This is a genomic window from Marinomonas rhodophyticola (genome assembly GCF_026113935.1).
GTDB classification, from domain to species: domain Bacteria; phylum Pseudomonadota; class Gammaproteobacteria; order Pseudomonadales; family Marinomonadaceae; genus Marinomonas; species Marinomonas rhodophyticola.
On the sequence record NZ_JAPEUL010000009.1, the window covers coordinates 197,843 to 428,528 of the forward strand.

At 44.8% G+C, this 230,686-nt stretch carries 217 protein-coding genes and 15 pseudogenes (2 of these 232 cut by a window edge); 112 read left to right on the top strand and 120 right to left on the bottom strand.

Translation table 11 applies throughout. The features are described 5' to 3' along the window. The 7 genes and pseudogenes from oppB to ONZ52_RS15325 form a co-directional block, all read left to right on the top strand. On the top strand, positions 1-460 hold the 3' portion of the coding sequence (oppB, locus tag ONZ52_RS15295) for an oligopeptide ABC transporter permease OppB (RefSeq protein ID WP_265219593.1). It extends 461 nt beyond the left edge of the window; the window shows 460 of its 921 coding nt (coding positions 462-921); its start codon lies off the left edge, out of view; it ends in the stop codon at positions 458-460. 12 nt (positions 461-472) lie between these two features. After that, a pseudogene (gene oppC, locus ONZ52_RS15300) lies at positions 473-1,399 on the top strand (oligopeptide ABC transporter permease OppC). A gap of 9 nt (positions 1,400-1,408) precedes the next feature. Next, positions 1,409-2,398: an ABC transporter ATP-binding protein gene (oppD, locus tag ONZ52_RS15305; protein WP_265219594.1), complete on the top strand. Its 990-nt coding sequence runs from the start codon at positions 1,409-1,411 to the stop codon at positions 2,396-2,398. Beyond that, on the top strand, positions 2,398-3,408 hold the full coding sequence (gene oppF / locus ONZ52_RS15310) for a murein tripeptide/oligopeptide ABC transporter ATP binding protein OppF (protein WP_265219595.1): 1,011 nt from the start codon (positions 2,398-2,400) through the stop codon (positions 3,406-3,408). The genes oppD and oppF overlap by 1 nt, the downstream gene beginning before the upstream one ends. 184 nt (positions 3,409-3,592) lie before the next feature. Next, positions 3,593-4,093, top strand: coding sequence for a putative pterin-binding protein (locus ONZ52_RS15315; protein ID WP_265219596.1), 501 nt, complete (start codon positions 3,593-3,595; stop codon positions 4,091-4,093). 2 nt (positions 4,094-4,095) lie between these two features. After that, positions 4,096-5,922 (top strand): sensor histidine kinase, encoded by a 1,827-nt coding sequence (locus tag ONZ52_RS15320; RefSeq protein WP_265219597.1) that lies wholly within the window; start codon positions 4,096-4,098, stop codon positions 5,920-5,922. Further along, the gene (locus ONZ52_RS15325; protein ID WP_265219598.1) at positions 5,915-6,256 is read left to right on the top strand and encodes an Hpt domain-containing protein; all 342 of its coding nucleotides are present in this window, start codon (positions 5,915-5,917) and stop codon (positions 6,254-6,256) included. Before ONZ52_RS15320 ends, ONZ52_RS15325 begins: the two co-directional genes overlap by 8 nt. Here the strand turns inward: ONZ52_RS15325 and ONZ52_RS15330 are convergent. From ONZ52_RS15330 to ONZ52_RS15355, 6 genes and pseudogenes are all read right to left on the bottom strand, one after another. Beyond that, positions 6,253-6,753, bottom strand: coding sequence for a GAF domain-containing protein (locus tag ONZ52_RS15330; RefSeq protein ID WP_265219599.1), 501 nt, complete (start codon positions 6,751-6,753; stop codon positions 6,253-6,255). The two genes, ONZ52_RS15325 and ONZ52_RS15330, sit on opposite strands and share 4 nt — an antisense overlap. 170 nt (positions 6,754-6,923) lie before the next feature. Continuing rightward, complete coding sequence (gene phoU, locus ONZ52_RS15335) at positions 6,924-7,637, bottom strand: phosphate signaling complex protein PhoU (protein WP_265219600.1); 714 nt, start codon at positions 7,635-7,637, stop codon at positions 6,924-6,926. 14 nt (positions 7,638-7,651) lie between these two features. After that, positions 7,652-8,482 carry a phosphate ABC transporter ATP-binding protein PstB gene (gene pstB, locus ONZ52_RS15340; protein ID WP_321160346.1) on the bottom strand — a complete coding sequence of 277 codons (831 nt, stop codon included), beginning with the start codon at positions 8,480-8,482 and terminating at the stop codon, positions 7,652-7,654. 20 nt (positions 8,483-8,502) lie between these two features. Continuing rightward, positions 8,503-10,203 carry a phosphate ABC transporter permease PstA gene (gene pstA / locus ONZ52_RS15345; protein WP_265219601.1) on the bottom strand — a complete coding sequence of 567 codons (1,701 nt, stop codon included), beginning with the start codon at positions 10,201-10,203 and terminating at the stop codon, positions 8,503-8,505. Between the two features lie 11 nt (positions 10,204-10,214). Continuing rightward, a pseudogene (locus tag ONZ52_RS15350) lies at positions 10,215-12,478 on the bottom strand (ABC transporter permease subunit). A gap of 115 nt (positions 12,479-12,593) precedes the next feature. After that, positions 12,594-13,562 carry a PstS family phosphate ABC transporter substrate-binding protein gene (locus ONZ52_RS15355; protein ID WP_265219602.1) on the bottom strand — a complete coding sequence of 323 codons (969 nt, stop codon included), beginning with the start codon at positions 13,560-13,562 and terminating at the stop codon, positions 12,594-12,596. Between the two features lie 420 nt (positions 13,563-13,982). Between ONZ52_RS15355 and ONZ52_RS15360 the strand changes: the two genes are divergently transcribed. The 6 genes and pseudogenes from ONZ52_RS15360 to ONZ52_RS15390 all read left to right on the top strand — a co-directional run bounded on the left by ONZ52_RS15360 (position 13,983) and on the right by ONZ52_RS15390 (position 22,011). After that, positions 13,983-14,519, top strand: coding sequence for a TRAP transporter small permease subunit (locus tag ONZ52_RS15360; RefSeq protein ID WP_265219603.1), 537 nt, complete (start codon positions 13,983-13,985; stop codon positions 14,517-14,519). Continuing rightward, a complete protein-coding gene (locus tag ONZ52_RS15365; RefSeq protein WP_265219604.1) occupies positions 14,519-15,907 on the top strand; it encodes a TRAP transporter large permease in 1,389 nt (462 codons plus the stop codon). Before ONZ52_RS15360 ends, ONZ52_RS15365 begins: the two co-directional genes overlap by 1 nt. A 16-nt stretch (positions 15,908-15,923) precedes the next feature. Beyond that, positions 15,924-16,886: an NADPH:quinone reductase gene (locus ONZ52_RS15370; RefSeq protein WP_265219605.1), complete on the top strand. Its 963-nt coding sequence runs from the start codon at positions 15,924-15,926 to the stop codon at positions 16,884-16,886. 294 nt (positions 16,887-17,180) lie between these two features. Beyond that, a pseudogene (locus tag ONZ52_RS15375) lies at positions 17,181-17,878 on the top strand (AraC family transcriptional regulator). Between the two features lie 313 nt (positions 17,879-18,191). Next, positions 18,192-21,313 (top strand): annotated as a pseudogene (gene putA / locus ONZ52_RS15385) (bifunctional proline dehydrogenase/L-glutamate gamma-semialdehyde dehydrogenase PutA). Positions 21,314-21,327: 14 nt separating this feature from the next. After that, complete coding sequence (locus ONZ52_RS15390) at positions 21,328-22,011, top strand: 1-pyrroline-5-carboxylate dehydrogenase (RefSeq protein WP_265219607.1); 684 nt, start codon at positions 21,328-21,330, stop codon at positions 22,009-22,011. A gap of 87 nt (positions 22,012-22,098) precedes the next feature. Here the strand turns inward: ONZ52_RS15390 and ONZ52_RS15395 are convergent, their stop codons facing one another. The 6 genes from ONZ52_RS15395 to ONZ52_RS15420 are packed head-to-tail and all read right to left on the bottom strand — an operon-like array spanning position 22,099 to position 25,204. After that, positions 22,099-22,773, bottom strand: coding sequence for an ABC transporter substrate-binding protein (locus ONZ52_RS15395; protein ID WP_321160347.1), 675 nt, complete (start codon positions 22,771-22,773; stop codon positions 22,099-22,101). Further along, a complete protein-coding gene (locus tag ONZ52_RS15400) occupies positions 22,716-23,165 on the bottom strand; it encodes a hypothetical protein (RefSeq protein ID WP_265219608.1) in 450 nt (149 codons plus the stop codon). The genes ONZ52_RS15395 and ONZ52_RS15400 overlap by 58 nt, the downstream gene beginning before the upstream one ends. Next, on the bottom strand, positions 23,150-23,827 hold the full coding sequence (locus tag ONZ52_RS15405; protein WP_265219609.1) for a sensor histidine kinase: 678 nt from the start codon (positions 23,825-23,827) through the stop codon (positions 23,150-23,152). The genes ONZ52_RS15400 and ONZ52_RS15405 overlap by 16 nt, the downstream gene beginning before the upstream one ends. Positions 23,828-23,864: 37 nt before the next feature. After that, positions 23,865-24,104 (bottom strand): hypothetical protein, encoded by a 240-nt coding sequence (locus ONZ52_RS15410; protein ID WP_265219610.1) that lies wholly within the window; start codon positions 24,102-24,104, stop codon positions 23,865-23,867. Between the two features lie 5 nt (positions 24,105-24,109). After that, positions 24,110-24,511 carry a sensor histidine kinase N-terminal domain-containing protein gene (locus tag ONZ52_RS15415; protein ID WP_265219611.1) on the bottom strand — a complete coding sequence of 134 codons (402 nt, stop codon included), beginning with the start codon at positions 24,509-24,511 and terminating at the stop codon, positions 24,110-24,112. 24 nt (positions 24,512-24,535) lie between these two features. Next, positions 24,536-25,204, bottom strand: a complete 669-nt coding sequence (locus ONZ52_RS15420) for a response regulator transcription factor (protein ID WP_265219612.1) — start codon at positions 25,202-25,204, stop codon at positions 24,536-24,538. A 119-nt stretch (positions 25,205-25,323) separates the two neighbouring features. Here ONZ52_RS15420 and ONZ52_RS15425 point away from each other — a divergent pair, with 119 nt between their 5' ends. The 4 genes from ONZ52_RS15425 to ONZ52_RS15440 all read left to right on the top strand — a co-directional run bounded on the left by ONZ52_RS15425 (position 25,324) and on the right by ONZ52_RS15440 (position 29,030). After that, on the top strand, positions 25,324-26,301 hold the full coding sequence (locus ONZ52_RS15425) for a Bug family tripartite tricarboxylate transporter substrate binding protein (RefSeq protein WP_265219613.1): 978 nt from the start codon (positions 25,324-25,326) through the stop codon (positions 26,299-26,301). Positions 26,302-26,333: 32 nt separating this feature from the next. Then, positions 26,334-26,774: a tripartite tricarboxylate transporter TctB family protein gene (locus tag ONZ52_RS15430; RefSeq protein ID WP_265219614.1), complete on the top strand. Its 441-nt coding sequence runs from the start codon at positions 26,334-26,336 to the stop codon at positions 26,772-26,774. Next, positions 26,774-28,261, top strand: a complete 1,488-nt coding sequence (locus ONZ52_RS15435; RefSeq protein WP_265220305.1) for a tripartite tricarboxylate transporter permease — start codon at positions 26,774-26,776, stop codon at positions 28,259-28,261. Before ONZ52_RS15430 ends, ONZ52_RS15435 begins: the two co-directional genes overlap by 1 nt. 241 nt (positions 28,262-28,502) lie before the next feature. After that, entirely contained in the window at positions 28,503-29,030 is a 528-nt protein-coding gene (locus ONZ52_RS15440) for a DinB family protein (protein WP_265219615.1), read from the top strand. A 104-nt stretch (positions 29,031-29,134) separates the two neighbouring features. On the opposite strand, the pseudogene ONZ52_RS15445 reads toward ONZ52_RS15440, so the two are convergent. The 4 genes and pseudogenes from ONZ52_RS15445 to uvrD all read right to left on the bottom strand — a co-directional run bounded on the left by ONZ52_RS15445 (position 29,135) and on the right by uvrD (position 35,222). Beyond that, positions 29,135-30,243: pseudogene (locus tag ONZ52_RS15445) on the bottom strand (TRAP transporter substrate-binding protein). A 97-nt stretch (positions 30,244-30,340) separates the two neighbouring features. Next, positions 30,341-31,453: a TRAP transporter substrate-binding protein gene (locus tag ONZ52_RS15450; protein ID WP_265219616.1), complete on the bottom strand. Its 1,113-nt coding sequence runs from the start codon at positions 31,451-31,453 to the stop codon at positions 30,341-30,343. Between the two features lie 227 nt (positions 31,454-31,680). After that, positions 31,681-32,739, bottom strand: coding sequence for a Gfo/Idh/MocA family oxidoreductase (locus tag ONZ52_RS15455; protein WP_265219617.1), 1,059 nt, complete (start codon positions 32,737-32,739; stop codon positions 31,681-31,683). Between the two features lie 269 nt (positions 32,740-33,008). Continuing rightward, on the bottom strand, positions 33,009-35,222 hold the full coding sequence (uvrD, locus tag ONZ52_RS15460; protein ID WP_265219618.1) for a DNA helicase II: 2,214 nt from the start codon (positions 35,220-35,222) through the stop codon (positions 33,009-33,011). 185 nt (positions 35,223-35,407) lie between these two features. On the opposite strand from uvrD, the gene ONZ52_RS15465 reads away from it, so the two are divergent. The 3 genes from ONZ52_RS15465 (at position 35,408) to ONZ52_RS15475 (ending at position 37,913) form a co-directional block, all read left to right on the top strand. Then, positions 35,408-35,602, top strand: coding sequence for a PA3496 family putative envelope integrity protein (locus ONZ52_RS15465; RefSeq protein WP_111605834.1), 195 nt, complete (start codon positions 35,408-35,410; stop codon positions 35,600-35,602). Between the two features lie 330 nt (positions 35,603-35,932). After that, a complete protein-coding gene (locus ONZ52_RS15470) occupies positions 35,933-37,102 on the top strand; it encodes an amino acid aminotransferase (protein ID WP_428981181.1) in 1,170 nt (389 codons plus the stop codon). Positions 37,103-37,286: 184 nt separating this feature from the next. After that, positions 37,287-37,913, top strand: a complete 627-nt coding sequence (locus ONZ52_RS15475) for a DsbA family protein (protein WP_265219619.1) — start codon at positions 37,287-37,289, stop codon at positions 37,911-37,913. Between the two features lie 41 nt (positions 37,914-37,954). Here the strand turns inward: ONZ52_RS15475 and ONZ52_RS15480 are convergent, their stop codons facing one another. Further along, entirely contained in the window at positions 37,955-38,779 is an 825-nt protein-coding gene (locus ONZ52_RS15480) for a phosphatase PAP2 family protein (RefSeq protein ID WP_265219620.1), read from the bottom strand. Positions 38,780-39,090: 311 nt separating this feature from the next. On the opposite strand from ONZ52_RS15480, the gene eptA reads away from it, so the two are divergent. Further along, complete coding sequence (eptA, locus tag ONZ52_RS15485) at positions 39,091-40,728, top strand: phosphoethanolamine--lipid A transferase EptA (RefSeq protein ID WP_265219621.1); 1,638 nt, start codon at positions 39,091-39,093, stop codon at positions 40,726-40,728. A gap of 89 nt (positions 40,729-40,817) precedes the next feature. On the opposite strand, the gene ONZ52_RS15490 is transcribed toward eptA, so the two are convergent. Continuing rightward, a complete protein-coding gene (locus tag ONZ52_RS15490; RefSeq protein WP_265219622.1) occupies positions 40,818-42,416 on the bottom strand; it encodes a GntR family transcriptional regulator in 1,599 nt (532 codons plus the stop codon). Between the two features lie 155 nt (positions 42,417-42,571). On the opposite strand from ONZ52_RS15490, the gene ONZ52_RS15495 reads away from it, so the two are divergent. Both ONZ52_RS15495 and ONZ52_RS15500 read left to right on the top strand, forming a co-directional pair. Continuing rightward, entirely contained in the window at positions 42,572-43,789 is a 1,218-nt protein-coding gene (locus ONZ52_RS15495) for an aminotransferase class V-fold PLP-dependent enzyme (protein ID WP_265219623.1), read from the top strand. A 6-nt stretch (positions 43,790-43,795) separates the two neighbouring features. After that, entirely contained in the window at positions 43,796-44,191 is a 396-nt protein-coding gene (locus ONZ52_RS15500; protein WP_265220306.1) for a SufE family protein, read from the top strand. Here the strand turns inward: ONZ52_RS15500 and ONZ52_RS15505 are convergent. The 5 genes from ONZ52_RS15505 to tcdA form a co-directional block, all read right to left on the bottom strand. Further along, positions 44,181-44,765, bottom strand: coding sequence for a LysE family translocator (locus ONZ52_RS15505; RefSeq protein ID WP_265219624.1), 585 nt, complete (start codon positions 44,763-44,765; stop codon positions 44,181-44,183). The genes ONZ52_RS15500 and ONZ52_RS15505 overlap by 11 nt on opposite strands. A gap of 50 nt (positions 44,766-44,815) precedes the next feature. Beyond that, positions 44,816-45,640, bottom strand: a complete 825-nt coding sequence (locus ONZ52_RS15510) for a helix-turn-helix transcriptional regulator (RefSeq protein ID WP_265219625.1) — start codon at positions 45,638-45,640, stop codon at positions 44,816-44,818. A 129-nt stretch (positions 45,641-45,769) separates the two neighbouring features. After that, positions 45,770-46,177, bottom strand: a complete 408-nt coding sequence (locus tag ONZ52_RS15515; RefSeq protein ID WP_265219626.1) for a DUF393 domain-containing protein — start codon at positions 46,175-46,177, stop codon at positions 45,770-45,772. Next, positions 46,174-46,491 carry a N(4)-acetylcytidine aminohydrolase gene (gene yqfB / locus ONZ52_RS15520; RefSeq protein ID WP_265219627.1) on the bottom strand — a complete coding sequence of 106 codons (318 nt, stop codon included), beginning with the start codon at positions 46,489-46,491 and terminating at the stop codon, positions 46,174-46,176. Before yqfB ends, ONZ52_RS15515 begins: the two co-directional genes overlap by 4 nt. A gap of 3 nt (positions 46,492-46,494) precedes the next feature. Beyond that, positions 46,495-47,274: a tRNA cyclic N6-threonylcarbamoyladenosine(37) synthase TcdA gene (gene tcdA / locus ONZ52_RS15525; RefSeq protein WP_265219628.1), complete on the bottom strand. Its 780-nt coding sequence runs from the start codon at positions 47,272-47,274 to the stop codon at positions 46,495-46,497. A gap of 104 nt (positions 47,275-47,378) precedes the next feature. On the opposite strand from tcdA, the gene ONZ52_RS15530 reads away from it, so the two are divergent. Further along, on the top strand, positions 47,379-48,119 hold the full coding sequence (locus ONZ52_RS15530) for a TrmB family transcriptional regulator (protein ID WP_265219629.1): 741 nt from the start codon (positions 47,379-47,381) through the stop codon (positions 48,117-48,119). Positions 48,120-48,217: 98 nt separating this feature from the next. Here the strand turns inward: ONZ52_RS15530 and ONZ52_RS15535 are convergent, their stop codons facing one another. The 14 genes and pseudogenes from ONZ52_RS15535 to ONZ52_RS15600 form a co-directional block, all read right to left on the bottom strand. Then, positions 48,218-48,637 carry a F0F1 ATP synthase subunit epsilon gene (locus tag ONZ52_RS15535; protein WP_265219630.1) on the bottom strand — a complete coding sequence of 140 codons (420 nt, stop codon included), beginning with the start codon at positions 48,635-48,637 and terminating at the stop codon, positions 48,218-48,220. A gap of 63 nt (positions 48,638-48,700) precedes the next feature. Next, positions 48,701-50,077 (bottom strand): F0F1 ATP synthase subunit beta, encoded by a 1,377-nt coding sequence (gene atpD / locus ONZ52_RS15540; protein ID WP_265219631.1) that lies wholly within the window; start codon positions 50,075-50,077, stop codon positions 48,701-48,703. Positions 50,078-50,106: 29 nt separating this feature from the next. After that, entirely contained in the window at positions 50,107-50,967 is an 861-nt protein-coding gene (atpG, locus tag ONZ52_RS15545) for a F0F1 ATP synthase subunit gamma (RefSeq protein WP_265219632.1), read from the bottom strand. 82 nt (positions 50,968-51,049) lie between these two features. After that, entirely contained in the window at positions 51,050-52,594 is a 1,545-nt protein-coding gene (gene atpA, locus ONZ52_RS15550; protein WP_265219633.1) for a F0F1 ATP synthase subunit alpha, read from the bottom strand. Positions 52,595-52,632: 38 nt separating this feature from the next. Next, positions 52,633-53,169, bottom strand: coding sequence for a F0F1 ATP synthase subunit delta (locus tag ONZ52_RS15555; protein WP_265219634.1), 537 nt, complete (start codon positions 53,167-53,169; stop codon positions 52,633-52,635). 11 nt (positions 53,170-53,180) lie between these two features. Further along, the gene (locus tag ONZ52_RS15560) at positions 53,181-53,651 is read right to left on the bottom strand and encodes a F0F1 ATP synthase subunit B (protein WP_265219635.1); all 471 of its coding nucleotides are present in this window, start codon (positions 53,649-53,651) and stop codon (positions 53,181-53,183) included. 55 nt (positions 53,652-53,706) lie between these two features. Continuing rightward, complete coding sequence (gene atpE / locus ONZ52_RS15565) at positions 53,707-53,964, bottom strand: F0F1 ATP synthase subunit C (RefSeq protein WP_265219636.1); 258 nt, start codon at positions 53,962-53,964, stop codon at positions 53,707-53,709. A 65-nt stretch (positions 53,965-54,029) separates the two neighbouring features. Then, positions 54,030-54,852: pseudogene (gene atpB / locus ONZ52_RS15570) on the bottom strand (F0F1 ATP synthase subunit A). Positions 54,853-54,903: 51 nt separating this feature from the next. Then, entirely contained in the window at positions 54,904-55,308 is a 405-nt protein-coding gene (locus ONZ52_RS15575; RefSeq protein WP_265219637.1) for an ATP synthase subunit I, read from the bottom strand. A gap of 164 nt (positions 55,309-55,472) precedes the next feature. After that, positions 55,473-56,357, bottom strand: a complete 885-nt coding sequence (locus tag ONZ52_RS15580) for a ParB/RepB/Spo0J family partition protein (RefSeq protein ID WP_265219638.1) — start codon at positions 56,355-56,357, stop codon at positions 55,473-55,475. Between the two features lie 45 nt (positions 56,358-56,402). Next, positions 56,403-57,170 carry a ParA family protein gene (locus tag ONZ52_RS15585; RefSeq protein ID WP_265219639.1) on the bottom strand — a complete coding sequence of 256 codons (768 nt, stop codon included), beginning with the start codon at positions 57,168-57,170 and terminating at the stop codon, positions 56,403-56,405. A gap of 3 nt (positions 57,171-57,173) precedes the next feature. Next, a complete protein-coding gene (gene rsmG / locus ONZ52_RS15590; protein ID WP_265219640.1) occupies positions 57,174-57,800 on the bottom strand; it encodes a 16S rRNA (guanine(527)-N(7))-methyltransferase RsmG in 627 nt (208 codons plus the stop codon). Between the two features lie 51 nt (positions 57,801-57,851). Beyond that, positions 57,852-59,741 carry a tRNA uridine-5-carboxymethylaminomethyl(34) synthesis enzyme MnmG gene (gene mnmG / locus ONZ52_RS15595; protein ID WP_265219641.1) on the bottom strand — a complete coding sequence of 630 codons (1,890 nt, stop codon included), beginning with the start codon at positions 59,739-59,741 and terminating at the stop codon, positions 57,852-57,854. 795 nt (positions 59,742-60,536) lie between these two features. Continuing rightward, complete coding sequence (locus ONZ52_RS15600) at positions 60,537-61,595, bottom strand: NAD(P)-dependent alcohol dehydrogenase (RefSeq protein WP_265219642.1); 1,059 nt, start codon at positions 61,593-61,595, stop codon at positions 60,537-60,539. Between the two features lie 186 nt (positions 61,596-61,781). Between ONZ52_RS15600 and ONZ52_RS15605 the strand changes: the two genes are divergently transcribed. From ONZ52_RS15605 to ONZ52_RS15640, 8 genes are all read left to right on the top strand, one after another. Next, positions 61,782-62,660: an AraC family transcriptional regulator gene (locus ONZ52_RS15605; RefSeq protein WP_321160348.1), complete on the top strand. Its 879-nt coding sequence runs from the start codon at positions 61,782-61,784 to the stop codon at positions 62,658-62,660. 70 nt (positions 62,661-62,730) lie between these two features. Then, complete coding sequence (acuR, locus tag ONZ52_RS15610) at positions 62,731-63,402, top strand: acrylate utilization transcriptional regulator AcuR (RefSeq protein ID WP_265219644.1); 672 nt, start codon at positions 62,731-62,733, stop codon at positions 63,400-63,402. Between the two features lie 70 nt (positions 63,403-63,472). Continuing rightward, the gene (acuI, locus tag ONZ52_RS15615) at positions 63,473-64,456 is read left to right on the top strand and encodes an acrylyl-CoA reductase (NADPH) (protein ID WP_265219645.1); all 984 of its coding nucleotides are present in this window, start codon (positions 63,473-63,475) and stop codon (positions 64,454-64,456) included. 57 nt (positions 64,457-64,513) lie between these two features. Further along, positions 64,514-65,674, top strand: a complete 1,161-nt coding sequence (locus tag ONZ52_RS15620) for a glycerate kinase (protein WP_265219646.1) — start codon at positions 64,514-64,516, stop codon at positions 65,672-65,674. Between the two features lie 112 nt (positions 65,675-65,786). Next, entirely contained in the window at positions 65,787-66,863 is a 1,077-nt protein-coding gene (locus ONZ52_RS15625) for a sensor histidine kinase (RefSeq protein ID WP_265219647.1), read from the top strand. Then, the gene (locus tag ONZ52_RS15630) at positions 66,850-67,440 is read left to right on the top strand and encodes a response regulator transcription factor (RefSeq protein ID WP_265219648.1); all 591 of its coding nucleotides are present in this window, start codon (positions 66,850-66,852) and stop codon (positions 67,438-67,440) included. Before ONZ52_RS15625 ends, ONZ52_RS15630 begins: the two co-directional genes overlap by 14 nt. A 140-nt stretch (positions 67,441-67,580) precedes the next feature. Next, complete coding sequence (locus ONZ52_RS15635) at positions 67,581-68,234, top strand: potassium channel family protein (protein WP_111605790.1); 654 nt, start codon at positions 67,581-67,583, stop codon at positions 68,232-68,234. A 1-nt stretch (position 68,235) separates the two neighbouring features. Beyond that, on the top strand, positions 68,236-69,603 hold the full coding sequence (locus ONZ52_RS15640) for a TrkH family potassium uptake protein (RefSeq protein WP_265219649.1): 1,368 nt from the start codon (positions 68,236-68,238) through the stop codon (positions 69,601-69,603). Between the two features lie 27 nt (positions 69,604-69,630). Here ONZ52_RS15640 and ONZ52_RS15645 read toward each other — a convergent pair whose 3' ends face one another. The 5 genes from ONZ52_RS15645 to rpmH form a co-directional block, all read right to left on the bottom strand. Further along, positions 69,631-70,473 carry an Abi family protein gene (locus ONZ52_RS15645; protein ID WP_265219650.1) on the bottom strand — a complete coding sequence of 281 codons (843 nt, stop codon included), beginning with the start codon at positions 70,471-70,473 and terminating at the stop codon, positions 69,631-69,633. Between the two features lie 329 nt (positions 70,474-70,802). Beyond that, positions 70,803-72,182, bottom strand: coding sequence for a tRNA uridine-5-carboxymethylaminomethyl(34) synthesis GTPase MnmE (mnmE, locus tag ONZ52_RS15650; RefSeq protein WP_265219651.1), 1,380 nt, complete (start codon positions 72,180-72,182; stop codon positions 70,803-70,805). Positions 72,183-72,319: 137 nt separating this feature from the next. Further along, positions 72,320-73,975 (bottom strand): membrane protein insertase YidC, encoded by a 1,656-nt coding sequence (yidC, locus tag ONZ52_RS15655; protein WP_265219652.1) that lies wholly within the window; start codon positions 73,973-73,975, stop codon positions 72,320-72,322. 95 nt (positions 73,976-74,070) lie between these two features. Further along, the gene (gene rnpA / locus ONZ52_RS15660) at positions 74,071-74,469 is read right to left on the bottom strand and encodes a ribonuclease P protein component (RefSeq protein ID WP_265219653.1); all 399 of its coding nucleotides are present in this window, start codon (positions 74,467-74,469) and stop codon (positions 74,071-74,073) included. Positions 74,470-74,477: 8 nt separating this feature from the next. Next, a complete protein-coding gene (rpmH, locus tag ONZ52_RS15665; protein WP_012072147.1) occupies positions 74,478-74,612 on the bottom strand; it encodes a 50S ribosomal protein L34 in 135 nt (44 codons plus the stop codon). Between the two features lie 510 nt (positions 74,613-75,122). Here rpmH and dnaA point away from each other — a divergent pair. The 4 genes and pseudogenes from dnaA (at position 75,123) to gyrB (ending at position 81,434) form a co-directional block, all read left to right on the top strand. Further along, a complete protein-coding gene (gene dnaA / locus ONZ52_RS15670; protein ID WP_111605784.1) occupies positions 75,123-76,673 on the top strand; it encodes a chromosomal replication initiator protein DnaA in 1,551 nt (516 codons plus the stop codon). Between the two features lie 32 nt (positions 76,674-76,705). Next, positions 76,706-77,803 (top strand): DNA polymerase III subunit beta, encoded by a 1,098-nt coding sequence (gene dnaN / locus ONZ52_RS15675; protein WP_265219654.1) that lies wholly within the window; start codon positions 76,706-76,708, stop codon positions 77,801-77,803. A gap of 98 nt (positions 77,804-77,901) precedes the next feature. Beyond that, positions 77,902-79,010 (top strand): annotated as a pseudogene (recF, locus tag ONZ52_RS15680) (DNA replication/repair protein RecF). Beyond that, on the top strand, positions 79,011-81,434 hold the full coding sequence (gene gyrB / locus ONZ52_RS15685; RefSeq protein ID WP_265219655.1) for a DNA topoisomerase (ATP-hydrolyzing) subunit B: 2,424 nt from the start codon (positions 79,011-79,013) through the stop codon (positions 81,432-81,434). It begins immediately after the preceding pseudogene. A gap of 93 nt (positions 81,435-81,527) precedes the next feature. Here the strand turns inward: gyrB and ONZ52_RS15690 are convergent, their stop codons facing one another. Next, positions 81,528-82,373: an SDR family oxidoreductase gene (locus tag ONZ52_RS15690; protein WP_265219656.1), complete on the bottom strand. Its 846-nt coding sequence runs from the start codon at positions 82,371-82,373 to the stop codon at positions 81,528-81,530. A 208-nt stretch (positions 82,374-82,581) separates the two neighbouring features. Here ONZ52_RS15690 and ONZ52_RS15695 point away from each other — a divergent pair, with 208 nt between their 5' ends. Next, on the top strand, positions 82,582-82,866 hold the full coding sequence (locus tag ONZ52_RS15695) for a winged helix-turn-helix transcriptional regulator (protein WP_265219657.1): 285 nt from the start codon (positions 82,582-82,584) through the stop codon (positions 82,864-82,866). A 62-nt stretch (positions 82,867-82,928) separates the two neighbouring features. Here the strand turns inward: ONZ52_RS15695 and ONZ52_RS15700 are convergent, their stop codons facing one another. The 3 genes from ONZ52_RS15700 to ONZ52_RS15710 all read right to left on the bottom strand — a co-directional run bounded on the left by ONZ52_RS15700 (position 82,929) and on the right by ONZ52_RS15710 (position 86,838). Next, positions 82,929-83,672: a siderophore ferric iron reductase gene (locus ONZ52_RS15700; RefSeq protein ID WP_265219658.1), complete on the bottom strand. Its 744-nt coding sequence runs from the start codon at positions 83,670-83,672 to the stop codon at positions 82,929-82,931. Between the two features lie 43 nt (positions 83,673-83,715). Next, positions 83,716-85,857 carry a TonB-dependent siderophore receptor gene (locus tag ONZ52_RS15705; protein WP_265219659.1) on the bottom strand — a complete coding sequence of 714 codons (2,142 nt, stop codon included), beginning with the start codon at positions 85,855-85,857 and terminating at the stop codon, positions 83,716-83,718. Between the two features lie 141 nt (positions 85,858-85,998). Further along, positions 85,999-86,838 carry an AraC family transcriptional regulator gene (locus ONZ52_RS15710; RefSeq protein ID WP_265219660.1) on the bottom strand — a complete coding sequence of 280 codons (840 nt, stop codon included), beginning with the start codon at positions 86,836-86,838 and terminating at the stop codon, positions 85,999-86,001. 247 nt (positions 86,839-87,085) lie between these two features. Between ONZ52_RS15710 and ONZ52_RS15715 the strand changes: the two genes are divergently transcribed. Continuing rightward, positions 87,086-88,216 carry an MFS transporter gene (locus ONZ52_RS15715; RefSeq protein ID WP_265219661.1) on the top strand — a complete coding sequence of 377 codons (1,131 nt, stop codon included), beginning with the start codon at positions 87,086-87,088 and terminating at the stop codon, positions 88,214-88,216. A gap of 78 nt (positions 88,217-88,294) precedes the next feature. On the opposite strand, the gene gmhB is transcribed toward ONZ52_RS15715, so the two are convergent. The 7 genes from gmhB to def all read right to left on the bottom strand — a co-directional run bounded on the left by gmhB (position 88,295) and on the right by def (position 95,628). Next, the gene (gene gmhB / locus ONZ52_RS15720; protein WP_265219662.1) at positions 88,295-88,852 is read right to left on the bottom strand and encodes a D-glycero-beta-D-manno-heptose 1,7-bisphosphate 7-phosphatase; all 558 of its coding nucleotides are present in this window, start codon (positions 88,850-88,852) and stop codon (positions 88,295-88,297) included. A gap of 78 nt (positions 88,853-88,930) precedes the next feature. Further along, positions 88,931-89,404, bottom strand: a complete 474-nt coding sequence (gene ybaK, locus ONZ52_RS15725; RefSeq protein WP_265219663.1) for a Cys-tRNA(Pro) deacylase — start codon at positions 89,402-89,404, stop codon at positions 88,931-88,933. 14 nt (positions 89,405-89,418) lie between these two features. Next, positions 89,419-90,867 (bottom strand): TrkH family potassium uptake protein, encoded by a 1,449-nt coding sequence (locus ONZ52_RS15730; RefSeq protein ID WP_265219664.1) that lies wholly within the window; start codon positions 90,865-90,867, stop codon positions 89,419-89,421. A gap of 89 nt (positions 90,868-90,956) precedes the next feature. Then, the gene (gene trkA, locus ONZ52_RS15735; protein ID WP_265219665.1) at positions 90,957-92,330 is read right to left on the bottom strand and encodes a Trk system potassium transporter TrkA; all 1,374 of its coding nucleotides are present in this window, start codon (positions 92,328-92,330) and stop codon (positions 90,957-90,959) included. Between the two features lie 303 nt (positions 92,331-92,633). After that, positions 92,634-94,022 carry a 16S rRNA (cytosine(967)-C(5))-methyltransferase RsmB gene (gene rsmB, locus ONZ52_RS15740; protein WP_265219666.1) on the bottom strand — a complete coding sequence of 463 codons (1,389 nt, stop codon included), beginning with the start codon at positions 94,020-94,022 and terminating at the stop codon, positions 92,634-92,636. 9 nt (positions 94,023-94,031) lie between these two features. Continuing rightward, positions 94,032-95,018 carry a methionyl-tRNA formyltransferase gene (gene fmt, locus ONZ52_RS15745; protein WP_265219667.1) on the bottom strand — a complete coding sequence of 329 codons (987 nt, stop codon included), beginning with the start codon at positions 95,016-95,018 and terminating at the stop codon, positions 94,032-94,034. A 94-nt stretch (positions 95,019-95,112) separates the two neighbouring features. After that, entirely contained in the window at positions 95,113-95,628 is a 516-nt protein-coding gene (gene def, locus ONZ52_RS15750; protein WP_265219668.1) for a peptide deformylase, read from the bottom strand. Positions 95,629-95,864: 236 nt separating this feature from the next. Here def and dprA point away from each other — a divergent pair, with 236 nt between their 5' ends. Beyond that, positions 95,865-96,914, top strand: a complete 1,050-nt coding sequence (gene dprA / locus ONZ52_RS15755) for a DNA-processing protein DprA (protein ID WP_265219669.1) — start codon at positions 95,865-95,867, stop codon at positions 96,912-96,914. Continuing rightward, positions 96,898-97,179: a DprA-like winged helix domain-containing protein gene (locus tag ONZ52_RS15760; protein ID WP_265219670.1), complete on the top strand. Its 282-nt coding sequence runs from the start codon at positions 96,898-96,900 to the stop codon at positions 97,177-97,179. Before dprA ends, ONZ52_RS15760 begins: the two co-directional genes overlap by 17 nt. 43 nt (positions 97,180-97,222) lie before the next feature. Here ONZ52_RS15760 and ONZ52_RS15765 read toward each other — a convergent pair. Next, positions 97,223-97,641 (bottom strand): annotated as a pseudogene (locus tag ONZ52_RS15765) (RNA-binding S4 domain-containing protein). Between the two features lie 44 nt (positions 97,642-97,685). Here ONZ52_RS15765 and cysQ point away from each other — a divergent pair. Continuing rightward, complete coding sequence (cysQ, locus tag ONZ52_RS15770) at positions 97,686-98,534, top strand: 3'(2'),5'-bisphosphate nucleotidase CysQ (RefSeq protein WP_265219671.1); 849 nt, start codon at positions 97,686-97,688, stop codon at positions 98,532-98,534. A gap of 92 nt (positions 98,535-98,626) precedes the next feature. Here the strand turns inward: cysQ and ONZ52_RS15775 are convergent, their stop codons facing one another. Then, positions 98,627-99,223, bottom strand: a complete 597-nt coding sequence (locus tag ONZ52_RS15775; RefSeq protein WP_265219672.1) for a TetR/AcrR family transcriptional regulator — start codon at positions 99,221-99,223, stop codon at positions 98,627-98,629. Between the two features lie 127 nt (positions 99,224-99,350). On the opposite strand from ONZ52_RS15775, the pseudogene fabF reads away from it, so the two are divergent. Beyond that, positions 99,351-100,620 (top strand): annotated as a pseudogene (fabF, locus tag ONZ52_RS15780) (beta-ketoacyl-ACP synthase II). An 84-nt stretch (positions 100,621-100,704) separates the two neighbouring features. On the opposite strand, the gene ONZ52_RS15785 reads toward fabF, so the two are convergent. The 6 genes from ONZ52_RS15785 to ONZ52_RS24820 form a co-directional block, all read right to left on the bottom strand. Beyond that, on the bottom strand, positions 100,705-102,027 hold the full coding sequence (locus ONZ52_RS15785) for a TRAP transporter large permease (protein WP_265219673.1): 1,323 nt from the start codon (positions 102,025-102,027) through the stop codon (positions 100,705-100,707). Positions 102,028-102,138: 111 nt separating this feature from the next. Further along, entirely contained in the window at positions 102,139-102,531 is a 393-nt protein-coding gene (locus tag ONZ52_RS15790) for a TRAP transporter small permease subunit (protein ID WP_265220307.1), read from the bottom strand. Positions 102,532-102,659: 128 nt separating this feature from the next. After that, positions 102,660-102,821: a hypothetical protein gene (locus tag ONZ52_RS24815; protein ID WP_321160349.1), complete on the bottom strand. Its 162-nt coding sequence runs from the start codon at positions 102,819-102,821 to the stop codon at positions 102,660-102,662. Continuing rightward, on the bottom strand, positions 102,781-103,686 hold the full coding sequence (locus tag ONZ52_RS15795) for a TRAP transporter substrate-binding protein (protein WP_321160350.1): 906 nt from the start codon (positions 103,684-103,686) through the stop codon (positions 102,781-102,783). Before ONZ52_RS15795 ends, ONZ52_RS24815 begins: the two co-directional genes overlap by 41 nt. A 400-nt stretch (positions 103,687-104,086) precedes the next feature. Next, a complete protein-coding gene (locus tag ONZ52_RS15800) occupies positions 104,087-104,581 on the bottom strand; it encodes a methyl-accepting chemotaxis protein (RefSeq protein ID WP_321160351.1) in 495 nt (164 codons plus the stop codon). After that, positions 104,463-105,977: a HAMP domain-containing methyl-accepting chemotaxis protein gene (locus tag ONZ52_RS24820; protein WP_321160352.1), complete on the bottom strand. Its 1,515-nt coding sequence runs from the start codon at positions 105,975-105,977 to the stop codon at positions 104,463-104,465. Before ONZ52_RS24820 ends, ONZ52_RS15800 begins: the two co-directional genes overlap by 119 nt. A gap of 335 nt (positions 105,978-106,312) precedes the next feature. Here ONZ52_RS24820 and ONZ52_RS15805 point away from each other — a divergent pair, with 335 nt between their 5' ends. Then, the gene (locus tag ONZ52_RS15805) at positions 106,313-107,251 is read left to right on the top strand and encodes a LysR family transcriptional regulator (RefSeq protein ID WP_265219674.1); all 939 of its coding nucleotides are present in this window, start codon (positions 106,313-106,315) and stop codon (positions 107,249-107,251) included. A gap of 120 nt (positions 107,252-107,371) precedes the next feature. Here ONZ52_RS15805 and ONZ52_RS15810 read toward each other — a convergent pair whose 3' ends face one another. Beyond that, the gene (locus tag ONZ52_RS15810; RefSeq protein ID WP_265219675.1) at positions 107,372-108,232 is read right to left on the bottom strand and encodes a LysR substrate-binding domain-containing protein; all 861 of its coding nucleotides are present in this window, start codon (positions 108,230-108,232) and stop codon (positions 107,372-107,374) included. Positions 108,233-108,794: 562 nt separating this feature from the next. Here ONZ52_RS15810 and ONZ52_RS15815 point away from each other — a divergent pair. Next, positions 108,795-109,778: a TRAP transporter substrate-binding protein gene (locus ONZ52_RS15815; RefSeq protein WP_265219676.1), complete on the top strand. Its 984-nt coding sequence runs from the start codon at positions 108,795-108,797 to the stop codon at positions 109,776-109,778. Positions 109,779-109,846: 68 nt separating this feature from the next. Here ONZ52_RS15815 and gabT read toward each other — a convergent pair whose 3' ends face one another. Both gabT and ONZ52_RS15825 read right to left on the bottom strand, forming a co-directional pair. Continuing rightward, on the bottom strand, positions 109,847-111,124 hold the full coding sequence (gabT, locus tag ONZ52_RS15820; protein WP_265219677.1) for a 4-aminobutyrate--2-oxoglutarate transaminase: 1,278 nt from the start codon (positions 111,122-111,124) through the stop codon (positions 109,847-109,849). A 99-nt stretch (positions 111,125-111,223) separates the two neighbouring features. Beyond that, positions 111,224-112,690, bottom strand: coding sequence for an NAD-dependent succinate-semialdehyde dehydrogenase (locus ONZ52_RS15825; RefSeq protein WP_265219678.1), 1,467 nt, complete (start codon positions 112,688-112,690; stop codon positions 111,224-111,226). 290 nt (positions 112,691-112,980) lie between these two features. On the opposite strand from ONZ52_RS15825, the gene ONZ52_RS15830 reads away from it, so the two are divergent. Then, the gene (locus ONZ52_RS15830) at positions 112,981-113,139 is read left to right on the top strand and encodes a hypothetical protein (protein ID WP_265219679.1); all 159 of its coding nucleotides are present in this window, start codon (positions 112,981-112,983) and stop codon (positions 113,137-113,139) included. Continuing rightward, positions 113,126-113,650, top strand: a complete 525-nt coding sequence (locus ONZ52_RS15835) for a GntR family transcriptional regulator (protein ID WP_265219680.1) — start codon at positions 113,126-113,128, stop codon at positions 113,648-113,650. The genes ONZ52_RS15830 and ONZ52_RS15835 overlap by 14 nt, the downstream gene beginning before the upstream one ends. Positions 113,651-113,814: 164 nt before the next feature. Here ONZ52_RS15835 and ONZ52_RS15840 read toward each other — a convergent pair whose 3' ends face one another. The 4 genes from ONZ52_RS15840 to ONZ52_RS15855 all read right to left on the bottom strand — a co-directional run bounded on the left by ONZ52_RS15840 (position 113,815) and on the right by ONZ52_RS15855 (position 117,879). Next, the gene (locus tag ONZ52_RS15840) at positions 113,815-115,014 is read right to left on the bottom strand and encodes an NAD(P)/FAD-dependent oxidoreductase (protein WP_265219681.1); all 1,200 of its coding nucleotides are present in this window, start codon (positions 115,012-115,014) and stop codon (positions 113,815-113,817) included. Between the two features lie 50 nt (positions 115,015-115,064). After that, complete coding sequence (locus ONZ52_RS15845; RefSeq protein ID WP_265219682.1) at positions 115,065-116,000, bottom strand: 4-hydroxyproline epimerase; 936 nt, start codon at positions 115,998-116,000, stop codon at positions 115,065-115,067. Then, positions 115,988-116,968 carry a dihydrodipicolinate synthase family protein gene (locus ONZ52_RS15850; protein ID WP_265219683.1) on the bottom strand — a complete coding sequence of 327 codons (981 nt, stop codon included), beginning with the start codon at positions 116,966-116,968 and terminating at the stop codon, positions 115,988-115,990. Before ONZ52_RS15850 ends, ONZ52_RS15845 begins: the two co-directional genes overlap by 13 nt. A 236-nt stretch (positions 116,969-117,204) precedes the next feature. Then, positions 117,205-117,879: a TIR domain-containing protein gene (locus ONZ52_RS15855; protein WP_265219684.1), complete on the bottom strand. Its 675-nt coding sequence runs from the start codon at positions 117,877-117,879 to the stop codon at positions 117,205-117,207. Between the two features lie 333 nt (positions 117,880-118,212). Here ONZ52_RS15855 and ONZ52_RS15860 point away from each other — a divergent pair, with 333 nt between their 5' ends. Continuing rightward, entirely contained in the window at positions 118,213-118,590 is a 378-nt protein-coding gene (locus tag ONZ52_RS15860; RefSeq protein WP_265219685.1) for a hypothetical protein, read from the top strand. A gap of 343 nt (positions 118,591-118,933) precedes the next feature. Here ONZ52_RS15860 and lpdA read toward each other — a convergent pair whose 3' ends face one another. Beyond that, positions 118,934-120,340, bottom strand: coding sequence for a dihydrolipoyl dehydrogenase (gene lpdA / locus ONZ52_RS15865; RefSeq protein ID WP_265219686.1), 1,407 nt, complete (start codon positions 120,338-120,340; stop codon positions 118,934-118,936). A 136-nt stretch (positions 120,341-120,476) separates the two neighbouring features. Between lpdA and ONZ52_RS15870 the strand changes: the two genes are divergently transcribed. From ONZ52_RS15870 to ONZ52_RS15890, 5 genes and pseudogenes are all read left to right on the top strand, one after another. Next, positions 120,477-121,040 (top strand): TetR/AcrR family transcriptional regulator, encoded by a 564-nt coding sequence (locus tag ONZ52_RS15870; protein ID WP_265219687.1) that lies wholly within the window; start codon positions 120,477-120,479, stop codon positions 121,038-121,040. A gap of 84 nt (positions 121,041-121,124) precedes the next feature. After that, positions 121,125-122,063: a lauroyl-Kdo(2)-lipid IV(A) myristoyltransferase gene (lpxM, locus tag ONZ52_RS15875; protein ID WP_265219688.1), complete on the top strand. Its 939-nt coding sequence runs from the start codon at positions 121,125-121,127 to the stop codon at positions 122,061-122,063. Positions 122,064-122,233: 170 nt separating this feature from the next. Further along, positions 122,234-123,177: pseudogene (hemF, locus tag ONZ52_RS15880) on the top strand (oxygen-dependent coproporphyrinogen oxidase). Positions 123,178-123,238: 61 nt separating this feature from the next. After that, positions 123,239-124,039 carry a shikimate dehydrogenase gene (gene aroE, locus ONZ52_RS15885; RefSeq protein ID WP_265219689.1) on the top strand — a complete coding sequence of 267 codons (801 nt, stop codon included), beginning with the start codon at positions 123,239-123,241 and terminating at the stop codon, positions 124,037-124,039. Between the two features lie 40 nt (positions 124,040-124,079). Continuing rightward, positions 124,080-125,240, top strand: a complete 1,161-nt coding sequence (locus ONZ52_RS15890; protein ID WP_265219690.1) for a GNAT family N-acetyltransferase — start codon at positions 124,080-124,082, stop codon at positions 125,238-125,240. 6 nt (positions 125,241-125,246) lie between these two features. Here ONZ52_RS15890 and ONZ52_RS15895 read toward each other — a convergent pair whose 3' ends face one another. Beyond that, entirely contained in the window at positions 125,247-126,233 is a 987-nt protein-coding gene (locus ONZ52_RS15895) for a helix-turn-helix transcriptional regulator (protein WP_265219691.1), read from the bottom strand. A gap of 144 nt (positions 126,234-126,377) precedes the next feature. Here ONZ52_RS15895 and ONZ52_RS15900 point away from each other — a divergent pair, with 144 nt between their 5' ends. Further along, entirely contained in the window at positions 126,378-127,019 is a 642-nt protein-coding gene (locus ONZ52_RS15900) for a glutathione S-transferase family protein (RefSeq protein ID WP_265219692.1), read from the top strand. 91 nt (positions 127,020-127,110) lie between these two features. Here the strand turns inward: ONZ52_RS15900 and hmpA are convergent, their stop codons facing one another. Beyond that, positions 127,111-128,301: an NO-inducible flavohemoprotein gene (gene hmpA, locus ONZ52_RS15905; protein ID WP_265219693.1), complete on the bottom strand. Its 1,191-nt coding sequence runs from the start codon at positions 128,299-128,301 to the stop codon at positions 127,111-127,113. Between the two features lie 204 nt (positions 128,302-128,505). Between hmpA and norR the strand changes: the two genes are divergently transcribed. Then, complete coding sequence (gene norR / locus ONZ52_RS15910) at positions 128,506-130,086, top strand: nitric oxide reductase transcriptional regulator NorR (RefSeq protein ID WP_265219694.1); 1,581 nt, start codon at positions 128,506-128,508, stop codon at positions 130,084-130,086. Between the two features lie 108 nt (positions 130,087-130,194). On the opposite strand, the gene ONZ52_RS15915 is transcribed toward norR, so the two are convergent. Together ONZ52_RS15915 and ONZ52_RS15920 are read right to left on the bottom strand one after the other, a co-directional pair. Next, entirely contained in the window at positions 130,195-130,614 is a 420-nt protein-coding gene (locus ONZ52_RS15915) for a group II truncated hemoglobin (protein WP_265219695.1), read from the bottom strand. A 7-nt stretch (positions 130,615-130,621) separates the two neighbouring features. Continuing rightward, positions 130,622-130,825 carry a hypothetical protein gene (locus ONZ52_RS15920; protein WP_265219696.1) on the bottom strand — a complete coding sequence of 68 codons (204 nt, stop codon included), beginning with the start codon at positions 130,823-130,825 and terminating at the stop codon, positions 130,622-130,624. A 386-nt stretch (positions 130,826-131,211) separates the two neighbouring features. Here ONZ52_RS15920 and ONZ52_RS24825 point away from each other — a divergent pair, with 386 nt between their 5' ends. From ONZ52_RS24825 to aroE (ONZ52_RS15930), 3 genes are all read left to right on the top strand, one after another. Further along, complete coding sequence (locus tag ONZ52_RS24825) at positions 131,212-131,409, top strand: MATE family efflux transporter (RefSeq protein WP_321160353.1); 198 nt, start codon at positions 131,212-131,214, stop codon at positions 131,407-131,409. 111 nt (positions 131,410-131,520) lie between these two features. Then, entirely contained in the window at positions 131,521-132,522 is a 1,002-nt protein-coding gene (locus tag ONZ52_RS15925) for an MATE family efflux transporter (RefSeq protein ID WP_321160354.1), read from the top strand. 118 nt (positions 132,523-132,640) lie between these two features. Next, complete coding sequence (gene aroE / locus ONZ52_RS15930; protein WP_265219697.1) at positions 132,641-133,531, top strand: shikimate dehydrogenase; 891 nt, start codon at positions 132,641-132,643, stop codon at positions 133,529-133,531. 26 nt (positions 133,532-133,557) lie between these two features. On the opposite strand, the gene ONZ52_RS15935 is transcribed toward aroE (ONZ52_RS15930), so the two are convergent. Then, the gene (locus tag ONZ52_RS15935) at positions 133,558-134,334 is read right to left on the bottom strand and encodes an FCD domain-containing protein (RefSeq protein WP_265219698.1); all 777 of its coding nucleotides are present in this window, start codon (positions 134,332-134,334) and stop codon (positions 133,558-133,560) included. 251 nt (positions 134,335-134,585) lie between these two features. On the opposite strand from ONZ52_RS15935, the gene ONZ52_RS24830 reads away from it, so the two are divergent. Next, positions 134,586-136,139 (top strand): FAD-binding oxidoreductase, encoded by a 1,554-nt coding sequence (locus ONZ52_RS24830; protein ID WP_321160355.1) that lies wholly within the window; start codon positions 134,586-134,588, stop codon positions 136,137-136,139. After that, positions 136,036-137,466, top strand: coding sequence for a (Fe-S)-binding protein (locus ONZ52_RS24835; protein ID WP_321160356.1), 1,431 nt, complete (start codon positions 136,036-136,038; stop codon positions 137,464-137,466). Before ONZ52_RS24830 ends, ONZ52_RS24835 begins: the two co-directional genes overlap by 104 nt. Positions 137,467-137,666: 200 nt before the next feature. Here ONZ52_RS24835 and ONZ52_RS15945 read toward each other — a convergent pair whose 3' ends face one another. The 3 genes from ONZ52_RS15945 to ONZ52_RS15955 all read right to left on the bottom strand — a co-directional run bounded on the left by ONZ52_RS15945 (position 137,667) and on the right by ONZ52_RS15955 (position 139,448). Further along, positions 137,667-138,473 (bottom strand): sulfite exporter TauE/SafE family protein, encoded by an 807-nt coding sequence (locus ONZ52_RS15945; RefSeq protein ID WP_265219699.1) that lies wholly within the window; start codon positions 138,471-138,473, stop codon positions 137,667-137,669. 83 nt (positions 138,474-138,556) lie between these two features. Further along, positions 138,557-138,934: a LysR substrate-binding domain-containing protein gene (locus ONZ52_RS15950; RefSeq protein ID WP_265219700.1), complete on the bottom strand. Its 378-nt coding sequence runs from the start codon at positions 138,932-138,934 to the stop codon at positions 138,557-138,559. Beyond that, complete coding sequence (locus ONZ52_RS15955; protein WP_265219701.1) at positions 138,924-139,448, bottom strand: LysR family transcriptional regulator; 525 nt, start codon at positions 139,446-139,448, stop codon at positions 138,924-138,926. Before ONZ52_RS15955 ends, ONZ52_RS15950 begins: the two co-directional genes overlap by 11 nt. A 152-nt stretch (positions 139,449-139,600) precedes the next feature. On the opposite strand from ONZ52_RS15955, the gene ONZ52_RS15960 reads away from it, so the two are divergent. After that, the gene (locus ONZ52_RS15960; RefSeq protein WP_265219702.1) at positions 139,601-139,816 is read left to right on the top strand and encodes a DUF2798 domain-containing protein; all 216 of its coding nucleotides are present in this window, start codon (positions 139,601-139,603) and stop codon (positions 139,814-139,816) included. A 101-nt stretch (positions 139,817-139,917) separates the two neighbouring features. Here ONZ52_RS15960 and ONZ52_RS15965 read toward each other — a convergent pair whose 3' ends face one another. Next, positions 139,918-141,324 (bottom strand): alanine/glycine:cation symporter family protein, encoded by a 1,407-nt coding sequence (locus tag ONZ52_RS15965; RefSeq protein WP_265219703.1) that lies wholly within the window; start codon positions 141,322-141,324, stop codon positions 139,918-139,920. Positions 141,325-141,561: 237 nt separating this feature from the next. Beyond that, entirely contained in the window at positions 141,562-142,239 is a 678-nt protein-coding gene (locus ONZ52_RS15970) for a pyridoxamine 5'-phosphate oxidase family protein (RefSeq protein WP_265219704.1), read from the bottom strand. Positions 142,240-142,356: 117 nt separating this feature from the next. Here ONZ52_RS15970 and pdxR point away from each other — a divergent pair, with 117 nt between their 5' ends. From pdxR to ONZ52_RS16015, 9 genes are all read left to right on the top strand, one after another. Then, the gene (gene pdxR / locus ONZ52_RS15975; RefSeq protein ID WP_265219705.1) at positions 142,357-143,820 is read left to right on the top strand and encodes a MocR-like pyridoxine biosynthesis transcription factor PdxR; all 1,464 of its coding nucleotides are present in this window, start codon (positions 142,357-142,359) and stop codon (positions 143,818-143,820) included. 247 nt (positions 143,821-144,067) lie between these two features. Continuing rightward, a complete protein-coding gene (locus ONZ52_RS15980; RefSeq protein WP_265219706.1) occupies positions 144,068-144,433 on the top strand; it encodes a hypothetical protein in 366 nt (121 codons plus the stop codon). Between the two features lie 161 nt (positions 144,434-144,594). After that, positions 144,595-145,242, top strand: coding sequence for a ubiquinol oxidase subunit II (gene cyoA / locus ONZ52_RS15985; RefSeq protein ID WP_265219707.1), 648 nt, complete (start codon positions 144,595-144,597; stop codon positions 145,240-145,242). Continuing rightward, the gene (locus tag ONZ52_RS15990; RefSeq protein ID WP_265219708.1) at positions 145,239-145,625 is read left to right on the top strand and encodes a COX aromatic rich motif-containing protein; all 387 of its coding nucleotides are present in this window, start codon (positions 145,239-145,241) and stop codon (positions 145,623-145,625) included. Before cyoA ends, ONZ52_RS15990 begins: the two co-directional genes overlap by 4 nt. Continuing rightward, positions 145,625-147,604, top strand: a complete 1,980-nt coding sequence (gene cyoB, locus ONZ52_RS15995) for a cytochrome o ubiquinol oxidase subunit I (protein WP_265219709.1) — start codon at positions 145,625-145,627, stop codon at positions 147,602-147,604. The genes ONZ52_RS15990 and cyoB overlap by 1 nt, the downstream gene beginning before the upstream one ends. 2 nt (positions 147,605-147,606) lie before the next feature. Further along, on the top strand, positions 147,607-148,218 hold the full coding sequence (gene cyoC, locus ONZ52_RS16000) for a cytochrome o ubiquinol oxidase subunit III (RefSeq protein WP_265219710.1): 612 nt from the start codon (positions 147,607-147,609) through the stop codon (positions 148,216-148,218). Next, on the top strand, positions 148,218-148,538 hold the full coding sequence (cyoD, locus tag ONZ52_RS16005; protein ID WP_265219711.1) for a cytochrome o ubiquinol oxidase subunit IV: 321 nt from the start codon (positions 148,218-148,220) through the stop codon (positions 148,536-148,538). The genes cyoC and cyoD overlap by 1 nt, the downstream gene beginning before the upstream one ends. Before the next feature lie 71 nt (positions 148,539-148,609). Next, on the top strand, positions 148,610-149,500 hold the full coding sequence (gene cyoE / locus ONZ52_RS16010; protein ID WP_265219712.1) for a heme o synthase: 891 nt from the start codon (positions 148,610-148,612) through the stop codon (positions 149,498-149,500). Positions 149,501-149,706: 206 nt separating this feature from the next. Further along, the gene (locus ONZ52_RS16015) at positions 149,707-151,440 is read left to right on the top strand and encodes a tannase/feruloyl esterase family alpha/beta hydrolase (protein WP_265219713.1); all 1,734 of its coding nucleotides are present in this window, start codon (positions 149,707-149,709) and stop codon (positions 151,438-151,440) included. Here the strand turns inward: ONZ52_RS16015 and ONZ52_RS16020 are convergent. Then, entirely contained in the window at positions 151,378-152,127 is a 750-nt protein-coding gene (locus ONZ52_RS16020; RefSeq protein ID WP_265219714.1) for an SDR family oxidoreductase, read from the bottom strand. The genes ONZ52_RS16015 and ONZ52_RS16020 overlap by 63 nt on opposite strands. A gap of 201 nt (positions 152,128-152,328) precedes the next feature. Here ONZ52_RS16020 and ONZ52_RS16025 point away from each other — a divergent pair, with 201 nt between their 5' ends. The 7 genes from ONZ52_RS16025 (at position 152,329) to ONZ52_RS16055 (ending at position 157,245) form a co-directional block, all read left to right on the top strand. Next, complete coding sequence (locus ONZ52_RS16025) at positions 152,329-152,754, top strand: MarR family winged helix-turn-helix transcriptional regulator (protein WP_265219715.1); 426 nt, start codon at positions 152,329-152,331, stop codon at positions 152,752-152,754. 24 nt (positions 152,755-152,778) lie between these two features. Next, the gene (locus ONZ52_RS16030; protein WP_265219716.1) at positions 152,779-153,666 is read left to right on the top strand and encodes an HlyD family secretion protein; all 888 of its coding nucleotides are present in this window, start codon (positions 152,779-152,781) and stop codon (positions 153,664-153,666) included. Positions 153,667-153,673: 7 nt separating this feature from the next. Next, positions 153,674-153,844: a hypothetical protein gene (locus ONZ52_RS16035; RefSeq protein ID WP_265219717.1), complete on the top strand. Its 171-nt coding sequence runs from the start codon at positions 153,674-153,676 to the stop codon at positions 153,842-153,844. A 10-nt stretch (positions 153,845-153,854) separates the two neighbouring features. Next, complete coding sequence (locus tag ONZ52_RS16040; protein WP_265219718.1) at positions 153,855-155,387, top strand: DHA2 family efflux MFS transporter permease subunit; 1,533 nt, start codon at positions 153,855-153,857, stop codon at positions 155,385-155,387. Between the two features lie 197 nt (positions 155,388-155,584). After that, the gene (locus ONZ52_RS16045) at positions 155,585-155,767 is read left to right on the top strand and encodes a gamma-glutamylcyclotransferase family protein (RefSeq protein ID WP_265219719.1); all 183 of its coding nucleotides are present in this window, start codon (positions 155,585-155,587) and stop codon (positions 155,765-155,767) included. Then, positions 155,751-156,194 (top strand): gamma-glutamylcyclotransferase, encoded by a 444-nt coding sequence (locus ONZ52_RS16050; protein ID WP_265219720.1) that lies wholly within the window; start codon positions 155,751-155,753, stop codon positions 156,192-156,194. The genes ONZ52_RS16045 and ONZ52_RS16050 overlap by 17 nt, the downstream gene beginning before the upstream one ends. Then, complete coding sequence (locus ONZ52_RS16055) at positions 156,184-157,245, top strand: class I SAM-dependent methyltransferase (RefSeq protein ID WP_265219721.1); 1,062 nt, start codon at positions 156,184-156,186, stop codon at positions 157,243-157,245. Before ONZ52_RS16050 ends, ONZ52_RS16055 begins: the two co-directional genes overlap by 11 nt. A gap of 105 nt (positions 157,246-157,350) precedes the next feature. Here the strand turns inward: ONZ52_RS16055 and ONZ52_RS16060 are convergent. Further along, a pseudogene (locus ONZ52_RS16060) lies at positions 157,351-158,232 on the bottom strand (AraC family transcriptional regulator); the annotation flags it as partial. Between the two features lie 146 nt (positions 158,233-158,378). Next, positions 158,379-159,332: a GGDEF domain-containing protein gene (locus ONZ52_RS16065; RefSeq protein WP_265219722.1), complete on the bottom strand. Its 954-nt coding sequence runs from the start codon at positions 159,330-159,332 to the stop codon at positions 158,379-158,381. Positions 159,333-159,689: 357 nt separating this feature from the next. Between ONZ52_RS16065 and ONZ52_RS16070 the strand changes: the two genes are divergently transcribed. The 3 genes and pseudogenes from ONZ52_RS16070 (at position 159,690) to ONZ52_RS16080 (ending at position 163,286) form a co-directional block, all read left to right on the top strand. Then, entirely contained in the window at positions 159,690-159,839 is a 150-nt protein-coding gene (locus ONZ52_RS16070) for a hypothetical protein (protein ID WP_265219723.1), read from the top strand. Beyond that, positions 159,799-161,736, top strand: coding sequence for a phytase (locus ONZ52_RS16075; protein ID WP_265219724.1), 1,938 nt, complete (start codon positions 159,799-159,801; stop codon positions 161,734-161,736). The genes ONZ52_RS16070 and ONZ52_RS16075 overlap by 41 nt, the downstream gene beginning before the upstream one ends. Before the next feature lie 268 nt (positions 161,737-162,004). After that, positions 162,005-163,286, top strand: a pseudogene (locus tag ONZ52_RS16080) (transposase). A 40-nt stretch (positions 163,287-163,326) separates the two neighbouring features. Here ONZ52_RS16080 and ONZ52_RS16085 read toward each other — a convergent pair. From ONZ52_RS16085 to ONZ52_RS16100, 4 genes are all read right to left on the bottom strand, one after another. Further along, on the bottom strand, positions 163,327-164,910 hold the full coding sequence (locus ONZ52_RS16085) for a methyl-accepting chemotaxis protein (RefSeq protein WP_265219725.1): 1,584 nt from the start codon (positions 164,908-164,910) through the stop codon (positions 163,327-163,329). A gap of 254 nt (positions 164,911-165,164) precedes the next feature. Beyond that, the gene (locus ONZ52_RS16090; RefSeq protein WP_265219726.1) at positions 165,165-165,347 is read right to left on the bottom strand and encodes a hypothetical protein; all 183 of its coding nucleotides are present in this window, start codon (positions 165,345-165,347) and stop codon (positions 165,165-165,167) included. Positions 165,348-165,535: 188 nt separating this feature from the next. Next, positions 165,536-165,700 carry a hypothetical protein gene (locus ONZ52_RS16095; RefSeq protein WP_265219727.1) on the bottom strand — a complete coding sequence of 55 codons (165 nt, stop codon included), beginning with the start codon at positions 165,698-165,700 and terminating at the stop codon, positions 165,536-165,538. Between the two features lie 96 nt (positions 165,701-165,796). Then, positions 165,797-166,921 carry an acyltransferase family protein gene (locus ONZ52_RS16100; protein ID WP_265219728.1) on the bottom strand — a complete coding sequence of 375 codons (1,125 nt, stop codon included), beginning with the start codon at positions 166,919-166,921 and terminating at the stop codon, positions 165,797-165,799. 215 nt (positions 166,922-167,136) lie between these two features. On the opposite strand from ONZ52_RS16100, the gene ONZ52_RS16105 reads away from it, so the two are divergent. From ONZ52_RS16105 to ONZ52_RS16115, 3 genes are all read left to right on the top strand, one after another. Then, positions 167,137-167,595: a YehS family protein gene (locus ONZ52_RS16105; protein ID WP_265219729.1), complete on the top strand. Its 459-nt coding sequence runs from the start codon at positions 167,137-167,139 to the stop codon at positions 167,593-167,595. A gap of 40 nt (positions 167,596-167,635) precedes the next feature. Then, positions 167,636-167,950 carry an antibiotic biosynthesis monooxygenase gene (locus ONZ52_RS16110; RefSeq protein WP_265219730.1) on the top strand — a complete coding sequence of 105 codons (315 nt, stop codon included), beginning with the start codon at positions 167,636-167,638 and terminating at the stop codon, positions 167,948-167,950. 181 nt (positions 167,951-168,131) lie between these two features. Beyond that, positions 168,132-169,223 (top strand): hypothetical protein, encoded by a 1,092-nt coding sequence (locus ONZ52_RS16115; RefSeq protein ID WP_265219731.1) that lies wholly within the window; start codon positions 168,132-168,134, stop codon positions 169,221-169,223. Positions 169,224-169,291: 68 nt separating this feature from the next. Here ONZ52_RS16115 and ONZ52_RS16120 read toward each other — a convergent pair whose 3' ends face one another. The 9 genes from ONZ52_RS16120 to ONZ52_RS16160 all read right to left on the bottom strand — a co-directional run bounded on the left by ONZ52_RS16120 (position 169,292) and on the right by ONZ52_RS16160 (position 179,975). Beyond that, positions 169,292-170,251: an AraC family transcriptional regulator gene (locus ONZ52_RS16120; RefSeq protein ID WP_265219732.1), complete on the bottom strand. Its 960-nt coding sequence runs from the start codon at positions 170,249-170,251 to the stop codon at positions 169,292-169,294. 230 nt (positions 170,252-170,481) lie between these two features. Then, the gene (locus ONZ52_RS16125; RefSeq protein WP_265220308.1) at positions 170,482-171,492 is read right to left on the bottom strand and encodes an MFS transporter; all 1,011 of its coding nucleotides are present in this window, start codon (positions 171,490-171,492) and stop codon (positions 170,482-170,484) included. A 467-nt stretch (positions 171,493-171,959) separates the two neighbouring features. Next, positions 171,960-173,000, bottom strand: coding sequence for a peptide ABC transporter ATP-binding protein (locus ONZ52_RS16130; protein ID WP_265219733.1), 1,041 nt, complete (start codon positions 172,998-173,000; stop codon positions 171,960-171,962). Positions 173,001-173,040: 40 nt separating this feature from the next. Further along, positions 173,041-173,964: an oligopeptide/dipeptide ABC transporter ATP-binding protein gene (locus ONZ52_RS16135; RefSeq protein WP_265219734.1), complete on the bottom strand. Its 924-nt coding sequence runs from the start codon at positions 173,962-173,964 to the stop codon at positions 173,041-173,043. 11 nt (positions 173,965-173,975) lie between these two features. Continuing rightward, positions 173,976-174,890 (bottom strand): dipeptide ABC transporter permease DppC, encoded by a 915-nt coding sequence (gene dppC, locus ONZ52_RS16140; RefSeq protein WP_265219735.1) that lies wholly within the window; start codon positions 174,888-174,890, stop codon positions 173,976-173,978. A gap of 10 nt (positions 174,891-174,900) precedes the next feature. Next, positions 174,901-175,911, bottom strand: a complete 1,011-nt coding sequence (locus tag ONZ52_RS16145) for an ABC transporter permease subunit (protein WP_265219736.1) — start codon at positions 175,909-175,911, stop codon at positions 174,901-174,903. Positions 175,912-176,033: 122 nt separating this feature from the next. Continuing rightward, complete coding sequence (locus ONZ52_RS16150) at positions 176,034-177,626, bottom strand: ABC transporter substrate-binding protein (RefSeq protein WP_265219737.1); 1,593 nt, start codon at positions 177,624-177,626, stop codon at positions 176,034-176,036. 517 nt (positions 177,627-178,143) lie between these two features. Further along, complete coding sequence (locus ONZ52_RS16155; RefSeq protein ID WP_265219738.1) at positions 178,144-179,013, bottom strand: NAD(P)-dependent oxidoreductase; 870 nt, start codon at positions 179,011-179,013, stop codon at positions 178,144-178,146. A gap of 524 nt (positions 179,014-179,537) precedes the next feature. Further along, positions 179,538-179,975 (bottom strand): GDSL-type esterase/lipase family protein, encoded by a 438-nt coding sequence (locus ONZ52_RS16160; RefSeq protein WP_265219739.1) that lies wholly within the window; start codon positions 179,973-179,975, stop codon positions 179,538-179,540. 240 nt (positions 179,976-180,215) lie between these two features. On the opposite strand from ONZ52_RS16160, the gene ONZ52_RS16165 reads away from it, so the two are divergent. From ONZ52_RS16165 to ONZ52_RS16175, 3 genes are read left to right on the top strand one after another with little or no spacing between them, the layout of a single operon-like run. Continuing rightward, positions 180,216-180,413 carry a hypothetical protein gene (locus ONZ52_RS16165; protein ID WP_265219740.1) on the top strand — a complete coding sequence of 66 codons (198 nt, stop codon included), beginning with the start codon at positions 180,216-180,218 and terminating at the stop codon, positions 180,411-180,413. Continuing rightward, positions 180,394-181,299: an aldehyde dehydrogenase family protein gene (locus tag ONZ52_RS16170; RefSeq protein ID WP_265219741.1), complete on the top strand. Its 906-nt coding sequence runs from the start codon at positions 180,394-180,396 to the stop codon at positions 181,297-181,299. Before ONZ52_RS16165 ends, ONZ52_RS16170 begins: the two co-directional genes overlap by 20 nt. Continuing rightward, on the top strand, positions 181,277-181,642 hold the full coding sequence (locus tag ONZ52_RS16175) for an aldehyde dehydrogenase family protein (protein ID WP_265219742.1): 366 nt from the start codon (positions 181,277-181,279) through the stop codon (positions 181,640-181,642). Before ONZ52_RS16170 ends, ONZ52_RS16175 begins: the two co-directional genes overlap by 23 nt. Positions 181,643-181,696: 54 nt before the next feature. Here the strand turns inward: ONZ52_RS16175 and ONZ52_RS16180 are convergent, their stop codons facing one another. Continuing rightward, positions 181,697-183,682: a methyl-accepting chemotaxis protein gene (locus ONZ52_RS16180; RefSeq protein WP_265219743.1), complete on the bottom strand. Its 1,986-nt coding sequence runs from the start codon at positions 183,680-183,682 to the stop codon at positions 181,697-181,699. A 170-nt stretch (positions 183,683-183,852) separates the two neighbouring features. Further along, a complete protein-coding gene (locus ONZ52_RS16185) occupies positions 183,853-184,602 on the bottom strand; it encodes a DeoR/GlpR family DNA-binding transcription regulator (protein WP_265219744.1) in 750 nt (249 codons plus the stop codon). 128 nt (positions 184,603-184,730) lie between these two features. Here ONZ52_RS16185 and ONZ52_RS16190 point away from each other — a divergent pair, with 128 nt between their 5' ends. From ONZ52_RS16190 to ONZ52_RS16225, 9 genes and pseudogenes are all read left to right on the top strand, one after another. Continuing rightward, positions 184,731-185,708 (top strand): ABC transporter substrate-binding protein, encoded by a 978-nt coding sequence (locus ONZ52_RS16190; RefSeq protein WP_265219745.1) that lies wholly within the window; start codon positions 184,731-184,733, stop codon positions 185,706-185,708. 50 nt (positions 185,709-185,758) lie between these two features. After that, positions 185,759-187,442 (top strand): annotated as a pseudogene (locus ONZ52_RS16195) (ABC transporter permease). Next, positions 187,430-187,868, top strand: a pseudogene (locus ONZ52_RS24840) (ABC transporter ATP-binding protein); the annotation flags it as partial. The pseudogenes ONZ52_RS16195 and ONZ52_RS24840, both read left to right, overlap by 13 nt. 165 nt (positions 187,869-188,033) lie before the next feature. Further along, a complete protein-coding gene (locus tag ONZ52_RS24845; protein ID WP_321160375.1) occupies positions 188,034-188,474 on the top strand; it encodes a TOBE domain-containing protein in 441 nt (146 codons plus the stop codon). Then, a complete protein-coding gene (locus ONZ52_RS16205) occupies positions 188,471-189,571 on the top strand; it encodes an MBL fold metallo-hydrolase (RefSeq protein WP_265219746.1) in 1,101 nt (366 codons plus the stop codon). The genes ONZ52_RS24845 and ONZ52_RS16205 overlap by 4 nt, the downstream gene beginning before the upstream one ends. Continuing rightward, positions 189,555-189,791 carry a histidine phosphatase family protein gene (locus ONZ52_RS16210; protein ID WP_265219747.1) on the top strand — a complete coding sequence of 79 codons (237 nt, stop codon included), beginning with the start codon at positions 189,555-189,557 and terminating at the stop codon, positions 189,789-189,791. The genes ONZ52_RS16205 and ONZ52_RS16210 overlap by 17 nt, the downstream gene beginning before the upstream one ends. Then, positions 189,760-190,107, top strand: coding sequence for a histidine phosphatase family protein (locus ONZ52_RS16215; protein ID WP_265219748.1), 348 nt, complete (start codon positions 189,760-189,762; stop codon positions 190,105-190,107). Before ONZ52_RS16210 ends, ONZ52_RS16215 begins: the two co-directional genes overlap by 32 nt. Beyond that, positions 190,104-190,556, top strand: coding sequence for a phosphatase domain-containing protein (locus ONZ52_RS16220; RefSeq protein ID WP_265219749.1), 453 nt, complete (start codon positions 190,104-190,106; stop codon positions 190,554-190,556). The genes ONZ52_RS16215 and ONZ52_RS16220 overlap by 4 nt, the downstream gene beginning before the upstream one ends. Before the next feature lie 80 nt (positions 190,557-190,636). Further along, positions 190,637-191,797, top strand: coding sequence for an aldose 1-epimerase family protein (locus tag ONZ52_RS16225; RefSeq protein ID WP_265219750.1), 1,161 nt, complete (start codon positions 190,637-190,639; stop codon positions 191,795-191,797). Here the strand turns inward: ONZ52_RS16225 and ONZ52_RS16230 are convergent. Together ONZ52_RS16230 and ONZ52_RS16235 are read right to left on the bottom strand one after the other, a co-directional pair. Beyond that, positions 191,766-192,176 carry a gamma-glutamylcyclotransferase family protein gene (locus tag ONZ52_RS16230; protein ID WP_265219751.1) on the bottom strand — a complete coding sequence of 137 codons (411 nt, stop codon included), beginning with the start codon at positions 192,174-192,176 and terminating at the stop codon, positions 191,766-191,768. The two genes, ONZ52_RS16225 and ONZ52_RS16230, sit on opposite strands and share 32 nt — an antisense overlap. Positions 192,177-192,310: 134 nt before the next feature. Continuing rightward, positions 192,311-193,387: a bifunctional transcriptional activator/DNA repair enzyme AdaA gene (locus tag ONZ52_RS16235; protein ID WP_265219752.1), complete on the bottom strand. Its 1,077-nt coding sequence runs from the start codon at positions 193,385-193,387 to the stop codon at positions 192,311-192,313. A gap of 229 nt (positions 193,388-193,616) precedes the next feature. On the opposite strand from ONZ52_RS16235, the gene ypfH reads away from it, so the two are divergent. The 3 genes from ypfH (at position 193,617) to ONZ52_RS16250 (ending at position 196,009) form a co-directional block, all read left to right on the top strand. Beyond that, entirely contained in the window at positions 193,617-194,234 is a 618-nt protein-coding gene (gene ypfH / locus ONZ52_RS16240; protein WP_265219753.1) for an esterase, read from the top strand. An 86-nt stretch (positions 194,235-194,320) separates the two neighbouring features. Beyond that, positions 194,321-195,088 carry a transporter substrate-binding domain-containing protein gene (locus ONZ52_RS16245; protein ID WP_265219754.1) on the top strand — a complete coding sequence of 256 codons (768 nt, stop codon included), beginning with the start codon at positions 194,321-194,323 and terminating at the stop codon, positions 195,086-195,088. 159 nt (positions 195,089-195,247) lie between these two features. After that, positions 195,248-196,009 (top strand): sulfite exporter TauE/SafE family protein, encoded by a 762-nt coding sequence (locus ONZ52_RS16250; protein WP_265219755.1) that lies wholly within the window; start codon positions 195,248-195,250, stop codon positions 196,007-196,009. A 151-nt stretch (positions 196,010-196,160) separates the two neighbouring features. Here the strand turns inward: ONZ52_RS16250 and ONZ52_RS16255 are convergent, their stop codons facing one another. Beyond that, positions 196,161-196,733, bottom strand: coding sequence for a hypothetical protein (locus ONZ52_RS16255; protein WP_265219756.1), 573 nt, complete (start codon positions 196,731-196,733; stop codon positions 196,161-196,163). Positions 196,734-196,925: 192 nt separating this feature from the next. On the opposite strand from ONZ52_RS16255, the gene ONZ52_RS16260 reads away from it, so the two are divergent. From ONZ52_RS16260 to ONZ52_RS16270, 3 genes are all read left to right on the top strand, one after another. After that, on the top strand, positions 196,926-197,237 hold the full coding sequence (locus ONZ52_RS16260; protein WP_265219757.1) for a TSUP family transporter: 312 nt from the start codon (positions 196,926-196,928) through the stop codon (positions 197,235-197,237). 219 nt (positions 197,238-197,456) lie between these two features. Beyond that, the gene (locus ONZ52_RS16265; RefSeq protein WP_265219758.1) at positions 197,457-198,974 is read left to right on the top strand and encodes a pectate lyase family protein; all 1,518 of its coding nucleotides are present in this window, start codon (positions 197,457-197,459) and stop codon (positions 198,972-198,974) included. A gap of 307 nt (positions 198,975-199,281) precedes the next feature. Next, positions 199,282-200,325 carry a GGDEF domain-containing protein gene (locus ONZ52_RS16270; protein WP_265219759.1) on the top strand — a complete coding sequence of 348 codons (1,044 nt, stop codon included), beginning with the start codon at positions 199,282-199,284 and terminating at the stop codon, positions 200,323-200,325. Positions 200,326-200,331: 6 nt separating this feature from the next. Here ONZ52_RS16270 and ONZ52_RS16275 read toward each other — a convergent pair whose 3' ends face one another. After that, a complete protein-coding gene (locus ONZ52_RS16275) occupies positions 200,332-201,414 on the bottom strand; it encodes a linear amide C-N hydrolase (RefSeq protein WP_265219760.1) in 1,083 nt (360 codons plus the stop codon). A 132-nt stretch (positions 201,415-201,546) separates the two neighbouring features. Here ONZ52_RS16275 and ONZ52_RS16280 point away from each other — a divergent pair, with 132 nt between their 5' ends. Continuing rightward, complete coding sequence (locus ONZ52_RS16280; RefSeq protein WP_265219761.1) at positions 201,547-202,173, top strand: FMN-binding negative transcriptional regulator; 627 nt, start codon at positions 201,547-201,549, stop codon at positions 202,171-202,173. 108 nt (positions 202,174-202,281) lie between these two features. On the opposite strand, the gene ONZ52_RS16285 is transcribed toward ONZ52_RS16280, so the two are convergent. Beyond that, positions 202,282-203,457, bottom strand: coding sequence for an MFS transporter (locus ONZ52_RS16285; RefSeq protein WP_265219762.1), 1,176 nt, complete (start codon positions 203,455-203,457; stop codon positions 202,282-202,284). A 100-nt stretch (positions 203,458-203,557) separates the two neighbouring features. On the opposite strand from ONZ52_RS16285, the gene ONZ52_RS16290 reads away from it, so the two are divergent. Further along, the gene (locus tag ONZ52_RS16290) at positions 203,558-204,463 is read left to right on the top strand and encodes a LysR family transcriptional regulator (protein ID WP_265219763.1); all 906 of its coding nucleotides are present in this window, start codon (positions 203,558-203,560) and stop codon (positions 204,461-204,463) included. Between the two features lie 14 nt (positions 204,464-204,477). On the opposite strand, the gene ONZ52_RS16295 is transcribed toward ONZ52_RS16290, so the two are convergent. From ONZ52_RS16295 to ONZ52_RS24850, 8 genes are all read right to left on the bottom strand, one after another. After that, complete coding sequence (locus ONZ52_RS16295; protein WP_265219764.1) at positions 204,478-205,587, bottom strand: ABC transporter ATP-binding protein; 1,110 nt, start codon at positions 205,585-205,587, stop codon at positions 204,478-204,480. A 187-nt stretch (positions 205,588-205,774) separates the two neighbouring features. Further along, positions 205,775-206,737 carry a carbohydrate ABC transporter permease gene (locus tag ONZ52_RS16300; RefSeq protein WP_265219765.1) on the bottom strand — a complete coding sequence of 321 codons (963 nt, stop codon included), beginning with the start codon at positions 206,735-206,737 and terminating at the stop codon, positions 205,775-205,777. A gap of 9 nt (positions 206,738-206,746) precedes the next feature. Next, positions 206,747-207,613 carry a carbohydrate ABC transporter permease gene (locus ONZ52_RS16305; RefSeq protein WP_265219766.1) on the bottom strand — a complete coding sequence of 289 codons (867 nt, stop codon included), beginning with the start codon at positions 207,611-207,613 and terminating at the stop codon, positions 206,747-206,749. Positions 207,614-207,733: 120 nt separating this feature from the next. Further along, positions 207,734-208,204, bottom strand: a complete 471-nt coding sequence (locus tag ONZ52_RS16310) for a type 2 periplasmic-binding domain-containing protein (RefSeq protein ID WP_265219767.1) — start codon at positions 208,202-208,204, stop codon at positions 207,734-207,736. 7 nt (positions 208,205-208,211) lie between these two features. Beyond that, entirely contained in the window at positions 208,212-209,090 is an 879-nt protein-coding gene (locus tag ONZ52_RS16315; RefSeq protein ID WP_265219768.1) for an ABC transporter substrate-binding protein, read from the bottom strand. Between the two features lie 47 nt (positions 209,091-209,137). Then, positions 209,138-209,593, bottom strand: a complete 456-nt coding sequence (locus tag ONZ52_RS16320; RefSeq protein WP_265220309.1) for a substrate-binding domain-containing protein — start codon at positions 209,591-209,593, stop codon at positions 209,138-209,140. Continuing rightward, positions 209,494-210,147: a LacI family DNA-binding transcriptional regulator gene (locus tag ONZ52_RS16325; RefSeq protein ID WP_265219769.1), complete on the bottom strand. Its 654-nt coding sequence runs from the start codon at positions 210,145-210,147 to the stop codon at positions 209,494-209,496. The genes ONZ52_RS16320 and ONZ52_RS16325 overlap by 100 nt, the downstream gene beginning before the upstream one ends. Positions 210,148-210,413: 266 nt before the next feature. Then, complete coding sequence (locus ONZ52_RS24850; RefSeq protein WP_321160357.1) at positions 210,414-211,712, bottom strand: methyl-accepting chemotaxis protein; 1,299 nt, start codon at positions 211,710-211,712, stop codon at positions 210,414-210,416. A gap of 367 nt (positions 211,713-212,079) precedes the next feature. On the opposite strand from ONZ52_RS24850, the gene ONZ52_RS16340 reads away from it, so the two are divergent. After that, complete coding sequence (locus ONZ52_RS16340) at positions 212,080-212,379, top strand: addiction module antidote protein (protein WP_265219770.1); 300 nt, start codon at positions 212,080-212,082, stop codon at positions 212,377-212,379. A gap of 20 nt (positions 212,380-212,399) precedes the next feature. Here the strand turns inward: ONZ52_RS16340 and ONZ52_RS16345 are convergent. The 3 genes and pseudogenes from ONZ52_RS16345 to ONZ52_RS16355 all read right to left on the bottom strand — a co-directional run bounded on the left by ONZ52_RS16345 (position 212,400) and on the right by ONZ52_RS16355 (position 215,157). Beyond that, a pseudogene (locus tag ONZ52_RS16345) lies at positions 212,400-213,003 on the bottom strand (DNA-3-methyladenine glycosylase I). An 8-nt stretch (positions 213,004-213,011) separates the two neighbouring features. Beyond that, complete coding sequence (locus ONZ52_RS16350) at positions 213,012-214,166, bottom strand: hypothetical protein (protein ID WP_265219771.1); 1,155 nt, start codon at positions 214,164-214,166, stop codon at positions 213,012-213,014. An 82-nt stretch (positions 214,167-214,248) separates the two neighbouring features. After that, positions 214,249-215,157, bottom strand: a complete 909-nt coding sequence (locus tag ONZ52_RS16355) for a LysR family transcriptional regulator (protein ID WP_265219772.1) — start codon at positions 215,155-215,157, stop codon at positions 214,249-214,251. Between the two features lie 210 nt (positions 215,158-215,367). On the opposite strand from ONZ52_RS16355, the gene ONZ52_RS16360 reads away from it, so the two are divergent. From ONZ52_RS16360 to ONZ52_RS16390, 7 genes are all read left to right on the top strand, one after another. Beyond that, positions 215,368-216,399, top strand: coding sequence for an amino acid ABC transporter substrate-binding protein (locus ONZ52_RS16360; RefSeq protein ID WP_265219773.1), 1,032 nt, complete (start codon positions 215,368-215,370; stop codon positions 216,397-216,399). A 110-nt stretch (positions 216,400-216,509) separates the two neighbouring features. Continuing rightward, entirely contained in the window at positions 216,510-217,742 is a 1,233-nt protein-coding gene (locus tag ONZ52_RS16365) for an amino acid ABC transporter permease (protein WP_265219774.1), read from the top strand. Beyond that, positions 217,743-219,101 carry an amino acid ABC transporter permease gene (locus ONZ52_RS16370; RefSeq protein ID WP_265219775.1) on the top strand — a complete coding sequence of 453 codons (1,359 nt, stop codon included), beginning with the start codon at positions 217,743-217,745 and terminating at the stop codon, positions 219,099-219,101. Beyond that, a complete protein-coding gene (locus tag ONZ52_RS16375) occupies positions 219,101-219,871 on the top strand; it encodes an amino acid ABC transporter ATP-binding protein (RefSeq protein ID WP_265219776.1) in 771 nt (256 codons plus the stop codon). The genes ONZ52_RS16370 and ONZ52_RS16375 overlap by 1 nt, the downstream gene beginning before the upstream one ends. 5 nt (positions 219,872-219,876) lie before the next feature. After that, positions 219,877-220,275, top strand: a complete 399-nt coding sequence (locus ONZ52_RS16380) for a hypothetical protein (protein ID WP_265219777.1) — start codon at positions 219,877-219,879, stop codon at positions 220,273-220,275. Next, a complete protein-coding gene (locus ONZ52_RS16385) occupies positions 220,157-220,852 on the top strand; it encodes an NAD(P)/FAD-dependent oxidoreductase (protein ID WP_265219778.1) in 696 nt (231 codons plus the stop codon). Before ONZ52_RS16380 ends, ONZ52_RS16385 begins: the two co-directional genes overlap by 119 nt. A 7-nt stretch (positions 220,853-220,859) precedes the next feature. Next, entirely contained in the window at positions 220,860-221,285 is a 426-nt protein-coding gene (locus ONZ52_RS16390) for an NAD(P)/FAD-dependent oxidoreductase (protein ID WP_265219779.1), read from the top strand. A gap of 94 nt (positions 221,286-221,379) precedes the next feature. Here the strand turns inward: ONZ52_RS16390 and ONZ52_RS16395 are convergent, their stop codons facing one another. From ONZ52_RS16395 to ONZ52_RS16405, 3 genes are all read right to left on the bottom strand, one after another. After that, complete coding sequence (locus ONZ52_RS16395; RefSeq protein ID WP_265219780.1) at positions 221,380-222,129, bottom strand: FAD synthase family protein; 750 nt, start codon at positions 222,127-222,129, stop codon at positions 221,380-221,382. Then, positions 222,099-222,890, bottom strand: coding sequence for a tetratricopeptide repeat protein (locus ONZ52_RS16400; RefSeq protein ID WP_265219781.1), 792 nt, complete (start codon positions 222,888-222,890; stop codon positions 222,099-222,101). Before ONZ52_RS16400 ends, ONZ52_RS16395 begins: the two co-directional genes overlap by 31 nt. A gap of 149 nt (positions 222,891-223,039) precedes the next feature. Continuing rightward, the gene (locus ONZ52_RS16405) at positions 223,040-223,447 is read right to left on the bottom strand and encodes a GNAT family N-acetyltransferase (protein ID WP_265219782.1); all 408 of its coding nucleotides are present in this window, start codon (positions 223,445-223,447) and stop codon (positions 223,040-223,042) included. A 233-nt stretch (positions 223,448-223,680) separates the two neighbouring features. Between ONZ52_RS16405 and ONZ52_RS16410 the strand changes: the two genes are divergently transcribed. Next, entirely contained in the window at positions 223,681-225,723 is a 2,043-nt protein-coding gene (locus ONZ52_RS16410) for a HAMP domain-containing methyl-accepting chemotaxis protein (RefSeq protein ID WP_265219783.1), read from the top strand. A 150-nt stretch (positions 225,724-225,873) separates the two neighbouring features. Then, the gene (locus ONZ52_RS16415) at positions 225,874-226,245 is read left to right on the top strand and encodes a hypothetical protein (protein WP_265219784.1); all 372 of its coding nucleotides are present in this window, start codon (positions 225,874-225,876) and stop codon (positions 226,243-226,245) included. 112 nt (positions 226,246-226,357) lie between these two features. Here the strand turns inward: ONZ52_RS16415 and ONZ52_RS16420 are convergent, their stop codons facing one another. The 4 genes from ONZ52_RS16420 to rarD form a co-directional block, all read right to left on the bottom strand. Continuing rightward, entirely contained in the window at positions 226,358-227,164 is an 807-nt protein-coding gene (locus ONZ52_RS16420) for an ATP-grasp domain-containing protein (protein ID WP_265219785.1), read from the bottom strand. Between the two features lie 136 nt (positions 227,165-227,300). Continuing rightward, complete coding sequence (locus ONZ52_RS16425; protein WP_265219786.1) at positions 227,301-227,738, bottom strand: hypothetical protein; 438 nt, start codon at positions 227,736-227,738, stop codon at positions 227,301-227,303. A gap of 190 nt (positions 227,739-227,928) precedes the next feature. Beyond that, on the bottom strand, positions 227,929-229,944 hold the full coding sequence (locus ONZ52_RS16430; RefSeq protein ID WP_265219787.1) for a phosphatase PAP2 family protein: 2,016 nt from the start codon (positions 229,942-229,944) through the stop codon (positions 227,929-227,931). A 115-nt stretch (positions 229,945-230,059) separates the two neighbouring features. Further along, positions 230,060-230,686, bottom strand: partial view of an EamA family transporter RarD gene (gene rarD, locus ONZ52_RS16435; RefSeq protein ID WP_265219788.1) — the 3' portion only. 276 nt of this gene lie beyond the right edge of the window; only the last 627 of its 903 coding nucleotides appear in the window; the start codon falls outside the window, past its right edge; the stop codon is at positions 230,060-230,062.

Consider the following 230,686-nt stretch of genomic DNA (forward strand, 5'->3'; position numbering starts at 1 on the left):
CTCTATTTATAATCAATGGCTACCGCCTGGTGGCTGGAACGGCGGCGCTTGGCCTTATCTGGTGATGCCTGTTATTGCCATGTCCACCAGCTACATAGCTCAGATTGCTCGTATCACTCGCGGCAGCATGATTGAAACCATGCACTCTAACTTTATTCGCACGGCACGCGCGAAAGGCTTACCAAAGTATCGCATCATTTTTCAGCACGCATTGCGCCCTGCTATGTTGCCCGTTATTTCTTACCTTGGTACCGCATTCGTCGGCATAGTGACAGGTTCCGTCATCGTCGATGTGTATTTTGGTACCGGTGGTATTGGTCAGCACTTTATCAATGGTGCTTTAAATCGTGACTATTCCATGGTCATGGGCGTCACCATTTTGGTGGGTACATTAACGATTCTATTCAATGCCATCGTCGATATTTTGTACGCTGTTATTGATCCGAAAATCCGCTACTAAGGCCACGCAATTATGATTACTACAAAAGACAAAGTTCAGGCCGTCGAACAGTTCGCCGAAAAAGTGGTGGAAGTCGAAGGTCGTAGCTTATGGCAAGACGCTCGTCGTCGCTTTTTTCAAACCATGCCGCTGTTACCAGCTTAATTATTTTGACCATGATTGCTGCGATTGCCCTATTGGGTCCATTTTTCAGTCAATGGAATTACGATGATATCGACTGGGAAGCACTGTCTGATATTTCCACTCTAGGACGTCCTAATATTGAAAACGGTCATTACTTTGGTACCGACACGTTAGGCCGTGATATTTTTGTGCGTACTATGCAAGGTGGTCAAATCTCATTATTAGTCGGCATCATGGGCAGTGTGGTGGCTATCATCATAGGTACGCTTTATGGGGCAGCGTCAGGTTACCTTGGCGGACGCATTGATAGTGTGATGATGCGTTTCTTGGAAATCCTTAACTCTTTCCCTTTCATGTTCTTTGTGATCATTTTGATGACCCTATTTGGTCGTCATATCTTCTTGATCTTTGTCGCCATTGGCGCGATTTCTTGGCTCGACATGGCACGGATAGTTCGCGGCCAAACCTTGAGCCTAAAAAACAAAGAATACATAGAAGCCGCCTATGCTTGTGGCGTCTCGACACCCAAAATCATCTTGCGCCACATTGTGCCAAACGTACTCGGTATCGTTGTCGTTTACGCCACGTTATTGGTACCGAATATGATTTTGTTAGAGTCCTTTATCAGCTTCTTAGGACTTCGGCGTTCAAGAACCTATGACCAGCTGGGGCGCGCTGATTTCAGAAGGTGCTCAGAATATGGAAATTGCCATATGGCAATTGGCGTGGCCATTAGGTTTCTTAGTGGTAACACTGTTTTGTTTTAACTTCCTCGGCGATGGCTTACGCGATGCGCTTGATCCCAAAGACCGCTAAGGAGGCCTTATGAACGTATTAAGTAAAAAGAATTTATTAGAAGTCAATAATCTAAAAGTAAACTTCAGAACGCCTGATGGTTTTGTTACCGCGGTGAATAATTTGAATTTCACCTTGGCACAAGGCGAAACCCTCGGCATCGTTGGTGAATCAGGTTCAGGTAAAAGCCAAACCGCGTTTGCACTTATGGGCTTATTGGCTGGCAATGGCGTTATTGAAGGGGAAGCACGCTTTAACGAGCAAAACATTCTTACCCTGAATGAAAAAGCCATGAACCGCATTCGTTCCAAAGACATTGCGATGATTTTCCAAGATCCAATGACCTCATTGAATCCTTACATGAAAGTCGGCAAGCAGCTGATGGAAGTTTTGATGCTGCACAAAGGCATGAGCAAAGCCGAAGCGTTTGAAGCATCCGTGAAGATGCTCGACGCGGTAAAAATGCCCGAAGCGCGCAAACGCATGAACATGTACCCCCACGAATTCTCTGGTGGTATGAGACAGCGTGTGATGATCGCTATGGCATTATTGTGCCAACCTAAACTTCTGATCGCCGATGAACCAACCACGGCTCTAGACGTAACAGTACAAGCTCAGATCTTAACCTTGCTGAACGAGTTAAAAGACGACTTCAACACCTCTATCATCATGATTACTCATGATTTGGGTGTCGTAGCGGGTTTATGCGACAAAGTACTGGTGATGTACGCGGGTCAAACCATGGAATACGGTACGGCAGAAGATGTGTTTTATCGCCCTACGCATCCTTATACGCAAGGTTTGCTTAAAGCGATTCCACGTCTCGATAGTAATGACGAAAAGCTCTCCACCATTCCGGGTAATCCACCGAACTTGCTGCATATGCCGTCTGGCTGTCCATTCCAAGCACGCTGTGAATTTGCCAAAGAGCGCTGTGGAGAAAGCATGCCGCCGCTAAAAGAATTTGCATCGGGTCAGCTAAGAGCTTGTCATAAATCCGTTGATGGATGGGTCGCCTAATGAACACGTCAAACAATGTATTAATGGAAGTGAATAACTTAAAAGTTCATTTCAACATCAAATCAGACAATGCCTGGCCATGGGAAAAAGGCCAAGCACTAAAAGCCGTGGATGGCGTTAATTTGACCATTTACGCTGGCGAAACCTTAGGCGTCGTGGGTGAATCTGGTTGCGGTAAATCTACGCTTGCCCGCGCTTTGCTTCGTCTTGTACCCATTACCGAAGGTAATGTTGTGTGGCTTGGGCAAGATCTGACGGATTTAGACAAAAAACAAATGCGCAGCAAGCGCCAAGAGCTGCAAATGATCTTCCAAGATCCTTTGGCATCACTTGATCCTCGTATGACAGTGGGCGACATCATTGCCGAACCACTGAAAACTTTCCGCCCAGAACTATCAAAAGAAGCAATGAAAACGGAAGTCCGTAACATCATGGACCGAGTAGGTTTATTACCTAACGTGATTAACCGCTATCCACATGAGTTTTCTGGTGGTCAATGTCAGCGCATTGGCATTGCACGAGCACTGATTCTCAAACCAAAGTTGGTTGTTTGTGATGAGCCTGTATCCGCGTTGGACGTATCTATTCAAGCGCAAGTCGTGAACCTGCTAAAAGAACTACAAGCCGAAATGGGCTTGTCTTTGGTGTTTATCGCCCACGATTTAAGTGTGGTAAAACATATTTCAGATCGCGTTTTGGTGATGTATCTAGGCAATGCGGTGGAGTTAGCCAGCAAACGAGCGTTATACGAAAACCCCCAACACCCATACACCAAGGCTTTATTGTCTGCGGTGCCGGTGCCGGACCCTAAAGTAGAGCGAGGTAAAAAAATCCAGCTTTTGACTGGCGATTTACCATCCCCTATCAGCCCGCCATCTGGTTGCGTGTTTCGCACTCGTTGCCCTCATGCCAATGAGGTCTGTACACAACAAAAGCCCACTTTACAGGTATTATCCGAAGAGCATCAAGCAGCCTGTTCACGCCTAGAAGACATCGCCAACGCCTCGTAAGGCGATGCAAACAAGTCAAAAAAACAAAAAAGCCGTTTGGTCCATCCAAATGGCTTTTTTATTAATGAAATATCGTGTTATTTCTAGCAATCACCACACAAGACCGTTATTTTTGTCTATTATAAAACTCTTATATTATCGATAGATATCACTCTATTAAGTAACGGCGTCAAGGCTTTCATCTATGCGTTTATTCATTCCCTCTGTTTTTTTGTGCTTAATATTTATGTCTCTAGCAACTCACGCATCAGAAATACCAAATAACAAAACCATACTCACGGTCTCTGGGGCGATAAAAGCGGAACGGCAAGTAAAATTCGATATAACCATGCTGCAAACCTTGCCACAATATTCCATTACGACTCATAACCCGTGGGCAAAAGGTCTTCACACTTACCAAGGTTTTTCCGCCATAGATCTATTAAAACGCTTAGGAAGCCAAAGCACGCTCTTACAAGTAACCGCACTCAATGATTATATGACGGAAATCCCAGTCAGTGACTTTGCCGAAAATGGGGCTATTTTTGCGACACACCAAGATGGAAAACCCATGAGCGTCAGAAACCTTGGCCCCATCATGGTGATTTACCCCTTTGATGAACGCAAAGAATTAAAATCAGAATTGTTTTATGGCCGCTCTATCTGGCAAATACGTCACATCAAAGCAATGGCCATAACGGAGTAAAGATGTCGCGTTTCTTTAAGGGGAAAACTTGGCTGTCCAAGTTCAAAATATGGATGGTATATGGCTTTATTGCTTTCATTATCGCCATCACCATCGCTGTGTTTGCCATCATTACCTATACTAGCGACAGTTCAAAAAATAATGGTCGTCGCGTTTTCGAAAGCTCTTTATGGAATGCCTTACAATTGCAGATACAGTCATATCGATTTCTCAATTATTTGGAGGCATTAGAAGACAGCGATTACCCACTTAATGGTAACGCTTTTTTTGAATATGACTTGCTAATGAGTCGCGTCGATTTACTGAGAGAAGGGGAAGTCGGCTCTCTGATTCGTAATTTTGAAGGTGGTCGCACGACCAGATTACTGAACATCATTAACGGTGAATTGGAACTACTGAGTTTCAATCTCTCTAGAATAGAAGATGGTGATCACACCTATTTGCCAGATTTGATTGTTCGTATTCAAAACATCGAAGAACAAATTAACGAATTTGTCACTCTAGTGAACAAAGGCAGCAACGAATACATCAGTCAGCAACACCGTACCCTACAAAAAAACCTGAACGACATTCAGTTGCTTTCAATGGCATTGCTTGCCTGTCTTTTATGTCTGTGCTTTTTGACCATCAAAGGTTTGACTGAACTAAAAAATGTCTTGCGTCGCAACGACAACCTGCAATCCAGTATCCTCGCTGTTCATGAAGACAAATCAGACATGCTGTCGTTTATACATCAAGAAATACGCTCTCCGATTAATGCTATTTTAGGAGCGGCTAAAACACTCAAAAACACAACGTCTTATCACGATACAGAGGCACTTTCTCAACATATTGAAGAGTCTGGTCAACAGCTACTGCAAACCATCGAAATGTTTTCTGACCTTGCCTTAATTGACGCCAAGAAACTCTCGCTGACAATAACCACCGAAAGCTTAAGTAAAAATATTCATGACTATCTTGCTATTTTTGAGACGAAAATGTCACGAAAAAGCTTACAGGGTATTGCCTACATAGACCCCCTATTACCAACCAATATTCAAATGGATTTCTCTAGGGTCAAAGAAATCATAGTAGCATTACTTCAAAATGCCATCACTAATACGCCCTCAGGCAGTATTAGTTTACAAGTTCGCCCGTCCGCATTGAACGCCCCGAAAGGGCAACTGCCTGCGAAGGCAAAAGAAGCGAAAATGCTACAAATTGCCATCAGAGATACGGGGCTTGGTATGCCGAATCAACTGCAGCAAAACTTAAGGATAAACCCAGCATTGCCTATGCAACAAGAAGGTCCGCTGCCCAGTAAAGTTGGCTTAAGCCTCGCCTTGTGTCATAAACTGGTTTATCTCATGCAGGGTGAAATGCATTTCTCTTGCGCACCACAGAAGGGCTGTGAATTTTGGGTCGATCTGCCCTATTACGAGCCTAATGACAATGACCAAAATACTTCGACAATCTTCCAATGTCCCAATAAGACACAGGCCCTCATCATAGAAACAGACACACATCTGGCCAAAATCATTGGTTTACAACTTTCTACTTTTAATATAGAAGTGTCTTTTTCTAAGGACGGAAGCTTTCAAGAACATAAAAACTACGATCTCATCATGCTCGGCAACACGCCGCGCTTTGAACGAGATGGAAAAGACGCCATCTTACAATGGAAAGCAAAATCGTGCCCAATACTCAGCTATCACCCAAAAGTGCTTAATAACCCAGAATATTCCGTCATTCCCCTTTGTTTTCCATTGACACAAAATCAGTTGGAGACGCATATTTATAAGCTATTTTCCAACCACAAAGCGCCTATAAAGGTCGATAATCATGATTGATACCGCACATCTCGATACTCTTACCCAGTTACTAGGAAGGGACACGATTAATCAGATACGTTTAGAATATATTGAAGACAGCCATGACAAGTTGGCGCAATTGTTACAGGCTTGGAATACAAAAAACTATTCGGAGCTTAGGCAGATTAGTCATTCGCTAAAATCGGCGAGTTCAAATATGGCCATGTTAGTGTTCGCCAAGCAATGCCAACAAATAGAACAATCTGCCTTACAACACAATGAGCAAGGTCTGCAGGCTATTATCGACACGCTGCCAAGCTTGCACACCAGCTCATTACAAGCACTCAAACAGTATTTTTCAGACTTTGATTAAAACGACCAAGAAATGTCTGTCGAATCGACAAATGTACCAACAAAAGACTCTAAACCAGCTTGATCAACCTCGGAGAACCGTCCAACTTTTGGACTATCAATGTCGAATACCGCTATCAGTTTGCCATCAACGACGACAGGAATCACTAATTCAGACGCCGATGCGGCATCGCAAGCAATATGTCCATCAAAAGCATGAACGTCTTCGATTCGCTGCGTCTGCAATGTCATGGCCGCTTTACCACATACCCCACGACCGAATGGAATTCGCGTACAAGCCACCTTACCAACATAAGGTCCAAGCACCAACTCATTACCACGCACAAAATAAAACCCCGACCAATTAAGATCCGTAAGGGTTTGCATGACAAAAGCAGAAAATTGAGACGCATTGCAAATAAGATCACGTTCGCCACTTAGCAAGGCCGCTAACTGAGCATTAAGATCTTGATAACGTGCTTCAAGTGACGCGGTAGCATCCATTTCTATCGTAAACATAACACCTTACACCAAATAAAACGAAAGTCTTATGATAGCAAAGCCCGCTTAAGAAGCCCACCAATAATCCTATTTTTTTATCGACATATTAGTGAATAAGAGGAAGGGAAGAAAACAGAAAAGCCTTCTCTTGGCTGGCGTTGACGCCCACCAAGAGAAGGAGGTAAGACTTATTTGGCTTTATAATCTGGCGTCAAGTCATTCACATTGACGTGACGAACGTCCACGCCTTTGATCATAAAGATCAAGTGTTGGCAAGTATGACGAGCATGATCACCGATACGCTCAAGCGAACGAAGTACCCAGATCACGTTAATCACTCGAGAAATACTACGAGGATCTTCCATCATATAGGTTACTAAGGAACGCATTGCTGTATTGTATTCTTGATCGACGTTACGATCTTGCTTCGCCACTTTAATCGCCATATCGATGTCTAAACGTGCATAAGCATCCAATGCGTCATGCACCATACGAGACACCATTTCGCCAATACGGTTAATCTCAACATAACCACGAGGAGACTCGCCTTCGTTGACCAGATTAAGCGTCAAATTCGCAATTTTCTTCGCTTCGTCACCAATGCGCTCTAATTCACTAACGGCTTTGCTGATAGATAAAATCATTCGCAAATCCGAAGCCGCTGGCTGACGCTTCGCCAAGATACGAGTACATTCTTCATCAATTAGGCCATCTAATTGGTTCACCGTCGCATCTTGGTTTTTGACATCTTCTGCCAAAGAACCATTGCTGTCTAACAAAGCCTGAACAGCGTCTTGTACCTGATTTTCCACCACGCCACCCATGGTTAAAAAGTGCTGGCGCAACGCTTCCAGTTCATTATTAAACTGCTGAGAAATATGATCCGTCGTTAATTCTTTCATAATGCGTCCTCCGCCTAGCCGTAGCGGCCTGTGATGTAGTCTTCTGTTTGTTGTTTTTCTGGGTTCGTAAACAAAGTATTGGTGTCACCAAACTCCACCAAATCCCCCAAATACATAAACGCGGTATAATCGGATACCCGCGCTGCTTGTTGCATGTTATGCGTCACAATAGCAATGGTGAACTCGTTCTTTAGTTCGTGAATCAGTTCTTCAATTTTTAACGTCGAAATAGGATCCAAGGCTGATGCAGGCTCATCCAACAACAGCACTTCTGGTTTCACCGCTACGGTACGGGCAATAACCAAACGCTGTTGCTGACCACCAGACATTCCCAATGCACTCTCGTGTAAACGGTCTTTCACCTCATCCCACAAAGCCGCGGAACGCAATGCCCACTCTACAGTTTCATCCAATAGGCGTTTTTTGTTAATGCCTTGAATACGCAGGCCATAAGCCACGTTTTCGTAAATGCTTTTTGGGAACGGGTTTGGTTTTTGAAACACCATACCAACACGACGACGTAATTCAGCGACATCAGTGCCTTTGGCATAAATATTTTCATTATGTAAATTGATTTCACCAGTGATTCGACAAGTGTCCACCAGATCATTCATACGATTGAAACAACGTAACAAGGTAGATTTACCACAACCTGATGGCCCGATAAACGCGGTTACTTTCTTTTCAGGGATGATCATGTTCACCCCTTTTAATGCTTCCTTCTCACCATAATAAAGGTGTAAATCGTTTACAGAAAGGCAAACGGTTTCATCTTCAATACGCAAAGCCTTTTGGCTACGCTGCATTGCCGAAATATCAATTGAGTGTGTTTTTGCTTCGCTCATAATAATCTCTTCTCCGCCGCTTACATTTCCAGCGATTTGTATTTTTCACGTAAATGGTTACGAATAGTTACTGCCGATAAATTCAATAAAGCAATAACAATCACAAGTAATAAGGCCGTTGCGTAGACCAATGGTCGTGCCGCTTCAACGTTAGGGCTTTGGAAACCCACATCATAAATATGGAAGCCTAAGTGCATGAATTTCTGATCTAAATGGATATAAGGATAATTGCCATCTAAAGGCAGAGATGGTGCCAATTTTACTACACCCACCAGCATCAAAGGCGCTACTTCACCCGCGGCACGAGCCACTGCCAATATCACACCCGTCATAATTGCAGGACTCGCCATTGGTAACACCACACGCCATAATGTCTCCGCTTTTGTCGCACCTAATGCCAAGCTGCCTTCACGAACATTGCGAGGGATTCGTGCTAAACCTTCTTCGGTTGCCACAATCACCACAGGCAAAGTCAATAGAGCAAGCGTTACCGATGCCCACATAAGACCACCCGTACCAAAGGTTGGCGATGGCAAAGCCTCTGGGAAAAACGCCTGATCAATACCAGATCCCAAAAAGTAGATAAAGAAGCCCAAACCAAATACACCGTAAACGATAGATGGCACGCCCGCTAAGTTATTGACCGCGATACGAATAATACGTGTCACCCAACCTTGGGAAGCATATTCACGCAAATACACTGCAGCAACGACACCAAAAGGCGTTACCAAAACAGTCATCAGCAACACCATCATGACGGTACCAAAAATAGCAGGGAATACACCGCCCTCAGTATTTGCCTCGCGTGGTTCGTCTGTAAGAAACTCCCACAATTTAACGAAGTAGAAGCCTATTTTCTCAGGAACCCCCATCGCATTAGCACGATACGCGTGAACAATTTTTGCAACCGAGATTTCGTGTACGGAACCATCCATTACCTGAACAATAAAGCTATCACGATTAATTTCTCCGTACAGATCAATCAAGCTCTGCTGAAGCCCTTTGTACTCTTCATCGTACTGGCTTCGCTCTGCCGCAAGATCGGCCTCGGCCGCTGGTGTAAGCTTGCCCTCTAGTTCAAGGCTACGCTGCTTTAAACGAATGCGCTCAAGACCATAATTAATTCGACCTATGTCTGTTTTCTCAACTTTCTTGATCTCTTCGTGAATCCTTGCTGCGCGATCAATGCTCTTTTCGAAAACTTGCCAAGTCGCTAATGCTGAAGCGGTAGGCTCAAGATCCGCTGTTTCAGAAACGATTTGTCCATTTTCTTTCACCGCTTTGAGATAACCATATAAGTTACCCCACTCATGACGCTCAGCTGTGAACAACATCTCTGGACGTTTGGTATCCGTTAAATACTCATCAAGTACCCAACGAAAGTCCGAACCGTAAACATCACGGTTACCTGTTTTCAGCAACGTCCGCTGCATCAGTTCATGTTCACCTGGAATATCAAGACCAGCTTCACGTAATTGCGCCGCTGTTACCTCAACACTTTCCACTCGTTCAGCCACTATGTTGTATGCAGGCTGACCTGGTAAAGCATAATTGGCTTCTACCACGTCTGCAGGCCAAAAATGCCCTAACCCTCGTACCGCAATCAATAGCAACAATCCAATGACCATGATAACTGAAATCGCCACCGCACCCGCATTAAGCCATACCCATGGATCACCTGCTTTCACCCATTCGGATACGGATTTTTTCTTCATTTTCATTTCAATACTCATTATAGCGACCCGTATTTTTTGCGTAGGTGCTGACGCACGGTTTCAGCGATTGTGTTCACCACAAAAGTGAAGATAAAGAGCACAAACGCCGCTAAGAATAAGACACGATAGTGAGAGCTTCCTACCGCAGATTCTGGCACTTCTACTGCCAAGTTAGCAGCCAAAGTTCGCATACCTTCAAAGATATTGAAATCCATGATTGGCGTATTCCCCGTTGCCATCAATACGATCATGGTTTCGCCAACTGCACGGCCCATACCAATCATAACAGCAGAGAAAATACCTGGACTGGCCGTTGGTAAAACAACACGAGTCATGGTTTGCCAGTAAGTTGCACCCAACGCAAGAGAACCCTGCGTCAATGACTTAGGAACACTAAAGATGGCGTCTTCAGTAATGGAGAAAATGGTTGGAATCACCGCAAAACCCATGGCAAAACCAACTACCAATGCATTGCGCTGATCAAAAGTGATACCAAGATCATTGGTAATCCAACCACGAATATTGCCATCAAAGAAGTTAAGCTCAATCACTGAGGCTCAAGGCTAAACAAAACCAAGCAAGTAATACAATGACAGGGATTAACAACAAAGGCTGCCAACCTTCAGGCACCAACCAGCTAACTTTTTGTGGTAAACGAGACCATAGGTAAGCAAACAACAAAATGCCTACTGGCAAGACAACCAATATACTAAAGGTCGCGGCGAGGTTTTCTTCCATAAAAGGTGCAAAGAACAAACCCGCTAAGAAACCTAAAATAACCGTCGGTAAGGCTTCCATTAACTCAATAATCGGTTTGATTTTGCGACGTAACGCTGGCGCCATAAAGTACGCCGTATAAATCGCACCACAAATGGCCAAGGGTACAGCCATTAACATGGCATAAAATGCGGCTTTGAGGGTACCAAACGCCAATGGTGTTAAGCTGTATTTGAGGCTCAAAGTCGTTGTTTGCAGCAGAAGACTGCCAAGTATAGGTGGGTTCTTGGTACCCCTCGTACCATACCTTGCCCCAAATAGCAGACCAAGATACTTCGGGATGTGCATTGTCCACGTAGAAGAAATGTAAACCTTTGCTGTCTTCTAATAGCAATCCATTAGCACGCGGCGCAAAACTGATCAGACGGGCCGAATCATCGGTTAATTTCTCATCTATAACCTGACGTGTAGACGTAGCATTATAAATCGCCACAATACCACGCTCATCCAGAGTGGCAAAACCTTTGCGACGTTGTTCCATGGCTAAACCAACCAAAGCAACAGGCTGTTTTACATCCCGAATAAAGGTTAAATGCTCTTCATTGGTCGCATTATCACGGACATTAAACCACTGACTCACACGCCCAGAGGAATCCGCCACCATGATAGAAGATTGGCCCAACAAATATGACATGGAAACCAATTTGGCATCATCGTTAAACAAAGAAATATTATCTTTGAGAGTGATGTTATCAAAGTCACGTAAATCAAATTCGCTCAACTGACCAGAACGAGTTGCTACGTACAAATAACGTTGATCACCACTAATCAGTACACTGGCAGTATCTGCCACAAATGGTAACTCTGTAATTTGCTCACTTAACTCCACTTCTTCAGTGATAAAATTAACGTCTTTCGACACCTTGGTGATGGCACTTTTGCTATCGCCAATCGCGACCACGGTCAAGCTGTCACTGCCGTCACGAAGACTCATTTTGTTAATTGGAAAATCGGCCACATCAATCGGCTCTTCCCCGTAAGGGTATTCAACAATCGGGGTGATCTTGCGTTTTCCATCAGGATAGGAAGTACGGTAATCGTGCTTCACAATGAGTGCCTTGCCATCGTCGTAACCAAACGCTATCAACCGACTTGTATCAGACTCCACAGCAAAAGCGGTGACTTTTGCATCCGTGCGTAAGTTTTCGACCGTATTAATAACACTGCCATCAGCAATGGAAAAAAATACTATACTGCCAAGACTAGTGACTCGCATACCAACTTCGGACTGCTCTTCCGCTGATAAATAAACACTGTCGCCCTGCTCTTCAGCAGGCACCGCATAACTGGCCTGCTGTTCAATGGAGGCTCCAGAGAACAACGGCATCACTTCATATAGTAAATAGAAACAAATCAGCAACACAGCCAAAATAACACTGTTGCCGCCGACTGCAATACCCATACTAGCCATACGGTCTTTCAGGGCACGAATCTTACGATGACGCTTTAAAGCTGGCGTATTAAAATCCAGTTCCGGCATCTGATGGTCAGTTGATTTAGTCATCCGCATTCATCTTTTTATGTGACGTTTTTATGACAACCCACGAAGCAAGAAAAGTAGGAGAGCATTTCAGCCCTCCCACTTTAAATATCTCATTCGTAGCTCGCTACCGCGTTACTTAGTTAATACCCAAATCACTTAGGTATTTATTAGCCACTTTTGCTGGTAGAGGCACATAACCGTCTTTTACGACAACCTCTTGACCAGTCTTAGAAAGCACCATCTTCACAAACTCACGTTGTAATGGCTCTAGTGGCTTATTTGGTGCCTTATTAATGTAGACGTAAAGGAAACGAGACAATGGGTATTTACCAGTCGCTGCGTTTTCTGGTGTAGCATCAACGTAAGCATCACCCTCTTTTTTCGACAAAGGCAAAGCACGTACTGAAGAAGTGGTATAACCGATACCAGAATAACCAATACTGTTTAGAGACGTAGAAACAGACTGCACAACAGACGCAGAACCAGGCTGCTCGTTTACGTTGTTCTTAAAGTCGCCCTTATAAAGCGCATGCTCTTTGAAATATCCGTAAGTACCAGAAACTGAGTTACGACCAAACAACTGAATATCGCGATTTTCCCAAGCACCAGTCAAACCCGCTTTACCCCAAGTTGTGATGTCTTCACTGTGTCCACCTTTACGTGTGGAAGAGAAGATCGCATCGATCTCAGGAAGAGACAAACCTTTCACTGGGTTATCTTTATGAACAAAAACCGCTAGTGCATCGATCGCAACTGGAATGGCAGTTGGCTTGTAGCCATATTTTTTCTCGAAATCAGCGATTTCTTTGTCTTTCATAGCGCGAGACATAGGACCAAAGTTAGACGTGCCTTCTGTCAACGCTGGTGGCGCAGTAGAAGAACCGGCGGCTTGGATTTGAATATTAACATTTGGGTATAAGCGCTTAAATTCTTCTGCCCACAATGTCATCAAGTTAGCTAATGTGTCCGAACCGATACTTGAAATATTGCCAGAAACGCCACTTGCTTTGCTGTAAGAAATCAAATCGGCATCAACATCTGCAAAAGCGTTAAAAGAAACGCCTACTGCTGCTGTCATTGCTAAACCCGCAACTAGTTTTTTCATCACATAAACCTCAGTGGTTATAGTCAAAAATTTATGAGCAATTGCCCATAGCTCGTTCGATGTTTTTAACTATAGAAAAGATATGTGACAAAAATGTTAAAGCATGAAATATTTCAAAAAAATTAGCGTGCATACACAAACAGTAGAAAGAAACATGATTTCCTCAATACCCAATGAGAACCTGTAACCCTCTATCAGGTCATCACCCAAGAACCGAATACCGTTACCTACAAGCGACAAGAAAACCATTCAAGTAGCGGTTTCAAGACACCAACAATATTCCCAAGCGTAGCGTTATCCAATAGACTAGCCGTCCGGATTTTTTAATGAAAGAAGTCAGCCTCTTTAAGCATCATTTTTAAGAGGCTGATCTCTACTTTAACCATCCGATCATAATGATTAAAAACTGTGGGTACTTTCATGTTCAACAAATTAATCTGTGCGGCTGAGGCGATTTCCCATTACACGGGAAAATTCGTTGCTTGGTTTACATTAGCTATGATGCTGCTAACTTGCTTCATCGTGCTTCTACGCTATGGTTTTGGTATTGGCTCTACGGCCTTGCAAGAATCGGTTCTTTATCTACACGCGATGGTGTTTATGTTAGGAGCGGCTTATACGCTCAAAGACGACGAACATGTACGGGTTGATGTTTTTTACCGTGGTTTTTCGGTAACCAAAAAAGCATGGGTCAATATTATTGGTGGTGTTTTCTTCCTTTTGCCCTTCACGCTTTACACCGCATATTTAAGCTTGGATTACGTCAGCGCCTCTTGGCGAGTAATGGAAACATCCGCAGAACCTGGCGGTTTGCCTTTCGTGTATCTGCTTAAAACACTGATTCCCATTATGATGGTGAGTCTGATTCTTCAAGGTACAGCAGATATTCTAAAAAATATTGGCGTAATAAACGCGGCCCGCACCCCAATGAACAGACACGCGAAAGGACAAAACTAATGGCTGAATTTATTCCATTGTGGCTTTTTGCCGGCGTATGCGTGTGCTTATTATTTGGCTACCCTGTGGCGTTTTCTTTAGGTGGCACGGCACTGATTTTTGCGGCCGTTGGCGCCATGTTCGGTACCTTTGATAGTGTTTTCCTAGAAGCCTTACCCAATCGCTTATTTGGTATTGTTGGTAACGAGACGCTCATCGCTGTGCCGCTTTTTGTATTGATGGGAGTATTGTTAGAAAAATCCAAATTGGCGGAGAAATTACTCGATTCCATGGCCATGCTGTTTGGAAGCTTACGTGGTGGCTTAGGGATTTCGGTTATTTTGGTCGGTATGCTATTAGCTGCCAGTACCGGGATTGTGGGTGCTACTGTGGTCACCATGGGGATGATTTCCTTACCTACCATGCTACGCCGTGGTTACGATCCTGCATTGGCAGCCGGTACGATTTGTGCCACAGGCACCTTAGGTCAAATCATTCCTCCCTCTATTGCTTTGGTGTTATTGGGCGATGTGATGTCAAATGCGTTCCAAAAAGCACAGTTGGATATGGGGGTGTTTTCACCAAAAACCATATCGGTTGGGGACCTTTTTGTCGGTGCGCTGATTCCAGGGTTAATTCTGGTTGGGCTGTACATTCTTTATGTGATTATGGTGGCTTGGTTACAGCCACATAAAGCCCCTGCCGTGCCTCGTGAAGAACTTCGTAATGGTTCCACTGAGCCATTAGTCGTTTTACTGTTTAAGGGACTACTACCACCCTTATTGTTGATTTTTGCGGTACTTGGGTCGATTCTTAGTGGTATCGCAACGCCTACCGAAGCGGCTGGTGTTGGCGCACTGGGTGCGGCCCTATTGGCTTGGGGCAGCGGGAAACTCAGCATAACGACCTTAAAAGATGCCGTCTATTCCACCACCAAAGTCACTAGCATGGTGTTCATGATATTAATCGGGGCGTCATTGTTCTCTTTAGTATTCCGTGGCTTTGGTGGTGAAGAGTTAATTCAGGATTTCTTCTCCCAGCTTCCTGGTGGTGTGGTTGGCGCGATGATCGTGGTGATGTTGCTGATGTTCTTCCTTGGCTTCATCCTAGATTTTATTGAAATCACCTTTGTCGTGGTGCCTATCGTAGCGCCGGTATTATTAGCGATGGGATTAGATCCAATTTGGCTAGGCATTATGATGGCGATCAACTTGCAAACGTCTTTCCTAACACCACCCTTTGGTTTTGCTCTGTTTTACTTACGTGGCGTGGCGCCACCTGAACTGAAAACTCAAGCTATTTATAAAGGCGTTATTCCCTTTATTTTGATCCAAATTTTCGTGTTAATTATGTTATCTATCTGGCCAGATCTAGCTACTTGGCTCCCTGAGCAAGTCTATGCAGACTAATGAGAGGCAAACGAAGATGAAAGCAATGCAAATAAACGACTACGGCCCTGCCAGCGCTTTATCGCTGGTTGAGGCTCAAAAGCCAAGCATCACAGCAGACCAAATTTTGGTACAAGTTGGCGCCGCTGGGGTGAACCCAGTAGACACTTACATTCGCTCTGGCACCAACAACTACACAGCCAAATTTCCGCACACCCCTGGTTCTGATGGCGCCGGTAGGATTGTTGAACTAGGCGCTAACGTGACAGGTTTTGAGATTGGTCAGCGTGTTTATTTCAGTCGTAATCTAAGCGGTTCTTCCGCTGAATTTGCCGCCTGTGCAGCAACACACACCTTCCCTTTAGCGGACGCCCTATCGTTTGAGGAAGGCGCTTGTGTGGGCATTCCTTACACCACGGCTCATCGTGCTTTATTTGGTCGCGCTAACGGTAAAGCGGGCGACAAGGTGTTGGTACATGGTGCAACCGGTGCCGTCGGCATTGCGACGGTGCAACTTGCCCTTGCAGCAGGCATGGAAGTCGTGGCGAGTTCTGGCACGGCAGCTGGCGCGGATTTATTACGCCAGCAAGGCGTGACTAACATCATTATGCACAATGAAGCGGGTCACCTTGCGCCCTATCAGTCATTAGAGACGGGGTTTGATATCGTTATCGAGATGCTTGCTAACCACAACCTAGATCAAGACTTAAAAGCCTTGGCCTTTGGCGGTTGCGTTGCTGTCGTGGGCAACCGTGGCACGGTGGAGATTAATCCTCGTGACTTGATGGCTCGTGATGCGTCCGTGGTGGGTGTGGCCTTAGCTAATACCAAACCTAATGAACTGTCCTTGATTGCAAAAGCCTTACGCCCTTTGTTTGAAAAAGGGATTTTAAAGCCCGTAATTCGTCATTGTTATGCCCTGCAGGAGCTCGGACAGGCCCACGAAGACGTTCTAAAATCGGGTGCATTGGGCAATCTTGTTGTTCGCATTACTGAGTAAAAAAACAAAACGCCGGTGAACGCGGTGCTGCCACTAAGGCAAAGCATCGCGTTGCACTTTACTAACCACATCGTTCATCAGTCAGTACTAAAAAGCCTCGTTAGAACAAGCATTAAGGCGATAAAAGAACGATAAAATCCGTTATCTTCAAAAAAATACGCTACTAAAGCCACTATAAGCTCGCTATACTTCTTCTCTTAATTTACTCAAAGGTGCATTTTGACTCAGTCTGATTCCGATGTTTTCAGCCTGCCAAACGAAGCGGATGCTCACGATCACGATTATCATCAATTAGTGGTCGTATTAGATGGCAATACCGATTTCGACATAGAAGGCAAAGGCAAGCAACTGCACACTGGCGAAGGCTGTATTCTTCCGTCAGAGAACAGTCATGCATTTGCGGGTCTGGGGGAAAATCGCATCATGGTCGTCAATCTGCCGATCCCACCGCAGAAAGGCATTACCGACGAAGAATACGAAATCGTCTCTCGTTTGTTCGACCAAGCGGCCTATTTTCAGCTCAATCCACGTTTGCAGATACTGGCCTCGGCGTTGTCTGGCGAATTACAGCAATACCCAAATGATCTGATTCTGGCACGCGCCTGTGGCAACACTTTACTCAGCGCCATTCGCCATCAGATCAACAATAAAGATGTCCGAAGCCGTGGCAACCATCTTGATATTGATAAACTCGACCAATTTATCGAGCTGAATTTATCTCGCCGGGTTCATATTGATCAGTTGGCAAACTTCTGCTTTTTGAGTGTCAGCCAGTTTCACGAGCGCTTTAAAGATCGCACAGGCATGACACCGCATCAATACCTAATGCGTAAACGTTTAGAACGTGCACAAAGCTTGCTCGCGGAAGGTGTACCCCCATTCAAGTGGCTGAAATGTGTGGTTTTTCTAGCCAAAGTGCCATGACCAATGTGTTTTCCCAAACCCTCGGCATCACCCCGCTCAAGTATCAAAAGCAGTTTGGCAACCGTTAATCCTCTGCTTTTCTAAAACACCCTAAAACGCCCTATTAATAGGCACTTTTATGCTTTCCTAGACGCGCCTGAACCAGAATGAGTCTACGCTGTATTTATTCTTGTTCAGTCGGACTTTCTTATAAAAAAAAACGATTTTTTCGAAAGACAATGACTCTCTTCTGTCACTAAAGTGTCAGCATTATCCAGACATGCATTTTTTTGACAGTACAGAGCAAAGAAATAGTCAAAAAAGCGCTTAATGCTCTATAACAATATGCGGCCTTAATAAAAAATCCGTCGATTTTTTATGTTAACGCGGGAGAATTCAACCATGTTTAAAGCGATTGAGGTGTTACAGCCTAACTTCATTCAGCGTCCACTCAATGAATTGTGGCAGCTCATTTCCCCTCTTTACAATATGGACGAAGAGAAGTGGTTAAACGAACTACTGCCTTTGGCAAAACCGTCTGAAGAAGAGCTGGCAATACAAACCGACGCCGCTGCCACGCTCATCGCGGAAGTCCGCAAAGACGACGACAGCATGTCAATGATTGACGCCTTGCTACTGGAATACAGTCTCGATACCAAAGAAGGCATTTTGCTGATGTGTTTGGCAGAAGCCTTGATGCGCGTGCCAGATAAAGAAACCGCAGACGCTTTTATTAAAGACCGTTTGAGCGTCGCTGACTGGGCATCTCATGCAAAAAACTCCGACTCTTTTTTCGTTAACGCGTCTACTTGGGGCTTATTATTGACGGGTAAAATCGTCACCATGAGCGAGAAAAAGACGGCACACCAGCCAATTTGGTGAACCGCATGGTGAACCGTGTCTCTGAGCCAGTGATTCGTAAAGCAATGAACCAAGCGATGAAAATCATGGGGCATCAATTCGTTCTAGGTCGCAGCATTGAAGAAGCTTTGTCTCGAGGTAAAAGCTACCGTGACAAGGGTTACACTTATTCTTTCGACATGCTGGGTGAAGCGGCATTAACCGCAGAAGATGCCGACAAATACTTACGCTCTTATGAGCAAGCGGTTGAATCTGTTGGTAAAGACACTTATAGCCAAAAGCATCGCCCGACTATTTCTATCAAACTTTCCGCTCTGCACCCACGTTATCAAGTCGGTTGTGAAGAACGTGTTATGACCGAACTTTTTGCCAGTGTAAAAGGCTTGATCACCAAAGCCCGTGCGCTCAACGTTGGCATCACAATCGATGCCGAAGAAGCCGATCGTCTTGAGCTATCGTTGCATTTGTTTGAGAAGCTTTTCCGTGACGAATGTACCAAAGGATGGGGCTTGTTCGGTCTTGTGGTTCAGGCCTACTCTAAACGCGCGCTACCGGTTTTGGTTTGGTTGGCGGCTCTCTCTAAAGAGCAAGGCGATCGTATTCCTGTGCGTCTTGTAAAAGGCGCTTACTGGGATTCTGAAATAAAGATGTGCCAACAACGCGGCATCAATGGTTATCCTGTTTACACTCGTAAAGAATCCACCGATGTTTCTTACTTGGCGTGTGCTCACTTCTTATTAAGCGAGCACACTCGTGCCAATATCTTCCCTCAATTTGCCAGCCACAATGCGCATACTATCGCGACAATCAGCTGCCTAGCCAAGCAATTAGGAGCGACGACAGAGGAATTCGAATTCCAACGTTTACACGGCATGGGCGATGCCCTTTATAACCGCTTAATCAAAGGCAGCGACATTTGTGTACGCATATACGCACCCGTTGGTAGCCATAAAGATTTGCTTCCCTACTTGGTTCGTCGCCTACTTGAGAACGGCGCCAACAGCTCATTCGTACACCGTTTGATCGATGCCAGTTATCCCATTGCCGAGCTAATCAACCACCCAGTGACCACGCTGGAAAGCCGAAAGTCTCTGGCGAACCCACATATCACGCTTCCATCGGCCTTGTTTAACGACCGTAAAAACTCCTTTGGTCCAAACATTGAAATCGAATCCGAATGGACGCCTTTCAAGGCGAAAATTGCCCCATTTATGGGACAAGATACCCAATGGCGTGCCTTCCCTATCGTGGGTGGCGAAAAAGTCACAACGGGCAATACGCATACAGTACAAAGCCCTTATGATCACAGCCAAACCGCGGGTGAAATTGACTGGGCAGACGCAGCGACTGTTACCAAGGCCATTGACCTGGCTGAAGCCGCTTTCCCTGCATGGTCTGCGCGTCCAGCGACAGAGCGTGCTGATTGCCTAGATAAAATGGCGGACTTGATGGAAGAAAACTACGCCGAATTGATGGCGCTTTGCCACCGTGAAGCGGGTAAAACCATCCAAGACAGCATCGACGAAGTACGTGAAGCGGTGGATTTCTGTCGCTATTATGCTCAACAAGCTCGTAGCCACTTCGCCAATCCAGCTCGCTACACAGATTTCTTAGGCCAAGAAAAACAAGCCAAGCTAAACGGCCGTGGCGTGTTCACTTGCATCAGCCCATGGAACTTCCCATTGGCCATCTTTACCGGTCAAGTGGTTGCGGCTCTTGTCGTGGGTAACACCGTAGTGGCAAAACCTGCAGAACAAACCAGCTTGATTGCTTCTCGTGCGGTAGAAATGCTACACCAAGCGGGCGTTCCAACGGACGTACTTCACCTATTACTGGGTGACGGTGCCACCGTTGGCGCCCCCTTAACAAGCGACAAGCGCATTGCTGGCCTTGCTTTCACCGGTTCCACCGGCACAGCACAATTAATCAACCGTACCCTAGCGGCGCGTGGCGTGGCACCTGTACCTATTATTGCAGAAACGGGCGGTCAAAACGCCATGTTGGTGGATTCAACATCATTGCCTGAGCAAGTGGTTCGTGACGCCGTCCGTTCAGCCTTTGCCTCCGCGGGTCAGCGTTGTTCTGCCTTGCGCGTCTTGTTTGTACAAGCAGACATCGCAGATCGCGTTATTCCGATGATCAAAGGCGCCATGGCAGAGCAAAGCGTTGGCTTACCTTACCTACATAGCACAGATGTGGGTCCGGTTATCGATAAAAAAGCACAAAAAATGCTGCTTGATCACATCGAATACATGAAAGCGAATGCTAAATTGATCGCCCAAACTGATTTGCCTGATTTTGCAGAAAAAGGCACTTTCGTTGCACCAACTGCGTTTGAGATCAACAGCATCGATCAGCTAACCGATGAAAAATTTGGTCCTATCATGCACGTTGTACGCTACAAAGCTCGCGACCTAGATAAGATCATCGATACGATCAACAACTCAGGTTTTGGTTTAACAATGGGTGTTCACAGCCGTAACGAAACCACGTGCGCGCGCATTGCTAGCCGTGCTCGCGTGGGTAACTTATACATTAACCGCGACCAAGTAGGTGCTGTGGTAGGCGTTCAACCTTTCGGTGGACAAGGCCTATCGGGCACAGGACCAAAAGCAGGTGGCCCACATTACCTTCAACGCTTCGCTATTGAGCAAGACCTTTAAGGGGAGACACTATTATGACAATCGTACAACCTATCCAAATTCAGGTCGCTCAGAAAATCTTCGAAGCATGGGACAAGCTTGGTGTGAAAGGCCGCGCTGACAAACTACAGCAGGCGCTTTATTCTTTTACCAATGAACAAAGAAAAATGGCCGCTTGGCAGATTGATAACGCCAAACAATCCATCGCTGAAACACGCCTCATGCCTGGTCCGACAGGTGAACGTAACGAGCTATCCAACCAAGGCCGTGGTGTGTTTCTTTGCATGTCTTTGATCGAAGGCGACAACGCCAGAGTCGGTTTAGTCGGCCAAGTGTTTGCGGCGCTTATTGCAGGCAACCCTGTGATTACCGTCGGCCCGACAGGTCAAGAAATCATGGACATGATTTCGCCCTTCGTAGCCGAAGGCGTCATTCAAAACATTGCCGAATCAGCTCAAGACTCTTTGATCGAAGCAGACCACTTAGCTGGCATTGCTGTACTGTGCGACCCAGCGCAAGCACAACAGCTTAGCCAACGCCTTGCGGCGAAGAGTGGCTTGATTTGCCAATTGATTGAAGAAACCGATGCGCAACATCTAAGCGTGATCGCCAAACCGCATTACATTCTGCGTTTTGTCACTGAACGCACCGTGTCTAACAACACCACCGCCATCGGCGGCAACGCGACACTGCTTGAATTGGGCAGCATGAACGACTAATTACCGCTCTAAATAAGATACACTTTAATGAAAACAGCCCTTTTTGATAACAAAAAGGGCTGTTTTTTTACCATCTAATACTTAGTATTATTGATTTTCGTTGATGGAAAGCAATGCGTTTTCCCACGCTTTGATAAAGCGCTGCCGTTTTGAATCATCAAGGTAGACCATCAACGCTGGCCCCAAAGGAATAGGATGAAAATTAATCGTTTGGTCCTGTATATTTTGTCTTGATACTAGGGCATCAATATCTGGATTCAAGGCCATCAATTCACTTTTCTGTGCAATCACTTCCTGTCCTTCTTTGGATATCAAGAAACTGACAAAGCGCTGTGCATTAGAAACATGCTTGGCTTGTTTGGAGATAAACACTGCGCGGCTCACCACTAAAGCATAATCTTGCGGAATCACCACACCAATGCGGTTATCCCGTTTTTCACGAGCAAAAGAATACGACCCTAAAAGATTGTAACCAAATATCAAAGTACCAGAGGCAATATCGTCTAGTAACATAGCAGTCTGGCCATAAACCTTAGTTCGAGCACGCCCTAAACTCTCTTGTAAACGCCCACTAATACTTGATGTTACTTCGTCTTGCGTCGCCACTAAATAACCAATACCGGAGCTGCGCGCATCATAGGAGCCAACTTTATGAACAAAAAAGTCATCGTCAATACGCATGGCGCTCGCCAATGACTCATGAGTCAGTGGAACAGTTTTCTCCTCAAAGGCTTGCTTGTTGTAAACAAAAACAATGAGCAACCGTAAGTAAAGCCAATCACTTCATTACGCCAATTGGCCCAACTAGGTAAGGCCTCAACCGCTTCGCCAAATACCGGTTGTGCGTAACCATCATTAACAAGTCGGACCTGAAGATCCATGGCGGAGCTAATGACCACATCAGGCTGTTCTGCTAACGGTTTGGCCCTAATGGCTCGATCTAATTCCTGAGTATTAAATTCTCTGTACTCAAGCTTTATATCAGGGTTTTGTGCACTAAAAGTATCCAGTAAGGGGGCAATAGCGTTTAAATCTGTCGCACTGTATATGGTTAACCTGTCCGCTTCCCATATCGTGGGTAACACAGTCGTCTCTGCAATCACCTTGCTCGCCATCACCAGAGAAATACATAATAAGCCTATTCGCTTCGACATACGGTCCCCTCTTTTGGCAAATGCACTCTTGCTCGAAGCCCTCCAAATGGACTGTCCTCCAAGAAAAAATCACCGCCATGGGCTTCCGTAACGCTAGCGACAATAGACAAACCAAGACCAGAACCACTTAATCCATTATCCAAGCGCTGAAAACGCTCTAATGCTTTTTCTCTCAACTCAAAAGGAATACCAGGGCCAGCATCGTCAATCATAATATCAATGCCAGAGATATCTGCTCGCAAGTGAATCTCAATCAGGTTCTGTTCGGGACCGTAATACACCGCGTTATCCAAAAGATTACGTACCGCTTCACGTAAGCTAATAGAATCCCCCATAAACAAAGGTAATGTCTGCTCACATTGATAAGAAAATTCGACCTGACGGTGAGCATTGTCACGCACACATTCCGTTAATAACTGTTTCATGATGCCCTCAATGTCCATCTGTTCATTCACTACAGTGTCACTACGATGTACTACCATGGCGTGAGTAAGCAGTTGATTGGTTAATCGTGTCAAACGTTCATGCTCTTTACGAATTTTACCTAAATGCTCAGGTAAATCCGCTAGGTTTTGACTTTGACTGGCAATGTCCAATTGAGCCTGCGTAGCACTTTGTGCGGTACGAATTTGGTGACTAGCATCGGCGATAAAACGCTTCATTACAGCTAAGTTAGATAATAGTTGCGCTTGGTAATCGTTAATTGCGCTTACCAGTGGAGAGACTTCTTGAATAGGCGTAGTTTGAATAGGCTCTGCCGATAAAAGCGAATGGGAAGCAAGGCTTTTGGAAATAGAGCCTCAGCGGCTCAAGAGCGCGATTAATCGCTACCCATAAGACAATCATCACAAATACCATAAGACCAAACAACACAGCAAAACTTCGGTACAAGATATCATTCATCATCTTATGACGCGCTCTAAGCGTTTGCGCCAACACGACCGTTACCCAACCAGAAACAGCTGGCTCAGAAAGCCTTTTTGGCGAATGACCACCCGCACCTCTTCAGATAGATAATGCGCATTATAAAAAGCAATAGCAGATTCTTCGTTGAATGCATCAGGCAAAGGCATATCAGCATAGCCAGTAATCAGCTCACCTTTGGTACCTAACGCCTGATAAAACACCTTATCTTCATCAGCAAGCTGCATCATCTCAAAAGCTGCATAAGGCAAATCTAAATCCACTTTTTTATCATAAACATGCAAACCTTCCATGATAGACAAGCTGGCACTATTGAGCAGTCTGTCATAGGAATAATTGGCCGACTGACGGGCATAATGCCAAACGCCAAGGCTCAAAATAAAAAAAATAGACAATAACAATAACGCTGAGCGTCCCAACATTCGAGTACGTATTGAGTAGCTTTTTCAGTCATCAACATGCGCTAAATACCCTAATCCACGAATGGTCTTAATGATCAAAGTAGAGCCGTCGAGCTGTTTTCTTAAGCGCGTCAAAGTTTGTTCTATGGCATTAGGCGTGTAGGCCTCATCGTAACTGTAAAGCCGATTAGCAATGTCATCTTTCGTCAGTACCCGATCCAGATTTTTTAGAAACAGTTCCAACAATTGCAATTCTCTTGGTCGCAAATCTAAGGTAACTTCGTTCACTTTGGCAGAGTGCGCGGCTAAGTCATAGACCAAATTACCGCACTGTATTTCGTTACTTGCTCCACCTCGCTCACGTCGATAAAGCGCACGGCAACGAGCTGCCAACTCACGAAAATCAAAGGGTTTTGCTAGATAATCATCTGCCCCAAAATCTAATGAACTGACCCTATCATCGACTTCAGTTCGAGCTGTTAATACCAACACGGGAAGACGGCTCCCCCTATTTCTGAGACTCTGCAGTAACTGAAATCCACTCTTGCCAGGCAAGTTGATGTCTAAAATCAACAAATCAAAATCATCAAACGACAAACTCGCTTCTGCTTTCTCAACTGAACCAATCCAATCAATCGGATGACCTAAATTCCTAAAATACACACGAATCGAGTCGGCCAAGCTCTCATTGTCTTCAATCAATAACATACGCATGACGGAACCCTATCTCTTCTTCTTGTCAGGTTAGTGTCAGTTTAAAGGAGTAACTTTGTCCACTCCTGTGCAACCTTGTACAGCAAAATAAAACAAAAAGAAATTTGGAGAATAAAAAGATGAAATCCAACATTGCCTCACTGTTATTGGTTGGCGGTCTTACCGCAGCACTAAATGTCAGCGCCTTTGAACCATCCAAACCCAGCTGTATTGCCCCTGCCAAACCAGGTGGTGGCTTCGATTTAACTTGTCGTATTTTGTCCACTGGTTTTGCTAATGCAGGGATCACCGATATCCCAATGGCCGTGACCTTTATGCCAGGTGGTGTCGGTGCGGTTGCTTACAACTACATCAACTCCACAACGCCAGATGATCCAAACAAATTAGTCGCTTTTAGCTCAGGTTCTCTACTAAACCTTGCTCAGGGCAAATTCGGCAAAAACTTAGATGAAAATGACGCTCGTTGGGTCGGTACAGCAGGAGTCGATTATGGTGCCATCATGGTTCGCGCGGATGCACCATGGAACACGCTTGGTGAGTTAGTTGACGATATCAAAAAAGACCCAAGCGCATTTGTGTTAGGAGCAGGTGGTGGCGTTGGTAGCCAAGACTGGATGAAAGCCGCAATATTAATGAAATCGACAGGTGTTGATCCGAAAAAAATGCGCTATGTTGCCTACGAAGGTGGCGGTGAGGCCTCAGCCGCTTTGCTTGGTGGACATATTAAAGTCTATCCAGGCGATGTTGGTGAAATCAAAGGTTTAGTTGAATCTGGCAAAGTAAAAATCCTAGCAATCATGTCCCCTGAACGCTTAAAAGGTGACTTCGCTAATTACCCAACCGCTATTGAACAAGGTTATGACGCCGAATGGACCATTCTTCGCGGTTACTATTTAGGCCCTAAAGTGTCAGACGAGGCTTATAACTACTGGACTGCTCAATTCCAAAAAGCCTATAAGAGCCCCGCTTTTGAGAAAGTCATTGTCGATCAAAATCTCGTGCCATTCAACATGTCTGGAGACGCTCTAGACAGCTACATTAAAGAACGCGTTGCCTTTATGCGCGGCTTAGCAAAAGAAGCTGGGTTAACGAACTAATCAGTTGATACGTATTAAATTGAGGCAACTACATGTTATATGACCGCATTTTTGCGGGTGCATTATTGGTGCTGTCTGGGCTTATTGCCTGGACAGCTTTCCATTTCGATGTCCCGTTTCAATATGAACCATTAGGACCAAAAGCCTTTCCTATTATCTTGTCTATTATATTAGCCGCATGCTGCATTTGGCTAATAGCCAAACCCGATAGTAATGCTTGGCATCCAAACAAAGAAGTTCTAACAAAAATCATCATAGGTCTGGTGATAATGATTTTGTATGCCGCCCTATTTGAAGAAGCGGGCTTCATTATTGCTACCACCATCGTGGGGGCCATTTTTAGCTGGTTATTTGGAGAAAAACCACTGAAAGCCTTCTTGTATGCTCTCGCCCTAAGCGTCATCAGCTATTTTTTATTAGCTTATTTAATGGAACTTAATGTCCCAACTGGCTTACTTCTCGGAGACTTATGATGGACATTTTACATTATTTATCAATAGGCTTTTCTGTCGCTCTTACGCCCCTTAACTTAGGTTTGGTGTTAGCAGGCTGTTTTATTGGTACATTAATTGGCTCATTGCCCGGTATTGGACCCATCAATGGCGTGGCTATTTTGTTACCATTGGCCTATTCCGTTGGTTTACCGCCAGAATCCGCTTTGATCTTATTAGCCGGTGTTTATTATGGCGCAGAATATGGTGGCCGAATTTCCAGTATTTTGCTAAACGTTCCAGGAGATGCGGGTGCCATAATGACAACCTTGGATGGCTATCCTATGGCCAAACGTGGAGAAGCCGGTAGAGCATTAGCTTTATCCGCTGTGTCCTCTTTCTTTGGTAGTATCGGCGCCTTATTGTTAATGGTGATATTTGCACCATTACTCAGCAAACTAGCCATTCAGTTTGGCCCTTCTGAATACGTTTGGCTGATGATTTTTGCCTTCACTTGCTTGGCAACCATGGTAGGCAAACGCCCTATTAAAACCGTCGTTGGCGTGGTCATAGGTCTACTTTTCGCGACCGTTGGCATTGATTCTGGTACGGGCATTTTGCGCTTTACCATGGACATTCCAAACTTATTCGACGGTGTCGATTTTCTGGTTGTTGTCATCGGTATGTTTGCTATCAGTGAAGTTTTGGTACTGCTAGAAAGTTGGGCGCGTAATGACTTGAAACTGACACCTGTCGGAAAAAGTTTTGTCAGTTTTGCCGATTTAATGGCAGTAAAGTGGGTTGTACTACGCTCTACGCTTTCAGGCTTTTTGATTGGCGTATTACCAGGAACTGGAGCCTCTATTGCCAGCGCGGTTGCCTATGGTACAGAAAAGCGTTTCGCAGAAGGTCACAACGATAAGTTTGGCGAAGGCGATATTCGAGGTCTTGCTGCACCGGAAGCAGCAAACAACGCTGCAGCGGCGGGTTCTATGTTACCTATGCTAACTTTGGGTATTCCAGGTAGTGGTACAACCGCGATTCTACTTGGTGCATTACTAATGTTTAATATAACACCAGGACCATTATTATTTGAGCAACAACCCAATATTGCATGGGGACTGATTGCTTCTATGTTCGTAGGTAATATCGCCTTGCTCGTATTGAACTTGCCACTCATTGGTGTCTTTGTTCGGCTACTGTCTATCAAACAATCATACCTCGTACCTATTATCGTGATGCTGACTTTTGTCGGAATCTATTCGATTCATGGTGATTCGTTTGACCTGTTCTTTATGATTGTCTTGGGTATTTTTGCCTTCATTTTACGCAAATTAGGCTTCTCTCTCGCACCGGTCATTTTGGGCTTAGTACTAGGAGAAGTGTTAGAAGAAAACTTGCGTCGCGCATTGTCTATCAGTGGTGGCGATTGGTCTATCTTACTCAATGGCACCATGACTTATATCTTAGCCGTTGCAACAGTGGCCGCCCTTATCGCACCAAAAATACTAAAAGTGCTAAAAAAATAAGTATCTATTAGTTTATGCATTGCTCTAAAAAACCGTCATAGTAAAAAATATGACGGTTTTTTTATGTTATGACGAACACTAAAAATACACCAAGCTGCCAACATAAATGCATTTTTGTCGATTATATATGGCCTTGTACTGGTTATAAAACACGCAATCTGTACCTGTCTTTTCGACGCTCAGCTGATATCTTTTGCTTACTAGCCATGATACCTATGTCAAGTTTGCCAAGGAGTATTCTATGTCTGCCGTACAGTATTTCCAGTTAAAAACACAATACAACCATTGGATGAATAAGCGACTTTACGATCTTTGCCAATCCCTTTCAGACGAAGAAAGGAAAAGGAATCAGGGAGCTTTTTTCAGCTCTATCCATGGCACACTGAATCATATTTTGTTGGCGGACTTACTCTGGCTTTCGAGACTGGGTCTACCCGTTGCATGTAGGGCGAATTCTTTGGCAGATATCCTCTATGACGATTACCATCAGCTTACTGCAGCACGTCATGAAGTTGATGCTTTGTTAACGAACTACATAGGCTCATTAACGGATACGGATATTGCACAGTCGATTCAATATAAACGCCTGCAATCTGATGATGTAAATGAACTCCCTCTTGGTCTTATTTTGACGCATCTTTTTAATCACCAGACTCATCATAGAGGGCAACTCACCACGCTAATGACGCAAATAGGCATAGAGGTCGGCGTCACCGATATGATATCCATGCCCCTAGCAGCAACGCTTTTGGCGCCAAAGCATGGTTAGGAAAAAAGCCCTAACGCGACGCAGATAATAAAAAGCCTCGCTATGGAGATAGCAAGGCTTTGCAGATACATCATTTATAGCCATGACAACAGAACGTTGTGACGTTATTCCAGTGCTCGAGCATTGATGTAAGCTCGCTCTGAAACATCATGCCATTCGCTCACCGAGCCTAAAAAGTTTTTGAAAGATTCATACACTTTTTGGCTTTGCGGGTCGTTCGCGGCAAGCGCTTCTAATGTCTCAGAAGATGCTTTTTTCAATGCAATCAGTAAATCTTCCGGGAAGGGTTTAAGAATCACATTATGTTCATTTACCAAGGTTTGTAATGCTGCATTATTGCGTGCAGTAAACTCGTTAAGCATCGCTAAGTTTGCTTGTTGAACGGCAGAACGCACAATGGCTCGCAAATCATTTGGCAAGGCATTAAACGCTTCTTGGTTAAAAATGGCTTCTACCGCCGAACCTGGCTCATGCCAACCTGGGTAGTAGTAGTATTTCGCAGCCTTGTACAAACCAAACGCTAAATCATTGTAAGGCCCAACCCATTCAGTCGCATCGATAGTGCCTGTTTGTAATGCCGTAAAGACTTCACTAGCGGGTAAGTTTATTGATGACGCCCCCACTTTTTCGAGTACTTCGCCACCTAATCCTGGCATACGAATCTTCAGGCCTTGGAAATCAGCCAGTGAGTTAATCTCTTTATTGAACCACCCCCCATCTGTACACCTGCATTGCCAGCGACCATAGGGATTAAATTAAAGGGAGCATAAATCTCTTCCCATAACGCTAATCCACCACCTTCACCAATCCAAGCGTTAAATTCTTGTGCGTTAAACCCAAAAGGTACGGTAGAGAAGAACTGTGCAGCGGGTATTTTGCCTTTCCAGTAGTACGCCGTACCATGGCCCATCTGTGCAGTCCCACGAGAAACCGCATCGAAGACCTCTAAAGCAGGCACCAACTCACCCGCAGCATAGACTTTAATGTCCAAGCGACCGTTAGACATTTCTTTGATATTCTGCGCTAAGACTTCGGCACCTGTGCCCATACCTGGAGCATTTTTCGGCCAAGTGGTGACCATTTTCCAATGTATGGTGTCGACCTTCTGTTCGACTTTGGCGACTTCTTTCTCTTCCGATCCGCCACAGGCTACCAATAAGGCTGTCGTCATCCCGACAAGAACCCATTTCCCCCACGTTGCTCTCTTGTTCATTCACTGTATCCTTTAATAAACGCGCTATTTCTAACAAATAAGCCCCATTATCTATGGATAACAGGGCTTATTAAGCTTATTTCGTTAAAATGAATAATCAGTCATTAGCACGAGCATTAATAAACGCTCGTTCCGAAATATCGTGCCATTGACTCACTGACGCTAAAAAGCTTTTAAAGGAGTCGTATACTTTCTGACTCATAGGGTCGTTAGCGGCCACTTCGTTTAGCGTTTCATTAGAGGCGACTTTTAACGCCTCTAGAAGGTCTTTCGGAAACTCTTTCAACACCACATTATGCTCATTGACTAAGGTCGCTAACGCGGCGTCATTACGTGCTGTAAATTCGCTTAACATCGCTACGTTTGCCTGTTGTGTCGCAGCGCGAACAATCTCTTGTAAATCCGCTGGCAGTGCATTGAAAGCATCTTTATTGAACAAAGCTTCTACCGCTGAGCCTGGCTCTTGCCAACCTGGGTAATAATAGTATTTCGCTGCTTTGTACAAACCAAACGCTAAATCGTTATAAGGCCCCACCCATTCCGTCGCGTCAATTGTACCTGTTTGCAACGCGGTAAAAATTTCACTGCCTGGTAGGTTGACGGTAACAGCACCGACTTTTTTCAGTACTTCGCCACCCAAGCCTGGCATACGCATTTTTAAACCTTGGAAGTCGTCCAACGAGTTAATTTCTTTATTAAACCAACCGCCCATTTGCGCGCCTGTATTGCCGGCTACCATAGGGATGATGTTAAAAGGTGCGTAAACCTCTTCCCACAGTTGCAAACCACCACCGTATTGAAGCCAAGCATTAAACTCTTGTGCCGTCATGCCATAAGGAATAGAGGAAAAAAACTGCACAGCTGGGGCCTTACCTTTCCAATAATAAGCCGTACTGTGTCCCATTTCCGCCGTACCACGAGACACAGCATCAAATACCTCTAGTGCAGGTACCAATTCACCAGCCGCATACACTTTCACATCCAAGCGACCATTCGACATTTGCGTAATGTTTTTCGCTAATGCTTCAGCACTCGTGCCCAAGCCGGGAAAGTTTTTAGGCCAAGTGGTGACCATTTTCCAATGAATTGTTTCAGCTTTTTTCTCAACCTTAGCCGTCTCTTCCGCTTTTTCTGATCCGCCACAGGCGACCAAAGACAAAGCAAACAAACTAGCGAACGCCAATTTGCCCAATACCATTAAATTACGCATTATTTTCCCTCAGGGAGCCAGTTACTTAATTGTTATGAATAGCTAACCTTAACAATAGGGGCAATCAAAACATCCACTAATGCCGTCTATGATTAGGTTTTTATTATAATCAGACAAAAATTTGCCCTTTTCCTGTACAAAACATTGAAAAGGGCAAAAGATGATAAGAATTGTCGGAATCTTGCTCAACTCTTTTTTGCAATTTATCGCCACTTAATTTCGCTTCGCTATAAATTTGGCGTGTAGCTCCACGACATACGCTGACCACTTTCAGCAGATTGCTCGGCCAAACACAATAAATAGATTAACTGGCAAGCGTGCTCCATTGGAACAGGAGCTTCCCCTTTACCAAGAATCGCATCACGCAATTGTCCATAAAACGCGGCGTATTCACCTTGGGTCGATGCTTCTTGAATGGCTTCAATAGTATCTTGAGAATGAGCAACAAAACGTGTATTACGCTGCTGAACAGCTTTAGACGGAAAGTCATCATGCCAAGGCATTTGCCCAGCGCGCAATGCTTCTTCTTGCGGATCCAAACCCACACATTGCCAACTGCCTTTCGTAAATCTTGCGTTAAAGCGTCGCATTTCACCCGCTTCAAACGGTGTTGATGCTAACCGTATACGTCTATCGTCATAGCCCAACTCCAGCTCAAACCAGTCATGGGTTTGACTGCCATCACGTAACTTATCAATGCTGGCATGTAACCACTTCGGCGGGCCGAACAAACACAAGGTCTGGTCTACTATATGCGGTCCTAAATCCCAAAAAATCCCCGTGCCAATACCTGGCTCTTCACGCCAGCGTGCTTGCGCCGTCGGGCGAAAACGATCAAAGCGAGAATCTAAGTGCTTCAACTCGCCCAACTCACCACTCTTAATAAGCGCTTTAAGACGCAAAAAATCCCCATCAAAACGGCGATTTTGATACACGCAAAAAACCAAATCTTTTTGTTTCGCTAGGGTACACAAAGCCTCTATCTGAGATAATTTGGTAACAGAAGGTTTTTCTAACAACACATGCTTACCGTTTTCCAACGCCTGCTTTGCCTGATCAAAATGTAATGCATTTGGTGTGGTAATCACCACCAAATCCACATCTGACGCTGCAAACACCGCCTCAGCTGAAGACACGACTGACGCTTCAGGAAACAGCGCTCTCACCTCATCCACTTTTGAACTGCAAACATACGCCAACATCATCTCTGGATCATTCACCACAAACGGCGCATGAAACACCCGCCCAGACAAACCAAAACCAATCAAACCCACACGAATAGACATGCTCTACTCCTTTTAAAACTAAATACTTACAACTCTAAATAGTTTACAACCAATTGAGAAAAAATGCTGCAATTAAAAACACTTAAAAAGTTAGATAATTTAACTGATAGATAAATAGCTAGGGAGCGGAGAAAGAAATAGAAGCGCCGAAAAGTAATAAACGTCAAAACAAGGATACAAAGATAAGCTGAATCTTATTCCTGCTGACGCGCTGAGCCTGCGCAGCAGAGCGCAAAGGAATAAGAGTCAGCGTCCTTTTTACCGGAGAGTTAAAGCACTTCCAGTTTAGCAAACGACAACACCAGCCACTTAGTGCCTTCGTCATCAAAGTTTACCTGTACGCGTGCTTGTGGGCCTTGGCCTTCGTAGTTGATCACTAAGCCTTCACCAAACACAGGATGATTCACTCGATCGCCCATATTCACCGTCACTTCTGGCGCTTTATAGTTGTTTAACAAACTGCTGTTTTGCAATTTATTCTTTTCAGACTGGTAGTCTGGGCGCTGCAACGACACAGGACGGCTCACTTGCGAACGCAGACGCACTTCCTCCAAACACTGCGGTGGGATTTCTTTGATAAAACGAGAGGGGCTATTAAACGACTCACTGCCAAACAAACGACGGGATTCCGCGTAAGTGATGTAGAGTTTCTCCATAGCTCGGGTAATACCCACATAACAAAGGCGTCGCTCTTCCTCTAAGCGTCCTGGTTCTTCAAAAGACATCTTGCTCGGAAACAGGTTCTCTTCCACGCCGGTTAAGAACACCAATGGGAATTCAAGACCTTTCGCCGAATGCAAGGTCATCAACTGCACGGCGTCTTGGTATTCGTCGGCTTGCGCATCGCCAGCGTCCAACACGGCTTTATCCAAGAATGCCATCAGCGGCGAACTAAACTCTTCGTCTTCATCACTCCAGCTGAAACCGCCAGCCGCACCCACCAACTCTTTTAAGTTTTCGATACGCGCTTCGCCCTTCTCGCCTTTCTCTTTTTCATGGAAAGGAATCAAACCGGCTTCTTCGATAATTTGTTCGAAAATGTCGTTCAAGTTCAAATCGGGTTGCTGGACCGTGGTGCTTAAACCCTCAATAAGATGCAAAAAGGTTTTAATGGCGTTGGTCGCACGGCCCGGCATCAAGGATTGACGCACCACTTCTTGCGCGGCTTGCCACATAGAACAGCCGTTATCACGGGCGATTTCACGCAAGGTTCCAATGCTACGTTCACCAATACCACGAGGCGGTACGTTAATAACACGCTCCATCGCACCATCGTCATTCGGATCCAACGCCAAGCGTGCATAAGCCAAGGCATTTTTGATTTCAAGACGGTCGTAGAATCTGTGCCCACCATAAATACGATAAGCAATCTGTTCCCTAACCAAGCATTCCTCGATCACCCGTGACTGAGCATTGGAGCGATACAGAATCGCCATGTCAGACAACGCCGTCCCCTTATCGCGCCATTGTTTGATGATGCCGATGATAAAACGCGCTTCATCTTGCTCGTTAAAGCCTGCATACAAGGAAATAGGGTCACCTTCACCGCTGTCGGTCCAAAGCTCTTTGCCCAAACGATCATCATTGTGTTTAATCAAACCATTCGCCGCGTTTAGGATATGGCCCGTTGAACGGTAGTTTTGCTCCAAACGAATGGTGCCAACGTCTTTAAAATCTTTGGTGAAGTTTTGGATGTTTTCAATTTTTGCACCACGCCAACCGTAAATCGATTGATCATCGTCACCCACAGCAGTAATCGTGCCTTCGCTGCCCACCATGATGCGCAACCAAGCATATTGAATGGTGTTGGTATCTTGAAACTCGTCCACCAGCACATGACGAAAACGCTCTTGATAATGGCGTAACAAAGCGGGTGTGCTGAGCATCAACTCATGAGCGCGCAACAGCAACTCGCCAAAATCCAATAAACCACCACGCTCACAAGCCTCTTCATAGTGGTAGTACAGCTCGCGCATGCCTTTGGAGAAAGGGTCATGGCTGTCTGGCACATGTGCCGCACGACGGCCTTCGTCTTTTTGCGCGTTAATAAACCAAGACACTTGCTTCGGCGGCCAGCGAGTATCGTCGATATTCAGTTCGCGCATGATGCGTTTGATTAAGCGTAGTTGGTCATCACTGTCCATGATCTGGAAGTTTTCTTTGAGTCCAGCATCACGCCAGTGAGCACGCAATAAGCGATGCGCTAAACCGTGGAAAGTCCCCACCCACATGCCTTGTGGAGGAACACCAACCAATTGCTCAATACGACCTTGCATCTCGCGAGCAGCCTTATTGGTGAATGTAACGGCCATCAAACTATAGGGTGATAGCTCGTAAGCGTGCATCAGCCAAGCAATGCGATGGACCAAAACACGGGTCTTACCCGATCCTGCGCCAGCCAAGACAAGGCTATTCTGCAAGGGCGCGGCGACCGCTTCCCGTTGCTTGTCATTCAGTGAGTCGAGGATAAAAGAAACGTCCATTACATTCCGCCATAATTAATTAATACTTTTGTCACAAAAATCCGCAAAAATAGATTGATTTTCGAACGATTTGCGTTTTTTATTAACGTGAAAATGAGTTGTCTGTCTATTTTGACTTTTTTCAACAGCCGATGACAGGGGTCTATACAGTTCAATGTCATCGAACGTCCAAAAAGGGTATAACGATGAGCAATTTTGCCGAAACACTAACTGAAGTAAAAACCGACATACTGCATGCCTCCATTAGTTTGGATAATGAAACAAAAGAACGGAATCAAAAGGAAGATGCGGCACGTATGTTAAAAGCCCGACGTGCAATTGAACAGCACTTAGAACAAAAACGTTTAAACCATGATATCTCAAACGGCTGGGATGATTGATTTTATCTCGCTAAACTGAGTGATTTGGTACAACAAACTGGGCCTAACCTCTGCGTTAGGCCGTAGTGTGTATTTCACCAAAGAACGCTCGCGCCTACGACAATAGTAGGACATTGTTTTTTCAATCGTACTTTTTGTATGTGGCTTTGCTCGCTTATTTTTAAAGGAGAAAAATCATTATTCCCTTAAAATATGACTTTTATCTCTTCTTATCGTCTTCGTTTTTCTGCAACTTATAGCGGTTACTCACGTGTTGGAGTACCATAGCGTCTGATTTTCATATCTTTTAATCCATAATAAAAAAGAAAATAACCCTCTTGGGGAGTTACCATGTTTGAACATATCCAAGCTGCTCCTGCAGACCCAATTCTTGGCCTGAATGACGCTTATAGAAATGATCTTAATCCGCATAAAATCAACCTAGGTGTTGGTGTTTATAAGGATGAACAAGGCAATACACCGATTTTAAAAGCCGTTAAACAAGCAGAAGAACGTTTGTTGACCCAAGAAAAAACCAAAAACTACCTCAGCATAGAGGGCGCTCCCGCCTATCGATCTGCCGTGCAAACGCTTTTATTTGGTAAAGACCACAACATTATTACCAAACAGCTTGCTCAAACAGCACAAACTCCCGGTGGTACCGGTGCGTTGCGCGTCGCCGCTGAATTCATTAAAAAGCATTTACCCGAAGCCACAATTTGGGTCAGTAACCCAACTTGGGCTAATCACCAGTCCGTTTTTCAGTCCGTCGGTTTAGAAGTAGGCAGCTACGCTTATTACAATGCCGATAACAAATCGTTGGATTTCGAAGCCATGCTTGCCAGTTTGTCGCAAGTACCTGAAGGCGACGTGGTGTTATTTCACGGTTGCTGCCACAATCCAACCGGCATAGACCCAACACCCGAGCAGTGGTACCAATTAGCGAAACTCTGCAGCAAACAAGGTTTCTTACCCTTGTTTGATTTCGCTTACCAAGGGTTTGGTCAAGGTTTAACAGAAGACGCTCAAGGTTTACGTAAGTTTTTAGAGTATGTGCCAGAGATGCTCATCGCCAGTTCCTTCTCGAAAAATTTTGGTCTATACAATGAACGCGTTGGCGCGCTAACCATTGTCTGTGAAAACGCAGAACAAGCCGAAACCACATTCACACAAATCAAACGCTGTATTCGTACCAATTATTCAAACCCACCTTCCCATGGTTCTGCTGTAGTAGCCGAAATCCTCAATGACCCAGAGCTTTATGCTTTGTGGGAAAGCGAGTTAAAAGCCATGCGAACACGCATTCACGAAATGCGCAGTTTGTTTGTGAATACCCTACGAATTAAAGGTGTGAGCCAAGATTTTTCGTTTATTTCGCATCAGCAAGGTATGTTTTCTTTTTCTGGGCTAACACCAGATCAAGTGGCACAGTTGCGCAAAGAGTACGGCATCTACATTGTTGGCTCAGGACGCATTAGTGTCGCGGGCATGACGCATGACAATATGGACTTCACTTTGTGATGCTATTGCCGCGATTTTAAAGGGCTAAGCTCACATTTACTCGCCTTGGTGTGAGGCAATAAAAACGGCTTCAACGTGAATGTTGAGGCCGTTTTTTTATGTCGATGGTTTTTGTTGGTTGTTTTATAACTCAGTAGGCTGTTACCTTATGGGTCCGCTTTTTTTATACATACAGGAGCCATCTATGACCGCCACACTGATTTACTGCTACGATCCAATGTGTAGCTGGTGTTGGGGATTTCGTCCTACTTGGACCAAGCTGCAAAAAGCCTTGCAACATTTGATCGATGCCAATCAGCTCACCATTCAGCCTATGCTTGGCGGTCTTGCCATTGATTCCGATGTGGCCATGCCAGAGGAAATGAAAGCCAAACTGGAAGGCACATGGAAACATATTCAAAGCACTCTAGGAACGGAGTTTAATTTCGACTTCTGGAAAACCGCAGCGCCACGTCGATCAACTTATCCAGCCTGCCGTGCCTGTTACGTCGCCAGAGACATAGGACTCGAAGAAGAGATGTATCATGCCATCCAAGAGGCGTATTACTTAAACGCTAAAAATCCGTCGGATCTCGACACCTTAATTGCATGTGCTGAACAAATAGGCATGAATGCTGACGGTTTTCAGAAGACCATGCAGCACGTTAAAAATGAGCGTTTATTGGAAGAAGAAATAGAACAGGCTAGGCATCTTGGCTTGAATTCATTCCCTTCTTTAGCCTTGTTAATAGGCGATAAGCTCACGCCTATTCCACTAGATTACAAGGATCATTTAAGCATGTTAACTGCCATAAAAAAGGCGCTGTCTTAGCGCCTTAGTCACTTAAATCACATCAGTTCTATAAATATAAATCAACGAACAAAAACATAACTCTTCATTGTGCGAATAATAGCAGCGGCTGAAACAACATATAACAAAGGTAAAGCGAGCTTATAATCGTTGCCATCAACAAATACTATGATGCACGCAATGACAAACAAACTCAGTGTAAATAGATGCACATAGGCACACAAACCAAACTTCCATTTTGCGGTAATCATCACACCACCCACACCTAAAACCACACCCAATGCGCCACCAACTAAAACATCCATTGGCCAATGCACACCAATCAACACCCGACTCAAAGCAACCAATACCGCCAACAGGATAAACGTCGCTTTAGCATAAGCATTTTGAACGTAGCAGAAACACACACTTGCTAATAAGAATGCCGTTAAACTATGGCCAGAAGGAAAGCTACGTGCTTTATAGGCTCTGCCCAAAAGATTAAAGGTTTCAGGATCAAGCACTGCCGGTGGACGCGGCATCGCAAAATAATCCTTAAGTAAGTTAACTACGATGGCACCAAGTAATGTGGTGAATAGAACAGTCCAATGAAAACGAATATTGCGGCAAGAAAATAACAGCACTAGGGCCAACAAAAATACGCCATCTCCAAATACCGTCATATTTTCCAATAAGAAAGAAGGTATGTAGATGCTAAAGCTATTTATTTCCATAAAGCCAAAATGATAACCACCAAGTACATTACCAATCATGGCAGTGCTTGCTAATACAACGGCAACCAAAAGTAAAATTTGAATACTAGATTGAGGAACAACCGCCTTGCTTGCTCTAGCTTGATCTAGCAGCGATTTATAATTGGTCGACATTTTAGTTAAGTGACAACGCATAAAACCCTCATTTCTTTTGACAAAAAGAGATATAAATTAGATGGTCACATTTTATGCACATTGAGTGAAAAATAAGTGAAATGAGAATCTGAGATATAAACAGAAATAAATAGTTATGTATTTGTTTGTACTTTTATGTGAAATAAGCAAATAAAAGGTAAAAGAAGGATTGATGATCATGATGAAATCCCCGTTAATAGGCGAATAATCACGAGCAATTTTTTCCATCTAGATTTTTCTTATTTAGCCTTCTCTTAATCTAGATTTTTTATCGAAGTAGCAAACAAGGTCAACAGGAACACATATCCCACATGAAGCGTAACCACACTATTTTGTCCCGACTCACGACAGGGCTATGTTCTTTCTTCAGACAGGGTTTTAAAACAAAACCTAGTACTTCAAGCTTTGTTATTTTGCTAACGCTACTAAATACAGCGCTATATAACTGGCCTTTATTTTCTTTTTCGATAAAAAATCTAGATGGCTTTACGTTGAATAGCATGCAAACTCTCATGACCGTTTTTGCCGCTATTTATCTAGTCACCACGCTGGTGCTTTATGTGTTGTTTATTTTATCTAGACGCTTAGGTAAAGCTGTATGTGTGGTGTTTGCATTAGCAAACTCATTGGCAGTGTATTTCGTGGTGACCTATAACGTCATCTTAGACAGAACCATGATAGGCAATATTTTTAACACCCAATATTCAGAATCTGGACAATTTTTAAGCCCAAAGCTGGCCATTTATTTTATTCTGCTTGGCGTCTTACCAGCTTGGTTAATCCTTCGTGTGTCGGTTCAGAAAACCTCAAGAATACGATTATTCGCGCATCTTATTATCACCGTCATAGTCACGTCTACTTGGATTTGGCAGTCACAAAGTCATTGGCTATGGATTGATGATCATGCCAAACAATTAGGTGGCCGAATCATGCCTTGGTCTTACGTAGGTAATACGATTCGCTATCAAAACCAGTTAGCGAAAGAAAATGTAGTACAAACTCTATTACCAGATGCCACCTTTGATTCAAATGAAAAAACCGTTGTGGTGTTAGTCATTGGTGAATCAGCGCGAGCGGAGAATTTTTCCCTATACGGCTATGAAAAACCAACCAATCCTTTGCTAACCGCATCTGAAAATGTCGTTACCTTAAAAAATGCGACCTCTTGCGCCACTTACACTACCGAATCTGTGAAATGTATTCTTTCACACAATAACCCAAGTGGTAGTTTCTCCGAGCAATTTGAACCTTTGCCAAGTTACCTGCAAAGACAAGGAGTTGACGTTTTTTGGCGCACAAAAAACTGGGGAGAGCCACCAATTAAAGTAGCTAGCTATTTAAGTTCAGGGGATTTGAAAAAGAACTGTGAAGGCAGTGAATGCGACTATGATGGCGTGTTATTAAGTCATCTAGCTGAGCAAATTCAAGAATCGGATAAACAAAAAGTCTTTGTGGTTCTGCATCAAACAGGCAGTCATGGACCATCTTATTACAGTAAATATCCAAAGGAGTTTGAGGTTTTTAAACCTATTTGTCGTTCGGTCGAGCTTAGTAACTGCACGCAAGAGGAGCTAATTAACGCCTACGATAATACCGTCTTATATAACGATCATTTCTTAGATCAGTTACGCAAAACTTTAGAAGGATTGAAAGACACCTCCAGCGCTTATCTTTATGTATCTGACCATGGAGAGTCACTTGGCGAAGGTGGTATTTATTTACATGGAACACCTTATTCCATTGCACCTGAGCAACAATTCAAAGTGCCGTTCTTTGTGTGGATGTCGCCATCTTTTATTGATCAGAGGCATATCTCTATCGATAAACTAAGAGCACGAGAACAAAGCACCCAAGCGAATATTTTCCATAGCGTCATGGGCGCCTTTGATATGAACAGCGAAATCTATAATAAAGACCTAGATATGTTCAGGGCTGCGCGCCAACAATAGCCATAGACTAGCGAATAAACAATAAAGGCCAGTAAATCTGGCCTTTATTGTTTTTGTCATTTTCTAGAAAACATGACTCTTTTTGGGCTCTAACCAAAGTCGTGATTAATTAAATCCAACATCGGGTTATAAAGTGGTTCTGTTGTTGCATTGCGTGATTTTTTCGCTTCTTTGTCAGACGCTCCAACGTTGTTGGCTTCTAAAACATCAAACATTTGTAAATCGCTTTCTATGGCTTCCGCTATCTCTTCTATCTCTTCAGCCTCTTCTCTTTGCTCGCTCACTTCTGCTGACTCTGTTGTTGGTTCAATAACAGGATCATTTATCGTCTTGGTCGTCTTAATCTCTTCATCAACGACCAAATGCTCCGCCAAGGCTTTCGCTAAAGGCTCAACGTCGTCTAAGGTCACATTCACTGCCAACCAATGATTAGCGTCGGCTTCATGACTCACCAAAGCACCGGGCATGATCGCATGTCGAAAGCCGGCTAGTAGAGCCGTCATACTGGCAACATCCAACGGTTTAGACAAGCGCATCCAGAGTGACATCCCTCCTTTACTCGCCGCAAAACTGACATGCTCGCCCAGACGGGTTTCCAAATGCGCTTTAACACGCTCCGAATTTGCCCAAACTTCTCGAGCACGTTTCGTTAACGAACGTTTGCTATTAGACTGCAAGGCGTCGTTCAGTGCCATCTGCTGAGCATCACTCAACGCCATATCGGCACCTAAAAAGGCCCCTTCTAATACGGCTTGATATCGACCTGGCAAGCACCAGCTTGCAGAGCGATCTACGCCTTTTGATTCCACGCCACCGATATAGACAATATGGTCAGACGAATCCATTGACTTGTAGGTCATCATCGAACCAGCGCGATACGCCAAATGCGAACACAAATCCCACTCAATCACGGGCAACTTGGTTTCTTCAATAATCGCCAACCAACGACGCAGACTTAAATTACTCACCAACTGACCCGCTGGAAACGAAAACTGCCCAGGCAAAACAATCAAGCGAATGGCTTTATCCCGTAAACAGCGAATCGCTAAATCTAAATCGACACCGCGCTCACCCGCCGTCAGGGCAATCACTTGTCGCCCTAAACTTTGCAAGGTGGTGGTGATTCGAGGATCACACGGCGTTAACACCAACACGCTGTCACCACGTTGAGTTAAGGTTTGCACGGTTTGAGTGAAGATAGCTAAAGGTGAATGTCCTAACCAAAGGTGTGAGGCATGGACTTTAATACCAAGGCCTTTTAAATGCTCGCTAACGGCTTCGCGCACGGCTAAATGACCTTTACCCAAGACAGGCAGATGGACTTCTTCCTGACGCGCTGCGGGGCTTAAAAAAGCCTCGCTTTGATCGACCAAAGCCGCACGGTGAGCAAGACACGACCAAGCCGGCTTAGTGCCATCATTGGCCAGTTCACGTAGCTCATCCCCCGCCAGCAACAAAGCTGGCTTAGTGTCACTGCGATGACAAACAAAGTAACCCGATTTGGGACGAGACTCGATCCAGCCATCTTCACTCAACAACTCATAACCGTGTATGACCGTGTTTAAGCTCAGGCCCAATTGCTTCGATAACGCTCGTAAAGAGGGCATCTTATCACCAGGCACAATGGCCTCTTGTGACATTTGATCCAAAAACCAATCCACCACACCTTTATATAAAAAATCCGCCACCGTTTTGTACCTTTTCTAGTTTGTCATCTAGTATCTGTTATCAATCATTATAGTTGTCTGAAAAAAACGCAAGTAAAAGCCCAATAATTCCCGCTTTTTGTAGGAGTTAAGGTACAATTTCTTTTATTTTAGGCTGATTTCAACGTAGAGTATTCATGGCTTTCGACCCGTTATTGCTTCGTCCCCTTTTTTCCATTTTGGCGCAATCGGCCTACGATCATCCATTAACATACTTGGACAATGCCGCCACGACTCAAAAGCCCTTGCCAGTATTGGATGCTATCCAAGACTACTATCGACACTTCAATGCCAATGTTCACCGCGGCGCCCACTTTCTTAGCGATCGAGCCACTAACCGTTTTGAGCAAGCCAGAGACACCGTCGCGCGCTTTATTAACGCGCCAGAACAAAGCCACGTGATTTGGACAAAAGGCGCAACGGAAGCCATCAATGTAGTGGCCTACGGCCTTGAGCACATTCTTGAAAAAGGCGATGAGATCCTCATCACCAGTTTAGAACATCATGCTAACTTGGTCCCTTGGCAGCAACTGGCGTTTCGCACAGGCGCACGCTTACGCATTGTACCGTTAACATCCAATGGTGAATGGGAACCCGAATTCAGCCACTATTTTACCGATCGCACTCGTATTTTTGCGGCAACGCAGATTTCGAATGCCATCGGCGTAAGTACACCGCTACAAACTATGCTCGATCATGCCAAGCAACAAGGCGCTTTTACCCTTGTCGATGGCGCTCAAGCTGTGGCGCACTATCCTATTGATGTGCAAACATTAGACTGTGACTTCTATGTCTTCTCTGGCCACAAGATGTATGGGCCGACCGGCGTTGGTGTTTTGTATGGCAAAAGTCATGCGTTGGACGTGTTACTACCATACCAAACTGGCGGCGAAATGGTACGTCATGTTTCCTACCAAGCCACAGAATTCAATGTTTTGCCTTATCGTTTAGAAGCGGGAACGCCACATATTGAAGGCGTTATTGGCTTAGCGGCGGCGTGTGACTTTCTCAACGCCCAAGATCGCCTAGCGTTATTGGCTTGGGAGCAATCGCTTGCGAATCATGTTTATACAAGACTGCATAAAGCGGGCGGTATCGAAATTTATTCCCCCGAGAAAAACACCACCCTAGTGTCTCTAAGTGTACCCAATATTCATATCTTGGATTTAAACGCTTACCTAGACAGCCAAGGTGTCGCCGTTCGTGCAGGCAGCCACTGTGCCCATCCATTAATGGCACAACTTGGCGTTGCCGGAACCTTACGTGCCTCCTTCGCTTGTTATAACACCATGGAAGAAGCCAACCGCTTCTGTGATGTGTTGCTCGACGCCATAGACCTACTAAACGATGAGTAACCCGTGATGACAGACGCCATACACCTCAAAACCCAACTACAGGCGTGCCGAAGCAAGGAAGACACCTTCAAAACCTTGGTGACGTTGAGCAAAACACTTCCAAGACTGACTGCTGAAGATAAAACGGAAGTAAACAAAATAAAAGGCTGCGAAAGCGCAGTTTGGCTCATCATTGAAGAAAGCCATGGCATACGCCACTTTGAAGCCGACAGCGACGCCAAACTCATGCGCGGGGTATTAGTCGCCATATTGAGCTTGGTCGAAGGGAAAGCTCTCACAGACATCCAACAAATGGATCTAAAAGCAGAGCTAGCCGAACTTAATCTATCAAGCTACTTAACCAGCTCTAGAGCCAATGGCATATTGGCGATTTTGGAAAAAATACAGGCACCTAAACAATAAAACCTGCTATGCCCAAACCGATAAACAACAACCCTGTAATACGATTAATCAGTACTATATGATGCTTTAAACAGTGAGATACCTTATCTATCGCTGAAGAAATAAGTATATGGATAATCAAAGTGATCACGACCAACTCTAGCGTTAATAATACTGAATAGACCACAAAATGTTCGTTTGACGGAACGAATAATGGAAATAAAGCGCCAAAAAAGACCAATGTTTTTGGATTTAATAGCGAGATCAATACACCATTTTTAAAACTGTATCCTTGCGTGGCGATAGTCACCTCACTGTTAGCATAATACAACGCCTTGCAGCCCAAATAAGCGATATAGCCACTACACAACCACGTCATAATTTGAAAAGCGTGTTCATTAGAATGAATCATGGCTAACAACCAAGTATTCGCTAACACAGAAGCGAATATTAACCCTGTAGCAATGCCAAAAATCACCGGTAAAGTACCCCGTAAACTCTGGTTAATGCTGTTACTTACAACAGCCAAACCACCAGGTCCTGGTGATAATGCCGATGCTAGGCAAATGGCCAAAAACGCTAGTTGATTTTCCATGACTTTGCTCCTCACGATTGAGGCCATCACTTTAATCAGCCAGTTAGCTTTTATCTTGTAAAAAATTGCTTTTGATAGGCCGTTGGCGTGATCCCCATCGCGCTAAAAAACGCTTTGGTGAAATGGCTTTGATCATGAAAACCACAATTGAGCGCAATATCAACAGAACTAAAACCGCGCTTTAGTTGAGCTCGAGCATGATTCAAGCGTTGTTGGATTTGATATTGATGAGGGGTTAACTGATAACAACGCTTAAATTCTTTAATGAGGTGAAACTTGTTGATACCAGCCTGTTGCGCAATGACTTCAAGGGAAAGTTTCTGCTGATAGCAGTCTGACAGTAAATCACGTACTGACTCAATATTAGATTGTGCTTTATTAAAATGGCGTGTCGACGTTCGTTGGCTTTCCTGTAATAGTAAGTTCACCAACAGCATTTCCCAATGCACCTCAATATCCAAGGCTTCCGCGCCATGAGAGAGCTTCTTAAGTAGCATCCGCATCTGCTGGCTTAAGCGCGCGTCGCTGATCACACTTTGTCGAAAATGGGGGACATACTCAACCCCAAACAAAGACTGGTTTAAAGCCATCATACGCTCCTTGGATGGATACAAAGCACGATAACGCCAACCTTCCCCTCTTCCCTTAGATCCGGTGTGCAATTCATCAGGAGCAACAATCGATAACTGTCCCGGCAAGGCATTATGGCTCGCGCCACGATGGCTAAAATGCATCACTCCCGCATCGACCACCGAGATAACAAAGCCATCGTGAGCATGTTTACCAAATACGGTATCGGTAAACTGTGCTTCAATCATTTCCACACCGCCCAAGATTTGGCTAGTTGAAACGTGGCAATATTCGTTTGCGTGCATCCGGGCCTCCAAGTAAACGTCAACTCTGTCTAACGCTAACCATTCGGGTAAAAAATTCTTGTAAAAAATTGCTGATTTATTTCAAGATAACCTTTAATAACCTTCTATTGAAATATAACGACATGCTCGTTAGAACCTATCGTTATCTTCTTGCTTTAAGTTATTAATCTTAGTTTTGCCTAATACTTTCAATAACAGATTACGGCAAGACCTTAATATAGGATACAAAATAGCGGCGATTTTTTTGGAACGAAACAGCCAATAATTCAAGCGGTTAAACACGCCAGATCGGCTACTCAGCAAAGCTAAAAGCTGGATAGCGTCTGCACCATAGTAGAGCTGTCCATCCATTTTCAACACCATGCCTTGATCTATGTCTAAGCCTTTCGCATTCACTTCTACCATAACCTCTGGATTGTCGCGAGCATCAATGAGTACTAACTCTCCGACGCTTTGCCGTATACGAACTATTTGACAATAAAAATGGCAGGCGGGACATTCCTTGTCATAGATGAGCAGAATCTGTTTGTCTGTCATGCATCAACCCGCTGATAAGAGATCAAATACAGCTGCTGAATCCCTGGGTAAATGTCTTGAATCACGGCCCTTAATTCATCCAAGGTCATGTTTTCTTGTGCGGCATGGTAATCCGTCAATGCATCAAACAAGACCGGCTCGACAGACACTATTTTTAATCGACAAAATTTACGACCGTCTTCAAAGGTAGATACGGTGACAACAGAATCCGGCACATAATGCTTTTCCACTTCATCACGTAAAGTAATGGTCTTTTTGCCCGATAGAATATCGGCTTCGAAGCGTTCAAAGAACGTCATGGTCGTAGGTATCATGTCTTAATTCGCCTTCTGCGCCAGTTTTTCCAACACTCTCGACACCGCCACAAACGCGAAGGAAGCGGTTACGGCGGTGCTCGCACCAAAGCCAGTATCGCAGTTCATTTTGGTTTCTGTATCGCCTTTTAAACGCTGGTGAGATACGGTGCCGTCACCTTGCGGGTAGCGCAATTGCTCGGTGGAATACACACATTCGATGTCGAAGCGGCGTTTGGGATTGCGAGTGAAGTTGTAATGGCGTCTTAAAAAGTTGCGTAGTTTTGCCGCGAGCGGGTCTTTTTCCGTTTTTGAAAGATCACCGATTAAGATTTTCGTCGGGTCTATTTGACCACCCGCGCCACCGACAGTAATCACTTTGCGCTTGTTGCTCTTACTCCATGCCATCAAAGCCGCTTTAGGCTTGATACTGTCTATGCAGTCGATAATGTAATCAAAGGGCGTAGAGAGCAGCTCAGAGATGTTCTCAGGGGTAATAAAGTCTTCAATGCGGGTTACTAGGCAATCGGGGTTAATCAACTTGATACGCTCGGCCATGACATCGACTTTCGATTCGCCAATGTTACCGTCTAGCGCATGAATTTGACGGTTGGTATTGGTAATACAAACATCATCCATATCGATCAAGGTAATGCGACCAATACCAGAACGGGCTAAGGCTTCAGCCGCCCAAGAGCCAACGCCACCAATACCAATGACACACACGTGAGCTTGAGTAAAAAACTCATACGCTGCATCACCATATAAGCGGCGAATGCCACCAAATCGTTGATCATTTGTCACTTTTTTCTCCTCGCAGAAAAATCGCCCTGCGCTTTTTCTATCAATACGTGTATTCTTTTAAATCATTAAAAACGCTACAAATTATAATCAGGTACTAGAGTCCTATGATTCAGCAAGCTTTTGAAATGCTTGGTTTAACACCAAAAGAAACACAACTTTATCAAACCTTGTTAAAACTCGGTCCGTCTTCCATACGAGACATTGCCGAACACAGTGGCATCAATCGCGGTACGGCCTACGAGTCTCTCAAGCAATTACAAACAAAAGGTATTGTCAGCTATTTCCCGAAAGGGAAGCGCCGTTTTTTTACTGCTGAAAATCCAGACATTCTATTGAATCTAGCGGAAGAAAAACGCAACCGACTCAATAAAACCATAGAGAACCTCAAGAGCACAATCATCCCAAACTTACATCAACAGCAACCAGACTATCATCAAACCCATGTGCGGTATTATGAGGGAGACGATGGTATAGAATGGGTATTACGCGATATTTTAAACGTCGTATCACAACAAGACCACAAAGAATATTGCGTGTTTTCGTCTAAACCGATCCGTCCCTTTTTGTACCGCCCTTTCCCCAACTACACCAAACAACGGGTAAAACTGGGCATTAATGTAAAAGTAATCGCTCTGGGTGAAGGGGGTGAAGAAGCGCAATTATCAGAACGTAAATGGATCAAAACAGAAGGCTCGGTGGATGCCAGCTATATCGCTATCTATCCGCCCAAATGCGCGATTATTTCTTTGGCGAGTAACAACTTCCCTTCTGCCGTGGTATTGGAATCAAAAGACATTGCCAAAGCACAACAAATTATCTTCGATACACTATGGAAGATGCTTTAAAGAAGCAGCTTTACCCTTCAAGAACATCCCCAAATAAATAGCAGACAATAAAAAAGCAGCCATCAGGCTGCTTTTTTGACTGTTCAAAACAATCCCGCCTATTGATGACTGCGAAACTGTTGAATAGTACGCAAACGAGCCATAGCTTCCACTAATTCCGCTGTCGCACGAGTGTAATCGACATCAGGTTTTTGGTTAGCCAAAAGCTCTTTCGCATGTTCTTGCGCTTTTAGTGCCGCTTCTTCGTCCAGATCTTTTGCACGAGTGGCTGTATTAGCCAAAACGGTAACACGGTGTGGCTGAACTTCTAAGAAGCCACCCGATACGAAGATAAACTCTTCATCACCATTTTCTTTAACCACACGAACAGGACCTGGTTGCAGCGTCGTCAACAATGGCGCATGACCAGGCATAATACCCAAATCACCATAGCTGCCTGCAGCCACAAGAGATTGCACCGTACCGGAAAAAATCTCTTGTTCAGCGCTTACGATATCGCAGTGTACTGTGATAGCCATAAGTTGCCTCTCTTAGTCATACTTAGCAAAAGCGTCTAATGACGCTTTTGCTGCGTGTGATGGTTAAAGTTTCTTAGCTTTCTCGACCGCTTCGTCGATACTACCAATCATATAGAACGCTTGCTCAGGAAGATCATCGAACTCACCATCCAAAATGCCTTTAAAGCCACGAATCGTGTCTTTCAAAGAAACATACTTACCTGGAGAGCCAGTGAATACTTCTGCTACGAAGAAAGGCTGAGACAAGAAACGCTGGATTTTACGAGAACGGTTAACCGTTTGTTTATCTTCTTCAGATAACTCGTCCATACCCAAAATTGCGATGATGTCTTTCAATTCTTTATAACGTTGCAATACCATTTGAACGCCACGTGCTACGTCGTAATGCTCTTGACCGATAACCAATGGGTCAAGCTGACGTGAAGTAGAATCAAGTGGATCGATCGCTGGGTAGATACCCAAAGAGGCGATGTCACGAGACAATACAACGGTTGCGTCCAAGTGAGAGAACGTTGTTGCTGGAGATGGATCTGTCAAGTCATCCGCAGGTACGTATACCGCTTGAACAGACGTGATAGAACCCGTCTTAGTAGAGGTGATACGTTCTTGAAGAACACCCATCTCTTCAGCAAGTGTAGGCTGGTAACCTACCGCAGATGGCATACGACCTAGCAATGCAGATACTTCCGTACCCGCAAGTGTGTAACGGTAGATGTTATCTACGAAGAAAAGTACGTCACGACCTTCGTCACGGAACTTCTCAGCCATAGTCAAACCAGTCAAAGCAACACGTAGACGGTTACCTGGTGGCTCGTTCATTTGACCGTATACAAGAGATACCTTGTCGATTACGTTCGAGTCAGTCATCTCATGGTAGAAGTCGTTACCTTCACGAGTACGCTCACCAACACCAGCGAATACAGAGTAACCGCTGTGCTCGATCGCGATGTTACGGATAAGCTCCATCATGTTTACGGTTTTACCTACACCGGCACCACCAAACAGACCAACTTTACCACCTTTCGCGAAAGGACAAACAAGGTCGATAACCTTGATGCCAGTTTCTAGCAATTCGTTACTAGAAGACTGCTCAGCATAAGAAGGAGCAGCACGGTGAATTGACCAACGCTCTTCTTCGCCGATAGGGCCTTTTTCATCAATTGGGTTACCTAGAACGTCCATAATACGTCCTAGTGTCTTCGTACCAACAGGGACAGAAACAGGTTTGTTAGTGTTTTCAACCACCAAACCACGTCTCATTCCGTCAGTGGAACCCATGGCGATGGTACGAACAATACCGTCACCTAGTTGCTGTTGTACTTCCAACACCAACTCTTTACCCTCGATAGTCAGGGCATCATAAACTTTTGGCACGCTATCACGTGGGAATTCCACGTCGATAACCGCACCGATAATCTGTACGATTTGTCCGCTACTCATGTTCGGATCCTCTTAAATACCTAAATACCTTAAACCGCTGCCGCGCCGCTGACTATCTCAGAAATTTCCTGAGTAATCGCCGCTTGACGAGCCTTGTTGTACACCAACCGTAATTCATCAATGATATCGCCTGCGTTGTCGGTTGCATTTTTCATTGCCAGCATACGCGCTGCTTGCTCACATGCAATGTTCTCAACCACAGACTGATATACTTGAGATTCAATATAGCGAACCAATAATTCGTCAAGAATTTCAACGGCATCTGGCTCGTAGATATAATCCCAGTGGTGCTTTAACTCTGTATTCTCTTCCGCCTTTAATGGCAAAAGTTGCTCAACCGTCGGCTTCTGAGTCATGGTATTCACGAACTCATTTGAAACCACATAAAGACGATCAATGCGACCTTCATCAAATGCGTCTAGCATCACCTTAACACTTCCGACTAAGTCGTCAGCTTTAGGTGCATCACCTAAACCGGTGAAGGCTGCTGTTACATTTCCGCCGTAGTTACGAAAGAATGAAACGGCTTTAGAGCCAATTGCACAGATGTCGATTTCAACACCAGAATCAGCAAACTGTTTCATGTTCTTAATAGCGGCTTTGAACACGTTAACGTTCAAACCACCACATAAACCACGGTCAGAAGAGATTACGATATAACCAACACGCTTCGCCTCACGCTCGGTAAGGTAACGGTGTTTATACTCAGGATTCGCGTTGGCCAAATGACCAACTACTTGGCGAATTCGTTCCGCATACGGACGAGAAGCGGCCATACGATCCTGAGCTTTACGCGTTTTACTTGCGGCTACTTTTTCCATAGCACGAGTAATTTTACGCGTATTGTTTATGCTCGAAATCTGAGTGCGTATCTCTTTTCCGACTGCCATAATAGAACTGCCCTTGTGAGAATGTTATTTCACAAACTGCAAGAAAATGGTGACAGGCTAAACTAGCTTGCCACCAAAATCATTACCAAGTTTGCGTCGCTTTAAACTTCTCGATTGCCGCTTTAAATGTCGCTTCAATCTCGCCGTTAAAATTGCCAGTTTTGTTAATGTCAGCCATAAGATCAGTGTGTTCACTGTTCATATAGCTCAACAAAGCCGTTTCAAAACTACCAATTTTGCTTGTTTCAACATCTTCAAGGAAGCCATCATTAGCAGCGTAAAGAACCACACCCATATCAGCTACAGGCATAGGAGAGAACTGCTTTTGTTTCATCAGTTCAGTAACCTGTTTACCATGCTCTAGCTGCTTACGAGTTGCTTCGTCTAGGTCAGATGCAAACTGCGCGAATGCCGCCAATTCACGATACTGAGCCAAGGCAAGACGAATACCACCGCCAAGCTTTTTAACGATCTTAGTTTGTGCTGCACCACCAACACGAGAAACCGAAATACCGGCGTTCATCGCTGGACGGATACCCGCATTAAACAAGCTCGTTTCTAAGAAGATCTGACCATCGGTAATAGAGATAACGTTTGTCGGTACGAAAGCCGATACGTCACCACCTTGTGTCTCGATGATTGGCAATGCTGTCAAAGAACCTGTTTTACCTTTCACTTCACCATTGGTAAAGTTCTCTACGTAGTCAACGTTTACACGAGACGCGCGCTCAAGAAGACGAGAGTGAAGGTAGAAAACATCACCAGGGTACGCTTCACGACCTGGTGGACGACGAAGTAGCAAAGAGATCTGACGGTATGCCCAAGCTTGCTTGGTCAAATCATCGTATATGATCAATGCGTCTTCACCGCGGTCACGGAAGTATTCACCCATAGTACAGCCAGTGTATGGTGCTAGGTACAGCATAGCAGCAGGATCAGACGCACCTGCAGCAACCACAGTGGTGTAAGCCATAGCGCCCGCTTCTTCTAGCTTACGCACGACGTTAGCAATGGTAGATTGTTTCTGACCGATCGCAACGTACACACATTTAATGCCAGAGTTTTTCTGAGCAATGATAGTGTCGATTGCTAAAGCTGTTTTACCAACCTGACGGTCACCGATGATCAACTCACGCTGACCACGGCCTACTGGTACCATGGCATCAATTGCCTTGTAACCAGTTTGAATTGGCTGATCAACTGACTGACGAGCGATTACGCCCGGCGCCACTTTTTCAACTTTATCAGTAAGTTTTGCATCGATTGCGCCTTTGCCGTCAATTGGGTTACCCAATGCGTCAACAACACGACCAAGCAATTCAGGACCAATTGGAACTTCCAATATACGACCTGTACATTTTACTTTTTGACCTTCTACAAGATCTTGGTATTTACCTAGTACTACCGCACCTACAGAATCACGCTCTAGGTTCAAAGCAATACCGTAAACACCACCAGGGAATTCAATCATCTCCCCGTACATAACATCTGCCAGACCGTGAATCAGAACGATACCGTCTGCCACACTGACAATTGTGCCCTCATTCTGGGCATCAGAAGTTACATCGAGGTTCTCGATGCGCTTCTTGATAATCTCGCTGATCTCAGATGGATTCAGTTGCTGCATGCTAAATTCCTCAACCCTGGTTTCGATTTAACGAAACGCTAGGAGTTTATCGCCTCGGCCAGTTTCGCTAATTTTCCGCGTACTGAACCGTCGATGATTAAGTCACCGGTACGGATAACCACGCCACCAATTAGGCTCGCGTCTGTTTCACTGGTTAAGTTGACCTTACGATCTAACTTTTTCGCCAATGAAGCGGCTAATGTTTGTGTTTGTTCAGCTGTTAACTCGAAAGCTGATGTAAATTCAACATTTACAGCTTTTTCGAAATTCAGTTTGAACTGTAAAAATAGCTCAGAAATCATAGGAAGAAGCGATAAACGCTTATTCACTGCAAGTGCTAACAAAAATGCTTTGCCTTGCTCTGTAGCTACTTCTGCACAAACGTCCGCTAGAGCGTTTGCCTTCTCTTCCGCACTAAAAGCGGGATTTCCAAGTGCTTTTTTAAGCTTGGGTTCTACTGTAACAGCAGCCAATATGTTTAACATATCGGCCCACTCAGCAATATAACCCTGCTCTCTAGCTACTTCAAAAACCGCTTTAGCGTACGGTCGCGCGACTGTTTTTAATTCAGCCATTAGACCCTCGCTTAAAGCTCTTTGGCGAGCTGTTCAACGATCTCGCTATGTGCTTTTTCGTCAATGGTGGCGCCCAAAATTTTCTCGGCACCAGCAAAAGCCAAAACAGAGACTTGTGCACGCAATGCTTCTTTAGCACGCATAACATCTTGCTCTATTTCTGCTTGAGCTGCTTCGCGCAGACGTTTGCCATCAGCAATTACCTGCTCTTTCGCCTCGTCGATCATTTGGTTCGCACGTTTGTTGGCTTGTTCAATAATCTCGGCCGCGTTGTCTTTGCTTTCACGTAATATTTGAGCGGCTTGTTCTTGTGCCAACTCTAGATCACGTGAAGCGCGGTTCGCTGCTTCTAAACCGTCCGCTATTTTTTTGCTACGCTCTTCGAGCGCAGCAATCACTGGTGGCCACACGTACTTCATGCAGAACCAGACAAAAATCGCAAACGAGATAGCTTGGCCTATAAGTGTGAGATTCAAATTCACGCTAATACCCTCGCTCTAAGTCGTTTAAAAATCGTTTCTGTAACATTACAGAAAATTAACCAGCGACCTGAGCAACAAAAGGATTCGCAAAAGTGAAGAACAATGCGATACCTACACCGATCATAGTTACGGCGTCAAGAAGACCCGCTACGATGAACATTTTAACTTGCAGCATTGGAACCATTTCTGGTTGACGCGCAGCGCCTTCCAAGAATTTTCCACCCAAAATACCAAAACCAATCGCAGTACCTAGGGCACCTAGACCGATTAGAAGGGCTACAGCAATCGCAGTAAGACCAACTACAGTTTCCATTTTAACTCCTACATTTTCACAGTTTTAGATAAGGTTTAAATAATATTACTTTAAAGAACACACACTTAGTGATCTTCGTGCGCCATACTCAAGTAGACGATAGTCAACATCATAAAGATGAAAGCTTGAAGCACGATGACCAAAATATGGAATATTGCCCATGGCACAGACAGAGCCCCATTGTAGACCCCAAGGCAAAATAGCAATCAAAATAAAGATCAATTCACCAGCATACAAGTTACCAAATAGTCGTAATGCCAATGACACAGGTTTCGCAAGCAGACCAACACCTTCAAGCAATAAGTTGAAAGGGATCATCCATTTACCAAAAGGCTGTAACGTTAATTCACCAACAAAGCCACCAATACCTTTTACTTTGATGCTGTAATACACAATCAAAATAAACACAGATAAAGACATGCCTAAAGTAGCATTTAAGTCTGTTGTTGGAACCACTTTAAAGTATGGAATACCCAGTAGTCCGGCGATAGTTGGTAAGAAATCAACTGGTACTAAGTCCATCGTATTCATTAAGAATACCCAGACAAAAATAGTGAGTGCTAATGGAGCAATAACTTTACTTTTGCCATGGAAGGTTTCTTTAACACTACCGTCAACGAACTCAACCATCAACTCAACAAAGTTTTGTAATCCAGACGGCGTGTCTGCAGACACCTTTTTCGCTGCTCTACGGAATAACCATAAAAACAGAATACCTAATGCGATGGAAAAGCCCATCGTATCAAGATGAATCGCCCAGAACCCCATATCTGCCGCTTCTTTAGCACCGTGAGCAATGCCCCAACTGCCATCAGGATGTTGACCAAAGGTCAAATTCTGAAGGTGATGCTGTATATATTCAGAAGCTGTTGGATTTTCACTTGCCATATTTATATCCACGCTCTTTCAATGATTAAAACCTTATTTCCTTCGTACTAATCAATGCTTTAGTACAATAGGACTGAGCCAGTGACTCAAAATTGCCAAACCAAAACCTGCAAAGAAAGCTCCTGCAGCCAATGGTTTTATCAGAAGAAAAACCAACGACAGTAATATTGCTGTCATCGCTATTTTACCGGCTTCTCCTCGATAGAATGATCTAACGACATCTTTTGCAGGACGAGTTCCTTTGTAACCAAAAACTCGCCAAGCCATATATACGCTAGGCAATATGCTGGTTAAGGCTCCCAAAATAAATGAGTACCCATACAGACAGCCTGCAATGTAAAAAATTCCCAAAGAAATTAAAAAAGTCAGTAATAATTGCAATAAAAGGAAACGAAATACAGCCTTCTTTTTAGCGCTAATAATTGCACTCGCGCTTAGTGGCTTTTTTGTCTCCATTGCCTAACTCTCTTTGCGCACTATAAAAGTGCAATCAATGTGATGATTTACAAAATTCGAGGCATTATATGGGTAATAGCTGCCGTGTTCAACTTAAACTGATTATCAAGATCACTTTCTAATCATCTTGTCTAGATAGAAAAAAGCATTTGTCACGAATTGCTTCATTTCCCTTTAAGCAGTTCGCTGATCAAGAGTTCTAGGTGTTCAGGGTTACGGTACTCAATGACCAACTTGCCTTTTCCTTTGGCTGAAGGCTGTATTTTTACCGCTGCATTAATTTTTTGACTAATGCGTTCTGCTTCTGCACTTAAATCTGGCAGGATAGGTTTGCTATCTTCATTTTTTTCAATAACTTGGAAGTTTTTCACCAATCTTTCTGTCTCACGGACAGACAAGGATTTAGTGACAACTTGTGACGCCGCTTGAATTTGTTTGTCATGCTCTAAAGGTAATAAAGCTCGCGCATGGCCCATTTCAATATCACCATGTTCTAACAAACGACGAACTTCAGGCGTCAACCCTAACAAACGTAATAGATTCGCTACAGTTGAACGAGATTTACCAACGGTATCTGCAACTTCTTGTTGAGTAAGGTGAAAATCCTCAACCAAACGCTGTAGAGCCAACGCTTCTTCTACAGGATTTAAATCTTCTCGTTGAATATTTTCAATCAACGCCAGTACCACCGCATCGGCGTCTTCAACATGACGAACGATGACGGGAACTTGTGTTAAATCTGCTAATTTAGCGGCACGCCAACGACGCTCACCGGCAATAATTTCATATTGATTGTGGCCACTTGGTCGCACAACAATAGGCTGCATTATGCCTTGATTTCGAATAGACGCCGCTAAGTCTTCTAAGTGTGTAGGGTTCATGTCACGACGAGGTTGAAATTTACCTTTCGAAAGCCAATCGATAGGTAGATATGTTAGGCCTTTTATTTGTTCATTATTTACATCACTGTCAGACTCTTTAATTGCCGTCGTTTGTGGTGCTAATAATGCATCTAAGCCACGACCTAGACCTCTTTTTTTCATCGTCATTTCATTAACCCTAATTGCTATTAAAGCACACTTATAAAATCGTAATTACGCTACCGATTTTCGAATAAACTCACCCGCTAAAGCTAGGTAAGCAATGGCACCACGAGATTGTTTTTCATAATGTAAAACAGGCAAACCATAACTCGGAGATTCCGCTAAACGAATATTTCTAGGAATGACCGTATCGTAAACCTTATCTCCAAAATGCTTATGAAGTTGGCTAGACACATCATGTGTCAGACTAGGACGAGGATCATACATGGTTCGAAGAATTCCTTCGACCTCTAGTGAAGGGTTTAATGCTTGGGTGATTCGATTAATGGTCTGCAATAAAGCGGTCAATCCTTCTAGGGCATAATACTCACATTGCACCGGAATCAATACCCCTTGGGAAGCGGCCAAAGCATTTACCGTCAGCATATTTAAGGCAGGAGGACAATCCAGCAAGATATAATCAAAGTCGTTGTCGACTTCGTATAAGCCAGCACGCAAACGTGTTTCTTTGCTAGGCAAATCGAGTAGAACAACCTCAGCCCCAGTCAAATCCGCGTTAGCGGGTAATACCCAATATTCACCTGGCATACTTTTTTTCATGACTTCTTTTACGCCATGAGAACCAATCAATACATCGTAAACACTAGTATCCAGTTCTTCTTTAGTAAAACCACTACCGGTTGTTGCGTTCCCTTGCGGATCTAAGTCTATTAAAAGCACTCGACGTTTCATCGCCGCAAGAGATGCCGCCAAATTAACACAAGTCGTGGTTTTGCCGACACCACCTTTTTGATTGGTAACTGCGATGATTCTTGCCATGTTTTATCCTTTACGCGTCATCACTACCATGTGACGCTCCGCCTGAACATGTGGCACGTTAAGAGGTTCAACGGAGACTAGATCAACCTCTTTTGGTAGTGCCGCGATTTCTTCACTAGGGTAAACCCCTTTCATGGCTAAAAAGTTACCAGTGTCCTTAGGAAGAGGTAACGTCCACTTAATCATATCCTGTAACGAGGCAAACGCTCGAGAAATCACGTGATCGTATTCACCCTGATGCGGATGTTTTTCAACTCGTTCATTTGCCACGGTGACATTATGAACCCCTAGCTCCATTTTCACCTGCGTTAAAAAGCGCGTTTTCTTACCGTTGCTGTCTAATAAGGTAAATTGTTTTTCAGGGTAACAAATTGCAAGCACCATACCAGGTAAGCCAGGTCCCGTGCCAACATCGATAATATTGGTTCCGGTTATAAAGGGTAACGTGGTTAAGCTGTCGAGCAGATGCAAAGAGATCATCTGTTCGACATCACGGATAGCAGTCAAGTTATAAGCCTTGTTCCACTTTTCTAACATGGCTAGGTATTTTACAAGCGTCTGAATTGTTTCATCAGATAGAACAGCGCCCATTTGTTGGGCGCCTTTTTGAATGGTGTCAAAGTGTGTCACAGTCGATCCATTTCTATAAAGATAGCAATTAGGGATTATCGGCTGATGATTCTAGGCACTTTTTCGTGCAATGGCACGTTTTTTCAAGTGAATTAATAGTAAGGATACTGCCGCGGGCGTTACACCTTGAATTCGAGAAGCGGCTGCAAGCGTCGCAGGACGAAGCTGTGTTAGCTTTTGCTTAATCTCATTCGATAAGCCTTCCATCTTCGAATAATCCAAATCCTCAGGTAATGCGGTATTTTCTTGACGACGTAAACGCTCAATATCTTCAGCTTGACGACTAATGTAACCCGCGTACTTAACGGCTATCTGTACCTGTTCAGAAACTTGCTCGTCGACAGGCTCATCAAGAGCATTTTTTAGATTTGCCACATCGGAATACACGATATTTGGACGTTTAAGTAAGTCCAGCAAGCTGTATTCATGGGTAATTGGCGTTTCTAATTTAGGATTAATGCTCTCCGCTTCAGGTGTATTCGGCACAATCCAGCTAGATTTAAGACGCTGTGTTTCTAATTCAATGGCTTCGCGTTTTTTGCAAAAAGCAGCCCAACGTTCATCAGACACTAAACCAAGTTCACGACCTTTTTCTGTCAAACGCATGTCAGCGTTATCTTCGCGTAAAATCAAGCGATATTCCGCACGGCTAGTAAACATACGGTAGGGTTCTTTTGTCCCCATACTGATCAGATCATCAACCAAAACACCTAGATACGCTTCATCGCGACGTGGTGTCCAAGCCTCTTTATCTTGTGCTAACAACGCTGCGTTCAAACCTGCCAGTAGACCTTGTGCGCCCGCTTCTTCGTAACCAGTTGTACCATTGATTTGTCCTGCAAAGAACAAACCAGGCATATGTTTGGTTTCCAAGGAATATTTCAAATCTTGCGGATTGAAGTAATCGTATTCAATGGCATAACCAGGACGAATGATATGGGCATTTTCCATGCCTTTCATCGAACGCACTAGCTCAATCTGCACATCAAATGGTAAAGAAGTCGAAATACCATTTGGATACAATTCGTGTGTCGTTAAGCCTTCTGGTTCAATGAAAATCTGATGTGAATTCTTATCAGCAAAGCGCACGATTTTGTCTTCAATAGAAGGACAATAACGTGGACCAACGCCTTCGATCACACCAGTATACATAGGAGATCTATCCATTCCTGCACGGATAATGTCATGTGTACGCTCGTTAGTATGAGTGATAAAACACTCAATTTGGCGAGGGTGCATTGCGCGGTTCCCCATGTAAGACATTACTGGATCAATATCATCACCAGGCTGCGCTTGCATCAGTGAAAAATCAACGGATCGTGCGTCGATTCTAGGAGGAGTACCTGTTTTTAAGCGATCAACCCGAAATGGCAAGGCGCGTAGTTTTTGTGCTAGGCCAATAGACGGCGGATCACCAGCACGACCACCAGAGTGATTTTGTAAACCAATGTGGATAACACCACCTAGAAAAGTGCCTGCGGTCAATACCACCGTTTTACTATTAAAGCGAATTCCTGTTTGTGTTATGACGCCACGAGCAGCACCATTTTCAACAATAAGATCTTCTACAGACTGTTGAAAAAGCCACAAATTTGGCTGATTTTCTAATTTATGGCGAATAGCGGCTTTATATAATATACGGTCAGCCTGTGCACGAGTCGCACGAACAGCAGGTCCCTTACGTGAATTTAAAGTACGGAACTGAATACCTGCTTTATCTGTTGCTAACGCCATTGCACCATCTAATGCATCAATTTCCTTAACTAAATGGGATTTTCCAATACCACCTATAGCAGGGTTACAAGACATTTGTCCTAACGTTTCAATGTTGTGGGACAGTAAAAGTGTTTTTACACCCATCCGGGCAGCAGCTAAAGCGGCTTCTGTGCCAGCATGTCCGCCACCAACCACAATTACATCGAAACAACTTGGGAAATCCACGGGAACCTCGGTATTACTTAATAAGAAATGAATAAAAAACGAACAGATTCGATAAGGTGGCCTAGTATATCGGCAATTTTTTAAAAAGAAAGAGACATCCGAACACAACCCCCGGTCATCAATATTAATAAGTTAATTAAGTATATATGTCTTTTTATGTTTGTTATGTTTATGTAAGAAGCTAAAATCTGTGCATAAATACATTTAAGCTATATATGTTAATAACTTACATAGATAACATCTTGTTAAGACAGGGCTTCCTTTCCTGTGATGTGGATAACCTTATCCTGTGTATAAACTAGATACTTATACAGGGGGTCTTTTTTTGTTCGTCGTTGTTAAAAACTGTGCAAAACTTCTTATCCACCTATCACCAGACTTATCAACAGCAAAAAAATACACTTTTTGAAAACCTATCTATATGTTTTTAATGAATATTTTTTTAAAAAACACGGTTACAAGGGGGTTTTTACTAAAAAACAGTCCACAGGTAAAAAAATAAAAAAATTGAAAACTCCACATTTCAAGACAATAAAGAATGTGTATAATTTCTCTGTCAATGTCTTGACAGGGATAAATTTTCGCTTGTGTATAAAAAATTAAGCCTAAAAAAGTCTGTTTTTTGTGAGTAACTTTATCCTCAGCGTCTCAATATGGATAAAAATCTGTTTTTGTATATCTTTTTACCCTCCTATTTCCCTAACAAATAGCTTTTGCACAGGCAAAAAAAGCGCCAGTGATGCAGTAGGTTGCATCACTGGCGCTGTGTCGATTACAGGCGGTTTACGGTTTTATTTACTCGTCGTTTTTTAGACTTTTCATATCAATGATAAAACGGTATTTCACATCACCTTTCTTCATGCGCTGATAAGCATGGTTAATGTCTTGAATGTCGATCATCTCAGCATCACACTCAATGCTATGTTGTGCACAGAAATCCAACATTTCTTGTGTCTCTGCAATACCCCCTATCAGTGAACCTGTAAGAATACGACGTTTCATGACCAAGTTAGCGGCATGAACCGCGGGTTCCATCGGTTCGATCAGTCCGACTAAAATATGGGTTCCATCGACTTTTAAGCAATTCAAATAAGGGTTCAAATCATGTTGAACCGGAATCGTATCGAGCAAGTAATCAAACGTCATGGCGGCCGCTTGCATTTGTGCCTCATCCGTTGAAACGATTACATGATCAGCACCTTGCTTTTTCGCTTCCGCTATTTTGCTTTGAGAGCGCGTGAAAATAGTCACTTCTGCACCAAAGGCTTTCGCGAATTTTACGCCCATGTGGCCTAGACCGCCCATACCTAACACGCCGACTTTATCGCCTGCTTTCACACCATGATGACGCAATGGAGAATAAGTGGTGATACCTGCACATAATAAGGGGGCTGCTTTACTCAACGCCAATGTTTCGGGAATCGATAAGACAAACTTCTCGCGAACTACGATGTGATCTGAATAACCGCCATAGGTTAACGTACCATCAATTAGGTCGTTAAAACCGTAAGTGCCAACAAAGCCATTATCGCAATATTGCTCTAGATCTGCGGCGCAATGAGAACAATGCTGGCAAGAATCGACCATACAGCCTACACCAACAATGTCACCCACTTTGTATTTAGAGACCTTACTGCCAACTTCGGTGACTTTACCGACAATTTCATGACCAGGAACGATTGGGTAATTACTAGGACCCCAATCACTTTCTGCTACGTGAATATCAGAATGACAAACACCGCAATACAGAATATCGATGTTGACATCGTCTGCACGAAGAGCGCGGCGCTCAAAAGAAAAAGGGGCTAATGGGGTCGTTGCGGATAGAGCCGCGTAAGATTTTGCTTTACTCATAAATGCTTACTCCAGTCTGTGAACATGAAACATGTTGCGACTAGTGTAGAGCAAACTTTTTTGTTTGGTGTTGTGCATTCTTGTTATTGTTTTGCCAATTTCTCCAAATAAATGAAACTTAACTTTTGCTACACAATCTTGTATGCATAATAATCCCATTGATTTTAATAGATGGATGGATTAAAGGTGAGCGATAGAAATTTAGTAGATTTGATCAAATCTCTAGTGAGCGAAGATGGTTTCAGCGATACCTTGATTGCCAATGTTCGTTTAATGAAGTGCGCAAAATCTTTACCTCGAATGCCTCTTATTTATCGGCCAGGACTTACTATCATTGTTCAAGGTCAAAAAATAGGCTATTTAGGCGACCGTGAAATCCACTACAATTCCGGTCACTACTTGGTTCAAACCCTGCCTCTGCCTTTTGAATGCGAAACCTTTGCCAGTCAACAAGAACCGCTTTTGGGTGTCTCTATTGATATCGACCCTGTTGTATTATCTGAGTTGGTGACTGTTTCTTCTGAAGACGCTTTAAAGCCATCTGTTACTCATTTTCCCATGTCATCTGTCCCAATGAGTGATGACATGCTTGAATCCGTGTTTCGTCTTATTAAAGCGTTGCATGATCCTCACACCGCCAAAGTCATGGGGCAAAGTCGAGTGAGAGAGGTCATTTTTGAAGCCTTGCAAAGCCCACAAGGTGCTGCATTACGGGCCTTAGTGGTAAATCAAGGGCGCTTTTCATTAATAGTGAACTCTCTCAAGCAATTACATCAGCAGTTGGATCAAGAGGTACGTGTTGAACAACTCGCTGAAGATGCCAACATGAGTGTTTCCAGTTTTCATCATCACTTTAAAAATGTCGCAGGATCTTCTCCTTTGCAGTACTTGAAGCGTTTGCGCCTTTTGAAAGCGCAAATGTTATTGAATCAAGGTCATTTAAATGTCAGTCAGATTTCCTTAGAAGTGGGTTATAAAAGCGTGCATCAGTTTAGTCGCGACTATAAACGTTATTTTGGTTCACCGCCGACAAAAGACAAATTAAGAGAAGATGCCGTAATATGAAGCGCTTGAATTAAATAGACGATTGGTCTAAATTTATACCTATCGTATTTTATTGCTTAGGTATAAACACTTGCTTTCTGTCCTTGATAAACCAGATATCGCCGCCAACTTGCCCAATAATCCTCGTCGTGGCCGACCTAAAAAGTCGTCAGTAGACCCTTTGGATACGCGTGAGGCTTTATTACGCGCCGGTATGCTGATACTGACGGAGTCTGGATTTACCCGCAGTGGTATCGACCCCATCCTAAAGTCCATAGGTGTACCAAAAGGCTCTTTTTATCATTACTTCTCCAGTAAAGAAGCCTTTGGTTTGGCCGTTTTAGAGCGCTATCGCCGTTATTTCGAAGCTAAGTTAGACGGTTTTTTGCTCGATGAGGCATTTTCTCCGCTAGAGCGTTTGCAGCGCTTTGTCCAAGATGCTCAAGACGGTATTGTCCGCCACGAGTTTAAACGAGGTTGTTTAGTCGGTAACTTAGAGCAAGAGTCTTCTCTGCTGCCTGAAGCATTCAGTGAGCAGCTGCAAATGACCTACCAAAGCTGGCAAGATCGTGTTGCTGTTTGCTTATTAGCAAGCCAAAAGCACGGTGAAATCACTCTGCAAACGAGTATCGAAGAGACCGCTCAAGCATTTTGGATGGGCTGGGAAGGTGCTGTTCATAGGGCAAGACTAGTAAAAAGCACTCAGCCATTAAGCTTATTCATGACGTTTTTTATCCAAGCGATTCAAAGCAAAACCCATTAGCAATAAACCAGGCAGAAAAACCTAGGTTTTTAGCTATTTAACTAGACGAATGGTCTAAAGTGGAGAATTTATGTTTAAAGGTTTATTCATCACGCAAGAAGACAAAAAAAGCGCTGTATCTATCGTTGATTTATCAGAAGATCAGCTACCGGAAGGCGATGTGCTAATCGAAGTGCATTACAGCACCTTAAATTATAAAGACGGCTTAGCCATCACTGGTAAGTCTCCTGTGGTGCGTTCTTTCCCCATGGTGCCAGGGATCGACTTAGTGGGTAAGGTTTTGCAAAGTGATTCCAATCGCTTCTCGGTGGGTGATCTTGTGGTACTGAATGGCTTTGGTGTGGGCGAAGTACATTGGGGTGGATTGGCTGAAAAAGCTCGTTTAAAAAGCGACTGGCTTATCCCGCTTCCAAAAGGTATAGACGCTAAGCAATCTATGGTAATAGGTACAGCGGGTTATACGGCAATGTTATCCGTACTTGCGCTTGAAAAACAAGGTGTTACGCCAGATTCTGGTGATATTTTAGTGACTGGCGCCAACGGTGGTGTTGGTAGTTTTGCCATTCGCCTATTAAATCGTCTTGGTTATCACGTGGTTGCCTCCACTGGACGAATGGAAGAAAGCGATTATTTGAAAAGTCTTGGCGCGAGCGACATCGTTGATAGAAAAACACTGTCTGAGCCGGGTAAACCTTTACAAAAAGAGCGTTGGGCAGGGGTCATCGATTGTGTCGGCAGTCACACACTCGCCAACGCCTGTGCAAGCACAAAATACGGCGGTGTGGTAACCGCTTGTGGCTTAGCTCAAGGCATGGACTTCCCTGCTTCCGTTGCGCCATTTATTTTACGAGGCGTTAAGTTAATCGGTATCGACAGCGTCATGCGACCTTTAGCAGACCGCATTGAAGCGTGGCAACGCTTAAGCGAACTTTTGCAACCTACAGACTATGACAACATCTGTGAAGAAATTGCTTTGCAAGACGTAGTCGAAACGGCCTATAAATTGCTTGATGGAAAGGTACGCGGTCGAGTGATTGTCAACATAAAAGCCTAATAATGGGCTTTTATGTCCTATCAACGAGACCTGTTTGACCCGCAGCAAGGATTAACTATGAAGATTGTAATTGCCCCTGATTCCTTTAAAGAAAGTTTAACCGCGCTGGAAGTAGCGAATGCGATTGAGGTGGGTTTTCGTCAGGTATTTCCTCAGGCGGAGTATATAAAAGTGCCGATGGCAGATGGTGGCGAGGGGACGGTACAATCCATGGTTGACGCGACTCGAGGTCATTTGGTTGACCTTGAAGTGACCGGTCCGCTGGGCAATAGAGTCATGGTGCAATACGGTATTTTAGGTTCGGTAGAGGGTCAAACATCGACCACTGCGGTGATTGAAATGGCGTCCGCTTCGGGGTTGCATTTGGTGCCACGAGATCAGCGTGATCCACTTTACACCACCAGCTACGGAACCGGAGAATTGATCAAAGATGCTCTAGATCGAGGCATTAAACACATCGTTTTGGGATTAGGTGGCAGTGCAACCAATGACGCAGGTGTGGGGTTGGCACAAGCATTGGGCATTCAATTTCAAGGCGATAATAGTCAAGAACTGCCCTTTGGCGGCATGGCGCTTGCGCAATTGAGCCATATTGATATGAGTCTGGTGCACCCTCTTCTAGCAGAGTGTCATTTTGATGTGGCTTGTGACGTGGATAATCCTTTATGTGGTGAACGTGGCGCTTCCGCTATTTTTGGCCCACAAAAAGGCGCGACACCTGAAATGGTGACTTTATTAGATAAGACGTTAGCGCATTTTGCGGATGTCTTGGTACAAAGCGGGTTTGCTGATCATCGTCTCGACCCTGGCGCTGGCGCGGCGGGTGGCATGGGCTTGGGCGCAAAAGTGTTTCTTAATGCAACCCTCAAACCGGGCATTGAGATTGTTATGGAAACCGTTGGTCTGGCTGACAAACTGAAAAATGCCGATTTAGTCATCACTGGCGAAGGCCGAATAGATGGTCAAACCGTGTTTGGCAAAACCCCAATGGGGGTACTGAAACAAGCCAACTCAAATAGGGTTCCCACCATTGGTATAGCGGGTAGTTTAGGGAAAGACGCTGAGGCTATTTTAGCCCACGGCATGTTGGCGATTTTTCCCATCATTCCGGCGCTCGATAGCTTAGACAATGTCTTACTTCAGGCGGAAACGAATGTAATCAACTCATCACGTAATATCGCAGCCGCCATTCAATTAGGACGGCTGCTGAGCGAATAAATACCGTGATGAGGTGAAAAAGTTACGCTTTTTTTACGCGCCAATCTTAACTCCCTTTGCTACAGTCTTGCTTGTACTTCTCCTTAGGTAAAAGGCCATCACAAGCGAGACTATGAAAAGACCAGCGATTTCTTCCCATTATGCCGCCATGTTTGCGGTCTGTAGCGCTTTATTGATCAGCTATGGTTTGGATCTTTGGTTGGGATCGAATATTGCGATTTTATTGATTTTGCAGCTGTCTGTGGTTGTCGTCGCGTTATCATGTCATCCCCGCTGGGTGTATGGTATCGCTTTATTTGAAGCCTTATGTTTTAACTTCTTATTTACGGCGCCCCGTTATTCATTTGAGATGTTTAATCGCAACGACATGGTGAATGTGCTGGTGTTTTTATTGGTGGCAGCGGTCACCAGTAAGTTAGCCGAACTGTACCGCGATCAACAGAGTCGTTTAAAACAAGAGCAATTGCGCAATAGTATTTTATTGTCCGTTTCCCATGACTTACGCACTCCGTTAGCGACCATTATTGGCACCCTAAGTACATTAAAAGAATACATGGATAAGCTCACCGAGAAAGAAAAAGCTGAGCTGTTCGACAGTGCCATCAGTGAAAGCCACCGACTGCATCAGTACATAGAAAACCTACTGCAAGCTACGAAATTGCAACACGGTGTGGTGCTCCCAAAACAATCCGCGCAGTCAGTGGTGACTATCATGCACCTTGTTGTTGAGCGATTTAGTCAGCAACAATCCCGCTTACATCTGCACACAGAGGATAAATTACCACTGGTTTCAGTGAGTTCGTCACTTATTCAACAAGCGATTTTTAATGTTGTCGACAATGCTTTGAGATACTCACCAGCAGACAAGTCTGTGACCATTTCTGTAAAGTCGTTAGACACAGATAATAAGCCTCCTCAGGTTAGTATTGAGGTACAAGACCAAGGGATTGGTATTCGAGCGGATCAGTCTGATAGCATTTTTGAGCTGTTTTATTCGGTTGACGCTTTCAAGCGAAACGACAGCGGGACGGGCTTAGGTTTGGCGGTATCAAAAGGCATTATCGCCGCACATCAAGGTACGATTCAATCCGTTCCGGTTGAGCAAGGTTGTCTGATTCGTATTTGCTTGCCCGCGTGCCATGAGACATTAGCGCATGGTAAAGGAGGAATGTCTCATGATGCTTTATAAAATACTGGTGATCGACGATGAGCCTCAAATCCACACCTTTATTCGAATCTCATTGGTAGCAGAAGGGTTTACGTACCTTGGTGCACAATCCATCGCCGAGGCGAAACAGGTGATTCAACAAGATTCACCGCATTTATTGATATTGGATTTAGGCTTGCCAGATGGCGACGGCATGGATTTGGTCAACCTTGTACGCGCCACCAGCAACACGCCGATCCTCATTTTGACCGCTCGCGATGAAGAAGATGAAAAGATTCGTCTGCTTGAAGCGGGTGCGAATGATTACCTAAGCAAACCCTTCGGCATTCGCGAATTGATTGTCCGAGTAAAAGTGTTACTGCGGGACTTAGTTAATACTCACTTACCTACTGACATTCTAGAAACCAAAGATATTAAGCTAGAAATTAGTACCAACCAAGTGTGGTTTCAAGGTGTGCCCCTGGCGTTAACCAAGAAGGAATTTGCCTTTTTGCGCATGCTCATGACAACGCCAGACAAACTGGTGATGCAAGAAGATTTATTGGCCAACATTTGGGGGGGACTCATACCCAAGATTCGCATTACTTGCGGATTTTAGTCAGTCAGCTGCGAAAAAATTCAACGATAATGCCAATGATCAGCGTGTTATCAAAACGGAAGCTGGCCTAGGTTATCGCTTGTTATCTGATCGTTAAATTATCGAAAGACTCTCAAAAATACGAACAAAAGGGAATCAATATGGCGCATTTTACGGTAATTGGTTTGGGGCGTTTTGGCATTGCGGCCAGCATGGAGCTGATTTATTTAGGGCATACGGTCACGGGGGTGGATCGAGACGCTAAAATTGCAGAAAAATATGTTGATGACTTCACCCAAGTGATAATTTGTGATTCCACTGATGAGAATGCCTTAAAAGAACTTGATTTGATTAACAGCGAGGCGGTGCTGGTGGCCATTGGTGAAGACATGGAATCCAGCCTGTTGTGCATCTTGGCACTGAAAAAGCTGGGCGTGAAAGAGATTTGGGTCAAAGCCAGCAGCCGTGCTCACCATACTATTGTTTCTAAATTGGGTGTCGCTCGCATTATTCATCCTGAAGAAGAAATGGGGGTTCGAGTGGCCCAAGCGTTGAACTATCCGATGGTGAACGATTACCTGTCGATTGGTCATGGTCTATATGTGGTGGAAATACACATAAAATCCCATTTGGATGGCCAGTCATTAGGCGACGTTCTCAGTGCGTCGAAAGGGCGTGTTGAAGCCGTGATGATCAAACGAGAACAAGAAACATTTTTGCAATTGAAGCATGATTTTGTTTTTCAAACCCATGACGTTCTATTGTTGTCTGGTACACGCACTTCTCTAAAATCCCTCGTACCAAGGTTGGTTTGATATGGTGATGTGGGACCCCTCGGTTTCTCCTATTGAAAGACACTCAAAAGCCGCTAAAAAGATCATGGCAGCACCGCCTTTGATACTGTGTGGCGGCTTTTTATTGTTAATTGTCATAGGAACCCTGTTACTCAAACTGCCTATGGCCACAACAACCCCAATTGGTTGGGTGCATAGCCTTTTTACTGCCACGTCAGCCGTCACAGTAACAGGGCTGGTGGTACAAGATACGGGCACGGTTTTTACGACTTTTGGGCAAGTCGTGATTGCGGTGTTAATTCAATGCGGTGGTTTAGGTTTAATGACCTTTGCTGTGGTCACTCTCGTTGCTCTAGGCGGCCGTATTGGTTTTTTACAACGTACGGTTGCGATTGAAGCCTTTAATCAAACCGACGCCTCTAGTATCGTTTCCACGGCCAAATCTGTGTTGCTGTTTTCCTTCATCGTCGAAGCCATTGGCATCTTGATTCTTACGGTGCATTGGAGCGAGACACTCGGCTGGAAAACCAGTTTATTTCATGGCTTTTTCTACACCATCAGCGCCTTTAATAACGCAGGCTTTGCATTGAGTGCTGACAGCCTTGTTCCTTATGTGGCCGACCCTGTGGTGAATTTCACCATAAGCGGATTGTTTATTATCGGTGGTTTGGGGTTTTCCGTCTGGATTGACCTAATGAAAAACCGTCGTTGGGTAAGACTTTCACCTTACAGCAAGATGATGATCATTGGCACCATTGTCATCAATTTGGTGGCTTTGCTTACGATTTATTTTATTGAATACAGCAATCCAAACACTCTTGGTCCTCTGAGCGAAACAGGCAAGTGGCTTGCCTCATGGTTTCAGGCCGTAACCCCAAGAACAGCGGGCTTTAACACGCTTGCGATAGATCAATTAGAAGATGCGACCACTGCTCTTATGTTGCTGCTGATGTTCATTGGAGGGGGCTCTTTGAGTACCGCCAGCGGCATTAAGGTAGTGACTTTTATGCTGTTAATATTTGCCACTTATGCGTATTTACGACGAGATTCCGAAGTCAATGTGTTTAAGCGAGAAATCCCCAAAGATGTGATCAGTAAAGCGCTCGCGTTAACCATGATCTCAATTGGTGTGACTTGGTTGGCGATTTTTGGTCTCTTGATCAGTGAAAAACACGCCGACTTCCTAGATGTGGTTTTCGAAGCGGTCTCAGCACTTGGCACTGTGGGGTTATCTCGAGGATTAACTGGAAACTTAAGCAATACTGGCGAATTTATCATCATCTTCTTGATGTTTATCGGCCGTTTAGGCCCATTAACACTGGCCTACTTCCTCGCCAGCCCAAGAAGCAAAAAAGTCCGCTATCCAAAAGTTAAAATGACCGTGGGTTAAGGGCTTTATAGTGCTATCAAGCCTTCTTTATACCCACAGAGGTCGGGTTTCCCAATCAGTGGGAAAGCCCATTTTTGTTGTATCTATGGCATGCGTATTGATTAAGTTTTTGAGTCTCGTTTTCCAGTGATGCCCAGGAGCTATTATATCCATGAGATATAGCATTATTGTCAACGTGTTGTAGAGCTTTTTTAAGTTCCTATCGTTGTGAGGCAAGCGCAAAATGCTATTAATCAAATCGTTTGGACCGACTGTTGGTAACTTCATTTGCTTAGGAAAAACACGATTCCATAGCCTCGCATGATGGGCAGCTTTGTTTCTCACCAACGACAAATGCTCGCAAAACGAAGTCATTACTGCTTCATTGAGGTTGTAAACCTGACAGATTGCTTTGCGGTCTTGCCTCTCATTGATATTGGAAAACCATTTGGATAATTGACCCATAGTCATTAGCTCAACTACGGCCCATATGGGAGGTAATGTCTCCTGATACTTAGTTGTTAGATGGCGAATAAAGTCTTCATCGCTTTGATGTACATCTTTTTTCAACTTGTTTAACCCATCTTGATGTCTTCCCGTATTTTGAAATATTGAGGGGGCAAGATGCGGGTGCGCTGTATTATGACGGTGACTTAAGTGATAAGCCATTTGCGTTCTTAATGAGACTTCGATTTTTTCGATAGCATCTAGAAGCAGTAAGCGTAACTCTCGATCAAAAATATAGAGGTTTAACACATCATCGAACGTTGTACCGGGAGCAACCTGATGAGTCGTGTGATTTGTCTCGAAGGGTAAGCAGTAAGCTGATAGCCGATAATAATTTAGCTGTGAAAGATAAAATTCAGCTTTCGATTGATCTGGAATATCCAAACCATGAGATTTCAGTATCTGAACTTGTTCAGCAAACGTCTTAGGCGGCTTAGTAAAAGGATTTTGTTCTGGGTAGTCATTTTTTATTCCCCCAGAAACAAGTAACCCCTCGCAGGGCGCTGATCTTACGGGTAGCGGGAGGGGTGTTGTTAGAATTAATTATAGCGACAAATATACTTGTTGCAATGTATTTGTTTAAGATAGCTAAACAACTAGAAAACCAAACATTAATCCAATCCATTGAATTTAAAAACATTTATTGTCACCTTAATTATAGTAAGTTGGTATTTCAACCAGCCATTTTCAACTTTTCTACTAAGTTGCGTATTCTACTTCCCGATACAAAACGAGCCAAAGATGCGGCCTAACAAGTCGTCACTGGTAAACGCGCCAGTGATTTCACTTAGGGCTTGTTGAGCTTCTTTTAGGTCTTCCGCAAGCAGTTCCCCTGCCCCGTATCCATGCAGCTGTTCGTTACCGGCGTCTAAGAAACGGTTGGCTTTGTTGAGCGCTTCTATGTGACGGCGACGGGCGATAAATCCTCCTTCAGTCGTGCTGTCGAAGCCCATGACGGCTTTTAGGTGTTCAGTCAGATCACGAACGCCCTCACCTGTTTTTGCCGATAGAGAGATGACAGGGACGCCTGAGACCATTTCAATGCCCGTGCCTTCTTTGGTCAAATCGACTTTGTTACGCACCAAGGTAAGGTGTTTGGTATTGCCCAGTTTTTCCATGAATTCTGGCCAGATTTCGCTTGGGTCTTTTGAATCTATCGATTGGCTGTCGACCATCATGAGAATGCGATCCGCTTTGCTAATTTCGTCCCATGCGCGCTGAATACCGATGCGCTCTACTTCGTCTGGGCTGTCGCGTAAGCCTGCGGTGTCGATAATGTGCAGTGGCATGCCATCTAGATGGATATGTTCACGCAATACGTCTCGAGTGGTGCCTTCGATGTTGGTGACGATGGCGGACTCTTTGCCTGATAAGGCGTTCAATAAGCTGGACTTGCCGGCATTGGGACGCCCTGCTATGACCACGTTCATCCCTTCACGAATCAAGGCGCCTTGGTTGGCTTCTTTGAGCACGTCAACAAGCTTCGCTTGAATGCCTGCCAGTTCTGTGGCGACTTTGCCGTCACCGATGAAGTCGATCTCTTCTTCTGGAAAATCGATCGCCGCTTCTACGTAAATACGCAGATGAATTAAGGCTTCAACCAGTTCGTCTACGCGTTTTGAGAAGGCACCTTGTAAGGAACGCAATGCGCATTTAGCGGCTTGTTCTGACGTACTGTCGATCAAGTCGGCAATGGCTTCCGCTTGGGTTAAATCCATTTTATCGTTCATGAAGGCACGTTCGGAGAACTCACCAGGACGTGCTAAGCGCGCACCAAGGGCAACACAGTGACTCAGCAGCATGTCCATAATGACGGGGCCGCCATGGCCTTGCAGTTCAAACACATCTTCGCCAGTGAAGGAGTTGGGACCTGGAAAATATAAGGCGATGCCTTCATCTAGCTGTTCTTGATTCGTGGTTTTAAACGGCACGTAATGGGCATAACGTGGTTTAGGTTCAAAGCCGATAATCTGTTTGGCGATGGCAAGGCTTTTTGGACCGGATAAACGAATGATCCCTACGCCACCTCGGCCAGGAGCGGTGGCTTGTGCGGCAATCGTGTCTTGGTCTGTGGCGTATTGGAAATCGGTCATAATCAAACTCTGTGCGATAAAAGAAAATAAATAGAGATGGCTGTCATTGTCCGTTAGCAAGACAAGCATGGCAATCTAAACGTAAAAAAGGCCTCCCAATGGGAAGCCTTTTTTGAAATCAAAGACCGATTTTGTTATCAGGCTTCTTTTTCGATACGTTTCGTAATGATGTACTGCTGTATGATTGACAAGGTGTTGTTTGTCACCCAGTACAGTACCAAACCGCTCGGGAACCACAAGAAGAAGAAGGTAAATGCGATCGGCATTATCTTCATGATTCTAGCTTGCATTGGATCTGGCGGTGTTGGGTTAAGCATTTGCTGTCCCATCATACTAAGGCCCATTAAGATAGGCAGTACGAAATAAGGATCCATTACAGATAAGTCATGGATCCATAAGAAAAATGGAGCATGACGTAGCTCAACAGATTCCATCAGCACCCAGTACAAAGAAAGGAAAACCGGCATTTGTACCAAAATAGGTAAACAGCCCCCTAGTGGGTTTATTTTCTCTTTCTTGTAGAGCGCCATCATGGCTTGAGACATCTTTTGACGGTCATCACCGTATTGATCTTTCAGTTTGGCAATTTCAGGACCGAACTTACGCATTTTCGCCATAGAACGGTAGCTTGCGGCAGACAACTTGAAGAAGATTGCCTTCACACACACTACGATCAAAATGATGGCGATACCCCAGTTGATCACATAAGACTGGATCAAGGTTAACAGCCAAAATAGTGGTTTTGCTAACCACCATAACCAACCATAATCGACGGTCAAATCTAGATTTTCTGCGGTGCTTTCAAGGTGATCTTGTAATTTAGGGCCAACATAGAACGTTGAGCTTAATGTACCTTGTTTGCCTGACGCGATTTCCACAGGCGAACCGGTGAAGCCAATGATATTAAAGTCACCGTTAGTACGCGCTTGTAAAGTGACTTTTTGACCTTGCTCAGGGATCCATGCAGACACAAAATAGTGTTGTAGCAATGCAACCCAACCTTGTGTAGTGGTGGTTTTAAGCGGTTCTTCTCTCATGTCAGAAAAAGATACTTTTTTGTATTTGTTCTGCTCATCAGAAACCGCACCGCCTAGGTAAGGCTGTAAGCCCATGCTAGTGGCCGTACTTGGATCTTCTGAATTGTCACGTTTAATCTGTGCGAACAGATTACCGCGCCACGTGCTTGAAGACGTGTTATCAACCGTGATCAATTGGCGAATACGGTACTGACCTTTCGTAAAACGGAAGGTTTTGGTGTATTTCACGCCTTTTGCATCGGTGTAATAGAGATTTACGTCAAGCGAATCTTCACCATCCGTCAAAGTATAAGTCGTTTTTTCTGACTGATAGACTGGACGGCCTTCTGGTGAAGCGTCGGGACCGTTTTGACCCACTAAACCACTTTGCGTGACATAAGTACGCGCAGAGCCATCTTCTAAAATGACATAAGGATCCGGTTTACCTAATTCTTTTTTGTATTGCAGCAAAGCCGCTTCAACAAGGTCGCCGCCAACTGGATTAATGGCAACACGCAAGGTATCGGTTGTCACTTCTATCAGTTTTCCGGGTGCAATTTGGCTCACACTTTGCGGAATCTCGGCATTCGCATCGGCCGTACTTTGAGTTGCCATAGGCAAATCATCGTTCATTTGAGAGTTTGTCTCAGTTTGAGACTGTGTGCTTTGAGCTACGCTTTGCGTGGACTGAGGACCATAATCTTGGCTCCACTGTAAAAACAGCATGTAGCCACTGATAAAAAGCGCACCCCATAAAAAGTAACGTCTGAAATCCATGGTATTCAACTAATTCATTTGGTTAGACAAGTAGGTTCATTGAACCCTTATAAAAATCACGCGCTATTAAACCAGCCTTTGGCAGTTTTTTCAGCCTATTTCTGCTTATCTTGATCGCGTTTTTTATTTTGAGCGGGTTTTAAGGCTTTTTTTGCCAACTGATCCCATGCTTTGTCGAGTCGCTTATGCAAATCGGCATTATCTAATTCTTTGATGCCTTGGCGTGCTAGGAAGACAATATCAAGGCCAGAAAGTGGAGTTTTGTGGTGACGAAAGGAATCACGTACCAAGCGTTTGATACGATTCCGGCCTACCGCGCGTTTATCCGTTTTTTTCGACACAATAAGACCTAACCGAGCTTGGTTATCATCTCGTTTTCGTGCCAATAAAAGGAATTCGCCTGCAAAGACTTTGGAGGAGGTGTCATTAAAGACAGATTGATAATCCCCGGCATTCAGAAGTCTGACGTGCCGAGGAAAACAATATTCGGTCATCAGCGTACTTATGCGCTTAGAACCTTACGGCCGCGAGCACGACGACGAGCGATAACTTGACGTCCGCCTTTAGTAGCCATACGAGCACGGAAACCGTGGTTACGTTTGCGTTTTAGAACGCTAGGTTGGAAAGTTCTTTTCATCTTAATTCTCTCACTGAATGCAGTGTTTGAGTTTTGAGGGTTAGCTCGCGCCAAGCCTCTACATTTGATTGGTCAAATCAGGGCGCGGATTTTAGAGGCTTTTTCCAGTAAATTCAATGCTTACAGAGGGGAATTATGAAAAAAAGAGCTGCACAATTCATTCAATACTTACACACAGAGTTTTACCAAAGAAGTGGATAAAGAAATTTGAATAGAAATATTTTATCCACAACCTCTTTTTTAAGTCTCTAATGTGTATAAAAAACAAAATGATAAAACTTTTTCCACATGTGGATAGTATTAAAATAAACGCATTATGTCGTGTGTATAACTTATGCTTTTATGCACAAAAATATTTCTTATCTACTCCTGTGTATAACCTGCCATGTTATTAACATTTTTTGATTTACGGTAGGAATCGGTTTTTTTTCTATTTATGTGTGGATAACTTTAAATGCCCGATGTAAAATCCGCTCCTTGTCTGTCACTCAACCAGGGAGTACGTCTACAGTGTCTTTGGAGCATTGGAATCTTTGTCTGCAGCGCTTGCAGAGTGAGTTTTCCACATCTCAGTTCAACACCTGGATTCGTCCATTGCAGGCTGAAATGATGCCGAATGGAGAATTGTGCCTAAGTGCACCAAACCGTTTTGTGTTGGATTGGGTGAGTAACAAATATCAAACGCGCATAAAAGAATTATTGTCTGAATTTGCTGGCGATGACCTTGCCCCTGCTTTAAAGCTGGAGGTGAAGGCGCAAAACTTTGCTCAAGCAAATTCGATGTCGCCGCCACCGCCGCCGGTTTCAAATGAACCTGCTATTAATCCATTGAATAATGAGGTGGCGAGAGAGTCTGGCTATCGTCCAGGTTTTGGCTTAATGGATGACGAAGAAGGCAGCCCAAATGCTGACCTAGAATTTGAAGCACCATTAACCTTATCTGGTACTGGATTGCGTGGTGAACTTGAACCTTATGAACAGGGACAACTTCCATTAACGGCGCCCAAACGTAAAGTACAAGTGGAAGGTGGTATTAACCACGGCGCGAATCTCAATAATTCGTTTACCTTTGATAACTTCATCGAAGGTAAATCTAACCAGCTCGCTCATGCTGCGGCCTTGCAAGTTGCGGAGAATCCAGGTGGCGCTTATAACCCTCTCTTCATATACGGCGGGGTTGGCTTGGGTAAAACCCACTTAATGCAAGCCGTTGGTACGGAAATGATGCGTCATAATCCGAATGCTAAGGTGGTGTACCTGCATTCTGAACGCTTCGTTGCTGACATGGTAAAAGCGCTTCAGTTGAACGCGATCAACGATTTTAAACGTTATTATCGTTCGGTTGATGCCTTATTAATTGATGATATTCAGTTTTTTGCCGGTAAAGATCGTACGCAAGAAGAGTTTTTCCACACCTTTAACGCTTTATTAGAAGGTGGTCAGCAGATGATTCTTACCTGTGACCGCTACCCTAAAGAAATCCAAGGTTTGGAAGATCGCCTTAAGTCGCGCTTTGGCTGGGGATTAACGGTTGCTATTGAGCCGCCGGAATTAGAAACTCGTGTGGCGATTTTGATGCGTAAAGCGGATGAAAGTGGCATTAAGCTATCTTATGATTCGGCTTTCTTTATTGCACAGAAAATACGTTCGAACGTACGTGAATTAGAAGGTGCGTTGAAACGTGTTATCGCTAACTCACATTTTACCGGTCGGGCGATTACGCCGGATTTTGTGCGTGAGTCGTTAAAAGATCTTTTGGCCTTGCAAGATAAGCTGGTAAACATCGATAATATCCAGCGAATTGTAGCGGAATACTACAAAATTAAGATCAGTGATCTGCTGTCGAAACGTCGTAGTCGATCGGTTGCTCGTCCTCGCCAAGTGGCGATGTCGTTAGCCAAAGAGCTGACCAACCATAGTTTGCCTGAAATTGGTGATGCCTTTGGTGGCCGCGACCATACGACAGCCTTGCATGCGATTCGCAAGATTAAAGAACTGCAAGATACGGATTCGGATATCCGTGAAGACTATAAACAATTGATGCGAATTCTGACCACCTGATGGTCTAAGACTTTGAGTTTACGAGGAAAATAATGAAATTTTCAGTCGTCCGCGAGACACTTCTTAAGCCACTTCAACTAGTGGCAGGCGTTGTAGAGCGCAAACAAACCATGCCCGTCTTGGCCAATGTGTTGGTGGAAGTGAAGGACCAACTATTAACTTTGACTGGTTCTGACTTAGAAGTTGAATTGGTGGGCCATGTACCTTTAGATGAGTGTGAAGAAGGCCGTATTACGGTTCCAGCTCGTAAACTAATGGATATTTGCAAAAGCTTACCAGACAGTGCAGTGATTGAGTTCACCTTGGACGATCAAAAAGCGGTCATTCGTTCTGGTCGTTCACGTTTTAGTTTGTCCACTTTGCCAGCAGATGAGTTTCCTAATATCCAAGACATGCAAGGTGATCTAACGGTTTCTATTCCACAAAATAGTGTGCGTCGTTTGATCGACCGTACCGGTTTTGCGATGGCGAACCAAGACGTGCGTTATTACCTTAACGGTATGTTGTTAGAAGTAGCGGATGGTCAGCTACGAGTTGTTGCGACCGATGGACACCGTTTGGCAACGGCAGTTGAAGACGCGCAAGTAAGCGGTGATTTGACACAAGTTATTGTACCGCGTAAAGGTGTGTTGGAACTAAACCGCTTGCTAAACGACACAGATGAGTTGGTTGAGCTAACAATAGGTACAAACCATATTCGTGCTAAAGTCGCTGAGTATGTGTTTACCTCTAAATTAGTTGACGGAAAATTCCCGGATTATCACCGTGTTATTCCACGTAATAATGAAAAAATCGTCATTGCTGATCGCTTGGAATTACGCCAAGTATTCCTGCGAGCATCGATTCTTTCTAACGAGAAATACCGTGGTGTGCGTTTGATTCTGTCTAATGGCATGTTGCAAGTGTTTGCCAATAACCCAGAGCAAGAAGAGGCTGAAGAATCTGTATTGGTGCAATACCAAGGCGACAATATGGAAGTGGGCTTCAACGTGGGTTATTTGTTAGACGTATTGGGTGTCGTAGACTCTCAAGAAGTGCGTTTATCATTGAATGACTCGAACAGCAGTGCCTTGATCGAAGAAGCACAAAGCCACGCAGCACAATACGTTGTGATGCCGATGCGTCTATAATCATCACTTAGATGATAGACCTATCACTCGCTTGGCAATGTCGTTTTCTAACATGCCAAGCGGGTTGTCTTCCCTACCCTCATTAAGGTTTAAGAGTTATGCCGCTGGTGCGTTTGGACATCTCTCATGTTCGCAACCTTTCTAGTGTGCGCTTTGAACCTTCGCCCCAAGTAAATGTGATTGTTGGCAAAAATGGCAGCGGTAAAACTTCTGTGTTGGAAGCCATTCACCTATTGTCGTTTGGTCGCTCCTTTCGTAGTCACAAACACAAGACCTATATTCAGCATGAAAACGAGGCTTGTATCGTCTTTGCACAGCTCTACCAAACACAAGGCAGCCCGATTCGTGTGGGCCTACAGCGCTATCGTGATGGTCAGATTGACGTTCGTATTCAAGGTCAGCGAGCCCCAATCGGTCGTTGAGCTTGCAGAACGCCTTCCTGTACAGCTTATTAACCCCGATGCTTTTCGATTATTAGAGGGTTCACCGAGCATTCGACGCCAATTTATTGACTGGGGGGTGTTTCATTTCGATAAAGACTTCATTCAAGCGTGGCGAGGCTGGCAAAAAGCATTAAAACAGCGGAATACCTTGCTCAGACGTGGTAAAATATCCCTCAGTTTATTGGCGGCATTTGATCAGGAATTGATCCGACTGGGTGAGCAAGTCAATCAATCTCGCAGAGCGTATGTGGAGAAATTAACACCACATTTTGTGAAGGTTTTATCGCTCTTAACCACAGAGCTTTCGGTGAGTTTGCAGTTCTTCCAAGGCTGGGACGCTCAGAAAAGTTTACAGATGGCGGTGGAAGCAGGACGCGAGCGAGATATAGAGCTGGGTTATACGCATACAGGTCCTCAACGAGCTGACTTACGAGTGAAAACCGCGACGGGAGATGCATTAGACACACTGTCTCGTGGTCAACAAAAACTGGTTGTGTCTGCGTTGAAGATCGCTCAAGGGCAATTACTGATCGATATGGGACGCCCCCTGGTATTTTTAGTGGATGATTTACCAGCTGAATTGGACGCCAACCACAGACAGAAACTTTGTCAGTTGTTGGAGTCATTAAACAGCCAAATTTTTATTACCAGTGTCGAGCCTGACACAACGGATTTTACTTGGGCCGACACAACAGACGTTCGTCAGTTTTCGATGAATAACGGCGAACTGTCTTTAATTGAGCAAAGGTTTGCAGGAGAGTTAAATGAGTGAAAATAATTACGATTCGTCCAGTATCAAGGTGCTCAAAGGGCTAGATGCCGTACGTAAACGTCCAGGCATGTATATCGGTGATACGGATGATGGTACGGGTTTGCACCACATGGTGTTTGAAGTCGTCGATAACTCCATCGATGAAGCTCTCGCTGGCCATTGTGACACCATTACTGTACTGATCCACCCAGATGAATCGATTTCTGTTTCGGATAATGGCCGTGGTATTCCGGTTGATATACACGAAGAAGAAGGCGTTTCTGCCGCCGAAGTTATCATGACGGTACTTCACGCTGGTGGTAAGTTTGACGATAACTCATACAAGGTTTCCGGTGGTCTTCACGGTGTGGGTGTCTCGGTAGTAAACGCCCTATCTGAAGCGCTCACTTTGACGATTCGGAAAAATGGTAAAGTCTACGAACAACATTATGTCCATGGTGTGCCACAAGCGCCATTGGCGATTGTCGGAGATTCTGATGGCAAAGGCACAACCGTTCATTTTAAACCTTCTCCTGCGACTTTTAATAACATCCTGTTTGTTTACGACATTCTGGCGAAGCGCCTGCGTGAGTTATCATTCTTGAACTCTGGTGTTGCCATTCGACTCAAAGACGAGCGCACGGGTAAAGAAGACTTCTTCAACTACAGTGGCGGCTTGCGCTCTTTTGTCGAACATTTGAACACCAACAAAACCCCCATTAACGATATTTTCCACTTTATGTGCCAACGTGATGACCTAGAAGACGGTATTGCGGTTGAAGTGGCGTTGCAGTGGAACGAAGGTTTCCAAGAAAATATTTACTGTTACACCAACAATATTCCACAACGCGACGGCGGGACTCACCTTGCGGGTTTCCGCGGCGCGTTAACGCGTACCCTAAACACTTTCATCGAGAAAGAAGGGTTAGCGAAGAAACAAAAAGTAGCGACAACAGGCGACGACTGCCGTGAAGGTTTGACTGCCATCGTATCGGTAAAAGTGCCGGATCCGAAGTTCTCTTCTCAGACCAAAGACAAACTGGTGTCTTCTGAAGTAAAAACGGCCGTAGAGCAAGAAATGACCAAGCGTTTCTCTGAGTTCCTACTAGAGAAACCAAACGAAGCCAAAATCATCGTTAACAAAATGATCGATGCGGCGCGTGCCCGTGAAGCGGCTCGTCGTGCCCGTGATATGACCCGTCGTAAAGGCGCGCTAGACATCGCTGGTTTGCCAGGTAAATTGGCCGATTGTCAGGAAAAAGACCCAGCGCTTTCTGAAATCTACCTAGTGGAGGGTGATTCTGCAGGTGGCTCGGCAAAACAAGGTCGTGATCGTCGTACGCAAGCTATTTTGCCGCTGAAAGGTAAAATCTTAAACGTCGAAAAAGCCCGTTTTGACAAGATGCTCGCGTCTGTTGAAGTTGGCACTCTGATTACGGCATTAGGTTGTGGTATCGGTCGTGACGAATTCAACGCTGACAAATTGCGTTACCACAGCATTGTTATCATGACCGATGCCGACGTGGATGGCTCGCACATTCGTACCCTACTTTTGACCTTTTTCTTCCGTCAAATGCCAGAAATCATCGAACGCGGTCACATCTTCATTGCGCAGCCACCTTTGTTCAAAATCAAACGTGGTAAGCAAGAACAATACATCAAAGACGAAGCGGCGTTGGATCACCATTTAATTGAAGTGGCTTTGGACGGTGCTCACATGCATGTCAATGAAGATGCCCCAGGTATCCAAGGCGAGCACCTAGCAAAACTGGTCCGTGATTACATTCACATTGAAGGCGATATTGATCGATTGTCTCGTGTGTACCCAAAAGATGTAATGGGCAAACTTTTGTACTGCAAACCACTTACCCAAGATAGCCTGACGAAAGAAGCGGCTGTAATGGAATGGGTTGACGCTATTCGTAGCCAGATGCCACAAGACGCACGTACTGGCTTCCGCTTTGACTTCTCTGTGGAAAAAGACGATGAACGTAATATCTACTTACCAGTAGTCGATATCATGTCTCACGGCGTGTCTAACCGTTACCGTTTTGAAGGCACTTTCTTTAATTCTCCAGAATACAAACGTATTGTAACGATGGCGGAAACGGTTGCAGAACTGTTTGGGGAAGAGTCTTATATCCAACGTGGCGAACGTCGTGAAGCGGTGAAAACCATCAGTGACATGAAGTCTTGGCTAATGAAAGAAGCGTCTCGCGGTATGACCATCCAGCGCTATAAGGGTTTGGGTGAGATGAACCCTGAGCAACTTTGGGAAACCACTATGGATCCTAATGCGCGCCGCATGCTTCGCGTCACCATCGACGACGCCGTTGCCGCCGACCAAATGTTCACCACCTTGATGGGTGACGAAGTGGAACCACGTCGTAACTTCATCCAAGACAACGCCTTGAACGTCGCCAACCTAGACGTTTAAGCGTTTGATTAGCAAATAAAAAAACGGTTAGAGTGCGCAAGCTCTAACCGTTTTTTTGATCTAATTTGTATACCTAAGCAACGCTAAAATGACTTACAACGCGGCTTTGATGCTGTCTTCAATGGACGTCGTAGGGCGACCAATGAGCGTTGATAGGTCTTTGCTGTCGCTGAATAGGCCGCCTTGAGAGGCACCCACTTCGGAATCGGCAAGAACCGCGGCGAAGCCTTCTGGTAAGCCTGCACCCACTAGAATCTTGGTGTATTCCGCTTCAGGAACGTTGTGGTACGTCACGGTTTTACCGGATACCTTGCTAATCGCGGCGGCGTATTCACTGAGTGTGAAGGCGTTGTCGCCCGCCAGTTCGTAGACTTTACCTGCTTGTCCATCTTTAATCAGTACCGCGGCGGCCGCGGCGGCATAGTCAGCCCGTGCTGCGGTAGATAGTTTTCCGTCTCCTGCACAGCCAACCACACCGTATTCTAAAGCGGGTGCAAGGCCCATTGTGTAGTTTTCTGAGTACCAGCCATTGCGAAGTAGTACGTAAGGTACGCCAGATTCCGCTAACAGATTTTCTGTCGCTACGTGTTCTTTTGCCAAAATAAGCGGTGATGTGTCCGCGTTTAAGATACTGGTGTAAGCAATCAAAGCAACCCCCGCTTCTTTGGCGGCATGGATGACATTGCGGTGTTGCTCAACACGTTGACCCACTTCGCTGGAAGAAACCAATAGTACTTTTTCTACGCCTTGCATTGCCGCAACAAGAGAATCAAGATCGCTGTAATCCGCTTGGCGAACTTGTACGCCCTTTTCGGCTAAATCGGCGATTTTTTCTGGGTTACGAACCGCTGCCACGATTTGGTTAGCGGGTGTGGTATTTAAAAGGTTATCGATAACTAGACGACCAAGTTGGCCAGATGCGCCGGTGATTAAAATCATAATATTCTCCTTTGAGTTTTAAGTTGATAGAAGTAGAATATATCACTAACAAACTTTTAGTAAGTACGTACAAAAAGGTAAGTATGGAAAATAATTTACAAGATTCTGTGAACGGTATGGCTCACTTATTTGAGCGAGGCGATGTATTTTCAGACAAATGCCCTTCCCGTGATATTTTGAAGCATGTCACCAGTCGCTGGGGGTTTTGGTGTTGTTTGCTCTGAAGGACGGTGAAACGCATCGTTTTAGTGAACTGCGTCGCAAGATTTTAGGCGTCAGTGAAAAAATGTTGGCGCAAACCCTTCAAGCCTTGGAATTAGACGGCTTTGTTTTACGCACATCGTATCCTGTGGTGCCGCCTCATGTGGAATACAGTCTGACGACGTTAGGGTTTGAAGTAGCGATTCGCGTTGCCAATTTGGCGGATTGGATTGAGGACAATCTTACGGATATTTTGGCCCAGCAGTCCCGCAATGAAATGTTGGCTTCCTAATTAAAGGCTATAAATTATTAGCCTTTCATTTAAGTGAGTGCTTACTAATCTCTCTCTTTAAGCTAAGCACTACATTGCTGTTTCTGCTTGGCGCTTTTCGTATGCAGTCTCGGGCAGTTGGCGCACAGTTCTCCGCCTTCACGGCGAAAATGTAAGCAGCACGTGTGGCGTACAAAAACAGGTGTTTTGGCCGTTTGTAGGCTAAGCCCTTTCAGTGGTTTTAAGGGTAAATTCATGGCCTGTGCCCAAAGACGAAAATCCCCCTCCAGATCGTATTTTTGTTCATCAGGAAGTATGTTTTCTATTGCTATCAAGGCACTCATCAATTGGTCAGCGAGTAAGCCTTTATAAAGTGCGGGCTGCCCTCCAAAAGCCTCTACATGAGCGTTTTCAAGTGATTGAAAAAGTATACTGAGTTGCTCGCAAGCGGTTTTAATCAGGGTTTCGTGGTTTCCCTCTTGCCATATTCCGTCCGGTAAACAATATCCGGCGACCATCTCACCCTGCTGTTTTTGTTCTAGATTTTGCAAATGCAATGGAATGGCTTTGAGCTGATAAACACAAATCATCGCCAAATAGATCGGCTGCCAACATACTAATCCCCAACACCGTATACGCCAATAAGGCGCGCCCGTTTCGGGGTGCGCCTCTTGTAGCGTTTTATGCAAAAACCGCAGAGCGGGTTCTGGATGGGTGGCGGATAAGCTTGTCGTGCTTGGTTTCTCATTAGACAAACTTTCTTGGCCATCCAGTACCGCAATGTATGATCTTGCAGTGTTGAAAAGACGATCTATAAGCCTTTCCATGTTTTACCTCTAAATAGTGGCTTTAAGCCATGCTATGAGATAGCTAAAACTCATAGCGGGCACTGATTTCGTAAGCTCTTTCGTCACCAAACCAGCAGTTGGATGCGTCGTAGCAGCTGTAATAGGTTTCATCAAATACGTTGCTCATGGCAAATTTCACGCTAGCGCCCTGCCATTGTGGTGATAATGCCGATAAGTCATAACCGATAGACAAATCGACCAAAGTAAACGATGGCACGGTATTCGAATTGGCGGCATCGAGTTGCATTTGCCCTACATAACGCACACCTGAGCCGAAGGATGCTCCGACTAGTTTTCCTTCTGTTGGTGCATAGGTTAGCCAAGTATTGAATTGCTTTTCAGGTACCCAAACAGGTGTATTACCTTCTATACCACTGTTGTCTTTGGTTACTTCCACGTCTTGCAGTGTGTAGGCTGCTTTGACCGTTATATCAGGTGTCATGGCGTGTTGTAATTCAAGCTCGATACCACGAGAGCGCATTTCCCCTACTTGGACTTTTTGGCTGTAGTCTGAGCTGTCAGGATCACGAGTCAGTACATTGCGTTTGGTGATTTCAAACGCGGTTGCGCTGGCTGTGGTGTTTCGTCTTTTGTATTTTAAACCGGCTTCCCACTGGTCGGCGGTGGACGTATCAAAGGTTTTGCCATTACGATCTGAGCCAGTAACGGGTTCAAAACTTTGGGCGTAGCTAACAAACGGCGCTACACCATTATCAAATTCATATAGCACACCTGCTCGACCACTAAATTGGCTTTGATCTACCTTAGTGTTGGTTGCCGCTCCGTATTTACGACCTTTTTCTGTTGCTTTAAATTGGTCATAGCGACCACCGGCAATAAAGACCCATTGATCGAGGCGTATTTGATCTTGCAAGTATAAGCCTGTTTGTTCTTTGTCGATGGCAAAATCACTGCTGTAGCCGGACCCAGCGAAGTCTAGGTTATCTCTGATAATCTGCTTGTGATCTGGATTATAAAGATCAATGCTCGGCGCAACGGCGTCTTCGTATATCACATCAGATTTGAGTTTTAGATAATCCACACCCACCAAAATATTGTGTTCGGCATTGCCAATATCAAACAATCCAGAAAATTGGTTATCTATGTTGATACCTTCAGACTTTTCATCTGTTAGGTAGGCGCGGCGGTTTAAGGTTCTTTCATCACTGTCTAGTGAAGAAGAGTAAGTGTTTTCTTGGTACGCTTTGGCTGTGGTGAAACGAGCATTTTGTAAAAAGCGCCACGTATCATTGATATTATGATCGAGCTTATAGCCAAGCAGCAATACGTCTCGGTCATAGGTTTCCCAGTTTGTGTCACCCGCATAGGCATCTGAAGACAGTTTTCCATTAATGCTGTTATAGACGGTGCCTTTGGATGGCAAAGTGGAATAGATCCCCATGCTTGGATCCTTTTGGTAATACATATTGAGGTTAAGCATGGTGTTGTCACTTATTTTCCAATCAATAGAGGGCGCGATCATGATGCGCTCTTCTTCCGATGTGACGGCTTGTCCGTCCTTTTGGCGAAAGAGTCCAACGACGCGATAGTTCATTGTATCGTTTAGCGCGCCGGTACTATCGATTTGTGTTTCGCGTTTATTATTATTACCTAAGGTTAATTCCACGCTATGTTGGCTCTCAGATTGAGGGGCTTTACTGATCAGATTCACCATGCCACCTGGCGGCATAGCGCCGTACAACGTCGAGGTTGGGCCTTTGAACACTTCCACTTGCTCTACCGCCGCCATATCGATTTGTGGTTGTAGGTTCCAATCGTTATAAAGTAGCTGCAGTCCGTCGTAGTAAGCTTTGTCGTTTCCGAAACCTCGTATATTAAAAAAATCCAATCGTGTTACCGCACCGCCTCGTAATTCAGTGTTGATACCTGGTGTGTACCGAACCGCCTCCGCAACGGTTTCTGTACCTCTTTGTTGTAAAGTTTCCTGTTCTATTACTGAAATAGCTTGCGGTGTTTCTTCTGGATCTAGCTGTGTTTTTGTTGCGGTATTACGATATGTTTGCCCTTTCACCACTAAAGGGCTTAACTGGTCCTCTACGTTTAGATCCGTTGTTTCTGATGTATTAGCAGCAAGCGAGTAAGGTGACACTGAGGTAATAGCCAAAGCCAGTATAGTGAATTGAAAATGCACAGACGGTTTCATAGTAACTCCGTAAATAGAATAAAACAATATTGATAATGGATCTCATTCTATTTTTCTTAAGAACATAAAACTTAACCTTTTGGTGCATCTTCCGTTAGGGATACGAGCACGTATGATGGATCGGACTTCATTGCTAAGAGACTATCTGGGTTTGACCGGAAGCCAGTATTCCATGTAGCTCTGCTGGCTATGTGGATTGTAATCAGGATCATAAATTTCTAGTTCGTAGCCCTGTACGCCATAATAGTTAGATTCAGGTAGCCATTGGAAAATAAACCACTCTAATGCTTTTTTGACCGCTGAAGCGTTTCCATGAACAGGAATGACGGCGTACTCTTGAGGTGGAACAATGACGGTATCCAATGGCGCATTGTCAAATGGATTCGCTCCCGAAAAGAGTGGTAATAACGCGTTTATGGGTTTCAAGTATCCGGCCCAATAAAGCATTTGATCTGGGTGATCAGCATGGTCTTGAGTGTCTATGATGCCAATTGGGCGCATGCCCTTTGTCATTGTCTTTACTTCTGAAATGACCTGAGACCAAAGTCGTGGAACACGTTCTGAAAAATTTGGGGATGCGGACAGTAGTCCCCGAATCCAATCGCATTTGCCTTGAATTTCAAAGCTCTCGAGGCTTTCAACGCGTATTTGAGTAAATGCTTTGGGGGTATCTGTTTGCGTGTTATCTAGCCTTCTATATTGTAATGGTGTTCGCAACCCATGGCGCTTACCTTGCTGGCGATAAGATCGAGGGGTACAGTTGAACATGTGTTTAAAGGCTCGGGAGAAGCTTATTTCCGAGTCAAAACCACATTCTATGGCAATATCTACATGCTTATTTTTACTGGATAGTAACAGTTCGGCCGCTTTGCTTAGGCGTAACTCTCTTACATATTGAGCGACAGAAAGCCCCGTTGCTTGGCTAAACACTCGCTGGAACTGCCACCGTGACCAACAGCTTTTTTCGGCCAAATTCGTCACATGAATGGGACTTCATCCAAATGCTCGTGAATGTAATCTAACACTTTCTCGATACGAGTGAGTCGATCTTGGTTTGTCATGGACCTGAGGCTTAAAATAATAACTATTATCATCTAATTGGCTTTTAATGCCAATGGGCAATAGCTCATTGGGGATTTTCTTTATGGAGTCTATTAATTAATCAAGTTGCGTGATTAAATCCGGATTATCTTTAACCATTCAAAACAATAAAAATGGATGTGGCTCTATGAAGGAATTGACTCGAACAGCGTTGTATTGCTCTATGTTTATCGGAGTTGGTGCCGTTGCGGGTTTGCTTGGCCCGAGTCTTATTTATCTAGCGGATTTGATTGATGCTTCTGTGGCGGAAATCTCCATCGTTTTTAGCGCGCGTGCCGTTGGCAATATTCTCGGTGCGTTATTAGCTGGACGAATGTTTGACCGTTGGAAAGGTCATCATTATTTGATTGTTATGCTGCTCTGTATGATTACAGGATTGATCTTAGTGCCCTTTTCTACCAGTTTGTCGATGCTGGTGGTATTGTTTTTCCTGTTAGGAGCAACGGAAGTGTCTGCTAATGCTGGTGGCAACATGATGATGCTGTGGTTGCACAAGGAAAAAGTCGGCTCCTATGTGACCATTTTGCATTTATGCCACAGTGCTGGATCCATGTTAGCGCCCTTGATTTTGGTCTTTGCTCAATGGACTGGCCATGGTTATGGTTCAGGCTATTGGATGGTGGCTCTCTATGCTCTGATATTACCATTATTTTTATGGCGTCAACCTAGCCCAACGTTTGAAGTCAGAGCCAGTGAAGCGGTGCCTGTGACAAAGCAAAAAGCCACTTTTTTGGCATTTTTAACGGTCATCTTCTTATATGTGGGTTTTGAAATAACCATCGCTGGTTGGATCAGTACTTATGCCGTTCTGTCTGGTGAAGATCAAAATAGCGCAGCGATATTAGTTACTTGGTTTTTTGTTAGCCTTTCCTTGGGGCGTTTGTTCTCCGTTTTCTTATTGCGTTGGATTACACCTCGTCAAGGCATATATGCTTTATTGTTAGTGAGTTTTACGGGAAGTCTGATGATGGTAGTGTCTGATGTGTCGCTTGTGGTGATCGCATTGTGGTTAGGTCTGGGTTGTTCCGCTTTTTTCCCCATGTTGTTTTCTTATGCCAACAGTATTATGGCGCTTAATGGCAAACGAACGGGTTATGTTTTTGTTTGTTGTGGATTGGGGGCGTTGGTTGCACCATCCTTAACTGGTACCATTATTGAAATTTTCAGTGCGAGAGCATTTCCGTTTTTGTTATTAGTTTTGACGCTTCTCATCACATTCAGTTGGCGCAGATTAGCTGGTATGACGCGAGGTAATTAACCTTGTTGTATGGCGAACACCTTGTTAGTAATCGTTTACTGACAAGGTGTCTTTGGACGTCTCATTGGTTAAACAGAGTTAACTGTATTTATGCAGTGTTGCAATGGTGAATGCTGCTAGGTCGGTATAGACAGTAAATGGGAAGTCTATCGTTTTATACTGCGTTTCACGGCCTTTTCCAGTCAAAACCAATACAGGCGAGCAACCACGTGCATTACCTGCCTGAAGGTCTCTGAGAGAGTCTCCAACCATGATGGCTGGGTGCTCTTTGAACGATAGACCAAGCTCTGCTTCGATTGTTTCAATCATGCCACTTTTGGGTTTACGACAGTTGCAGTTGTCATTTGGACCGTGAGGGCAATATTGAATGCCATCTATTTTACCACCCTCTGCTTCGACAAGTGCTGTCATTTTATCGTGCATGTCATGCAAGGTGGCTTCGTTGTAATAGCCGCGCGCAATACCCGATTGGTTGGTGACGACAAAGACTTTAAAGCCCGCTTTAGACAATGCCGCGATCGATTTAATGCTGCCTGGAATGGGTTGCCATTCGTCGATAGATTTAACATAAGCGTCTGAGTCTTGGTTAATGACGCCGTCACGGTCTAGTAAAATAATGGGTTTGAGTTGCGCCATGGGGAATGCCTTTTTGAATCGAGTTGAATCGTGTTAGTTGTACTGTTTCATTTCGTATCATTATGGATACAGCTTTGATTATTTTACTTCACCTATAGCCGCGAAAATGGCATTACGACAAGCGCGGCTGAGATCGTTTGGTGCTAGGCCAATATCCAGCCCTCGCTGTCCACCGCTGACATAGATCTTTTCAAACGCCTGCGCACTTTGATCAATACAAGTGACGAGACTTTTCTTTTGCCCTACTGGACTGATACCACCAACCAAATAACCGGTAAGTCGTTCGGCATCTTTTATTTCGGCCATATGCAGCTTTTTTACGCCTAATGCGCTGGCCGCGCGTTTTAGATTCAACGTGCCAGTGACTGGTACTATGGTCACGAAGGTCGTTTTATCATCGGTAACGAGCAGTGTTTTGAACACGCAAGCAGGATCAAGATTCAGTTTTTGTGCGGCTTCTTCACCAAAATTAGAACAATTAGCGTCGTGTTCGTATTCGTGAATACTGTACGCAATCTTCAGTTTCTTAAGCTGGTTTATGGCTGGTGTCACTGTGTTAATCCTGATTATTTTTGCCAGAACATGGGGGTGAATAATACCAATAAAGTAAATACTTCTAAACGGCCCAATAGCATAGAGAAACACAGCATCCATTTTGCAGGATCACTGACACTGGTAAAGCTCGAAGCGACATCACCTAGACCTGGCCCCAAGTTGTTAAGGGTTGCTGCTACGGCAGACCAAGCCGTCACCTGATCCAACCCTGTTGCCATCAGACCTATCATTAAAACGACATACACCAACAAATACGCAGAGAAAAAGCCCCAAACAGCTGATACCACCCTTTCATTGATGGCTTTACCACCTACTTTAACGGGAATCACCGCACTTGGATGTATCAAACGCTGTATTTCTCGCATTCCCTGTTTAAGGATCAAAAGGATACGAATAACCTTCATGCCGCCACCAGTTGAGCTGGCACAGCCACCGACAAAGGAGGTGACAATCAACAGAAAGGGTAAGAAATGTGGCCATGAAGCAAAGTCTGCTGTACCAAAACCTGAGGTAGTTGCGATGGATACACTTTCAAAAACCGCGTAACGTAACGAAGAGCTCCAATCATAGGTGGATGTCATTGCTAGTACCAACGTAGACAATACGCAAGTGCTAAGCAAGATAAACAAAAAGAAGCGTGCTTCAGGGTCTTTAAAATAATGCCACACGCTCTTGTGGCGCCAAGCATAAAAATGCAAAGCAAAATTGCACGCTGACACTATCATGAAAAAGGTACAAATCATTTCGATAGCCACACTATTGAAATACCCAATACTGGCATCGTGAGTAGAGAAACCACCAATAGCCACGGTTGAAAAGCTATGGCAAATAGCATCGAATAACGTCATTCCTGCTATCCAATAACCCAAGGCACAGACACTGGTTAGTGTGGCGTAAATAAACCACAGCGCTTTGGCTGTTTCGGCAATACGCGGTGTTAATTTTGTGTCTTTCACTGGACCTGGGGTTTCTGCGCGATACAACTGCATACCACCGATGCCTAGCATTGGCATAATGGCCACGGCCAAAACAATGATACCCATACCACCAAGCCAGTTAAGCAACTGGCGGTAAAATAAAATCGATTTAGGTAAATCATCGATCCCTGTGAGTATCGTCGCCCCCGTGGTTGTGAGGCCAGATATGGATTCAAATAAGGCATCGGTAAAAGTGAGGTTTGGCGTTTCTGCTAAGAAGAAAGGCACCGAACCGAATAGCCCCAGCACTGTCCAGAACAGCACGGTAACTAGAAAACCATCACGAATTTTCAACTCACCACGTTCATTACGAACTGGAAACCAAAGCAAAAAACCGCCCAATAAGTTGATTGCTAATGCATATAAAAACGCATGGACAGTGCCATCTGAATAAATGATGGACACAATAATTGGTGGAATTAGCGAGACGCTAAACACCATAACCAATAAACCAATGACGCGTAAAATAACACTAAAATGCATACTTGTTTCCTAGATCTCGACTTAAAGCGTGTTGTCAGACCAGCGTTAATTATTCATTTGAATGAGGGTTAAATTTAGCAAAATCCGCTTTAAAAGAAGGTCAGTCCTACTTGGAACAGCTGCTCTACGGCCGGAATTTGCTTCTTGTTCGTGACGAAAATAATAACGTGGTCTTCCGCTTGAATGACGAGATCACCCGTGGCGACAATCATATTATCTTCTCTAACAATAGCGCCGATGGTGGCACCATCGGGTAAATTCAAATTGGCGATACTTCGACCGACCACTTTCGAAGAGCGATAATCACCATGTGCAACGGCTTCTAATGCTTCTGCTGCTCCTTTGCGCATCGAGTGAACGTTTACTACGTCACCACGACGGATATAACTCAATAAAGAACTTATGGTGGTTTGTTGAGGTGAAATGGCAATGTCGATCATGCCTTCTTGAACAATGTCTACATAAGCTGGGTTGTTGATAATCGTCATAACCGTACGAACACCAAGTACTTTTGCTAACATAGAAGACATGATGTTGGCTTCATCATTATTGGTTAAGGCGCAGAATACATCGGTGGATTCGATGTTCTCTTCAAGCAGCAATTCTTGCTTAGAGGCATCGCCATTGAGCACTATGGTGTTGTCCAAGGTTTCAGACAGATATCGACAACGCTCTGGATCGCGCTCAATGATTTTGACACGATATTCTTTTTCTAGGCTTTGGGCCAAACGCTCACCGATGTTACCGCCACCAGCAATAATGATACGTCGATAAGGTACATCCAATGGACGTAATTCACTCATGACATCAAGCACGTCTCGTTGCGCGGTGAGAAAAAAGACTTCGTCATTCGCGTGAATATGTGTGTTGCCGTCAGGAGAAATGGACTTACCGTCACGATAAATCGCTGCGATACGTGTTTGGATTGACGGCATGTGTTCTTTCAAAAAGCTGATTGGCTGATCAATCAGTGGGCCGCCCTTTTCTGCTTTGACGACGACCAGTTGGACTTTGCCATCGGCGAACTCCATGACCTGCAGTGCACCAGGATAGCGGATCAATCGACTTAAATGCTTAGTGACTTCTTTTTCAGGGCTGATACGAACATCCATTGGGATGGCTTGGTCGGCAAATAATTCTGGGTATTTAGCATACGCACTTGAACGAACGCGACCAATTTTAGTTGGCGTTTTAAAGAGAGTGTGCGCGATCTGACAAGCGATCATGTTGGTCTCATCTTGGTTGCTCACGGCAATCAACATATCTGCGTCATTACAGCCCGCTTGATCCAATACATCAGGATGCGAGCCGCTGCCCTCCACTGTTTGGATATCGAGACGATCTTGCAGTTCTCTAAGGCGAGTAAGATTGGTATCAATGACAGTAATATCGTTATCTTCACTAGCGAGATTTTCGGCTAGTGTGGCCCCAACTTGGCCTGCCCCTATAATGATGATTTTCATAGTCTACCTTAGAGCGTTATGTGTTATTCGGCTCTTTGTTTAATATATTAATATAATGAGAAGTTAAATCGTCTTACAGACCAAACGTGCATAATTTTTACTTGAATCAAGTTGAGCAAGTGTACCGATATAAGGCCAAACATTTAACTTGAACTTGCAAAATAGCCATAATTTTTTTCAGTTAGATTGGATGTCGACCTTACCTCCTGACAGCTCATTATGCTGAAAGTATGACCGTGTACCCATAAATCGGTAGGTAAAACAGAGTGTTTCATGTGAAACACTCTGTTTGTTCTTTTAATTTTATTTAGAGTGAGGCTTTTTCTGAAGCAGACAGTAATAAAATCCGTCATGCCCTTCAGAGATGGGAAATAGTTGTCGGCCATGACTAACAGGAATTCCCCACTCTGTAGCAAAACTTGGCGCTAATGAATTCAATGGGACTTCTGATGCGTCGTCTTGATTGGCTAAGAAATGTTGTATTTGTTGTTCGTTTTCTTCAGGCATTAACGAGCAAGTGGCGTATAACATAAAGCCTCCTGGCTTCAAGGTCTCCCAGACTCGATTCAGAATGGCTCTTTGAATAGTAACAAGATCCTCAATATCCGCCGGTTTTCGATTGATCTTAATGTCTGGATTACGACGAATAACGCCGGTAGCCGTACAAGGTACATCAAGCAAAATTTTGTCAAAATGCTCGCCGTCCCACCACGCTTCTAGGTTGCTGGCATCGGCGCAAATTAAATTGGCTGAATAGCCAAGGCGGTGCAAATTAGATTCAATTTTCTCCATACGCCAAGGTTCTAACTCGACAGCGGTGAGCGCCATTGAACTCAGTCCAGTTGAGTTGGCTTTCTCTAACAAGTGACCGGTTTTTCCTCCGGGTGCCGCGCAAGCATCCAATACTCTCTCTCCATCCTTAGGTGATAGAATATGTGCAGAAAGCTGAGCCGCTTCATCTTGAACGCTAACATAGCCAGCATCAAAACCGGGTAGCTCTCCTACTCTAACGGCATTTCTTAGGTACAAAGCTGAATCAGAAAACTTACCATCTTCTGAGTCTATACCCACATCAGCAAGTTGCGACTTGTATGTTTCACGTGAAACGAGGCTCTCATTTACGCGAATACACATCGGAGGGTGCGTGTTGCTGGCATCGATTATTGTTTTAAGGTGCTCTGGCCAGTGTTTATTAAAACGCTTCACCAACCATTTTGGCATATTAAATTCTACTGACGGTTGGGCTTCTAGCACCTCAATTATGTCGTCGGCTTCTCTTTGGTAGCGACGTAGCACTGCATTCATTAACTTTGTAGCCCAGTCTTTTTTCAAGATCCGACAGGCTTCCACCGTCTCATTGACTGCCGCATGATCTGGAGTATTCATGTAGGTTAATTGATACAAACCTAATAGTAAGACTGCGTATAAATCTGTGTCCTTTTCTTCAAAAGGATGCGCTAATAAATGCAAAGCTATGCTGTTCAATCTAGGGTACTGACGACACACTCCAAAGCACAGCTCTTTAAGCATGGGGGCATGTTCGCTGGCAATGTCCAATTGGTGACGAGCCAATTGTGTGCTAAGTGAACCCTGTTGAAGCAGAATATTGGTAATGACTTTAACCGCAACATGGCGAGCACTTTGTGTGTTTACGCTGGCATTGGAGGAAACACTTTTGTCGTATTGGTTCATGCTGTTTGCTTACTCTTGTTTTCCATTAACGCCAAGGCGTTGACCAATCTCTAAGGCGGCTTTGTGTTTACCGTTTAAGGCGTCTTGCACTTTCATGCGCTTACCACCCGCAAATTGGATCTCAGTAATGAGGAGTGAACCTTGCCCAGTGGCGACGATAATGCCCTCTTTACTCACCACTAAAATATCGCCCGGAGTAGAAGCTTCATCGCTGACGCTGGCAATGTGTGCCGTATGGATTTTCATCACACCAGCAAGGCTGTTGGTGTACGCCACTGGCCAAGGTGACAAACCGCGAACTTGACGTTCGATCAGCTCGGCAGACGTTGCCCAGTTAACCTCGCCTTCTTGTTTGGTTAATTTTGCTGCGTAACACGTCAGACGTTCATCCTGTTGCTCTGGAACCAATGTGCCCGCTTTGAGTTTTTCTAGGGCGTCAATTAATGCCTTGCCACCCAATACCGCTAGGCGATCATGTAATGTTTCTGAAGTGTCTGTTGGTTTGATATCGCAATGGGCTTTCAACAGCATATCGCCCGTATCTAAGCCAACATCCATTTGCATAATAGTGATGCCGGTTTCGCTGTCGCCAGCCATCAAAGAGCGATGAATCGGAGCAGCACCACGCCAGCGAGGTAGCAAAGAAGCGTGTACGTTGATACAACCAAACTTAGGAGTATCCAATATGATTTTGGGTAAGATAATTCCGTACGCAGCGACAATCATAATATCGGCGTCTAATGCTGCGAGCTGTGCCTTATCTTCATCCTGTTTAAAATTCAATGGTTGATAAACGGGAATGTCGTTGGCAGTGGCGAGTTGTTTCACTGGACTTTGAACCAGTTTTTGACCTCGACCTGCAGGACGATCTGGCTGCGTGTAAACGCCGACGATCTCATACTGGTTTTCGAGTTTTGAATCTAAAATAGCTTGCAGGCTAGCCGCTGCAAATTCAGGTGTGCCTGCAAAAACAATACGAAGTGGTGAGGTGGGCATAAAAGTTCCTTAACAAAAAATCAGGCCAAAGCCTGATTTTATAAAACGAATATCAACATTCTTACAGCGAGTTAGGGGTGAGAAGGCACACCTCTTACCCTTGTTTTTGTGCGAGCTTGTGGGCTTTTTCTAATTTGCTTTTAATACGATTGCGCTTTAACGGCGTTAAATAATCGACCATTAGTTTGCCGTCAAGGTGATCCACTTCATGCTGTACACAAACGGCCATGAGTTCATCGACTTCCATAGAGAAGGGTTTACCATGGCGATCGAGGGCTTTGACTCGAACTTTAGCTGCACGATAAATGTGCTCGTAAAAGCCAGGAACGGACAAACAACCCTCTTGGAATTCGTTTGGTTCGTCGTCCAATACCTCAAACTCAGGGTTAATAAATACGATGGGGTTGTTACGTTCTTCTGAAAAATCCATCACCACGAGACGATGATGATAGTCTACTTGTGTCGCCGCAAGGCCTAGGCCATTCTCGTCATACATGGTATCCAGCATGTCGTCGATTTTGGTTTGCAGCTCGTCAGTAAACTCGGTAATGGGCTTCGCAACTTTGCGCAAGCGATTGTCTGGGTATTCAAGTACGGGTAAAACAGCCATGATCTTTTCCAACGATGTGTCTTTGTTCATGAGTGGAGGCGTGCTCTCCAACTCGTTTCATTCTGTCTATTGTAACGCAAGTCTGTCTTTTGAGCAGTCTTCTAATGGCGGTTTTTTGGTCAATATGATTGAATAGCGTCAATAGCGAAAGACTATTCGCGCAGAAGGTTCTTTTTGCACTGATGCTCTGGGTAAGGAATGCCCTATTTTTCATTCGTAAGGAAGCGGTTTTAATTATGTCTATCTCTTTTCCTGGTTCAGGTTTGTCGCACACTGATTGGCTCTGTTTGAGTTTTTTGTCTGGGATTGGCCCCTCTCGATTGTCGCGTCTTTATACTTATCTCAGTGAGCTGGACCAACAGACTCCAATGGACGAGCATGCGCCCCTGTCATTGTTTGATGAAGAGAAAACGACTGAGGCGATTTCGTATGAGCTGCTGATCGCTTTAAAATGGCCGGAGATTACCGCCCGTCAGGCTATGGATTATTTTACGAGTGGCACCCTTAGCAAAGAACAAGAAAGTAAACGTGACGAATCCTTAGCTTGGCTGGAAGACGCCGATCATCACCTCGTGCTTCAGGAAGACGAGTTATACCCAACCGCCTTAAAAGAGATCGCTGTTGCCCCTGCTTTTCTTTATGTGGAAGGTCGCCGTGATGTCTTGTCTCTACCAAAAATAGGCATTGTTGGTGCCCGCAAATGTACCCGTTATGGCCTGGATGTCACTTTTCAATTTGCTGAGCAATTATCTTCTCGTGGCATTTGTGTGGTGAGTGGTGGTGCCATGGGCGTCGATACCGCCGCGCATCAAGGGGCATTGCATAGCAAGACAACACCCACCATTGGTGTCATGGGAACTGGCTTGTTTCATCGTTATCCGAATCACAATCAACAGATGTTTGACCAGATCCTAGAACAAGGAGGTGCTTTAATAAGTGAATACCCACTATCAACCCGCCCTCGTCCTCATTTGTTTCCTCCACGCAATCGGATTATCAGCGGTTTAAGTATGGGCATACTTGTGTCAGAGGCCTCGGTGAAAAGTGGCTCTTTGATCAGTGCCAGTTACGCCATCCAACAAAACCGCGAAGTCTTTGCGTTACCAGGCCGATTGACCGATGCGCAATCAGCAGGTTGTCATCAGCTTTTACGTCAAGGTGCGACCCTAGTTCGTCATGTGGATGATATTGTGGCGGAGTGCCCTGCGCTGTCTTCTGCATCAATCGCCAAACCTTCTGTTGAGAGAATGGCAACCGGTAAGGAATCAAGTGACTCATACACATAATAGAAAATCATCTCCTGCAGACAACAATCAAGCACCTGAAATCGTACCGCCACCGGTATCAAATGCTTTTCATGCTTTACCGAAATTAACGTCAGATAATGCCAAGATGATCATTAAAATTATGGAGCAAGAAGGTCAAGCAATGGATTTTGATGCCTTGATTCGTCAAAGCAAAATGGACGCTGGGTTGATGATGCAAGTGTTAATGGAATTAGAGTTGTATGGTTGTCTGGAGAATCGAGAAGGCCTTTATTATCGTTGCTGAACGATCGTCATAGGTCTTCTCATGAGGAGCGCATCGAATGGGTTTATTCCATGCCGCTGAAAATATCTTTTTTGAGCTGCTTAATATCGCGGCGCTCTTTTTTGTTGGGTTTATGGTCGGACATGATGCGGCCACCAAAAGACTTGTTTTCTAAAGCGCGTTTTTCGCGCTTTTCGATCGACGCAGGTGTTTCTTCATAAAGCAATTGCGCTTCAGGAGCGCCACGGCGCTGTTCACTGATGGCTTTAATTTCAACGACCTTTTCGTCCCAGCCAACTCGTATGCCTATTAAGGCACCCACTTCCACATTACGGCTAGCTTTGCCTTTACTGCCATTGTACGACACCTTACCGCCATCAATGGCGTCTTTGCAAAGTGAACGGGTTTTAAAAAACGTGCTGCCCAAAGCCACTTATCTAAACGAACGGCTTGTGGAGTTGACTGCTTTTCTGTTTTACTCATAAGGAATACGTTGACCCTATTCTGTTGTCATAATTGAGGCTGTTATGCAGGACATTAGTAGACATCCCATTTTCCAAGCTCTGCAAAAAATAATACACGATGCGGCCGATGTGATCATGGACATTTATCAAGGTGCCGATTTAGGCATCGAGCAAAAGCTAGACGATAGTCCGGTGACAGCGGCCGACCTTGCTGCACATAAAGTGATTCTAGCAGGTTTGCAAGCACTTACACCTGATATTCCTGTTTTGTCAGAAGAAGGCGTGGTGGCCTTCGAAGAGCGCTCTCAGTGGCCAATGTTGTGGATCGTAGATCCTCTAGATGGCACGAAAGAGTTCATTAAGCGTAATGGCGAGTTTAGCATTAACATCGCCTTGATTGAAAATGGCATGCCCATTGTGGGTGTTGTCTATTTGCCGACCACCACAGAAGGCTATTTTGGTGTGACAAAAGCATGGCAAGATTTACCGATTGGTGCGTTTAAATGGCAAGGCCATGAATTTGAAAGCATCAACGTACGTGAGCCACGCGAGCCTATCATAGCTATGACAAGCCGTAGCCATGGCCCTGCACTTCCTGCATCTTTAAAAGACAAACTAAAGCAAACCTACGAGCAAGTTCGTGAGTTACCCAAAGGCAGCTCGATAAAAGGCTGTCGAATTGCCGAAGGCATCGCGGACTTACATCTGCGACGTGGACCAACCAGTGAATGGGACACGGCTGCCCAGCAAGCCATCATCGAAGCCGCAGGCGGCATGCTCGTCACACCGGATGGCAAACCCTTTCGTTATAACCAAAGAGAAACCCTACTTAACGGCCACTTCTTTGTGTCCGGCGCTGAACTCGCCCCGTATGTCATGGAATGGTATCTAGAAAACGAGGAAGAAGAGTAAGCGTTACTCTTCTTCCTCGTCCTTTACTTTACCTTATCTGATTGTTTCACGTGAAAAATATTAAAGTGATTTCGTTATCTACTTTTTTATATCTATATCGCCTCGTTAGTTTTTAATCCGCTGTTGAGTCGATTGACGATGCGTTCTTGTGCGCGTTTTAAAAAGTCGCTTTGCAGCGGTTGCGCAAAAGACCGTGCGATGGCGACGGTTCCCACTAAGGAAACCACGGTTTCTTCTGCCAGTGCTTCGGCCTCTTGGCTGCCACGTTTTTTTAGAATCGTGGCAAGACGATCAACTAAACTGTCGAAGCACGCTTGGTAGGCTTGGCGAACTTTTTCTTCCTTGTGTGCGGCGTCAGTCACTAGAAACTCTAGTGGCGATGGATGCTCTTTGTCGCTACGGCTCCAGCTCAAATAACGCGTCACTAGCGCTTTTAGATGTGTCTCGCTACTTTCGGTTTTTTTATCATTACGTGCCCAAAAACCATTGGATGTGGCGAATTGCATGGCCGCTTCATAGAGGCTACTTTTCCCCGAAAAATGCGCGTAAAACGCTCCGTGTGTCATGTTGGCTTTTTTCATTATCTGCGTGAGTGTGACGTGGTCAAACCCGTGGGAGCAAAATAGTTTTGCGGCCGCTTGTAGTATGCGCTGTCTAGTTTGCTCTTTGTGTTTTGGGGTGTATGACATAGTTAACCTCCTAGGCGAACTCTCGTATATCCCATTATAAATCGGTTTCTAAATATTATCTTGATCATATATAGACTCACTCTAGCATGGGGACTTTCTTTCTGCTGAAACTTAATGGGGTTATTTCATGTCGCTTAAAGAACGTATTGTTATTACGGGTATGGGGTTGGTATCCCCACTTGGCTTAGGTGTCGCTTCGGTCTGGGATAAATTGATTCGAGGTGAATCTGGTATTCGATTGCTGCCTACGACGTTGTCCGATGGGCTGAGCACGCATATTGCCGGACAGGTTCCGAGCCATGTAGAACAAGCTAATGGCTTGAATGAAGCCGATTATCTGTCACCTAAAGATCGTAAACGTGTCGATCTGTTTACCTTATTTGCCCTTGCGGCCGCGGAAGAAGCACTAACCCAAGCCAAGTGGCACCCAGTGAGCGATCTAGATCAAGAAGCCACCGCAACTATCATCGCCACGGGGATTGGCGGCTTACCAACTATTACTCATGCGCAATCCGTTTTAACAGAGCAAGGCGCTCGACGCTTGTCACCTTTTACGGTTCCTGCGTTTCTTGCCAACCTTGCGGCGGGTAACGTGTCGATCAAATATGGCTTCAAAGGTCCGATTGGCACCCCCGTGACAGCGTGTGCGGCGGGTGTACAAGCCATTGGCGATGCCATGCGCTTGTTGCGCACAGGTGAAGCAAAAGTCGTACTGGCTGGCGGTACAGAAGCCTGCATCGATCCTTTGTCTCTGGCCGGTTTTGGTGCTTTAAAGGCGTTATCGACTCGAAATGATGCTCCGGAAAAAGCATCCCGCCCTTTTGATAAAGATCGTGAAGGTTTTGTGATGGGCGAAGGTGCTGGTCTTGTTGTATTGGAAACTCTGGAACATGCCTTGGCTCGTGGTGCGACACCATTAGTTGAGACTCGTTGGCTACGGCACCAGTGCAGATGCTTATCATCTGACATCGGGGCCGGAAAACGGCGAAGGTGCTGCCCGTGCGATGCAAACCGCGCTAAACATGGCAGAAATTTCTGCTGATCAAATTGGCTACGTGAATGCACATGCGACATCGACGCCAGTGGGTGATCGTGGCGAGATTAATGCGTTACGTCGTGTGTTTGGTGAAAAAGTCACCGATGTGGCGATCTCGTCTACTAAGTCCGCGACAGGTCATTTGTTGGGTGCTGCGGGTGGTGTCGAAGCAATTTTCAGTGCTCAGGCGTTAATAACAGGCATTCTGCCACCGACGTTAAATCTGGAAAACCCAGAAGAAAGTATGGCCGATTTGGATCTTATCCCCTTGGTTTCACGTGAAAAAAATGTCGAATACGTATTGTGTAATGGTTTCGGGTTTGGTGGTGTGAATGCGGCACTTCTTTTGAAGCGCTATTAACAAACCTAGCAAACTTAAATAAACAAGGCGACTCACAGATAGTTGAGTCGCCTTTTTAATATCGATGTCCTTTCTGTATCGGTTTTAACCATCCATTAATTGGCTAGGTAACCAAGTGACTAGCTCTGGGAACATCATGACGATGACAAGAACCAGAAGTTTCAGTAATACAAATGGGGTGATGGATTTGTAGATATCCAACATGGTGACGCTTGGCGGTGCGATGCCTTTTAGGTAGAACAAGGCAAAACCATAAGGCGGCGTTTGTACAGCGATCTCAATGTTAAGAATCATCAAGATACCAAACCAAATTGGATCATAACCGAGAGACACGGCAATCGGTGTGAAGATAGGCGCACACATTAGAACGATGATAAATTCATCAATAATAAAGCCCAGCAACAACATGATTAATTGGAACAACATGATGACGACAATCGGAGGTAAACCCAAGTCTTGGGTGAAACCAGCGACCATGTTTTGCACGCCCATCAGCAAGTGGAAGTTGCTGAAAACCGACGCACCAACAATAATCCACATCGCTACACTCACGAGCAAAGCCGCCTGCATACCTGCTTTCTGTACCATACGTGGCTTGAAGCGTTTAAAGAAAATCGCTAATACAATCGCGCCGACAACGCCTATCGCGCCGGACTCGGTCGGTGTCGCAATACCCATGATAATGCTGCCAAGTACCGCAACGATCAGCAGCAGAGATAATATGCCATCGCGAGCGGTGAGGAACTTCTCTTTTGGTGTAGGTTGAACGTCTGGCACCACATCCATCGGCGCGCGTTTAGGGTTCAACTTACAAGAAATCACTACGTAAGTGATTAACAAGACGATGGTGATCAGGGCTGGAATTAAGGCACCGATAAACATGCGCCCTACTGAGTTCTGTGTAGACGACGCAAACATGATCATTGGAATGCTAGGCGGAATCAAAATACCTAAGCCGCCACCGGCCATAATAACGCCTAATGCTAGGCGTTTATCGTAGCCACGTTCCAACATGGGACGCAATGCGATACTGCCAGACGTCATGATGCCCGCGCCAATAATACCGACCATGGCGCCGATCATAGAACACACGACAATCACGCTAATAGCCAGTGAACCACGTACTCGACCAATTAACATTTGGCTGGCGTTAAACATAGCATCGCCGATACCTGAACGCGTTAGCAATTGCCCCATGTAGATATATAGCGGAATGGCTAACAGAATGAAACTAAAGTGAGTGGATTCTAAGGTGGTCGGAATGACATTAAAGAGAGCATCGCCCCACGTCATATAACCTATGCCCATGGCGATACCACCAAGCGCTAAACCAACGGGAGCACCTAAGGCAAATGACGCTATGATGCAGGCGAATAAAATGCCCGTTAATAACTCAATACTTATCATTGTGCGGCTTCCTCTTGTTTGGTCTGTGCTTCTGGTAATAAAGGTTTGCCTGTAATCACCTGATATAAGGAATCAATCCAGTCGCTGGAAAGTTGTAAAATTAGCAGCACACTAGCGATTGCCATCATTAACCAGTAATGATGCATATGAGGAGCCCCACTCACTTTGACGTCGGTAGTTAAACTCGAGCGCTTCTTCAAACTTACCTATGCTCATTTTGCAAACGATCACCATGAAGAACATGGCAAGGGCGAATGAAAATAGGTTAAATATGCTTTTCGTCCGAGCTGAAACTTTGTTGTAAAGAATATCCACATTGATGTGAGCGCGTTGCTGTTGGGCATAAGCGCCGCCAAGAGCCGCAATGTAACCAAAAATAAATAACGACGTGTCGTAAGCCCAAATGGTCGGTTTGTCTAAGATGTAACGAGAGAAAACCTCGAAAGCAACGACAAAGGCTAATACCGGCATGAGATAGGAAACGGAATTCCCAATGAAAGCCACCAATGCGTGGACTCCTAGACAATAGCGTCTAATCGCAGTCATTATCATTGTTTTGTACCTGTAAGGGTGGATCGAAAAATTAAAAACGGCCTTCTTGGTGAAGGCCGTTTTCATTAGTGCTAAATCAATTATTTCTGTTCTTTACGAAGAATGTCGATCAGCTCTTTGCTGTATTTGTCTGCAGCAGCGTACTCATCCCAAAGTTTTGCACCCGCATCTTTCCATGCGGCTTTGTCTGCGGCACTTGGCTCAGGTACTCCACTGAAGACCTTTCGCTTCCATGTCAGCAACCGCTTGAGATTCCCAAAGTCTAGATTTCGTCATTTGTTCTTGAGCGTGAACTGTTGTTGCCGCTTTAACAATGGCTTTTAAATCATCAGGAAGTTTGTTCCAAGCGCTTTGGTTAACGATAATAGGTAACACTTGTGCACCAGCTAGTGGAAGTGGGTACATGTATTTCGCTACTTCAACGTGGTTACCGTCGCGGTGATCGATCATGTTAGAACCGATAGAGCCGTCGATTACACCAGTCGATAGCGAGGTGTAAATCTCAGACCAAGCAAGTGATACTGGAGAAGCACCTAGGTTACGAAGGAACTTACCGTATGCACCCGGTGCACGGATTTTTAAGCCTTGGAAGTCGGCAACAGAATTAATCGGTTTCTTAGTAATAACGTAAACCGCTGGCTGAATGTACGGGTCAAGCCACACAAGACCTTGATCGCCATAGGCTTGTTTTAGAATAGGCGCCCAGCCTTTTTCTTGGAACAAGGTTGTTAGCTCACCAACGTCACTTGTGCCGCCAGGTAGACCAATCTCAACCAAACCCGCTGGAAGCTCACCGGCGTTTAAAGATTGGAATGTTGCGCCCATAGTGATTAGGCCCGTTTTCACGGCACCAAAAATACCAGAAGAACCAACACCTTCACCATCATAAAGAACTTGTACCTTGATGCGGCCGTCAGACATTGTCTCAATGTTTTTTGCTAAATCTTCATACACAGCACCGAAGGCAGAACCACGGCTGTACAGATTAGCGAAGCGCCAGTTATAGTCTGCAGCGTTAGCAGAAGAAGCGACAGCGCCTAGGCCAAGAGCGACAGCCAGAGAACTCGCAACCAATCGTTTTTTTACTTTTAGTATCGTCTTAATCATTGAGTTACCTCGAGAGCAAAAAGTGCATAAAAAAGTCACATCTAGTCCGGTGTGACACCTTGTATTCGATACTTTCAAAAAGCCTACGCGCAATAAAGCACGCAAAATCTATCTAAAGTTTTGTCCACATCAAACAATCAAAAAAGATAAAAGCCTTTATAAATCAGATCACTAAGTAAAACAGGACGCACTAAAACTGAACATTTTGCACTTTTTTGGTGCAAACTAGAGATGAGATTGATGCCGCAATAGTGTGAATAATATTGATCTATGATGTTGAAAACGTGCATTTTTTTTACAATTTTCAAACAGGTGGTTAGTTTTCTAGATTCTGCTAAAAGGCCGCACCTAATTGGTGCGGTGCATTTCTTAACTGCGTGCTGAGGAGGTTTTTTTGGCTTTAGGTTATATCAAAACGTTGGATTTGCTGAGCTAGCTCATTTGTTTGATGGTGAACATTTTTATTGGCCGTTTGGATAGATTGAGTGGCGTTATGGTTGTCTTTAATATCATGAGCAATGATGTCCATGTCTTGTGCCATTTGTGCTGTCGTCAAGGCAACCTCTTTTATAGCTTGAGTAATCTCTTGCGTATTGTTCATCGCCTCTAAGGTATTTTGCTCAACTAGATGAATGGTCTTCACTGCGTTTTCGCCCTGCTCTTTACTGCGACCGACTTTATTTAGGCTCAGTGTCATGGCGTCAATGACTGCCAGCGTTTCCTTTTGGATGTTTTCGACTTTCTCGGTGATGCTACCCGATGCTTTAACCGTTTGCTCAGACAGCGTTTTGACTTCGTCGGCAACCACAGCGAATCCGCGCCCTGCTTCCCCTGCACGAGCCGCCTCTATTGCTGCGTTGAGAGCCAATAGGCTGGTTTGCTCTGCGACCCCCACGATGAGGCTCAATCACCACATCAATCTCTTTAGACAGCGTACCAAGACGCGCGACACGTTCGTTGGTGTCTTGAATGGTGTCTGCCACATCGCTGATGCTGGTCATGGCATCACGCATGGCACTCACACCACTGGTTGCGGATTCATAAGCCACTTTTGCGGCGCTTTGAACGTTCTGCGTCATGGATTGAACGGTATCTGCGGTCGCGGATATTTCTTCTGTTGAGGCCGCCAAGGTGTTACTGCGATCACGAATGCGCTCGCTGCCGCTGACAATGGTTTTAATACCGCTGTCCAGTTCATCGGCTGTGAATACTAGCTTCTCGTTGCTGCTTATTAAATGGCCAATTAATAAGCGCAAGCTGTCGGACATCTGGTTTGAAGCAATAAAGAGCTGTTGGAATTCATCTGGATTTGTTGAGGTCTGGCTATTTTTATGTGAACGCAGTTTGCCTTGTGCAACGTCTTTTAAAATCGCTAACACGGCTGTTAGATTGCGATTTAAAGAACGGATGACGGTCGACAAAATGAACCCGATAACGAGCGCCAGTAAGACACAGGCGATTATTAAAGAGCGACGTGCTTGCTCAGCGGTTTCAGATGAGCGTATCTGCGCCTGAACCAGTAAGGTGTTTTGCAGATAATTAGCACTCTCATCCATGGCTTGTGTATATTGGTTGCTTAAGAGCGCAAGCTTATTTTGCTGCTCTTTTAGGGTAATAGACAGGGCAATCACGGGAGCCAGTGCATCTTCATAGGTTTTAATCATTGGTCCAAATACATCACCAAAACCTATGTTATTAACACTGTCTTTGAGTGCTTGAATGGCTGCCTGCAGACTTGCTTGGTGTTCTGCATCGCTGTACGCAAGAAAGTCTTTTTCTTTTGCTCTCACCTCTTTAAAGAGCGAGGCAAAGCTTGCTAAGGATTTTAGCTGTTCAGCCAAGGCTTGTGCAGACTGATTTAATTGCCCCAGCGCGCCGGTGTTGCTGCTTAATCCGAGAGTAGTTAAGTTTTGCAGATTACTTTCAAGGGCGGATAAATAATTAGGCTGTAAAGCTTGGCTGTTTTCTAATAACGCCTTTCCCTTTTTATCGAGTAAATCTGCTCTAATACTAAACCCAGCCGCCGTTTCATTTTTAATTCTGGTTATGGTGGCACTGATCGTGTCGACATTATCCGGTGATATGCTGGTCATTTGGCGCTCAACTTTTAAGAGCGCAATTTCAACATCTTTGACTTCACTGGTGAGTCGGCTTAGCTCGGTAGCATCGTCGGATGCACTCGACATCTGCGATAAGTTGTAAATGGAATAAGCACCAAACCCTGCATAGCCAACACAGACTAACACAACGATTGCAATTAGCTTTTGACGAACGGACAACGCGATGGACATATCAACCTCCTTTAGACCCCTTTCTAAAAAGAAGGGAAGCAATCAAAATGACAAAAAAGGCCTGTTCATCAAACAAGACAAACAGGCCAAAATAACGTGCTGGAAGAATAAAATGAAAGGCCAGTATCCAATGTTTTATTTCAGAGCATAGCCAAGTCATTTCAGGGTATAACCAAGCGGATACGTATCATCCTGAATGAACAAAATATCATTTTGTTGCGGTAACCGACCTCTCTTACCTTAAAGAAGCAGAAAGGGGGATGAAAGTCGCTTAAATCAATGTAAAGTTAGAGAATCAACGAACTAAATTATGATGGGACATATGGGGAGCGGCGATGAGTGTTAAAAACTACTCACTGGGGCAAGTCGGTGACTATGAGATCAAACAACTAAAAGTCTTTAAAACGGTCGTTGATTGCGGTGGTTTTTCGGCGGCTGAAACCTCTCTGAATATTGGTCGATCAACCATCAGCCTGCATATATCTAATTTAGAAGCCCGCTTGAACCTAGTCTTGTGTAAACGTGGCCGTGGTGGATTTTCGCTGACGGAAGAAGGTGTCATTATTTATAAGATGACGGAAAACCTACTCGAATCATTAGATGCCTTTCGAACCACAGTAAACAACCTAAATGCCAGCTTAACTGGCAAACTGCGTCTTGCCCTTTCCGATAAAGTGAGTCTTGATCCTCGTAGTCATTTCCCTGAAATGATCCAGCGTTTTTCGAGTGAAGCACCAGAAGTGTCTATCACCACCAATGTAGCCTCCATGTCGAACATCGAGCGCATGATTCTGAATGACGAAGCAGACATTGGTTTTATCCCTTATCATCGTAAACTGGACGGCTTAAGTTACGTGCATTTATACAGCGACGATTGTTATCTGTATTGCGGTAAGGGTCATCCATTAGCAACCATGTCTGTTGAAGACCAAGACGAAAAAGTCGACAAATACCCTGCTACTCACGCTGGATTAAAACCCCATGAAGCGGTCAGCGAACAGATTTCCCATATGAACCTCACCGCTATCTCGTATTTCTACGACAGTCGTCTGGCTTTGATTCTGTCCGGTCGTTACATCGGCTTCTTGCCAGAACTCTATGCCGCACCTTACGTGGAATCGGGGAAAATCGTGGCTGTCGCCCCAGACCGTCGTTCTTACACACTCGGCGTTGCCGTGATTTGTAAGAAAACCACCCAACCTAATAAACCGCGAGAATTATTTCTTAAAGTGTTGCACCAGACGGTAGAAGAGCTAATTTCTGCACCTTATTAATGATTTTTAATAAGACTGTATCTGATTTTTTAAGGCCAAGGCAGTGGCTGATGTGGCTTTGTTGTTATCTCGTTACTGTTTTGTCCGTCACTTTCTTCTCTTAGCCAATCGACAAAGGCTTCAATTCGAGGCTCTTCGCGGCGAGTTTTTGGCGTAGTAAGCATAAAACTCAATTTTAGTATCTAACGCTTTTGGATAGGCTTGGACGAGGGTTCCTTCATCAAGTTCTTTTTGAACCATGAATTTCGGGCATAAAAAGACGCCATGGCCAGCTTTTACCGCGCTGATTCCCATGTACCAAGAATTCACTTCTGCCCATAGAATGCTTTTATTGCGAATGGGGCAAATCGCCAGTTCTTCAAACCACGTTTTCCATTGATAAGACGAATCGTCTACCTGGATCATCCAACACTTTAATAAATCTGTAGGTTGAAATAAGCCAATTCTTGCGGCTAAAGATGGCGAGCAAACGGGGATTATGTCAGATGATATGAGTGTTCGTTTCACCGTATCTGCTCTATCGACCGTTAGATGCTGATTATCATCGATACCAACATCTATTTTGCCAGCATGTATGTCTCTGCTCTCGTCTGATGAGAAGAGTTTTACGGTGATGTCTTTTTGACGATCTGAGAAGCGCCACAATCTTGGCATCAACCATAAAGACACAAAACTTTGTAACCCAGAGACAAGCAATGTTCCTTCAACGGGTTCGAGTTTGACGCTTTCTAAGCCTTTTCCTATGTGCTCAAACGCTTGTTCTAGGTGCTCCGCGAGGACTTGCCCTTGGCTAGTTAGGCGCATATCACGACCAGAACGATAAAACAGCGGCACACCTAGATAATCTTCTAATAAACGAATTTGCTGGCTTACAGCAGCTTGAGAAACATGTAGCTGCTTTGCGGCTTTTGTGTAACTTAATGTCTGGCTTGCAACAGAGAAATAATGTGCGGCTTTTAGGTGGGTGACTCGATTGCTCATAAAACATAGTCCATAAGATTTTCTAATCTAACCTGTAAGAATATAGCGTTCGTTTTTACCTCTTTTTGGCGACACAATAAAGTCCTTATCAACAGGAGGTTTGGGTATGTGGACGTTATTACTGTGGTTAAATGCAAAAATAGTCGATGCACATGTCGTCTTTAAAAAAGGTGTGTTCAGCATAAAAGACGTCGTCAGATTCGAGATTTTCATTTGAAGTCTCAGTATATGCCGGAGTATCTAAAAAGAGATATTGGTTTGCCACCCTATTCGGAGCGTGACTCTTAATCCTATCTAGAAAACCTAGTGATAAAAACCAGGATTTTAAAGATAAGCTTATGATGCTTGTATTTTTGCGCTGTCTTTTAGCCAGTGTTAAGTTGCTATTTTTGACGAAAAAAAGTGGGCGTAAAGTCAGATTTCTTCGTATTGTGTCGTCTTTTACTTCTATACTTTGATGAATTGATTCCCTGTGTCGAAATAGTGAGAATAGAGTAGTAACGCAGGCATCATCTTGGGTTAATTATCAAGATCAGATAACCGTCTAGACTAGGGCTTTGCCATGAAAAAAATAATTGTCACATCGGCTATGATGTTGTTTGCTTGTTCTATTAATGCAGCATCAGTAAACGTTGCCTTGGATACCGATCCTGATAGAGAAAATTCGGGCAGCTATCGGTATATTGATAATCTAGCTCAGACGTTGAAAGAAAAAGGCTGGCAAATCAACCTATTTCCTCGAGATACAGTTGGCAGTGAAGAAGAGCGTCTTAGTCGTGTTCGTTCAGGTACCTTGGATGTTTCTTTGTCTAGGTATTCTGCGGCGACACAGTTTGTACCTGAAATGCAGGTGTTACAACTCCCCTATACCTTTAGAAATGTGGACCATCAGTACCACTTTTTTGCAAAAAGCGATTATCTTGATGAAATCAATAAGCGTCTTGCCAGTGAGGGGTTGCGTGTATTAGCGGTGTTACCAACAGGCGCTTTTTTGGGTATTTTTAACAGTGAAAAGCCCATTGCGACTGTCAGTGATATGGTGGGTTTGCGTATGCGGGCGTTAGATTCAAATCAATTAAGTATGTTTCAAATGATGGGCGCAAGTGGTGTAGTTGTGCCGCTTTCAGAAGTCTCAAACGCGCTAAAAACCGGTATTGTAGATGGTTATATTAACGCTTCATCTGTTCCATTAATGTTTAATCAAACCGACCTTTTGCACTATTTTACCGACGCAAAAATCATTATGTCTGCGCGTCTGGCTTTGGCTTCCCAGTATTGGTGGGACAATTTATCAACCGACGAGCAAAAACAGTTTACCGAATCATCCATTGAAGCTCAAAAAGACGTGTTTCATTGGGTGAATCAATCTGACACTGTCCAGAAACAATCGCTTATAGCCGCAGGCATTGAGGTGTATGAGCCGACAGAAGAGGATTTATCGACTTTTAAGTCTGCGTTGTCGGATATGCATCAGCAGGTGAAAGGTGTGCCTCTTGATCGAGTTCTGCAGCTTCAAGACAGGGTAAATAGCTATTTGCCACAATAAAATACGAGAATAAAAAACCGGCCTTATTTTACCAAGGCCGGTTTTTTTGTTTCATTAACGAGATTTGCTTAAACCAGCGCTTTAAAACAGGTTTTGAAAATTTCCATACCTTCGTCGATCAGTTCCATTTCAATTGTCAAAGCTGGTAAGAAACGGATAACGTTACCGCGAATACCGCAAGACAAAAGCACTAGACCATTTTCAGACGCTTTACCAGACAGCTTTTTAGCCAGTTCTGGGTAAGGTTTGTTGACGTCGCCATCGTGAACGAATTCCACCGCAATCATGGCGCCAGAGTTACGCACATCACCGATAATATTTGGAAATTCCGCTTGTAATGCCGTCAGATGCTCAACAAAGCGTGTACCGATTTGCGTGGCACGCTCGCACAGTTTTTCTTCTTCAATGACTTCAAATACAGCAAGACCAGCGGCACAACCAACCGGAGAGCCACCGTAAGTGCCACCTAATCCACCAGGAATTGGCGCGTCCATAATATTGGCTTTACCCACCACAGCGGCTAACGGTACACCGCCAGCGATGCCTTTTGCCGTGGTCATCAGATCCGCTTCAATGCCCGCTTGTTCGTGGCAGAACATGGTGCCAGTGCGCGCAAAACCTGATTGGATCTCGTCAAGGATTAGCAATATGCCATGGTCATCACATAGCTTACGAAGTGTCTGTAGGAAGCTGGTAGACGCCTTGTAGAAACCACCCTCACCTTGTACTGGCTCGATAATGATAGCCGCCACGCGAGAAGGCTCGATATCACAAGTAAAGCGCAATTGCAGGTCAGCAAGTGCTTGCTCTTCGGTGATTCCTAAATAGTCATTTGGGTAAGGAACATGGAAAATGTCGCTTGGGAAAGGACCAAAACCGATTTTGTAAGGGTTCACTTTACCGGTTAAGCCCATGGTCATGTTGGTACGACCATGGTAGCCACCGTTGAAAGCAATGATGCCAGGACGGCCAGTGTGTGCACGCGCGATCTTGACGCAGTTTTCTACCGCTTCCGCACCTGTGGTGACGAAGATAGATTTCTTCGGTGTGTTACCAGGCGCTGCTGCGTTTAACTTTTCTGCTAAGGCCACCGCGGATTCGTATGGGCTGACCATGACGCAGGTGTGAGTAAAACGTTCGATTTGAGCGATGGTCGCCGCTTTCACTTTCGGGTGGTTATGGCCGGTGTTTACCACGGCGATACCTGCACCGAAATCGATATAACGCTTGCCTTCCACATCCCAAATTTCAGCGTTTAAAGCACGGTCAACATAAACCGGCGCCATATTAGCTTGACCGCGAGCGATCGCACTTTCTTTACGTTTTTGTATGTCTGCGTTTTTCATTTTGTCTATTACCTTAATGAGAGCAAGCTCTATGCACATGAAGCGGCGCGGTTGCTCCGCTTGTTAATCAATATTAGAGAGGCTGTGTGAGGTGGAGCCTCACGCCAAGCCGCCCATGCACAAGTATTTAATTTCAACGTATTCGTCGATGCCGTATTGGGAACCTTCACGGCCACTGCCCGATTCTTTAACACCGCCGAATGGCGCTACTTCACTGGAAATAATGCCTTCATTGATGCCCACCATGCCGTATTCTAAGGCTTCAGACACACGCCAAATACGCGCAATATTTTGGGAATAGAAGTAAGACGCCAAACCAAATGGGGTATTGTTTGCCATGGCAACGGCTTCGTCTTCGGTTTTAAATTTGAACAAAGGCGCAACAGGACCAAAAATCTCGTTAGAGAAAATGTCCATGTCTTCCGTCACGCCAGTTAAAATGGTTGGCTCGAAGAACTGAGCGCCCGCATGAGTCGCCTTTGTACCACCGATCAGAGCTTTTGCACCCTTAGCGATAGCATCGCCAACCAATTGCTCCACTTTACTGATTGCCGCTGGATTGATTAGCGGACCAATGTTCACGCCTTCTGCAAAACCATCGCCTGTTTTGAAAGTGGCAACACGCTTCGCAAGCTTCTCGGCGAACGCATCGTACACACCTTCTTGTACCAAAATACGGTTTGCACACACGCAAGTTTGGCCTGCATTGCGGTATTTAGAGGCAATGGCGCCTTCTACCGCAGCATCTAGGTCGGCATCATCAAACACGATGAAAGGTGCGTTACCGCCCAACTCCATCGATGTACGCTTGACCGTTTGCGCGCACTGAGAAAGCAACAATTTGCCTACTGGTGTTGAGCCTGTGAAAGACAACTTACGAACCGTTGGGTGGCTCGTTAATACACCGCCAATGGCTTTGGCATCTTTGCCCACCACCACATTCAATACCCCTGCAGGAATACCTGCTTGGTGTGCTAACTCGGCCAGCGCCAAGGCGCAAAGTGGAGTTTCGTCAGAAGGCTTGATTACGATAGTGCAGCCTGCAGCGAGTGCCGGTCCGGCTTTACGGGTGATCATCGCAATCGGAAAGTTCCAAGGCGTAATCGCCGCTACCACACCAATGCCTTGTTTGATCGTTAATACGCGCTTGTCTTTAGCGAATGTTGGGATCACATCACCATTCAAACGACGCGCTTCGTCCGCAAACCAATCAATAAAAGACGCACCGTAAGCCACTTCGCCCTTGGCTTCGGCAAAAGGCTTACCTTGCTCCAAGGTCATCAAGGTCGCTAAGTCGTTTTGGTTGTCTAAAATAAGCTGGTTCCAACGGCGCAAAAGCGTTGCACGTTCTTTCGCTGTACGGCCTTGCCATTCTTTCTGGGCTTTTTCAGCCGCCTCAACGGCCAGCGTTGTCTCCTCTGCGCCCAAATCGGCCACATCGATAATGTGTTCACCATTGGCTGGGTTGGTTATCGCGAACGTCTTACCAGACTTGGCCGCGACCCACTCGCCGCCAATATAAGATTGGCTTTTCAACAAAGTGGTCTGAGATAGTATTGCTTTCATAAAGACTCCAGACTTGGCTAAGGAGGATAATTTGTCAGTGCAGTGTGTTATTAACTTAGCACTTTTAATACCAATCGATAGTAGGCAATGGCCACAGTTTGAAAAATGAGAAGCTATCAATTCAATGTTTGATATTTTTCAAACATTGATGCATCTTGTTAGCGTCTGTCATCATGAGTGAAAGACGAAAAAAAGTGTCGCTAACCTCACGTTAGCGGCGCTTTTGCGTATAATAGTCAATATTCCACACTTTTGATTACGAAGTGTTTAGCTCGCGAAGGGGTAGTAGATTGGCGCAGAAAAGAGCGGTGGTTCGTCAGAGTTTTCCCGATATTATTGCGGCGGATTTACGTCAGCGTATTTTGTCTGGTGACCTTGCGGAAGGTGAGGCTCATTCGTCAGGAGTTGTTGGCAGAAGAATACGATGTGTCGCGCATGCCGATTCGTGAAGCATTAAAACGCCTTGATGCTGAGGGGCTGGTGGTTTTTACCAATAATCGCGGTGCTACGGTCACCAAGCATTCTCTTGATGAAATTGCCGAAATCTTTGATGTGCGAATGATGCTAGAAGTGGATCTTTTCACTCGTGCTATTCCCTTAATGCAAGACGAACATTTTCAGCTTTGCGAGAGTATTCTAAAAGAGATGGAAGTCTCATACCAAAGTGGCGATGTTGCAGCGTGGGGGCCGTTAAACGCCGCGTTTCATGGTGCGCTTTATGCGGCCGCGGATCGAAAGTTAACGACCAATTTATTAGAGCGTGCCAGCTTACAATCCAATCGTTATGTGAGTATGCACATCGATCAGCTGAATAAATCAAAAAGTGCGCAACAAGATCATAGTGATCTTCTTGCTTTAGCTCGGCAAGGTAATGTACAAAGCGCGGCTGATAAATTACGCTCTCATATCGAAAACACCAAGATCCAAGTACTCGAATGGATTACCGCAGCTCGAAGTTGAAGCTCTCCAAACTGCTTTCTAATGTTGGTCGGCCTTCAGGCCGTCAAAAACCTGATAACACCAAATCAAAGCCCTTGACGCGCTAAAGCACGACAAAAAACCTTAGAAGTGGTTAAAACCGATTCGCTGAAAACGGTGTAAGATCAATGTCTGGTGTGCCATTACTAACAAGCGCCGCGACGAGTCTCAGCGGTTCCCGCCGATTGAGTAAGCCCTAAATGGCCATGTCCAAACGCGTAAATCACGCGTTTAGAGCGGCTGGCATAGCTTATGACGGGCAAGCTGTCAGGCATGGAAGGACGAAAGCCCATCCATTGTTTTCCGTCTTCGATTTTTAAACCAGGTAAAAATGTTTTCGCTTTATCAAGCAAGATTTCAGCCCGTTGAAAGTTGGGTTTTAAGTCCAATCCACCTAGTTCAACCGCGCCGCCAACACGTACGCCTTCACCTATTTTGGTCACCACAAAGCCATGATTGCTAAACGTAATATGCGTCTTTAAATCGAATGCGCCAGATGGCAGTGTCGTGTTGTACCCTCGTTCGGTATCCAATGGCAAACTGTCGCCAATAGATTGCGCTAAAATTTTTGACCAAGCACCAGCACAAAGTACCACTTGATTGGCTTCATAATCGGCCGAATCACTTTTCAAATTGACAAAATTGTCTTTCAAATCAATGGAATGAATCGACGCGATGACGATTTTACCGCCACGTTTTTCAAACTCGTTGGCCAAGTGCTGAGTCCATTGGGCAGGATCGCAGACGTTTATCCATTCTGGGGTAAAGGCCGCATGGGTGAATCTAGGGTGAATGCCGGGTTGGATTTTGGCGATGGCTTCTGAACTAAGTAAAAACTCATAGACGACGCCGTGCGCTTGTCGAGTTTGCCAACCGGCAAGACTGGCACTGAATTCTGCTTCGCCTTCATACAGCTGCAACTGCCCTTCTCGGCGGATCATGGCTTCGCCACCTACCGCGTCGATTTGGCGCTCCAACGCCGCCTTGGAAACCGCCATTAAACTGGCTTGTGCCGCGAGTGATGCTTGGTATTTATCCTGCCAACTGGCGCGCCAGAAACGCAACATCCAAGGAAGGATTTTCAGTGCATAAGCCGGTCGCAGTGATAAGGGGCCAAGAGGGTCGATTAACCATTTTGGTGCTTTGCGCATAATGCCAGGTGTTGCCAGCGGAATGACATCGGCAAAAGCAAAGGCGCCAGCATTACCCGCAGAGGTTTCTGCAGCGACGCCTTTTCGATCCAACACCAGCACTTGTCGGCCTTCGGATTGCAGTTTTAATGCAATGCTAATGCCTATGATTCCGGCACCAATTACAATCACATCCTGATTTTTTGTACTGTCCATTTCGGTTTCACCCATTATCGCTAAGCTATTTTGTGACTTTGAAGAATCTATTAAGACAAGCTAATGCCATTCTTCAACGGGTCGTTGGGGTTCATCATTAACGTGGCTTCTTTAGTGACAAACGCTTGTCCGGTAATATTTGGAATAATGGAATCGTTTGTTACTTGCTGATAGCTCAAACGATAACTACTGCCAATGGTACTTTCTTGAATAATTTCTTCGCCGGGCGCAAGGCGATTATCCGCTGCTAGACACGCCAAACGGGCGGAGCTTCCCGTGCCACAAGGGGAGCGATCATAAGCATTGTCTGGACACAAAACAAAGTTACGGCTGTGGCCGTTTTTGTTCAAAGCTGGTCCATAAAGAACAATGTGATCAATGATGCCGCCATCTGTACCTGTTAATTGCTTTGCTTCAATGGCTTCACGAATTTTGATCGAAACGTCAGTGAGGTTGCGAATATTACTTGGAACCACAGGAACAGGGCTTTTATCGACGATAAAGAACCAGTTTCCGCCATAAGCAATATCGCCAGAAACTGTACCTATACCATCAATATCTAACGTGACATCTTTCTGCAAACGATGACTGGCGACGTTTTTCACGGTCACTGTATTGGCATCAGACAAAGTGACTTCAACCACACCGACGGGCGTCTCAATCTTATGAGTACCTATATCAATTTTGCCCATGTGAGCTAACGTGGCAGCCACGCCAATGGTGCCGTGACCGCACATACCGATGACGGCTGCAGCGTCGAAATAAATCACACCTGCCACGCATTCAGGGTTAACAGGCTCTACCAGCATCACGCCCACCATGGCTTCTTGTCCATAGGGTTCGGCTACCACGGAACGATAAAAATCCTTATGCTCTGTGGCTAATATCTTGGCGCGTTCTGCCAATGAGCCAGAACCCAAATCTGGCCCACCAGACACAATAACGCGGGTGGGTTCACCTTCCGTATGACTGTCTATGACTTGCATGTATCTATTACTCCACCTTGTTTCTTCCAATCTGCGAACCAGTTTTTGAAGAGAGAATATTGCTCTTCACAGTAACGACGTTGCGCAGCGTTCAGCTCGTCTGTCTCGTTGAAGTGTAATCGATACGCTTCTTCGCCGTTTAAGACAAGCAAATATTTGAAGAATAAGACTAACTCGGGACCTTCGTCGAAACTGGCCAAAACGGAAAACGCTTCTTCTAATTCTTGGGCGCGAACGCGAGCCTCTGCGTTGCCTTGAGCAGCAAGTTTGCATAAGTTTGCGAGTAACAAAACTTCGTTTGGCAACGCTGTACCAATCCCTGTGATGGCACCCACCGCGCCGCATTTGACAAAACCGTGGTAGACCGCCGTATCCACCCCCACCATGAGCAAAACATCATCGTCTTGGGAGGTGATATTCTCTGCGGCATAACGCAAGGCTTCTTTGCTGCCAAATTCTTTAAAGCCAACTAGATTCTTATGCTCAGCACGTAGCGCAAAAAACAAATCCGCACGGGTTTCAAAACCATACACAGGGCTGTTGTAGATAATCGCTGGAATGGAGGGCGCAGCGGATAAAATCGCTTTAAAGTGGTTGCGTTGCGCGGCAATCACCGAGCCACGAGACAGCACACGAGGAATCACCATCAAACCCGCCGCACCGACTTTTTCCGCGTGCGCCGCCAAGGCCACCGCGGATTTGGTATTAATCGCCCCCGTGCCGACGACCACAGGAATGCCTGCATTCACTAAGCGCTCCACGCCTTCCATGCGTTCTGCATCGGTCAACAAAGGCCAATCGCCCATAGAACCGCAATACACCACCGCCGACATCCCCGCCGCCATCATCTCCTTGCCCTTCTTCACCAAGTTATCGAAATCTGGCGTACGATCCGCCTTACAAGGCGTCATCAGCGCCGGCATGATACCGTTGAAAACACTCACATCTAAAACAGAACGACCCATCATTCGCGACCTTTTTTATGAATTTGAAGGATTTTACTAGCAAAAAGTAAAAATGGATTTTGTATCCAAAATACGCCTAGTGCAAAAAGTAGTCAATTAGATTTGGCGTCAATTCAGATGATTTAAGAGTAAGTTGATGATGAAGTATAGAAGGCAAGAGCTAAGCGACAAACTTAGCTTTCTTTAAAACCGATGAGTCTCTCTTCTAACTGGGACGTTTGCAATAGTAATTTGATATGTTAGAGCAATGATTCAATTCGCTCTGCTACTGCATCGTATATGAGCTCACTTTCATGTTCACTGGCAGCTATTAATGGTTCCTCAGGTGAATTTATAGCTTGAAATTTTGCAAGTGTTTCTTCTCGTACAAAACGACATGGCTTCAAAATGACTGGGATAATAGTTGCGCCATCACTTTTAGCTTTTTCTAAAAGAGGAGGCAGTTCGTTGTCAACAATAAAGTCTGACGCGAGAAAATCGGCGCTTATTAAAAGTACAGCCACTTGAGCCTGATCCAAAGCTTTACTTATCTCTGTCTTCCATAACTCTCCGGCAGAGATTCTGGTGTCGCTCCAAGCTTCTATAAGACCTTTTTTCTCAAGGGGTTTTAGATGTACAGCAAGTCGATCAAAGTAAGTTTTGTCTTTATGCGAATAGCTTATAAAGGCTCGTTTTCGTTTAGTTGATACTTTTACTTTCTCTTTTTGTGGAATTTCGCTATCGGAAATATCTAATTTGCTCTTAAGTAAGTCAATGCGCTCTTCATTGATACCTATTGGGCTTCCTCTTTCTAGTAAGGATATAACAGGCTGAGATACTCCGATATCTTTAGCTAAAGTTGATTGGCTGATATCTTTCTCTTTACGCTTTGAATTAATTAACTTTCCAAACTCTTCCCAGTTGATCTCTGCCATGTTGATTCCTAAAAAGGCTTATGCTTTATTCACAATAAAATGATTATTCTTTTCCTACAAGAAAAATATACGTAAGACAGCTGTGCTGGATCATCTTCCCTCTCGTGCCATGCTTAGAGCGGATATTTTTTGGATGCTTAATGCCATCAAGCTGAAAATCTACATCCAGTTTTGTCCAGTAGAAGCCTTATATATAAAATACTTGAACTAGATACTTAAACTTTTCGTTTTCTTATTCGGCAATATTTTGTTTAGTAAAGTCCTTTTATCGATTGTCTTTACGACAACAGACTACGAGAAGCACTAGTAACCTAAAAGATAGAAAGGATTAACGTGGTTAAGTTAGAAGAGGTTTTTTTGTCCTATTTAGATCAGTTTATGCAGCAATGGAAAGTGTATTTAAAACAACAGCTTTCCCTATATGAATTGCGTTATGTCGCCTCGGACGCTGGTGATCGTGTGGATATTAAAACGAATTCACTAGTGTATTTCCGTTGGCTTCGGACGACTTCTAGAGCAGGCGATAATTTCGATGACTCAAGGGATGACGTTGCTTGGGTGATGTTGGAAAAGCAGTTAAAGATTTTTGCGAAAAAAGCCGAAAACGGCACGTTTGACCTGGTTTCTAAGCTGCATCTTGAGGAAAGCCAAATCCATATAGTTCTCAATTTTAGTTATGATGACGAGCAACATATCGTGTATGTGAGTTGAACTTTGATTTTTTAATTATCGTGTTTCATCATAAGGAAATATTCTTGTCGTTCCAGAGAAGGTTGTTGTTAAACGACTTCCGTTGATCTTGTAGGTCGCGCATTTATGCCGACAAAAAACTCGCCACGACAAATTACGTATTGTCGGGCTAAAGCCACGACCTACAAAAAAAGCAATATAAATCAAACAATTGTATGCTAAAGAATGTTACATGCCTGATCACGGTTGTACCTCCCTCATCAGGCCTACAAAACATGCTCGCTACCTTTAACGACACCCTCCTTCGTGGAAATGACGGTACGTGAACAACCATAGGTTGTTCACGTAAAGAGCTCTGTAATCATTAAGTTTTCTTTGCTTTTTTATTCGGCATGTCGGTAATCGTTCCAGCGCCGAGTTCTGCCGCTAAGCCGACGGATTCGTGTAGGCTTGGGTGAGCGTGAATGGTTAAGGCGATGTCTTCCAGTGTGGCGCCGAATTCAATGGCGAGTGTCAGTTCACCGAGTAATTCTCCCGCATGGGAACCCACAACGCCAGCGCCTAAGACGTGTTCTGTTGCTTCGTCATAAATGAGTTTGGTTTTACCCTGAGTCACGCCAGAGGCAATGGCGCGGCCGCTTGCTGTCCATGGGAAAACGGCGGTTTTTATGGCGATGTTTTGTTTTTTTGCTTCTGTTTCGGTTAAACCAACCCAGGCCACTTCTGGAAAGGTATAAGCGATGGACGGAATGGCGAGTGGTTGGAAATCAACCTTGTGACCCGCAATGACTTCAGCGGCGGTATGGCCTTGATGGGACGCTTTGTGCGCCAACATAGGGCCGTGAGTGACGTCGCCAATCGCATAGATATTGGGTACAGATGTTTGGCACTTTTCATTTGTCAGTACAAAACCACGTTCGTCTAATTTGACGCCGATGTCGGAAATACCCGCGGTTTTGCCATTCGGCGAGCGACCAACGGCGACCAGCACGGCATCCACTGAAAGGCTTCGCTCGCCATCTTTGTCTTGCATGGTGACGTTCAAGGCTTCTGGTGTGGCTTCTATATTAGTGACTTGGGTTTTGGTTAAAAAACTCATACGATCTTTGTTGACTTGCTCGAAGACACGCACGAGGTCTTTGTCTGCGCCGGTCATGATTTGCTCGCCAAGTTCCGCGACGGTAATTTTTGCGCCAAGCGCTTGGTAAACCGTGGCCATTTCCACGCCAATAATGCCGCCGCCAAGGACGAGTAAATGTTCTGGAATGCGTTCGAGTTGTAGAGCGCTGGTGGCGTCTAAAATCCGTGGATCGTCATAAGGCACAAACGGCAATTTAATGGCGCGGGAACCAACGGCGATGATGGCGTTTTTAAAATCGACTTGTTGTGACTGTCCGTCTTTGGTGACGGTGATGGAGTTGGTCGAATCGAAAGTCCCTTCCCCATGAAGGACGGTGACCTTTCTTCCTTTCGCCATCAATGCCAAGTTGCTGGTGAGTGTGTCGACCGTGGATTGTCTATGGTGACGGATCTCATCCAGATCAATGGTTGGCTTGGCAAATTGTACGCCGTGAGCAGGTTCTTCAGTCATGAGGATTTTTCCCGCCACATGCAGCAGCGCTTTAGACGGGATACAGCCAACGTTCAAGCAAACGCCGCCCAATGTATTATGACGTTCTATCATGGCAACGCTTAAGCCTAAATCGGCAGCTCGAAACGCCGCCGCATAACCGCCAGGACCGCTTCCTAGTACAACGAGATCGTATGTCATTCTTTCTCTCCTGCAATGATGTTCTGTGAAATATGGCTTTTCTACCTATCACTAGATAGATTAAATATAACTTGTGGATTTACGATGGGTCAATAAAATATCTATCACTAGATAGATGAAATAATGAGACACCCGAATGAGCATTGAGAAAAACGATACTAAAACAAACATCTTGGACGCTGCTGAGCGTTTTATTGTGCAAGGCGGTTATAACGCATTCAGTTTTCGCGACATCGCCGAAGCGGTTGGTATCAAGAGTGCAAGTGTTCACTATCACTATCCGACCAAGGGGGATTTAGTGGCCGCTGTGATGGCGCGTTACACTGAGCTATTTTCGCAATTACTGCCAAACCCAAAGGATGAAAGACTCGATCCTCGGGTGTTGTTAAATGGTTTTATCAATGGTTTTAAAGCCAAGATCGTTGAACAGCGCAATATGAGCTTGTGTACCATGCTGACGTCTGACAAATCGATCTTGCCAGACGAGGTTTGCACAGAGTTATCTGTGTTTTATCAGCTGAAACTTACTTGGTTGAGTCAGGTGTTTGCGCGTTTGGATCAGACAGATGAAGACACGGCGTTAATGCAAGCCAGTCAATTGTTAGCGTGTTTGCATGGCGCATCGATTTTGGTACAAGGTACAAATCAGCCCGTCTTTTTCGATCATGCCCTATCAAGTTGGCGTAAGCGTTGTGATTGAAAAAGAAGAGAAAAGATATCAATTTAAGGCGCCTTAGGATTAATGTATTATAAAGCTTCCACAATTCATGCGAAATGTTGCTAAATGAGTTCAGCCGATAAGCATTTATACAACCCGACCTTTCAATGGCGGTTCCTCCACCCACGTTTTTGGCTCACTTGGTTGGGGGTATTGTGTTCGCTGTTGATGGCGTTTTTTCCTTTGCGTTGGCGAGACAAATTAGCAAGTAAAATAGCCTGCAAATTGCTCCACTCGAAAAGTGGGGCGCTAAAAAGAGCGCGTTTAAATTTAGAGCAATGCTTTCCGGAAAAATCTTTGGAAGAACGCGAAGCTTTGCTTAAGCAGAGCTTTCAGACGGCGGCGCAGTATTTTGTTGCCTATGGCGAATTGCTCGTACGTAGCAAGCAGCATTGCGAGGATCGCTGTGTTATTTCTGGTCAGGAGCATCTCTTTCCGTTGTTGAATCGCGGCGACAATGTGATTGCCCTTGTACCGCATTGTTGGGCGATTGACTACGCGGGAATTATGCTGACCGCACAAGGTCATAAAACCGTCGCCATGATCCGCATCCAGAAGAACCCTATTTTTAATTGGTTAATTCATCGTCAGCGAGTACGTTACGGTGCTCGTGTTTACTGTCGTAGTAGTGGTATTAAGCCCTTTATGAGAGACGTGCAAGATGGCTATCTTGGTTATTACTTACCGGATGAAGATTTGGGGGTCCAGCATTCTGTTTTTACGCCGTTTTTTGCGTCAACCAAGGCCACAATGAAAGGTTTAGGTAAGTTGACGAAACTCACCAATGCCACTGTTGTGCCTATGTTACCGGCTTACAATGCAACCTCCGGTAAATACGAGTTATTCATTTTTCCTGCCTTAGAAAACTTTCCCACGGGGAATGAAGAAACCGATGCGCTGGTTATGAACCAAGCCCTTGAAGCCATGATTTCTAAGCATCCTGAGCAATATATGTGGGTGCTGAACTTATTGCGTACGCGTCCTGATGGCTCTCGTCTTTATTAGTAACCCTTTGCTTGTGATTCAGTGTAAGAATTGGCGAATAACTTCTTTCGCGATAAGTGTTTTTTCAGTGGTAAACTGGAGCACAACTATTTAGGCTTAGCCATTTTTTAATATTTTTAAACGTCGTTTTTAAAAGCTATTTTTTAAGAGAAGACTTGATGGAGCATGTTATGTCTGTAAGCTCATCTGCCACGGTAACTCGCCTTGATGTTCAGGCAGTTAAAGATTATCTGCTGTCTCTTCAAGATCATATATGCTCAGCATTAGAAAGCGTCGAACCCACGGTGCGTTTCAAAGAAGACGCTTGGGATCGCCCTAATGGCGGCGGAGGGCGTACTCGGGTGATTGCGGGTGGCGAGGTAATAGAAAAAGGCGGCGTGAACTTCTCTCATGTGATGGGCGATAACTTGCCGCCGTCAGCGACCGTTGATCGTCCTGAATTGGCGGGTGGCCGATTCGAAGCCATGGGGGTGTCGCTTGTTATTCATCCCAACAATCCTTTTGCCCCAACGTCCCATGCTAACGTGCGTTTGTTTGTTGTTTATAAAGACGATATGGCGCCTGTTTGGTGGTTTGGTGGAGGGTTTGACTTAACGCCTTACTATGGCTTTGATCAAGACTGCATTCATTGGCATCAAACGGCTTACGATGCGGTGGAACCCTTTGGTGAAGGCTATTACACGCGTTTTAAGAAATGGTGTGATGAATACTTCTATCTGAAACATCGCGGTGAAGTCCTCGTGGCATTGGTGGTTTGTTCTTTGATGACTTTAATGAAGGTTCTTTTGAGCATTGCTTCGGCATGATGAAATCCGTAGGTGATGCTTTTACACCAGCGTATTTGCCTATTTTGGAACGTCGAAAAGACCATGAGTTCAATGAGCAACAGCGTGATTTCCAATTACATCGTCGTGGACGTTATGTGGAGTTCAATTTGGTGTTCGACCGAGGCACGCATTTTGGTCTACAAAGTGGTTTGGGTCGTACAGAATCTATCCTGATGTCATTGCCGCCAGAAGTGCGTTGGACGTATGAATATCACGTTGAGGCCGACAGCGACGAAGCCAAACTCACCGAGTATTTTTTAACCTCAAAAGATTGGCTTTGGGTTTAGTGTTTCGTTAGGTTTCGTATTTTAGCATTGCGCTTTGAACTTCAACACAAGAGGACATATTTTGGATCAATACGCGGTTGTCGGAAATCCGATTGCTCACAGTAAATCGCCTAGTATTCATGGTTATTTTGCTCAGCAAACGGGACAAAATTTGATGTATTCGACCTTGCTTGGTGATCTTGTTGAATTTGAAAACCAAGTGAGAGATTTTTTTGAAAAAGACGGCAAAGGCCTAAATATTACCGTACCGTTTAAAGAGCGTGCTTATGCTATGTGCGATATTCTCAGTCAGCGAGCTAAGCAAGCTGGCGCCGTGAATACTCTCATGATGGGCAAAAATGGCGACCTGTTCGGCGACAATACCGACGGTGTGGGCATGGTTCGTGACATCATAGAGAATCATCAGCAGAGCCTAACGGACAAACGGATATTGATTCTGGGAGCAGGCGGCGCGGTGCGTGGCGTGCTTGAGCCTGTTTTGGCGGAGAATCCAGAATCTGTCACCATAGCCAATCGTACTCTTGAAAAAGCCCAGGTTTTAGCTGATCAATTTGATTGTCTGGCGTCGTCTTTCGAAGCGCTAGAAGGCCCTTTTGATATCATCATTAACGGTACTTCAGCGAGCTTGTCTGGTAGTTTACCGCCATTAAAAGATGAGCTAATAAATTCAGCAACATGGTGCTACGACATGATGTATGGCAAAGAGCGAACGGTGTTTTTGCAGTGGGCACACGAGCATGGTGCCGAAGGAGCTGATGGCTTAGGTATGCTGGTGGGACAAGCCGCAGAAGCGTTCTATTTGTGGCGCCAAGTGCGTCCTGAAACAGCCAGCTTAGTTGAGGCAATGCGCCAACAGATGTAAATCTGGCGATATGAGCAATCAGCGGAGAAAGGAAAGCGGTATGAAAGCGCAATGGTTCAGTTCGGTTGATCAAATAGGCGAAGCCAAATGGCAAGAGACTATTGGAGACACGCGATATCCGTTTGCGCAATTTGCCTTCCATCAGGCGTTAGAGCAAAGCAAAAGCATTGGCGATGGCACTGGCTGGTATCCAGAGTATTTGCTGGTGATGGACGACGATGACAGCCCGTTGGCTATCGCCCCAACCTATTTGAAAACCCACTCACAAGGCGAATTTGTTTTCGATTGGTCGTGGGCGGATGCTTACCAGCGTTACGGTATGCGCTACTTTCCTAAGCGCATTTGGGCGATACCTTTTTCCCCTGTGACGGGCCTACGGATCTTCTCTCACCTTGATCCAAAAGGCGATGATGTACAGTTCTCGCATCTGTACCCAGCACTTGCGGAGTTAATGACCCAAGCGAATCAAGAACGCGACTTTTCCAGCTGGCATTTGTTGTTTACCAAGCCAGAACACGCAGACTTGTTTGCATCAAACAAAGATCTGGTACAGCGTATTTCCTGTCAGTTCCACTGGTTTAACCGTGGTTATAAAGACATGGAAGATTACTTGTCCCACTTCTCTTCACGCAAACGCAAAACCGCACGAAAAGAGCGTGAGAAGGTGGCGCAAGCGGGGATTCAGCTCACGCGCACACTGGGCCGCGATTTAACCCCAGCCGACATCGATTTTTTCTATCTGTGCTATCAATCTACTTACGCCAAACGTGGCCAGCAAGGTTATCTCACCCGCGAATTCTTCGGCCAATTAGCGCAAGACATGGGCGAACAAATCCTCTTGGTGCGAGCTTTCAGAGGTGACGAAGCCATCGCTGCGTCTTGGTGTTTCTTTGACGATCACTCATTGTATGGCCGCTACTGGGGCTGTATGGAAGAAGTCGATTGCCTGCACTTTGAAGCCTGCTATTACCAAGGCATCGAATTTTGCCTAGAAAAAGGGCTACAGCATTTTGATCCGGGCACTCAAGGGGAACACAAAATCGCCCGTGGGTTCGAACCTGTGTTCAGCCACAGCATCCACTACATCGCCCACGAAGGCTTCCGTGACGCTATTGGTAACTTCTGCGAAGAAGAAGCCCAAGCCGTGCGTGAGTACCATCAAGACACCCAAGAAATGTTGCCGTTTAAGCAAGAAACCTGAATTTATTCAATTGCTTAAAGAGCGAGCCGCATCTTGTTGATAAAGCCTCGCCAAGGATGACACCATTTTCTCCATTTCTGCCCTCAATTCAGGTGGGCCGATGACTTCCAGTTCTGGCCCAAAGCGCAAAAGCTCATAACAACCATGTGAAGCTTCCCCAACAGGGATGTGAGCGCGATGCCAGCCAGACTCATCCATTGGCTCTATTTTGGCGTTTTTGATCACGTAGGATGCACAAATAAATTCCATGATTTTCACACCCAGGGCGGTGATACGAACCTCAGCTATTAAGGGAAACTGAATGGCTTCCACTCGTCGCAAACTGGCTTGCCAAAATGCCACTAAATTAAAGTCATCGGGTCGTTCAAATGTGTCACTGGATAGCGTTAATGTATCAATACGGGATGCTCGATAGGTTCGAATATCCTGATCAACTTGCGCGATCAAATACCATTGCCCGCCTTTTAAAACCACACCTAAAGGGTTTGCTTGGCGTTCACTTTTTCCTTTCCAGCTCTGATAACGCATGACAATTTTTCGTTGTTCTAACACGGCAGTCATCAGTTGAGGTAGGTGCTCGGCTTTTTCGTCATCCGAAAACCAATTGGGCGTGTCCAGTAAAAATCGACTTTGTAGGCGTTCTGCTTCGTGCCGAACCGTGTCTGGTAAGGCGGCTTTTAGCTTCAGTTGTGCGTCAGCCAGCGTTGCCTCCAATCCCATCTTTTGGGCTGGGCCAGCCAGCCCTGCTAGAAACAGTGTTTCTGCCTCTTTAGCGGACAGTCCGTTTAAACGGGTACGGTAACCGTGTAAGAGCCGATAGCCACCCTGTACGCCTTGCTCGCTATAAACCGGCACCCCAATAGCGCTTAGTGCATCTATATCGCGATATACGGTGCGTACCGAGGTTTCGCAAATATCGGCCAAGGTGCGAGCCGTTACTTTTTCATGGGTCTGCAAGGTCATCAACAGTTTTAGGATGCGGCTGGCTCGCATGGGGTGCTCCTTTAGGTACCAATACGTCGTGGTGCTGATTTTATCAGTATAAATTAAATACCTGACACAAGGTGTCAGGTTTTACCTCTAATCTTGTTCATGTAGTCACCACTATTTCTCTTAACCTATTTGGAGTTAATCAATATGAACAGCATCCACAATAAAGACATTATTACCCTTTATCATGCCCCAGAAACCCGTGGTTCTGGTGTTAGGGTATTGCTGGAGGAATTGGACATACCCTATGAGATGACAGTGTTGAATTTCAAAGCAGGCGAAAATCAGCAACCAGAGTTTTTGGCGATAAACCCTTTAGGCAAATTTCCAACCCTTGTTCATAATGGTACCGTGGTAACGGAACAAGTCGCCTGCTATCTGTATTTAGCCGATTTATTTCTCGAAAAGGGCTTGGCGCCAGCCTTAAATGACCCGAAGCGCGGTGCGTATCTCCGTTGGATGGCCTACCAAGGGAGTAGTTTTGAGCCAGCTGTGATTGATAAAGCTTTTAATCGTCCTCCCGTTGAGGCTTCACAATCATCTTATGGTAGTTTTGATAAGATGCTAAAAACTGTATTCGATCAAATTGCCAAAGGCCCTTATTTACTGGGAGAAGAGTTTTACGCTGTCGATATTCTTTGGGGATTGAGTTTGAAATGGTGTCGTATGTTTGGGCTGATTACGACGAATCCAGTGGTAGACGCCTACATAGAACGTATTACCTCACGTCCAGCGTTTATTTACGTTGAACAGCAAGACCAAACGCTGAAGCTTGCCCAAGACGTTTAATGGCCTCCTTGTCCTCAACGAGGGTAGGTGCTTAGGCTCTCGGTTCCCTCCCCTTTTGTTTCCTAAGGGGAGAGTTCGGAGGGGTTAACTATCACACTTCCTGATGCGGGCCGAATAATTCGTAGTGAATACGATCTGCTTTTATCCCTAGGGTTAATAATTGCTGCTTAACAAACATCATGAAGCCAACTGGGCCGCATAAGTAAAACTCGCCATTTGTCAGCGGTAAGCTGTCTTTTATCGCATCTAGCTGCATCATGCCTTTTGATACGCCCTCTTCTTCACTGTCAGCTTGTTCGTACCAAGTATGAACCAATAAGTTTAGTTGGTTTTTCAGACCGTTTACGTGGTCTTTAAAGGAATGCTGATCTTGGTGCACACAAGCGTGTAAATAGCTCACTGGGTGGCTGTATTGCTGTTTGGCGAGTGTATCCAATATGGCTTGCATGGGTGTTAAGCCAACGCCACCAGAAATCAGTACCACAGGTGTTTGCTTGTCTTTGAATACGAAATCCCCTGCTGGTGGCATGACTTCTATTTCGTCCCCAATGTTTAAATGATCGTGTAGGTAGTTCGACATAACCCCTTTGATATCGCCCGTTCCTTCACGTTTGACGCTGATACGATAATTTTTACCATTTGGCGCGGTTGATAGAGAGTATTGACGTATCTCATCGAACTCATTGCCTTTTGGATGTAACTTAACGCCCAAGTATTGGCCGGGTTGGTAGTCGATCACTGCGCCAGCATCGACTGGCTCAAACACAAAGCTGGTGACCAAATCGGATTCAGGTGTTTTGGAGGCAACACGGAAGCGACGAAAATCTTTCCAGCCACCTTGTTGCGCGGCACGCTCTTTATACAGATCGCCTTCGACTTTGATAAATATTTCAGCCAACTGAGTGTAAGCCGCTACCCAAGCTTCTTCTACGTCTTTGGTGAACGCTTCTGGAGCCAGTTCACGTAAGGTTTCAATGAGGTGATGACCAACGATGTCGTACTGATTTGGTTGGATATTAAAGCTGGTGTGCTTATGAGCAATGCGCATCACAGCGCCAGTTAATACCTCTAGGTTATCGATGTGTGTTGCGTACGCCGCGATGGCATTAAATAAAGCCGCAGGCTGACCGCCCGTTCTTTGATGGGTCATGTTGAACACATCTTTTAGCTCAGGGTTGTGAGAAAACATGCGTTGATAGAAATGCTCAGTAATCGCAGTCCCTGCAGAAGCAAGAAGTGGGATAGTGGCTTTTACTGTATCTATATGGTGTTGAGTTAACATATTTGTGTCCTTTTAAAGGGGTGAATAAAGCTTGTTAACTCTTATAGTGCGAAGTGTGTGCCAAACCAAAAATAGTATTTTAAATCAATGCTTTATGTTTTATTTATTAAAAAAGAGTCAATATGACTCTTAATTATAAAGGTCTATATGATATCTTTGAGTCAAATTGACACGAAAACCAATTCCCCCTTTGAGCTGATAACTATGAATCAGGTTTCTAACAACGCTTTACTGAGTTTTGCCCTCGATCTTGCTAGCGCGGTGACGCAACCTAATCGCTTCGAACAATTGGTTTATGCGGTGCGGGCAACAATCAACTGCGATGCGGTGGTCTTGTTGTCTCACAGCAATGGTGTGTTGACGCCGCTGGCTCAACGGGGTTTATCGGAAGACCTAATGGGACGACGCTTTATTATTGAAGAGCAGCCCCGATTAAAAGCCATTTGTGCGGGGCATTATCCGGTTCGTTTTCCTGCCGATTCCGATCTCCCCGACCCTTACGATGGCATGGTGTTAGGCCATGACGAGAATTTACCTGTGCATTCTTGTATGGGGGTGCCGCTGTATTTGGAAGGCAAATTGATTGGCGTGGTGACGCTAGACAGCATCCTGCCGGGCGTGTTTGATAATATCGACGCCCGCGCGTTGGAAATCATTGGCACCATGGCAGCCATGACGCTGAATACCGCGATCTTGATGGAGCGATTAGAAAATCAGTCGCAACACGCCCAAAACGTATTAAAAGTAATGGGCGAGCAAAGCCATGAAATGATTGGTCAAAGCAAGGCCATGCAAAACCTTAAACAGTCGATTAATCTGGTGGCACCGTCAGACTTTTCTATCTTGATTGAAGGGGAAACGGGGGTAGGTAAAGAGCTGGTGGCACGGATGTTACATGACAAATCAGCACGCTTTGATGCGCCTATGGTGTATGTGAATTGCGCGGCGATTCCTCATCATCTTATTGAAAGTGAGTTATTTGGTCATGTGAAAGGCGCTTTTACTGGCGCGGATCGGGATCGTCAGGGAAAATTTTTACTGGCGGATGGCGGCACTCTGTTTTTAGATGAAATCGGTGAACTGCCTTTAGAAGTACAAGGCACCTTACTCAGAGCGATTCAAAATCAAGAAATCCAAGCAGTCGGCAAAGATCAAATTTGTAAAGTAAACGTTCGTATTATCGCGGCGACTAATCGACATTTAGAAAACGAAGTGGCAGGAAATCGCTTTCGTGCGGATTTATTTCATCGCCTCAGCGTCTTCCCGATTCAAGTACCGCCATTACGAGAACGACAAGGCGATGTTCCTGTGTTGGCTGGATTCTTCGCTGAGCGCTTCCGTCGTAAATTAGGCCTGCAACAATTGACGTTATCTGCATCAGCTATCGACATGCTTGAAGCGTATCACTGGCCAGGAAATGTACGTGAATTAGAGCATGTCATTTCCCGTGCGGCGCTCTTTTCTAAGGCCGAAACTGTTAAGACAGGACAAACAAATGGCATCACTATTATCTCTCCCGCACATTTAACAGGGCTACAAATTGATAACAGTATTCAAGAAAAGATACAGAGCAATGAAACATTACGGCCCATTACAGGCTACCAAGAAACAATAGATTTGCGTTTAGAAACAGAAGCTTACCAACGTAATATGATTCGTAAAGCATTGGAAACGAACGAAGGCAACTGGACTAAAGCTGCTCAACAGCTGTCTATGGATCGCGCCAACCTAGCCCGCTTGGCAAAACGCCTAGGTGTTGTCGTTGCTAAGGACGTGCGCATTTAAAAACATCTGAATTAAATTATTCAAAGCAAAATGACATTCATACGAGGTAGGCGATAGTTTCGAGGAAGAATGTCATTTGCTTTGATTGCAAGTAGAGCTGGGAATAATTTACTGGTGCCTCGCTGCACTTACTTGGCGAATGCGTTCGGCCGGAAAAGCGAGCTGAGGCAGTAAGTACGCTTTTAATTCGTCTGCATAACCCAATTCATCCAATGCCGCTGCCATGCAGTTTAGCCACATGGCTTTTTCTTTCTCGGTAACGATTAAGTGAGCATGAGCTTGAGGCAAGCTGATTGGGCCGTATTTTTTCGAGAACAACTTCTCGCCACCCATCCAACCGGATAAAAACGACACCAACTTGTCGATGGTGAGTTCGATATTGCTAGGATGCATATCAAACAGCGGCCGAAACTCTGGCGTGTTTTCCATGATGCGGTAGAAGGTCTCGACTAATTTCTGCAAACCCGTTAATCCGCCGACAGCCTGTAAAGTCGCATCACCTTGTCCGTATGCGGGTGGTTGGGACATGAGTATCTTACTCCGTGTCTTTTGGCTGATTTTGCTCTTGTTTAGCGGCCTTTTCTTTATCCATTTTGATGGAGTTGCGGTAGCCACCAATAGCGGCCAACGCTCCGATGATAAAGCTCATGTATAGTGGAATTTGAAACAACATGGTGATGCTGATAAAGACACAGCCAACGGCTAAACCTTCGATGATGGGTCTAAGTTGCTTCGGCATGGGTGTGCTCCGTAAGATAAAAATAAGCGCGAGTTTAACAAAATTCTCAGCTTATGTGAGCACAATTGTGGAAAAAAGCATCAGTTATCCAACATTAGACAGGGTTAATATGAAAAGTGTTTGAGCGCTGTGTATTTGTGGGTAAGTCGTCTATAAATGATAAGAATGCTCAATAAAAAGCCTTTTTTGCGTATTATTTGCACAAAAAAGCCAAAAATCTTCCCCTGATGTGAATAACTGCTATTATTTTCCACAGATTTGAAAGACGATTCTCGTCACCGTTGATGGATTTTTATCCACAGAAGACAGATTACTTATAAGTGAGCTTTTCTTTGTCAAATTTCTCTTTTTCCGCACTTCTTTGCTTGTTCCGTGCAAATACCAATATGAACCACAAAATTTGGCGCATGGCGTGGCCTCCTATGGTGTCGAATATCACAACACCTTTGCTTGGTTTGGTCGATACGGCGGTAGTCGGTCACTTGGGCACGGCAACTCATCTTGCGGCGGTAGCGATTGGCGCGAGCATTTTTAGCTTTTTGTTTTGGGCGTTTGGTTTTTTGCGCATGAACCAACCGGGCTGACGGCGCAAGCCTTGGGTCAAGGTGATGATCGACGTGTGCGTGAACTGCTGTTGCAGTCCATTTTAATGGGCGTTTTTATTGGTCTAATGTTAATTGTATTTCGAGTACCCCTTGATTGATCTGGCGATTACTTTAATGGGTCCCAGTGCAGAAGTGGAACCGTGGGCACGCTTATATTGCGAGGCGCGTATATTCAGTGCGCCAGCGGTGTTAGCTGGTTACGCACTGATGGGATGGTTCTTTGGTGTGCAATATTCCAAGGGGCCACTGTGGATGTTGTTGGTGATTAATATTGCCAATATGGTGCTCGATTATGTCGCGGTTTATGGATTAGGCATGGCGAGTGACGGTGTGGCATGGGCGACTGTGTTTGCGCATTATATTGGTGTCACTGTCGCGGGAATATTGGCTTGGCATAAACTAAAAGGCTTTTCCGGTCATGTGCCGATGCGCGCACTGGCGAAATGGCGTGAGTATATGGCGTTAGTGAAAGTTAACCGTTACTTATTCGTGCGCACGATTTTATTACTGCTGGTGATGTTGTTTTTTACCGCTCAGGGCGCGCGTCAAGGGGACTCTATTCTTGCCGCCAACGCTGTCTTGCTCACTTTCTTGATGATAATTTCCAACGCCTTAGATGGCTTTGCCTTTTCAGTAGAAGCGTTATGTGGTGAGTATTATGGTCGCAAAGACAAGGCCAATTTTCAAAAAGTGATCCAGCTTTCTACCTATTGGGCACTGCTGGCTGCGGTTATTTTGATGCTGGTATTTTGGTTATTTGGTAATCAAATCATAGCCTTACTAACCAACGTGCAAACGGTTCGAGACGACGCTGCTCTGTACCTACCTTGGCTAATATTCTTCCCTCTGTTGGGTATATGGTCTTTTATGTTGGATGGGGTTTTCATCGGTACAACCAGTGTACAACAAATGCAAAACACCATGATTATTTGTGTGGTCGGTGTGTTCTTTCCTGTTTGGTTTATGACTCAAGGGTTGGGTAATCATGGCTTATGGTTTAGCCAAGCGATGCTGTTTGTCGCACGTGCTGTCACGCTTTATTGGTGCTATTTACGCAATATGAAGAAAGGTGTTTGGTTCGCGAATTCTTAAACTGGATTACTTCGTGTAAAGGACTCTGTTAATAATTGAAATTTTTCTGGCGACTCGGTTTGCTACCATGCATGACGTGTTCTTTTTTTAAAGCCACCAAACAGGGAGAGAATTCAATATGTCGAAGAATTTCTTAAGCGAGTTAACCGGTTCTTTTGCCACGCCAGCCTTAGAAAATCCTACTGGCGTGATGATGGAAGCCGCCTATCGAGATTTGGGGTTAGATTGGCGTTACATCAATTGCGAAATTCAGCCGGATGATCTGAAAAACGCTGTGTTGGGTGCGAGAGCCATGAACTGGCGCGGTTTTAACTGCTCAATACCTCATAAAGTGTCCGTCATTTCTCACCTTGATGACTTAGGCGAGTCGGCCCGCATCATTGGCGCGGTCAATACCGTAGTGAATCGTAATGGCAAGTTGATTGGCGAAAATACCGATGGTCGTGGTTTTGTTGAATCTGTTAAATCCAGCTTAGAGCTAACCAACAAGCGTGTTGTTTTGTTTGGTGCAGGTGGCGCGGCACGAGCGGTTGCTGTTGAACTTGCCTTGGCTGGCGTGGCACAAATAATCATTGTGAACCGCAATCAAGAGCGCGGCGAAGAACTTGCCAAACTGGTTGCCGATAACACGTCGACTGGCGCGGAATACCACGCTTGGACAAAGCAATATCAGATTCCTGTCGAGACGGATTTAGTGATCAATGTAACGTCGATTGGCTTATATCCCAATGTGGATGCAGAACTAGATATAGACACAGATTCAATTAAATCTAGCATGGTAGTTGCAGATGGGATTTTCAATCCACCTGAAACGCGATTGATTCAAACCGCGAAGACCAAGGGCTGCACGACGGTCAATGGCTTGGGCATGCTCGTTCAGCAAGGCGCAATCGCCTTTGAATACTGGACTGGTAAAACCCCTTCTATCGAGGTGATGAAAGCCGCATTGAGCGATGCTTTGGACATCACAGATCTGGACATCACAGATCTGGACAGCACAGAAAAATAATAATCACTGGAATATTCAAAGATCGTTCAAAGCGGATTCTGGTGCTCGTTTCTGCGTAGCGAGCGCTGGATTCGTGTTTCTTCTTGGCGCATTTTTAATAGATTATCTTCCACAAATACCAAATGCGTATGCGCCGCGGTGCGAGCGTCTTCCGCATTGCCCTCCATGATGGCTTGATACAGATTCCTATGTTGTTCCATCACACGTTGGCGTGCTGCGGGTTTTTCGAATAAATTTCTCAAGTTGCTCGAAATGCTCTTCGCCAACATGGCGTGCAGGCCGCGAAGTGTGTGTAGCAAGACCACATTGTGCGCGGCTTCCGCGATGATCATATGAAATTCCACATCGAGCTTTGTTTCCAAGGCGAAGGCTTTATTTTGGTTGGCTTCCACCAGTTGATGAAAACAGTGAGTGAGCTTGGTTTTGTCTGCATCGGTGCTGCGCAACGCGGCGTAATAAGCGGCAAGACTTTCTAACGCATCGCGAAACTCCAACTGGTCGTATAAAAATTCATCATGGGAACTGAGCAGATCTTGCAGTGGATCGGCAAAGGAGCTGCCGAGTTGCTCCGATACATAGGTACCGCCACCATGACGACTGAATAACACGCCGCGCGCGATTAATTTTTGAATGGCTTCCCGCAACGAAGGGCGAGACACGTCAAAGCGCGCTGCCAATTCCCTTTCTGGCGGCAGTTTTTGCCCTGCCGTAAAGCTGCCTTCTAAAATCATGCTTTCGAGCTCTTTCATGATGATGTCGGAGATTTTCGGTTGTTTAACGCGACCAAAGTGATTGGATTCCATGGCTTTTCCTAAAAATGGTTTTTAAATATTTCTTTCGTAAAAGCTGTGTGTAAGTTTAAAAGTGGTAAAACCAATTAATCTTGCTGCTAAAATTCACGAAATATCGACTAAATTATAAGTTGACAAAGTTTCTTTGAATTCTTACTGTGCCTTATATTTAAAAGGTAAATTGGTCTTACCAATTTGTCTAGCGTTAATTTTCAATACTAATACTTTCTAACAATAAAAAGGCTACCGCCGTGGAAGCTTCTATGAACACTGATTCACTTGCTGATAAAACCGCTCAATATCGCGATCTGTATTTAGCACTAAAAGACGCTAAAAAGGGCGCGATTGATGAGACTCGATTGATCCGCGATCCATTGCGCACCTTGGCGTATGGTACAGATGCGAGTTTTTATCGCTTGATTCCGCAATTGGTGGTGCGAGTCGATAACGAAGCGGAAGTGCAGTTGGTGCTGAAAGAAGCCAGAAAGCGCAATTTACCGGTAACCTTTCGTGCGGCGGGTACGAGTTTGTCTGGGCAGGCAGTAACCGATTCCATCTTGATGCAATTGTCCGATAACTGGAAAGGTCATCGACTGCATGACCATGGTCGTTCTATTTCCCTCCAGCCAGGCATTATTGGTGCATGCGCCAATCAGCTGCTAGCGCCTTTCCAGCGTAAAATCGGCCCAGATCCTGCGTCCATTAATGCTTGTATGATTGGCGGCATCGCAGCGAACAACGCCAGTGGTATGTGTTGCGGCACGGCGCAAAACAGCTATCACACCATTCAAAGTGCCCGCTTGATTTTTGCCGATGGTTCCCTATTGGATACCGCTGATGGAGCAAGTCGTTTAGCCTTTGGAAATCGCAATGCTGACTTGCTGGATACGCTGGTTCGTTTGTCTAAAAGTGTGCAAGCCAATAGCGAATTAGCCGACAAAATTAGACACAAATATCGTTTAAAAAACACGACAGGATACAGTTTAAACAGCCTAACCGATTACCAAGATCCCTTTGATATCTTGCTGCATCTGATGATCGGCTCCGAAGGGACTTTGGGTTTTATCAGCGAAGTGACCTATGAAACCGTGGTAGATCACCCCATAAAAGCCGCCGCGATGATCTTCTTTGAGGATATGGAAGCTACCTGTCGAGCGGTGACGGCGCTAAAAAGTTCACCAGTTTCTGCGGTAGAATTGATCGACCGTGCTGGCTTGCGTGCGGTGGAAGGCAAACCTGGGATGCCGGAACTGTTGTCGTCTCTTGGCGCACAAGCAGCGGGTTTATTGGTTGATGTACGCGCTGCCGATGCCGAAGAATTAGAAGCCAATTTGGCCTTGGTGACACAAGCCTTAAGCGGTCAAGCCACACTCAACCCTATTGAATTTACCCAAGACAAAGTCATCTACGATTCCTATTGGAAGATTCGCAAAGGCTTGTTTCCTGCCGTTGGTGCGGTGCGTCCTGTTGGCACCACGGTCATCATCGAAGACGTGGCCTTCCCTGTCGAACAACTCGCCGAAGGTGTTTTAGAACTACAAGGGGTGTTTCAAAAGTATGGTTATCGCGAAGCGATTTTGTTCGGTCACGCGTTAGAGGGCAATTTGCATTTCGTGTTTACCCAAGGTTTTGATGATCCGAAGGAAGTGAAACGCTACGAACAACTGATGGACGAAGTGGCGCAATTAGTCGCGGTGAAATACAAGGGGCTCGTTGAAAGCGGAACACGGCACAGGTCGCAACATGGCGCCTTATGTGGAATTGGAATGGGGCAAAGAAGCCTACGACATAATGTGGCAAATCAAGCGTGCCTTTGACCCGCAAGGCTTGCTCAACCCAGATGTGATCTTGTCACACAATGCCAACTTGCATGTGCAGAACCTCAAACCCTTGCCCAAAGCCAATGACAAAGTGGATACCTGCATCGAATGTGGTTTTTGTGAATCCTCTTGTCCATCCAAATCCATTACCTTAACGCCTCGTCAGCGTATTGTGATTTGGCGTGAGATTCAGCGATTAACCGCAATGGGTACAGATCCGCAACGCTTAGCGGAGTTAAGAAAAGACTATGATTATCAAGGGGTTGATACCTGTGCTGGTTGCGGCTTGTGTTCAATGCAATGTCCCGTTGGCATCAATACCGGCGATTTAACCCGCGAATTACGTCATGATCGTCACCCAGACAGTAAAGTTGGCTATTGGGTTGCTGATCATTTTGAAGGCGTCACTAAAACAGCAAAAGTCGGCCTCAATCTTGCCAGTGGAGCCCGTCGAGTTATGGGTGACTCAGGCATGACAACCATTAGTTCGGCGATGAATAAAGTCTCCAATGGTGCTGTGCCGAAGTGGCATAAACAGATGCCCAACGCTGCGTCATCATTGAAGTCTATTCCTGTCTTGCAATGTGATGATATGCAAAGCAATGACCTACAAAAAGAAGTCATCTACTTCCCTAGCTGTGCGACTCGTGTCATGGGCGCTGGGCCAAATGCCGACGATAAACGCTCCGTCATGGAGGTGATGTTCTCTGTATTGCAAAAAGCAGGCTATAAAGTCACTGTACCCAAAGACATAGATAGCCAATGCTGTGGTATGGCGTTTCAATCCAAAGGGCAATTCGACGCAGCGAACAAAAAAGCCAATGACCTCAATCGTTTACTGCTCGACGCCAGCGATAATGGCAGAATCCCCATCGTTTGCGATGTCAGTCCTTGCTTGCTACGCATGCAGGAAAGTCTTGATCCACGCTTAGATCTTCATGAACAAGTGGGCTTTGTCTCCGCTCACGTGATGCCAAACCTAACCGTGAAAGAAAAGCTCGGCAAAATCGCCCTTCATGTGACGTGCAGCACAACCCGCATGGGACTCGCCGACAGCTTCGTACAGCTTGCTCATCAACTCGCTGAGGAAGTTATTATCCCACCAGACATTACCTGCTGCGGCTTTGCCGGCGACAAAGGCTTTTCCACACCCGAACTCAACGCCAGCGCCTTGAAAACCCTAGCCAAAGCCGTAGAAGGCTGCGAAGCGGGCTACTCCAATAGCCGTACCTGCGAGATTGGCTTATCGGAACACAGCGGCATCGAGTATCAATCCATCGTCTACCTGGTTGATCAACTGACTCAATCTTCGAGGGTTTTGTAGGTCGCGGCTTTAGCCCGACGAGATGTAATTTGCTGTGCTGAATTTTTTGTCGGCATAAATGCCGACCTACAAGTAATTGTTTTATATAAATTTTGTAGGTTGTGCCTTTAGGCCAACAATGCCTTATTGTCGGCATAAATTCCGACCTACAAAAAGTACTGTTTTAACGGGCTATGGTTGGGCTGTAAAGCCCAATAACCTTAAAGCATGAAGGTCGAGTACAAGCCAAATCCGCAGACGATGAGTAGCGCCCAGCCGACGAATTGGAAAAAGACGGGTGTTTCGGCTTTTTGAATGCGGTTGTGGAGCTTTTGTCCGAAGACGTGACCAATCAAGGCGCAAGGCAGTAACCAAAGTTGGTGGATGAGTTGTAGGTCGATGCCGGCGATGAGGAAGGACACCATTTTGATCATCACCAGAATAAACCAAAGCACGAATAAGGTATCGCGCAGTTGGTGGCGTGGGACTTTGGTAGCGAAGACGGAGACGATAAGCGGTGCGCCTATTAAGGAGGTGCCGCTGACGTAGCCGCCGAGCATGAGGAAAACCGTATCGAGGAATTTGTTGTTGGTGTAAAAGGGTTTATTGAGAATATAAGACACGGCAAATACCGCGACGATGACGAAAATCACCCCAGTGACTATGTTGCCCGGTAAGGTTAATAAACCAAATACGCCGATCAATTTCGGCACTATCATGATACCGAGGGCTTTTTTCAAATAGCCCCACGCGATGTTGCCCTGCGCTTCTTGCGGTGCTTCGCCTCGCTCTGCGGCGAGTTGAGCTTGCTGCTTGGTGGTTTTTGCCCCTTGCCATGCAATCCAGCTGGAAAACACCAAAAGATGGATGGAAATAATGGGGAGAAATAACAGAGGATCGTTTTTTACTAATAATAGAAAAGGTAATGCAAGGACCGCACCGCCAAATCCTAAGCCACTGCGAACAAAGCCGCTCCATATAAAAATGGCACCGATTAAGGCATATTGCCACCAGAATAAGTTTTCCATATTAATCCTTGTTGATAAGTCGTCGGTCGTTATTCGTGCGTCAGTGTAACCAAATTTTGCTTTTTAGACTCTTGCTTTTGAGGTTAAGAGCTTGGATGGAACCAGCTTTGTTGATGAAGGTATTGCGTGAGTTCGTCACGTAATAGTTTAGCTCTCGCAGACAGGCTGCGACGATAGGGCCAGACTAAAAAAATCTCTCTATTTTGGCCGCGCCATTCAGGCAAAACCCGAATAAGTTCGCCTGTTGCTAGCGCACCGTGCACCATGCTCATGGGCATTAATGCTATGCCTGCGCCTGCTTTGGCAAGGTTGAGCGTAATGTTCATGTCGTTGCTAATATGTTGGTGTTCTTTTTTCATTGGATAGTTTTCGCCTTGACGATTCATCAGTAACCAATCAGAAAACATATTGGAGGCGATGCTTGGGGATTGCTGTAAGGCGTCTATCGAGCTAGGCAGCAAAAAGGATACTTTGGGCGATGCAACTAAAATGGGACTCGATATGACCGATGCGCTTCTGAATAAGAGACGAGCTGGGTTGTTGCCCAGAGCGCAATGCGATGTCGGCGCGCGTGTCTCTTATGTCTTGCACCGTGTTGCTCAGTTCGATGTTTAATTCAATCTCTGGGTGTTGTTGCACAAAGTCTCGCCAAAATTCATCCAGTGGTCCACTGCCTAAATTGACTGGCGCTAATATTTTTAAGTCGCCTTTTAAGCTGTTCAAGGTTTGATCGAGATTGGAAATACGTTGATCCAGTGCATCGATGAATTCGGCGCATTCTTGGTAGTAGCTTTCCCCTATTGGCGTCAGTGTGAGGCCTTTTGTTGAGCGATGTAATAGCTCGCAGCCAAGTTTTTGTTCAAGCGCACTGATACGACGTGACACGGTAGCGATGGTCATATCGAGATGCTGAGCCGCAGCGGTCAGGCTATTTTTGTTGGCCGCAGTGATAAAAATCTTTAGATCATCAAGCATTTTGCATTTTTGTAAATTTGATTTTAAAAAATCAGTATATTTACAAATAAAGATGCTTGCTAGTATGTATCTAAGGTTTGAGTCGTTTACTTACTTTTTGTCTGGGGCACTCTTTATTTAAGAGAAGACGATAAGTTCATCAGGAGAGAAAAATGAAACACAGAATTATTTTTGCAGTGCTTATGTCCTTCACCTTGTCATTGATGATGTCGGCGTGGATTACCTACGTGAACATTGGATTACACCCAGATTTTGTGTCCTTTTGGCTGCATGCTTGGGTATTAGCATGGCCCGCAGCAGGCATTATTTCTTTTATTGCCGGGCCATTCTTACATGGTTTAGCGCATAAGATTGCCGCGAAAATTTAGCGCATTTACATTATGCTTTGTAGAGCTTGAATAGCAAAAATGAAAAACCCGCTGTGCAGCGGGTTTTGTTTTTTTAACCTTACTAATGTCGTATTCGTCGTTTATTTACTGGGTTTTTCATCCCAAACACTGAGATCAATATCGTCACGAATTTCTGGATAGTCATCTGAGTTAAATACGGGGGTTTTTGTTTTCAACTGAGTGAAATAGTCTTTGGTGAGTTTTATCACCAATCCTGAGAGCATCATAATAGCGATTAGGTTAATGGTCGCCATGAGGCCCATCGCAGCGTCTGCGGCGTTAAATACCATCGCCACACTTTCATAAGCGCCCCATGGGATCATGCCCAGAGCGAGGATACGTAAAATAAAAATCCCTGGCTTGTTTGCCCACTTTAGGTACGTTAGCGCATTTTCTGCATAGGTGTAGTTACCAATGATAGAAGTAAACGCGAAGAAGAAAATGGCGATCGCCACAAAGTAATGGCCTGCGCTACCAATGTGAGTGGTCAAGGCGGTTTGTGTCAACATGATGCCCGTTTCACCGTTACCCAACGCGCCGGATAGCAGAATCATCAGTGCCGTCGCGGTACAGATCAATAGCGTATCAATAAAAACACCTAAGGATTGCACCATACCCTGAGAAGCTGGGTGATGAGGGTTTGGCGTAGCAACCGCAGCGATGTTTGGCGCAGAACCCATACCCGCTTCGTTGGAAAACAAACCACGTTTTACGCCGTTTAGCATGGCACCTAGTACACCGCCTGCCGCTTGTTCAATACCAAAGGCGCTTTTGACGATTAACGCAAACGCCGCAGGCACATCAGAAAGATTGGTAAAGATTACATACAAGGCGAGTAGTAGGTATAAAACTGCCATGAATGGCACAACGATTTCAGCAAAACGTGCGATTTTCTTGATACCACCGAAGATAACAATCGCTGCTAGCAGCATGATAACGATGCCGGTCACACTGGTGTCGATACCAAATGCGCCTTCCATTGCGCCTGCAATCGAGTTGGCTTGAACCGCATTAAAGACCAAACCAAAGGCCAAGATAAGCGCCAGCGAAAATACCGCGCCAGCCCAAGGGGCTTTTAAGCCTTTGCTGATATAAAACGCTGGACCACCACGTAATTGTCCATTTTGATCACGCATTTTGTAGAGTTGAGCCAAGGTGCTTTCTGCATAGGCAGTCGCCATACCGATTAGGGCAACGACCCACATCCAGAAAATAGCACCAGGGCCACCTAAATATAACGCGACAGCTACACCTGTCATGTTGCCTGTTCCAACACGAGAAGCGAGGCTAGTACAAAGGGCTTGGAAAGGAGATATACCGCCACGATCAGATTGTGGGGCTTTAAGAACAGTACGGATGAATTCTGGAAAACGTCGAACCTGAATAAAACCTAGACGTAAAGTGAAATATACGCCGACGGCTAGTAGTCCATAGATGAGGATATACCCCCAGAAAATCGTGTTTAAAAAGTCTATGATTGCTGCCATGTAGGGCACTCCCGTTATTCGATAATATCGATTGTGTTATTGTTCGTGGGTTGAATGCTAGGAGTGCTTTTTTGTAAAAAGACACCCTAAGAAACGCGTAGAATCGTAAAAAAGGGTGCAAGAGTAGCGATTTTATGAAAAACCGCAAGATAAAAGCTGCAAAAATGTGCATTAATGGTGCATAAAAGATGGGTTTATAAGGTTTTATAGGCTAAACCTTGGTAATTCTCATCTTTTTCAATCTTGGCCTTGTGATTTTTGTGTGTTAGTACGCATCGGGCGGTGTTGGCTGAGTATAGTGTTCCGTTTGAATCGGGTCTTGCTCAATCGATACCCATTCTCTTTTAAAGGAACGACACCTGCCCACACAGGCCATTCGTTATCGGCTGGATCATCGATGGGAGGCTCGGCACGCATTTTTACCGAGGCTTCTTCGATTTTGATTCGCACAACGCCAGTGGCTTTTATTTCTTGTTCGTTCACTGGGCGTAACGCTTCCCAACGACCTGGGCTGACTTTGTCTAAGAAAAGCTTGAACTGACGTACCTTTTCTTCTTTATCGTCAATGAGTTCTGGCACACCAAATAAGGTGACAGAACGATAGTTCACAGAGTGATGCATGGCGGAACGCGCCAGTACTAAACCATCTAATAAGCTCACGTTAATGCAGACTTTTTCTGGCTCGTCGATGGGGCCTTTGACGTTACGAGCTTTAGAGTGAGCATGCCAATAAAAGTAGTCGCCCTCACGCCAATGGCAAGTGGGAGTCACAAAAACCTGTCCATCCTTCGTTTGTCCAACGTGGCACATTAACGCCGCATCGATAATCTCTATGGCTAAGTCTTTGTCGTAGGACGCGCGATTTGGCCCGCGTTTGACTTTACTTAATGCGGTTTCTTCTAGTGACTGGCTCATGCATTCTCTCCTTGTGTCTCAATGGGGGTTTGGTTATAACCAGACTGTAGAGAAAACTGGCTTCTATAAGAATAGCCAGAATGAAGATAAAAAAGCAGGCCAGATATGAAGCACACCATGACGAGTTTACGTTTCTCTTTAGAGGACGGCGCGCCCTATTACCAACAATTAATGGATCAGATTCAACAGGGCATTGTGTCGGGTGAATTATCGGTTGGGGATAAGCTGCCCTCCTCACGATTTTTAGCCAGTTCCTTAGGGGTTTCCCGCAGTACTACGTCGCGAGCGTACGATCAGTTAATTGCAGAAGGCATTTTAACCAGTGAAGAAAAACGCGGCGTTTTTGTAGCAGCTTTGCCTATGGTGGGCGATCGTATGGTGAAACGCCCTGCTTCTCTATCATCATCGGATAATAAAACGCTACCGACACGAGCATTTGACGCAGGGGCTGATATGTCTGTTTTTCCTACTAAGAAATGGGCTGCAAGCATGAGACGTAGCTGGCTTCGACCTGACTTAATGGTATTACAAGGAGGATATACAACTGGCTATCCTGAGTTAAAAACTGCAATAGTTGACTATTTATACCGTGTTCGCGGTCTTGATTGTTCGGTGGAGCAAATTGTTGTCACAGCAGGTAGCCGTGATGCGTTACTTTTATTACAGCATGCGATGATGTCCTTAAATGATTCCGACAGCTCTGCGATAAAATGGTGGCTTGAAGAGCCAACTTATCCGCCAATACGTGAGGCAATCACGTCCCACACAAACAGAGGCACACTCTGTATCGATGACGATGGCCCTTGTTTACCTGATAGCGAATATGCTTCGAATGTGGCCATTGTCACGCCGAATCGACAATATCCGCTTGGTGTGAGCATCAGTGCGACGCGTCGACAACAATGGTTACAAGTGTTACAGAATGATTCGCCAAGCTGGTGGCTAATAGAAGACGATTACGATAATGAATTTGTTTATCAGGGGCGGAGCAATGTGCCTTTTATGCAGACGGCGAGTATTCATGGTCAAGTTTGCGATCGAGTGTTTTTTGTAGGGAGCTTTTCTAAAGTGTTGTTTCGTGGTTTACGGCTTGGTTTTATTGTTGCGCCCATGAAACATGTGGCGACGCTGCACCATAGTCAGTATGTGTTAGGGTCCTCGGTGTCTTTGCCCATTCAGCCTGTAGTGGCCGATTTTATGCAACAAGGTCAATTTGATCGCCATGTGAACAGGATGCGCCGACATTACCGTTTTAAGCGTGATACGTTATTGCGTCTTTTAGAGACGCATCTTACGCCTTGGTTCGATTGGAAAGCGCCACGGGGAGGCATGCACATATTAATACACATAAAGACGAATCTTGCGTCCTCGATAAGGAGCGAAGCGACGTTGGAACAGCGTATGGCACAAGATTTATCTTATGAAGGTATTGTGCTGTCCTCTTTATCGCGGCACTACGGGCATAAAAACAATCAGAAACAGGGCTTTTTACTGGGCTTTAGTGGTCCAAAAGAAGACGACATGGCGTATATGATAAAAAGGATGCAATCTTGGATGGAAGCTGAAATGAGAATGAAATAAGGCTTACATTTTGTAAGGAAATTGTATGGGAAGAATGTTAATCTTGCTGTATTAGATAGATGTTGTATTCGTTGGCCCAAGGCAAGAATGTGAATTTTTATAAAAAGGCCGTGAAGCAAAGATGAACAAAGGCTAAACTACGCTTTGTATGGTTGTATAAATTTTGCTATATTTCGCACTCTTAAATTCGTATGAAGCGGGTAAGAAGGGTATTTTCACTTTTGTTTTTATGAATCGGATGGAAAAATTGAAAAAATTTCAAGACATTCTGCATCATTATGTGAATTCGATATCCAGCATGTTGGCGAATTTTTTACGCCCCGTTTTTGCCGGCCTATGCCTTGCTTTATTATTACCGCTGGTTACTATCTCCTCTTTTATTGATAGCCAAACGGTTATCATGACCGACCCTATTTTTAATACGATGCCACTCTTTAGCATCGTGTTTATCTCCTTGTTATTGGTTAGTTATTGGTCCATTACGACCAATAACAACCTTGCTCGCCAAAAAATGGCCTTCTCTTTACTTCGTACTGACGTTCCGAAAGAACGTCTAAATCGTGCCGAGGCACGATGTGCGATGAGATGTAGAGGCTCCCTTTTTCAGATTTAGGTGATCCAGAAGGATTATTACTGCGTTAATATTGTTGACACAGTAATGGTTCTTACACTGTTTTTACAGTGAGGTGATCTTACTGAAATACCCGGCTTTGCCGGATTTTCGTTCTGTTACCTGATCTTAGGTGGCAGTTTTGTGAACATAAGGGTTAGAGGATGATTCTCTTGTTAACTCGTATCCTAAATAAAGTCGCTTTGGCGCTAATGGTGGGCTTGCTCGCCGGTTGTCAGGGTGGTGTGCTTGATCCTAAAGGGCAAGTTGGTATTGAAGAGAAGCAACTAATTATTGTTGCGACTTTATTGATGCTGCTTGTTGTGATTCCTGTCATCTTCATGACACTGTATTTCGCTTGGAAATACCGTGAAGGTCGTGACGAAATCTACGAACCTAAGTGGTCTCACTCCACAAAAATTGAAACTATTGTTTGGGCAATTCCAATTGTCATCATCATTGTTCTTGGTGTGATTACATGGAAATCAACCCATTCATTGGATCCTTACAAGCCTTTGGAATCGGAAAAAGATCACATTGATGTTCAGGTCGTTTCGATGAACTGGAAGTGGTTGTTTGTTTATCCGGACCTTGGTATTGCGTCTGTGAATGAGCTGAGATTCCCAGCTAATGTTCCTGTTGCTTTCCACATCTCATCAGAAGGCACAATGAACTCGTTCTTCATTCCTCAGTTGGGTAGCCAAATTTACTCAATGGCAGGCATGGTGACCAAGCTTCACTTGATCGCAAATGGTCCGGCACATTTGACGGTTTCTCTGCGAACTACAGTGGACCTGGTTTTAGTACGATGAAGTTTAAAGCGATTGCCACCGAAACACAGGCCGATTTTGATGCTTGGGTTGAGGGTGTGAAAGCCGGTACTCACAACGTGATTAACAACGGTGTGTTGGACCAAGCCGCCTATGACAAGCTTGCTGAATATGACGCGGATCCGCATCATAAACATGAAGCAACGCCTGTTCAGTACTACAACTCTATTGAGCCAAATATCTTCATGGATAACGTGATGAAGTTCATGGAAGATCATGGTCGAGTTGAAATGCTGGAAGGAACTTCCTTTGCACCGAAAATGATTCACGGTGATTCAAACCATGGTGAAATGAAGCATGGCGAGATGAATCATGAATCGTCTGAGCAATCATCTCACGAGATGCACATGGAGGCAGACAAATAATGTCTATTCTAGGTAAATTATCTTTAGATGCGATTCCATTCCATGAGCCAATCTTGATTGTGACTTTTTGTGTCGTTGCTCTAGGTGCATTGACACTTGCATTTTTATTGCTGAAGTACAACTTGCTTGGCACTTTATGGCGTGACTGGATAACATCAATCGACCATAAACGCCTTGGCGTTATGTATATCGTATTAGCTTTGATCATGCTGTTGCGTGGTTTTGCCGATGCGGTGATGATGCGATTGCAATTGGCGTTGTCAACAAATGGTGGTGACGGCTATTTGCCTCCACACCACTATGACCAAGTCTTTACGGCGCACGGTGTGATCATGATCATCTTTATGGCGATGCCATTCATGATTGGTCTGATGAACATTGTTGTGCCGCTACAGATTGGTGCACGTGACGTTGCCTTCCCATTCCTAAACAACCTTAGCTTCTGGCTAACGGCTGGTGGTGCTGTTCTAATTAACATCTCTTTATTCGTTGGTGAATTCGCCAAGACTGGTTGGGTGGCTTATCCGCCACTAGCTGGTTTGCAATTCAGTCCGGATGTCGGGGTGGATTATTACATATGGGCATTGCAGATATCGGGGATAGGTACGACTTTGACCGCTGTTAACTTCTTGGCAACAGTGTTCAAAATGCGCGCTCCAGGTATGAAATTGATGGACATGCCGATCTTTACTTGGACCTGTACTTGGGCCAACATTTTGATCGCAGCCTCTTTCCCTATTTTGACGGTTACTTTAGCGCTACTTACTCTTGATCGTTACCTAGATTTCCACTTCTTCACGAACGAAGGTGGTGGTAACGCTATGATGTATATCAACTTGTTCTGGGCATGGGGTCACCCTGAGGTGTACATCCTTGTGCTTCCTGCATTTGGTATCTTCTCTGAGGTAGTGTCTACATTCACTGGTAAGCGTTTGTTTGGCTACAAATCAATGGTTTGGGCGACAGCTTCGATTTCCATTCTTGGTTTTATCGTATGGCTTCACCATTTCTTTACCATGGGTTCAAGTGCCAACGTTAACGCCTTCTTCGGTGTGATGACAATGATCATTGCTGTGCCGACAGGTGTGAAACTATTTAACTGGTTGTTCACTATGTACCGCGGTCGTCTACGTGTGACTGTGCCTGTACTTTGGACACTAGGTTTTATGGTGACCTTCTCTATCGGTGGTATGACAGGTGTTCTACTTGCTGTACCTGGTGCTGACTATGTATTGCATAACAGCTTGTTCTTGATTGCCCACTTCCACAACACCATTATCGGTGGTGCGGTATTTGGTTATCTAGCGGGTTTTGTGTTCTGGTTCCCGAAAGTCATGGGCTTCAAGCTTAATGAAAAATTAGGTAAGACGGCTTTCTGGTGCTGGTTGGTTGGTTTCTTCTTAGCCTTCATGCCTTTGTATGTTTTAGGCTTCTTGGGTATGACTCGTCGTCTAAACCACACTGATAACCCAGATTGGAACATTTGGCTGTACATCGCTTTGGTGGGTGCCTTTGTTATTATGGCCGGTATCATTTCTCAGCTATTGCAGTTGTATGTTAGCTTCCGTGATCGTAAAGACAATTTGGACACGACTGGTGACCCATGGAATGGTCATACGCTTGAGTGGGCGACATCTTCTCCACCACAGGTATATAACTTTGCTGTCATTCCTACTGTTTCTGACATTGATGCGTTTACTGATATGAAAGAAAAAGGTACGGCTTACGTTCGTAGAGACAGCTATGAACCGATTCATATGCCTAAAAATACGTCAGCAGGTATTTTGATTTCTGCTTGCATGACAGTAATGGGCTTTGCTTTGGTTTGGCATATATGGTGGTTGGCAGCGCTTGGCTTCGTCGGTGGTTTTGTATTGCTTGTGATCCGAGCTTACACCAAAGATGTTGATTACTATATTCAGCCAGATGAAATTGCTCGCACCGAAAAGGCGTATCTAGATAGTGTGGCTAAGGGGTAATCATGAGCACGACACATATGAGTACACATGACGCTCACGATGAGCATCACGACCACGATCCAGCACCACATAACGTGTTCGGATTCTGGCTATACCTGATGACAGACTGTTTGCTTTTTGCATCTTTGTTCGCTACTTACGCTGTGCTCTTTATGAACACAGCAGGTGGCGTATCAGGTAAAGATATCTTTGAGTTGGATTTCGTTCTTGTTGAAACGGCACTTCTACTTGTTTCAAGTATTACGTACGGTTTCGCAATGATCTGCGCACATAAGAAAAACAAAAAGGGCACCCTAGCTTGGTTGTCTCTAACGTTTCTTTTGGGCCTAGGCTTCATTTCTATGGAGGTCTACGAATTCCATCATCTAATCGTTCACGGTAACGGTCCTCAAGCCAGTGCTTTCTTGTCTGCATTCTTTACATTAGTAGGAACGCACGGCTTGCACGTAACCGCTGGTTTGATTTGGATGGCTATCCTTATGGTTGAGTTGATTGTATCTGGCTTCGGAAGCCGTACAGTGACTCGCTTGAGCTGCTTGAGTTTGTTCTGGCACTTCTTGGATGTTGTCTGGATCTGTGTTTTCACCGTTGTTTATCTGATGGGAGCGATCTAATGAGCGATCATTCTTCTGAAGCGCATTCACACGGTAGCGTGAAGTCTTACCTAGTTGGGTTTATCTGGTCTGTTATTTTGACTGGTATCCCATTCTGGATGGTAATGACGGAAGCGTTCGATAAAGGCCCAACTTATATCACTATCATTGTGTTGGCTATTATTCAGATTTTTGTTCACTTGAAGTATTTCCTTCATTTGAACTTCTCTGAGCAAGGCAAGTTGGACACTTATTCATTTATTTTTGCTGCTGTGATTATTGTGATGGTTGTCGCGTTATCCGTATGGATTATCTACGCTTCCAACGCAATGATGATGTAAGCAGAGTAATTTGATGATTATGCGGACTTTTTTCATATTATGTGATACCTGTCCGGTGGGGGCCTATAAAGATGTTTAAGCGTTATCTTCAGGTGACTAAGCCTGGCATCATTATGGGCAACCTCATCTCTGTTGCGGGAGGCTTTTTTCTAGCCTCCCGTGGCGAGATTGATTGGATTCTTATGCTAGCGACGGTTATTGGCTTGTCGTTAGTGGTTGCTTCTGGCTGTGCCATTAACAACTATATCGATAGAGATATTGATGCAAAAATGCAACGTACACGTAACCGCGTTACGGTAAATGGTGAAATGTCTGGTAAAGCGGCGTTTTTTCATGGTGTTGTGTTAGGTGTTATTGGTTTTGCTTTATTGGCGTATTTTACTAACTGGGTGGCGGTTGCTTTTGCTGCCTTTGGTTATGTTGTTTACGTTGGCTTGTATACTATGTATTTCAAGCGCAATTCCGTTTATGGAACCTTTGTTGGTAGCTTATCGGGTGCCGTTCCTCCAGTGGTAGGATATTGTGCCGCTGCAGGTCAGTTTGACGCTGGTGCTGCTATTCTTCTGACAATGTTTTGTATTTGGCAGATGCCACATTCTTATGCGATTGCTATTTTTCGCTATAAAGATTACGAAGCGGCAGGTATTCCTGTTTTGCCTGTGTCACAAGGTATTGCAAAAGCCAAGCGCCATATAGTCCTCCACATTGCTGCTTTTGCAGTGGTTGCAGCACTTTTGCCACTGACTGGCTATGTTGGAATTGGCTTTATGGTCGTTGCTTTAGCAACGAGTCTATGGTGGTTAGCCATGGCGTTGCGAGGTTACCGTTTAGGTATTGATGTGAATAAGTGGGCACGACAAGTGTTCTTCTTTTCCATTATTACGGTTACAGCGCTTAGTGTGACCATGGCATTGGATTTTAATGAAGTATCACCAAATTTATTGGTGTTTGCTGCTCATTAATTCAAGCTTTATAAAACGGGCTGTTTAGCCCGTTTTATATTTCCTTTCAGTGTTCTTCTATCACTTTCTATTTTTATTAATATTCGTTATTTTGCATACTGCCTGTTGTCTATTATTCCGACAAGGAGCCTGCTTATTTTCTCATTACAGTAAAGTGGGAAAATGGCTCTTTTATGTGGCGCTTAGAAATCAGAAAGGACGATGTAATGAAAACCCTTTTAGCCCTGTTATCACTGATTTTGCCTTTCCTTGGCTTGGCTAGTAATAATGCTTATGGTGACATCCTTCGTTGTCAGGCGTTAGTGACAAAGGCGCCTCAGAATGTCGATATTAAAACCATGATGGTATGGCGAGATAAAGAAGTTCGAAGTCCATATTGTCTCGTTTCCGGTGTGACGGCTCAACGCATGGGGGTTAATAGCAAACTTTATGCAATCCAGTTTGAGTTGCGATTACCCGATTATTGGCTGGGCCGTTTTGCATACCAGTTCAATAGTGGTGTAGATGGGGAAGTTCAGCCAGCATTGGGTAAAATGACAGGGCTTACACCGTCTCAATACGCTATTAATCAGGGTTTTGCCGTTGTTTCAAGTAATGGTGGTCACGATGCGAGGGCTTATCCTGAAGCGGGTCTTGCTGGTGTGACAGCGTTTGGACATGATCCAGAAGCACGCCGTGACTATGGTTATGGTGCGGTGCAAAAACTTAATCCTGTCGCTCGTGCTTTGATTGAAAGCTACTACGAATCACCGATTAAATATGCTTATGGCCTTGGCCAATCTAATGGTGGACGAATGGCGATGGTGGCTGCAACTCGCTTTCCTACTATGTTTGATGGCTTGTTGGTTGGTTATCCTGGTTTTAATTTACCAAAAGCTGCTTTGCAACAAGCTTGGGATACTCAGGCGTTATATCAAGTTAATGAAAACATTAGTCGAGCATTGACGCGGCGCGACTTGGTGGTGTTTGCGAAAAAAATCTTAGATCAGTGCGATGGGTTAGACGGGATTAATGACGATATGGTGTTTGCAACAGACGCCTGTCAAAAAGTGTTTGATCCTAAAGTTTTGGTTTGTAAAAGTGATTTTGATAAGCACTGTTTACCTATGCTTAAGGTCGCGGCGTTAATGAAAATGCACGCAGGACCTCATAACTCGAAGGATCAGGCTTTATATGCGGATTGGGTGTATGACACTGGCATTCGGTCTAATAACTGGCGCATGTGGAAGGTTGAAAGCACAATATCGGATTGGAGCCATAAGCCAATTAGTGTGGTAATGGGCGCGGCCGCCTTAGCCCATATTTTTACAACGCCTTTTACGGATGTCGCGGGCGATATCTATTCATTAGAAAATTATTTGCTAAAATTTGATTTTGATAAAGATGCGCCAAAAATTTACGCCACAAATAACCAATTTAAAGAATCCGCCATGGCTATGATGACGCCACTTGATGCTGCTAAGCCAAAGCTGACAGCCTTCCATCAAAATGGCGGGAAAATGATGATCTTCCATGGCAACAGTGACCCAGTTTTTTCCGTAAAAGATACAATGCGGTGGTATGATTTTCTCGATTTTGGTTTAGCGGGACGAGCATCCGAGTTTGTGCGTTTTTACCGTGTGCCTGGCATGCCTCATGGACAAGGTGGGCCATCGGCCGATCAATTCGATATGTTGCAGCCTTTGATTGCCTGGGTTGAAAGAAAACAAGCGCCTCAAGAGATTGTGGCAGCCACACGAGCGAAAAATCCAGAAATCACGGCTCGTATGGCGGGTATGACGCGTCCTCTTTGTCCATATCCTGCGTATGCTAAGTACAACAAAGGTGACTTTCTTAAAGCGAGGCTCCTTTCAATGTGTTGTCGCTCAATAATGGGCTTAGCGGCCACCACCTACGTCAATAAAGCCTGCTGTAGAATAGCTGGATTTATTACTGAGTAACCAGAGGATGGCTTCCGCGACCTCTTCTGGCTGTCCGCCACGTTGTAACGGCAAGTTGGGACCAATACGGTCAACGCGTCCTGCTTCTCCGCCATCGGCATGCATATCGGTATAGATCAAACCAGGGCGAACCACATTGACCCGAATACCCTCACTCGCCACTTCTAGTGCAAATCCTTTTGAAAAGGAATCAACCGCGCCTTTACTAGCGGCGTAATCGACGTATTCATTGGGTGAGCCATAGACGGAGGCTAGAGAAGAAACATTAACAATGGTGCCACCATTGCCGCCACGACTTTTTGCCATGTCTTGAAAGGCTTCTTGGCAGCATTGCATGGTACCAAAAACATTGGTTTGAAAGAGACGTTGCCAGCGTTCTGGTTTGGTGTCTACGAATTGCGTTTGTTGATCTAAGACACCAGCATTGTTGACCAACGCCGTGATTGGCCCCCACTGACGTCTAATCGTGGCAAACATATGAGAGACTTGATCAATGTCGCTTATGTCAGTTTGTAAACAATGAGCTAACCCACCTGACGAGACAATATCTGCGACAAGGTTTTCAGCGCAAGTCGCGTTTTTTTGATAGTTAATAATGACGCGATAGCCTTGCTGAGCAGCAAGCCTAGCGGTTGCCGCGCCGATGCCTCTTCCGCCACCTGTAATTAATAGTATAGGTGCTTTCACGCGACTCTCCTTATTTTTCAAAATGGATTAACAATACCGTGCCTAATAGGGCAACACCAGCCTTTCATTTATGTGATTTAAGGGTTTTTAGTCGGCTATTTTATGGAGATTTAGGAAGTATTAGGCATATTTATTCGGTCATGTTGAATATAGTAAGCAATGTATATAATAATTGTTGTATATGAAAAATGAGTGGTTTACATGCAGACAAACAATATTGGCTTTCTTCTAACCGACATCATCCGGCTGATGCGCAGGGAGTATTCAAAAAGTGACTTATGTATGACCCCAATGCAAGCTCGGGCGTTGGTGTACGTGTCTCGCTATGAAGGGGTAAAACAGGTGCAATTGGCAGAAATGCTTGATATTCAGCCCATCACATTAGCTCGATTGATAGATCAATTGGCGGAGGATTGTCTGATTGAGCGCTGTCCTGATCCAAAAGATCGTCGTGCCTATGGATTGTATCTCATGGAGAAATCGACACCTTTACTAGAAAAGATTGATATTGAAGTGAAGCGTGTTCATGAAAAAGCACTGCAAGGTTTATCTGAAGAGCAGGTGGCTGCTCTTCGAGATGCACTTGCTGTTATGCATATAAATTTATCAGCGGATTCGTCATTATAGAATTGACTTGGGGACATACCGGAAATGAGTGAACAAGAAACTATTTCATCTATACCAAAGCAAGTGGAAAAGCGTACTTCGCGCCGTATTTTTTTAATCGCATTGCCTGTGATCGTCGTATTGGCATCTGTTTTTGTCTATATGAAAGGCGGCCGTTATGTTGAAACTGACAATGCCTATATCCAGTCTGATATGACGACAATTAATGCCGAAGTGTCTGGCGCGATTCAGTCTATTGCGGTGAGAGAAAACGAAAAAGTAGCAAAAGGTCAGTTGTTATTTAGCATTGATGCAACCCCATTTAAGGTGGCGGAAGCGAAAGCACAAGCACAATTACAGCAAGTTAGATTGAATATTTTAGAACAGAAAGCCGCTTATGAAGAGAAAAAAGCGGAGATCACACTCGCAGAGAATCAGTTTGCCTTTAATCAGCGTGAAGAAAAACGCCAAGCGAATTTGTTAAAGCAGAAATTCATTTCCGACACGCAATTTGACCAAGCCAAACAAGCGGCTGAAGTAAGTGAACTGAATGTTGTGGCATTAAAGAAGGATTTATTTCGTCTGAAAGAGGCCTTGGGCGGTGATCCAAGTGCCGCATTGGAAGAGCATCCTAGTTATCAAGCCGCGCAGGCGGCGCTTGATCAAGCTCGTATTGATCTTGGCCATGTTGACGTGAAAGCACCTGCGTCGGGTGTGGTGGCAAAAGTTCCTAATAGTGGCGAATACATCAGTGCCGGCGCAACGGCTATGGTATTGGTATCAGACGAAAAACAATGGATCGAAGCCAATTTCACGGAAAAAGATTTGACCTATGTGCAACCAGGTCAAGAGGTTGAGATCGACGTTGACGCTTACCCTGGCGTCACCTTACATGGCAAAGTAGAAAGCATCAGTCCTGCTACGGGGCTCTGAGTTTTCTGTGATTCCCGCTGAAAACGCCACCGGTAATTGGGTAAAAATCGCGCAACGTCTTTCTGTCAAAATTCTTGTCGATACGGACCAAAATACACCGATTTTGCGTACTGGTTTTAGTTCAAATGTAACGATAGATACAGAGCATCAGCGCCGTTTATTTGGTCTAGCGTTGTGAGGCGATAGTTATGGCTACAACACAAGGCTTGCAAATGAAAGAAACCAACGTTGCGATGACTCGCATCATGATTACCATATCTGTGATGCTGGCGACCATCATGCAAGCGTTAGACACCACGATTGCCAACGTCGCCTTACCACATATGAAAGGGGCGATGGGAACGACGCAAGATCAGATTTCTTGGGTGTTAACGTCTTACATTGTTGCGGCGGCGATTTGTATGCCTCTCACTGGTGTATTAGCCGCAAAAATTGGCCGTAAGCGTTTGTTTATGTGGTCAATTGTGGGTTTTACCGTCTCGTCTATTTTATGTGGTGCGGCACAATCATTAGATCAGATTGTGCTGTTTCGTTTACTTCAAGGTGTCTTCGGTGCGAGTTTGGTGCCCTTGTCCCAGTCTGTATTACTGGACACTTATCCGAAAGAAAAGCATGGCTCTGCGATGGCTATGTGGGGTGTTGGCGTCATGGTAGGGCCAATTTTAGGGCCTTATCTTGGTGGCTTGCTGACGGAATATTACAGCTGGCGTTGGGTATTTTATATCAATGTGCCTTTTGGCATCCTTGCTTGGTTTGGTTTGGCGGCTTTTTTAGACGAATCTAAGCTGGATAAAAAGCGCAGCTTTGATTTGTACGGTTTCGTTTTACTCGGTGTTGCTATCGGTAGTTTACAAATGATGCTTGACCGAGGTGAGTCACAGAACTGGTTTGCAAGCCTAGAGGTGACGATTGAAGGTCTACTGACCATTGTGTGCGGTACTATGTTTTTGGCGCATATTTTTACCCACAGCCATCCGTTTATCGATCCAAAAATGTTTCGCGATAGAAACTTCAGTGTCGGCATGGTGTTCATTTTCATTGTCGGTATTATTCTGCTGTCCTCAATGGCGCTGTTACCGCCTTTTATGAGTTCGTTAATGGGTTATCCAGTGGTTGATATTGGCGCCATTTTGGCACCGAGGGGGTTTGGTACCATGGCGGCGATGATCATCGTTGGTCGCCTTGCAAATAAGATTGACGCTCGTTTCTTCATTACATTGGGTTTGGTGTTGATTACTTATTCTATGTGGGAAATGACGTTGTTTACCACCGAGGTGACAGCGTGGGACATTATCCGTACGGGTTTAGTTCAAGGCACTGGCCTAGGGTTTATCTTTGTGCCGTTATCCACCATTAGTTTTGCCACCTTAGATCCTAAGTACCGTAATGAAGGCACGTCTATGTTTAGCTTATTAAGAAATATTGGCAGCAGTATCGGCATTTCAGTCGTGACAACGTATTTGGCGCAACGAACGCAGATCAATCACGCTGCCTTTGCGGATTACATTAATCCTTTTAATCTTGGCCTACAGATAGCACAAGAGCAGGGTGCGTATAATACAACAACGGCAGCGGGGCTTGCGGCGCTAAACCAAGTTGTCACGGGTCAAGCGGCTACCTTGGCGTATTTACAAGATTTTCGTCTGATGATGTGGGTGACTGTCGCAGCACTGCCATTAGTATTTTTATTGAAGGGGAAGTCGAAGCAAGCCACGGCATAGTAAAAGGGGCGTCGTTCTCGTTACTTCAAATAAATGCCTAAAAGCTCTGATTTTTCAGGGCTTTTTTGTTTCACTGGGCCTTTTTCCCTTTCTTCCGTCATCGATCAATGCAGACAGAAGCTAGTACTGTCCAAAGCCACACGTTATCATGCAGGCTATCTAGGAATTTCAATTGCATATTTTGCTTGGGGGCTGCTATGAGCGCAGTAAATCGACACTTTATTTTGGGCTATGGCAGCCTAATGAACGGCGAAAGTCGTGCTAAAACGGGTGAAACAGGTAGGGTTTGGCCTGTTAAATTGCATGGTTTCGAACGCCATTGGTCTGTGATGTCGGTTGAGTACGGTATGAGGCTCCGTTGCGGTGGTCATTGCCCCTGAGAAAGCCTGTAATGGGGTGTTGGTGGAAGTGCCTCACGATCAATTTCCCTTGTTTGATGAGCGTGAGCGGGGTTATCGACGATCCATGATTAAGTCGGAGCAACTCACACCTTATCAGCAGGATGCTCTGCCTGAAGGCACGTATTGGGTTTATCATACAGACGAAGTCACACAGCCCGATCAGGATTGCCCTATTGCACTCAGTTACTTGGATGTGATCTTGTCTGGATGTTTAGAGCACGGAGATGAGTTCGCACAAGATTTTTTAACCTTAACCAAAGGATGGTCGTCGCCTTTGTTGAATGACCGAAAAGCACCGCGTTACCCAAGGGTGCAACCAGAACTGTCTACTGAGCGTTTAAACACTTTATTGGCGCCTGTAACCACCCTTTCTATTAAAGAGCTATCTGTTACTTATGAATCTTAATTTAACGAGCCAACTATTGGTGCGTAACAATACGGAATTGTCGGGTAAAATTTTATTCGCAAACCCAGAAGACACTTATCCGCTGGAGGTAAGCCGACAAGCGGATGTGTATGCTTGGTGTCAATCTAAAACATCATATGACGCTTTAATCCGCGTTGGCTTTGCGGATGAAAAACTGTTTTTATCCGAGCAATGGGCGCCAGAGAATGGTCGTGAGTTTGATTTGGTGGTTATTTATCAACCCAAAGCCAAAGAGCTACTGGATTACTTATTAGCGTCGGTTCTGCCTCTTTTAAAAGATGGCGGCCAAATCTGGCTGGTGGGCGACAATAAGAGCGGCGTTAAATCCTCTATGAAGCGACTGGAAGCAGGATTGGATGAAGTTGGTAAGAAGGATGGCGCTAAGCATTGTTTGTTGTATGCAGGTTACAAGCGTCGTCCAGCCAAGCCATTTGTATTTGAAGATTGGATCGTGACCTGGAAACAAGAAGTCGCAGGGCAAACATTGACTTTGTGCAGTCTCCCTGGTGTGTTTGGTCATGGGAAACTCGATAAAGGCACGGAGATTTTATTAAATCAACTGAATCAGCATCGCTTTATGAGTGATATTGGCAGCGCTCGCATACTCGACTTTGGTTGTGGCGACGGCATTATTGCCTTGTGGCTACACAATAAAACAGGCGCAAAAATTACCGCCTTGGATGACAGCGTGTTAGCGCTGAAAGCAACAGAGTTAACTTTTGCGGCTAATCAGGTCGGTGATGCGGTGACTTTGGTCGCTTCTAATGGTTTAGATCAGGTAAAAGGTCGCTTTAACTACGTTGTCACCAATCCGCCTTTCCACAGCGGCGTGAATACTGATTACAGCATTGCTGAAAACTTTTTCATGACGGTGAAACAACACCTGACGTTGAATGGTGAGCTGTTTGTGGTCGCCAACGACTTCTTACGTTATCCACCAATTTTAGACGCGGCACTGGGGTCTCATAGTCGTTTGTATCGAGACAAAGGCTTCGCCATTTATCATGGTCGCCAGCCGAAGAAAAAATAACGATATTAAATAGAGGCCTTGGCACGCACAGCCGTCGAGCAAAGGTCTCTAATCAATTGCTCTTGTTGCTCTTGTTGCTCTTGTGAATTTCTGTCTCGTTTTAGACTAAGACAGCTGCCAGCGTTTGAACGAACGTCTAAAATTACTCACATCGTAAAAGTTTAAATATTCTGCCACTTGTGCTTCGTTGTATCCCAATTCATTGATTAAATTAATTGATACCCGTTTTCTTGTTTGGTCACAGAGTTTTTGATAACTGGTGTTATGGGCTTTAAGCTTACGTTTCAAGGTGGCTGGGCTGAGGTTAAGTGCGTCGGACATTTGCTCCAAACTTGGTAAAGATCGAATCTGTGTATTCAATTGATTGCTTACCAAACTTAGTAAACTTTGTTGAGCCTCTAGCTTTGATACGCTCAGTCGAGACTCTTCTAAAGCAAGCTGAAAAAGTGTAGGTGAAGCTCTTTTCCAAGGAAGATCTAAATAGCTTTCTGGAATAGAAATTGTGGTGAACGTCTGAGAAAAATATCGACTTTGACCAAGAAATACATCGTACTCAGACTGATTATCCGGCGCAGGATAATCAAAGTAGAAAGACCAAGGTAAGGATTGTTGTGATAACCAGGACGTCAATGAGGTAATGGCAGTGACCGTCATGTTCTTTAAGAAAAGAGCGAGTTTTGTGTGTTTTTTACTTAACAAGGTCGTTGTAGACACCCCAAACACATCAATAAAATCGATATTAAGTTGCTCTTTGTAGGTTCTTAATTTGGGGGCTAACAGTGGAAAAAGTAAAATGGCAAATTCATCCATGAAAGCCAACGCATGACGTAAGCTTGGGGCATTCTGTAATCCACTGGACAGACTGCCGAAATGTCCTGGTAGCATGCGTTGGCCGAATAAAAAAGCCAAATCATAGCTATTGGGTAATTGGCTGGCGTTATCGCAAAGTTGGGCAAACTGTTCTGGGCTAAAGTGTTTCGAGCCAGATGCAACATCCTCGTAAAAGAGCCGGTTTTACGTAAAAAGAAATCAGGCTTTATGTCTCGCGCAATCAGCAGATCCATCAAGATGACAGATTGCTGATGAGCCAAGAGATAGCGATCTTGTTTTTCTAACCAGAATCGAGTCATGGCTTAGGTATTTGATTGCACAAGCTTGTGTTGGTTTGAGAGCGCTAAGATTGCTTGTTTAAGTAAACTATCTGGCGCTTTCATTGAATTGTCTGCCATCACCAAAACCATCGTGGCCTGTGCCGAAACGCCATGCTCTGAATCCTTAATTGAAAAATAAAATTGGTCGATGAGAGCTTTAAGTCGGTCTGCTTTTTGTTGAGCGAGAGTTTGATTGACGTTTTTCATCACAATGGCAAATCTATCTCCGGCCAAATGACAAAGCATATCTTCTTCACGCAATGCCAATAGCATAAGTTCACTTATGACTACCAAAAAGCGATCTGCTTCTCGTCCACCATAACGGTAACTAATCTCAGAAAATGGCGTGATGTCAACTAACACGAGTGCATGCTGTTGCCAGTTGGCTTTTCCTTTGGCAAAGGCGTATTCCAGCTGAGTGTTTAAATGTTCAAACTTAGGTAAGCTGGTGGTGTGATCTAAGGCGGTTGTATTGTGATAAATAGCCTGACGCTTCAGTAAATAACGATCTATTTGACCTTGTTCCTTGCGCCATAAGCAAAAAGCAACGGTCAGTGCGAGCAAGCCAACGGGCAAAGACTCGACCCAGCTGTCCCACGTATATGGAAGTGGTAAATGCACCCATTCATCAAGGAAGTCTTGAAAATTAGACGCGAAAATTCCAATAAATCCCGCTGCAAACCAGTTGGTTACTTGTCCAACGGGGCGCATTGATAGTACGAGAAGTAACCAAATCACCACACATAATGACGACGCCCCTTCACCAATAATATCGACCCAAACCCAGGTAGCTGGAGGTTTTAGTTCACCTTGTGAAAAATTCAGCGTCAGCAACAACAGAAATACAAAGCCTAACAAGGTAAGCCAAATTTTGTGACGCATGATTTTTTGAACGTTATCAATACAGGCGTAACGCCACCGATGTAACCAATCCATTATGGAATCTGCCTTATTTAATTACTGTCGAATTAGTATGTGGTGTATCTGTTACAGAATGAGGTCATTGAGTGCATAAAGTCCGATTAGCTCATAGCAAATGACGTTTGTTCAGATAAATAGCGTTATAACGGTATTTTTCCACTAAGAAACCGCGGTTTAAGCCGCTTTGTCTTTCGTCATTAAAGCTCAAATATGGGTGGATCATCGTCAAATAAGCACATAAATAGTCCCTTTAGCTTAAGCTGAAAAAAGCTGTCATAAAGTCGACATGAAGGCTTATTAAGGTGTCCTCAAATTGTTCTATCTATTGAGCTAGATTAATTAATTTATTTATCACATTGAGGAAACATTATTATGTCTTTACGTTTGTCTTTGATTGCTCTAGCAATCACTAGTGCTATGGTTTCGCCAGCTTATGCGACGACACCGAGTATTCCAACTGAGCTAAAAAGTGCGGCCAGTTTTGACGATATCGCTGACGCGGCTGTTTGGACGAGTCCCTGACAAGGCGCAAGACGATTTGTTGATTGCGACACTAGAAGATGATGGTTTGGTTGTCTTTGATTATCAAGGCAAAGTGATCATGCGCGATGACAGCAAGAACGTATTGGGTGCTGACGTTCGATATGGTCTAAAGGATGGCGATAAAAGTATAGATTTATTAGCGGTCGGATTACCGGATGACAAAGCCTTTGCTTTTTATCGCATCGATCGTTCAGCAACGACCCCCTTAACTGAAGTGGGCCGGATTTCTGCCAATATCGCTGCAGAAGCGGTTTGTCTTTATCAAAATGTGACCACAGGTGAAACCACGGTAACAGGTGTTTCTGATGGCGGTGACATTGTTCAATACAAGCTGCAATACAAGGATGGTCAGGTTCAAAGTGTAGTGAAAGATGCCGCTGGCAAGCCCGTTATGGTACGCCACACCAATGTAGGTGGTGAATTGAGTGCTTGTGTCGTCGACGATCAAACAGGCACCTTGTACGTGAGTGAGCAGAACATTGGTATTTGGGCTTACGGTGCAGACGCCGAGAATATTAAAGATCGTCGTTTGGTTGATGCCGTCGCGCCATTAGGTCATTTAGAAGAAATTGAAGGTCTGGATTTGGTCTATCAAGCCAATGGCGAGGGTTATCTTTTGGTTGCCGATGAAGGTCAAGGTTTCCTTGTGTATGGCCGCAAGAAAGGCAACTATTTGACTCGTTTCAATGTTGCTGGCGTCGAAGAAGCGAAAATTATAACAGCATCGACCAATGCCATCTGGGTTGGTAATACCGAAGCAGACCAGCCTGTTTATGAGAAAATTGCTCTGGAGCAATTAAGCCAAGGTATGCAAAACGAGAAAGTGGTCTTCAATCATTTACGCGATTACCGCGATTTAACGGTTCAAGGCGTAAAATTGGTCGCGGCCAGCGGTGAAACAGATGAAGTCAGCAAAAGTGGCGACGCAGCAGATGATCCAGCATTTTGGTTGAACCCTGATGACGCCTCAAAAAGCCTGATCATAGCGACCAACAAAAAAGGTGGTTTGATGGCATATGATCTTAATGGTAAAGAGCTGCAGTTCTTAAAAGGCGGTAAGCCTAACAATGTTGACCTTCGTACCGTGCAAGATTGGGATGGTAAAAGCTTTGCCTTGGCGGCGGCGTCAAACCGTGAGTTAAACACCATTGCGCTTTATAAAATTGGTGGCAAAAAGCCAATCGAACCATTAAATGCCATTGGCAGTCATGTTCATCCAGAGCAAGCCGAGTTGCTTTCTAATGTCGATGAAGTTTACGGGTTGTGCATGTATCAAGCCAAAGACGGCACACCGTATGTTTTCGTTAATGGTAAAAACGGTGTGATTGAACAATGGCGTATTACACCGACACAAAAAGGCATGAAGGGCGACATGGTTCGTACGCTAAAAGTAGAGACCCAGCCTGAAGGTTGTGTTGCCGATGATGCGACAGGCACGCTTTACGTTGGGGAAGAAGATAAAGCGATTTGGGCCTTCCAAGCCGATGAAAAAGCGACTATGGAGCCAAGTTTATTTGCTGCAGTGGATGGCAAGCGATTAGTTGACGACATTGAAGGCATTACCTTGTATCAAAACGACGAAGTGAATTACTTGATTGCATCGAGCCAAGGTAATAACACTTACGCTATTTTTGATCTTGCCAATAAAAATCAGTACCTAGGCAGCTTTGCCATTATTGGTAACGATGAAAAAGGGGTTGATGGCAGCAGTGATACCGATGGCATTCATGCCGTATCTGCGAACTTGGGCGCCACATATCCGCAAGGAATTTTTATTGCCCAAGATTGGAACAATCTTGATGCGCAATACAGAGCCGAAAACCAGAACTTCAAAATTGTTAATTGGGAAGACATTGCAAAAGTATTTAAGAAATAGATTTGTTTCATAAAACAAAAAAACAACAATCCGCTAATACTTTTCGTATTAGCGGATTTTTAATGTTTCGAGTTTGTCGGTTTATACCTTGGAACTGTCCTGTTGAAATCGCATGAATCACTCCAGCTTTAGGAATGAGCATTAAAATCAGTAGTCCCAGAAAAACTCACAACCTATTTAATCTAATGTTTTTTATAAGATAGTTAATGTCTAAATCTTACGATAAATACGCTTTTAGACCTAAAAAGTTGCAGAATGGGTGAGTTTTATGAAGCCTCGTCAGACAAAGATCATGCCGCAAAAGGATTTATTCCAACCTCAGCTCGTAGACATCATTAACCCCAATCATCCTTTAGTTCGACTAGCTAGGATCATTGATTGGAACCAGTTGGATAACGAATTGGGGGCACACTTCTCGACGGTGGGTGTAGCCGCGTTACCCACTCGCCTTATGGCGGGATTGCTCTATTTGCAACACTGGCATAATTTGTCTGACGAAATGGTATTAGAGCAATGGTTTGAATCGCCTTACTACCAATACTTTTGTGGCGAAACCTTTTTCCAGCACGACTTCCCGTGCCATCCAACCAGTCTTGTTAAATGGCGAAAACGGTTAGGAGAAGAAGGCTGTGAATGGTTGCTAACCCAGACGATACAAGCAGGGCTGAAACTAAAAGTCATCAAACCAGCGAGCCTAAAATGAGTCGTAGTAGACACCACGGTAAAAGAAAAAAACATCCCGTTAAGACAAACCTATAACAAAGCTTGTCATGAGTTAATGCCTAAAATTGGACGTTATGGTCACGCCAAACAATACAAACGGATGAAAAAAGCGATTAAGCAAGTCAAAGGCTTCTTAGGGCGAGTATTGCGTGACATAGATCGGCAAGTAAAACGACAAGGATTAACGCTCACTTAAAAACAGGAAGACACACTCAACCAAGCTTGTCGATTACTAAAACAAACTTGTCAGAGCAAAAACAAACTCTACAGCTTATATGAACCCAATGTGGACTGTATATCCAAAGGCAGAGCCTCATAAACGCTACGAATTTGGCGTAAAAGCGAGCATAGCTGTGACAGCAAAAGAATCTTTCATCGTGGGTGAAAGAAGCTATTCAGGTAATCCTTATGATGGTCATACGTTAAAAGATCAACTCCAACAAGTAGAAACCTTGACGGGGCGAAAACCGGAAACCTGTTTTGTTAATAGAGGGTATAAAGGGTCAGGCGTGGAAGACATTAACGTCTTGGTTGCTGGTCAAAACGCGGTGTACCCAAGAAAGAAAAACTGGATGGAAGACGAAATAGAATAGAACCCATCATAGGGCATCTCAAATCGGATGGAAAACTCAGACGATGCTTCTTAAAAGGTGTACTAGGCGATGGATGCGATCAACGTGATCTTAAGTGCCTGTGGCCAGAACCTGCGTAAGCTACTGAAGTGGCTTTGTTGTACCCCATATTTTGGAGCATTTTTAAGACGATTATGGCTGAAAATAATCTTTCCTCTGGAAAGACCTAAAAATAGCATGGCGCTTCTTGCATGAAACGCCATTATTCAGGAACGACTAATCAGAAAATAGTGTTTTATATTTTGAAATAACTAACGCTTTCATGTAGTTCTATAGCTAATTTTTCTAAATCATCCATGCTTTTTCGTGAACTGGAAACTGCTACGGCAGTTTCTTGTACCATGGTTGATATTTCTTCAACATGTTCTGCGAGGCTTTGAGTGGCTTTGTTTTGTTCTTTTGCCGAATAAGACACATCTCTTATTCTGGCAAGTGTTTCATCCGAACCCGTGCGGATGTTTGATAGCATTTGAGTTACTTGATATGAGCTTTCTACACTATCTTCTACTTTAGGTAATATTGCCTGCATTGTTTTCGCGACGTTTTCCGTCTCTGCTTGAACCATATTAATTGTTTCAGTAATTTCAGCGGTAGCAGTTGCAGTACGTGACGCTAGTGTTCTTACTTCATCAGCTACGACAGCAAACCCCCGCCCTTGCTCACCCGCGCGCGCTGCTTCTATTGCCGCGTTCAAAGCTAACAGATTGGTTTGATCCGCAATATCTCGAATCACATTAACAATATTACCAATTTGTAGAGAGCGTTTTTCTAAGTTGGCGATTTCTTCGGTAGAGCGGGTAATTTGATTAGAAATTTCATTAATACTTTGAGCCGATTTTTTAACTAAATTTTCACCATTCAATGACAATGCAGAAGATTCTTCTGAGTTCTTCTCAGTGTTGTGAGCACTTCTTGATATTTCTTCTATACAAGATGACAATTCTTGAATTGCAGAGGCTGTTGAATAAGATGCATCGGATGATTTTTGTGATGCTGCTGCAATATGTTGCATTTGTTCATTAAGTATTTTTGTAGAGCCTGTAAGTAACAGAGAGCCTTTGTTGATATTACGGACCATCTCTTGAAGAGAGTTCTGCATACGAGCAATAGAGCCGAGTAGACTGTCTTTTGAGAAGTTGCCTTGGATACTCTCATTTAAGTAGCCATTGGCAATTTGAGTCGTAACTTCCATTGCGTATTGTGGCTCGCCGCCAATTTTATTAAGAATATTTCTAGCTAAGTAAATGGCAGAAAATATAATAAAAGCTAGAATCACAAGGCCTGCAATAATGAAATAAACAGCTGTGTGCCAGAACGTAGACTGTAAATCATCCATATATACGCCATAGCCAATCACCCAATTCCATTCAGGGATTTTGCTCATTCCATTAACTTTTATAACTTGATCATCAGTACCTGGTTTCTTGCTCGGACTTACTTTGAATACTAAATCAGTATTTGCAAGTTGTTTCATGTGATCTTTGTAAGACTCTTGAAACTTCCCCAATTCACTTTCTCGAGCATGAACACGAGAAATGGCGTTATTATCATTTGACCAAATAAAAGATGCACCTTCGCGCATTGTTGATAAGGCTTCTATAACAGCTTGTTCCGCTTCTGGTTTCGTAAGCTTTCCTGTTTTTTCTAATTCTACGAAATGCGTAGCTTGGTTTTTTGCAAAATTTAGAATCGTTTCTATTTCATGTTTTCGGCTATCTATTAGATTTTCACGAAGTGTCGTTAAAGCAAGTGCACCCAAAATAATTAAGCCAGCTGCTGAAAAAATAATAAGAATTCCTAGTTGTTTTGATAGTTTCATACGCACCTTGTCTAGTTAAAACATGCATGTTATTGCTAATCAATTCCATACACGGAGCGGTAGATGCAATCTCAGGCAAGTAATGGTATGTGATTAGGTTATTTAGAAGGCGTATCTTATATATTAAAATAAAGTTTTTTAAAATAAAAATGATGAAACTTGGGGTTCAATTGGGTAGGATTATTAAATTCTAGTAGATAAATCTAAGTAAGGTGGGGAATGATATTACATCTACACCAACATTACTGTATTGCCTAATACAATTGATCAGGTGTCACAACGAGCCAATTTTTATCAGCTGTACCAGGTTGTTCCAATGTAGATTGTTGCTTAGCAGCATCGTCCCACCAAGCTTCCATTTGTTTCATGTATTCCGCTTTGCGGTTTACCCAAATGCGCATGCAGCCTTTATCAGTGTCAGTGCCATTGAACAGCATGTAGCCATCGTAAAGTGGTGAGTCACCGGCGACAAGTATGGGGTTCTTCCATTAGTCAATCTAACCAAGGATTGAGCCAAGCTTGCCTTCGTACCATGTCATCGGGTTCATCAAGAAAGCTGTCATTTGAAGGTCTAGATTCTTTTTTTGATTGTATGCTCCTTGTTTGATTTGCATTCTAGATGTTGTCAAATTTTTTGTTTTTTAGCAGCATAAGCGCCCATATTCACATTCTTTTCAATCATGGTATTCAACTCAGAGGCAACGTCTTTAGGCCAGTGAGTCAACTCCGTAGCATGCAACGAGGCACTGCACAGAATGAGAGAAGTACAGAGAATGGATGATAATTTCATTTGGGATTCCTTATTTAATGAGAAATAAGGTAATGATCATGCATGATCAACCTCAAAATCGACATCTTTTTGCCTATAGTACACCTTCTATATTTATCAAGCCCCAATCAGCAATCGGCTTTTTTTGCCTAACAAAGGTTTTAATTTGCCTATTAACCATACCGATCCATAGAACTGAAAAACAAATAATGCCAATGATGAAACAAGGCTGTATAGCAGGGTTGTATTGGGTTCAAGATATCCCGCATTGAGTAGTAAATAGGTGGCGTTTCCCCAGATCATGCTAATAAGAGGATGTAAGAAAAAAATAGCAAAGCTAATGGAAGCCAACATGGTTAAGTGTTTACCAAGGGCAGGTCTGACAAGGTGTGAACAAAAGCCGATAAATAAAATACACAGGCCCATTTTTTGAATGAATTGTAAATCGATGCCACCCCATTCAAATGCGGCTTTATGATAGCCTCCAACATGAAGTAAAAGGCTAGATTGTAACCAAATGGTGGAAATGACGGTGAGGATGGCGGCGACAAAAAAATAGCGATAATGCTTTTTCATCCAGTCACGGTGTAGAGAATACAGCATACCCGCTAGGTAAAAAGGCGTGAAATACACCACGGATTGTAGCACATTAGCGTTGCCATGCGGTCGATGAATGACAACGGAGATGATGGTAAACATCGCTAAAATAGACAGCTGAGTCAATAGCGGCAGTGTTAAATAGCGCAGATGTAGCCCAGAGCATAAAAAAGTCACGATGATGAAGGGGATATACCAATGGGGAAACAGAATGTAGCCCTGTTTCATCAAGTGCCAGCACATTACGGCGGCTTCCGCGGCACTGACCTGATCCACTAACATAAAGACGAAAAAGTTCATGACAATAGCAAACGCGGATACAACCAAAAATGGCACAAACACGTTGAGTACTTTCTTCGACATAAAGCGTCGATAATCAAAACGTTGTGCAAAAACATGATGGAAGAAAAAGCCAGAAATAAACACAAAAACCCCAGTACCACCGCGCACTATATTTTCTAACCATAGCGGAAAGCCATCATTAGTATTGATTACTGAGTGCCCCAGTACGATCAATATAATGGCTAAACCTCGCATGTATTCGAATTCTGTCAGCCGCGTTGTTGAATGTGTTGTCGGCGGTAAGGTTTGCTTGGCGGCTTGTTCGGTGATGTCGATGAGCGTCGGTTTTTGGGTTAAGTTCACTGTCTTACATCCATGAAAATGGGCAATGCAATCTATTAAGTGGTCAGCTGTCTAGAGAATCAATTTCTTTTACCTAATGCGGGCAAGATTTTACGCCAATCATGCAGTTTCGACGATACTCTTACGGAATTAAAGTGCGAAGATAGGTAAAAATCCGCCAATCTGCTAGAGTCTCGGTCTACCATCACTTACTTCCCTAACACTAGGATATTATTTTGAACAACAACGATATTTTACGCCGCCTTCGTTATACCTTTGATCTAAAAGAGTTGGAGATTGTTGATATCTTCGCGGCAGCGGATGGTATTGCCGCACAAGAGCAAGTCACCAGTTGGCTAAAAAAAGAAGATGATGCAGGCTATATCGAAATGCTTGATGTGGAAATGGCGACCTTTCTTAATGGCTTGATCAATACGAAGCGTGGCAAGCGTGAAGGCCCACAACCTGAGCCAGAAAAGCGTCTGACAAACAATATTGTCTTTATGAAATTACGCATCGCTTTAAACCTACAAGCCGAAGACATTCTAGACATCATGTCGCTTGCGGAATTTAACTTAAGCAAGCATGAGCTAAGCTCTTTCTTCCGTAAACCAGACAACCGTCACTATTGCGAATGCAAAGATCAGATCTTGCGTAACTTCCTAATGGGATTGCAAAAGCGGTTTCGTGCGTAGACACAGCTGATATGTTGAATTATGGCGGAGAAACATAGAAATGATTGCTAGAGAATGGAAAGCCCGTTGCCCGATGTCTAAAAAAGAGGCGTTCATTGCTTATTTATATGAAACCGGAGTTAAAGATACCTCTGCAACTAAGGGGTTTAAAGGCGCTCAAATCTTTGGTCGTGAAGTAAATGAATACACATTTGAAGTTACTCTTATTACTTATTGGCCGACACGCGAGTCTATTGTCGCTTTCGCTGGTCAGGATATTGATGTCGCCAGACTTTATCCTGAAGACGATAAATACGAGTTAGACCCAGATACGTTTGTGCGTCACTATGATGTTTTAGAAAACCATTGGGTGTAGCCATAATCATTAGGTAAAGAGATCTAACGTTTTATTTGATCCCTTTACCTTATCTACGTTTTTCTTATTTATGTCACATAGTGTACAAAGATTGCACTATGTGGATATCTCATTCCGCCCCGCTTTGCGATATTGACTCCCTAATTATAAATATAACAGTTAATAAACAGGTGGTATCCATATGTTGATGAAAAATAAGGTGGCGCAAGCTGTTATCGTGGCGAGTCTCTCTTCGCAAGGATTTGCTCTGGAGTTGGGTGATTTTAATGGTACCCAATTCAGCATTGGCGGCTATTTAAAAGCAGAGGGTGTGTTCAATAACCCTGACGAAGGAAGTAGTTCGTTTGATGGCAGTGCTCGTCAGTCACGTATTAACTTCACAGCAAGCCGCATGGAAGACGGCCATAAAATCACTGGATTTATTGAAGGGGATTTTTGGGATAACAATACAACAGCGTCAGACTCTACTTACGCCTATCGTTTACGTCATGCGACTATTTCGGTTGATAACTTGACCGTTGGTCAGACGTGGAATGGTCAATTTTTTGCTAACGCGCCATTTGATACCGAAATGATTAACTTATGGGGACTAGGGATAGGTACTGTGGCTGGGAACGGTGCGGTTGTTCGTCCTGATTTGGTTGTGCACTATGCAGACAAAGGCATGCGCTTAACTTTCCAAGATCCTGTTTATGCTGACGCGAGTTACCCAGATATGGTGGCAGCTTATACGCATCGCACACCAGAAGGTCATGCTTTTAACGTTGCGGTGACAGGCCGTGATGTGGACATGACGCCTTCTAATAGCGCTGACAGCGACTCTAAATTCGGTGCGGCTTTGTCTCTAGCGGCGAAATTGAAATTTGGTGACACCAGTTTATCGCTCAGTGGCTTCTCCGGTAAGGGGGCGGGTGTTTACGCTGGTTGGGGTTACCAAGGTGCGTCAGGGGCTTCTGGTGTTGCTGAAATAGACGCTCAGGGTGACATGGTCACTTTAACCGGCTTCTCAGCAGGCATTGGGCATAAAGTCAGTGACAAGGTAAGAGTTAACCTACGTTATGGTCAAGTGACGTCTGACGAAACCGCTTCAACATTGGCGGATGATACGCTTAAATTGACTCTAGCGAACGTTATCTACACGTACTTGCCAGGCTTAGAATTCGGTTTAGAGGTGCGTGATCAGAATATGGCAAACCGTCCCTCAGTGGCTGTTGGTACGTCATCACGTCCTGCTGGACAACAAGTCGAAGTGATGGCGATGTACAAGTTCTAATAACGAGTCACCACAAGAACAGACTGGGCTTTTCCCCTTTTGTCCAGTCTGTTTTTTTTATGGTTTGTTTAACAAGAAAAATCTCGTAACGTTTTCGACGGTAATTCCCCTATTTGCTCGCGGTATTGTGCTGAAAATCGTCCTAGGTTAGTAAAGCCATACTTTAATGCAACCTGAGTCACATTTTTAATTCGCTCGTTGTTTTTCAATTCGGCGTGAACTCGTTCTAATTTCAGACGGCGAACATACGTTGAGGGTGTTAGGCCTGTCTCACGTTCAAATAAATTATACAGCGACTTTCGGCTGATTTGGCATAAGCTGGCCAACTCATCTATCGTAATATCCCGAGTAATATTGTCCAAAACGTATTGACGAATACGCGCAATATAACGATGCAGTGAATCTTTAGAAACCGAGCCGAGTCGGACATTGTTATCAAAGACATTGAGAATAGCGCTGTTTAGTAGCTTGCAATAATACAGCAAGGGCCGCTCACCAAGAACGGATTTGTCTTGTTGTAACATGTCGTTGAGTAGATTAAACAAAGGTACCGCCATGGGGAGTTGATTCGGGACTGAGCTAAAAACAATGCCGCTAGTCGATGATAAATAACCGAATTCTTGAGCTGCCTGATGCAAGAAATCCGTCGGAATTCTGACGATAAGCTTTTTACAGTCAGCATAGTCATGCGATTCAATAGGCGTATTGGGCATAATGATGATCGAGTCTCCTGCTTTTAATACACGTTCAGCATTGTGGCTATGCTCGAGACGGCGCCCTGTCAGAACGACTTGTAAAAAATACGCGTCGGGCACTGTTACGCTGCTTATTTGAACAGGCACATCAAGGCTGTATTCGATAATCGAAAGTGCTCCAAACGTTTTGAATTTTAACGTTGTGAGTGTTGGCTGAAGTGTTCCTTCAATAAAATGATGCTTTCCAAAGCCTTTTTCTAATAAAACATCAGCAAGAGACTGAATAGGAACGTCTACAAGCTGAAGGTCGTAGTTTGAAAAATCAAATCTCATCGCGATACACCAGTGCATTAATTATTTTTATAAGCGGGCAGTTTAGGTTGTTTCTTTACTGCGGTATAAAGTGCCTACTTAGTGTAGTGCGCGGTGCTTTGACTTAGTCATCCATTTTTGAGGTTAGTCCATCAATTATTGGTATAGTAAACAGTCATGTTCAAAACCATGTTATATAAGACACTAACATACGTGATTTAAAGATCAGAATAGATAGCGTACAGAGCCGTTTAGAAGTCGACTTTTGGTTGAATATTGACTTTTTTAGGTTGTAATCGTCTTTTTAGCCAAATGTATACCATGACTAATGTGATTAATGGTATGCCATGAAAAAGCATAATGACCAGATAGAGAGGCAGCCAATTGTAAAAAGGTGCCACTATCATCATTCCAGCGGCAAATCCCGTCATCTTGAACAGAGCAAGAGTGCTGAATACGGGTAGGCGTAGCGTGTCAGGTTCTGTTTGTACTCTTGATACCAAGCTTACCTCAGCAATGCCTTCGCCTATGCCGGCACAGATAACAAATAACATTGCCCATACTTGCTGATGTTGCTGAAAAGTAAGCATGAAGCCAATAGACAGAATTGAAAAGCCAACAAAAAATAGCCTTTCCAGTGAGAGGTATGGAGATTTCTTTAACAAATGACCTAACAGACGGGCACCGACAAACTTGCCGACAGCCCAAGATGCCATCAAGATACCCATGGCTTGGCTTATGTTTTCGGGGGTGAGCAATTTTGCTATGATTGGAAAACCGACTTGATGGGCCGCATTGCCTAAACTTCCGACAAGAGTGACCAACAACATGCCTGCTAGTATGGGGGCTTTTCTGAGTTCGACCTTAAGCTGTCGCCACTCTTGTCGAAAAGGGACAGACTGATAACTTGGTTGTGTCTCATCCGTGATTTTTTTCAGTGGTAACAGCATAACCGCGACAAAGACATAGGCGATAATATTAAGAATAAACACATTCTCATAACCTGTCCCCGCAATTAATGTTCCGACTAGCAATCCTCCTGTTACCGCACTCACCGAAGATAAAGAGGTTAACCAAGTATTGACCGATAACCGTTTTGAGTTGGTGATCCAATTAGGGAGTTGGCTATTGATTCCTATCGTGAACAGGGTGTTGCAAAAGCCGCTAATAAAAGCAATACAAGGGACCACATATAAACGGTAAGATTCGGGAAGAATCAGCAGCAAGACCATTACGAAAAATCGCACTAGGTTTAGACATATAAGTGCTAATTTCCCGGCATTTTTCGAAAAAAAGGTAGGCTAATCACACTAGAGAAAAGACTGCCACAGAGACTACAGACCATAAACATGCTGAACTGATAGACATTATTACTGATAACAAAGACATAGCTTGATAGGGCGATCATGCTGAGAACACTGCCAAAGTCAGCTATGCATCGAGCGCAGATGATAAAAAAAGCATTGATTGTAGAAGTGCGAAGACACTTTTCTAGGTAATTCATGATCGAGTTTTCCCTACTCTATATTCGAATAAATCCTTATTCGAAAGAAAACGCATCTTGATAGACGCGATGGATGCGTTTCAAAAAACAGCATCAACTTAGACTTTCATATACTAATAGCAAGACCGTATTCTTGACTACTGTTCTTTATTATTTGATAAAAAAACGCCCTTTCGGGCGTTCGAAAACTCACTGGGAGGTGAGTGTTGTTTCAGTCTGAATCGTTTAGGCCGCACCCACCGCGACGGTTTCGATGCGATTTTCTTCCACCGCGTGACAGGCAATCATGTGGCCTTTTTCTTGCTCTGCCTGATCGTCTAATCTCAACAATGGCGTTTCGGTTTTACAGCGGTCGTTGGCGTAACTGCAACGTCCGTGGAAAGCACAGCCAGAAGGCGGATTCAACGGTGACGGTAATTCGCCTTGTAGCTTAATGCGAACACGGCGTTTATCTGGCGAAAGCTGCGGCGTACTAGACAGCAAAGCCAAGGTGTAAGGGTGTTTCGGGTTCTCGAATAGTTGCTCGCGAGTCCCTTGTTCTACCACTTTGCCTAAATACATCACCATCACGTCATCAGCGATGTGTTCCACCACAGATAAATCGTGAGAGATGAACACATAGCTCAAGCCAAACTCTTTTTGCAAATCCATCATCAAGTTCAATACTTGTGCCTGAACAGACACGTCCAAGGCAGACACGGGTTCGTCGGCCACTATGACATTTGGGTCAAGCATCAAACCACGAGCGATCGCAATACGCTGGCGCTGACCACCGGAAAACATGTGCGGATAACGTTCATAATGCTCCGCTTTTAAGCCAACTTTCGCCATGATCGCGAGGGCTTTTTCTTTGCGTTCTGCTTTGGAAAGCTTGGTATTGATCACCAAAGGTTCTTCCAAAATCGCACCTATTTTCTTACGAGGATTCAAGGAGCCATAAGGGTTTTGGAAGATGATCTGAATCTTTTGACGCAACTTCGCCTGAGCGTCGGCACTCAAGGTCAGTAAGTCTTCACCTAGATGAGCCAGGCTACCGCCTGTCGGTGTTTCAATCATGGTCAGCATGCGGCCAAGGGTAGATTTTCCACAACCGGATTCGCCGACGACTGCAAGGGTTTTGCCTTTTTCAAGATTGAAGCTAATACCATCAACGGCTTTTACAACGGCGTCAGGTTTGAACAAACCTTGTTTGACATGGTAATGCTGCTTGAGGTTTTCGGCCTTTAAAATTAATTGCTTGTCTAATGAAGGGTTAGATTGGTTCATGCGGCTGGTCTCCCTTCGCGATCCAATGGCGTATGGCATTTTACTTGGCGATCAAGATCACCTTGGTTCGCAGGTTCAACCTTACGGCAATGATCTGTCGCATAAGGACAGCGCGGGCTGAGTAAACAGCCCAAAGGTCGATCATATTGACCGGAACCACACCAGGTAACGCTTCAAGGCGTGCTTTACCGGCAGCGGATTCTGGCAAAGAGGCCAGTAATGCCTGTGTGTATGGATGTCTTGGTGTGCTAAAGACTTCCGACGCTGGGCCAGATTCAACGATTTGACCCGCGTACATGACGATGACACGATGGGCGACTTCAGCGACCAAAGCCAAATCGTGCGTAATTAGCACCAAGCCCATTTGCTTCTTGCGTTGCAGCTCGATCAATAGATCAATGATCTGCGCTTGAATCGTCACGTCTAACGCAGTGGTTGGCTCGTCAGCGATTAATAAGCGTGGATCACAGGCAATCGACATAGCAATCATCACACGCTGGCTCATACCACCAGACAGCTGATGAGGGTAGTTGTCCAAACGGGACTCTGGCGCTGGAATGCCGACTTGCTTTAAAAGTTCAATAGCGCGTGCTTTTAACTCTTTCTTGCTGCCGCCTTGGTGCGTTTTGAGCGCCTCAATGATCTGATAACCCACTGTAAAACAGGGGTTAAGGCTGGTCATCGGATCTTGGAAGATCATTGCAATGTCGGAGCCAGTTAGCTTGCGACGTTGTTTTTCTGGCATGGCTAGCAAATCTTGATTATCAAACGTCAGTTGATCTGCGCTGACTTTGCCGGGAAAATCGATCAAGCCCATAATGGACAATGAACTGACACTCTTGCCTGAGCCAGATTCCCCAACGATGCCGAGAACTTCCCCTTCTTCGACCTTGTAACTGATGTTATCCACGGCGCGAAAATTGCCGAAGGTAACGCTTAAATTTTCCAACTGTAACAGTGACATAACAACCTCTCTTACTGTTTCAACTTGGGATCAAGGGCATCACGTAAGCCATCGCCCATGAGGTTAAACGCCAGTACTGTGATCAAAATCATCAAACCGGGGAAAGTGACTACCCACCACGCACGTTGCACGAACTGCAAGGCATCGGCCAACATAGAACCCCATTCTGGGGTGGGGGGTTGTGCGCCAAGGCCAAGAAAGCCAAGGGCCGCCATATCAAGAATGGCGCTGGAGAAGCCTAAGGTGGCTTGCACAATTAACGGTGCTAGACAGTTTGGCAAGATGCAGATAAACATCAGACGTAACGGCCCGGCCCCAATCACTTTAGAAGAGGTGACATAATCACGGGACATTTCGGCCATAGTGGCGGCACGCGTTAAACGTACGTAATGTGGCAGCGAAACAATGGAAATGGCCAACGCCGCATTCACAATACTTGGCCCCAAAATCGCCACGATCGCGATCGCCAACAACAAGCTTGGCATCGCCAACATGATGTCGACGATACGCATGATGGCGGTGTCGATTAGGCCTTTAAAGTAGCCTGCAATAAGACCCAGTAAAATCCCCATGACTAAAGACGCCGTCACAGCGACAATGCCCACCGCAATTGAGAGACGTGAGCCATAGATCAGGCGAGATAAAATATCTCGACCCACGTCGTCGGTACCTAATACGTAAGACCAATTGCCGCCTTCTAGCCAAGCGGGCGGCAATAACAGCGCGTCACGGTATTGATCCGATGGTGAGTGTGGTGCAACAAAATTAGCAAATACCGCCATAAAACAAATAATTAAGATAACAACTAGGCCTGCTACTGCGCCTTTGTTGCTGCTGAAATAATGCCAAAACTCTTGCATAGGCGTCATTGGTGCGGGAGCCGTCAATGGCGTATTCGTCGTGGACGTTTTTGTAGATACTGTCATAAACGCCTCCTTATCGGCTGTGTCGAATTCGTGGGTTAACAATGCCGTAAGTGATATCTACCAAGAGATTCACGACAATGATGATACAGGCAACAATTAAAATGCCGCCTTGTACAACGGGGTAATCACGGCGTCCGATGGACTCGATTAGCCATTTACCAATGCCCAGCCAAGCAAAGACGGTTTCAGTCAGAATCGCACCCGATAACAAAATACCCACCTGTAAACCGATTACTGTGATGACTGGGATCAAAGCGTTACGCAAAGCGTGAATCACGATCACTCGCCAAGGGGCAATGCCTTTTGCACGAGCGGTACGAATATAATCTTCGCTTAATACTTCTAGCATAGAAGAGCGTGTCATGCGGGCGATCACCGCCATGGGAATCGTACCAAGTACAATACTGGGTAAAATGAGATGGGACACAGCGGAAGCAAATGCGCCGTCTTCGCCGGATAAAAGGGAGTCAACCAGCATAAACCCCGTCACATCCTCAATCCAGTAAACGACATCGATCCGCCCCGACACGGGTGTCCAGCCTAGATTGACGGAAAATACCAACATCAATAACAGCGCCCACCAAAAAATAGGCATGGAATAACCCGTGAGTGAAAAGGTCATTACCGAATGGTCAATCACGGTTCCGCGTTTCACCGCCGCAAAAATACCGGCAGGTAAACCAATCAGAATCGCAAAAATAGCGGCACAGAATGCTAATTCTATGGTCGCAGGAAATAGGGTTAGGAATTCTTTCATCACTGGCTCTCTAGTGACTAATGAATTGCCTAAATCTCCTTGTAAAATTCCTCCAATGTATCGGAAATATTGCAAATATAACGGCTGATCAAGACCTAATTGTGCGCTTAATTCAGCGTGGCGCTCTGCGCTCACACCGCGCTCACCAGCCATGACTTCAATGGGGTCGCCAGGTATCAAATGGATCAGAGTAAAAGTCAGTAGGGTGATCCCGAGAAAAGTCGGAATAACAAGGCTTAAGCGACGAAAAATAAATTGGAACATAAAGGACTGGCTCTCTTGGGGTGTTATGTGATCGAGCAATCTGCTCGGTCAGCAAAATATCTACTCGCGTCCCAGCGAGTAGATATTTTGTTTGGTCCGAAGACTATGTAACTAAACGATAACTATTTGCTGACGTTGTAAAAGTAAAAACCACCAAGAGGGTCGATTTTGAATCCTTTCACATCTTTACGAACAGGAACATAGACCACCGAGTTGGCAATTGGCATCCAAGGCACTTCTTTATGGAATAATTCTTGCGCTTCTTCGTAGTACTTAGTACGTTGAGCTATATCAGACGAACGTTTTGCCTTGATCAATAGGTCATCAAATTCTTTGTTACACCACTGCGAATAGTTACCTCCGCCAACAGCATCACAGCTTAATAAGGTGTATAAGAAGTTATCTGGGTCACCATTATCACCAGTCCAACCAATAAGAAGTGTACCGGCTTCTCCTGCCTTAGCACGTTTTAGATATTCACCCCATTCAAAGGTGACAATCTTAGCTTTAACACCCACATTCGCCCAATCTTCTTGAATAATTTCAGCCATACGACGAGCATTTGGGTTGTATGGACGAGAAACAGGCATAGCCCATAGTGTGGTTTCAAATCCTTCTGAAAGGCCCGCTTCTTTTAGAAGCTGCTTAGCTTTTGCAGGATCGTATGGGTAATCAACAATGTTCTTATTGTAAGACCACATGGTCGGTGGAATTGGGTTTTTAGCTGCTTTCCCCGCACCTTGGAATACAGAGTCAATAATGGCTTGTTTGTTGGTTGCATAATTCAAAGCTTGGCGTACTTTCACATCACCAAGTGGTTTTTTTTCTATATTGAAAGCAAGATAACCGACGTTCAAGCCTTCTTGGTTCATTAAATTGATGTTTGGATCCGCCTCCATTTGCTTAAGATCAGCAGGGTTGGGATAGGGCATAACATCACATTCGCCCGCTTTTAGTTTTGCGTAACGCACAGAAGCGTCTGGTGTGATAGAGAAAACAAGACGGTCAATTTTTGCTTTGCCTTTCCAGTAATCTTCAAACGCTGTGTAGCGGATCAAAGAGTCTTTTTGGTACTGAACTTTTTGGAAAGGACCCGTTGCAACGGGATCAATGTCCAATTTTTCAGGTGTGCCCGCTTTCATGTAAGCGTCGGCTTGTTCTTTAGAGAAGATGGACGCAAAGTCCATGGCAAGATTGGCAACAAAAGGAGCTTCTGGATGGTTCAAGATAAATTTGACCGTGTAGTCGTCGACCTTGACTATGTCTTTAATTAAAGTGCCCATAGCCATGTCATCAAAATAGCCATAAGAACCACCGCCTACTTTGTGATATGGATTACTTTCAAGACGTTGACGGTTAAAGGTAAACAATACATCGTCGGCATTGAAATCACGTGTTGGTGTAAAGTCTTTTGAAGTGTGGAACTTCACGCCTTTGCGCAAATGAAAAGTGTACTCAAGGCCATCTGCGGAAACATCATAGCTTTCTGCAAGGCCTGGTTCTGTTTCTGTCGTACCCAATTTGAATTCTACTAAACGGTTGAACATGTTTTTCGAAGATGCGTCAAATGTAGTACCAGAATAGTAAAGCGATGGATTAAAGCCCTCAGGGCTACCTTCTGAACAATAAACTAGTGTTGTTGCAGCGTGAGCGGAAGTGCTGATTGCTCCAGCGGCCATAAGTGCGAGCGTTAGTTTTGCTAGCCCTGTTTTCATTGTCACTCTCCATTAACATAATTATTTTCGTGCTAAGCACGTGGGAAGTCGAATCAAGGTGTTCGTTACTTTTGTGATGTTTTTGAGGGTAAAAGCGGCCCTTAGCGTTTCTATCTTTACCGTTTTTAAAAACAAACCCCATCCAAACTCCTAGTTCGAATGGGGTTGTTCTGCCTCGTCCCTGAGCCCCCTTTAGCCATAAGCAATGCATCTGAATAAACAGGCGCATTAAAAACAGCGTCCCTGAAGATTACTCAAGCCAATTTAAATAACCAATTGAAATAACGATATGGCCTATACGTGTAATGAATACAGAATCTGAATAAAGGCCTGTACACCTTGAAAACAAAGGGGTTAGAGGAAAAATCATGAGTAAGGAATGTGAAAGGAAAAGGATAAATTTTTATAAAAAGTTTAAAAAAGAGGCATGAGATGGCGGTTTTAGCGGCTTTTTTGGTCTTTAGGACGGCCGTTTAATGCTCCATCATAGAAACATTAAACGGTCAACACATTAACATTAGGCTTTTTTATCGAGTGCTTTCACGAGAACAGAGGTGTCTTGGCGACCACGACCTTCGGCGATCAGTGCCTGATAATCTTGATCAACGGCCTGAGTTAATGGAATCTTGATGCCCATTTTTTCGGCTTGCGCAAGGCACAGCCCCAAATCCTTATGCATCCATTCAATCGCAAAACCAAAATCAAACTCGTTTTTCGCCATGGTTTCGCCGCGGTTCTCTAATTGCCAAGAGCCTGCAGCGCCATGTTTTAATGTATCCACCAGTGTTGGGATGTCTAAACCGGCCGTCTGAGCAAAACGAATGCCCTCAGACAAACCTGATAACACTCCACCAATAAGGATCTGATTGACCATTTTTGCGATCTGACCATTACCGACTGGACCCATTAAGCTGGTGGCTTTTGCGTAACAATCGAGTACTGGCTGTGCTCTTTCAAGGTCGCTGATTGTGCCGCCAATCATCACGGTTAATACGCCGTTGACTGCGCCTGCTTGGCCTCCAGAAACTGGCGCGTCCATGAAACCAAAACCGCGTTCTTGCGCAGCTTGATGAAGCTCTTTTGCTACTTCGGCTGAAGCGGTAGTGTGATCAATAAACAACGTGCCTGTTTTGGCGTGTTGAAAGGCACCATCGGGGCCTAAATACACCGCGCGCAAATCGTCATCATTACCCACGCAAGTTAGGACGATGTCGGCATCTTGTGCGGCAAGTGCTGGTGTGCTGGAAAATGCGCCTTGGTACTCCTTGCACCAGTTTTGGGCTTTTTGTGTGGAACGATTATAGACTACGACAGAATGGCCGGCCTTACTAACGTGTCCTGCCATGGGGTAACCCATTGTACCAAGTCCAATGAAGCTGACTTTCATTGCTTTTCTCCTTATTGCGTTGCCCAGATATGAATTTGAGAGACAAATTTAATGCATTGATCATACGGATTTGATAATGAATTACGAGGTACAAAAAACCGTGAAATGAAGCATACAGAAGCGTGTTTTCATTATTTTGCTCATGTTTTCAGTAGACGCTTTATTGTTATCTTGCTGAAAATAAGCTGTGGATAACTTTGTGCAAGAAAATTTTTATGGCCGGATATTTCGTTGGGAAGGGGATTTTTGCCAATAATCGTGCGTATTTTATACGATTTTTATATTTTTCTATTGTGCGAAAAGATCTTCCCCATCTTGTCAATACTCAAAGGTGGGGAAAATCAATATACGTCTTGTATTATGTTCGGTTGATGGTTATTCATTTTCTTTTGTGATGCCTATAATATCTTTATAAAAAATAAAAAACTTTATAAAACAATATCTTAATTAAATCTTATCTTTGATCAAAGCCTGGATTGCCTGAGCTAATTGTGTATTGGCTTGTGTGTCCAAATGCACACCGTCTATGGTACTGGGCTGTAAAATCCCCGCAGCGTTGAGAAAAGACATTTGTTATGAGCCGCGACATCTTGGTAGTAGTGATGAAAATGTTGAGATTTTTCAATGGCTCCGTCAAAGTTCTCGGCCATCGCACCCGTTGGGGATAAGATATTTGGCGGCGCTATGACCACGCATCTTGGATGCGGGAATCCGTGGTTATTTGGCATTTTTGACTTTTCGATCAGTTTCTCTACGCCTTTAGCGGCTTCATAGGCACCGACATTGAAATATCGCTTTAAATCATTCGTCCCCAACATGATGATTAAAATATCGACGGGGCCGAAGGTTTCCAGCGCGGCTTGTAAATACGACAGGCCGTTTCTGCCTTCTAAAAAAGGATCATTCCAAATAGTTGTGCGGCCAGGTAAACCAAAATTGATCACTTGATGGTGTTTACCCAAGAGCCTCATTGAGCATAGTTGGCCAGCGTAGATGTTTAGGATAACGTCCGCCATTTGGCACACTGCCCCAAGTGAGAGAATCGCCGTAACATAGAATCGTCGCCATCATTTGCTCCTTGCTTTTTTGTTTGCCACTAGAAAGTGCCTTTATCATTATATAGTGTAGCTAATTTGGTCGAGTTTAGAGTAAAAACGTTTTGTAAACATGGCAGCATATTGATGGGTATTATGGGAGGCAAAATGGCGCTTGAACGGTCTTATCATCAAGACGACATGTTGGCGGCGTTTACACGCCTAAAAGCCATCGCTCAACGAGCGTCTTTTCCGACCGCTGACGAGCGCCGACATTGTCTCAAGCATTTGGAGGCGGCACTATTACGTTCGGAAGCATCACTATTAAGCGCACTTCAGAAAGACTTTGGGCATCGAGCCTCATGAAGAATCTCGACTATTAGAACTGATACCTGTATTGGGTGAAATAAAACACGCTAAGCGCCACCTGAAAACATGGATGCGGCCATCCAAACGTTGTTTACACATTAGCACCTTACCCGCCAAAGCCAAGGTTATCTATCAACCCAAAGGGGTTGTTGGCGTGATTTCACCTTGGAATTATCCTGTTTTACTTTGTCTTGGTCCCTTAATCGGAGCGTTGGCAGCGGGTAATCGAGTGATGCTTAAGGTGTCGGAATATTGTCCAGAAACCAATAAAGTACTGCGCGAAATATTGGATCGCGCGTTGGGTGAAAACTGGATTGAGATGGTGGAAGGCGAAGCAGACCTTGCTAATCGCTTTAGTTTGTTACCGTTTGATCATTTATTATTTACGGGTTCCACATCGGTCGGGCATATTGTGATGCGCAATGCCGCAGAAAACTTAACACCTGTGACACTTGAATTAGGGGGAAAGTCTCCGCTGCTGGTGGCACCGTCAGCGGATTTACGCGATACCGCGAAGAAACTGGTGTTTGGTAAAATGCTCAACGCCGGTCAAACCTGTGTTGCGCCCGATTACATCATGTGCCATGCCGATCAAAAACAGACCTTAATCGAGTACATAAAGCAGGAGCTTTTAGCTTATTACCCTGAGGGCGTTCTGAGCCCTGATTACACGAGTTTGATTAACCCCCGTCAACTGGATCGCCTACAAGGCTATTTAGAGGAAGCAAGGGCCGCTGGGATCGAATGCGACAACCTGATGTCGCAAGGGCCAGCACAAAGTGATGGCAAATTAGCTTTGCACGTTATACATCAACCAACCGATGACCTGCGTGTCATGCAAGATGAGCCTCTTTGGGCCTTTGTTACCCATTTTATTGTATAGCGACATGGAAGAAGCACTGTCTTACATTCATCAGCGGCCACGACCTTTGGCCCTGTATTTATTTACCCAGCAGACAGAAGATCAACGACTTTGTGAAGCTCGCATAGTAAGTGGCAGTTTGGTGATCAATCACACGTTGGTGCAAGTGGCACAGGCTGACTTGCCGTTTGGTGGTATTGGTGCATCGGGAATGGGCGCTTACCATGCCGAAGAAGGTTTTCGAACGTTTTCCCACGGCAAGTCGGTGTTAAGCAAACGTGGCAAGAATATTCTCGCTTTACTGCGGCCGCCTTATCGACGTCCCATCCATCGTTTCATGGCCAAATTTTGGCGCTTTTTATAATAGAAAACCATGATGATGGTGACATCATCATGGTTTTTAACGCCATTTAGACGTTTATTTTAACGCGTTTAATCGTTTAGCGATGGCGTCTATTTCTTGGCTCATACGACTAAGCTGGCTGGAGTCACTGGCATTACTGCCAGTCAGCTCCTGCAAACGTGACACGAACATGCTGAGATCCTGTGACACTTTTTGCTGTTCGCCCGCTGCCACAGAAATCTGTGTTGCTTGATCGGTAATTTGCGAGAACGCATCGACGACCTGCTGCAAATGAGCCGCGGTAGACTCTGCCGTTGCCACTGCTCGTTCGGTTTCGCTGTGACCCAATTCCATGGAGCTGACAGACTCTTTTGATGCCACTTGTAGGCGTCCTAGAACCTGCTCTATTTCCACGGCAGAGCTCTCACTTTTCGCCGCAAGATTACGCACTTCGTCGGCGACCACAGCAAAGCCTCGGCCTGTTTCACCCGCTCGTGCGGCTTCGATAGCGGCATTAAGTGCCAATAAGTTGGTTTGTTCTGCAATGTCACGAATCACACTTAACATGCCGTTCGCGCGGCGGCTGTCTTCGTCTAATTGCAGGATGTTTGTTTGTGCTTGCGTCATGGCGCTGGTTAAGGAGCGCATTGTCTCAATCACTGTGTTCATTTCTTTGCCGCTATTGCGCACGTCTTTGTGGATACGCTCAACGGTTTCTTTGGTTTCGTTGGCGTACATGGCAACATCGTGAGAGGTGGCACCGAGTTCTTCCGTCGCCGCAGCTAAAGTCGTATTTTCATCGCTTAAACTGTTGGCTTTATTGAGGAAGTCATTACTGAATTTGCTGAGACGTCCCGCATCAGCGACCAGATTGGCTGACTCGGTGTGAATTTGTTCGAGTAATTTTTTCAATTTATCGCCATACGCATTTACCGCTTGGCGAAGATCTCCTAATTCATTCAATTTACCCACGGTAAGTTCTTGGGTGCTGCCGCCGTCGGCCAGCTCTTGAATTTGAGCTGTCGTTTGAGTGATTTGACCAAGTAAGCTACGGAAGAAAGAAGCGGCTATAATACTTACGATGATCAACAATGCACCGATGACAATCATCAAAAATAACCCCATGCTTTGCGCTATTTCCGTCATTCTTTCTTTTGGTACGACTAAACCAATGGTCCAGCCCGTCTGTGGATGCTTGATTAAGTCGACATACGCTGCGCCATTCAAGATGGCGTCGTGATCAAGAGCGATGACTTTTTCGGTTTCGCTTATTTTTCCCAGTGCTGGCTTTAACCATGGGAGCTGATTGCCAAGTTCCGTTGCCGTTAACATGCTACCGTCGCTTTTCACCAAGTTGGCTTTATCTTTCGGAAAGCTAAGTACCTGCCCTGTTTGGTCAATGGCGAAGACATAACCCTGATTTTCGGCACCATAAAGCTCAAGTGCTTTGGTAATGCCATCGAGCATCATATCGACCGTTGTGACACCGGTGAACGTGTTGTTTTCCTTCATTGGGATGGTACACGTCACCATAGGAATATTAGTGACCGGATCAATGTAGGCTTCCGACCAAGCACAGCGATTGACAGGCGAGGTTTTACCAACAGTGTACCAACCTTCATTGTGATAGCCAGATCCAGCTGGATCATTATAATCGTCCAAATAACTCATCTTAGAGCCGTCGCGTCCCCAGAAGAAACTACGTCGCTCCGTTCCCGGTGTAAACGCAGAAGGCTCTGGCCAGATACCACCTCCGGCGATACTTTTGTCATCGTGGTTATTAATGATGTTGGGAAAGACTTGTTTGAATAGCGCGTCGTCTTTGGGGAGTTCAGTGCTGGCTAAAGCGAGGGTGCTGGTGAGTAATTGGATTTTTTCTAGCTTGGCGCTGAGTAACTCGGTCAGTGCTTTTTGGTTTACTGAGATTTGTCTTTGTCGTTCGGCGGTGAGATCGGGTTTTACTTTCGTTTCTATTACAAGGTAAATGCTAGCAAGTGCGAGTAAGAGTATGGCGATTAAGCCAATATTTATTTGTTGTCGAATTCTCATCGGTGACGTCATAACAACCTCAATTTTTGCAACTTGGGTAAGGGTATATAAGACAATAGTCTTATATAAACAAAGAGATCAAGCGCATTTTTTGCACAAATTGTAACAATCGTACTTGGTAGCTCTGCATTCATGCGCTTAAATCCATTTTTAGTGTCTCTTCATTTCAATACGAGATTCGCTTAATACAATATCTCTACACCCTGATAATGCAGCATGCTCAATAGAGACGACGATGGCTTTTGATCAGTAATGACACAGTCATAATCACTCATTTTCCCCCATAAACAGCGTGATTCTTTTTCAAACTTTGTGCTATCGATAACCAAAACCCGATAATGACAATGTTCAACAAGGGCTTGTCTTGCCATAACCTCATCATCAGTGAAATCAAATAAACTGCCGTGTTTATTGACAGTTGCGACGGAAAATATCCCAATATCTGCTCGATAGCGTTGGAAAAACATCATGGCATCGCCCCCGATAACATCTTGATCTCGCATTCGCACTCGTCCGCCTGAAATGGTCAGCTCACAGTCTGGGTGTTCGCATAAGTTGCGGGCAGCATGCAAATTGGTGGTCATGACTTGCAAGCCTTGAAAGGCGTTTAATTGGCTGGCGACTTCGGCGACGCTTGAACCACTGCCTAGAAAAATAGATTGGTAGTCCGCTATTTTGCTAATGCATAAACTCGCGATATGTTTTTTACCTAGAGCATTACGAATTCGCCGTTGATCAAAGCTGATATTTTCTCGGTGGGGAAAAGGGATCACTTCTCCGTGACTGCGAAGCACTAAACCTTTTTCAGCTAAAATTCTAATGTCTGAGCGGATAGTTTGGACCGAGACGCCAAATTCATCTGCAGTGGATTGTAGGGTTTGTCGTCCATGTTTGTTTACCCATTGAACAATGTCATAGTGGCGTTTATTCATATGATACGGTTCTTAACCTCAGCTCTCGAAACGAAAGCAAACCATTACTAAACGAAAGTATTTCGTCACTATAATGTCAAAATATGTCGGTATTGTTGCAACTCCCTTATCGAACAGAGAGTTTTCACATGACCGTTAAGAAGACATTATTACTGTGTGCTGCGTCACTGATCTTTCCCTTATCTGCTCTAGCTCAAGATGTTTTGACCTTGTATACCAGTCAGCCAAACAAAGATGCGCAAATGACGGTGGATGCGTTTGAAGCCGCTAATCCAAATATCAAGGTAGAATGGGTTCGTGATGGCACAACCCAATTGATGACTAAATTACGTGCAGAGTTGTCTTCTGGCGTGGTGAAACCCGATGTATTGCTTATTGCCGATAGTGTCACTATGGAATCCATGGTGAATGAGGGTTATTTGCTTCCATATATGAGTCCTGAGCGAGATCAGTACGAAAAGAGCTTGTACAGTGAAGAGGGCTATTATTACGGCACGAAACTGATCACCACAGGCATTGTTCGTCATAAACAAGCGCCACAACATCCAACGGATTGGGCCGATTTCGTCAAGCCTGAATACAAAAATCAAGTGTCGATGCCAAGCCCTTTGTATTCTGGTGCCGCACTGATCCATCTTGCGACACTAACCGATGACAAATCACTAGGCTGGAATTATTTTGAGCAATTACATGCCAACCAAGCGATGGCGCAAGGCGGCAATGGCGGTGTATTAAAAGCAGTGGCATCAGGGACTAAGCCTTATGGTGTGATTGTCGACTTTCTGGCCATCCGTGAAGCAGAGAAAGGTTCACCGATAGAATTTATTTTTCCTAAAACGGGCGTCACCATGGTGACGGAACCTGTCGCCATCATGAAAGAAGCCAAAAACAAAGAAGCAGCGAAGCGCTTTGTGGACTTTCTCTTATCGAAAGAAGGCCAAGCTTTGGTGCTAGAACAGGGTTATTTGCCAGCTCGACGTGATATTGGCGTACCTGAAGGTTTTCCTAAGCGAGAGAATATTCAGTTAATGCCATTTGATGCGGCAAAAACGCTTGAAAATAGCGAAGCGAATAAAGAGCGCTTCAGTAAGATCTTTGAAGGTTAAGCAAGATGACACCTTCGTTATTAAAAAGACGTTTCATGGATGGAGTCTCCATGGATAGCCAGCTACGCTGGTTGTCCATTGGACTCTTCGTATTGATCGCAACGTTAAGTGTTTTACCAAGCCTGCGTTTATTGGTAGAAGCCTTAAGTCATGCGACTTTTTCTACGTCTTCTCCTATGGCAGAAGTACTCAGAAGTGAACGAACTTGGACGGCATTACGCAATAGTTTTTACACCTCAGGGTTAGGGACACTCATCGCGGTGATTTTAGGCTGCGGCTTTGGCTTTGTGGTGACGTTAACGAATATTCGTGGTCGCGCCATTTGGGTGTTTTGTTTTATGTTGCCGATGATGATTCCGCCACAAGTGACGGCATTGAGTTGGTTGCAACTGTTTGGCCCAGCGAGTCCCAATTTTAAACACGCTAGGCATCGCGCCTGCGTTGGGCAGCCCACAGCCAATGTATTCGGCGGAAGGTATTGCTTTACTGCTTGGTATACAAAGTGCGCCCTTGGTGTTTTTGGCACTGCGTACTCAACTTATTTCCTTACCGCAGGATTTATTAGAAGCCGCCCAACTATCTCGTGCTTCTCAATTGCGAATTTGGATCGATATCATCCTGCCTTTGTGTCGCAGTGCGATTATCGCTGGCGCCGCGTTAGCCTTTGTTTCTTCTCTGGGTAATTTTGGTATTCCGGCGATGTTAGGGATTCCAGCGGGTTACATCGTTTTACCCACCTTGATTTATCAGCAAATGGCAGGCTTTGGACACGATATGCTGAGCCAAGTGGCGGGCTTGTCGATGATGATTGCATTGTTGGTGTTGGCGGGCATGTTGTTGCAGCAATGGCTACAGCAACGTAGTTGTTATGCCTTGTTAGGTCACACCGCGCAGTCGCTGTCTTTCCGTCTTAAGCAATGGCGTTTGCCCCTCGAAATTCTCTTGGCCTTGGTATTGTGTTTTATCTTGGTCGCACCGCTATTTGCTTTGATTGTCAGTTCATTAGTGCCTGCTCTCGGCATGCCATTGAACGCGGATACCCTTACTTTTGCCGCGTTTTACGAAATGATTGGGCGGCAAGGCGTTACGGCTAGAGCTTTTGAGAACAGTGCGTTTTTGGCTTTCTTTAGTGCCTTAGTCTTGATGCTGGTGTCTTTGCCATTAGGCTATTTGTTGATGCGTTTGCCAATGCGAACCAGAGCGGTGATTGCTAGCTTGATCGAAGTGCCTTATGCCATCCCTGGCATTGTATTGGCCATCGCTTTTATTCTGTTGTTCGCCAAGCCTTTGCCTTTTATTGAGGTCAGCTTGTACGGCACGTTGGGTATTATTTTCTTGGCGTATCTGTCTTGTTTTTTGAGTGTCTGTTTGAAGCCAGTATTAAGCGCTATGTCTCAGCTTGACCCCGCTTTAGAAGAAGCCGCTCAGCTTGCCGGTGCAAGGCCGATACAGCGCCTGATAGACATCATTTTACCGCTCACTGCACCGGCCTTTTTTGCTGGCGGCTTATTCGTGTTTTTGATTTCCATTAATGAACTGACGGTGTCCGCTTTGTTGTGGAGCGCAGGCAATGAAACCCTCGGTGTATTGATTTTTAATCTCGATGAAAGTGGCGACAGTGTGTTGGCCTCGGCCATTGCTGTGCTGGTGGTTTTGCTGGTCGCAGGGCTAATGAGTTTATTGAGTCTGTTTGCCCCTCGTCTGCCCAAAGGAGTGATTCCATGGCACGGTTAATATTGGATGGTGTTGAAAAATCTTTTCATGGCGCACCAGTTGTAAAAGGTTTGAACTTAACGATTGAACCGGGTGAGTTTGTCGCCTTACTTGGGCCAAGCGGTTGCGGTAAATCGACCATTTTAAGAATGCTGGCAGGATTTGAGAAGGTTTCAGGTGGTCAAATCAGTCATGGCGATGACTGTCTTTCGAGTCTCGACGCGTCACGTACCAACCGAAGAAAGAAACTTCGGCATGGTGTTTCAATCCTATGCACTTTGGCCGCACATGACGGTGAAAGAAAACGTCGGCTATCCGCTTAAAGTACAGAAAATACCGACGGCAGAACGCAACAAGCGAATTAAAGACGCTCTGGAAATTGTTCAGTTGGAAGAATACGCAGATCGTTTGCCAGCGCAACTCAGTGGTGGTCAGCGCCAGCGTGTGGCGTTGGCGCGTAGTTTGGTCACCGAGCCAGATGTGGTGTTGTTTGACGAACCGCTTGCCAACTTAGATAGACATTTGCGAGCGACGATGGAAGAAACCTTCCGTGCCTTTCACAAACGCACTTGCGCGACCATGGTGTATGTCACCCACGACCAATCCGAAGCCATGTCATTGGCCGACAAAATTGCTGTATTGAATAAAGGGCAGTTAGTGCAATGGGGAACACCTCAGGAACTGTATGCAAGACCAAGAAACACTTGGCTAGCGAATTTTATTGGTCGAGGTTCTGTGTTGTCAGTGGCTGCTGTTGCGCCTGCGCAATACGTGAGTGGTACCAATTTGCACGCGTTGATTCGTCAGCATTCGCCAGACAAAGCGGCCAGTTCTGTGCTCGTGCGTCCACAAGATATTCATTTCGTCAGTGCGGACGATTCAGCACTGGCTGTTAGTGTGCACAGCTGTATTTTTCGTGGCGAACGTTACGATATTGAATTGACACTAAAGGATGGTCAGCGCTTACTCGCGTACAGCGATGTACCGATGACGCGAGAAAGTCAGCATCAGGTTCGTCTTGGGCAAGCTTGGTCGCTTGAGAGTGAGTCATGAAGGTTAGCATTGATATTCTAAGTGGCGTAGGACGGAAAACCGCTGCCGCGATTTTGGTGACCTACGAGGCGGACCACCAGTCAAAACCGATTCGCTTTTTGCTCGACGCGGGCGGTGCGTTAGAGGTGGGCGAAGACAAAGGCTGGACGCAACCAGATCACTTAGACGCGATTTTTATTTCCCATGATCATCAAGATCATATGGGCGGTTTGATCGATATTGATTGCCAAGTTCCGGTCTACGCCACTTCATCCGTTCAGCAGCAATTGCCATCGCATTTGAACCTTCATTCCTTGCCGATTTGTGGTACGACAAATGTGTCTGGCATTAAGGTGACAACCGGTTCGGCTGGTCATTCTTTCGGCGGCGTGTGGTTGCATCTTGATGTGGGCGATGGTGTATTTTACAGCGGCGATTTCAGCCTCGAATCGTGCTTGTATCCTTTTACCATGCCACCACAAGCGGATGTGGCTTTGCTCGATGCGTCTTACGGCTTGTACGATAATTCACTGGAGCAATGCAAAAACGCCTTGTTGCATTATCTGAAGGACGAGCGCGCCTTACTGATGCCCGTTCCGCAAACAGGACGAGCCTTAGAAATGGCCTGCTGGCTAACTTCCCAAGGCTTCTATGATTGGACATTAGGTGAAGATTGCATTGCACCGGAAACGGTGTTGGCTGGGCCTGAAGACTGTGTATGCGCTGAGATTCGTCCTGTCTTGGAAAGCATGAAAAGCCAGCCGTTCAACCCTAACGCCAAAGTGGTTTTATGTGGTGATCCCGATGGGTTGAGTGGCGACTCCGCTGTGTTATTGCAACAACCAGAGCGATATTTGCCCGTTTATACTGGGCATTTGCCGGAACACGCTCGTCAGGCCGTGAGCGAAGACAGAGCGCATTTTGAACGCTGGAATGTGCATCCGCGTAAGCAAGATCTAAAACGGCTGGTGGATCATCTTGGTTGTCGCGTTTGTGTTCCGCTTTTCCACACCATAAAAAATTTAAACGAGTGGCGACAGGCTCTGAGCTCAAGCGTTACTGTAGATTCTTATATTGAGTTAGAGTGTATAGAGTTAGATTATGACCTTAATACCTAAGCCTTTTGTCTTTGCTCGCCATGCGCAGAGCGAGTTTAACGCCGCGTTTCGTATTGGTGGTTTTACCGACAGTCCGTTAAGCGAAACCGGAATTCAACAAGCCAAAGACGCGGCGCCAATATTAAGCGCCATTGATTGGAGTCTTGTGGCAACCAGTACGTTACAACGCACCCAAGAGACCGCATTACATGCGGTACCAAAAAAACATTATGGCTTATGAGCAACTTAAAGAGCGCAATTGGGGCGACCTTGAAGGTTGCCCAATAGAACAACAATTACCTTATGACGTGACGCCGCCTAATGGTGAATCTTGGCAAGACTTCGAGGCTCGTGTGCTTACGGCATTGAATGAGATTCTAAGCGAGCATTCGTGGCCTCTGATTATTGCGCATTCTGGCGTTTATCGAGTGCTCAATAATGTCATCAACGGCACGCCTTATTGCCCAAGAATCGGCAATGTGACGCCCATTGCTTTTGTACCCAGCCAAGACGAAAACGGCTGGAAAATCACCCCGTTTAAAGGAAGCTTTATATGATACCAAATGCCGTAATTGTTGATTTAGATGGCACGCTTGCCGAGTTTGATCACACCAAGGTTGCCCATTGGGTGCTTGGTGCAGAAAAGCATTGGGACCCTTTTTTTGAGTATATGAAACATGCGCCAGTGATCGAAAATGTGCTTCGTTTGGTGACTATTCTCAAGCAGCAAGGGCAACACATTTTGATTTGTAGCGGACGTCCTGAATCTCATAAACAGCATTCACTTGAATGGATTCAAAAACACCAAATTCCCTGTGATGGTATTTATCTAAGGCCTGATAACGCCGATGCGGTACCAGACGAGGATGTTAAAAAAGCGTTGTTGGAGAAAATCCATGAAGATGGTTTCACACCTTGGTTGGTATTGGATGACCGTGATGCGGTGGTAAAAGGCTGGCGTAACTTAGGGCTGACTTGCCTACAGTGCGCGCCAGGGGATTTTTAAGCTGCAGATTTTATCCTCATAGCTAGCCTTGTCATCTGGCTCGCGTTAGCATGAGGAAATTTTTTCTTGGAGCCTAGTTCATGTTTCAACTTGTTCTTCTTAGTCATCAACAGCACATTGATGTGGGTAATTTGTCACTTAACGCTGAGTTAATGGGATTGCCGAAAGACATTCCTATCAAGGTTCAGCAAACCTGTTTGGTAGGGGGAAAGCAAGAAGGATCGCGTCTGATCACCTTGACCGTGGGCGATTCCATTGTACGTGTGGTACCGACGCGTGGCATGGCAGTGCTTGATGTGGTCCGTAAAGGTATTCGCTTTGGCTGGGATTCTCCTGTGAAAGAGGTGGTTCATCCTAGTTTCGTGAATCAAGAAGCGTCTGGTGGCTTGGGCTGGTTAGATGGTTTTAACGAGATGATCGTGCGTTGTGGTTATCAGTGGGCAGGGCATCCCGGTCAAGACGGCGATGAGTTTTTGACCTTGCACGGTCGCATTCAGAACACGCCTGCTGACGAGGTGATTTTAGAGGTTGAGCAAGTGCCGCCTTATCGGGTGACTTTACGTGGTCGAGTGGATGAAAAGCGTTTCAAATTTACTAATTTTGAACTGCAAACGGTATTGTCATTAACGCCAGATGAGCCTTATTTATTGGTTGAAGATACCTTAACCAATAAAGGTAGTTACCCGCGCGAATTTCAAGCGATTTATCACAATAACTTTGCTCAGCCGATTTTGGAAAATGGCGCACAACTGCATGTTCCCATAGCTGAATTATCGCCTTTTAACGACTACGCCGCTGGCGGTTTGAGTGATTGGAATCAGATGCCTGCGCCAACTAAAGACTTTGACGAAATGGTGTTTAACATTCGTCCTATCAGTGACGAGAAAGGTTTTTCTTATGCCTTATTACATAACGCCAACGCGAACTGTGGCATTGAAGTGAGTTATCAAACCGATACCTTGCCAGTGCTTACCGTGTGGAAAAATACGGACACACTGGAGCAAGGTTATGTGGTGGGAATCGAGCCGGGCACTAGCTTTGCTTATAACCGTTCTTATCAGCGCGAGTTAGGCTTGGTGCCAACCATTGATGCGGGTGAATCGAAACACTTTGTGGTGCGTTTTGGCTTGTTAACGGATGAAGATCAAGTCCAAGCAAGTGTGGCAAATATTACCCAATTACAAAGTGGTCAAATGGCTCAAGTGTTGTCTACGCCGATTGTGTGCCTTGGTGAAAAGTAGCGGTGCGGGAGTACCGCTCCCAATCGCCCGCTTCCATATAGGGTGCGTGGTCTAGGGATTTATTATAAACATAGATCCAACCTCGGCCATAAGGTGAGAAAACGCGTTTTCTGATGTATAAAGAACTCTCTGGCGCTTCTGGATCATAGCCTTCTAGTTGATCCAAGGCCGCCAGTATTTCATCAGATACATCGTACCATTCGACTCGGATTCGACCACTTTCATCATGGGTAGATGTAATGCCTGGAAAGTCGCCTAGATTGTGCATGCGAAACCCTGTCAGCCAACCAAGACCAATGCGTTTGCACTCAGCCAGTAGCTCATGATTTTCAAGCCCCTCACGAAGCGTCCCATATACTGCAACAATATTTGTCGGCATGTTGAATTCCATCTAAGTATAATCAAAGTGCACAAGATGAACTGGTAGCGACAGCATTTCAAGAGCGCTTAGAGGAAATTACATTGCCATGACACAACCTTGATGTATTCATGAAACTACAGGCATTTTAACGATTAATCTCTGCTATCTCTGACGCTATCGCAATGTGTTTTTTCATGATCAAGCAGCCAGCGTTTGCGCTCTAATCCACCCGCATAACCGGTTAAGCTACCGTCTTTACCAATTACTCTATGACACGGAATCACAATTGCTATGCGATTCATGCCATTGGCTCTGGCGACGGCGCGAACGGCTTTGGGGTTATTTAACCGTGTGGCTTGTTCTTGATAGCTGGCGGTTTCTCCAAATGGAATCGTGCTAAGGGCTTGCCAGACAGCATTTTGGAAGTCGGTTCCTGGTGTATGAAGCGGCACGTTGAATGTACTGCGTGTGCCAGCGAAGTATTCTTCTAGCTCTTTTTTTAATTGCTTAATATGGGCATTTTCGCCAGTGATGATTTTGGCTTTGAGGCGACGTTGTAAGTCTTCAAACTCGGTTTCTAACATGCGTCGGTCAACAAATTCCAACAAACAGATGCCTTGGTCAGTGGCGCAGACAAACATAGGGCCAATGGGCGTTGTCAGTCTATCGATTAAAATCACAGCATTCTCCAAATTTAGGGTCGGCGCATGGCCAAGTAATTTTTTAAAAGTGTACCCGAAACCACTTAAAGAATCGTAGCCAGAATCTAACGCGGTATTGGTGGCGCTTTTGCCTGTCTTTAATTCTTGAAAGGCATAATTAATCCGATACATACGCTGAAAAGTTTGAAACGTCATGCCGTAATGTTGATTAAACCAACGGCGTACAAAGATGGGCCGTATTCCTGATTCTCTTAGTTCTTGGTCGGTGATTTTCGCCTTAGTACAGTCTCGCACAAGGTTCATTGCCGCTTGTACTTCATAAGGTGCTTCATGAGCGTTTTCAGTGGGGCGACAGACTTTGCATGGGCGAAAGCCTGCGTCCATAGCGTCTTTGAAATGTGTGTAAAACTCTACATTTTCACGCTTTGGTTTGCGCGCCCGACAGGTGGCAATACAAAAAATCATTGTGGTTTTTACGCCGACAAAAAACACACCAACATAGCTTGGTTCACGGTTTAGTAAGGCTTGATAATAACCATCGGCTTGTTTTTCATCTGTTATTAACATGCGTTTATTCCGTTGTTTGAATGACTGAAAGAGTGTCTATCAGTTAGGTTAGCTTGATTCACAATTTAGCGACAACCGAAAACTGGACGAGTATTTTTTATTGTTTTGAATTGAACGATGGATTATTTCCAAATACGAAATAGAAGCTTAAGGAATAGCTTGTATATCTTGTTTTTACAGAAGAATAGAGTATTTATCCTATTTTCTAACTTTTTCCTAAGGATGCATCATGCCTAATACTCTTGTAATACAGGAACCCAATTCATCGACGCGTCTGTTTTTATTATTTCATGGTGTTGGAGCCACACCGCAGAGTTTGGCTCCTTTGGGTCAGATTTTGGCTGAAGCCATACCGAATGCGTTCATTGTGTCGATACAAGCTCCTGATGTGTCTGATTTTGGACAAGGTTATCAATGGTTTTCTGTGCAAGGCGTAACAGAAGAAAATCGTGTTGAACGTATTAACACTGCCATGCCAGCTTTTGTCGAAACAGTGAAATATTGGCAACAAAAAATAGGCTTAAGTGCGGAAAAAACCACTTTGATTGGTTTTTCTCAAGGGGCGATTATGTCATTGTCTTCGACGCAAATGGTCGAGGAAAAATTAGCTGAAAAAATTGTTTCCTTATCAGGTCGCTTTGCTACATCACTCATTAAAACCCCAATAAATAACACACAGGTGCATTTTATCCATGGAAATCAAGATACTGTGATTGACTATCGCTTATCTAAATTAGCTTATGACGCTCTGATCAATGGTGGTGTCATGAGTACTTACGATCTTATCCCTCAACTTGCTCACAGTGTGAATCAAGCGGTGGTGGATTGCTTGTTAGAGCGTGTATAACGGTATGGTTTTGCAGAATAAAAATTGAAAACATGGCATAGCAAATGCTTATATATTCGTTTCATTCTTATGTTAGGTACACTGTTATGAAGTTCACCGCGTCGTTTTTATTGCTCGTGTCCACCATGGCTTACAGTGCTATTGCACAAGCTGATCGTTTAGAAGATATCAAAAAACAAGGCTACATCACGGTGGGAACCACGGGGGATTACAAGCCATTTTCTTACTACGATGGCAGTACTTTTTCTGGTTATGATATTGATGTCGCAAAGTATTTTGCCTCAGAAATGGGCGTGGAAGTGAAATTTGTACAAACCACTTGGAAAAACCTTATAACGGATTTGAAGGACGATAAGTACGACATTGCAATGGGTGGCATTACGCGTCGGACTTCTCGTCAAATGGAAGCGGATCAATCGCAAGGCTATATGACTTTTGGCAAATGTTTCCTTGTGGCGACGGGCAACGTGGCTCGTTTTGATACGTTAGAAGAAGTCAATCGCCCTGAGGTAAAGGTTGGTGTAAACATCGGTGGAACCAATGAAAAATTTGCCGACCAATATCTGAGCAAAGCCACCATTATTCGTTATGAAAATAACCTAGATGTCCCTAAAGCCGTGGAAGCAGGAGACGTTGATGTGATGGTGACAGAAACCCCAGAAGCACTATATTACCAAGTAGTCAACAAGCAACTAGAAGCCTCACGAGCGAATGATCCTTTCACTAAAAGCCAATTTGGTTACTTGATTCCAGCGGGTGAGCAGCGTTTATTGAATACGGTGAATTTCATGATGGAGGAAATGACATTAAAAGGTATCGATGAAACCTTGATGGTGAATAACTCGCTTAAATAAGTCATTTCTTATCGGCCCAACGTATTGTTAAAGGTGACGCTGGGCCGGTTTTTATTTCTCCGCCTAAATTATCTTTTGTCAGCTCGTCGAATTCTCCTTATCATTCGCTCCTCTTTTTATTCTCTTCCGACTCGCTCAAGAGTCATTAAGGACGATGTTATGGATTACAGTTTATTCACTGTGTCGCTGTTGATCGGTACAGGGTTTGTTGCTGGCATTATTAATACGCTTGCTGGTGGTGGCTCCAATCTTACCTTGCCTGCTTTGATGGTCATGGGCATGCCAGCTGACATCGCCAACGCAACCAATCGTGTTGGTGTATTTTTACAGAACGTGGCGGCCACCTTTGGCTTTCGTAAAGCAAAAAAATTGGATAACGCGGATATCCTACCGGTGATGATACCCTCTTTACTTGGCGGTGTGGTTGGGGCATTTGCGGCCAGTTACGCGCCAGAGACTTGGTTAAAACCTTTATTGCTCAGTGCCATGATTGGCATGACAATTATTATGATTGTGCGTCCGACTATGATTGCGCCACCAGAAGGCACGGTGCCCTTTAAAGTGTCGGAAAAACCCAGTGCTTGGATTGCCTTATTTATCGCCGGTGTTTACGGCGGTTTTGTCCAAGCGGGCGTGGGTTTTATCTTGATTGCCGCTTTAGCTGGCACCTTGCGTTACGACCTAGTTCGCACCAATGCGCTAAAAATGGTGTGTACACTTGGCTTTACAGCGTTGGCATTAGGTGTGTTTATTTGGAACGATCAAATCCTATGGATTCCCGGATTAATCCTTGCATCTGGCACCATGCTTGGCTCATTTCTCGCGGTGAAATTGGCTATTAAAGCCAATCCAAGTCATCTGAAATGGTTTCTTTTCATCATGACAGTTTGTGGCAGTGCAGCGGCGCTATTAAGTGATTAATTGGCTTGACATTTGATTGAATAGAATTTTTAGCCAACTAAGGTTATTAGTTTTACCTTAAACTTTAGTCATAAATTTCCCTAGTTATGTAAAAAGATATTGAGTGAAAGATTCGCTTTAGTATTTTTAGCTAAAGCGATTTTTTTGGCTTTTAAAGAGAGTACATAAGTTTTAAAGCTAAGCTGTATGCTGAGGTGTCAGTTTCAAAATAGCCGTTAAGGCCATTGTCATACGCAGAACCTAATCGATAAGTATATTGAGTTTCTAAGGAGAACTTCCCAGTGTTATAGCCAAATCCAAATGGAAAATGGGCACCGCTAATTGTATCTTTTCGGTTGTACTTTCTGCGATTCCAATTATCTGAAAAAAATCCAACACCTGCGAAATAATAGAAGTGATCTTGATCGATAAAATGGTCACCTAGTAATAAGTTAATATCAATACCATTGACCTGAACCCGTGGGTTTTCAGTACAAGAATTCCCGTTATCCCAGTCACAAGTGTCACCTGATTTAAACCGGTAAGCTCCTTCTATTGCAATGTTATTAGAAAAAGCATAGCGAGCAACTAATGCTGGGGCATTGACATATTCTTCATAGCCAGAACCATTATCTGTTCCACTAACAGTTGTTCTTGTATAGCCAAGTCCTACCTGAATTTGTGATTCTGCCATAGCACTAGAGGCTGTTAGAAGTATGATTGTAGCAAGAGATATTTTTTTCATATTTGTACATCCAATATACATAAAAATAGTAATTTCATATATTACATATGATTATTTTATGTAAAAAAGAATGTTGTACATTTTTTTTGCAATACCTTATCTATATATTTGCTTTTTAAAAAGTAAACAATGAATTGATCATGTCATCAACAGCTAGGTTCAAATTGGTTAAACTATTTTGAGAGTATGGACATGTATTTGTTTGTTTTAGGTCAAGATTCATTGAATTTAATCGTCGATTTATCTGGTACCTTGCGTTACGACCTAGTTCGCACCAATTCGCTAAAAATGGTGTGTACACTTGGCTTTACAGCGTTGGCATTAGGTGTGTTTATTTGGAACGATCAAATCCTATGGATTCCCGGATTAATCCTTGCATCTGGCACCATGCTTGGCTCATTTCTCGCGGTGAAATTGGCTATTAAAGCCCATCCAAGTCATCTGAAATGGTTTCTTTTCATCATGACAGTTTGTGGCAGTGCAGCGGCTCTTTTGAGTGATTAAAGATATTTCTTCTTTCTAATATCTTATGAGAAATAGTGATTTATTAAAAATAAAACATCGTTTTACTTTTTTGGTTTTCCTGATAGTCTATTCTCCTATACAGAAAGCATCGCTGTAGGTTGCTCTTTGTATGCTGCCAATAAAAATAACAATGCGATTTGAAAATATGCACGGCGAGAGGTCTTTATCTGCTTATTTTCAATGTCTTTGGAGAATAAAATGAATAGAAAAATTTTAGCGGCGTCTTGTTTGGCGGCCAGCTTAATTGCCGGATGTTCAGCTGTGAGTGCGGATAACACATCACAGAAGCTCTCAAATACTGGAAAGAATAGTATGTCGCAAAATATAGCGCGTGTTGTTCTTCCTCATAACGACGGTTGGGCGGCAGCCGAAGGGCAAGTGACGGGCGGTGCGGATGCACTCGATGAGCATGTTTATACCGTCAGTAGCCGAAAAGCCTTTGTTGATGCATTAAAAGAAGCGGGTAACCTACCTAAGATTATTCAAATTAGTGGCACGATTAACTTATCATCCAATGATCAAGGGCGTGAGCTTACGGAAGCCGATTATCGAGTTGCGCCTTATAATTTCGAAGAGTATAAAAACGCTTACGCACCATCGGTTTGGAATGCAAAACCACTTATTAAAAAACGTCCGAATAGGGATTTAACCGGCCCTCAAGAAGAAGCTCGTTTAGCCTCGGCTAAAAAACAAAAAGACCAAATTGTCATTGATGTCCCTTCAAATACCAGCATCATAGGTTTAGGTAAAAACGCAAAAATCATTAAAGGCACCTTGCAAATTAGTGCAGGCGTTGAAAACGTCATCATTCGTAATATTACTTTTGAAGACGCGTTTGATTATTTCCCTGGTTGGGATCCAGGTGATAGTTTTAAAATCGATTCTAATTACCCAGGTTGCATGGAGGAATACGCTGATGCTTCCCATGGTCCGCAAATGTGTCCAGGTGGCCGTTGGAACTCAGAGTACGACTTAATTTCTATTAACGGTGGTAAGCGAGTGTGGATTGATCACAGCACTTTCTCTGATGGTGATCGCCCAGACGCCATGTTCCCACCAGTCTACCCATTCCCCCAGAACGAGATTACACAAAAAGTCCAACATCATGATGGCTTAGTTGATATTACCAATCAGGCGGATCTCGTGACGATTTCCAACAGCTATTTTCATGATCATGATAAAGCCTTTCTGATTGGTAATAGCGATGGTAAAACGGCAGACACTGGTTATTTACGTGTCACGCTGCATGGTAATTATTTCAACAATGTTGGTCAGCGTATGCCACGTGTTCGTTATGGCAAGGTGCATGTGTATAACAACTATTTCGTCGGTAATGCACAAGGTGACGGCGTTGGCGCCAATGCCTATGAACGTCATGTGAATTCTTTGGTTAACAAACCTAAGCACAATATTGTTCGTCAGGTTTTGGGAGCGGGTAAAGAGTCTGCTATTTATTCAGAAGCCAATGTGTTCGAAATCAAAAATGGTGATCCTTCTCATGCTATCGGTAATATGAAAGGGAAAGTAGCTTACGATCAGGGTTCCATGTTCAATGGCGAAATGATGGATATCGTTGAAGAAGCGAACAAAGCAAGTGGCAAACCTCTCTCTAAAGAGGTGGGCTGGACACCAACCTTATATGGACCAACGCCAGTATTGCCTGCTAGTGACGTGATTGATTATGTCAAAGAAAATGCAGGAGCGGGTAAACTTTAGATCTTAAGTAGAAGAATATTCCTTGTGATGTCGATGTCATTCCAATCGAAATACATCGACATTTTTTGTTCATCTTTTTCAAAAAGGTAGTTTTTTGGTCAATAAATCGTGCTTTACATAGCTAAACCATTATTTACATTATATTTATTCTTTTTCTTAATAAGTTCGTTTACTCTTCAATAAAGGAACGATGTAGGCACATCTTTTGCTGGAGTACTAATTAGTTACGCTAAAAATTAGCGCTCTACAATTACCTTGAAAAACGCCGTAAGGAATGACTTATTTTTTAAAGACAGGGGTCTGCTTAGTGATATCGCTTTTAGAGCAATGGTTTGGAACGAAGCGTACGCATCCTGATTTTCGTTTTCGAGGGTTTTTATTTTCAGCCTTGGTGTTTATCTCTTCTAGTCTCGTTTTCTTCATTTATTACAATTTGGTCATAGACTATTTTCCGCCAATGTTAATAGCGAACTCTGTGTCGTTGTTCTTTTGTATCATTGGTGGATATTACCTGCTGGTAAAAAAACGCTCCCAAGTCGCAGCGGCAATTCTTCAGCTGATTGTGTCGATTGATACTTTTATACTGATTTTAATTAATGGTAACGAAGAATTTGCACTCATTTTTGCCTTTCTAACCCCCGTCATGGGAATATTTCTTCTTGGCTATCGCTATGGGTCGATGTTGAGTGTCGTTTATTTCGTCGGTGTGTTTTATTTTTGCTTTACGCAAATGGATACTTGGCAACCAGAGCCATTCCTTCCTGCCAGCTTGATACATTTTTCTTTTATCTATTTGTTGTTACTCATGGTGTCGTTTTTCTACGACACTAGCCGCCGAAAAGCCTATCAAATGATGGAAGAGTCGAACCGTCAGTTACAGGAGTTGGCTACGACAGATGTATTAACTAAATTGCGCAATCGTCGCTATGTGGAAGATAAATTATTGAATTCGACTGGTAGTCACTACATTGCCATGTTGGATGTGGATGATTTCAAAAAAGTGAACGATCAGTTTGGTCATGATCAGGGTGATAAAGTGTTAATATACCTAGCGCAGACGCTAAACGAGCATCTTGGTCCTCACGATACCGTCGGTCGTTGGGGCGGTGAAGAGTTCATTATTATTTTTGCAGAATCAAATCTTGCTCGACTAGAGGAAACCTTAAAGCAGTTAAATCAGCGTGTAGCAAATACAAAATTTGGCATTGAACGACAAATTACGATTAGCATCGGGTTGGCAAATCATCATGCCAGTAGGCATCGAGACAGCTTACGAGCAGTTGATCAAGCGTTGTACAACGCGAAGGCTGATGGCAAGAATCGATTCTGTACCGCCAGCCAACTTGTTTAAACGTGCTTAGTGCGCATAGATATCATTGCATTCTTTAAGCATGTGATCACCGTTGTTCATAAAACCTGGACCATGCTCTTTATCGCTGACTAACCATATTGCGCAACTTTTTGTGGCAGCAGATACATCAAACCAAACTGATCCCAAATGCAGGCCATCGAAAAAATAGTACTTAAGGTTGGTCGCATCGCTAATACTGGTCCACAAGGTTGATGAAATATCATCATCGTCTTCTTTTTGAATTGTCTTATTGGAGGATAGCGCGTCAAATGTCGAACATAGGGTAGGAACAGAGCAGGTTCCTATCATTGCTTTGACTTGCGCCACCCTATCTATAAGTTCGCTAGTGGAGCCTGTTAGTAGTCGATAAAAGCAGGCTCTTTGAAAGCGTTGAACAGCAGTATTGCCTCCTGGCGCAGTGAATACTGGAGTGTTGTTCACTGCGCCAGCGCTTTTTAAATTCCATTGGTAAAACCAATAATTCATCATTTGCAACTGGGTTTGGTAATCAGGTTGATTCGTCGCGACAGTGAAGTTGCGGCTGTGATGGATGTCGGCTTTACCTTTCTTTATGCCTATAATGGCAGAGTCTCCGTGTTTATCCGATAGGGTTAAATGCAACTCAGTATCGGCCGTTATATCCCCCGGTACCGTACCACTAACAAAGAAAACGCTTTGAGATTCAAAATATTTGACAGCTTCTTGGACACTTGAAAATACATCTAAGACGAACTGCCCCCAACGTATAAGACTTAAGGCTTTTTGTCCTTCAGCAATATTGTCATCAAATGACGTGGTGGCATCGTATAAGATATTCGCAGTTAAGCCTTCTGTGTTTACTCCATCCGTTGTACCGTATCCATCATTTTCGGTACCGATAAGGATAGATGTCGAGCTGTATTTTACTGTCCATGATAATACTTGATCGTTTCTAAAATGATGTTTTTCTATTTCCTGTAAGCTTAGGCCAACTCTATGCATACCTACTGGAGATCGAAAAACTGAGCTTGTCAGTGGAAATTCCCAATCAAAATTTCGGGCGGTTGTTACCCAATCAGGACTGATATTATTAACAATTCGAGTGCACATAGATTTACTCCATCAAAATAAAGCCGTAGTTTGTAATCAATAGATCATAAGTAGATGACACTTTTAATTATCAAATCAATTGAATATATAACGTCGTTTTAATGTCTAAAAATAGTTAGAAAGGGAACCGTTGTGTACACGCCAAAACATTTTGAGATCAATGACCAAGAAGAGCAGCTCGCCTTTGTTAAAGCCTTTCCCTTCGCGACGTTAGTGTCGAATGATAATAACGGTCTAAACGCTGAGCATATTCCTATGTTGGTTCATGTCGATGCAGAGAATAGAGTTGTCCTACAAGCTCATATCGCCAAGGCCAATAAGCTTTGGCAGAACCTAGCGAATCAAGCTGATGTATTGGTGATTTTTCAAGGCGAAAATGCCTACATCACGCCAAACTGGTATCCCTCTAAAAAAGTAGATGGCAAAGCGGTTCCAACGTGGAACTATCGCGCCGTTCACATTAAAGGCACGATAGACTTTATCCATGAAGCTGAATGGAAACTATCATTACTGGAAAAACTCACCGATATCCATGAGCAAAAACAACCTGCGCCTTGGTCAATCTCCGATGCGCCTCAGGAATACATCGACAGACTGCAAGCTGCTGTTGTTGGCGTTGAAATCACCGTGACTGATATTCAGGGTAAATTCAAACTTAGCCAAAACCAAAGTGCCGATAATAAAAATGGAATTCATGAGGGCTTATCCGAAACTCAGCACCCTATGGCAGATCTGATAAAACCAGCAAATGGAGACTGACGAATAGCTAGCTTGAGGAAGGCATCCCCGTATGATTATCGGTTATCGCGGGAATGCTTTTATTAATGTGTAAAACATTCCCTGCGTGTTGATTAAGAAAAAGCTAGATTAGGAAGAAGCTACGGGTGCGTTACTCTGGCTTGAAGGACTGCGTTTTAACACCAGTACCATGAATAACCCAAGCAAAGCGGTTCCTGCACCCGCTAAGGCGACCGAAGGCAATCCAAGTCCTGCGCTGATGACACCGCCGCCCAATACTGCCCCAACGGCATTGCCTAAGTTAAACGCGCCAATGTTCATGGCGGAAGCAAGGTTTGGCGCTTCGCTGGCTTCATGAACCACCAAAGACTGCAGCGGTGGAACCACGGCAAAACTGGCAATTCCCCAGAGGAAAATCAGAGGAACAACGATAATTGAAGAAGACATAGTGACGGCAAAAATGACCAACAGCAGAATCACCGCGATTAACGACACAATCAAGGTGCCAAACAGTGAACGATCCGCATAACGGCCACCGAGAATATTACCAACGGCAAGTCCCACGCCGTAAAGCACCAGCATGGCCGTCACGAAGGTGGTTGAGGCATGGGTTTCTTGTTGCAGGATGGGCACGATGTAAGTGAATACCGTAAACATCGAGCTGGCACCCACTACAGTTAATAGCAACGCTGCCAAGACAGAGCCTCTACTTAACACGGCCAATTCATTACGAATGTTCGCTTTCTCTTGATTGACCAACGGAGGCAAGCTGACTCGTAGTGCCACCATTGCTACTAAACCAATAGCCGCAATGCCAAAGAAAGCATTTCGCCAACCAAATGTCGTCCCGACAAAGCTCGCTAATGGCACGCCACCAATGGTCGCTATGGTGAGGCCTGAAAACATCGCCGCGACTGCCCCGGCACGTTGATTCGGCGGCACCAATTGGGTTGCTACTACAGCACCCACGCCAAAAAACACACCGTGATTGAACGACGTAATGATGCGTCCAATCATCAACGCACTGTAACTGTCGGCCAACGCACTGATTAAATTGCCGATGGTAAAAATCCCCATGGACAAAACCAGCAGACGACGGCGAGGCATGTTTGCAAACAGCAAGGTCATGACTGGCGCACCAATTAATACACCAAAGGCGTAAGCGCTGATAAGCATGCCAGCCGTTGGAATAGAGACGCCCAAATCGCCCGCAATCACCGGCAACATCCCCATGGGGGAAAATTCCGTTACACCAATTCCAAAAGCACCAATGGCTAGAGCCATCAATGGAAAGTTAATCTTCATGTTACTCTCTCGTTTATTTATGATATGAGGGAATATAACGAGATATAAAACACCAGAATAGTGGGCAAAAAAGCGATTCTGTTTTGCATTGGATTCACAAATGAAGCAAATTAAAGTTGATAAGACCGCCGAGATGGAAACTTTTTTAACTGTTGCCACGACGGGAAGTTTAAGTGGTGCAGCAAGAGCGCTCGGTCTCACGCCGTCGGCGGTAAGCCGAATGATGACAAGAATAGAAAAGCGTTTAGGCGTTAGGCTGCTGGTCCGTTCTACTCGCAAACTCTATTTAACCAGCGAAGGTGAATCCTATGCGCTTGCGGCACGGCGTATTCTGAAAGATCTAGAAGAAACCGAACGCGCCATTGCCGATCGTGCGAGTCCCAGTGGATTGATCAAAGTCAGTACCGCCACGGCGTATAGTCGTTTGACCATGATTCCCTTATACAAAGAGTTTTTAGAGCGTTATCCCAAGATCAAAATCGAAGTGGAAGTGAGCGATAAGATTAGCAATGTGGCGGATGGTCATATTGACGTCGCAATACGTTTTGGCCCTTTACCTGATAGTAACTTAACCGCACGGCGCCTTGGCGACACAGGCAGAACCGTTGTCGCTTCGCCTAACTATTTAGCGCAAGCTGGTATTCCCAAAACGCCCGCCGATTTACAGCACTTTAACTGTCTGGATTTCAGTTTTCAGCGGCTAGAACCTGGCTGGCCATTCCGTGAGAACGGAGAAGACTATATTCTACCGATACAAGGCAACATGACCTCCAACAATGGTGAAACGCTGGTGGAGCTGGTGATGGCGGACATTGGTATCACCCGAGTTGGGAATTTTCATATTCAACAAGCCCTCGCATCGGGCCAACTCATTCCCTTATTAGAAGACTTCAACCCGCAGGACAAAGAAGTCATCCACGCCGTATTTATTGGCGGACAACACATGCCAGCCAGAGTGCGGGTCTTTGTCGACTATCTGGTTGAGAAAATGGCTTCAAATTCCTAGAGAGTCTTGGTTCCTCAAACCTCTCCCGCATTCAACAGCATGCCTTGTGGGCTGGTGTCGAATAATAAGACGCGATTCAAGTCGACCGACAAGGAGATATGTTCTTGGCGTTTGACGTGGGAGCGTAGGTCGAGTCGGGCTTTGGCGTCTTCACCACCGAGTTTGAACATGATTTCTTTGTCGAAGCCAAGGTTTTCCACCAGTTCTACTTGTATATCATTGAATGCAAATAGGTTGTCGCTTGGTGAGGACAGTGCGCTGTCTTCAAAGAAGTCAGGACGAATGCCAACCAACACTGTGTCGTGGGATTTTAGGTCGTGTAAGTCCACATTGGCGATTTTCGCTGCTGGCAGTCGGTAGTTATCGAATAGCAGATCGTCGCCTTCGATTTTTGCTTCAATCAAGTTCATCGCTGGGGAGCCAATAAAGGTCGCGACAAAGGTGTTGGTCGGCTGTAGGTAAATTTCCATCGGTGTGCCGACTTGTTCGACGATGCCATCGCGCATCACCACGACTCTATCGCCTAAGGTCATGGCTTCGATCTGATCGTGGGTAACGTAGATCGCGGTCATGTTGTATTGATGTTGAATACGAGCAATTTCAGTACGCATGTGATGACGCAGTTTGGCATCTAGGTTCGATAATGGCTCATCAAACAAATACACATCTGCATCCCGAGCCAAGGCTCGTCCCATGGCGACACGTTGGCGCTGACCGCCGGACAAATCCGCCGGTTTGCGATCCAAATAATCGTCGAGCTTGAGCATTTCCGACACATCAGCAAGTTTTTGCTTGATGGTCTCTGCATCGGCCCCCGATTTTTTCAAGCCAAAGATGATGTTCTCTCGCACTGACATATGCGGATACAAGGCGTAGTTCTGGAACACCATGGCGATGTTACGCTTGTGTGGAGGCAAATCATTAATGGCACGTTTGCCAATTTGTATTTCCCCTTGGGTGATGTCTTCTAGACCTGCCACCATGCGAAGCGTGGTACTTTTCCCGCAGCCACTTGGGCCAACCAACACGACAAACTCACCGTCTTTTACTTCTAAATTAAGGTTCTTGACTATCGGCAAGTTGCCGTAGGATTTGTTTACGTTACGTAAGATCACTGAACTCATATTCTACTCCTACAAAACGACTGTGCTCGATGATACTGCGTCAAAAGATCGCTCAAAATGCTCATTTATAACTATAAACTCCGCTTTTTCGCTCACTTTTTCCTTGTCTGATCTTCGCTCGTGACGTTTTGTCATTTTGTTAGTTGTTAACCTTCCAAAAGATATCTATGAAGCGCAATAGTCATATTTAGCCTTTCACACCGCCGTCGGTAAGGCCACCTGACAAATGCTTATTTGCCAGCATGAAACAAATCACCACAGGTAAAAGCGTCAACATGGATGCGGCCATGATGCGATCCCAAATGGCGTTTTTCGAGGTGAACAGAGTTTGCAATGCCAGCGGTAAGGTTTGGAAATCTTGGTATTGTTTGAGGAACACGGAAGCAAACAAATACTCGTTCCAAGCGATGACAAAACAATAGATAAACACGGTAAATAACATGGGTTTCGATAAGGGCATGATGATGCGCCAGAATGCTTCCACCCTTGAGCAACCGTCCATCATTGCCGCTTCTTCTAGCGAGAAGGGAATGGTACGGAAGTAATTCCCCAACATGTACATGGCGACGGGTAAAGTCTGAATCAGATAGATCAAAAACAGACTAAAAATCGTCCCCGCGGCACTGGAGGCCAAGCCGACGTTAACGCTCATTTGATAAAGCGGAACCATCAGCAACACGCCGCCAACCATGTAGACAAACAAGACGCCGTTTGCCATCAAGGATTGCGCTGGGAAGCGTAAGCGGGCAATGGCGTACGCTGCGAGTGATGCCAAGAAGGTCGAGCAAACCCCTGTTACAAAGGAGATCACAAAAGTATTGAGCATGTAGCGACCAAACGGAAATACATCACCGCCGGAGCTAAATTTCGCCAAGAGCTTTTGCTTTTGATCTTCCGACAAGGCCGGATTGCTCAATAAGCGTTGCACACTGGCTGGAATGTCGGCTTCTTTTGCTGGCATCAAGCCAAGCAGCTCTTTGTATGCATCCAAATGTAAGACGCGCGGAATAAGCGATGGATTGCCCCAATCGATAGGGTGCTTTAACGAGGTTGAAAGAATCTGCAAAAATGGAAACACGCAGAAAATCACCAAAGCGAGCACCAAGGCATACAAGATCACAGATTGGGTGGTTGAGCGTTTATTCATCATATTCTTCCCCTACCACTTAAGGACTTTACGAACGTACAGCCAGATCAAGCCGACCAGCACGAGCAATTGAATCACCGAAATTGCGGCGGCCACGCCTTGATCGACGATGCCAGCGAACGCTTGGTAGTAAGTGAAAATCGGTAAAGTTTCCACGTTCGGAGCGAGCAAATAAACGTCCTCGAAGCGGTTTAAATTCCAAATGATGCGTAGCAACACCACAGTCGCAATGACGAATCTCAGCTCTGGCAAGGTCACGTGCCAGAAGCGCCCCCAGGCATTTTGCCCGTCTATCGCCGCGGCTTCGTACAAATCTTTCGGTACGCTTTGCAGCTTGGCGAGAAACAGCAAATAGGCGATGGGGAAATGTTTCCAAATATCGAACAAGATCACCACGAACAAAGCAGAATCTGGGTTACCGATGAGGTTTTCCCGAGAGTCGGTCAAGTGCAAAACATCGACCACCACATGGTTATAAATGCCGTTTACTGGATCGAAAATAAATTGCCAGCCAAATACCACACTGATCACAGGAGCAAAGTAGGGCAAAAGAATCAAGCCGCGGGCAAGATTGCGAAAACGGAACTCTTGATTCATTAGAATCGCTGCCGCCAACCCAAGCACCGTGGTGCCGACCACTGTACCGATTAGGTAAATAACCGAGACACCAATGGAATGATAATAACGCGGGTTGCCGAGCAAGTCCGTGTAGTTCTCCATGCCAACAAAGGTTTTCGTGCCGTTGAGCTGAACATCAAAAAAACTCAGATAGATGTTGAACAGGATCGGGTAAATCACCAGCAGGCCAATGATTCCGACCGCTGGAGCAACCAGCTTTAAGCCCAGTCGAGATTCATTTTTTATTAAGACAGAAGACATATTTGCTTCCCTTTTTTACGTTTAACCCCACCTTAGCCCTCCCCTTAACAAGGGGAGGGAATAACACAAAGCGCTTAGCTCCTCCCCCTGCTAAGGGTGAGGTTGGGAGGGGGTTGAGACTTATTGGCCTATAATCGATTTCATTTCCGCTTCAGCATCATTCAGCGCAGCTTGCGGGTCTTTTCCCTCAATGGTGACGCTGTAGATCATTCGCGGAATGACAGATTTAGCAAAGATGGCGCCAGAGGCAGGGAAGGTTTTGCCTTCAACGACAGAAAAGGAGCGAAGGTTGTCAAAACCAGACACGATCTGCTTCATCTTGTCTGCGCCATAAAGTTTGAATACGCCGTTTGGATCCTCTAAATACGCTGGATCTTCTGCAATGCCTTTCAGCATTGGGTTCATGCCACCCGGTGCCATATGTAGGAAAGTGATGTAGCTGGCAGGGTCGTACATGAATTCAATAAAGTCTTTGGTGGCTTTGGTGTCCTCTGCGCTTTTCGCTTTCAAGGCGACAAGGCCAGACAAGGTGCCATAAGACGCGGCGCTTTTGTGGGTGATAATTGGTGCGAACTCAGTGTTTTTGACCAACTCAGGGTCAAAGGTGCCGCCGCTGAGCTTCTTTGAAATTTGCTGAAGACAGTGAGCCTTTAGCCACTTCTGCCAAAGCGAGATCATCCATTATGTAAGTGGAATAAAAGAACATGCCCATCTTGCCTTGCAAGTAATAATCTCGAGCACGCCAGTTCTGTGGGCCTGGTGGATTGTATTTCGCTAATTCTTTGTAATATTCGATGGTTTCGAGTGTTGCAGGGCTGTTGAAGACTAAATTGCCGTTGGCATCGAACTGGCTGGCATTATTGGAAAGCGCCAGTTGAGTGAAGACTTGTTCTGTGTAGCTGTCCTGCTTGGTGCCGACCAAAATGCCGTACTGATTATTGGCTTTGTCAGTGAGAGCTTTGGCCGCTTTTTCGATATTTTCCCAAGTGTTTGGCGCTGCTAAGCCTTTTTCATCAAACCAATCTTTGCGGTACCAAATTCCCTGAATAAAACCATGATAGGGCAAGCCATAGTATTCCCCAGAAGGCGATGTCAGAGTGGTCAGAGCCCCTTTATGAAAGCGACTCTTGCCAATATCTTGAATGACGCCTTGATGAGTCTTGGTATCGACAATGCCTTCTTCGCCAAGCGCCATGATGATCTCGGAATTGACCTCAATCAGTTGCGGTGTTGTACCTGCTGCGACAGCGGCAGCCATTTGAGTCGCCATTTCGTTTTCATCAACAGCGACGACTTTAACCGTCACGCCATCGTTTAAGGCTTCAAATGTACTGGCCAGCAATTCGATATTTTGTAAGCGATCGGTTTGAGTTTGTGCTGTCCAAAACTCTACCGTGGCGGCATGGGCGAGCGAGCTGATTAGGAGTCCGTTGGCCAGCACAGTGCCGGCGACGAATAGTGAAGTTCTATTGTTCATGATGGCTTCCTCTATTGTTTTTATTGGTTTGTCTGAACTTTTAGATTTTATAACCCAATGGTCACAACGCCCGGCGCTAAAACGACTTGTAGGTCCTTCACCGGAGTTCCTTTGATGCGCGACACCATCATCTTGGCAAGTTGCTCACCTATTTGTGCTGGTGGCGCTTGCTGAATGCTGGCGATCCCCATACTGGCGGTCAGCTCATCTGCGGGCGTATCACAACCAATCACACACACTATTTTTTCACTTTCATTAAACTGTGTGTTGTGTAATCGCATGGCCGCCAATGCAGCGGCTCGCGCGCTGGTGCTGGTGAGGCAAATCAACGCGGTGATATCTGGGTGCTGGAGCAGAAATTCGGCACAGGCGAGGTAACTTTCTTCCTCGTCAAAGCCCACTTCTAGCCATTGTTCAGACGTAAGAGAAAGCCCAATTTGTTCAGCGGCATCTTGAATGCCGCGTCGCCTTTCTTGGGCGAAAAATATCGCTCGCTTACCGATACTACGCCAATCTTGTGGTGGCCTTGCTCGTGCAGGCGGCTCAGGCTTAAATGGCCAACTTGGTAATTGTCCAAATCCAGCCAAGCAAATTGCGCCGCGCGTTCGGTGCGTCCGTAACACACAAAAGGCACGTTGAGTTTCAGTAAACGATGGACTTTCGGGTCATTAACCCGAGTGCGAAGGAGCAGAAAGCCGTCTTGATCGCCTGCTTTGACAAGACGTTCAAACTCGCTTAATTCCTGTTTGCCGGTATCGATTGCCACCACTTGCAGCAAATAGCCTTCTGCTTGCAGCGCGTGTCGAGTTCCAGCCAACACCTTCGAAAGAATGGGGTCGAGATATTGTGTGTCTTGGCAAGGAATAATCGCCGTGATCACACGTTTTGCTTGCACCCAGTGTGCCATTTCTGGCCCTTTTAATTGGTAGCCTTGTCGCGCTGCCTCTTTTAGCACACGCTTCTTTGTACTCCGGCTAATGTCTGGGTAATCGTTCAGCGCTCGTGACACTGTTGATACCGACAACTCCAACTGGGTTGCTATCTCTTTAATTGACATAAATTAATTCACTGCACCATTCTTATTGTTACCACTGTCCATCATTCAAGTCTGATTTAAAAGACTTAATCGTGCATTTTGTGACCAGCAATAATTGACGTTAAAACCGAAAATGTTTCGATGCAATGCTTTATTTTTGCACAACTTGAGTGCGTTGATTAAAGAAGAATGAAACTACGACGCTGCAGTCCACGGAAGTGCAGAGGGCAAGCCTTGTTTAGTAAGGCCCCGCCTCAAGGGTAAGTAATCGACATGATAAAGAGTGATTAAGTCTTCATTTTATCAACCATTTCGACGAATCTCGCGACGCCAGAGGAAATTTCCATTAAGCCTCGTGACACTTCGTTAATGCTTTCTTGGCCGTGCAAGGCAATGCCTGTTACGGAGTTCAGCATCACGTCCATTTCATTGATTAAATTATGGTTTTTCTCGACAACCTGGCCAATTTCTGCAGTGGCGATGGCGGTATTGCTGGCTAACTTTCGGACTTCATCGGCAACAACAGAGAAACCTCTTCCCGCATCGCCTGCGCGTGCCGCTTCAATGGCGGCATTCAGTGCGAGTAAGTTTGTTTGATCAGCAATGGCGCGGATAGTAACAACAATGTCGGAAATACTTTTAGACTGTGTTTTCAGTAAGTTACCAATATCGGCCGCATGCTTTACTTTTTCTGCAATTTCTTTTGATGTTTGCACAGATGCATTTAATATCCCGACGGCATTGGATGAGACTTGGCTAGTTTCTTCCGATGTGGCCGCCGCAAGTTCAATGGCGTTCATGGCATTATTGACTCGTTCTGAAATATCGGACGCAAACTTGATGACCTTATAAACACGACCTTTTTCATCAAATATGGGATTATAGGTGGCTTCTAACCAGATTATTTTTCCTGTATGGTCAAAACGCTGGAAACGCCCAGAAAAGTGTTTGCCACGTGCTAAATCAGACCAGAAATTGGGGTTTTCTTTGTAAAATTTATCATCACAAAACATTTTATGGTGTTTGCCCTTTATGTCTTGTAGGTCATATTTCATGGTTCTTAGGAAATTACTATTGGCATGAAGTATATTGCCTTTGGTGTCAAATTCTATGACGGCGAGTGAGCGATCTAGTGCTGTTAAAATGGCATTTTTGTTTGCTAAGGATGCTTGTATATCGGTAATGTCATTGGCTATTTTGAGGATTTTCTTCACTTTGCCACTGTCATCTGAGATGGGAAAGTAGTTGGCTTCTAAGAAGATAGGTTGTTTGTTTTGTTTGAAACGTAAAAAAGTACCCTTAAAGGATTTTCCTGCCTTTAGCCCATGCCAGAATTGTTTGTAATCAACGGACTGGGTGTACTCTGTATCGCAAAAAATACGATGATGTTGCCCAATGATTTGCTCTAGTTTATAACCCACTGCAGTTAAGAATAGTGGGTTAGCATCCAATATCACACCCTCAGGGCTAAAGCTGATACTCGCGGTATTTTGCTTAATGGCGTTTAACTCGTCTTGGCATTGTCTTAATTGCTGAAGTGTTGCTTCAAGATCAGGTCGTTTATCTACTTTTTTACCGAAAATCATGTTGGCTATCCTTGATAATGAGCGGTCATTGTTAAACATCGAGCGTTTTATACGAACAATTCAAAACCATTGCAGTATTGAAAACACTACCTCTAGAGTGTGGCTTAACTCATGAGAACTTGCGTACTGATGTGGTAAATTTTTATGCAACTCTGTAATGATTTATTACCGTTTAATTTTTCTTCTGACTTAATCGATGTTTCCCCACACAACACTGTTTTTCGCATGGTCGTTAATGAGTTCCATGGGTTGCATGAAGGTGGAAAAAAGTTGAGGTTAGGCTAAAAAACAACCATTCTGTATCTAAATGAATACGAACTGCTTTATGTATGATAAAACTGCGGACTACAAAACTGGGTGAGACAAGATGACTTCAATAAAAGAACTGACCAACTTTGATATGGCTGAGCAACTTCGCACAGATGAAGATATTGCTGCCTATTTAACTATGGTGCTTGAGGATGGTGATACCGACGAGCTTATTCATGCGCTTGGTCATATTGCCAAATCGCGTGGCATGACGCAGATAGCCAAAGACAGTGGGCTTGGACGTGAAAGTCTTTACAAAGCCCTTCGATCCGGTTCTCGGCCACAATTTGACACAATAGTAAAAGTGCTTAAATCCCTTAATTTTGATTTGAAAGCTGTGATTCATTCGCAAAAATGAGCACATCACATGGATGTATTTCATGGCCTCTTAAAACCCTTCCGCGCCCTATCAATCTCTTCTCTCAGAAAACAGTCTTCCGCATGGTCGTTGATGAGTCCCATGGATTGCATGAAGGCGTAGATGGTAGTTGGGCCGACGAATTGCCAGCCGCGTTTTTTGAGTTCTTTGGAGAGGGCGATAGATTCCGCGCAGGTGGTTTGGGTCTCGGGCGGTGGTAGGGTGTTTTCGTCGAGGCTCGTAGCGCCAGATAAACGCGGCTAGCGAACCTTCTTTTTCGACCATTTCTAAAGCGCGTTTGGCGTTGTTAATCACTGCGAGGATTTTGCGTTTATTCCGCACTATACCTTGGTTGTTAAGTAGTTCTGTTATTTCTTTTTCACCAAACTGCGCGACTTTATGGAAGTCGAAGTTTTCGAAGGCGAGACGAAAGTTGTCTCGCTTGCTCAAGATCGTTCTCCAGCTCAAGCCAGACTGAAAGGTCTCTAGACAAAGCTTTTCAAACAATCTTTGGTCGTCGTCGACAGGAAAGCCCCATTCGTGATCATGGTATTCAGGGAAGTCCGGCGCAGAGCTGGCCCACGCGCAGCGGGTTTCATTCTGTTTGGGGGTTTTTAACGTCATAATTGGTACTAATCACAGGCGAGAGTGCCAACATCTGATAATACAGCATAATAAGTAAGGCCAGGCTTAAAGGTGTCTTGGCTCGATGGAATAATATTGTCATATTTAGTAAGGGTTATAATCGGTGCGGTTAAATACCCTTTCGAAGCGATGGAGCTGCTGGTGTTGATGGTGGTTTGAATGTCTAATTTTAGGTCTTTTGGGTCCTTGTTTAATACTGCTTTTAGCATTTTTAGGCTGTCGTCGGTGAAAGAAAAGGCCGCATCTAAAGATAGGCTAGCTTCTTCGTTCGCATTGTAATACAGCTCTTCTGCGGCAAGAGTCATGGTGATGATTTTTAGTCGCTTGACGTCCTCACGCTCTTTAAGGCTTTGAAGTTCTGAACAAGACATTTGATAGCGTTCTAGTACCAAACCATTTACGACGGTATAGCCGGAAGCGCTTTTCTTAGAACTCATATTGGCTGAGTTTGTTTCGGATTGAATGACGACGCCATTTTCCCATTGCGTGTTTTCCGCCCAGTTATAAACCATGCGGTTTGGAGCGATAGCCAATGTATCGACTTTAAGTCTGGCTTCATTTAGTGCCGTAAGCGTTTGATCTTTTAGTGTGTTTTCAGTTGCGCAGGCAGCCAAGGCGTTTTGTTTATCCACTGCTGATAAGCTGTCAGCATCCATTCCCTTGCTGTGCTCTATAAGACAGGATAAATAGTCTGTATTGGCTTTTACAAAGCTCGCAGAAAGTAATTTCTCATCGCTCACTGCTTTAATAAACCTATAAAGAGGATTCGTGTCTGTGCTTTTTTGGGCGTTCTCGACATCAGTCGTGTTGGCAGAATAGTATTCTTGGTAGAGCTTGCCCTTGCGTTCTAGGATAGTGTCTTCTTTTGCTATCGGTGAGTAACCAAGTTCATTTAAACAATTTGTTTTAAATGGGGATCGATAACTGCTTGCGACACAAACTTGGCCTGCTTTTAGCCCAAGTTGCCCATTCAAAGACACATAAGTGGTTTGTAGAGGATGGCCTTTCACAAACCATCTGCTGGGGTTCATCCCCACACCATCGTTTTGGGCTGAGGAGGTGAGGCTATCGACAACATTAAGTTGATTGTTGGAGCAAGCACTCAAGACCAAAGTAAGAATAAGTAAGGGTAGAAAACGCATAGTAGCGCCTCTCTTTTATTTTCGAACTCCTTACAAAGTAGGTCAATTTATGACCATTCACAAGGTGAAATTGCAGCGAGTATTATTTGTCCAATCGAGTTTGTTTCTCCAGTTTGTTAATCAGGGTATCGTAAAACTCTTTGGCGAGGCCTGAAAGCGGGCTTAAGTTAGAGGTCAGTACTTCGAGCGGTTCAACAATATTGGGGGCGAAGGGTTTTAAGACGACGTTGGGCAGTTGGAAGACTTTATCGAAGTAGCGGAAGTTTAAAATGTCGACCAAGGTGGCGCCCATGCCTAAGTTGACAAAGGATAAGCCGTGAATGGTGGTATGCACTTCGAGTGTGCGGTTAAAAGGCAAACCGTTTTCTGCATAAAGGCGTTTCAGCGCTTTGGTGGTGGCGTTTTCAGAGTCGAGTGTTATCCAGTTTAATCCTTGTAAATCATGAGGATGGATAATGTCTAATTGAGACGCGGGATGATCTTTAGGTACCGCGCAATAACAGGCGAGATCAAAGGCGACGGAATCGTGTTTCGAGGAGCTTTGGGCTTTATCGACTAAGCCAATTTGATATTGCCCAGAGGCAATACCTTGTCGAATCGCGGAACAACCAGAAAGATGTAAGCTCACGTCTACGCCAGGATTGGCCGTCATATATTCTGCAATCAGTTCGGGCAAAAATTGGTAGGACGGACCAAAAATGGTGGCGATACGCAGCCTGCCTGTTTTACTGTTTTTAGCACGTTTAATACTGTCCTCTAAGTGGTTTACGCCTTGCAATATGCCATAGACTTCTTCGTGTAAGTAAAGTGCTTCGTCGGTTGGGATCAATTTACCGTTGTTGCGCACAAAGAGCTTGTAGCCGATTTCATCTTCAAAATTAGCAAGCATTTTACTGGCGGCTGGCTGGCTGACATAGCTGCGTTCTGCGGCTCTGGTAATGCTGCCAGTAACAAAGACTTCGTGAAAGATACGCAATTTATTGATGTTCATCGCCATAACCTAAAGTTATTAGACTATTAAAAATATTCAGTGTGATTATAGAAAATCTTCACATAAGATCCTAACGGTTAGTTGTTTGATCTGCATCAAAATATTGCATAAGAAGATGCGGTCACGGTATCACTTACAACAAGAAGCCAGTTAAAAATCGATACTGAATAAAAAGAAACCATAAAATCAACAGCATAAAAGGAACGAACAATGAAGAAATTATCCGTTGCGTTAGCCGTTACATCGACGCTTTTAGCCACAAACAGCTATGCAGACGATAGCACATCCACTTTAAGTGCGGTCAAGGAGCGCGGTTATGTAAATTGCGTGATAGGCAACTCCTTTCCCGGTTTTTACAGTTTGAATAAAGAGGGAGAATGGCAGGGCATGGACATCGACATGTGCCGAGGCGTTGCTTCTGCTGTGTTTGGTGATGCCACCAAAGTAAAATTTCTCCCAGTGCAATGGGCGCAAAGCTTCACCTCTATTAAGAGTGGTAAAGGTGACATATTATCAAAAGGTATGACGTGGACGCTTTCCCGTGATACCCAACAAGGGTTGGATTTCCTAGACACGTATTTTTATGACGGCCAAGGTTTCATGGTGCATAAAGATCTGGGGGTGAAGTCCATCAAAGAGCTAAATGGGGCTACGGTATGTGTACTAACTGGCACCTCTAGTGAGTTGAATATCGCGGATTACAGCCGAGCGAATAATCTAGACATCAAGACGGTGGTATTTGATGACTCTTCTGTGCGCAACACCGCCTTTTTTAACAACAACTGCGATGCATTAACCAATGACAAGTCTGGTTTGGCGGCGCAGCGTTCTGCCGCACCTAACCCAAGCGATTATGTCATTTTACCCGAAACCATTTCCAAAGAAGCTCTGTCTTTCGCGGTGAAGCAAAACGACAGTGAATGGGCGAATGTGGTGAAGTGGACCTTTGCCGCCATGGTGGCGGCAGAAGAGTTTGGTGTGAATTCGCAAAACGTTGAACAGATGCGTGCGGAAAGTCAAAGCCCTGTGGTTCGCCGCTTGCTTGGCGTTGAAGGCGACCTGCATGTTGGTCTAGGGTTGCCGCAAGATTGGGCGTATCAAGTGATTAAAAACGTCGGTAATTACGGTGAAGTCTACGAACGTAACGTGGGGGTAAACAGTGTGTTGGGTCTGGACCGTGAAGGTACTCTGAACGCATTGTGGACTAACGGCGGAATGATGTACGCAAAATCTTTCCGTTAACACCTGATGGCGACACGTTATTGGGTGTAAGGGTTTCTAAATATCGTAATAGCTAGGCGTTTGCCTATCTATTGCGGTTTTGGTTTTCTTTCTTCGTTCGGTATATCGATATGATTCAGTCTTCTACGAGCAAGTCACAAAAAAGTCCCTTGAAGGGCGCTGGCTTGCCTTCGTCTGCGACACAAAAAAGACGGTCTCTGCTTAATAATGATGCAAGCAGAGCGGTCATTCTTCAAGCGTTTGTCTTGATGTTAGCGTTATTCGGCCTATGGTTTTTATTTGCCAATGCCAGTGAAAATTTAAACCGTTTGGGCATGACGTTTGGCTTTGATTTTTTGCAGGTGACTGCGGGGTTTAATATTAGCTGGAGCCTGATTCCTTATGACCCCAGCATGAGTTATTGGCGTGTCTTTTTCGTCGGCATTGTGAATACCTTGGTATTGTCTTTTTGCGTGATTGTCGTCGGTACTCTGGTTGGCACCTTGGTGGGTATTTTACGTTTGTCTGAGAATCCCTTGGTGTCTCAATTGGCTCGTTGGTACGTGGAAATCGTGCGTAATGTGCCCTTGTTAATCCAAATTATTTTTTGGTTTACCGTGGTGTTCTCTACCTTGCCTGCGCCGCGAGAAAGTTATCATCTAGGTGAATGGTTGTTTTTGAATAACCGTGGCTTGTATGTGACGACCGTACAAAGTGCCGTGTCATGGGGATGGGTTCTTGCCCTTGTTGCTGGCTTGACCCTGTTGCTTTATGGGTTGTTGCGTTGGTCTAAACCGTATTACGTCTTGTCTGGTTCTCGTTCCAGTGGGTTTTATATTGGCCTAGTTGTTTGGGCATTGCTGGCTAGCTGGGCTTTGTGGTTCTTTGTGAATGCAATGACTCTGTCTGTGCCGAGCCTGCAAGGTTTTAATTTCAGCGGGGGAGCTTATATTCCAGCGTCATTTGGGGCGGCGTTTGTGGCCATGACGGTGTATCGATCTGCGGCGATAGCTGAAACTGTGCGAGCGGGTATGCAATCTATCGACAGAGGACAACACGAAGCCGCTTTTACCATTGGTTTCTCTCGTGTTCAGTCCTTGCGTCTGATTTTAATTCCACAGGCCATTCGATCCATTATTCCACCGATGACCAATTCTTGGTTGACCAGTGTGAAAGATTCTTCTCTTGCTGTGGCAATTGGCTTTCCTGAGTTGGTGTCGGTGTTTATGCAAACGTCGATGAACCAAACCGGACGCGCTATCGAGATCATCTTTATGGTCATGGGCTTTTATATCTTCATCAGTTTGCTGATCTCCTACTTGCTCAACAAGTACAACGACAGTGTGCAGTATAAGGTGCGATAAATGGACGATCTAAACGTGAAAAATCCACCCGTTTTAAAGCAATTTGTTCCGACACCACCGCGTCCGCCACGTCAAAGTAAAAGTGGCATTTTCGGTACCATTCGTCAGCGTTGTTTTAACAGTATCGGTAACAGTGTGTTGACCTTGTGTGTGATCGCTGTGCTGTTTTATTTAGTGAAACACGTGTTGGATTGGGCCGTGTTTAACGCTGTATTTATTGCGGATAATCGTCGCCAATGCATGGATATCAGTCCGGATGGCGCCTGTTGGGCGGGGGTTATTAGCTGGTTTAATGGCTTAATTTATGGGCGTTTTCCGGTCGATGAGCAATGGCGTGTCAATGTTGGCGTATTGCTTGGCTTGGTGTGGTTATTGCCGCTGATGTCTAAGCGTATACCTTTGCGTAACGTCATCTTATTGTCTTGGATCGGCCTGTATCCTTTTGTCGGGGCGTATCTTTTCTTAGGTGGCCGTTTTGGTGCGGAGTTGGGCTGGGTACATGGCGTGATGACCTGCCTTGCTTTGGCTTTTCTAACCATTATCTACGCTAACTGGATCTTGTCAGTATGGGATAAAAAGGGGCTAAACGAACTGTTTGTGCCGCTGGTATCACGCTTCGTTGAGCGACGAATTCATCTGTTGAGCTTTGTGGCTGTGTGGTTGCTTATCGCGCTGGTGATGGCTTTTGTAGTGAATCAAGTATCGTTGGAACCGGTGGCCATTGAGCGTTGGGGCGGTTTGTTCTTGACGTTTATTATCGCCAGTTTTGCTATCACCATGGCGATTCCTATTGGTGTGGTATTAGCGCTTGGCCGTCGTTCTAAGTTACCCGTGATTCATTGGTTGTCGATGACAGTGATCGAGCTAGTTCGTTCTGTACCTTTGATCACTGTCTTGTTTATGGCCGTGACTCTGTTGCCTATCTTTTTACCCGCGGATGTGGAATTCAACAAGCTTGCGCAGGTGCTGGTGGCGGTGTGTATCTTTGCTGGTGCGTACATGGCGGAAAACATCCGTGGTGGTTTGCAGGCCATTCCCAAAGGTCAGTACGAAGCCGCCGCAACGCTTGGCTTAGGTTATCTGCATACCATGGCGCTGATTATTCTGCCGCAGGCGCTTCGAATGATGATTCCAAACATCATGACGTCGTTTATCAGTTTGTTGAAAGACACGACCTTGGTTTCCATCATTGGTTTGTTCGACATTATGTTGATGGCACGTAATATCGCCAATGACAAAGACTGGGTGGGCATGCACACCGAACCTTTGGTGATGATTTCCGTACTCTTCTTTTTGTTTTGCTACAGCATGTCTCAATACAGTTTGACCCTAGAAAAACGTTTAAAGGTGGATCGCTAATGATGACTTCATCAGGCCATTTGGCTAGAAAAAATACCACAAACACAGCGATTAAAATCGACAAGCTAAATAAATGGTACGGAGACCATCATGTCTTAAAAGACGTTTCTCTGGATATTAGTGAAGGCGAAATTATGGTGGTGTGTGGGCCGTCTGGCTCAGGTAAATCGACCCTGATTCGCTCCTTGAATCATTTAGAAGATTACCAGGAAGGCGTGGTTTCCGTGTTTGGTCAGCCGCTTTCTCGGGATCGTCAAAGCCATAAAATCATTCACCAAACCATGGGTATGGTGTTTCAGAACTTTAACTTATTTCCTCACCTTACTGTTTTGCAGAACTGTACTTTAGGTCTCACTTGGCTGCGCAAGATGTCAGAGCGTGACGCTGACAAAATGGCAATGCGTTTATTGGATCGCGTGGGCATTGCGCAATTGGCGACGCGTTATCCGGGGCAATTATCCGGTGGTCAACAACAGCGTGTGGCGATTTCTCGATCTCTCGCCATGGATCTCAAAATCATGTTGTTCGACGAGCCAACCTCTGCGTTAGATCCAGAAATGGTCAAGGAAGTCTTGGACGTGATGATTGACCTTGCTAAAACCGGCATGACCATGGTGTGCGTTACCCATGAAATGCAGTTCGCCAAACAAGTAGCCGATCGTGTGGTGTTCATGGCCGATGGTGAAATCATCGAAGTTGGGCCACCGGAGCAGGTGTTAGTCAATCCCCAGTGGGATAGGACGAAAGAGTTTTTACAACATGTTCTCTGAAATTTTTGAACGATGGCAGCACTCGTGACATCGTTCAAAGATTGAGCTTAGCGGTTAAAGAAAAATACGAACTTACCCTTATTTTATGGAATGAAATCAATATGTTGGCAAAAAACAGATCGACGTACACCAACATGCCTTTTTGGTTGGCCGATACGTCTTTGGCAAGCAAGATTCACTCAAATGCTCGCTTTGAACTTCCACAAAAAGCCGACGCTGTGATTGTTGGTGGTGGTTTTACGGGTATCTCAGCGGCCATTACTTTGGCGCGAGCGGGGCATCAAAGTGATATTACTGGAAGGTGGTCGGTTAGGGGAAGGAGCCAGTTGTCGAAATGGCGGCTTGCTTGGCCCAAGCTTCAGCAAGTTGGGCGTGGATGGGCTAGAGCGTCAATATGGTCGTGATCAGGTGCATTCGACGATTAGAGAAAGTCTGGTGGCCTTTAATTGGCTGGTGGACTTTATCAAAGAAGAACAAATTGATTGCGATTTGTCTTTGTGCGGGCGTTTTCGTGGGGCCAGTCATCCAAGCCACTATGCGGGTTTAATTGAGCAGGCTGAAGAACTTGCCAAAGTAGTAGATTTCCCCGCGATTGCGGTGAGTCGTCAGGATCAATTCGAAGAAGTGGGTTCTAACGCTTATCATGGCGGCGTGGTTTATCCGACCGATGGTACTTTGCAGCCCGCTAAGCTACATCGTGGACTGTGTCATATCGCTCAGCAATCGGGCGTGTTAATGCTAGAACACACCAAGGTGCGTGATGTCAGTAAACAAGGCGCTAGCTACAAGGTTCAGTACGATGGCGGCGTTATCTATGCCGATCAAGTGATTATCGCCACAAATGGCTACACGGGTGGCGAGTTTGATAAATTCAAACGTCGTGTGATTCCGATTCGTTCCGCGATGATTGCCACCGAGGAATTGCCTGAATCTGTGATTCGTTCTGTGATGCCCGAAATTACGTGCTCATGGCGGTACTGAGCGTTTGGTGGCCTATTATCGACCTTCGCCAGACGGTAAGCGCATCTTGTTTGGCGGGCGGGCGTTTGGTCGCGGTGATCAGCCGCAACTGTATTCGAAATACCTGCAAGATTTCATGATTCGGGTGTTTCCCCAATTAGAAGAGGCCAAAATCGATTACGCTTGGTCGGGCTATGTTGCTTACACCTTTGACCATGTGCCTCACATCGGCCAAATGGACGATATGCACTACGCCATGGGCTACTGTGGTTCTGGTGTGGGTCGCGCCAATTATTTTGGTCGCAAAATTGCCCAACAGGTGCTGAATCAAGCGGAAGGGAAAACGTCTTTCGACCAGTTTCCATTCAATACCCGTCCACTTTACACCGGAAAACCTTGGTTTTTGCCAGCCATTATGCGATGGCATGATTTTGCGGATCGACGCGGCTGGTAATAGCAAGGCGAAGCAACGCTGGATTGAACACCTCTCAAAACCCTAGTGATTCACTTGGGTTTTGTTTTTTTTGCTGGGTATGCTTGAAATGCGTTTAGCTTTGAAGATTCAGAATGTGCTTTTTCAGATCGGTTGTTGAGATATTCGCCGTACGTGGGGCGTATAGGACGATGATATTATCTTTCGCTAAGCACTGGCTAAGGGCATTCCAACGCTCGCTGCCTTGCCATTCATCACCACAGATAACGGCGTTGATGTTGAGCGAGGCTATCCATTGAGCAGCTGCTTCGGTTTGAGACATGGGCGCGCCAACCAAATGGACTTCATCGACAATCGATAGTGCGCTGAGTATGGCCATGCGATCTTGTTCAGACATCACCGGAGCGTAGCCTTTGCTTTGCTTGCCAAACGCATCGGGCGCAACCCCCACAACAAGAACATCCCCTTGTTGTTTGGCATATTTCAGATAGTTGAGGTGCCCTTGGTGGAATAAATCGAAGTAGCCTAATGCGAGTACACGCTGTGGTTGGCTTTTCTGGATTGGCGGCTGGTTCTTCTGGATTGTCTGAAGGTGTTTCTCGATGGCGGCCAGTAGTGGATCGTCTGCTTTATGTCGTCGCAAGGTGGAAAGAATATTCAGCGCTTTTTGTGTGTTGCCTTTGCTCCACTCTCCGTAAAGGCGTGAGTAGCCATAACATAGCGCAAGCCAAGAAAAATGCCGTAAGTTAGCGGCGGATACTATGGTGTCGAAATATGGATCAGGAACGCGCCAATGTGCGCCATAAAGGGCAGCTAAAAACGCATCTGGTGCCGTTAAATGCCATATTTCTCCGGCAGGAGACATTTTGGCGTTAAGCTGAAGCGGGGGAAGTAAGTGATGCGGTTCCAATCAAAGGGAACCTGATCCATCCAAAGTCCTGATATGGTTTCACCTGAAGGAAGCTCGGTACCATACCCGCATACATCCATGGTGATGCCAGACGTTAGGTGTATAAAGCAGCGAGGGTTGATCAAACCATAGGAGCGTGCTGTTTCCTGCCAACCTAGTGCGATTAACGCTTGGATGGCAGCGGGCATTTGTTGCCAATCAATACCAATATCAATGTCTTTGTCGTTGTCTAATAATTGCCCTGTACGCTCAAGGCCGAGTAAGGTGCCGGCGGTAGCAAAAGCATAAATCCCTTGTCGCTTTAGCTCGGCAAGAGTGGTCCATAATAAGGATTCGGCTCGGGGGCGATCAAACGTCGAGGTCTTTTTTATCGGCTGAGGATAGGCCGCCGCCGAAACAAAGGATTGAGACAAAAACGCCCCAAGGGCTTGATGAAAAGCGTGGGAGGCTTGGGGCAACAAGCGGCTTTGTTGATAGCACAATCCTAAGATGTGATATGCCTCATGCAGGTAAGGTTTTTCACGCAATAAAGCTTCAAGCCTTTCAATCCACGCGTTCCCCGTACCTTCTAAGACCGCCAACTGAGCGAGATAGATTTGCGGGATAATATATTCAGGTGCTTGTTTATAAATACCTTGAAAAAGTTGCTTGGCGTCTTGATATTGCCCGGCACGAAAATACTGCACGGCGAGCTGAATTTGGTCATCAATGGTCATGTTCTTCCTGCAGGGTATTATGTGATTGGGAGCAGTATTGTTCTTACTATTAAGGCTGGCTGGGTAAGTGCCTCTTGAGGTCTTAATCTAATACTTTTAGCAAGCAAACTACACGTTCTATTTCGTTAAAGCCAAGTTGTTTGTGAAGGTTAACGCTTTTTTCGTTGGTAATCGGAGCGTCGCTGCCGAGCCACCTGAAAGCCTTTTTGTTTTGCCCATTCTTCAGCAGCGTGAATCAAAGCTTTGCCGATACCTTGCCCTTGGCAATCCGGTGAGACAAACCAAGCTTCGATGTAGGGCGTGGTTTGCTGGCTACTGCCAGGGACGTTGTCACGCAGGTTTAGCTCGATAAAACCGACCATCTTTTGGGCATCATCAAGGGCAATCAACACCTCTTGTACATTTGGATGGCTGCCATGAAAGAAGGCGTCGACTTCCGCTTGGTTAATGTTTTTTATTTCAGGCAGAAATTCGACTCTTAGCGCTGACCAAGCATTGCAATCTTGATGTCGAATAGAGCGAATGTTAATTGGCATTAATAGCGTCTTTTTAGTCATCAAATTAACCCTGCCGCTCATGCTTGCGTAATTTCTGTTAGAAAAATGAATATAATAGATTTTTCTATTCTCTTGAACACAGACTAGTAGGAGTATCAAAGCCCCTTACATTTTAACGTAACAAAATTTACGACTATATTTACAATTTTTTGACAAAATAAAACAATAATTGAGCAGTGTTTTATTCTACATGCACTATGTTTTGTGTAATGTTTTATAAGGGATTGTTCATTATGTTTAGTTTTTCGCGAAAATTGTATCTGGGTTTTTCTGTTGTACTGATATTACTTGGTGCTGTTGGTATTACTTCATATTTTGCTCTCAATAGCGCGTCTACCGGTTTTGAAGAGTATCGTTCGCTTGCAAGATCCACCAATGCCGTTAGTCAAGTTGAAGAGCGTATGTTGATGGTTCGTCTTAAAGTGAAAGATTTTTTACTGACGTCTGACGAAGAAGACAAACGCGAGTTTGATGGTTACTGGCAAGAAACTCAACAATATATGGATGAAGCGATATTGAATATTAAGCATCCTGAGCAAGTTGGTGTGATCAGAGTAATTGCCGATAACTTGAAAGAATACAATCAAGCTTTTAGTCAGGCGGTAACACTGCAAAAACAAAAAGATGAATTAGTTAATAATGTATTAAATCTTTATGGCCCCATTGTTGAACGGGATTTAACTAAAATATTGGTTTCAGCGAAGGACGATGGTGATATGTTTGCGGCTTATCACGCGTCACTAGCTACGCGAAGCTTGTTACTCGCCCGAGTGAACGCGTTGAAGTTTTTAGATTCTAGTACACAAGACGCTGTTGATATTGTGCATAAAGAATTTACAGAAATGAATGCACAGTTTCAGATTTTGAAGAAAGAACTTGAAAATCCTGAGCGTATCAACTTGCTAGATGAAGCAATAAGCAGCGCTGTGCTTTACGAACAGGGATTTGACGCTGTGGTAAAAGCGCAATTGGAACGTAATGCGCTGGTAAACGAGAAATTGAATCAAATTGGCCCTATGGTTGCCAAAATGACGGAAGAGCTTAGAGCCTCATTCCTAGAGGAGCAAAATATCCTTGGACCTGAGTTACAGCAAAGTAATTCGACCGCGATTATTGTGATTGAAGTGATTGTGGTATTGGCGATTGTGTTTGGTATAGCCACGGCCATCTTTATTACTCGTTCCACGATACAAAATCTGGGTGGCGATCCTATGATGGTCACAAATATTGTAAAACGCGTATCAGAAGGTGATCTTGATATCGATTTACCCAATAATAATGAAGACAGTGCCAGTTTGTATGCCGCTGTGAAAGTGATGGTGAGGAGTTCACGCGACAAAGCACACCTTGCACAAAAGATTGCCGACGGAGATTTATCGTCCAAAGTGGTATTAGCGTCGGATAAAGATGTACTGGGCAAAGCTCTGAAAGACATGGTCAAAAACCTTAACAATGTCTTGTCGGAAATCCAAAGCTCTGGTGATCAAATTGCCGCTGGTAGCTCACAAGTATCGAGCTTTAGCCAATCTCTTGCCGAAGGCGCGAACCAGCAAAAAGACAATTTACAGACGATTTCTGCGGCATTAGAAGAGCTTTCTGTGCAAACCAATGATAATGCAACAGGGGCAAAACAAGCCAGTCAATTGGCTCTTACGGCACAAAAAGCGGTTGCGCAAGGCCAGTCACACATGCAAGACATGGTAGCAGCTATGAATGACATAAAAGACGCAGGACAAAGTATTGCAGGCTTCATTAAAACCATTGATGAAATCGCCGAACAGACAAATTTATTGGCCCTAAACGCCGCGATTGAAGCCGCGAGAGCTGGCGAACAAGGGCGAGGCTTTGCAGTGGTGGCTGATGAAGTGCGTGGCTTGGCATCAAGAAGTACCGCCGCCGCCATGGAAACAGCCAAATTAATTCAGCTGTCTTCAGCCAAAACCGAAAGCGGTGTTGCTATCGCACAAAGTACGGCTCAAGCGCTTCAAGCGGTGTTTGATGGCATTAATGAAACCACGGATTTAGTGACGAAAATTGCCTCTGCCAGTGGCGAGCAAGCACTGGCAGTAGATGAAGTAACGCGTGCAATTGTATCCGTTGGCGATGTTGTCGAGTCTCAATGCCGCTGCTTCTGTCGAAGGCGCTGCTGCTGCAGAGCAGCTAAGCAGTCAAAGTGCTGTAATGAGAGACACCATGGCTCATTTCACTTTAGCAAAGAGCTAAGCGCATTTTTAAATGCTAGTGCTAAAAAACCGTTAGTGCCTCTAAGGTGCTAGCGGTTTTTTATTTTATATGGCGCAAACGGTAGCGATTATTGTTTGCCATAGGTTTCTGTTCAAACCTTCCTTAGTCTGTTGAAATGGCGTATTGTCATTTGATTGATTGTTTTTTCTTCAAAAAGAAAAATAATAAAAAGGAGAAAGGCTTTGAAAAAGTATCATAACTTATTCTTTATCCTTGTTTTACTCTGCTTCCCACTATTTGCGGCGAGCAAAGCGTCGATTAATGAACTGAATTCTTGTCGTGCTCTAGTGGACTTTGTTGATGTGAAATTAGATGAGTTTGCTGGTTATTACACGAAGGAAGACATGGCCTTGGTTCATAAAGGCTTATTAGCTTACAGTGAGTTTTTACAAAATGATGTGATAACGCCCATGTTATTAAACATGTACGGGGGGAACGCGGATCAGGCAAAGTTAATGCAAAATTTGTTTGATCGACAACAAGTGACTTTTTTCGCCATCTTAACGAGCGATATTCCAAAAGAAAACTGTTTACTGAATACGCGGCGGCGATAAACGATTGTACTGCTAAAGCTCGTGTTAGAGCAGACGTTGCCAAAGCCTTAAACACGTCTTTGAACGTGATGATAAAGCTAGCTCGGCAGAGCTAGCTTTTGTGTCGTGATTATTAAAATCCGCTGGGTTGATCTATCAACATGGAGGTTGATAACAAATACTGTTCGTTTAGATAACTGAGCAGTTCTGTGTTCACATCTTGCTGAATATTTGGCAGCCCTTGGTTACCAAAAATGCGATTTATTTCAATCACGTAGGGAACAGGTCCGACCATGGCAATGTCGAACCCTGCGTGGTTAATGTCGAGAGATTGTGCCAAAAATGTCACTAGGTCTTGGGCTTCTTTGGGAATCAATGCCACTTCCACTTGTCCGCCTTGGCTGATGTTGTTGTGGAAACCATTGTCTGACTGTAGACGCCAGTAACCACTGACAATCTTATTGCCTACCCAAATAACGCGCATGTCTCTGTCTATTGGTAGATATTCTTGCGCGTATAAGACATCTGTTTTCGCCACATAATCGCGCCACTGGCTCGGTGTTTCGATTAAAAACACACCATTTCCCATACTGCTACGAGGAATCTTGGCAACAAAGGGCGACGGCATTTCGTCCCAAATTTTATCCGCCTCGTAAGGTGTATTGGCGGCTATGATCGTATAAGGATGCTGATGCGGCACGACCGTGCGAAATGTGCGTGTCATTTCGACTTTATCGTGTCCTATCATGTATGACGCAAGGCTTGGAAAAATACGCTTTTTTAGCCCATGAACCAACGCGGTAAGCTGCCAGTATTGTGGGAATAGTAGCCAATCTGCCTCTTTGATTTCCTCCAAATGATCATACATAGATTCGGGTTTAATGTATTTAACCTGAGGTAAGTGGAGGGTTCTTAGTGCGTCAAACGAGATGATATTCATTATTTATAATCAATAGCCAAACATGGCGCGATTGTGAGGCCAGAAGCTGAAAAAATAAACAAAAAAATGCGCTTTTTTTAGCCTATTTTCGACTCAAAAAAAGCGTCCATTCGGGTAGCAAATAGCACCGTAAGAATCAGTGTTCTCGTGGTGCGTATTTGAGAAAAATACCTAATGAAATCAATAAGAATCCAGAACTCGCTACAATAGCAACGGGATAATACAAGTTCCCCGCCATATCCAGCTGACTGTATTTAATCACCATAATGAGACCTTCTAGCGCCATGGCGACACAAACGGTGCCAATAAAGCGCGGTAAAGTGCGACGTAGTAAAACAATAATATCGTGCTCATTATCACTGCCGTATTCTTTATTAATGACCATCGCCAATTCAAATACCGCAATGGCAATGATGTTGGAGTTGATGATTTTGATAATAACTTGGGTGAGGCTTTCGCCATGACGGTATTCACCTATGGCACCGAAAAAACTGGCGAGTACCACAAATCCTGCGAGGCTGAAGAAAATAGTAGCGAAGGTTTTGGCAAAAGCTTTTTGAAGGTTTATGCGCATTGTTAAGCACCTAATGTGTTTGATAACGCTTCTTACAATAGGGATTCGCCAGTAAATACATAGGCTTAAAAGCTCATTGCCATCAAGCTTCCTTGTTGATGACAAAAACTGTTCATTTTTTACGGAGAGGAATAAAAAAAGGGCGAATGGCTGTTCTGCCTGTCGCCCTTTAAGTTATGTTTCGTTGCGTTTATTCTGTTACGAGGAGCTCTACTCCGTCGTCATTGTACTCAACCTTGGCCTTAAAGCCTTTTGTGAGTACTTGTTCAAATTTTCCACGCCAGTATTTAGCTTGAATGAGAGGGATACGATCACCGACCTGTGGTTTAGCGAGTGCATCAATGACCAAGGTGCCCCCTTGAATCATGGCGGTATTTTTTACGGTGAGAGCGGGTACGTTAACTTGGTCTAGATGGATGGTTAGCATGCCGCTTTGCTGTTGCAAGTTGTTCACATTCAGCCCGCTAGTGATTAACAAAACCCCGTTCTCTATAAAGACATCTCCAGAACCAAACGCAGTACGTGATTGCGCCTCTAGTACCCCTGCTTTTAAATGCGTTCCGCCGCTGTAGCTATTGTTGCCTGTTAGGGTTAACCAGCCCGTGCCTTGCTTGGTTAATAAGCCTTTGCCACTGATATCGTTACGCCACCAATCATGGGCATTAAATCGACCTTTATCAGCGTCCATGGTCACCGTGACATCCCCAAGGAAGGCGCCATATCCATCCGCTGCGGTGACATAATCTAATCGCCCCCACCCGTTTGACTCGTCTAGCACTGGGTAGCCGGAATCAATCGAGGTGGTGTACAACACCGCACGGCGTTGTTCAGCTGTTAAATAAGGCTGGCGTGTTTCCAGTAGTACTTCAGCACCTTTTGGTACGACAGGCGCTTGTCCGGCTTTACTCTTGTCTTGAGTAAAGCCATAGGTCATACGGAAACGATACAGAGCTTTGTTGCTATCGTGATCAGCCCAACGATCTGAAGAATCTTGCTGGTGCGCGAGATCGTAAAGCGAATCCCCAGCGGACATTTGGGAAAAATATTCGCCCGTATTCTCATAGGCGGCTTCTTTTAGCGCCGTGTTTTTCTCGTTAAGAAGAGCGGCTGCAGCCACCGCTTGCGATTGAATGCGACCACCAATCACATCGAATGGCGAATGCATACCCGCCACAATACGACTTTCACCCAGCTCAGAGCCGCGCGTCACCATTTCTGCAAAGCGTTCTGGAAAAGCATAAGCATACGCCCAAGCTGCTAAGTAACCTGCATTGGTGTGACCGCTTGGGAAAGCGCCATCTTTACGGCGGCCATCCTCTGCTTTACGGCGTTGGTATTTTAGAGAAGGAACAATAGACACGTTTGTATCGTACAGTTCGAAGGTTTTCCCGCCTAAGCTCTCTGTGTCGGGTTTGCCATCGTGATTAGCGTCCAGCGGAATCACTTGCCCTTCATCGTTCATACGCCAAGGGCGAGGAGACGAGAAGGTGTATTTTGCTGGTGAAGTAGAGGCTGAACTTTCACGAAGCAAATGTACCAAGTCAACGACCTTGCCTAATTCAGAAGAAGACAAACCTTTTGCTTTATCATCATCTCCACCTTCGGAATAATCCAGCGTCGCGTTGGCGTCAAAATAAGCGGGATCGGAAGATGCTCTAGTGACATCGTTAACAGTATGCAGTGGTACATTCGAATGTGCTTGAGCACCTTTTATATAGGCGTTAGTCAGTGGACCAAAGCCGTCAATCACACTAAAATTCTTGTCTCGACGATCATCTAAATAAGCATCCAATGTTTGTTGATACGTCCGATTATTCGTGACTTTTACTACATAGGCGATGTTTTCTTGCCATGCTATTGGGTTAATAATTTTGACGTTGCTAAAATCTGCAGGGCCTTTACTGTTGGCACTGCCGTTTGCCCATTGTTCGTCTCCTAGCGTCCATATTTGGTTAAATCCAGACAGCAGGGTAAGAATGGGGTTATAGTCGGGGTCGTATTTATGTTCGTTACCGTTGTTTTCAATATTGTCCACAGCTGGTAGAGGAAACGAAACCTTGGGTGTAGGTACGACTTGTTCATAACCTACTCCCGTTGGTTTATCTGCACCCTGCCTAATGGCGCAGGCGGTTAAAAATGATACTGTGATGAGGGCAAGTGTTAGGGGTTTAAGAACCGGATATGACGAGTGTGTCTTAGTTTTCATGAACATGAGTATCCATAGGAGTGTTAATAAACATCCTCCCAAGATACTGTTAATTTGTTAATGTTTTGTGACTCACGCTGGATTAACAGGCAAAATCCAGCGTACTTATTTTAGGTTAAGATTCCAATAGCTCGTTTGATTGCGTCTTACGAATTTTACGCACAGAATCAATGATAAGCATGGCTAAGGCTGACCAGATCAAGGTAAACGTAATGAGCTTTTCTGGACTGAGTGGCTCGTCATACAAAAATACCGCTAATATAAACATTCCCGTGGGGCCAATGTATTGGAAAAAGCCTAAGGTTACCAAGCTGACTCGGTTCGCCGCGGCGGCAAAACACATTAATGGCACCATGGTGATAGGTCCCGCTGCAAACAACAACCAATTCACCGTACTGCTGTTTTCAAACATATTGGCGCTAGGAGAATCGCTCATTAGCAAATACGCCAGCGCAAACGGCAGCATAAGCGCGGTCTCAATCGCCATTCCAGTAAAACTGTCCACGGCTACTTTTTTGCGGACTAACCCGTAAATACCAAATGTCAGTGCCAGCGCTAAAGCTACCCAAGGCAAAGAACCAAACTGAATAACTTCAAAAGCGACCGCACAAAAGCACAGACCAACAGCGATCTTACGCGTTCTATCTAACTTGTCTTGGAAAAAAATCATCCCCAATAAAATACTGATGAGCGGATTAATGTAGTAACCCAAGCTGGCGCTTAGCAACATATTGCTTTGTAC

Bases quoted from the DNA above. Each gene is read 5' to 3' on its own strand.
- ONZ52_RS16190 (WP_265219745.1), top strand. From the start codon at position 184,731: ATGACCGTTAAGAAGACATTATTACTGTGTGCTGCGTCACTGATCTTT.
- ONZ52_RS15360 (WP_265219603.1), top strand. From the start codon at position 13,983: ATGTTCAACAAATTAATCTGTGCGGCTGAGGCGATTTCCCATTACACG.
- ONZ52_RS16315 (WP_265219768.1), bottom strand. From the start codon at position 209,090: ATGAACAATAGAACTTCACTATTCGTCGCCGGCACTGTGCTGGCCAAC.
- ONZ52_RS15965 (WP_265219703.1), bottom strand. From the start codon at position 141,324: ATGGCAGCAATCATAGACTTTTTAAACACGATTTTCTGGGGGTATATC.
- ONZ52_RS24825 (WP_321160353.1), top strand. From the start codon at position 131,212: ATGAACCACAAAATTTGGCGCATGGCGTGGCCTCCTATGGTGTCGAAT.
- ONZ52_RS15440 (WP_265219615.1), top strand. From the start codon at position 28,503: ATGTCTGCCGTACAGTATTTCCAGTTAAAAACACAATACAACCATTGG.
- lpxM (WP_265219688.1), top strand. From the start codon at position 121,125: ATGAGTTCAGCCGATAAGCATTTATACAACCCGACCTTTCAATGGCGG.
- ONZ52_RS15690 (WP_265219656.1), bottom strand. From the start codon at position 82,373: ATGATTTTAATCACCGGCGCATCTGGCCAACTTGGTCGTCTAGTTATC.
- ONZ52_RS15990 (WP_265219708.1), top strand. From the start codon at position 145,239: ATGAAGTTTAAAGCGATTGCCACCGAAACACAGGCCGATTTTGATGCT.
- ONZ52_RS15970 (WP_265219704.1), bottom strand. From the start codon at position 142,239: ATGAGCCAGTCACTAGAAGAAACCGCATTAAGTAAAGTCAAACGCGGG.
- ONZ52_RS16350 (WP_265219771.1), bottom strand. From the start codon at position 214,166: ATGCGTTTTCTACCCTTACTTATTCTTACTTTGGTCTTGAGTGCTTGC.
- gyrB (WP_265219655.1), top strand. From the start codon at position 79,011: ATGAGTGAAAATAATTACGATTCGTCCAGTATCAAGGTGCTCAAAGGG.
- phoU (WP_265219600.1), bottom strand. From the start codon at position 7,637: ATGAAAGAATTAACGACGGATCATATTTCTCAGCAGTTTAATAATGAA.
- ONZ52_RS16365 (WP_265219774.1), top strand. From the start codon at position 216,510: ATGATTCAGTCTTCTACGAGCAAGTCACAAAAAAGTCCCTTGAAGGGC.
- ONZ52_RS15320 (WP_265219597.1), top strand. From the start codon at position 4,096: ATGTCGCGTTTCTTTAAGGGGAAAACTTGGCTGTCCAAGTTCAAAATA.
- ONZ52_RS24820 (WP_321160352.1), bottom strand. From the start codon at position 105,977: ATGTCCATCGCGTTGTCCGTTCGTCAAAAGCTAATTGCAATCGTTGTG.
- ONZ52_RS15400 (WP_265219608.1), bottom strand. From the start codon at position 23,165: ATGTCGAAGCGAATAGGCTTATTATGTATTTCTCTGGTGATGGCGAGC.
- ONZ52_RS16040 (WP_265219718.1), top strand. From the start codon at position 153,855: ATGGCTACAACACAAGGCTTGCAAATGAAAGAAACCAACGTTGCGATG.
- ONZ52_RS15515 (WP_265219626.1), bottom strand. From the start codon at position 46,177: ATGACAGACAAACAGATTCTGCTCATCTATGACAAGGAATGTCCCGCC.
- ONZ52_RS15600 (WP_265219642.1), bottom strand. From the start codon at position 61,595: ATGAGTAAAGCAAAATCTTACGCGGCTCTATCCGCAACGACCCCATTA.
- def (WP_265219668.1), bottom strand. From the start codon at position 95,628: ATGGCTGTTTTACCCGTACTTGAATACCCAGACAATCGCTTGCGCAAA.
- ONZ52_RS16250 (WP_265219755.1), top strand. From the start codon at position 195,248: ATGGATTACAGTTTATTCACTGTGTCGCTGTTGATCGGTACAGGGTTT.
- ONZ52_RS15455 (WP_265219617.1), bottom strand. From the start codon at position 32,739: ATGTCTATTCGTGTGGGTTTGATTGGTTTTGGTTTGTCTGGGCGGGTG.
- ONZ52_RS15465 (WP_111605834.1), top strand. From the start codon at position 35,408: ATGAGCAATTTTGCCGAAACACTAACTGAAGTAAAAACCGACATACTG.
- dprA (WP_265219669.1), top strand. From the start codon at position 95,865: ATGTCTATCTCTTTTCCTGGTTCAGGTTTGTCGCACACTGATTGGCTC.
- ONZ52_RS15475 (WP_265219619.1), top strand. From the start codon at position 37,287: ATGACCGCCACACTGATTTACTGCTACGATCCAATGTGTAGCTGGTGT.
- ONZ52_RS16410 (WP_265219783.1), top strand. From the start codon at position 223,681: ATGTTTAGTTTTTCGCGAAAATTGTATCTGGGTTTTTCTGTTGTACTG.
- uvrD (WP_265219618.1), bottom strand. From the start codon at position 35,222: ATGGACGTTTCTTTTATCCTCGACTCACTGAATGACAAGCAACGGGAA.
- eptA (WP_265219621.1), top strand. From the start codon at position 39,091: ATGAAGCGTAACCACACTATTTTGTCCCGACTCACGACAGGGCTATGT.
- ONZ52_RS16425 (WP_265219786.1), bottom strand. From the start codon at position 227,738: ATGCGCATAAACCTTCAAAAAGCTTTTGCCAAAACCTTCGCTACTATT.
- aroE (WP_265219697.1), top strand. From the start codon at position 132,641: ATGTCGAAGAATTTCTTAAGCGAGTTAACCGGTTCTTTTGCCACGCCA.
- ONZ52_RS16290 (WP_265219763.1), top strand. From the start codon at position 203,558: ATGAAGCAAATTAAAGTTGATAAGACCGCCGAGATGGAAACTTTTTTA.
- ONZ52_RS15935 (WP_265219698.1), bottom strand. From the start codon at position 134,334: ATGGAATCCAATCACTTTGGTCGCGTTAAACAACCGAAAATCTCCGAC.
- ONZ52_RS16025 (WP_265219715.1), top strand. From the start codon at position 152,329: ATGCAGACAAACAATATTGGCTTTCTTCTAACCGACATCATCCGGCTG.
- ONZ52_RS16325 (WP_265219769.1), bottom strand. From the start codon at position 210,147: ATGTCAATTAAAGAGATAGCAACCCAGTTGGAGTTGTCGGTATCAACA.
- ONZ52_RS16215 (WP_265219748.1), top strand. From the start codon at position 189,760: ATGCGGTACCAAAAAAACATTATGGCTTATGAGCAACTTAAAGAGCGC.
- ONZ52_RS16260 (WP_265219757.1), top strand. From the start codon at position 196,926: ATGTATTTGTTTGTTTTAGGTCAAGATTCATTGAATTTAATCGTCGAT.
- ONZ52_RS16275 (WP_265219760.1), bottom strand. From the start codon at position 201,414: ATGTGCACTCGAATTGTTAATAATATCAGTCCTGATTGGGTAACAACC.
- ONZ52_RS15960 (WP_265219702.1), top strand. From the start codon at position 139,601: ATGAAACACAGAATTATTTTTGCAGTGCTTATGTCCTTCACCTTGTCA.
- ONZ52_RS15405 (WP_265219609.1), bottom strand. From the start codon at position 23,827: ATGAAGCGTTTTATCGCCGATGCTAGTCACCAAATTCGTACCGCACAA.
- ONZ52_RS15315 (WP_265219596.1), top strand. From the start codon at position 3,593: ATGCGTTTATTCATTCCCTCTGTTTTTTTGTGCTTAATATTTATGTCT.
- ONZ52_RS15805 (WP_265219674.1), top strand. From the start codon at position 106,313: ATGAGTGTTAAAAACTACTCACTGGGGCAAGTCGGTGACTATGAGATC.
- atpG (WP_265219632.1), bottom strand. From the start codon at position 50,967: ATGGCAGTCGGAAAAGAGATACGCACTCAGATTTCGAGCATAAACAAT.
- ONZ52_RS16230 (WP_265219751.1), bottom strand. From the start codon at position 192,176: ATGCCGACAAATATTGTTGCAGTATATGGGACGCTTCGTGAGGGGCTT.
- ONZ52_RS16120 (WP_265219732.1), bottom strand. From the start codon at position 170,251: ATGAGATTTGATTTTTCAAACTACGACCTTCAGCTTGTAGACGTTCCT.
- ONZ52_RS15330 (WP_265219599.1), bottom strand. From the start codon at position 6,753: ATGTTTACGATAGAAATGGATGCTACCGCGTCACTTGAAGCACGTTAT.
- ONZ52_RS16180 (WP_265219743.1), bottom strand. From the start codon at position 183,682: ATGACGTCACCGATGAGAATTCGACAACAAATAAATATTGGCTTAATC.
- yidC (WP_265219652.1), bottom strand. From the start codon at position 73,975: ATGGATTTCAGACGTTACTTTTTATGGGGTGCGCTTTTTATCAGTGGC.
- lpdA (WP_265219686.1), bottom strand. From the start codon at position 120,340: ATGACATACGATCTCGTTGTACTAGGAAGCGGTCCTGGCGGTTATGCG.
- ONZ52_RS15470 (WP_428981181.1), top strand. From the start codon at position 35,933: ATGTTTGAACATATCCAAGCTGCTCCTGCAGACCCAATTCTTGGCCTG.
- ONZ52_RS15585 (WP_265219639.1), bottom strand. From the start codon at position 57,170: ATGGCAAGAATCATCGCAGTTACCAATCAAAAAGGTGGTGTCGGCAAA.
- mnmE (WP_265219651.1), bottom strand. From the start codon at position 72,182: ATGACCGATTTCCAATACGCCACAGACCAAGACACGATTGCCGCACAA.
- ONZ52_RS15500 (WP_265220306.1), top strand. From the start codon at position 43,796: ATGACAGACGCCATACACCTCAAAACCCAACTACAGGCGTGCCGAAGC.
- ONZ52_RS15895 (WP_265219691.1), bottom strand. From the start codon at position 126,233: ATGCGAGCCAGCCGCATCCTAAAACTGTTGATGACCTTGCAGACCCAT.
- ONZ52_RS16225 (WP_265219750.1), top strand. From the start codon at position 190,637: ATGTTTCAACTTGTTCTTCTTAGTCATCAACAGCACATTGATGTGGGT.
- ONZ52_RS16430 (WP_265219787.1), bottom strand. From the start codon at position 229,944: ATGAAAACTAAGACACACTCGTCATATCCGGTTCTTAAACCCCTAACA.
- ONZ52_RS15855 (WP_265219684.1), bottom strand. From the start codon at position 117,879: ATGGCAGAGATCAACTGGGAAGAGTTTGGAAAGTTAATTAATTCAAAG.
- ONZ52_RS16235 (WP_265219752.1), bottom strand. From the start codon at position 193,387: ATGTTAATAACAGATGAAAAACAAGCCGATGGTTATTATCAAGCCTTA.
- ONZ52_RS15840 (WP_265219681.1), bottom strand. From the start codon at position 115,014: ATGGACAGTACAAAAAATCAGGATGTGATTGTAATTGGTGCCGGAATC.
- gmhB (WP_265219662.1), bottom strand. From the start codon at position 88,852: ATGGCGCAACTCAAACCCATTATTTTACTAGACCGTGACGGCGTCATT.
- ONZ52_RS16220 (WP_265219749.1), top strand. From the start codon at position 190,104: ATGATACCAAATGCCGTAATTGTTGATTTAGATGGCACGCTTGCCGAG.
- ONZ52_RS15510 (WP_265219625.1), bottom strand. From the start codon at position 45,640: ATGCACGCAAACGAATATTGCCACGTTTCAACTAGCCAAATCTTGGGC.
- ONZ52_RS16055 (WP_265219721.1), top strand. From the start codon at position 156,184: ATGAATCTTAATTTAACGAGCCAACTATTGGTGCGTAACAATACGGAA.
- ONZ52_RS15450 (WP_265219616.1), bottom strand. From the start codon at position 31,453: ATGCGTAATTTAATGGTATTGGGCAAATTGGCGTTCGCTAGTTTGTTT.
- ONZ52_RS15920 (WP_265219696.1), bottom strand. From the start codon at position 130,825: ATGCCGAAGCAACTTAGACCCATCATCGAAGGTTTAGCCGTTGGCTGT.
- hmpA (WP_265219693.1), bottom strand. From the start codon at position 128,301: ATGTTAACTCAACACCATATAGATACAGTAAAAGCCACTATCCCACTT.
- ONZ52_RS15850 (WP_265219683.1), bottom strand. From the start codon at position 116,968: ATGATGGGTCGTTCTGTTTTAGATGTGAGTGTTTTCAACGGTATCATG.
- ONZ52_RS16065 (WP_265219722.1), bottom strand. From the start codon at position 159,332: ATGGATTGGTTACATCGGTGGCGTTACGCCTGTATTGATAACGTTCAA.
- cyoE (WP_265219712.1), top strand. From the start codon at position 148,610: ATGTTTAAGCGTTATCTTCAGGTGACTAAGCCTGGCATCATTATGGGC.
- ONZ52_RS15575 (WP_265219637.1), bottom strand. From the start codon at position 55,308: ATGGAGACAAAAAAGCCACTAAGCGCGAGTGCAATTATTAGCGCTAAA.
- norR (WP_265219694.1), top strand. From the start codon at position 128,506: ATGAATCAGGTTTCTAACAACGCTTTACTGAGTTTTGCCCTCGATCTT.
- yqfB (WP_265219627.1), bottom strand. From the start codon at position 46,491: ATGATACCTACGACCATGACGTTCTTTGAACGCTTCGAAGCCGATATT.
- ONZ52_RS15835 (WP_265219680.1), top strand. From the start codon at position 113,126: ATGCCGATTCGTGAAGCATTAAAACGCCTTGATGCTGAGGGGCTGGTG.
- ONZ52_RS15825 (WP_265219678.1), bottom strand. From the start codon at position 112,690: ATGAAAGCAATACTATCTCAGACCACTTTGTTGAAAAGCCAATCTTAT.
- pstA (WP_265219601.1), bottom strand. From the start codon at position 10,203: ATGAAAATGAAGAAAAAATCCGTATCCGAATGGGTGAAAGCAGGTGAT.
- ONZ52_RS15730 (WP_265219664.1), bottom strand. From the start codon at position 90,867: ATGCATTTTAGTGTTATTTTACGCGTCATTGGTTTATTGGTTATGGTG.
- ONZ52_RS16150 (WP_265219737.1), bottom strand. From the start codon at position 177,626: ATGAAAACAGGGCTAGCAAAACTAACGCTCGCACTTATGGCCGCTGGA.
- ONZ52_RS16130 (WP_265219733.1), bottom strand. From the start codon at position 173,000: ATGAACCAATCTAACCCTTCATTAGACAAGCAATTAATTTTAAAGGCC.
- ONZ52_RS15705 (WP_265219659.1), bottom strand. From the start codon at position 85,857: ATGAAACCGTCTGTGCATTTTCAATTCACTATACTGGCTTTGGCTATT.
- cyoC (WP_265219710.1), top strand. From the start codon at position 147,607: ATGAGCACGACACATATGAGTACACATGACGCTCACGATGAGCATCAC.
- ypfH (WP_265219753.1), top strand. From the start codon at position 193,617: ATGCCTAATACTCTTGTAATACAGGAACCCAATTCATCGACGCGTCTG.
- ONZ52_RS16085 (WP_265219725.1), bottom strand. From the start codon at position 164,910: ATGAAACTATCAAAACAACTAGGAATTCTTATTATTTTTTCAGCAGCT.
- ONZ52_RS16015 (WP_265219713.1), top strand. From the start codon at position 149,707: ATGAAAACCCTTTTAGCCCTGTTATCACTGATTTTGCCTTTCCTTGGC.
- ONZ52_RS15955 (WP_265219701.1), bottom strand. From the start codon at position 139,448: ATGCTTGATGATCTAAAGATTTTTATCACTGCGGCCAACAAAAATAGC.
- ONZ52_RS16295 (WP_265219764.1), bottom strand. From the start codon at position 205,587: ATGAGTTCAGTGATCTTACGTAACGTAAACAAATCCTACGGCAACTTG.
- ONZ52_RS15425 (WP_265219613.1), top strand. From the start codon at position 25,324: ATGAAATCCAACATTGCCTCACTGTTATTGGTTGGCGGTCTTACCGCA.
- ONZ52_RS16110 (WP_265219730.1), top strand. From the start codon at position 167,636: ATGATTGCTAGAGAATGGAAAGCCCGTTGCCCGATGTCTAAAAAAGAG.
- ONZ52_RS15620 (WP_265219646.1), top strand. From the start codon at position 64,514: ATGAAGATTGTAATTGCCCCTGATTCCTTTAAAGAAAGTTTAACCGCG.
- ONZ52_RS16355 (WP_265219772.1), bottom strand. From the start codon at position 215,157: ATGAACATCAATAAATTGCGTATCTTTCACGAAGTCTTTGTTACTGGC.
- ONZ52_RS16375 (WP_265219776.1), top strand. From the start codon at position 219,101: ATGATGACTTCATCAGGCCATTTGGCTAGAAAAAATACCACAAACACA.
- pdxR (WP_265219705.1), top strand. From the start codon at position 142,357: ATGACGAGTTTACGTTTCTCTTTAGAGGACGGCGCGCCCTATTACCAA.
- ONZ52_RS15355 (WP_265219602.1), bottom strand. From the start codon at position 13,562: ATGAAAAAACTAGTTGCGGGTTTAGCAATGACAGCAGCAGTAGGCGTT.
- pstB (WP_321160346.1), bottom strand. From the start codon at position 8,482: ATGAGCGAAGCAAAAACACACTCAATTGATATTTCGGCAATGCAGCGT.
- ONZ52_RS15580 (WP_265219638.1), bottom strand. From the start codon at position 56,357: ATGACGATGAAAAAAAGAGGTCTAGGTCGTGGCTTAGATGCATTATTA.
- oppF (WP_265219595.1), top strand. From the start codon at position 2,398: ATGAACACGTCAAACAATGTATTAATGGAAGTGAATAACTTAAAAGTT.
- ONZ52_RS16115 (WP_265219731.1), top strand. From the start codon at position 168,132: ATGTTGATGAAAAATAAGGTGGCGCAAGCTGTTATCGTGGCGAGTCTC.
- atpA (WP_265219633.1), bottom strand. From the start codon at position 52,594: ATGCAGCAACTGAATCCATCTGAGATCAGCGAGATTATCAAGAAGCGC.
- atpE (WP_265219636.1), bottom strand. From the start codon at position 53,964: ATGGAAACTGTAGTTGGTCTTACTGCGATTGCTGTAGCCCTTCTAATC.
- ONZ52_RS16420 (WP_265219785.1), bottom strand. From the start codon at position 227,164: ATGAATATCATCTCGTTTGACGCACTAAGAACCCTCCACTTACCTCAG.
- ONZ52_RS15795 (WP_321160350.1), bottom strand. From the start codon at position 103,686: ATGATTAAGACGATACTAAAAGTAAAAAAACGATTGGTTGCGAGTTCT.
- ONZ52_RS15495 (WP_265219623.1), top strand. From the start codon at position 42,572: ATGGCTTTCGACCCGTTATTGCTTCGTCCCCTTTTTTCCATTTTGGCG.
- ONZ52_RS15555 (WP_265219634.1), bottom strand. From the start codon at position 53,169: ATGGCTGAATTAAAAACAGTCGCGCGACCGTACGCTAAAGCGGTTTTT.
- ONZ52_RS16370 (WP_265219775.1), top strand. From the start codon at position 217,743: ATGGACGATCTAAACGTGAAAAATCCACCCGTTTTAAAGCAATTTGTT.
- ONZ52_RS16255 (WP_265219756.1), bottom strand. From the start codon at position 196,733: ATGAAAAAAATATCTCTTGCTACAATCATACTTCTAACAGCCTCTAGT.
- ONZ52_RS15390 (WP_265219607.1), top strand. From the start codon at position 21,328: ATGACAATCGTACAACCTATCCAAATTCAGGTCGCTCAGAAAATCTTC.
- ONZ52_RS16265 (WP_265219758.1), top strand. From the start codon at position 197,457: ATGAATAGAAAAATTTTAGCGGCGTCTTGTTTGGCGGCCAGCTTAATT.
- ONZ52_RS15640 (WP_265219649.1), top strand. From the start codon at position 68,236: ATGGTGATGTGGGACCCCTCGGTTTCTCCTATTGAAAGACACTCAAAA.
- ONZ52_RS15480 (WP_265219620.1), bottom strand. From the start codon at position 38,779: ATGCGTTGTCACTTAACTAAAATGTCGACCAATTATAAATCGCTGCTA.
- ONZ52_RS15870 (WP_265219687.1), top strand. From the start codon at position 120,477: ATGAGCATTGAGAAAAACGATACTAAAACAAACATCTTGGACGCTGCT.
- trkA (WP_265219665.1), bottom strand. From the start codon at position 92,330: ATGAAAATCATCATTATAGGGGCAGGCCAAGTTGGGGCCACACTAGCC.
- dnaN (WP_265219654.1), top strand. From the start codon at position 76,706: ATGAAATTTTCAGTCGTCCGCGAGACACTTCTTAAGCCACTTCAACTA.
- ONZ52_RS15785 (WP_265219673.1), bottom strand. From the start codon at position 102,027: ATGATAAGTATTGAGTTATTAACGGGCATTTTATTCGCCTGCATCATA.
- atpD (WP_265219631.1), bottom strand. From the start codon at position 50,077: ATGAGTAGCGGACAAATCGTACAGATTATCGGTGCGGTTATCGACGTG.
- ONZ52_RS16070 (WP_265219723.1), top strand. From the start codon at position 159,690: ATGTCTTTACGTTTGTCTTTGATTGCTCTAGCAATCACTAGTGCTATG.
- ONZ52_RS16135 (WP_265219734.1), bottom strand. From the start codon at position 173,964: ATGTCACTGTTACAGTTGGAAAATTTAAGCGTTACCTTCGGCAATTTT.
- ONZ52_RS15635 (WP_111605790.1), top strand. From the start codon at position 67,581: ATGGCGCATTTTACGGTAATTGGTTTGGGGCGTTTTGGCATTGCGGCC.
- ONZ52_RS15915 (WP_265219695.1), bottom strand. From the start codon at position 130,614: ATGTCCCAACCACCCGCATACGGACAAGGTGATGCGACTTTACAGGCT.
- ONZ52_RS16090 (WP_265219726.1), bottom strand. From the start codon at position 165,347: ATGCTGTTCAATGGCACTGACACTGATAAAGGCTGCATGCGCATTTGG.
- ONZ52_RS15325 (WP_265219598.1), top strand. From the start codon at position 5,915: ATGATTGATACCGCACATCTCGATACTCTTACCCAGTTACTAGGAAGG.
- ONZ52_RS15810 (WP_265219675.1), bottom strand. From the start codon at position 108,232: ATGAGCAATCGAGTCACCCACCTAAAAGCCGCACATTATTTCTCTGTT.
- ONZ52_RS15700 (WP_265219658.1), bottom strand. From the start codon at position 83,672: ATGGAAAGGCTTATAGATCGTCTTTTCAACACTGCAAGATCATACATT.
- ONZ52_RS15815 (WP_265219676.1), top strand. From the start codon at position 108,795: ATGAAAAAAATAATTGTCACATCGGCTATGATGTTGTTTGCTTGTTCT.
- ONZ52_RS16210 (WP_265219747.1), top strand. From the start codon at position 189,555: ATGACCTTAATACCTAAGCCTTTTGTCTTTGCTCGCCATGCGCAGAGC.
- ONZ52_RS15900 (WP_265219692.1), top strand. From the start codon at position 126,378: ATGAACAGCATCCACAATAAAGACATTATTACCCTTTATCATGCCCCA.
- ONZ52_RS16360 (WP_265219773.1), top strand. From the start codon at position 215,368: ATGAAGAAATTATCCGTTGCGTTAGCCGTTACATCGACGCTTTTAGCC.
- ONZ52_RS24830 (WP_321160355.1), top strand. From the start codon at position 134,586: ATGAACACTGATTCACTTGCTGATAAAACCGCTCAATATCGCGATCTG.
- ONZ52_RS16030 (WP_265219716.1), top strand. From the start codon at position 152,779: ATGAGTGAACAAGAAACTATTTCATCTATACCAAAGCAAGTGGAAAAG.
- ONZ52_RS16185 (WP_265219744.1), bottom strand. From the start codon at position 184,602: ATGAATAAACGCCACTATGACATTGTTCAATGGGTAAACAAACATGGA.
- rsmB (WP_265219666.1), bottom strand. From the start codon at position 94,022: ATGAACCAATACGACAAAAGTGTTTCCTCCAATGCCAGCGTAAACACA.
- ONZ52_RS16340 (WP_265219770.1), top strand. From the start codon at position 212,080: ATGACTTCAATAAAAGAACTGACCAACTTTGATATGGCTGAGCAACTT.
- ONZ52_RS15535 (WP_265219630.1), bottom strand. From the start codon at position 48,637: ATGGCTATCACAGTACACTGCGATATCGTAAGCGCTGAACAAGAGATT.
- ONZ52_RS15365 (WP_265219604.1), top strand. From the start codon at position 14,519: ATGGCTGAATTTATTCCATTGTGGCTTTTTGCCGGCGTATGCGTGTGC.
- rnpA (WP_265219653.1), bottom strand. From the start codon at position 74,469: ATGACCGAATATTGTTTTCCTCGGCACGTCAGACTTCTGAATGCCGGG.
- ONZ52_RS15415 (WP_265219611.1), bottom strand. From the start codon at position 24,511: ATGTTGGGACGCTCAGCGTTATTGTTATTGTCTATTTTTTTTATTTTG.
- ONZ52_RS15625 (WP_265219647.1), top strand. From the start codon at position 65,787: ATGAAAAGACCAGCGATTTCTTCCCATTATGCCGCCATGTTTGCGGTC.
- ONZ52_RS15845 (WP_265219682.1), bottom strand. From the start codon at position 116,000: ATGCAAGTCATAGACAGTCATACGGAAGGTGAACCCACCCGCGTTATT.
- ONZ52_RS16405 (WP_265219782.1), bottom strand. From the start codon at position 223,447: ATGACTAAAAAGACGCTATTAATGCCAATTAACATTCGCTCTATTCGA.
- ONZ52_RS15430 (WP_265219614.1), top strand. From the start codon at position 26,334: ATGTTATATGACCGCATTTTTGCGGGTGCATTATTGGTGCTGTCTGGG.
- ONZ52_RS15530 (WP_265219629.1), top strand. From the start codon at position 47,379: ATGATTCAGCAAGCTTTTGAAATGCTTGGTTTAACACCAAAAGAAACA.
- ONZ52_RS15435 (WP_265220305.1), top strand. From the start codon at position 26,774: ATGGACATTTTACATTATTTATCAATAGGCTTTTCTGTCGCTCTTACG.
- ONZ52_RS16395 (WP_265219780.1), bottom strand. From the start codon at position 222,129: ATGTCTCCTGCCGGAGAAATATGGCATTTAACGGCACCAGATGCGTTT.
- ONZ52_RS16045 (WP_265219719.1), top strand. From the start codon at position 155,585: ATGAGCGCAGTAAATCGACACTTTATTTTGGGCTATGGCAGCCTAATG.
- ONZ52_RS15420 (WP_265219612.1), bottom strand. From the start codon at position 25,204: ATGCGTATGTTATTGATTGAAGACAATGAGAGCTTGGCCGACTCGATT.
- gabT (WP_265219677.1), bottom strand. From the start codon at position 111,124: ATGAAAAACGCAGACATACAAAAACGTAAAGAAAGTGCGATCGCTCGC.
- cyoD (WP_265219711.1), top strand. From the start codon at position 148,218: ATGAGCGATCATTCTTCTGAAGCGCATTCACACGGTAGCGTGAAGTCT.
- oppD (WP_265219594.1), top strand. From the start codon at position 1,409: ATGAACGTATTAAGTAAAAAGAATTTATTAGAAGTCAATAATCTAAAA.
- ONZ52_RS16285 (WP_265219762.1), bottom strand. From the start codon at position 203,457: ATGAAGATTAACTTTCCATTGATGGCTCTAGCCATTGGTGCTTTTGGA.
- ONZ52_RS15775 (WP_265219672.1), bottom strand. From the start codon at position 99,223: ATGTCATACACCCCAAAACACAAAGAGCAAACTAGACAGCGCATACTA.
- ONZ52_RS16245 (WP_265219754.1), top strand. From the start codon at position 194,321: ATGAAGTTCACCGCGTCGTTTTTATTGCTCGTGTCCACCATGGCTTAC.
- ONZ52_RS16205 (WP_265219746.1), top strand. From the start codon at position 188,471: ATGAAGGTTAGCATTGATATTCTAAGTGGCGTAGGACGGAAAACCGCT.
- ONZ52_RS16165 (WP_265219740.1), top strand. From the start codon at position 180,216: ATGGCGCTTGAACGGTCTTATCATCAAGACGACATGTTGGCGGCGTTT.
- cyoB (WP_265219709.1), top strand. From the start codon at position 145,625: ATGTCTATTCTAGGTAAATTATCTTTAGATGCGATTCCATTCCATGAG.
- ONZ52_RS24845 (WP_321160375.1), top strand. From the start codon at position 188,034: ATGTCATTGGCCGACAAAATTGCTGTATTGAATAAAGGGCAGTTAGTG.
- dppC (WP_265219735.1), bottom strand. From the start codon at position 174,890: ATGACAGTATCTACAAAAACGTCCACGACGAATACGCCATTGACGGCT.
- ONZ52_RS16300 (WP_265219765.1), bottom strand. From the start codon at position 206,737: ATGATGAATAAACGCTCAACCACCCAATCTGTGATCTTGTATGCCTTG.
- ONZ52_RS15945 (WP_265219699.1), bottom strand. From the start codon at position 138,473: ATGGAAAACTTATTCTGGTGGCAATATGCCTTAATCGGTGCCATTTTT.
- ONZ52_RS15505 (WP_265219624.1), bottom strand. From the start codon at position 44,765: ATGGAAAATCAACTAGCGTTTTTGGCCATTTGCCTAGCATCGGCATTA.
- ONZ52_RS15370 (WP_265219605.1), top strand. From the start codon at position 15,924: ATGAAAGCAATGCAAATAAACGACTACGGCCCTGCCAGCGCTTTATCG.
- ONZ52_RS15890 (WP_265219690.1), top strand. From the start codon at position 124,080: ATGAAAGCGCAATGGTTCAGTTCGGTTGATCAAATAGGCGAAGCCAAA.
- ONZ52_RS16145 (WP_265219736.1), bottom strand. From the start codon at position 175,911: ATGTTCCAATTTATTTTTCGTCGCTTAAGCCTTGTTATTCCGACTTTT.
- ONZ52_RS24850 (WP_321160357.1), bottom strand. From the start codon at position 211,712: ATGATTTTCGGTAAAAAAGTAGATAAACGACCTGATCTTGAAGCAACA.
- rpmH (WP_012072147.1), bottom strand. From the start codon at position 74,612: ATGAAAAGAACTTTCCAACCTAGCGTTCTAAAACGCAAACGTAACCAC.
- ONZ52_RS16305 (WP_265219766.1), bottom strand. From the start codon at position 207,613: ATGTCTTCTGTCTTAATAAAAAATGAATCTCGACTGGGCTTAAAGCTG.
- ONZ52_RS16155 (WP_265219738.1), bottom strand. From the start codon at position 179,013: ATGAAAGTCAGCTTCATTGGACTTGGTACAATGGGTTACCCCATGGCA.
- ONZ52_RS16400 (WP_265219781.1), bottom strand. From the start codon at position 222,890: ATGACCATTGATGACCAAATTCAGCTCGCCGTGCAGTATTTTCGTGCC.
- ONZ52_RS15715 (WP_265219661.1), top strand. From the start codon at position 87,086: ATGAAGGAATTGACTCGAACAGCGTTGTATTGCTCTATGTTTATCGGA.
- cysQ (WP_265219671.1), top strand. From the start codon at position 97,686: ATGCAGGACATTAGTAGACATCCCATTTTCCAAGCTCTGCAAAAAATA.
- fmt (WP_265219667.1), bottom strand. From the start codon at position 95,018: ATGCCCACCTCACCACTTCGTATTGTTTTTGCAGGCACACCTGAATTT.
- cyoA (WP_265219707.1), top strand. From the start codon at position 144,595: ATGATTCTCTTGTTAACTCGTATCCTAAATAAAGTCGCTTTGGCGCTA.
- ONZ52_RS16095 (WP_265219727.1), bottom strand. From the start codon at position 165,700: ATGAAATTATCATCCATTCTCTGTACTTCTCTCATTCTGTGCAGTGCC.
- ONZ52_RS15630 (WP_265219648.1), top strand. From the start codon at position 66,850: ATGATGCTTTATAAAATACTGGTGATCGACGATGAGCCTCAAATCCAC.
- acuI (WP_265219645.1), top strand. From the start codon at position 63,473: ATGTTTAAAGGTTTATTCATCACGCAAGAAGACAAAAAAAGCGCTGTA.